The organism is Micromonospora sp. CNZ322 (assembly GCF_007827755.1).
Genome location: NZ_VITD01000010.1, coordinates 113,369 through 286,473, shown reverse-complemented (window position 1 = coordinate 286,473; position 173,105 = coordinate 113,369). Strand labels below are relative to the sequence as shown.

Genomic DNA, 173,105 nt, shown 5'->3' with positions numbered 1-173,105 from the left:
TGCCAGGCACCATCTACCAGCACACCCAAGATCCCTACCAACTGACACATGTATCGGGACTTCAACACTGACAGATGTCATGGGACTGAATAGTTCCGAGGGCTGACGGAAACTGTCCAAGATCGGCGGGCGCGGGCCGGGTAGTATCCGCCGGATGATCGATGCGGGACACCTGGACCGGCGCGGGCGGCGACTCACGCTCCGGCCTGTCGACGACGACAACTGGCGGGCGGTGGCCGACGTCGCCCCGCGGGACGACCAACGCCGGTTCGTGGCCGCGCTGGGCGCGCGCTATCTGCTGTTGAGCACCCGCTCCGAGGTGTGGAACTCCCTCGCGGTGTACGCCGACGAGACCGTCGTCGGCCACGTCATGTGGGGCGTGGACGACGACGGTTCGCACTGGATCGGCGGGATGCTGATCGACGCCGCCGAGCAGGGCCAGGGCGTCGGCCGGGCCACCGTGCAGACGCTGGCCCCCTGGCTGGCGGCCCGGAACGGCAACCCCCCGGTCCGGCTGTCGTACCACCCCGACAACACCCCAGCCGCAGCCCTCTACACCTCCCTGGGCTTCCACCCCACGGGCGCCATGGACGACGACGAAGTAGTAGCCGAACGAACCCGCTAACCCGAGCCCTACGCCCCAGCGCCCGCCCTCGCGATCTTGCACTTTCTGTTGCGACGCATCGGACCTTCCGTACATCTCAACAACCCAGAGTGCAAGATCGCCGGGGCGTTCGGGCCGGCCTATCGGGGGAGGGACGGGGTTGTGGGGCGGCGTTGGGTGGGGAGGGACGGGGTTGGGGTCAGGCGGGTGGGGAGACCGGTGACGGTGGCTTCGCCGGTGCTGTCGACAGTGACGTGCACCGGGGTGTCGGCCACGCGGAGGCCGTCGACCGCTACGGCACCGAACTCTGCACCCGCGAGGGGTGCCAGCCGGACCGTGCCGCCCGGCACGTCCGGGTAGAGCCCCGTGGCGGCCTGGAGCAGCAGCACCGCGCCCGCCGCGGCCCACGCCTGCGGCCGGCACGAGGCCGGGTACGGCACCGGACGGCTCACCAGTGCCCGGTCGTCGCCGCCGTACAGCTCCGGCATCCGGTAGTCGAACGCCTCGGCCGCGCTGAGCAGCCCGTCGGCCAGACCGAGCGCGGCCTCGCGGTGCCCGGCGCGGGCCAGCCCACCGAGCACGATCGCGGTGTCGTGGGTCCAGATCGAGCCACAGTGGTACGACAACGGGCTGAACCCGGCGTCGTCGCTGGACATGGTGCGTAGCCCGAACCCGGCGGCCATCGTGTCGGTGGTGAGCAGGTGCGCGACCTGGGCCTCCTCGTCACGGTCGAGCAGACCGGTGCCGAGCAGGTGGCCGATGTTGCTGGTCAGCGAGTCGACCGGGCGCTTGTCGCGGTCGAGGGCCAGCGCGGGTTGCGGTCCGTGACGACCGTCCACCCAGAAGCTCTTGCGGAACCGGCCGACCAGTGCGGCGGCGTGCTCGCGCCAGCGGTCGGCGCCCGGGCGACCGAAGGCGTCCAGCAGGGCGGCGCCGTTCACGGCGGCCTCGTGCGCGTACCCCTGCACCTCGGCCAGCACGATCGGCGTGGTGGCCAGGGACCCGTCGTGGAAGCGGACGGCGTCACCGGAGTCCTTCCAGCCCTGGTTGGACAGCCCGTGCCCGGTGGTGTCGACGTACTCGACCAGGCCGTCACCGTCCGGGTCGGCGTGCTCGCCGAGCCAGCGCAGCGCCGCCTCCAGGTGCGGCAGCAGGGGCTCGATCTGCTCGGCGGGCATCCCCCAACGCCACGCGTCGTGCAGCAGGTTGACCCAGAGCATTGTGGCGTCGACGGTGCCGTAGTACGCCGGCGGAAGGCGCAGGCCGTTGTCGGGCAGGGCGAACGCGTGGCGGCGCAGCTCGTGCAGGATCTTGCCAGGGGCCTCGCCGGTCGTCGGGTCGACGCGGGTGCCCTGCCGACGGGCGAGCACGCGAAGGGTGCCGGCGGCCAGGTCGGTGCCGAGCGGCAGCATCATCCGGGCGGCCCAGAGGCTGTCCCGGCCGAACAGGGTGAGGAACCAGGGCACGCCGGCGCCGAGGAACACGTCGTCGGGTGCGCCGGTCTCGGCCAGTCGGAGGCCGCGCAGGTCGTCCAGGCTGCGGTCGAGCAGCCGGATCAGCCGTCGGTCGTCGGCGGTCACCTCGGGTCGGGACCACTCGGGCTCGCCGGCCGGGCCGACGACGACGGCGCGCGGGTCGTCGACGGTCACCTGCCAGCGCAGCACGGTCTCCCCGCCGGGGGGCAGGTCGACCGGCCAGACCAGCCGGGGTGCGGTGGCCCGCTCGCCGTCGACCAGCAGGTCGGCGCCTGGCGCGGTGACGGTGACGGTGATCCCGGCGCCTGACCAGGTGAGCGTGCCGGGCTGATCGGTCCTGGCCGTCAGCGCGTCGGTGGCGCCACCGGACTTGACGACCTCGATGGGTGCCAGGTCGCAGCCGAGGTCGACGGAGACGGTGGCCCGTACGCCGATCGTGGCGGTGGAGACGATCCGCAGCTCCTCGGTGAGGCCGTTGCGGGCGGCCCGCCGGAGTCGGTCGACGCGGACGGTGGGGTCGGGCGTCGGGTCACCGAGCCAGCGGGCCAGGCTCACGAAGTGTGCGCCGTGCGGCCCGTCGTCGCCGCGGGTCAGCCCTTCGAGTTCCCGCTCGTCGACCCGTAGCTCGGCGCGGGAGAGCACCCGGGCATCGGCGTGGAAGACGCCCTGGACGCCGGTCGGGCGGATCTGCCCGGTCGCGTCCCCCAACGCGCTGGTCGGGGCGAAGACCACCCCGACCAGCTCGTGCAGGAGGGGTTGCAGCTGGCGTTCGATCACGGTGTGGCTCCAGATCCTCGGGGTGCGGGGCGGCCATCTTGACAACGCGCCCCTGGCGGTGCAAAGTGCGAAACATTCCAGAAACTTGAACGATCCAATCCTGCCTTATCCAAATTGGATCGTTCAAGATGGCGAGAGGGATTAAGTGGCCGAAAAGGTGACCATCGCGACGGTGGCCCGGCACGCCCGAGTCAGCCGGCAGACGGTGTCCAACGTGCTCAACAGCCCGCACATCGTGCGGCAGGAAACCCGTCAGCGGGTCGAGGACGCGATCAACGCGCTTGGCTACCGAGCCAACCAGGCCGCCCGACAGATGCGCACCGGCCGGTCCCGCCTCATCGCCGCCCGGATCGACCCGACCCGCGACGGCATCAACGGCTCCGTGCTCGACCGCTTCCTGCACGGCCTCACCGAGACCGCCGACGCCGCCGGCTACCGGGTGCTGCTCTACACCGCCACCGACGACGACCGGGAGATCGCCACCTACGGCGACCTGCTCGGCACCTACGAGTTGGACGCGTTCGTGCTGGTGGGCACCAAGCACGGCGACCCGCGTACCGAATGGCTCGCCGACCGGGACGTGCCGTTCGTGACCTTCGGTCGCCCATGGGACGCGCTCGACGCGCACCCCTGGGTGGACGTGGACGGCGCCGCCGGCACCGCCCAGGCCACCCGGCGTCTGCTCGACGCCGGCCACCGGCGGATCGCCTTCATCGGCTGGCCGGTCGGCTCCGGCGTCGGTGACGACCGGCGGGCCGGCTGGCGCGACGCGCTGCGTGCGGCCGGCGTCGACCCGACCGGGCTGCACCGGGAGACCGAGGACGGCATCGCCGAGGGCGAACGCCTGATGCACGACCTGCTCAACACCGTGGCACCGAGCGCCGTGGTCTGCGCCAGCGACTCACTCGCCCTCGGCGCCCTCCAGGCGATTCGCGGCGTCGACCCGCCCGTGTCGGTGATCGGCTTCGACGACACGCCGGTGGCCGCCGCGATTGGGCTGACCAGCGTCAGCCAACCGCTCGGCGAGGCCGCCGCCCGCTGCGTGGACCTGCTCACCGGGGTCCTCGACGGCGACCACGAGACCCGCACCCCCGTGCTGCTCCAGCCCTCGTTGGCACTGCGGCACACCGCGTAGTCCCACCCCCCACCAGGAGAAACCATGGCACCCCGAACAATCACCCGGGCAGCGGTGGCCGGCCTCGCCGCCGTCGCCCTCCTCGGCTCCGCCGCCTGCGGCAGCGGCTTCGACGACTCCTCCGGCGACACCGCCCAGTCCAGCGGCCCGGCCAGCCTGCAGATCCTGATCGGCTCGTCCGGCGAGGCCGAGACCAAGGCCGTGCAGGACGCCGCCGCGAAGTGGGCCAGCAGCTCCGGCAACACCGCGACGGTCACCCCGGCACAGGACCTCACCCAGCAGCTCGGTCAGGCCCTCGCCGGCGGCACCCCGCCGGACGTCTTCTACGTGGACGCGGCTCAGTTCGCCAACTACGCCAGCGTCGGCGCCCTCGAGCCGTACGGCGACAAAATCAGCAACTCGGGCGACTTCTACGAGAGCCTGCGCAGCGCCTTCACGTACGACGGCAAGGTCTACTGCGCGCCCAAGGACTTCTCGACCCTGGCCCTGCAGATCAACACCGACCTGTGGACCAGGGCCGGGCTGACCGACGCCGACGTGCCGACGACCTGGGAGCAGCTCACCGCCGTCGCCCAGAAGATCAAGGCCAAGGGGCAGGTCCCGCTGGCCCTCGGTGACACCCGGGACCGGATCGGCGCCTTCATGGTGCAGAACGGCGGCTGGCTGGTGAGCAAGGACGGCAAGCAGCCCACGGCCGACACCCCGGAAAACCTCGCCGCCCTCCAGTACGTCAAGACCATGCTCGGCACCGGCCTGGCCAAGTACCCGAAGCAGCTCGACGCCGGCTGGTCCGGTGAGGCGTTCGGCAAGGGCAAGGCCGTGATGACCATCGAGGGCAACTGGATCAAGGGTGCCCTGCAGAACGACTTCCCGAACGTGAAGTACAAGGTCGTGGCGCTGCCGGCCGGCCCCAAGGGCCAGGGCACCCTCTCCTTCACCCAGTGCTGGGGCATCGCCGCGAAGAGCAAGTACAAGGATCAGGCGATCAAGTTCGTCGAGGCGATGACCAGCGGCGAGCAGCAGATGACCTTCGCCAAGGCGTTCGGTGTCATGCCGTCCCGCCAGTCGGCCCGCGACCAGTACACCGCCGCCTTCCCGGCGGACAAGGTGTTCATCGACGGGGCCGCGTACGCCCAGGGCCCGGTGAACGCCCCGAAGATGGACAGCGTCCTCAAGGACCTCGACACCGGTCTACAGGGGCTGGCCAACGGCGACCCGAAGACCGTGCTGCAGAACTTCGACAAGAACGCCAAGGCGGCGCTCGGCGGCAGCTGAGGTGATGGCGGGGGCCCCGGCGAACACCGGGCCCCCGCCGCACGTCGGCCGGAGAGAGGAAGGGAGGGAAGATGGCAACCGAGACACTGACCGCCGCGGCGACCGCGGGCGGGGTCGGCCCCCGCCGACGCAGGGGCGGCATCCGGAGCAACGAGAACCTCGCCGGCTGGCTCTTCGTCGCGCCGGTGATCGTCATTCTGGGGCTGTTCCTGCTGCTGCCGATCCTGATGGCGCTCTGGGTCAGCCTGACCGACTGGAACGGCCAGGGCAGCCCGTTCACCGGCGACGTCCCGTTCGTCGGCGCGCACAACTACACCCAGTTGTTCACCGAGGACGGGCTGGCCCGCCGCGACTTCATGACCAGCATCCGCAACAACATCTACTACGTGGCGATCGTGGTGCCGGCGCAGACCGTGCTCGCTCTCGGACTGGCGTTGGTCGTCAACAACCGGATGCTCAAGGGCAAGAGTTTCTTCCGCAGCGCCTTCTACTTCCCCTCGGTGACCAGCTCGGTAGCTATCAGCGTGGTGTTCCTGTTCCTCTTCGCCAACTCCGGCGCGGTGAACGCCCTGCTCGGTTTCCTCGGAATCGACGGCCCGGAGTGGTTCGCCGACTCCCGCGGCGTGCTGCACCTGCTGTTCGGCGCGGTCGGCGTCGACTCGCCACCGGCGGCACTGGCCGACGGCGGCCCGTTCGGGCTGACCTGGTGGGACTGGCTGGCCGGCCCGAGCGTCGCGATGATCTCGATCATCACGCTGGTCGTCTGGACCACCTCCGGCACCTTCATGCTGATGTTCCTGGCCGGGCTGCAGAACGTGCCGGTCACGCTGGACGAGGCGAGCACCCTCGACGGCGCTTCCCGGTGGCAGCGCTTCCGGTACGTCACAGTGCCGATGATCAGGCCCACCACCTTCCTGGTGCTCACCCTCGGCATGATCGGCTCCTGGCAGGTCTTCGACCAGGTGTACGTGATGAGCCAGGGCGACCCGGCCAAGACCACGCTCACCCCGGCGTACCTGTCGTACCGGACCGCCTTCCGGGACTTCGACTACGGCTCCGGCGCGGCGATCTCCTTCGTCCTGTTTCTGATCATCATCGTGCTCACAGTGATCCAGCGCCGGGCGCTGGCCGAGCGGGACACCGACCGGCCGCGCCGCGGCCGGTGGCGTCGGCGCGTACCGGAAAGGTCCTGAGATGGCCGTGCTCACCGACCGCCCGGCGGCGGCGCCCGCGCGGCGTCAGCAGCGCGCGGCCCGCACCCTGGCCACCCGCTTTCTGGGGTACGCCACGCTGGTCTTCTTCGGGCTGGTGTTCCTCTACCCGTTCGTCATCCAGATCGGCAACGCGCTCAAGACCGAGCCCGACGCGGCGGCGAACCCGCTGTCACCGTTTCCGGACCCGCTCACGCTGGCCGGCTTCGAACGGATCTTCGCCGGCACCAACTTCCCGCTGTGGCTGGGCAACTCGCTCCTGGTGACGGTGCTGGTCACCATCGGCCGGGTCTTCTTCGACTCGCTCGCCGGGTACGCGCTGGCCCGGCTGCGGTTCGCCGGCCGCGGCGGGCTGTTCGCCGCCGTCATCGCGGTGATGGCGGTGCCCGGTGTGGTGTTGCTGATCCCGAAGTTCCTGGTGCTCAACCAGCTCGGCCTCTACAACAGCTACGCCGGGCTGGTGGTGCCGCTGCTGGCCGACGCGGCGGGCGTGTTCATCATGAAGCAGTTCTTCGAGTCGATCCCGGTGAGTGTCGAGGAGGCCGCCCGGATAGACGGGGCAAGCATCTTCCGTACCTTCTGGTCGGTGGTGCTGCCGATGGCGAAACCGGCGCTGATCACCCTCACCATCCTGTCGTTCCAGGGCTCCTGGAACGAGTTCCCGCACAGCCTGGTGTCGGTGCAGGACCCGGACCTGTTCACCCTCCCGCGCGGGTTGGCCGACCTGGTCAGTGGCTCGCTCGGCAAGGGCACCCAGTACCCGCTCAAGCTCGGCGCCGCGCTGCTGGCCACCATCCCGGTAGCGATCATCTTCGTGGTGTTCCAGCGGTACTTCGTCCGCGACGCCAACGACGGCTCGGACAAGGGCTGACCGGCCCGGTGTGGCGGCCCTGCCGGGGCCGCCACACCGGTTCACTCGGCCGGTACCTTCTCGGTCGGCACGCCCACGTGCAGGCGCACCTGGGGCACCAGCATGTCGTCGACGTCCAGCGCCCGGGCCGCGCCGTCGGGCTCCCACCCGGTGCTGGTCAGGAACTTGCGGGTCGCCTCGTCACCGTCGAACGCCCACGCCACCGCCCGACTCATCCCGTCCTCGCGCCACAGGTCGACGGCGGCCGCGAGCAGCCGACTGCCGTGCCCCCGCCGGCCCCACCGCGGCTCCACCAGCAGGTCGGTCACCGCCGCCACGTCCGGGCCGAGCGCGTCGGCCGGTTCACCCGGAGCCAACGCCTCGCCGTCGGCCGGGCCGGAGGCGGCGAACCCCACCAGATACGATTGCTCGGCCTGTTCGACGGCGACCAGCACCCGGTGCGCGCCCGAGGGCGGCTCCAGCACCGCGGCGCTCCACCGCCGGGCGAGGAACGCCTCGTCCAGGTTGTCGAGCACATGCCGAGGAAGGATCCGGCGGTACGCGACCCGCCAGGTCGCGAGCTGGATGCGTGCGATCTCGCCGGCGTCCTCGGGACGCGCCGGGCGGACGTACCCGAGAGCCATGGGACGGAAGCCTACGCAGGGCGAGGGAGACGACGGTGGCGCAGGGTGCCAACAGGACGACCGCGCAGGTCGTCGGGGTGGTGGTGCTCGCCGCGGCGGTCACCGGGTTCCTCGCCGTCGCCGCCGTCCGGCACGGGTTCTTCGACCTGAAGGTCTACTACGGCGCGTTGACCTGGTGGGTGCACGACGGCGGGGAGATCTACGACTATCTCAAGCCGGGCACCCAGTACGGCTTCACCTATCCGCCGTTCGCCGCGCTGGTCATGCTGCCGATGGCGTACCTGCCGTGGACGGCCGCGATCGTGGTGAGCGTGCTCGCCAGCGTGGCCACCACCACGGTGCTGATCTGGTGGCTGGTCGACCCGATCGCCCGCCGCGCCGGCTGGACCCGGTGGTTCGCCCTCGCCGTGGCGCTCTGCCTGGCCGCCGCGTTCGAACCAATGCGGGAGACGGTCAACTTCGGCCAGGTCAACACGCTGCTGCTCTTCCTGGTGGCGGTGGACCTGCTGCGGCTGCTGCCGGCCGGCAACCGGTGGGCCGGGGTGGGCATCGGCCTCGCCACGGCGATCAAACTGACTCCTGGCGTGTTCATCGTCTACCTGCTGGTGACCGGGCGGTGGCGGGCGGCGCTCACCGCCAGCGGCACGGCCGCCGGGGTGTCGCTGCTGGCCGCCGCGCTCTTCCCCGACGCGTCCCGGGAGTTCTGGACCGAGGCGCTGTGGAACACCGGGCGGGTGGGCGAGCTGGCCTTCGTCTCCAACCAGTCGCTACGCGGGGTGGTCGCCCGGCTCGACCCGGAGCACCCGAGCGCAGTGCTGTGGGTGCTGCTGGTGCTCGGCACCCTGGCGCTCTGGGCCTGGCGCTCCCGGGCCGCCGTTGCGGCCGGCGACGAGGCGACCGGCCTGGCGCTGACCGGCGCGGTGATGTGCCTGGTCAGCCCGGTCACCTGGGTGCACCACCTGGTCTGGCTGCTGCCCGCGTTGATCCTGCTGGTCGACAACGCGATGGCCGCGCCGGCCGGCCGCCGACGGCAGGTCCTGCTGCTCACCGCGACCATCGGGTACGCGCTGCTGATCAGCCGGACCGTCTGGCTCTGGGAGAAGGACTTCAGCGGCGCCGACGGCTTCCTGGGCAGCAACGCCTACGTGTGGGTCAGTCTGGCGCTGCTGGCTTTCCTGCCGATCCGCCGGTGGCTGACCCCGAACGGGTCAGTGGTCGAGGCGTCCGGCGTACCGCAACTCGACCAGCCCGACCGGCGGACCCCCACCGGCCAGCGGCACCTGGTAGGTCGACCGCTCACCGTCCGGTGACAGGCCGGCGCGCTCGCAGAACCGCCGGGCCCGCCGGTTGTCCGCCAGCACCCACGCCCGGTACCCGGCCCAGCCCCGCTCGGTGAGCCCGCTCCGGGCGGCGTCCAGCAGCGCCGCGGCGGTCCCGTCACCCCAGTGGGCCGGCTCCACGTAGAGCGCCACCACCTCGCCGACCGTCGGGTCCAGGTCGTCCCGGTCCTGGTTGCGGCGGTACGGCCCGAAGGTGGTGAAACCCACGACCAACCCGTCCACCTCGCCGAGCACTGTGGTGAACGGGTGTTCCGGATCGGCGGTGCCGACGTCGCGACGACGCTGCGCCCAGGCCACCACGTTGAGCCGCCCGAGCACCTCGTCCGGCATGAAGCCGGCGTAGCCCGCCTGCCAGCCGTGCACGTGTACCTGGGCGACCGCCTCGGCGTCGTCCGGTTCCTCCCGACGGATGGTCAGCATTGCACCGTTCTATGCCCCGTTGGTCGTCACGTCCAGCTTCCCGCACCGGCGTCGTACCGATGAATTAAGGTCGCCGACGATGACCGCACCGGAATCACTCTCGCTCGCCCAGGCCCGCCGCGTGGCGCTCGCCGCCCAGGGCTTCGCCGACCCGGCGCCGACGGGCGTGCCTACCCGCCGGCACCTGCGTCGCGTGCTGGGCCGGGTCGGGCTGATCCAGATGGACTCGGTCAACGTGCTGCAACGCGCGCACTACCTGCCGCTCTACAGCCGGCTCGGGCCCTACCCGACCACGTTGCTCGACCAGGCCGCCTACCAGCGCCCCCGCGAGCTGTTCGAATACTGGGGCCATGAGGCGTCGCTGGTCCCGGTGGAGCTGCACCCGATGCTGCGCTGGCGGATGGCCCGCGCGCACAGCGAATCGTGGGGCGGCATGCGGCGGATCGCCCAGGAGCAGCCGGAGCTGGTCGCCTGGGTCCGGGACGAGGTGGCCGCCCGGGGGCCGCTGACCGCCGCCGAGATCGAGCACGACGCGCCCCGGGAGACCGGCAACTGGGGTTGGAACTGGTCGGCGGTCAAGCGGGCGTTGGAGTTCCTGTTCTGGGCCGGGGAGGTGGCCGCCGCCGAGCGCAGCACCTCCTTCGCCCGCCGCTACGACCTGCCCGAGCGGGTGCTGCCCGCGGCGGTGCTGGCCGCGCCCACCCCGACCGACGCCGAGGCGTACCGAACGTTGGTTGCCCTCGCCGCGCGGTCCCTCGGGGTGGCCGCCGAGCCGGAGCTGCGCGACTACTTCCGGTTGCCGCTGGCCGGCGCCCGGCAGGCCGTCGCGGAGCTGGCCGAGGCCGGTGAGCTGGTGCCGGTCACCGTGGCGGGCTGGCGGCAGCCGGCCTGGCTGCACACGTCCGCCCGGCTGCCCCGCTGGGTGCGGGGCAACACACTGGTCAGCCCCTTCGATCCGCTGATCTGGGAACGGGCCCGCACCGAGCGACTGTTCGACTTCAGCTACCGGATCGAGATCTACGTCCCGGCGCCACAGCGGGTCTACGGGTACTACGTGTTGCCGTTCCTGCAAGGCGACCGGTTCACTGCCCGGGTCGATCTGAAGGCAGATCGGAAGGCCGGGGTGCTGCTGGTGCCGGCCGCCTGGCTCGAACCCGGCGCCGACCCGGGGGAGACCGCCGTCGCGCTCGCCGCCGAGCTGTACCGTCTCGCCGGCTGGCTCGGCCTGGACGCGGTGGCCCCGCCGGCGGCCGGCGATCTGGCCGGTCCGCTCACCGCCGCGTTGGCCGGCGTGTCCGGTGTACCGTGAGCGCGTGACGAGCGCTCCCGGACCGGTCGACCAGCCGCACCCCGCCCCCGGCGCGGTCCACACGGCGCCTGCCGACGGTGACACGAATCCCGGTGGCTTCAATTCTGGTGGCTCGGGTCCCGCTGGCTTCGGTCCCGCCGGCTTCGGTCCCGGCGGCTCGGGTCCGGAGGGCTGGCCGACGACACCGCCGGGTGGCTACGCGGCGCCCGAGCCGGACCGGCTCACCCGGTTCGTGCTGCGGCTCTACGAACGTTCCCCGCGCTGGGCGGTGCCGCTGGCCGCGATCGGCTGTGTCGCCGTCGGCATGAGCTACGCGCTGCTCAGCAACCCGACCTACGCCGACCCGGACGCCGCGCCCACCTGTCTGCTCAAGCTCACCACCGGGCTGGACTGCCCGGGCTGCGGTGGCACCCGCGCACTCTGGTACGTGCTGCACGGCGACCTGCCGGCCGCCGCCCGGCATCACTTCCTGTTCGTCTTCGCGCTGCCGTTCCTCGCGTACCTCTTCGTGGCCTGGGCGGGCAACCAGGCGTTCGGTTGGCGACTGCCCGAGCTGCGGATCAGCTCGAAGGTCATCGGCGGTTTCCTGGCCGCGTGGCTGGCCTTCTCGGTGCTACGCAACCTGCCCTGGGCGCCGTTCACCTCGCTCTACGTCTGACCGCGCCGTCGCCCGCCGCCGGCGCAGCCCGCCGCCGGCGCAGCCCGCCGCCGGCGCAGCCCGCCGCCGGCGCAGCCCGCCGCCGGCGCAGCCGCCGCGCCGTCGTCTGAGGCGCCAGTGCCGGACCTGCCGCCGCTCGACCGGCCGATGCCCCGGCGTGCGACCGGCGGGCGGATGCAGGCTCGGCCGGGCATGCGCTGTTCGGGCGTCCTTTGGAGCTGAATCGTTTACGACATCAGCGTCTCCTCCGGTGCCCACCACCCATGATCGACTCGGCATCCAGGAAACCGGGCCATCCACCCGGCCCGGATAGCCCGACTTTCAGGAACGCGAGTCGATCACCCCGGTGGGCAGCCCGGACATCCGCGCTCTGCGGCCCACGGCGGCCGACGCATCTCGCTCCATGATCGTGCTCGATCCTGGATGTAGTGGTGTCGGGCGAGGTGGATGCCACTACATCCAGGATGTTGCGCGATCTTGCGGGTGGGCGGTTGCCAGACTGCTCGGGTCGCAGGGTCGCAGGGTCGCAGGGTCGTTCGGGGCCGTTCGGGGCCGTTCGGGTCGTTCGGGGCCGTTCGGGCCGTTCGGGCTCGCTTGGGTCGTTCGGGTCGATTGGGCGGCGCTCGGGCCGTGCTCGTCGGGTTGGGCGGGCCCGTCCTTGGCAGATGACGTGCCTGATGAAGAGCCATCCGCCGGGCCGATGTCGCAAACGATTCAGCTCCAAAGGACGCTGATGGAACTGTCCGCCCCGGTCTCGACAACGACAACGATGACCCCGGGCCCCGGGCCCCGGGCCCCGGGCCCCGGGCTTCGGCGGCTTCACCGCTGCCGAGTGATCGACATTGCACGGGGCGCGCCTGAGTTGGGTCGGGCGGCACCCCACCACTAAAGTCCCAGGAATGCCGGACATGGTGCAGCCCCAGGTCAAGTTGATCGCGTGGACCCAATTCGCGGCCCCGGACGACGTGCCGTGGTCGACCGACGCGGAGGGCGGCCAGGCGCTCGCCGAGTTCGCCGGTCGGGCCTGCTACCAGTCGTGGAAGAAGCCGAACCCGGCGACCGCCACCAACGCCGGCTACCTGGCGCACATCCTCGAAGTGGGCCACCTGAGCGTGCTGGAGCACGGCTCGGTCACCTTCTACTTCACCGGGGTGTCCCGCTCCTTCACCCACGAGCTGATCCGGCACCGGCACTTCTCGTACTCCCAGCTGTCGCAGCGCTACGTCCCGGAGCGGGACGCGGCCATGGTCGAGCCGGCCGTCATCGCCGACGACCCGGAGCTGCACAAGAAGTTCGTGGAGGCCGCCGAGGCGAGCGTTCGGGCGTACACCGAGTTGCTGGAGGGCCTCGAGCAGCGCTTCTCCGACGAGCCCAACCCGACGCTGCGCCGCAAGCAGGCCCGGCAGGCGGCCCGCGCGGTGCTGCCCAACGCCACCGAGACCCGGATCGTGGTCTCCGGCAACTACCGGGCCTGGAGGCACTTCATCGCCATGCGCGCCACCGAGCACGCCGACGTGGAGATCCGTGAGCTGGCCGTGGAGTGCCTGCGCCAGCTCCAGGGTGTCGCACCGAACGTGTTCGCCGACTTCGTGATCACCACGCTGCCGGACGGCACCGAAGTGGCGGCCAGCCCGCACGAGGCGTCCTGAGCCCTTCCCCGGCGGGCCTCGGCTGGTCGTCCGCTAGGTTGGAGGGTATGACGCACGACCACCTCGACGCCGCAGCCCGACCGGCGTCCCGCCCCTTCGGCCGGCTGCTCACAGCCATGGTGACCCCGCTCACCCCCGACGGTTCCCTCGATCTCGACGGCGCCGCCCGGCTGGCGAGCCACCTGGTCGACGAGCAGGGCAACGACGCGCTGGTGGTCAACGGCACCACCGGCGAGTCGCCGACCACCACCGACGCGGAGAAGGAACACCTGATCCGGGCCGTGGTGGAGGCCGTCGGTGACCGCGCCAAGGTGGTCGCGGGCGTCGGCACCAACGACACCCGGCACACCATCGAGCTGGCCGCCGCCGCCGAGAAGGCGGGTGCGCACGGACTGCTGGTGGTCACCCCGTACTACAACAAGCCGCCGCAGAGCGGGTTGCTGCGACACTTCACCGCGGTGGCCGACGCCACCGGCCTGCCGGTGATGCTGTACGACATCCCGCACCGCTCGGGCGTGCCGATCGACACCGAGACGTTGGTCCGGCTCGCCGAACACGGCCGGATCGTCGCGGTCAAGGACGCCAAGGGCGACCTGACCGCCACCAGCTGGGTCACCAGCCGGACCAGCCTCGCCTTCTACAGCGGCGAGGACGCCCTCACCCTGCCGGCGCTGGCCGTCGGATGCGTGGGCGTGGTCGGCACCTCGACGCACTTCACCGGGGCGCTGACCGCACAGATGATCGAGGCGTACGACGCGGGGGACATGCCGACCGCGCTGGCCCTGCACCGGCGGCTGCTGCCGCTGTTCACCGGCATCTTCCGTACCCAGGGCACCATCCTGGTGAAGGCGGGCCTGGCGTCGCTGGGCCTGCCTGCCGGCCCGGTGCGACCCCCGCTCGTGGACGCCACCGACGACGAGATCGCCCAGCTGCGCGCGGACTTCGCGGCAGCGGGCCTGGAGCTGCCCGAATGAACGAACGACACGATGGACGTCGAGTAACGGCGTCGCAGAATGAGGTGGACGCGTGACCGAGGCGCACATCGAGGCGGAGCTACCCCCGCCGCTGCCGGAAGGCGGCCTGCGGATCATCCCGCTCGGCGGGCTCGGCGCCATCGGTCGGAACATGACCGTCTTCGAGTACGACGGCAAGTTGCTGATCGTCGACTGCGGGGTGTTGTTCCCCGACGTCGAGCAGCCGGGTGTGGACTTGATCCTGCCCGACTTCGGTCCGATCCTGGACCGGCTGGCCGACGTCCAGGCGATCGTGCTGACGCACGGTCACGAGGACCACATCGGCGCGGTGCCGTACCTGCTCGCCCACAAGCCCGACATCCCGCTGGTCGGCTCACAGTTCACCCTCGCCCTGGTCGAGGCGAAGTTGGCCGAGCGGCGGATCCAGCCGTACACGCTGACCGTGCGGGAGGGCGGCCGTGAGCGGCTCGGCCCGTTCGAGTGTGAGTTCTTCGCTGTCAACCACTCGATCCCGGACGCCCTCGCGGTGGCCATCCGCACCCCCGCCGGCCTGGTGCTGCACACCGGCGATTTCAAGATGGACCAGCTGCCGCTGGACGGCCGGATCACCGACCTGGCCGGTTTCGCCCGGCTCGGCGCCGAAGGCGTCGACCTGCTGCTGTCCGACTCCACCAACGCGGAGATCCCCGGTTTTGTCACCCCGGAGCGGGAGATCGGCCCGGTGCTCGACTCGATCTTCGCGAAGGCCAAGGGCCGGATCATCGTGGCCTCGTTCGCCTCGCACGTGCACCGCGTGCAGCAGGTCTTTGACTCCGCCGCCGAGCACGGCCGAAAGGTCGCGCTGATCGGCCGGTCCATGGTCCGCAACATGGGCATCGCCCGGGACCTCGGCCTGCTCAACATCCCGGCCGGCCTGGTCATCAGCATCGACGAGGCGACCACGCTGCCGCCGGATGAGATCGTGCTGATGTCCACCGGTTCCCAGGGTGAGCCGATGAGCGCGCTGGGCCGGATGGCCAGCGGTGACCACCGGCACATCACCATCGCCCCCGGTGACACGGTCGTGCTGGCCTCCTCACTGGTGCCCGGAAACGAGACCTCGGTCTACCGGGTGATCAACCGGCTCGCGCGGGCCGGCGCGGTGGTAGTGCACAAGGACGTGGCCAAGGTGCACGTCTCCGGGCACGCCCCCGCCGGGGAGCTGCTCTACCTGCTCAACGTGGTCCGGCCCAGCAACCTGATGCCCGTGCACGGCGAGTGGCGTCACCTGCGCGCCCACGCCCGGCTTGGCATCGAGTCCGGGGTCGCCGCCGACCGGGTGGTGCTCTGCGAGGACGGCGACGTGGTCGACCTGGTCGAGGGTCGTGCCAGCGTGGTGGGGCACGTGAAGAGCCGGTACGTCTACGTGGACGGCCTCGCCGTCGGTGACGTCAGCGAGTCGCTGCTCACCGAACGGCGGATTCTCGGTGACGGCGGTTTCATCGCCACCACAGTGGTCGTCGACTCGGTCACCGGCAAGGTGGTCGCGGGCCCGACGCTCTCCGCGAAGGGCTTCTCCGAGGACCCGGAGGCGTTCAACCCGGTGGTGCCGCTGGTCACCGAGGCGCTCAACCGGGCCGCGGCGGACGGCATCACCGACCCGCACCAGCTTCAGCAGATCGTTCGGCGGACCGTGGGGCGGTGGGTCAACGACAAGTACCGTCGTCGGCCGATGATCGTGCCCACCGTCGTCGAGGTCTGACCGCACGCGTCACGATGCCCGCCCGCACACGAGGTGCGGGCGGGCATCGCCGTTTTCAGGACTGGGCTCGCCGTTGCGAATCAGCCACGCTGGAGCCGGCGTCGCAGGAGCAGCAGTCCGCCGCCGAGAGTCAGCAGCGACACGCCGATCAGGCCGTACACGATGGTGGTCGTGCCGGTGCGCGGCAGTTCCGTTGCCTCCGGGGCGGGCGTGGCCGGCGCCGTGGTCGCTGGCGTGGTCGGGTCGGCCGGTGGCGCGGTGGTGGCCGCGCCGCCTCCGGATCCGCCGCCGGTCAGGCGGAGCGTCACCGAGGTGTCCGGGTTGGTGTACCGGGTGGTGGGCGCGAGCCAGAGCCGAACGCTCTTCGTGCCGCCAGAGGTCGTCACCCGTACGTCGAAGCTGTCCGTGGCGCCGTCCGCGAGGCGGCGCTCGCGCAGGATCTCGCAGCCCACACCGTTCATCCGGCCGCTGTCGGAGCACCCCGGTGCGGTGACCCGCACCCCGGCCGGGGTGGCGACGTTCAACGAGTACCCGCCGATGTCGAACGTGCCGGTGTTCGTGACCCGGACCCGGATGGTCGCGGCACCGTCGACGACCGGGCCGGCGGTGGCCCGTAGCCGCAGCGTCGTGCGGTCCGGCCAGTTGATCCGGAATTCGGTGGGTCGGTCGGCGCGGCCAGTGGCGTCCTGACCGGCAACGGAACCCCACCCGGTCACCCCGAAGACCGGCTGCGCAGCCGATGAGGTCACCGTCAGGCGGTACGTCCGATCGCCCCCGGCGGGCAGTTCCGCGCCGCCGCAGACCCAGGTCCTCGGCGCACCGTCGCCGGCCCGGCAGTCGCCGCCAGCGGTCAGGTCGGCGTCCTGTGGCAGGCGGAGCACGAAGAAGCCCTTCGCCGCTGCCCCACCCTCGTTGACGACTTTGACCTCCAGCGGACCCGACGGGTGCCACGGGTCGCCGCCGAGGAAGACGATGTCGGCCCGGGCCAGGATCGTCGGCGCGGCGTTCCCGGCCGTCGTGCTCGGCGAGACGGTCGGCTTTGCGGGGGCGGCACCGGCAACGGTCGGGGTGGCGAGGGCGGACAGGGCGAGCACGGCGGCACCGACGATGCCGGACCGGAGAGGGCGGTTCATGACGACTCCCGAGGGGTTGCGGTGGGCTGACGGCGATATCACCCCGGTGCCGTTCTCCCGGTTGCGAGCTGTCGGATGTCGTGCAGTCGCGCGGCAACTGCAACCGTTGGCGCCCCTGGCGAATCAGGGCAGCGCGGCGACGGCCTCGGCGTACGCGATGCCGGTGGCGATGGCGGCGTCCATGAGGACCCGTAGCTGCGCCGGGGCGACCCCGTGCGCCAGGTCGGTGGCCACGTCGCCGGCCAGCACCAACTCGTCGCCGAGGTCGTGTGCGTACGCCTTGGGCAGCAGCCGGTCGTGGTTCCACGCGTTGCAGAAGGCGTACGCCTCGGCGCGGCGGGCCGTTGGCAGCCGGCGGTCGGCCATGGCGCGGACGTGCAGCACCTCGCCGCGCTCACCGGCCCGCCGGAACTGGATCACCGCCCCCTCCCAGTGGCCGACCACGGTCTCGCCCTCGTCCACGAGGTATCGGTCGCCGCGCCCGTCCAGGATCCCGGTGATCATGCCGAGGGAGAGCGCGGACAACTCGCGTTCGCCCAGCTCGGCCTCGGTCTCGGCCTCGGGCCAGTCGGCGTCGGGCTCGTCTGGCTCGTCAGGTTCGTCGTCGGTGGGCAGCGGAACCGGCGCCGCGAGCGGGCGCTCGGCCAGCCATGCGGCCATCCGTCCGGAGTGGTGCCCGGTGCCGTTGCGCGCGTCGAAGCTGCCGGCCAACTCGTTGGCCACCCCGAGCAGCAGCGCCCCGAGCGTGGCGACGTCCAACTCGGTGGCCGTCCGTTCGCCGTACGCCGGCCGGGGCATCGTCCGCCCGCCCAGCCCTGCCTCGACGGCCAGCCCGCAGACCAGTGCCCCGGCTGCGGCGAACTCCATGGCGGCGAGATCGTCGGTCGGCCGGTCCAACCGGGGCAGCTGCTCGGCCAGAATGGCCAGCCCGCGTTCCAGGTGCCCGCCCAGCGCGCAGAACCGCAGGTGCGCGGCGAGGTGCGGGAACGCCGCGCGCTCCCGCCGGTGCCGGCGGTACGCCCGCACGTGCGCCGTCGCCGCCCGTGCCTGCTCGCCGGTGCGCAGTGCCGGCAGCAGACCGGCGACCAGGTCCCGCTCGGGTTGGTCGGTGCAGGACTGCGGGTCGCCATCGGTTTCCCCGAGCTCGCTGACCGCGGCATGCCACTCGCCCCAGCCGGCCAGCAGCTCGGCACGCCGGGCCGAGGCGCAGCCCGGGCAGCCGCCGGCCGGGCCCGGCCGTTTTCCGGACCACCGTTCGTACCAGTGCCGGGCGGTGGGCTCGTCGCCCAGGTGATCGGCGATCCGGCAGTGCAGCTCAGCGACGGTCGGTGTGTCCGGGCCGTCCGCGCCGACGCGGTGGGCCAGGTCGTGCAGCAGGGACCGGGTCTGGTCCAGCCCGACGCGGGGGGTGCCGAGCAGCGCCTCAACCGCGTACCGCTGGTAGCGCAGCAGCAGGCCGGTCTCCGTTTCGGTGAGCAGGTCGGGTCGGTGGTCGGCGGCGGCCCGGCAGCGCCGGACCGGCTCGACCAGACGCCACCGCTCCCCGTGCAGCAGGTACGCCTCGATCAACGCGAACCGCGCGTCCATCCCGGACCGGACGTCGCCGGCCGCGTCGGCGCGCTCGGCGAGCCGCTCCAGGGCCACCTGCCGGGCCGGGCCGTCGGGAAGGTCCCGAGCCTCGGCGAGCGCGGCCTCCAGCGCCGGTACGCGGCCCCGCGCGAGCCGGTCACCGGAGCCGGTGGGTGGCGTGCCGGTGCGGCTGCCGGTGAACTCGTCCCGGCCGGTCACGACGGCACCGCGCCGGGTAGTCGACGGACCGCCACGGCCAGCTGGCAGCCGGTGGAGATGCCACAGTCGAGCAGTTGGTCGAGCTGGTGTGGGGTCACGCCGCGTTCCAGGTCGGTGATCACCTCTCCGTACACCCGGGCCCGACCGTCGTCGGCGACGTGGACGAACGCCTTCGGCCAGAGCCGGTCGTGGTTCCAGGAGTTGCAGAACGCGTACAGGTCGGGCACCCGTTCGATGCCGAAGGTCGGATCGACCATGGTGCGGATCTGGAGCAGCTCCCCGTCCCCGCCGACGCGGAGGAACCAGATCAGGTTGTCGTCGAAGTGGCCCACCAGCTCGCCGTCCGGGGTCGGATCGACGGATCGGCCACGGGCAGCGAGCACCGCGGCGACCAGATCGCCGGTCAGCGGACGCAGTGCGCCAGGGTGCCCGGCCAGCGGATCGTCCGGATCGCCTTCGATTTCCGGCGACGCCATGGGGCATCCCTTCTGAGGCGGATATCACGGCCGGCGGTGGGGTTCGTGTTACGACGCGCGGACACGACCCGGAAAAGCGGGGATCTGCCCGGCCCCACCGTTACCGTGACTCTATGGCGGGCCGTACCTCTCAGGCGAGCCGGCGACGCGGCGCGTCGCCGCGCGGTGGCACCAACAGTCGTGCCCGTCAACCGGCGAAGAAGACCACCCGGGCGCCGGTCCGACGTCGCACCACGCCGCCGCGGCCCGGCCCGGCGGTCTACGTCGGCCGTGCGGTCGGTGCACTGTGGATGGGGCTGGCGCACGGGATGGGCTGGGCGGTGCGCGCCGCCGGCCGGCAGGCCGCCTCGGCCCGCGACCTCGACCCGGAGCACCGCCGTGACGGTGCCGGGCTGCTCATGTTCGGGCTCGCCCTGCTCAGCGCCGTGGCGCTCTGGCTGTCCGGAGCGGGGCCGGTGGGCACGCGGCTGGCCGACACGATCCGGCTCTTCCTGGGCGCGATCTCGGTGGTCGTACCGGTGCTGCTGATGATCGGGGCGTGGCGGCTGATGCGTCAGCCGGCCGATCCGGAGCACCGGGGCCGTGGGTTGATCGGCTGGGGTTCGCTGCTGGTGTCGACCGCCGCGCTGCTCCAGATCGGTCAGGACCCGGCCGACCCGCTGGAGCGTGACTTCGCCGGCGGTCTGGTCGGCGCGGGCGTCGGCGGGCTGCTGGAGCGGGCGGTCACCGCCTGGGTGGCGGTGCCGCTGCTCATCCTGCTGCTGCTCTTCGGCCTGCTCGTGGTGACCGCGACACCGATCAACAAGATCCCGGAGCGGCTGGGCCTGCTCGCCGGTGGGCTGGTCGGCGCACCGGAGGCGGATGAGGAGGCGGACGAGGTGGCCGCCAAGCCGGCGCGCAAGCGACCGGCTAAGCGGATGCCCGCACCACTGGACCCGGACGACTTCGAGGACCTGGACGGCGCGGACCTCCAGGAAACCATGGTGCTGCCGCGCAAGTCTCCGGGGAAGGTGCCGGCGAGCCGCAAACCGCCGGTCGAGCCGCCGGAGCACTCGCCCGCCCCGACCCGGGCCGAACAGCTCGCGTTGACCGGGCTGTCCGGGGACTACACCCTGCCGCCGGCCAACATGCTCAGCGCCGGAGCGGCCGCGAAGACCCGCAGCAAGGCCAACGACGAGGTGATCGCCGCGCTGACCGGCGTCTTCGACCAGTTCGATGTGGACGCCGCCGTCACCGGCTTCACCCGTGGCCCGACCGTCACCCGCTACGAGGTGGAGCTGGGGCACGGCGTCAAGGTCGAGCGGATCACCCAGCTGTCCCGCAACATCGCGTACGCGGTGAAGTCACCGGACGTACGGATCCTCAGTCCGATCCCGGGCAAGAGCGCTGTCGGCGTGGAGATCCCGAACACCGATCCGGAGAACGTGGCCCTCGGCGACGTGCTGCGCTCGCGGGCGGCGACCAGCGATCACCACCCGATGGTGGTGGCGCTCGGCAAGGACATCGAGGGCGGCTACGTGGTGGCCAACCTCGCCAAGATGCCGCACATCCTGATCGCCGGCGCCACCGGCGCGGGCAAGTCGAGCTGTCTCAACACCCTGCTGGTGTCCATCCTCACCCGGGCCACCCCGGACGAGGTGCGCCTGCTTCTGATCGACCCGAAGCGGGTCGAGATGACCGGCTACGAGGGCATTCCCCACCTGGTCACCCCGATCGTGACCAACGCGAAGAAGGCGGCCGACTCGCTGGACTGGGTGGTCCGCGAGATGGACATGCGTTACGACGACCTCGCCGCCAACGGGGTCCGGCACATCGACGACTTCAACCGCAAGGTCCGCAACGGCGAGATCACGGCTCCTCCGGGCAGTGAACGCGAGATGCGTCCGTACCCGTACCTGTTGGTGATCGTGGACGAGCTTGCCGACCTGATGATGGTCGCGCCGCGCGACGTGGAGGACTCGGTCGTCCGGATCACTCAGCTGGCCCGGGCCGCCGGCATTCACCTGGTGCTGGCCACCCAGCGTCCATCGGTCGACGTGGTGACCGGTCTGATCAAGGCGAACGTGCCGTCCCGGCTGGCGTTCGCCACCTCCTCCCTCGCGGACTCCCGGGTCATCCTCGACCAGCCGGGCGCGGAGAAGCTGCTCGGCCGTGGTGACGGGCTCTTCCTGCCGATGGGCGCCTCCAAGCCGGTCCGGATCCAGGGCGCCTGGGTCACCGAGCGCGAGATCGCCGACGTGGTGAAGTTCTGCAAGGACCAGCGTGAGCCGGAGTTCCGCAAGGACGTGCTGGCCCCGGCGCAGGAGAACAAGAAGAAGATCGACGAGGACATCGGCGACGACCTGGACCTGCTGGTGCAGGCGGTGGAGCTGGTGGTCACCTCGCAGTTCGGCTCGACCTCGATGCTGCAACGCAAGCTGCGTGTCGGTTTCGCCAAGGCGGGCCGCCTGATGGACCTGATGGAGACCCGGGGGGTGGTCGGGCCGTCCGAGGGGTCGAAGGCGCGCGACGTGCTGGTCAAGCCGGACGAGCTGGACGAGGTCCTGGCCGGCCTGCGCGGCGACGTGGACTGATCGACAGTCGACCCGGACGCACGACGGGCCCGCCGGAATCCGGCGGGCCCGCGACGTGGGGGAGTGGTCAGTTGTTGATCAGCGCGCCGATGATCACCAAGCTGATGATCGCGGCGACGACGCTGGCCACGGCGGCGTACCAACCCAGCGGCTTGTCACCGAGCACCGCGCCGACGACGCCCGCGATGACGCCGAGCACGCCGAAGATGATCGGGTTGAGCAGCAGGGCCAGGACCGCGAAGACGAAGCCCACGATGGTGAGGATGCGGGCGGCGTTGCTGCGGGGACGGGCGGTGCTCGGCATGTCGGCCATGTCTTCCTCCGGGTGAGAGCCTGTCGTGACGAATCGATCACTACCCACTGTGGGCGCTGGCCACGCCTGCCGACGGCGCGTCTCAGTGGAAGATCTTGAGACCGATCACGCCGGCGACCACCAGCAGGAGGCAGAGGATTCGGGGCACGCTCGCCGACTCGCCGAGCGCCAGCATCCCGACCAGCGCGGTGCCGACCGCGCCGATGCCGACCCAGACCGCGTAGCCGGTGCCGACGGGGATGTCCCGCAGCGCGTACGACAGCCCGGCCATGCTCAACAGCAGGGTCACCACGAACACCACGGACGGGACCAGCCGGCTGAAACCGGCGCTGCGGTCCAGGGCGATCGCCCAGGCCGTCTCCAACAGCCCCGAGATCACCAGTACGAGCCAGGCCATCGTTCACCTCACCGGAAGCGCCCGGGCTGCCGCGCCGGGACGAGTCGAGTCTGCACGTCACGCGGGGCGTCTTGGCCTGACCGGGTACGCCCACCACTCGTCCGGAGCGGCCACGAGCATTCGGCCGCCGGTGCCGACGCTAGCACCGACCCCGGTAGCGGGGCGGTGACCACCACCACGGTCCGTTGACCTCCACCTGACTTCAACTTGCAGTATCGCCACCATGACCATGCTCTACGCCGACCCCGAGGTCGCCGCCGCGCTGGACGCCGTCACCACTGTCGACGCCATGCGCGCCGCCCTCCTGGCCGCGTACGAGGGACGGCTGATCGCGCCGCCCCGAGCCGCCGCACCGTTGAGCGGCGGGCGGATGGTGCTCACCGCCGGGCACCTGGTCGGCGAGTGGTACGGCTTCCGCTCGTACGACACGTTCGGTCATCCGCAGGGCGAGCAGTTGGTGGTGTTGCACGACGCCCGGACCGGGGCGATCCGGGCGGTCGCGGTCGGCGAGGAGTTGGGCTCCCGTCGTACCGGAGGGTTGGGGGGCCTCGCGGTCGACGCGCTGGCCCGTCCCGACGCCGCCGCCCTCGGGGTGATCGGCTCCGGCCGGCAGGCGTGGACCCAGGTCTGGGCCGCCGCCGCGGTCCGCCCGTTGCGCGAGGTGGTGGTGCACAGCCGCTCCGCCGCTCGCCGGGAGGCCTTCGCCGCCCGGGTCCGTGCCGAACTGGGCGTGCCGGCCCGCGCGGTGGCCGACCCGGGCTCGGCCGTCGCCGGGCGGGACCTTGTGGTGCTGGCGACCACCAGCCCGACCCCGGTGCTCTGCGCCGCCGACCTCAGCCCCGGCACGCACGTCAACGCGGTCGGTTTCAAGCAGCGTGACCGCAGCGAGTTCGGTACCGACCTGCTGGACACCGCCGACCTGCTGGTCACCGATTCACCGGCCCAGGCGGCGGACTACCAGCCGCCGATGCTCGCGGCCACACCCCCGTACGCCGGGCGGTTGCGCGACCTGGGCGGCATCCTGGCCGGCGCGGTCCCCGGCCGGACCACCGCGGACCAGATCTCCGTCTTCTGCTCCACCGGCCTGGCCGGCACCGAGGTGTTCCTGCTCGACGCGCTGACCCGGGTTGGCGCCGAGGCGCACTGACCGGAATGACGTTCGCCTCCCTGTTGGCCGTCTCCGCAGCCCGCGTGCGCGGGCTTACCCGGCCGGCCCGGTACCCTCGGATGGTGTCTGCCACCTCTCCTTCTCCCGCTGACCACGCCGAGGGCCGTCGCGTCGCCCTGCTGACCCTGGGCTGTGCCCGCAACGAGGTCGACTCGGAGGAGCTGGCCGCCCGCCTGCACGCCGACGGCTGGCAGGTGACCACCGACGGCGAGGGCGCCGACGTGGTGGTCGTCAACACCTGCGGTTTCGTGGAGAAGGCCAAGCAGGACTCGATCCAGACCCTGCTCGCCGCCGCCGGAACGGGCGCCAAGGTGGTCGCCGCAGGCTGCATGGCCGAGCGGTACGGCCGGGAGTTGGCCGACAGCCTCCCCGAGGCCCAGGCGGTGCTGAGCTTCGACGACTACCCCGACATCGCAGCCCGGCTGAACGCCGTCGTCGCCGGCGAGCAGATCACCGCGCACACCCCACGGGACCGGCGCGAGCTGCTGCCGCTGACCCCGGTGCAGCGCCGCGACAGCGGTGTGTCCCTGCCCGGCCACGGCACGGTGAGCCGCACCGTCGTCGACACCGATGAGCACACCCCGGCACACCTGCGCCAGGTGCTGCGCCGACGGCTCGACACCGGCCCGGTGGCCTCGCTGAAGCTGGCCAGCGGCTGCGACCGCCGCTGCGCGTTCTGCGCCATCCCGGCCTTCCGGGGGGCCTTCGTCTCGCGTACCCCGGACGAGCTGCTCGCCGAGGCGGAGTGGTTGGCCAAGACCGGCGTACGGGAGCTGGTGCTGGTCAGCGAGAACTCCACCTCCTACGGCAAGGACCTGGGTGACCCGCGCGCCCTGGAGAAGCTGCTGCCGCAGCTCGCCGCGGTGACCGGCATCGTCCGGGTGCGGGCCAGCTACCTTCAGCCGGCCGAGACCCGACCCGGGCTGGTCGAGGCGATCGCCAACACCCCGGGCGTGGCCCCGTACTTCGACCTGTCGTTCCAGCACTCCAGCGAGCCGGTGCTGCGCCGGATGCGGCGTTTCGGCTCCACCGACCGGTTCCTGGAGCTGCTGGCGGGTGCCCGCGCCCTGGCCCCGGACGCGGGCGCCCGGAGCAACTTCATCGTCGGTTTCCCCGGCGAGACCCGCGCCGACGTCGACGAGCTGGTCCGGTTCCTGACCGAGGCCCGGCTCGACGCGATCGGCATGTTCGACTACAGCGACGAGGACGGCACCGAGGCCGCCGGCCTGCCCGGCAAGGTCTCCGCCGCGACGATCAAGCGGCGCTACGACCGGCTCAGCGCCCTCGCCGACGAGCTCTGCTCGCAGCGGGCCGAAGACCGGCTCGGCTCGACCGTCGAGGTGCTGGTCGACTCGATCGAGGACGGCGTCGTGGAGGGCCGGGCGGCCCACCAGGCGCCGGAGGTGGACGGTTCAACCACCCTGGTCGCCCCGGCCGAGGGCGGGGTCGACCTGGCCGCGCTGCGCCCGGGTGATCTGGTGCGCGCAACAGTGACCGGCACCGAAGGGGTGGACCTGCTCGCCGTGCCGGATGAGATGATCTCGGCGGCGCCCGGCGCGGCACGGTGACGGCGGGCCCGAGCGGAGCGGGGGACCCAGGTGGTGCGGTGCCGGGAACGCCACGGCGGCCCGAGCGGAGTGCGGCGGTGACCGGGGCGACGGAGTCGACGCCGGGCCGGGTGGTGGCCGTGGTGCCCGTCGTCAACGCGGCCAACGCGTTGACCGCCCTGCGGCTGGTGCTGGTGCCGGTCTTCGCTGCCTCGGTGATCATGTCCGGGATGACCCACTCCGGTTGGCGGATGGCGGCCTGCCTGATCTTCGCGGTGGCCTCGGCGACCGACCTGGTGGACGGCTGGATCGCCCGCCGCTTCGGGCTGGTCACGTCGGTGGGCAAGGTGGCCGACCCGATCGCCGACAAGGCGCTCACCGGCGCGGCGCTGGTGCTGCTCTCCTGGTACGACCAACTGCCCTGGTGGGTGACCGCGCTGATCCTCGTCCGCGAGCTGGGCATCACCGGGCTGCGGTTCTGGGTGATCCGGCACGGCGTGATCGCCGCGAGCCGAGGTGGCAAGGTCAAGACCGCGCTCCAGATCCTCGCCATCGCCTGGTACCTCTGGCCGATGCCGGCCGCGCTCGCCGCCGTCGGCCCCTGGATCATGGCCGCCGCCGTCCTGGTCACGGTGATCACCGGCTTCGACTACATAGCCCAGGCCCTCCGCCTCCGCCGCCCCCGCTAACCCCACCCCGTCCCACCCCCCCTCCGCCCCCCGTTGATCATGAAGTTGTTGCCCTCCGGGGCGGCGTGTCGTGACGCCAACTTCATGATCAACGCGATGGGGTCGGGGGGTTGTGGGCAGTTGGGTTGGGGACTGGTGGGTGGGGAAGGACTGGTTGGGTGTCGGTGGACGGTGACGAGGTGGGTGGTGCTGGGGTGGGCGGTCCTGGGGTTGGTGGTGCTGGGGTGAACGGTGCTGAGGTGGACGGTGCGGAGGTGGGTAGTGCGGCGGCCGCGGTCGTGCACCGGCTGGCCGAGCGGCACGAGACCCTGGCCACTGTCGAATCGCTCACCGGTGGGTCGCTCGCCGCTTCGATCGTGAACATCGCCGGGGTCAGCGGGGTCTACCGGGGTGGTCTCGTGGTCTACGCCACCGAGCTGAAGGCGACCCTGGCCGGCGTACCGGATGACCTCCTGTCCGAGCGGGGGCCGGTGGACCCAGAGGTGGCGGCGGCGCTCGCCGAGGGTGGCCGGCAGCGGTGCGGCGCGGACTGGGGGCTGGCCACCACGGGGGTCGCCGGCCCGGAGCCGCAGGACGGGAAACCCGTGGGCCTGGTCTACGTCGCGGTCGCCGGCCCGAACGGCGGCGAGGTCCGCCAGCTCGACCTGGGCAACGGGCGGGACCACGTCCGGGCGGAGGCGGTGGTCGAGGCGCTGCGGTTGCTCTCCGAGCGGCTCGCCGCCGCAACCTCGTGAAGCCAGGGCCGAAGCGGTCGGAGCCACCCGAGCCGACGCAACACGGGCGGCGGCGCGCCCCGGTGAGCCCGTCCCGACGAACCGACGGGCGGGGCGGGATGTCGCCCGGGCCCGCAACGGGTACGGTTGCGGGAAGGCTCCGACGTTCGGGGTCGGCGCGGTCCGCCGCGACCGGCCGCCCAGCGGCGGGCGCGAGGTATCCCTCAGGGGGAGGTGCGATGATCCTGCTACGCCGGGTGATCGGTGACGCACTGCGAGCGCGCCGGCAAGGCCAGCAGCGCACGCTGCGTGAGGTCTCCACCGCCGCCAACGTCAGCCTCGGCTACCTCTCCGAGATTGAGCGCGGGCACAAGGAGCCGTCGAGCGAGCTGCTCGCCGCGATCTGCGACGCCCTCGGTGCCCGCCTCTCCGAGCTGCTGCGTGAGGTGAGCGACACCGTGGCGCTCGCCGAGCAGATGCCCGGGGTGCTCGTCTCGATGCAGGACGAGCCGGCCGACGCCGCAGCCAAGAGCACCAACCGGGGTGTCCGTCAGGTCACCTCCGACGGCAAGGTCGCTGTCTCGGTCCGCCAGGACTCGCCGCTCAAGGCCACCCTGCGCAGCACCCGGGTCCGCCCGACCGAGCGCGACCGGGACGTGGTCTGCGCGGCCTGAGCCGCCGATCCAGTTGACCATGGGCGGGCTGGCCCCGGCCGCGTAGGGTTGCTCGCAGGAGCTGCCGGTGCTGTCGACCGCCCGGTACGGATGCCTCATTGGCGTTCGGCTGGGACGATGGAGACCGGCCGGTCACGGTCGGACGGTCCAGCCGGCCCGGCCGTGGTGGAGCGACGCTACTGAGGGGATACCGCGGAGATGGCGAACCCGTTCGTCAAGGGTTGGAACTACCTGATGGCGCTCTTCGGTGCGAAGATCGACGAGCACGCCGATCCCAAGGTGCAGATCCAGCAGGCCATCGAGGATGCCCAGCGGCAGCACCAGGCGCTTGTTCAGCAGGCTGCCGCGGTGATCGGCAACCAGCGTCAGCTGGAGATGAAGCTGTCTCGGCAGATGACCGAGGTCGAGCGGTTGCAGGGCAACGCCCGGCAGGCCCTGGTGCTCTCCGACCAGGCCCGCGCCAAGGGCGACGAGGCCGAGGCGGTGCGCTTCGAGCAGTCCGCGCAGACGCTGGCCAGCCAGCTCGTCTCCGCCGAGCAGGCCACCGAGGACCTGAAGACCCTGCACGACCAGGCGCTGGGCGCCGCCGCCCAGGCCCGCCGAGCGGTCGAGAACAACTCGATGATCCTCCAGCAGAAGCTCGCCGAGCGCACCAAGCTGCTCAGCCAGCTGGAGCAGGCCAAGATGCAGGAGACGGTGGCCCGCTCGCTGGAGTCGATGTCGTCGCTGACCGCGCCCACAAACACCCCGTCGCTGGACGAGGTGCGCGACCGCATCGAGCGGCGGTACGCCAACGCGATGGGTCGCGCCGAACTGGCCGGCAACTCCGTCGAGGGCCGTATGTTGGAAATTCAGAAGGCCACAATCGACTCGGCCGGCTCCGCCCGGCTGGAGCAGATCCGGTCCAGCATGGCGGGGGAGCAGCTCGGCGGCGCGGCCCAGCGACCGGCCGTGCCGCAGGCCGAGAAGACCGGCCCGGCCAACGACCCGACGGCCGCCGCCCGGCTGGACGAGCTGCGCGCCAGCATGGCTCGCGAGCGGGGCACCGGCGACCCGACCGCCGCCGGCTGAACGACCGGATCGAGGGGGCGCTGTGGCAGACGAGCGGACACGGTACTTCCGGAGGCTGGGTCGGCTTCGCCGGTCGGCCCGACGGTGGAGCGTGCTGGCCGGTGGGCTCGGCGGCGCGGCGGTGGTGCTGACTCCGTACGCCGGCCTTGGTCTGCCCGACGCGGCCTGGGCCGGCGCCGCGGGCAGCGCTGTGGCGCTCGCCGCCTGGCGGTGGATCGACGTGCGCGCCCTGACCGCCCAGCCGGCGCCCCCCGCGCTCGACCCGGCCGAGGCGGCGGCCCGGTCGCGGGCCCGATTGATCGCCGCCGTCGAGCGGCTGCCGGTCGGCCCGGGTGTGCTGGCCGAGGTGCGCCGGGTCCGCTCCCGGATCGCGCTGCGCGGCACCAGCGCCGGAGAGCAGTGGGCCCGACTGGACCGGGCGGCACTCACCCTGGCCGGGATGGCCCCCCGGCTCACCGGGCTGGCCGAGCCGGCGGTGCAGGAGGCCGCCGCCGCCGACCGCTCGCTGCGCGACCTGGCCGCGCGGGTGGCCAGCGTCGAACGCGCGCTGCGGCTGGCCCCGGCCGACGCCCGGCCCCCGCTGGCCGAGGCACACGCCGCGCTGAACGCTCAACTGGAGGGCGGGGTGGCGGCGTACGAACGGCTGGTTGTCGCCGCCGCCGGCTACCTGGCCGAGGACTCCCGACCGGAGACCGCCCACCCGGCCGCCGACCGGCTCACCGAGGCGACCGACCTGCTGCACGGGGTCGCCGGGGCGCTTGCCGAGCTGCGGGCCGTCGGCACCCCGCTGCGCGCGCCGACGCGCTGACGGCGCACGCCCCGCGACGGCCTGTGGACCCCGGGCCGGTCACGGTGGTGTCGTCACCAGGACCGGCCCGGTGTACGGCGAGGTGCCAACGACGTTGAACGACCGGATCCGGTAGTGGTACGTGACGTCCCGTTCCAGCCCCGTGTTGGTGAAGCCGCGGCCGGTCACCGTGAAGGTGGCCGTCTCCTGCTCGAAGGCCGGGTCGAGTGCCCGCTGCACGATGAACCCGGACCCCGGGCCGCCGGGTGTGCTCGCCTCCCAGGCCAGGATCACCGTCGCGGTGTCCGGCCCCGGTGCGCTGGCGGTGGCGCTCACCCCGCTGGGTGCTCCCGGCGCGGGTGGCGAGGTCACCGTGGCGACCGTCGACCACGCCGAGGCGGAGCCCAGGTAGGTGGTCCGCACCCGGTAGTAGTACGTGGTGTCAGGTGCCACTGTCGCGTCCAGGTGGTTGTCGCCGACCCCGATCGCCGTGGTGCCCGGGCCGCTGGTGAACGTCGGGTTGGTGGCCCGCTGCACGTCGATGCCGGTGGCGAACGAGCGGTTCGTCCAGCGCAGCGCCACGCGCAGCGGCGCGGCCGGCGGGAGCGTCGCGACCAGGCCGCTCGGCGCGGCCAGGTGCACCGAGGCGGGTACCCCGTTCGACCAGGACGAGTAGCTGACCGAGTTCTCCGCCCGGATCCGGTAGTGGTAGGTCACCCCCGGGGTGACTGTCGCGTCGGTGTAGCGGGTGGCGGCGGCCGCGACGGTGATCGTGGTGACCTCGCCGCCGAAGGTCGCGTCGGTGGCCCGTTGCAGCAGGTGGCTGGTGGCGGGCGGTCGCCCGCCGTTGCTGGTCCAGGCCAGCGCGATCGCGGGTAGCGCGGTGGCCGAGCCGGACACCGGTGTGGCGGTCAGCCCGGTCGGCGCCTTCGGCGCCACCCGCAGCACCAGCGGCCGGCTCATCCCGCCGTCGCGGTGGCCGGCGCGCTGACTGTGCCAGCGGTACTCCCAACCCAGGTTGACCAGTTGGTTGACCACAGTGGCCGGTCGCCCGTCGATCGGGCTGACCGGCGTCGACCCGGTCCGCGCTCCGGCCGGGCGACCGGGGTCGAGCAGCCGGACGCTGTCTCCCAGCTTGAACGGCAGCGCCGGCGCGACCGGGCGCAGCGCCACCACCACGTCCTCCCGGGGGTTGACCCGGATGACTCCCTTCCAGCCCAGCTCCGTGCCGTGCGGGAGTCGCAGCGTGCCGTCCCAGCCAACCCGGTTGATCACCTGCACGTCGCAGCCGGCGACGTGCAACGGCTCGGTCTGCCGGACGTTGCCGCTGATCCGCCAGAGCTGCGTGCCGTCGGTGGGAGCGCCCACCGGCACGGCGGGGTCGGTGGCGAAGAGCACCTCGGTGACCGGATCTGTCGCACCGAGCGGCAGCGTCGTCGGGTTGAGTGGCCCGGCGTGTGGGTGCCCGACGCCGAGCCGGCCCACCGACCGGCCGTGGTCCGGTTCGAAGATCTGCTGTGCGGCCTTGACCGCGATCGGCACTGTCACCGGGCCGGTGCCGGCCGTCGGCGTGAACGTCACAGTGGTGGCGTGCACCGGCACCGTCGTCTGCGCCGGGGTCCGGGTGCCGAACGCCGGGTCGTACGCCGGCTGCGGGACGATCGGCGGGCGCTGGCTGGCCGCGTACGCCAGGGGCAGCCGATCGCGCAGCCGGCTCAGGTCGTACGGCGACTCGGGTGTCCCGGTGACCCGGAACTGGAGCACGGTGCGGGTGTTCGGGCCGTACCCCGGTTCGGTCGGGGGTGGACCGCCCTCGGCGCTGCGGTCCGGGGCGTCGGTGTGCTGGTCGTAGCGAGTGTCGAAGCCGGGCAGCGGGGCCGGAGCGTCGTTGTACAGGATCAGCGTGCTGCCCGGCGGCACGGCGGAGAAGTCGACGAGCACGTCGGCCCGTTCGCCTGGGGCGAGCAGCAGCGTGTGTCCGTCGACGTTCAGCACTGTCGGGTCGAGCCGGTCGTAGCGGTAGCCGATCGGTTGGTTCGGCAGCACCACAGGCGCCGGCAGGAGGCCGGCCTCGTTGCCGATCTGGATGAACTCCGGGCCGGCGGCGCGCGGGTCCGGCACACCGCCGTCGCGTCCGTCGGTCGGCCACCCCGCCGGACGGTCCGCCGCCCGCGCGGCGGGCACCATCGGCACCTCACCGGCGTCCGGGTCGGCGAGCGCCCCGTCGGCCGTCCACATCGCCGCGTCGGAGCAGGCCCGGTAGAGCTGGAGGTTGAGGCTGCGGTCCAGGCAGGCGTTGAGGATCCGGAACCGGTACGTGCGCGGCCGCACCTCCAGGTACGGGTAGGCGACGCCGTTGACGATCGGGGTGTCGCCGTACGCCTCGGGAACGGCCGACGGGTGCGGTACGCCGGGGCTCATCGGCGGCTCGTCCGGCGCGCCGACCGGGTCGTGGTACGGGTTCGGCACCCAGCCGTCAGTGCGGGCGTCGTCCGAGGCGGAGTTGCGGGACCAGGGTCCGTAGTCCCACCGGCCGGTGGGGTTGCGTCCGCCGGAGGAGTACGGGTTCTGCCGGGGTTGGTAGACGTGCGGGTGCCAGAGGCTGCCCCGGGCGCCCCAGCGTTCCCGGTCCCAGGTCGGGTCCTCGGCGGCGAGTTGGGTGTCGTCCGGAACGAACGTCTTGTCCTCGATCACCAACGGCACCTGGTCGGCCGGCAGCACCGCGTCGGCGACGAGCTGGTCCTCGGCCGGGTCGGTGAGCAGGTAGAGCGCGAGCTGTCCGCTGTAGACGGTGAGCCGGGCAAGGCCGAGGGTGTTGTCGTGGAACCACAGCAGTCGGCCGCTCTGCTCGTTCGGGAAGTAGAGCGTGGTGGCGCCGGCTCCGGGCGCCGGCATGTCCGGCACGTGGGCCAGGCCGGGCCCGGTCGGGTACGGGGTGATCTCCCCGGCCGGGGTGATCCACTGCCCCGGGTTGCCCGCGCTGGTCCAGCCGGTCTGCGCCCCGGCCAGGTGCAGCACGGCCCGGTTCTGCGGGTACGGCGCCGGTCCGTCCAGTGGGCCCAGGCCGGCCCCCTCGATGGTGTCGTCGACCGGCAGGAACAGCTCGCCGGACCGACCGGTGGGGAGCTGGTTGATGAACTTCACCCGGACCGGTCGACCCCGACGGGCGCGGATCATCGGCCCGAGGTGCCACGGTCGCTCCGGAGGCGCCACCGTGTTGTGTCCGGCCGGGTCGGTGCCCAGGTTGAGTTGCCGGTAGCCGCGCAGCCGGGTGACCGGCAGGTCCCGGTGCAGCCGCTGGGCGTACTCCTGTAGGCCGATCTCGTAGTAGTCGCAGCCCGGATAGCTGATGGCGTCCGGAACCGCCACCGGCAGGTGGCTGCCGAGGTCGCCGCTGCCCGGCTGGCCCGGCAGGGGCAGTGGGTCGACGAACTTGCGCAGTCCGGTCCCGGCCACGACCTGCCCGTCGGGGTCCCGCGTCGGGCGGGGGCTGTGGGCGAAGTTCGGCAGCGGGCCGAAGTAGCGGGGCACGACGGCCGGGTCCAGGCTCGGCGTGACAACGGCCTCCTCGGCGGTACGCGGGGCCGGCACGGACGCCGCCCGGCCGTCGGCGTCGGTGTCGCGGGTGGTCCGCTCGAAGAAGGTGGAGCGGAGTCTGCGGAACATCGCCATGACTCTCCCCGGTTCGGGGCGCGAGGTCCGCCACCCCGGCGTGGGGGACCTCGGCACTCTGCTGACGGTCGGTGAGCGCTCAACCGCAGCATGCGACTCCGGCGGCCGGTTAGGAATTACCCAATCGTCCGTTTCTGCCATGGATCCCGTCAGGCGAGAGCCTGGTCAGCCGGATGACGACGGACCCGGACGCTCGGGCTGGCAGACCGGGCACCAGTAGGTGACCCGTTCGCCCAGTTCCTCCTTGCGGATCGCGGTGCCGCAGCGGCGGCAGGGCTGGGCGCGGCGGCCGTACACGTAGCTGGTCTGCCCCCGGTGCAGTGAGCCGGTGCTGCTCTGCGTCCACCGGCCCCGGTTGGCGGCGAGCAGCCGCTGTGCGAGGGCCACCAGGCCCGGCAGGTCGGGCACTCCGCCGACCGGGGTCCACGGTGACACGCCCCGCAGGAACAGCACCTCGCACTTGTAGAGGTTGCCCACGCCGGCCAGGTTGCGCTGGTCGAGCAGCGCCTCGCCGATGGTCTGCTCCGGGTGGTCGGCGAGCCGACGGACCGCCTCGGCCGGGTCCCAGTCGGAGCCGAGCAGGTCGGGGCCGAGGTGGCCGACCAACTGGTCCTCCTCGGCGGTCGGCACCAGGGTCAGGTCGTGCAGGTGGTAGCCGACCGCGACAGCGCCGGGGCTGCGCAGCACGGCCCGGATCAGGTGCGCGGGCCGGCCGCTCCAGCGTTCCCCCGGGGCGTACGCCCGCCAGGCGCCGTCCATCCGCAGGTGGGAGTGCAGGGTCCAGTGCTCCTCGGTCGGGGCGTTGAGCCGCAGCAGCAGGTGCTTGCCCCGGCTGGCCGATTCGCGGACGGTCCAGTCGGTGAGGTCCGTGGTCGCCAGCTGCGGCACCCGGAAGTCACTGCCGGTGATCCGCGCGCCGGCCAGCGCGCGGTGCAGCACGCGCGCGGTGTTCCAGACGGTGTCGCCTTCGGGCACCCTGCCATCCTCCCTCTTTCGAGCAAGATTCGCATGTGTCGCCATTTGTACTCAGGTTCCTCATGATCTCCCGACATGCGAGGGTCAGGGAGTTCTGAGGAGAATGCCCATGACGCGACCGCGTTGTCGTATCCCATCCGTCGCCCTCATCGCCACCCTCGCCCTCCTACTCACCGCAGCGCTCCTACCGGCCACCGGCACTGCCCCGGTCGCACCCGGCGGCGCTCCGATCACCCTCGTCGCCGCCGCACCCGGCGACGAACGGTGGAGCGCCGACCTCACCATCGTCGACCGCGATGATGTCAACGTCCGTCGTACCGCCGCCGGCCTCCGCCTGCGGGAGGCCCGGCCCACCGGACGCGGCGCCCGCAGCCCGCACAGCGCGGTCGCCGAGGGGATGTTGCTGACCGCTCCCCGCACCCTCACCCGGCCGGCCACCCGGGTCCGCGCCGAGATCAACGCCGCGGTTCCGGCCGGGGCGACAGTGGAGGCGCAGGTCCGCGGCTGGCGGGCCGCCGGCTGGACGGAGTGGCGGGCGGCCAGCACCGGCGCGGTCTTCGACCGGCCGGTCACCAGGGTGCAGACCCGGGTGGTGCTCACCGCCCCCGATGGCGGCGCCACGGCGACGGTACGGGGCGTGCAGCTCACCGCCGACGCGAACGCCGCCGTCTCCGCCGCCACGCCAGGCCGCACCTACCGGGTGTACGCCACCCGCATCGGGCTCGTCGGTGAGGTGACCGCCAACGGCCGTACCGTGCAACCCCGGGACCACTTCGCGGCGCTGCCGTCGCGGCGAGGGCTCTCCCCGCTCAACACCGGCGACTACACCGTGCGGGTCTGCACCACCAGCGGCTCCCGCTGCGAGTACGCCCCGGTCTGGGACGTCGGGCCGTGGAACACCCGCGACGACTACTGGAACCCGTCATCGGTCCGGGAGAACTGGAAGAACCTCCCGCAGGGCCGGCCCGAGGCGCAGGCCGCGTACCAGTCCGGCTACAACGGCGGACGGGACCAGTTCGGGCGGACCGTGCTCAACCCGGCCGGCATCGACCTGGCCGACGGCACGTTCTGGGACGGGTTGCGGCTGACCACCAACGCCTGGGTGGACGTCGCCTACCTGTGGACCGGAGGCGGGCCGCGCGGCGTGGTCGGTGACGGGCCGCTCAACATCCGCACCGGGGCCAGCACGTCGTACGCGACGCGGGGCCTCGCCGCCCGCCTGGCCCACGTGCCGATCCAGTGCTACGTCACCGGTCAGTCGGTCGCCGGCCCCTTCCGGACCACCACCCGCTGGAACCGTCTGGCCAGTGGCCAGTACGTCAGCCACGCGTACATCTCCAGCGTGTACGGCGGCAGCGTGCCGGTCTGCTGAGCCACGCTCACCCCGTCGGGCGCCCCGTCGACGTCAGGGGCGCTCGTCGGGGCGAGCCGTGCGCACCATGTCCTGGTAGCGCGGGTGGCTGGCACCGTAGACGGCGTAGTTGAGACGGGCGTGTGTGAGGCTCAGGTCGCCGTTGGGGCCACCGCGGACGGCGTCGGCGTCGGCGTCGGTCTGGCCGTCGTCGGTCCAGAAACAGACGGGGCACGTCCCCCCGCCGGTTCGGGATGCACAGCAGGGACAGCCCACAGGAACCACATGCTCACCCACCGGAGAAGCATTCCACAGTCGAACATCAGCCCGATACCCGCAGGAGGTCCCCCGGGGAGGCCGCGAGGAGGTCCGCGGCCCGCCCGCCGTTGACCGCGACCGCTACCAGACCGGCCGAATCGACGTACGCCACCAGGCCCCCGGCCGGGGCGTCGCCGAAGGTCCGCCCGTGCACCGCCACAAGGGCCGGAACCGGCCCCGGCCGGCCCACCCGGAGCGTGGCCGGCAGCGGATTGAGCAGCTCGGCCGGCGCGGCCAGTTGGACGTTGCCGAAGTGGTCCACGGTCAGCACCTCGGCGGTGAAGCCCTCGGCGTCCCGGGTCACCGTCGGCGTCGGAAGTCGCACCAGCCCGGCCGCGTCGACCGGTGGGCCCGCCTCGGACAGCGGCGCGCCGAGCGCCAGCCGGGCCGCCACCGGCGCGAAGACGTCGCGGCCGTGGAACGTGTCGGACACCCGGGAGGCCAGCCAGCTCGACCCGGTCAGCTCGACCGCGTCGGTCACCCCACCGAGCGCGGTGGCCGCGTCCAGCAGCAACCCGTTGTCCGGGCCGACCAGCAACCCGCCCGGGGTGGCCAGCGCGACCCCCCGTCGGGCGGTGCCCACGCCCGGATCGACCACCGCCACGTGCACTCCCACCGGCAGGTACGGCACTGTCTGCGCCAGCACGGCGGCACCGCGCCGTACATCCGCCGGCGGCACCAGATGGGTCACGTCGATCACCCGGGCGGCCGGCGCGATCCGGGCGAGGACCCCGTGGCAGGCGGCCACGAAGCCGTCGGTGAGGCCGTAGTCGGTGGTCAGCGAGATCCAGGGCACGGCGGACATGCCGGCAGGCTAGTAGAACCGCGGCGTGCTGGCGGATACGGGACAGCGCAGTGGCCGACCGGCCCCTCCCGTCGCCGGAGGACGTTGGGCAGACTGCCCTGGTGACAACTCGGAACCTCACCGCAGTCGGAATCCTGCTGGTCGCCGTCGCCCTCAGCGCCGGTTGTGGCAGTGACGACGACGGCAGCCCGACCGCCTCGCCGTCCGTCTCGTCCGAGGCGGCCCCGACCGGCCTGCCGACGCCCCAAGCCGCACCCGATGCCGACGGCGCGACCCCGCCCTCCGCCGCCGCACAGGGCACGACGCAGCGACGGCCGGCCAGCCCGCCCCCGGTGGTGCTGCCCAAGCGTCCGGCCAGCGCGCCCGGCGCGAAGCAGGTCGTCGACGCTTTCCGGGCTGCTGGCCTGAAGGTGCCGCGCCCGAAGGACCGCTCGGTCGACTGTGGGCCGGACGGCCTCGGCCTGGGCTGTTCCGAGCTGATGGCCACCGACGCCGTCACCGTCTACGTGTTCCCGGACGAGACCAGCGCCAGCGACATCGCGGAGACCTGGGGTGGTCAGTCGTACCGGCGTGGCGCGGTGGTGCTGAACTACCTGGAGGCGAAGACCCCTGCCGCCGACCGGCCCCGCTACGAGAAGGTCCTCAACGGCCTGGGCTGAGGACCGGTCCCTGGCACCGCCACCGAGGCTGCTCCGCAGCGGTGACTTCGTTCAGCGGAGCAGCCGGCGCGGGCCGGAAGGGTGGGTCAGCCGCGCAGGCGCAGGCCGCGGGGGGTGGCCCGGAAGCCGGCGGCGGTCAACGCGTCCCGCAGCGGCGACGAGTGCACCGCCTCGCCGTCGGCCCGCTCCACCGACATCGCGCCCAACGCCCCGGAGTGAACGGCGTCGGCGAGCGCCTTGCCGGCCGCGGCGAGCGTGTCGGTGTCGTCGGTGAACGAGAGCAGCGTCCGGCCGCCGCGTTCGACGTAGAGGACGAGGTCACCGCCGACCTGCACCACCAGGGCGCCCGCCTTGCGCCCGGCCCGGTGCCCGGTCGCCGGGGTGGCCCCGTCGCCGGAGTCGACCACCCGTTCCGGCCAGGGCAGCGCCGCACCGTACGGGTTGGCCGGGTCGGTCGCGGCGAGCACGGTGGCCACCGCGCCCCGACCCCGGGCACCGTCGGTCGGCTCGGCCAGCGCGCGCAGCCGGTCCACCGCACCGGGTACGGCGAACTGCGCCGCCCCGAGCCCTTCGACGAAGTAACCCCGGCGGGCCGCGCCGCGCTCCTCCAGCGCCGACAGCACCGGGTAGACCGCCGAGAACCCGCCGACCACCTGCTCGGCCATCACCGCGCCCCGAGTGACCACCCCGTGCCGCTCCAGCAGCAGGTCGGCGAGCGCGGCGGCACGCCGGGTCGGGTCGAGGTCCCGCTCCGGGAGCCGCGACCAGCGGCCGGCGACGGTCGGCGGACCACCCCGGGTCGGCAGCGCCACCCGACCGGGCCGCCGGTAACGGGTGCGGGGCGCGGACGGACGGGAGCGGTGCGCGCCGCCAGCACCGAGCACCGCCCGCAGCGGGGCGAGGGTGTCGTTGCTGAGGTGCCCGGCCCAGACCAGGTCCCAGATCACCCCGGTCAACGCGGCGTCGTCGGTCGAGCCGACCCGGTCGGCCAGTGGGCGGAAGAACAGCGCCTGCCCGTCGCCGAGCGCGTCGAGCACCGCGTCGTGCAGCGGGGTACGGGTCAACGCCTCGTCCGGCGGCGGCAGCAGCAGCGGCGCGGTGTCCGCGTACGCCAGGGTGACCCAGCCGTCGCCCCCAGAGATTGCGCCCGACCCTGCCCAGAGCACCTCCCCGCTGGCGCACAGCTCGTCGAGCTGGGCGGGGGAGTAGTCCGCGACCCGGGCGGGCAGCACCAACCGCTCCAGCGCGGACGCCGGCACCGCAGTGCCCTGCAACTGCTCCACAGTGGCGGCGAGCGCCTCGATGCCTCGGGCGGATGAGCCGACCTGCTGCCAGCGCGGCAGGAACGTCGCCAGCGCCCGGGGCGGCACCGGCTCGATCTCCCGGCGCAGCGCGGCGAGGGAGCGGCGGCGCAGCATCCGTAGCACCTCGGCGTCGCACCACTGGGCGCCGGCCGAATCCGGGGTGAACTCCCCGGAGACCACCCGCCCGGTGGCGCCGAGCCGGCGCAGCGCCTGCTCGACGACGAACACCCCGAGCCCGAACCGGGCCGCGCAGCTGGCCGCGGCGAACGGCCCGTGGGTGCGGGCGTAGCGGGCCACCAGGTCACCGAGCGGGTCGGCCACCGGGGCGAGGTACGCCTCGGCCACTCCCATCGGCAGCGCCACGCCGAGGGCGTCGCGCAGGCGGGCTGCGTCCTCGACGCCCACCCAGCGCTGCTCGCCCGCGATCCGGACCCGCAGGACCCGGCGGGTGGCCTCCAGCTCGCTGAGCCACGTCTCCGGCACTCCCCGCTCGGTCAACTCGGCGTCGCTCAGGTCACCGAGCACCCGCAGCAGCTCGACGACGTCCTCGGCGTCGCGGGCGCGGCGCTGATCGGTCAGCCACCGCAGCTGCCGGTCGGTCTCGGTGAGCACCGCCGGGTCGAGCAACTCCCGCAGGTCGACCCGGCCGAGCAGCTCGCCGAGGAGCGTGGAGTCGAGGGCGAGTGCGGCGGCGCGGCGCTCGGCCAGCGGGGCGTCGCCCTCGTAGAGGAACGCGCCGACGTAGCCGAAGAGCAGCGACCGCGCGAACGGCGACGGCGCGCTGGTCTCCACCTCGACCAGTCGCACCTTGCGGGTGGCCAGGTCGCGCATCAGCCCGGCCAGTGCCGGCTGGTCGAAGACGTCCTGGAGGCACTCCCGGGCGGCCTCCAGGGTGACCGGGAAGTCCGCGTACTCGCGGGCGACGTCGAGCAGTTGCGCGGCGCGTTGCCGTTGCTGCCAGAGCGGTTGGCGGCGGCGCGGGTCGCGGCGCGGCAGCAGCAGGGACCGGGCGGCGCACTCCCGGAAGCGGGCGGCGAAGAGGGCGGAGGTGCCGACCGACTCCTCCACGAGCTGGGTGATCTCGTCGGGCTCGAAGACCACCACGTCGGCGCCGGGGGGCTCGTCGGCGGTGTCCGGAAGTCGCACCACGATGCCGTCGTCGGAGGGCATCACCTGGGCGTCCACCCCGTACCGCTCGGCCAGCCGGCGGCCCACCGCGAGGGCCCACGGCCCGTTGACCCGGGCACCGAGCACGCTGTGCACGGCCAGCCGCCAGTCACCCAGCTCGTCGCGGAACCGCTCGACCACTACCGTGCGGTCGTCGGGCAGCGAGCGGGTGGCCTCCCGCTGCTCGCGCAGGTAGGCCATCAGGTTGCCGGCGGCCCAGTCGTCCAGCCCGCCGTCGCGCAACGCGGCCAGAGCCGCCTCGTCGGTCTGGCGCAGCAGGGTGCGCACCCGGGCGCCGATGGCCCGGCCCAGCTCCACCGGCCGACCGAGCTGGTCGCCCTTCCAGAACGGCATGCGCGCGGCCTGCCCCGGGGCGGGCGAGACCAGCACCCGGTCCGGAGTGATCTCCTCGATCCGCCAGGAGGACGAACCGAGCAGGAAGACGTCGCCGACCCGGGACTCGTAGACCATCTCCTCGTCCAGCTCGCCGACCCGGGCGGCCCGCTCGGCGCCGGCCAGGAACACCCCGAACAGACCCCGGTCGGGAATGGTGCCGCCGCTGGTCACCGCGAGTCGCTGCGCGCCGGGGCGGCCGGTGAGCAGGTCGGTGGCCCGGTCCCAGACCAGTCGGGGGCGCAGCTCGGCGAAGGCGGTGGACGGGTAGCGGCCGGAGAGCATGTCCAGCACGGCGTGCAGCGCCGAGTCGGGCAGCTCGGCGAAGGGCGCGGCCCGGCGGACCAGCACGGCCAGGTCGCCGAGCGCCCACGGCTCCAGCGCCACCATCGCGACGATCTGCTGGGCCAGCACGTCCAGTGGGTTGCGCGGGTAGTGCAGCTCCTCGATCGCGCCGTCGGTCATCCGCTCGGCGACCACCGCGCAGGAGAGCAGGTCGCCGCGGTGCTTGGGGAAGACCACCCCCCGGGAGACGGCGCCCACCTGGTGCCCGGCCCGGCCGACCCGTTGCAGGCCGGCGGCCACGCTGGGCGGCGCCTCGATCTGCACCACCAGGTCGACCGCGCCCATGTCGATGCCGAGCTCCAGGCTGGAGGTGGCGACCACCGCCGGGAGTTGACCGGACTTGAGCGCCTCCTCGATGTGCTTGCGCTCCTCCCGGGAGACGCTGCCGTGGTGGGCGCGGGCGATCACGGGCGGCGCGCCGGTGGCCGCGCCGGACTGGGCCATCACCTCGGCCGGCGGCCGGTTGCGCAGGGGACCGGCGGGGCCACCCCAGCGCTGCGCGCCGGACGTCGGGCCGTCGTCGCCCGCCGGGTCGTCGCCGGCAGGCAACCCCTCCGGTACGCCGATCGCGCCCTCGTCCGACGCGGATGCGGCCACCGCCTCGGCGGCCAGCTCGTTGAGGCGGGCGCAGAGTCGCTCGGCACTGCGCCGGGAGTTGGTGAAGACGATGGTCGAGCGGTGCTGCCCGATGAGGGTGAAGACCCGCTCCTCCACGGCTGGCCAGATCGACGCCCGACGTGGCCCGGGGCCGCCGAGGTCGTCCTCCGGTGGCTGCTCCTGCTCGTCCAGGCGGGTCATGTCCTCCACCGGGACCTCCACGCTGACCTCGATGGTCTTCGGGGTTGCCGGCTGCACCACGTCGACCGGGCGGGCGCCGCCGAGGAACTGCGCGCAGGCGTCGATCGGTCGGACGGTGGCCGAGAGGCCGATGCGCTGCGCCGGGGTGGGCAGCAACTCGTCGAGGCGTTCGAGGGAGAGGGCGAGGTGGGCGCCGCGTTTGCTGCCGGCCACCGCGTGCACCTCGTCGACGATCACCGTCTGGACGCCACGCAGCGAGTCGCGAGCCGCGGACGTGAGCAGCAGGAACAGCGACTCGGGCGTGGTGATGAGGATGTCCGGCGGGGTGCGGGCGAAGGCTCGTCGCTCGTCGGCGGGCGTGTCGCCGGTGCGCATGCCGACGGTGATGTCGGGCGGTGCGACGCCCAGCCGGGTGGCCGCCTGCCGGATGCCGGCCAGCGGGGCCCGCAGGTTGCGCTCCACGTCGACGGCGAGGGCCTTGAGCGGGCTGACGTAGAGCACGCGGCACCGCTGGCGGGCCTCGGCCGGTGCTGGCTCGCGGGCGAGCCGGTCCAGTGACCAGAGGAAGGCCGCGAGCGTCTTGCCCGAGCCGGTGGGCGCCACCACGAGCGCGTTGCGGCCGGCGGCGACCGACCGCCAGGCGCCGGTCTGCGCGGCGGTCGGGGCGGCGAAGGCGTTGTCGAACCAGGCACGGGTGGCCGGGCCGAACCCGTCCAGCACCGCGCCGGCGTCTGCGTCTGCCCCGGTCACCGGTCCATCGTGCCCCGCCGGTCCGACATCCACGAGCGGCCCACGACGGAATAGGCCCGCAAAAGGCAAAAAGCGTGGAACGTGCGCTTAATACGTTAAGTCTCACTTAACTGCTTGCTTCTAAGGAGCAACATAAAGTAACTTCACTCGCAACGCGAACCGGGGTGAGGGGATTTGATGGCCGGCGAGCAGCGCACCGTCGAACCGGGCACCGACGTGCTGATTCGCAAGGTCGACAGCCACCTCGCCGCGCTCCGCACCGGCCTGCACGGCCCCGAGCTCGAGCTCGCCGAACGCCTCGCCCACTGTCTTCGCGAGATGGTTCTCTGCACCGCCCAGGCCAGCGCCGCCGACCGGGGGCAGGTCCGCGTTGCCGTGCACTACTTCGTGCTGCGTCGCGAGAGCCGTGGCCGCCTGCTGTCGGTGCGGTCGCTGACCGCCGCCGAGCGGGTGGTCGACCGGGTCGCCCGCCAACTCGGCCGCCTCGACCTGCTGGCCGAGCTACGCCGCGACCGTCCCACCCCCGACGACGCGCAACCCCTCAACAACGCCCTGCTGCGCTGACGACGCCGCACCCCCAGCTTTGGCTGGGGCTGGGTGGGCGAATTCTGGCAAAACCGCCCGGCGGGGGAGGAACTGGCGTCTGATCGCTGCTAGGCGCCACCGCTGCCACGGGCGTCGGCCATGTCGATCGGGAGTGCAGGTGCTGGTACTGCTCATCCTCCATCTCGTGGCGGCCCTCGCCGCGCCCCTGCTCGTCCGCTGGTGGGGTCCGCGCGCGTGCTACCCGCTGGCGCTCGCGCCGGCCGCCGCGTTCTGCTGGGCGGTGGCCCGCACCCCGGCCGTCGCCGACGGCGGGGCGGTGGTCGAGACGTACCCGTGGATCCGGCAGTTGGGCCTCGACATCGCGTTCCGGCTCACCACGCTGTCCTGGCTGATGACGCTGCTGATCGGCGGCGTCGGCGCGTTGGTGCTGGTCTACAGCGCCCGCTACTTCAGCGCCGGCTCCATCGGGCTGGCGCAGTTCGCCGCGATCCTGGTCGCCTTCGCGGGCGCGATGCTCGTCCTGGTCTTCGCCGACGACCTGCTGCTGCTCTACGTCGGCTGGGAGCTGACCACGATCTTCTCGTACCTGCTGATCGGGCACAGCACCGAACGGCGGTCCAGCCGCTGGGCGGCGGCGCAGGCGTTGACAGTCACCACGCTGGGCGGCCTCGCCATGCTGGTCGGCTTCATCATGCTCGGCGAGCACGCCGGCACCTACCGCTGGTCGGAGATCAGCGCGCAGCCGCTGCCCGGCGGCGGGTACCTGGTGGGCGCCGTGCTGCTGATCCTGGCCGGTGCGCTGTCCAAGTCGGCGGTGCTGCCGTTCAGCTCGTGGCTCCCGGTGGCGATGGCGGCACCCACGCCGGTCAGCGCCTACCTGCACGCCGCCGCCATGGTCAAGGCCGGCGTCTACCTGGTCGGGCTGCTCGCCCCGGTGCTCGCGACGGTCGGCCCGTGGCGACCGCTGGTGCAGGTCGCCGGCGTGGCGACCATGCTGCTCGGCGGGTGGGCAGCGCTGCGCCAGACCGACCTCAAGCTGCTGCTGGCGTACGGGACGGTCAGTCAGCTCGGCCTGCTGGTGGCGGTGACCGGCTCGGGCACCCCGGACGCCGCGCTGGCCGGCACCGCGATGCTGCTGGCGCATGCCCTGTTCAAGGCGGCGCTGTTCCTGGTCGTCGGCATCATCGACCACGGTGCCGGCACCCGTGACCTGCGCGAGCTGTCCGGGCTGCGGCAATGGTCCCGGCCGCTGTTCGTGGTCGCCGTGCTGGCCGCGGCGTCGATGGCCGGTGTGCCGCCGCTGGTCGGCTTCGTGGCCAAGGAGGCGGTGTTCGGGGCGTTCACCGATCAGCCCGTGCTCCTCGCCGGCCTGGTCGTCGGGACGGTGCTCACCGTCGCGTACAGCGCCCGCTTCCTCTGGGGCGCGTTCGCCGACCGGCCGGGTGTGGCGCCGGTCCCGCCGGGATCGATCGCCGCGTCGATGCTGGTCCCGCCCGCGGTGCTCGCCGGTGTCGGTCTGCTCGCCGGTCCGGCCGCGAGCGTGCTCGACGACCTGCTGCGCCCGTACGCCGATCTGCTCGGCGGGGTCGACGCGCACCTGGCGCTCTGGGCCGGACCGACCCCGGCGCTCGGCCTGTCCGTGCTGGCGCTCGTCGGCGGCGGCCTGCTCTTCGTCGTGCGCGGGCCGCTCGCCCCGGTGCTGGCCCGGCTCCGATCACCGGTGAGTGGAAACCAGGGGTACGAGTGGGTCATCGGCCGGTTCGACCGGCTGGCCATCGAGGTCACCGGCGCGACCCAGCGCGGCTCACTGCCGCAGTATCTGGGCATCATCCTGGTCACCCTGGTGCTGGTGCCGGGTGCGGCGATGCTCTCCGCCAGCCCCTGGCGGGCGCGGATTCCGCTCTGGGACAGCCCTCTGCAACCGGTGGTCGTCGTGGTGATCACGGTGGCGGCGGTGCTGGCGGTCGGTGCCCGTCGCCGGCTGACCGCGATGCTGCTGGCGGGCATGACCGGCTACGGCACGGCGATGTTGTTCGTGCTGCACGGAGCGCCCGACCTGGCGCTCACCCAGTTTCTGGTGGAAACCTCGACGATCGCGGTCTTCGTGCTGGTGCTGCGTCGCCTGCCGGAGCGGTTCTCGGCCCGCCCGCTGCGCCGTACCCGCTGGGCCCGCCGGGTGATCGGGGTGGCGGCGGGTCTGGTGGCCGCCGGGTTGGCCCTCACCGCCGTCGGCGCCCGCCGGGCACCGGACATCTCCGCCGCCTTCCCCGACCTGGCGGTGGCGCACGGGTATGGCCGCAACGTGGTCAACGTGACCCTTGTCGACATCCGGGCCTGGGACACGATGGGCGAGCTGGCGGTGCTGGTGGTGGCCGCGACCGGGGTGGCCAGCCTGATCTTCGAGCGCTCCCGCACCGGGCCGCGGCCGCGCCGGCCCGAGTCCGAGCAGGGGGTGGGTGGACGCGGCCGGCCGGTCTGGCTGCGCGGTGGCCCCACCCTCTACGAGGAGCGCCGCTCGATCGTGTTGGAGGTGGTCATCAGGCTGATCTTCCACACCGTGGTGCTGTTCTCGCTGTTCCTGCTCTTCTCCGGGCACAACGCGCCGGGTGGCGGGTTCGCCGGCGGGTTGGTGGCGGGTCTCGCCCTGGTGGTGCGCTATCTGGCCGGCGGCCGTTACGAGCTGACCGAGGCGGCGCCGATCGGCGCCGGCGCGATTCTCGGCGCCGGGCTGGCCGTGGCTGTCGGCAGTGGCGTGGTGGCGCTGCTGGTCGGCGGGTCGGTGCTGGAGAGCGCGAAGGTCGACCGAGCCCTGCCACTGGTCGGCGACGCCCATCTGGTCACGTCGCTCTTCTTCGACATCGGCGTGTACCTGGTCGTGATCGGGTTGGTGCTGGACATCCTGCGCAGCCTCGGTGCCGAGGTGGACCGGCACATCGAGGCCACCGGAACGGCCACCGGCGGGTTAACCGTCGACAAGGGGGACCGGGCGTGAGGGCGAGGAGTGAGCCGGGTTTGCGAGCCCCGCAGTCGCGAACAGAGGTGGCACGGTGAGCGCGAGGAGTGAGCCGGGTTTGCGAGCCCCGCAGTCGCGAACAGAGGTGGCACTGTGACGCGGAGCGGTGCGGGGCCGACGTTGGTGCTGGTGCTGGCCGTCGCGGTGCTGGTCGGGTGCGGGGTGATCCTGCTGTTGGAGCGCAGCCTGACCCGGATCCTGCTGGGTGTGGTCATGCTCGGCAACGGTGTGAACCTGTTGATCCTGTTGGGCGGGCGGTCGGGCGGGGCGCCGATCGTCGGCACGGGCCCGGTGGAGCGGATGAGTGACCCGCTGCCGCAGGCGATGGTGTTGACCTCCATCGTGATCACCTTCGGGTTCACCGCGTTCCTGCTCGCGGTGGCGTACCGCAGCTGGTATCTCTCCGGCGACGACGAGGTGCCCGACGACCTGGAGGATCGGCAGATCATCCGGCAGGCCGGGCGCAACGAGGCGGGTGCCGTCGATCTCGGTGGGGAGGGCCCGAACGGCGACCCGGAACAGGTCGATCCCGAGCCGGCCCGCCGCCGGTTACGACACGGGGACGAGTCGTGATGCGCACCCTGGTGCCACTGCCGGTGGTGGTGCCGCTGCTCGGTGCGGCGCTGACCCTGCTGCTGGCCGGAAAGCCGCGAATCCAGCGCGCGATCAGTGTGCTGTGTCTGAGCGGCACGCTCACGGTGGCGGTGCTGCTGCTGGTGCAGGCGTACCGGCACGGGCCGGTGGTGGTGGCCGTCGGGGGCTGGCCGGCGCCGGTCGGCATCGTGCTGGTGGCCGATCAACTGGCCGCGCTGATGCTGGTGGTCTCCTCGGCGGTGACCCTCTGCGTGCTGCTGTACTCGATCGGCCAGGGTCAGAGCGACACCAGCGAGAGCTCGCCGGTGTCGATCTTCCACCCGACGTATTTGGTGCTCACCGCCGGCGTCACCAACGCGTTCCTGGCCGGTGACCTGTTCAACATCTTCGTCGGGTTCGAGATCCTGCTGGCCGCCAGTTTCGTGCTGATCACCCTGGGGGGCACCGAGACCCGGATCCGGACCGGTTCGACGTACGTGGTGGTCAGCATCCTCTCCTCGATGATCTTCCTGACCTCGGTGGGTCTGGTGTACGCGGCCACCGGCACGCTCAATCTCGCCCAGCTCGCCCAGCGCCTCGACGACCTGCCCGACGGTGTCCGGCTGGCCCTGGAGCTGATGTTGCTGCTGGCCTTCGCGATCAAGGCGGCGGTCTTCCCCCTGTCGGCCTGGCTGCCGGACAGCTACCCCACGGCGCCGGCTCCGGTCACGGCCGTCTTCGCGGGTCTGCTCACCAAGGTGGGCGTGTACGCGATCATCCGTACCGAGACGTTGCTGTTTCCCGGTGGGCGTGCCCACATCCTGCTCATGGTCGTCGCCGGGCTGACCATGGTGATCGGCATCCTCGGTGCGGTGGCCCAGTCCGACCTGAAGCGACTCTTCTCGTTCACCCTGGTCAGTCACATCGGCTACATGATCTTCGGGGTGGCGTTGAGCACCGCCGCCGGCCTCGCCGGCGCGATCTTCTACGTGGTGCACCACATCACCATCCAGACCACGCTGTTCCTCGTCGCCGGCCTGGTCGAGGAGCGTGCCGGCAGCACCGACCTGCGTCGTATCGGCGGGTTGGCCCGGGTGGCACCGCTGCTGGGTGTGCTCTTCTTCATCCCGGCCATGAACCTCGCCGGAGTGCCACCGTTCTCCGGCTTCCTCGGCAAGCTCGGCCTGCTCCAGGCCGGGGTGGCGGCCGGCGGGCCGCTGCCCGGGGTGCTGGTCGCGGCTGGCACCCTGACCAGCCTGCTCACCCTCTACGTGGCGTCCCGGGTGTGGAACATCGCCTTCTGGCGCGCGCCCCGGCTGGCCACCAGCGAACCGGTCGTCCAGTTGCCGAGGCTGATGGTGGGCGCCACAGTGGCCCTGGTCGCCCTCGGGCTGGCGCTGACCGTGCTGGCCGGTCCGCTCTTCGACGTCACCGCCGACGCGGCCGCGGACCTGCGGCTGCGCACCCCGTACGTCCGTGCCGTGCTGCCGGGCGGTGTGCCGTGACCGGCTCCGCGGAGCCGGCTCCCGACGCCCCCGGGCCCTCCGTGGTGGGTCGGGGCCGGATCGGGCGCTGGCGGGACCAGGCGGTGGCGCTCGGGTGGCTGGTGGTGGTCTGGAACCTGCTCTGGGGCGACATCAACTGGGCCAACCTGGTCGGTGGCCTGCTGGTGGGTGCGGCAGTGCTGGTGTTCTACCCGCTGCCGGCGGTCAGCTTCGGTGGCCGGTTGCGACCGTGGGCGCTGCTGGTGTTCGCGGGCCGGTTCGCCGTCGAGCTGGTCAGCGCGAGCCTGCACGTCGCCCGGATCGCCGTGCAGCCCGGCTACCGACCCCGCGGGGCGATCATCGCGGTCCGGTTGCGGGTGCCCACCGACCTGAACCTGGCACTCACCGCCGAGGCGGTCTCGTTGGTGCCGGGCACGTTGATCCTCGAGGTGGACCGGGACTCCGGAACGCTCTACCTGCACGTCCTGGACACCCACAACCCCGGGGACCTGGACGCGGCCCGGGACCGCACGCTCACCATCGAGCGGCGAATCGTCCGCGCGGTCGGCTCCGCCACCGAACTGCGCCACCTCGACGTCACCTCACCCGAGAAGGGAACCCGCCCGTGACCACCTTCCTGGCCGTCGTCCTCACCGCACTGCTGTCGGTCACCGCGCTCCTCGCGCTGACCCGCCTCTACCGGGGCCCGTCACTGGTGGACCGGGTGATCGCCGCGGACATGCTGCTCGCCACGATGGTCGGCGCGGTGGGCGCGGAGGCGGCGGTCAACCGGCACGCCACCACGCTGCCCGTGCTTGTGGTGCTCTCCCTGCTCGGCTTCGTGGGTTCGGTGTCGCTGGTCCGCTTCGCCGTCCGGGAGCAGCAGTGATCGCGACGATCGCGGACTGGCTCGGTGCCGGTTGTCTGGTGGCCGGTGCGCTGCTCGCCCTGGCCGCCGGGATCGGCGTACTGCGTTTCCCGGACGCGCTGTCCCGGATGCACGCGGCCACCAAGCCGCAGGTGCTGGGGGTGCTCCTGCTGCTGCTGGGCATCGCGTTGCGGCTGCGGTCCCCGGCCGACCTGGGCATGATCCTGCTGGTGGCGGTCTTCCAGTTGGCGACCGCGCCGGTGGCGGCGCAGATGATCGGGCGGGCCGCGTACCGGTCGGGGCGGCTCGACCGGAGCCTGCTCGACGCCGATGAGCTGGCCGAGCGCGGACAGGGCAGCGGGCCGGCGGGGCCGGCGTGACGACCGCCAGGCGGCGGGCCGACGTGACCACCGGCCGACGTCCGCTGAACCGGACGTTCCGCTCCTTCGGCCCACCCCCAGCGGAGTCCCAGCCAGCGCCGATAAAATGACGGCATGATCGACTCTTCTGCCCAGGAGGGCAGCAGTAGCCAGCCGGGTCGTGCCCGGCATATCCCCGTACCGACGACCCCGGGAGCCCTGAGCGACCCGTGTTGATCGTCGTTGGTCTCCTACTGATCACTCTTCTCACTGCCGCCACCGGCTACTTCGTGGCGCAGGAGTTCGGCTACGTCGCCGTGGACCGGGGCAAGCTGCGCCAGCTCGCCGATGACGGCGATCAGGCCGCCGCCCGGGCCCTGACCGTCACCAGCCGGCTCTCCTTCATGCTCTCCGGTGCCCAACTGGGCATCACCGTCACCGCGCTACTGGTCGGCTACGTCGCCGAGCCGTACCTGGGCGGTGGCCTCGCCGACCTGCTCGGCCTGGCCGGCGTCAGCGAGGCGGTCAGCCTGCCGCTGTCGGTGGCGTTGGCCCTGGTCATCGCCACCATCGTGCAGATGGTCCTCGGTGAGCTGGCCCCGAAGAACCTGGCCATCGCCCGGGCCGAGCAACTGGCCCGGGCGCTGAGCCGCTCCACCCTGATCTACCTGGCCGTCGCCGGGCCGCTGATCCACCTCTTCGACCGGGCCTCGGTACGCCTGCTGCGCCGGATCGGCATCGAGCCGATCGAGGAGCTGCCCAGCGGCGCCACCCCGGCGGACCTGGAACAGATCATCGCCGAGTCCCGCGAGGAGGGCAGCCTCGACGCCGAGATGTCCACGCTGCTCGACCGAGGTCTGGACTTCCGTGAGCTGACCGCCGGCGAGGCCATGGTGCCACGCGTCGACGTGCACACCGTGCGGGCGCACGAACCGGTGAGCCGGGTGGTCGAGCTGCTGGACACCGGCCACTCCCGCTTCCCGGTACGCGGTGCGGAGGGTGTCGACGACCTGCTCGGCATCGTCGGCATCGCCGACGTGCTCGGCGTACCCCCGGGGGAGCGGGCCACCACCCCGGTGAGCGCGGTGGCCGGGCCGCCGCTGCTCGTACCGGAGACGTTGCCCCTGCCCACGGTGCTCGACCGCCTGCGGTCCGGGCACCGTCAGATGGCGTGCGTGGTCGACGAGTACGGCGGCTTCGCCGGCGTCATCACGCTGGAGGACATCGCCGAGGAGCTGGTCGGCCCGATCCGCGACGAGGACGACCCACCGGAGCGGGCACCGGCCCGGCAGGACGACGGGTCCTGGGTGGTGCCGGCCCGCTGGCGGATCGACGAGGTCGCCGACAGCACCGGCATCGCCCTGCCCGAGGCCCCCGAGTACGACACCCTGTCCGGGTTGGTGATGCGGGAGCTGGGCCGGGTGCCCGAGGTCGGTGACCGGCTGGAGATCAGCCTGCAACCCGAGGGGGCGGACGGCGAGGACAACGAGGCGGAGCCCCGGGCCCTGGTCGAGGTGCTGGCCGTCGACCGGCACGTGGCCGACTCGGTGCGGTTGCAGCTGACCAAACCCGAGGTGACCGCATGAGCCCCGGGATCGCCCTGTTCAGTTCGGTGATCCTGCTGGCACTGAACGGGTTCTTCGTGGCCGCCGAGTTCGCCCTGGTGGCCAGCAAGCGCTACCGCCTGGAGCAGGCGGCGGCGAACGGTGGTCGGGCCGCACGGGCCGCGCTGGATGGCGTCCGCGAGCTGTCGCTGATGCTGGCCGGCGCGCAGCTCGGGATCACGCTGTGCACCCTGGGTCTCGGCGCGCTGGCCGAGCCGGCGATCGAGCATCTGCTCAGCCCTCTGCTGCACGCGGTGGGCCTACCGGACGCGGCCAGTCACCTGGTCGCCCTGGTCTTCGCCCTCGGGGTGGTGACCTTCCTGCACCTGGTGGTGGGGGAGATGGCACCGAAGTCGTGGGCGATCACCGACGCGGAGCGCTCGGCGACGCTGCTCGCGTTGCCGTTCCGCGCCTTCGCCCGGGTCTCCCGGCCGGTGCTCTCCGCGCTGAACGCCCTGGCCAACGCGATCCTGCGGCTGTTCGGCGTCAACCAGCAGGACCAGCTCGCCCAGGTGCACGGCCCGGACGAGCTCCGGATCCTGCTGGAGCAGTCCCGTGAGCACGGGCTGCTCGGTGCCGAGCAGCACCAACTGCTGACCAGCATGCTGGAGTTGCAGGGCACGTCGGTGGCGCAGGTGATGGAACCGTTCGCCACCATGGTCACCGTCCGCCGGGACGACCCGGCCGAGCGGATCGAAGAGGTCAGCCGGGACAGCGGCCGATCCCGGCTCGCGGTACTCGACGAGGCGGGCGACGTGTGCGGGCTCGTGCACGTCCGGGAGGCGGTGCGGGTGGTCACCACCGGCCGCGTGGCCACCGCCGGGGAGCTGATGACCCCCGCGTTCACGCTGCCCGCGACGTCCTCGGTCACCGAGGCGGTGGCGGCGATGCGGGCCCGGCAGTCGCAGCTCGCGTTGGTCCGCAACGGCGGTGGCCCGGCCCGGCCGATCGGCTTCGTGGCCCTGGAGGACCTCCTGGAGGAGGTCATCGGGGAGTTCGACGACGAGACCGACACGGTCCCGCGCGGGCGTCGTTTGCGCTGATCTGTCGACCCGGCCGCACTGACGAGGTGCGGCCGGGTCAACGCTCGACACGGCAGCGGGCTTGAGCCGACCCCGACCGGGTAGGCGCGCCTGGTGGGGCCGGCGGGGCCCCGTCCGGGGAGGGGGCGCGCGGTGCGGCTGACGGGAGTGTCCCCGGAGTCCGGTGGCACCGGGCTTTCCGTGCAGACCACGCTGCCCAACCCGAGTACCCGACCGGGCCTGCGCCTGCCCGGGCGGGTGACCCTCGCGGCCGGCCCGGAGGACGTGCTGGTGCGGCACATCCGGCTCGGCCTCGTCACCACTGTCGAGCCGGACGACCCGGCCGCGGCCCGACGTCTCGTGCAGTTCCACCACCTGCCGATCGCCGGCCGGTTCGTCGTACCGGCCGGTCGGCGGCGGGCTGTCGACTTCGCGTTCCCGCTGCCGTGGGAGACCCCGGTGACCACCTTCGGTGGGGTGCCGCTGCTCAGCCTGCGGATGGGTCTGCGGACCGAGGTGTCGCTCGACCCCGACCTTGACCAGGGGGCCATGGTGCCGGTCTTCGTGCATCCGCTCCCCACCCAGCAGCACGTGCTGGCGGCGCTGGACACGCTCGGCTTCATGATCCGTCAGTCCGGGTTGCAGGAGGGCGGGTTGCCGGGGGTGGAACACACCCTGCCGTTGCACCAACGCTGGGGCTACTGGGTGGGGCCGCTCTACGCCGGCCCGATCACCGAGCTGGAGGTGATCTTCGTGACTAACTCGGCGGGCCTGGAGGCGATCCTCTGGATGGATCGCCGGCTGGCGCTGGCCGGAATCACCCACCAGAGCATCAGCAGGTTCCGGGTCTGGCACGAGGACGCCGGCCGGCGGGACTGGGTGGCCACCGTGGACGGCTGGATCCGCCAGGCGATCAACCGGCACGCCGCCGCGGCCGCGCACGCCGACTGGTCCGCGCAGATCGCGGGGTCGGCTCACGTCAGCCGCCACCCCGACGAGCCGGTTCGACCGGGTTACGGCCTGGGCGGCACCGCCGGCGGTGCCGGTGTGGGAGGAGGAGGCTCCGGCGGCGGCGACGGCACCTGACCCCGCGCCCCGCCCCCGCCCTCTCACCCCCCGCGATCTTGCAGTTTCTGCGGCGACAAAACGGCTCAGAGTGCGCGTTTCGACGACCGAAAGTGCAAGATCCCGGCGGACTAGCCGGCGCTGGCGGTGGCCAGCTTGAGGCTGAAGGCCAGGAAGAGGGCGGCCACGGCGGTGGTGCCACCCGCCGCCAGGCGGCGACGTTGGCGGAACTGGGCGGCCAGGAAGGTGCCCGCGAAGATCAACGCGGTCAGGTAGAGCGCGCTGGTCACCTGCGCAATCAGCCCGAGCAGCAGGAACGACAGTGCCGGCCAGGCGTAACCGGGGTCGACGAACTGGATGAAGAACGAGATGAAGAACAGGATCGCCTTCGGGTTCAGCAGGCTGATCACCAGCGCCTTGCGGAACGGGCTGCGCATCGCCGCCGGCTCCGCGGCGTCGATGAGCCGCGGCGTGCTCGGATCGTTGCGGTCGCGCCAGCGCCGCACGGCTCCGAGCAGCATGGTCACCCCGACATAACCGAGGTACGCGGCACCGGCGTACTTGATCACCATGAACAGCGGCGGGTACGCCTTGAGCAGCGATGCCACCCCGGCGGCGGAGAGGAACATCAGCACCCCGTCGCCGACGAACACGCCACCGGCGGCCCGGTAGCCGACCGCGGCGCCCCGCTTGGCCGCGGTGGAGAGCACGAAGAGTGAGTTCGGCCCGGGCAGCAGGATGATGGCCACGGTGCCCAGCACGTACGTCCAGATGTCGGTGATCCCCAGCACGCCCGCCATCATCACGCCACCGGTGCCGTCCGCAGAAGTCTTTCTCGCAGCCTGGCCTGTGCGTTCGGCCACTCGTCGACGGTCATCGCGTACTGCACGGTGTCCCGCCAGGAGCCGTCCGGGCGCTGTCGGTGCATCCGCAGCACCCCCTCCCGGGTCGCGCCGAGTCGTTCGATGGCTGCCTGGGAGCGAACGTTGCGGATGTCGGTGTGCCAGGCGACCCGAACCGCGCCCAGGTCGTCGAAGGCCCGGCTGAGCAGCAGCAACTTCGCCTCGGTGTTGATCCCGGTACGCCACCAGGGCCGGCCGAGGAAGGTGTGCCCGATGGCCACCGCCCGCCGCTCCGGGTCGATGTCGTAGTAGGAGGTGCTGCCCACCACCGCCCCGGTCGCCGCGCACCGCTGCACCCAGGCCACCCTCTCGCCCCGGTGCTGGGCGGCCAGGGCGGTGCTGATCACCTCGGCGGTTTCGGCGGGGGCGGTGGGCGGCGCGACGCTGAGGTGCCGCCACACCTCAGGGTCCGCGGTGGCGGCGTGCAACTCGTCGGTGTGCGCCAGCTCCAGCGGCTCCAGCCGAACGTGCTCGCCGTGCAGCGGCACCGGGTCGTGCCAGGGCGTGCGGGGCGTCCGCAGGTACGCCGGCAGCGGCGCGGTGACCCCGGCGTCCGGCTCGGGTGCCCCGGCGGTCAGGCGCAGGGGCAGCACGCCGGCCCAGTGCGGCAGGTGCAGGTCGGCCTCGTCCTCGCGGACCCCGCCGGTGCGGGCCCGGACGGACACCTCGCGCAGTGGCAGTGCCAGTACGGCGGTCTCGGCCAATTCGCGGCGGCTGGGCGGACGGGTGGCGGTGCTGCGTCCCACGCCGACCTTCTCGACCAGCGCGGTGAGCATGGCGAGCTTCTCCCGCTCGTCGGTGACCAGTCGGGCGGTGCCGTGCGCGACGACCGAGCGGTAGTTGGCACTGTGGTGGAACTGGGAACGGGCGTAGACCAGCCCGTCGAGCACTGTCACCGCGACGCAGACCGGCAACCCGTCGTCGCCCCGGGCGGCGAGCAGCGGCCGACTGCCGGTGGAGCCGTGCAGGTAGAGCGTGTCGCCGATGCGGACGTGGAGGGTGGGCAGCACCCGTGGCTGCCCGTCGACGGTGAAGCTGAGCGCGCAGTCGTACGCCTCGTCGAGCACGGCGTGGGCTGCGGCCTGGTCGTAGCTCATCTTATCGCGGGAACGGTGGGGTGTGGTCCGGGCGGTGGGTGGATACATGCGCGCGCCCCTTTGTTCTAGTACAATCCCTGGTTTGTGTCAGCACACTATCAGCTCACTGGTACGACAGCCGTCGATATTTCGGCCAGCATCGAGTCCGGCATCCGTACCGGCGCCCTGTCACCGGGGGCCGCTCTGCCGCCCGTGCGGGCACTCGCCGCCGAGTTGGGGGTCAGCCCCGCCACCGTCGCCCGCGCCTACCAGGAGCTACGCCAACGTGGCCTGCTCGCCACCGCCGGTCGGCACGGCACCCGGGTACGCCCCCGCCCGCCGGTGGCCGCCCGCCGCTCCGCGCTGCGCCCCCCACCGCTGCCCGGCGCCCGAGACCTGTCCCGCGGTGAACCCGACCCCCGTCTGCTGCCCCCGCTGGGCCCGCACCTGGCGGCGCTCGCCACCGAGAACGGCCCGTCGGTCGGCTACTCCGATGCCGGAGTGCTGCCCGAGCTGGCCGAGGTGGCCCGTGCCCGGCTGCGCGCCGACGGCGTACCGGCTGGGGAGTTGACGCTAACCGGCGGTGCGCTGGACGGCATCGAGCGGTTGCTCGGCGCCCACCTGCGCCCCGGCGACGCGGTGGCGGTCGAGGACCCGGGTTGGGCCAACCTGCTCGACCTCGTCGCCGCGCTGGGCCTGCGCCCGATCGGCGTACCGGTGGACGACGAGGGGCCGCTGGTCGCCGGGGTGGCGGCGGCGCTCGCCGCCGGGGCGCGGGCGCTGATCGTCACCAGCCGGGCGCAGAATCCGACCGGCGCCGCCGTCTCCGCGGCCCGCGCCGAGGCGCTGCGGACGCTGCTCGCCGGCCGCCGGGACCTGCTGCTGATCGAGGACGACCACGCGGCCGAACTGGCCCGCGTACCCCTGCACCCGCTCGCCGGTGCGACAGCGAGTTGGGCCTTCCTCCGTTCGGTGAGCAAGCCCTTCGGCCCGGACCTGCGGATGGCGGTGCTGGTCGGCGACGAGACGACGGTGGCCCGGGTGAGCGGCCGTACCCGGGTCGGCGCCGGCTGGGTCTCCACAGTGCTGCAACGCCTGGTGCTCGCCCTGTGGCGGGACCCGGCGGTCACCGAGCTGGTGCAGCGGGCGGCGCAGAGCTACGAGCAGCGCCGCGAAGGGCTGCTCGCCGCGCTCGCCGAGCACGGCCTGACCGCACACGGTCGCAGCGGCATCAACGTCTGGCTGCCGGTCGCGGACGAGACCAGCACGGTGACCGCGCTCCGCGACGCCGGCTGGGCGGTGGCCCCGGGCGCGCTCTACCGGATCGCCGCCCCGCCGGCCCTGCGCATCACCGTCAGCTCCCTGGACACCGCCGACCTGGCCCCCCTGGCGGCGGCCCTGGCCCGAGCCGAGAACCCACCCCCCTCCCAAGGCTTCCCCACCTGACCCGCCGCTCTTCCCGCGATCGCGGGTCGTTCGAGGAAGATGTCGGACCCGAGCATCTTGCGGCAGAAAGTAGGGCATCGCGGGGATTTGGGACGGCCGGGACGGGTATGCGGGCGCCTGGAGGTGGGGGGCATGGCTTCTGGTGGGGCTCGTAAGGGGATCTGGATCGCGGTGGCGGTGGCGATCATCATCATCGTCATCGTGCTGATCGCGATCGCGTCCGGTGGCGATGGGGGCGGCAACGGGTACTGACGCGATGCGGCCGGTGTGCCGGGGCGTATCCGGCGGCGAGCATCGAACGGGTATATAACAGTCGGCATGGCCGAGCAGACCGGGAGTGCTCCGGGCGCCCAGCGGTTCATCCCGCCCGACGCCGACACCATCGACGACCTGCGCACCGCCGCTGGCGGCTGTCGGGGCTGCGAGCTGTACCGGGACGCCTCGCAGACGGTCTTCGGCCGGGGCGACGAGAGCGCCCGCGTGGTGCTGGTCGGCGAGCAGCCCGGCGACATGGAGGACCAGAAGGGGCTGCCCTTCGTCGGTCCGGCCGGTCGCCTGCTGCGCCGCGCGGTCGACGACGCCGGGCTGGACCCGGGTCACCTTTACCTCACAAATGCCGTAAAGCACTTTCGCTTTGAACAGCGCGGCAAGCGGCGGATCCACCAGACCCCGGACCAGGTGCACATCACCGCCTGCCGCCCCTGGTTGGTCGCCGAGTTCGCCCGCCTGCGCCCGGAGATCGTGGTGGTGCTCGGCGCGACCGCCGCCAAGGCGCTGCTCGGCCCGTCCTTCCGGGTAACCCGGCAACGGGGTGAGCTGCTGCCCTGGCCGGAGTCGGCCCAACACCCCGCCGACTTCGAGCAGGTGCCGGTGGACAACGCCGGAAAGCGGGCCGACGCGCCGCAGGCTCGGCTGCTGGCCACCATCCACCCGTCCGCCGTCCTGCGGGCCGACGACCAGGACAAGGCGTTCGAGGGCCTGGTCGCCGACCTGACCGTCGTGACCCGCGCCCTGCCCGGCTGACCAGCGACCGCCACGCACCCCACGTGCGGCCGGGACCGGTCCAAGATTGACAGTGCGTCGCGGATCGCGTGGGTAGGGCGGCTCAGCTCCCCGCCGTGATCTTGCTGAACACGTCCTTGGCGGCGATCAGGCCATCGTGGACCAGATAGAGATCCACTCCGCGCAGCACGGTCCCGTCCTCGGCCGGCGGCCAGCTCCACTCGCACCAGACCCGGTCGCCGGCCGACCGGACCGTTCCGAGGGCCGGCCCAGGGCCGAGCTGGTCGGCGAAGGCGCGGCACACCGCGTCCCGACCCCGCACTGTCACCGCCGGCCCGTCCCAGGCGCTCGGGCTGTAGGTCACGTCCTCGGCGAGGCAGGCTGACACCGCTGTCAGGTCGCCCCGGTGCCACGCTGCGTTGAACCGCTCGACCACCAGCACACCGGCATCGCTCATCCGGGCACCATAGGCGGGGGCCGCGCCGGTGGCGACCTCGTTCCGGCGAAACCCACTGCCGCTGGTCGGTGCGGGTGCGCGAGGATGAGTCACCCCTTCCGACAGGAGCGCCGATGGCGACCGACCTGACCCCGCCGCGTACCGCCGCCCGACCCGACGTCGCGTCGATCCAGCGGCGAACCCTGCGGCTGCTCTTCACCACCCAGATCATCGGCGGAATCGGCGTGACCATCGGCATCGCCGTGGGCGCGCTGCTCGCGGCCCGGATCGCCGGGACCGCGGTGGCCGGTGTCGCGCAGAGCGCCGGGGTGGTCGGTGCCGCGCTGCTCGCCGTCCCGGTCACCCGGATCATGGCGCGGCACGGTCGCCGTCCGGGCCTGGTGCTGGCGTACGCGGTAGGCGCCGTCGGCGGCCTGCTGGTGGTGCTGGCCGCGGCCACCCGCTGGGTGCCGCTGCTCTTCCTCGGCATGTTGCTCTTCGGCGGGGGCACCGCCGCGAACCTGCAGGCCCGTTACACCGCCGTGGATCTCGCCGAGCCGGCCCGTCGAGGGCGGCAGCTCTCCCTGATCGTCTGGGCCACCACCATCGGTGCGGTGGCCGCGCCGAACTTCGCCGCGCTGGCCGACCGCGTCACCACCGGCTGGGGGTTGCCGCCGCTGGCCGGCCCGTTCGCGTTCAGCGCGGCCGCGTTCGTGCTGGCTGCCGTCGTACTCCTCGGGTTGCTCCGGCCCGACCCGCTGCTCACCGCGCGGCGGCTCGCGGCCGCCGAGGCGCCGGTCACCGATGCCCCGGCGACCGCGGTGGCGGCCGAGGCGCCGGCGGCAGGTGGCGGTGCGACGCCGGCCGCCGCGCCGGTCAAGGCGCACGCGCCGCGCGGCGCCGGGATGCGTGCGGCCTGGTCGGTGGTACGCGGACAGCCCGCCGCCCGACTCGGCATCGCCGCCGTGGCGGTGGGGCACCTGGTGATGGTGGCGGTGATGGCGATGACTCCGGTCCGGCTCGGTGAGTCGCACGCCGACGCCGACGTGTTGCGGCTGGTCGGCATCGTGCTGAGCCTGCACATCGCCGGCATGTACGCGTTCTCCCCGGTGGTCGGTTGGCTCACCGACCGGCTCGGCCGGCGGGCGGTGATCCTCGGCGGGGTCGGGCTGCTGCTGGCCGCCTGCGCCGTCGCCGGCACCGCCGGGCACCACACGCCTCGGCTCTCGGTCGGTCTGGTCCTGCTGGGGTTGGGCTGGTCGGGGACGATGGTGGCCGGCTCGACGCTGCTGTCCGAGTCGGTGGCGGCCGAGGTGCGACCGAGCGTGCAGGGGCTGTCCGATCTGATCATGGGACTGGCCGGTGCCGGGGCCGCCGTGGTCAGCGGGTTTGTCATGCAGTTCGCCGGTTATCCCGTGCTCACCCTGCTCGCGGCGGTCGCGGCGGCGCCCCTGGTGGCGCTAGCGTTGCGCCCGGTGCCGACCGGGGCACCGGACGAGGAGGGCTGATCACTGTGCGGCTGACCGACTTCTGGACGCGGCTGGACGAGGCGTTCGGGCCCGGCTACGCGGCCAGCATCGCCCGAGATCAGGTGCTGTCCCAGCTCGGTGGGCGGACCATCGAGCAGGCCCTGGCATCGGGGGAGCAGACCCACGTGGTGTGGCGTGCGGTTTGTGCCGCGTACCCCGACCGGGTGCCCGCTCGACTACGCTGAGCAGCCTTTTCGCCGGTTCCGCGTGTCGCTTGTCGAGTCGTACACCTGTTCGGCTATTGTCCACAGCGGGGTGCTCGTCCACAGCTCGCGGCCCGTCGGCTGGTTTTCTGTCGGACCTAGCGCCTAGCGTGTCCGCGTGACGCGAAGCTCAGCAAAGACGCCGGCGAAGGCAGGGGTGGCAACCATGGCAGCAGGGCCTGACCGGGAGAAGGCACTCGACCTTGCTCTCGCTCAGATTGACAAGCAATTCGGCAAGGGCTCGGTGATGCGGCTGGGTGACCGGCCGGTCGTCCAGACCGCAATCATTCCGACCGGCTCCATCGCGCTCGACGTGGCCCTCGGCATTGGCGGCCTGCCCCGTGGCCGGGTGGTCGAGATCTACGGCCCCGAGTCCAGCGGTAAGACCACCGTGGCACTGCACGCGGTGGCCAACGCCCAGCGCAACGGCGGCATCGCCGCCTTCATCGACGCCGAGCACGCGCTCGACCCGGAGTACGCGAAGGCCCTCGGCGTCGACACCGACGCGATGCTGGTCTCCCAGCCGGACACCGGCGAGCAGGCGCTGGAGATCGCGGACATGTTGATCCGCTCCGGCGCTCTGGACATCATCGTGATCGACTCGGTGGCGGCCCTGGTGCCGCGCGCCGAGATCGAGGGCGAGATGGGCGACAGCCACGTGGGCCTCCAGGCCCGGCTGATGAGCCAGGCGCTCCGGAAGATCACCGGTGTGCTCAGCAACACCGGCACCACGGCGATCTTCATCAACCAGCTGCGGGAAAAGATCGGCGTGATGTTCGGCAGCCCGGAGACCACCACCGGTGGTCGGGCGCTGAAGTTCTACGCCTCGGTCCGGCTCGACGTGCGACGCATCGAGAGCCTCAAGGACGGCACCGACGTGGTCGGTAACCGCACCCGGGTCAAGGTCGTGAAGAACAAGGTCGCCGCGCCGTTCAAGCAGGCCGAGTTCGACATCATGTATGGCAAGGGCATCTCGCGTGAGGGCTCGCTGATCGACGTCGGCGTGGAGCAGGCGATCATCCGCAAGTCCGGAGCGTGGTACACGTACGACGGCGACCAGCTCGGCCAGGGCAAGGAGAAGGCCCGGGAGTTCCTGAAGGAAAACCCGGACGTGGCCGCCGAGATCGAGAAGAAGATCCTGGAGAAGCTCGGCGTCGGGGTCGGCGCGGGTGACGCCGCCGGTGGCCCGGAGCTGCCGCCGGTCGACTTCTGACCGGTCGCTGACCCATGGCAGGACGACGCGCTCGTACGGGGCGGGGCTGGGATGCCAGTCCGCCTCGTACGGGCGACGCCACTGATGCGCCCCGCCCTCGGCGGGGCCGCCGGGGTCGGTCCGAGGAGACCGACACCGTCGAGTCTCCGACGCCCCCTCGCGACGAGTCGGAGGTGGCCCGCGAGATCTGCCTGCGCCAGCTTGCCGTCCGGCCCCGCACCCGGGCCGAGCTGGCCGGGGCGTTGGCCAAGCGGGGCATCTCCGAGGAGGTCTCGGCCGAGGTCCTCGACCGGTATGACGAGGTCGGCATCATCGACGACGCCGCGTTCGCCCGGACCTGGGTGTCCAGCCGGCACGCCGGGCGCGGCCTCGCTCGCCGGGCACTCGCCAACGAGCTGCGCCGCAAGGGCGTGGACGGCGAGGTGGCCACCGAGGCGCTGGGTGAGCTGGACGAGGAGACCGAGGCGGACACCGCCCGTGGCCTGGTGGAGCGCAAGCTGCGCACCGCCCGAGGCGAGCCGGACGCGGTCTTCCGCCGGCTGGTGGGCATGCTGGCCCGCAAGGGTTACCCGCCTGGTGTGGCCATCCGGGCGGTGAAGGACGCGCTCGCGGCGCAGAGCGCCGAGGCGGCCGAGTTCGCCGAGCAGATCGACGCCGACGCGCTCGCCGACGCCGAGGGCGAGTTGGAGCGCGACAACCGTCTGGTCGAGTGAGCGGTCCGCTGCGACTCCCGATGGAGGTGCGGGCCCGATGTTGAAGGCATGTCTGAACGGTGGGCGCGGCCGGGAAGCCCATCCGGCCGTGCCGCTCACGGCGGCGGAGCTCGCCGCCGATGCGGCCCGCTGCGCGGCGCTCGGGGTCGCGGCCGTGCACGTCCATCCCCGGGACGAGGCCGGCGTCGAGTCGCTGCGGCCGACGGTGATCGCTGACGCAGTGACCGCGATCCGTTCCGCCCGGCCGGGGCTGCCGGTGGGGGTGAGCACCGGCGCCTGGATCCTGCCGGATCCGGCTGCCCGGGTGGCCGCCGTCCGGGCCTGGCCGGTGTTGCCCGACTTCGCCTCGGTCAACGCGCACGAGCCCGGCGCCGAGGCGGTCGCGGCCGCCCTGCACGAGCGTGGTGTGCTCGTCGAGGCAGGGCTGTGGACGCTCGACGCGGTCGCGGCGTACCGGAGGTGGCGGGTGCCGGCCGGGCGGGTTCTGGTCGAGTGCATGGCCGAGGAGGTGGCGGTCGCGTTGGCCGACGCCTCCCGGGTTCTCGCCGCGCTGCCGGCGGACGCGCCGTCGGTGCTGCTGCACGCCGAGGGGCCGGCGACCTGGCCGGTCCTCGCCGAGGCGATACGCCGGGGTCTGGACACCCGAATCGGGCTCGAGGACATTCTGTGTCTGCCGGACGGCTCGCCCGCTGCGGACAACGCGGCGTTGGTCGCGGCAGCGGTGGCGGTCGGTGCCAGCTGACGTCGGTTAGACGGTTGGGTCACACCTCGCTCGGTCCTCGGCCTCGTCCGACGACCCCTTGGACGGCACTGAGCAGGCCCGACACGTCCAGGGGGCAGCACACCTCGCGGAGTTTGTCCCTTCCTGTCCGGCGCGATATCAGCGCGCGGTAACGGTTCAACTTCTCTCCGTTCGGGGGGTTTGATCATGAGTCCTTGACCGGAGCACCCCCGGCGACCTAGCCTCGCCATACAGGCTCACATTGCCCGACCAGCGCAGGCTAAGCGCACAACATAGATCGCGTAACAGAACAGCATCACTTTGGCCGACTCCGCGGCCTTTGGCGGCAGTTCCGGACAGGCCGGTCCGGAACGCTGCGACAACTGCACCCGGTCGCCGACGCTGCCCATGGGCACCGCCGGCGGAGAAAGCTACCCACGGCCAGCCGCTCCGGTCGGGCGTCCACAGCCGCAGGAGTGTGCCCCTGGCACGGTCGCTGCGGTCTCGACGTTAGGGGAGGCGGCCATGGCGGGGCGGCGGCACAGGTTCATCGGTAGACCCGACGGGGTCCCGGCATGAACGCGTTCGACGTCGTGCTCCTCGCGGCCGTCCTCGTCCTCGCGGTGGTGGTGATCGGGGCCGTGCTGGTCGGCATCCGGACACTGCGCCGGATGGGCGCCGCGCCGGCACCGGAGGATCCCGCCTTCATCGCCGAGAAGGACCGCCAGGAGCAGTCCCTCGCGGCCCTGCGGACCGCGGCCGACGAGGCGAACAGCACGATCGACGTGGCGAAGTCAGCGGCCGCCGCGGCCCGTACCGAGGCGGCGGCGGCGAAGGCCGAGGCGAAGGCGGCCCGCGCCGAGGCGCGCCGGGTCCTCGACGACGCCCGGGCCGAGGCGGACACCGTTCTGGAGCGCGCCCACAAGCAGGCCGAGGCGGACGCCGAGCAGTTGCGGACGGCAGCCCGGCGCAGCGGCGAGCGGGAGGTCGCGGTGCTCGCCGCCACCACCCGGGAGCAGGCCGCCGAGGTGGAACGCCGGGCAGCTCGGATGGACGAGCGGGAGCGGATGCACACCGAGGAGGTGGAGCGTTTCGCCGAGCGGGAGCGACAGCTCACCGCCGCGAAGGCTGCCCTCGCCGCCCGGGAGGCCGCGCTCGCCCAGCGGGAGGCCGAGCTGACCGAGTCGGAGGAGCTGCGCCGTCGGGAGCTGGAGCGGGTCGCCGGGCTCACCGCCGAGTCCGCCCGACTGGAGCTGGTCGACGCCATCGAGACGCAGGCCAAGCGGGAAGCGGCGCTGCTCGTGCGGGACATCGAGTCCGACGCGCGCAACACCGCCGAGCAGCGCGCCCGACACATCGTGGTGGACGCGATCCAGCGGGTCGCCAGCGAGCAGACCGCGGAGAGCGTGGTCAGCGTCCTGCACCTCCCCGGTGACGAGATGAAGGGGCGGATCATCGGCCGGGAGGGGCGCAACATCCGCGCCTTCGAGTCGGTGACCGGCGTCAACCTGATCATCGACGACACCCCCGAGGCGGTGCTGCTCTCCTGCTTCGACCCGGTCCGTCGCGAGGTGGGCCGGGTGACCCTGGAGAAGCTGGTCCTGGACGGGCGCATCCACCCGCACCGGATCGAGGAGGTCTACGACCTGGCCCGGCAGGAGGTGGAGCAGCTCTGCCTCCGCGCCGCCGAGGACGCCCTGGTCGAGGTCGGCATCACCGAGATCCACCCGGAGCTGGTGACCCTGCTCGGCCGGCTGCGCTACCGCACCTCGTACGGGCAGAACGTGCTCAAGCACCTGGTCGAGACCGCCCACATCGCCGGCATCATGGCCGCCGAGCTGCGGTTGGACGTGCCGATCATCAAACGGTCGGCGTTCCTGCACGACATCGGCAAGGCGCTCACCCACGAGGTGGAGGGCAGCCACGCCATCATCGGCGCGGACCTGGCCCGCAAGTACGGCGAGCACGAGGACGTGGTGCACGCCATCGAGGCGCACCACAACGAGGTGCCCCCGCAGACCATCGAGGCCGTGCTCACCCAGGCTTCCGACGCCTGCTCCGGTGGTCGGCCGGGCGCGCGCCGGGAGAGCCTGGAGGCGTACGTCAAGCGGCTGGAGCGGATCGAGGAGATCGCGGCCAGCAAGCTCGGCGTGGACAAGGTCTTCGCCATGCAGGCCGGCCGGGAGATCCGGGTGATGGTCAAGCCGGACGACGTCGACGACATCGGGGCGGCCGTGCTGGCCCGCGATGTGGCCAAGCAGATCGAGGAGGAGCTGACCTACCCGGGTCAGATCCGGGTCACAGTGGTCCGCGAGTCCCGGGTCACCGAGATCGCCCGCTGACCGATCGGGTCTGCGGGCTGGGTGCGGCTCTCCAGGTGAAACGTAACCCCGCAGCCGCGCCCCTCGACGGCAACCGGAGGGCGGGATGGGGCGAGACGCTCGGGCTCGCCCGTCCGGCCTCCGTCAGAACGGCCGCTGCGCCGGCCGCCATACCGGCAGCCGACATGACCTGCCGGTCAGACCCTGGGTATCGCTCATCGCGGAGGCTCGAATGCTGTCGGGTCGGCGTTTGCCGGGCGGCGGGCGGATCGCAGGGCGAGTGCCGTGCAGGCCACCGCTATGGCCAGACAGAGAAACACGATCGGGTTGACGTATGGGGGGACCAGCTCGGTTGTGGTCCCGTCGGCATAGCGACAGAGATGCCGCAGTGGCAGCCAGTCGGCGCTGGTCGACGTGGAAGCCAGGGGCTTGGCGGGGCAGTACACGCTGGTGGCGCGGAGATCGAGGAAGTGACCCGCCCACAGTCCGTGCAGGTAGACAACGACGGCGGCGAACGGCGCCACGATTGTTCCGACGACCAGCCGGGCAACGATACTCATTGGCTCAGATCTTGCCCTGGGCGCGGAGCGCTGCGATACGGGCGAGCGTTGATGTACGACACGAACGAGTCGGCCTCCGAGACGGGATCGTTCAGGGCTTCCGTTCCATCCGACTCGGGGCCGGTCCTTGACACGCAGTAAGCAACATCGGGGTATCCCAGTTGAAGGGATACCCCGATATCAAGGAAGTCGAGTCGATCAGGCGCCCATGCCGCCGCCGCCTTCGGCCTGGGAGACCAGGGCTGCCGGCGGCGGGTTCTGTGCCGGGGTGCCGGCCGTCTTGCGACCCCGGGCGAGCCGCCGCTGGACGTACTGGGCGAGCTTCGACAGCGAGTAGTTCACCACGATGAAGAGCACGGCGATCACGACGTAGACCTGGATCGGGTTGCTCAGCGCGCCGATGATCTGCTTGCCGATGTTCAGGGTCTCCTCGTAGCTGATGATGAACCCCAGCGAGGTGTCCTTGAGCACCACGACCAGCTGGCTGATCAGTGCCGGCAGCATGATCCGGAACGCCTGCGGTAGCAGGATCATCCGGGTGGTCTGCGTCGGGGAGAGCCCGATGGCTTCAGCGGCCTCCGCCTGACCGCCCGGCAGCCCCTCCATGCCGGAGCGGAGGATCTCGCCGATCACCACCGAGTTGTAGATGGTGAGGCCGATGACCAGGTACCAGAGGTTGTCGAAGTAGAGGCCGAACTCGGGGAATCCGCGGGCCACGAAGAAGATGGTGATCACGACGGGCAGGCCGCGGAACACCTCGACGCAGACGCGGGTGATCGCCGACAGCAGCGCGCTCAGCCCGCGCAGCAGGTACGCCAGCGGCGTCGCCGCGCCGACGAACCGCCGTCGGGTCAGGCTCTTGAGCTGGATCCGCAACACGGCGAGCAGCGTGCCGATCACCAGCGAGGAGACGATGGCCAGGGCCGCCGCGAACAGGGTGTTCTTGAAACCGAGGCCGATCCGCTCCCACACCTGGGAGAAGTTCTCGTTGGAGGGGTCGATCAGCGGGCCCCACAGCTCCATCGAGAGCTGGCCGTTCTCGTCCAGGGGCCGGTAGATCAGGAAGTACGCCCCGACGAGCAGGACCACGCTGGCGACGAGGCTGCTGATCAGGGTGATCCGCCGCTGCCGGGGGCCGGGGATGTCGTAGAGGACGCTGGTCTGCTGACTCATCGGGCCACCGCCTGTCGCTTCTCGATCCGGTCCAGCAGGGCGCCGAGCGGCACGGTCATGATCAGATAGCCGAGCGAGATGCCGATGGCGACCGGGACGAAGGCGTAGCCCTCGGCCGAGGTGAGCTGGTCGGCAGTGGCCGACAGGTCACCGACCACCCCGAAGAAGCCGACCAGCGCCGAGTTCTTGATCATCGCGATGATCACCGAGCCGAGCGGCACGATGGAGGCCTTCCACGACTGCGGCAACACCACGTACCGCAGGTTCTGCCCGAAGGTCAGGCCCAGTGACCGCGCCGCCTCCGCCTGGCCGGCGGGCACCGCGTTCACCCCGGACCGCAGCGCCTCGCAGACGAACGCCGCGGTGTAGAGCACCAGGGCGATCAGTGCGAACCGGAAGTACGGAAGGTCGGTGCCGAGCCGGGTGAACAGCGAGTCGAGCACCGGGATGCGGAGGAAGTCCGCGTTGGAGCCGAGCGCCGGCAGGCCGAACGCGGCGAAGAACATCACCACGGTCAGTGGCATGTTGCGGAAGACGTTCACGTAACTGGTGCCGACCGCGCGCAGCGGCGGCACCGGTGAGATGCGCAGCACCGCCACGATGGCGCCCAGGACGAGGGCGCCGATCGCGGCGAGGATGCAGATCTGGAGGGTGAGCCAGAAACCACCCGCAAAGACGTCGAACTTGTCGATGAGCACGTTCACGGCTCGGTGTTCCTCCCCACCCTCCAGATCGAAGGATCAGATCAGTAGCGGTTGATGGTGGGCGCCGAGCCCAGTTCCGCGCCGAACTTGCCGGCGGTGTCGTCCCAGGCCTTCTTCCAGCTACCGTCTGAGACCGCCTTGTCCAGCGTGTCGTTGATGAAGCTGCGGAAGTCCGCGTCCTCCTTCTTCACACCGATGCCGTACGGCTCCTTGGTGAAGTTGCTGCCGGCCAGCTTGAAGGACGCCTCGTCCTTGGCGATGTAGCCGAGCAGGATCACGTTGTCCGTGGTGACGGCGTCGACCTGGCCACCCTTGAGGGCGTCGCGGCACTTGTCGTAGGTGTCGAAGAGCACCAGCTGGGTGCCGACATCCTTGACGTACTGCTTGATCGTCTCGGCCGGGGTGGAGCCGGTGACGGAGCAGACCTTCTTGGTGCCGTCCTTGAACGAGTCCGGACCGGTGATGGTCGTGTCGTCCTTCTTGACCAGGATGTTCTGGCCGGCCTCGTAGTACGGGCCCGCGAAGGCGATCCGCTCCTTGCGCTTGTCGTTGATCGTGTAGGTCGCGGCGACCAGGTCGACAGTGCCGTTGACGATCACGTCCTCGCGGACCTTCGAGGGGGCCTCGACCCACTCGATCTTGTCCTCGGGGATGCCGAGCTCCTTGACGATGATCTTGGCGATCTCGACGTCGAAGCCCTCCGGCTTGCCGGAGAGGCCCTTCAGGCCGAAGCCGGGCTGGTCGAACTTGGTGCCGACCTTGATCTTCTGGGCCTTGTTCAGCTTCTCCATGGTGGTGCCGGCGGTGAAGGACTTGCTGCCAGCACCAGTGTCCCCGCCGTCGTCGCCACCACAGGCGGTGAGGCCGAGCGCCAGAGCGGCGACCGCGGCGACTGCCGCAACGCGCTTGATACGCATACTCTTCTCCTTCTTCAACGGAGCCCACCGAGTACGGCGCGCTCCACTACGGACGCCTAGTGCGTGAGGATCTTGGAGAGGAAGTCTCGGGCCCGCTCGCTGCGCGGGTTCGCGAAGAACTCCGCCGGTGGGGCGTCCTCGACCAGTTGCCCGTCGGCCATGAAGATGACCCGGTTCGCCGCGTGCCGGGCGAAGCCCATCTCGTGGGTCACCACGACCATCGTCATGCCGTCGCTGGCCAGCGAGGTCATCACGTCGAGCACCTCGCCGACCATCTCCGGGTCCAGGGCGCTGGTCGGTTCGTCGAAGAGCATCGCCTTGGGCTGCATGGCCAGCGCCCGGGCGATGGCCGCCCGCTGCTGCTGGCCACCGGAGAGCTGGGCCGGGAACTTGTCCGCCTGGTTGGCGATGCCGACCCGGTCCAGCAGGGCCAGGCCGCGCTCACGGGCGACGGTCGGCTTCTCCTTGCGGACCTTGATCGGGCCGAGGGTGACGTTCTCCAGGATGGTCTTGTGCGCGAAGAGGTTGAACGACTGGAAGACCATGCCCACCTCGCTGCGCAGCTTCGCGAGGGGCTTGCCCTCGGCCGGCAGCGGCTGACCGTCGAAGGTGATGGTGCCCGAGTTGATCGGTTCCAGTCGGTTGATCGTGCGGCACAGCGTCGACTTGCCGGAGCCGGACGGGCCGATCACCACGACCACCTCGCCCCGACCCACCGACAGTGAGACGTCGTCCAGCACGTGCAGCGGCCCGAACCACTTGTTGACCGCGTCCAGCACGATGAGCGGTTCGCCCGTCGTCACGTCGTCCACCGTCCCCTGTCGTCTCCCGGATCGGGGTCGGTTGACCCCCGGTGCGGCCACTGTAGGCGGCCTGATGTGGCAGAACGCAACCCAGCGGGTCACGGAGCGGTAACACCGGTCACGATCGTTCTCGGGCGTCCGATTTTGGTCACCGGATGGGTGGTCGCGGTGGCGATCGTGGCGCCTTGTCGCGATCATGGGTGGATGACCGAACCCGTACGGTTGACCAAGTACGCCCGCGGCGGTGGCTGCGCCTGCAAGATCCCGCCGGGCGAGCTGGAGATCATGGTGGCCGGTCTCGGCCCGGCGACCGGCACCGCCGAGTTACTGGTCGGGTTGGACCACGGCGACGACGCGGCGGTGGTGCGCCTGGATGAGCGGACCGGCCTGGTCAGCACCGCCGACTTCTTCACCCCGGTGGTCGACGACGCGTACGACTGGGGTCGGATCGCCGCTGCCAACGCGCTCTCCGACGTGTACGCGATGGGCGGCACCCCGCTGGTGGCGCTCAACCTGCTCTGCTGGCCGCGCGACGTGCTGCCGCTGGAGTTGGCCCGTGAGGTGCTGCGCGGCGGCCAGGACGTGGCGCGGGAGGCCGGCTGTCACCTGGCCGGCGGGCACAGCGTGGACGACGACGGCCCGAAGTACGGTCTCGCGGTCACCGGCACGGTCCGACCGGAGGAGCTGATCACCCTCGACGCCGGGCGGGCCGGGGTGCCGTTGTCGCTGACCAAGCCGCTCGGGGTGGGTGTGCTGAACACCCGGCACAAGGCGACCGGTGAGAGCTTCCCGGAGGCGGTGGCCACGATGAGCGCGCTCAATCGGGAGGCCGCCCACGCGGCGGTCGCCGCCGGCATCCGGTGCGGCACCGACGTGACCGGGTTCGGGCTGCTCGGGCACGCCTCGAAGCTGGCCCGGGCCAGCCAGGTCACGGTGGCCATCGACACCGCCCGGGTGCCCTATCTGGCCGGCGCGCGTGAGGCGCTGCGCGACGGGTTCGTCAGCGGCGGCAGCCGGCGCAACCTGGAGTGGGTGACCCCGTGGACCGACTTCGGCGCGGCTGACGAGTCGGAGCGGTTGCTGCTGGCCGACGCGCAGACCTCAGGTGGCCTGCTGGTCGCCGGCGAGGTGCCCGGCGCTCCCGTGGTGGGCGAGCTGCTGCCCCGGGGGGAACACCTGGTCGTGCTGCGTTGACCGGGGGCGGTCGACCCGCGGCGGGACACGCGGTGGCGGTGGCGCGGATGGCGCACCATACCCGATAAACTGTCACCTTCCCGCTACTCCGAGCAATGCCGCTCAGGGAAATTTTGCCCGGAATGGTCACAGACCGGTAACTTGCCCCCGGCTGGGGTCAAATGCCCCCCACCATCGTGTGTAAGGCCCGATCCGGAGGCCGGTGGGGACGAACGCAGCGAGGAGGCGGAATGACCGAGCTGTGGAACTGGAGAATCGACGGGGCTCAACCCGTGGAGGTCTACCCGGCGCTGGCGGAAGCGCTTGGTCGGGTGGTGATGCCGCTGGCGGTGGCCGACCCGGCGCGGTTGCCGGCGTATGCGGTGGTGTGTGACGTCTGGCAGGCGCCGGGCGAGTTCGCGACGGTGGTGGACTGCTACGGGGTGCCCGAGCAGCTCTCCGAGCACGCGAGCATCGCCGCGCTGGCCCGATTGCTGGGCCGCAACTGCCTGTTGCGCGACGACACGCTCGACGCGGGCCGGCACCTGCTCGTCGCTCCGGACGGCACGGTCCGTCCGGTGCACTTCGACGTGCGGGACACCGAGGACGGTGAGGTGCTCAGCAGGCTGCGGCTCTGCTCGCTGGGTGACCCAGGTTGTCGGGGCTGGTCGCAGTGCCACCGCTCGCGCTGGGCGCCCGACACGATCGCCCCAGCGCTCGCCGCGGCCTGACCCTCTCCAGGGTCAGGCCCGGCCGGGTGCCGTGCCGGTCAGCGCGATCAGCTGGCGGCGGTGGCCGACCGGCCGGTGGTGCCCGATCCGGCACCCCGCACCACCAGTTGGTCGAGCAGGGTGCGCGTCGCCTCGGCCACGGCGGCCACCGCGGCGTCGAACGCGGCGGCGTTGTGCGCGGCGGGCGCCCGGAAGCCAGAGATCTTCCGGACGTACTGCAACGCTGCCGCCTCGACGTCCGCGTCGGTCACCTGCGGGGTGAACGGCTCACGCAGCGTCTTGATGCTCCGGCACATGTGAGTTCCTCCTCGGTTGGTGCGCTACTTGACCAACGATGACATCGTTGGGGCTGTTGCCTATTCTGGTGGCGCGTCAGGGCCCTCGGGCCGTCCATCACACCTCCCGTGGCGCGTCCGCGGGACCCGGAGAATCATTGTGGACAACGCACCCACCCGCCCATCCCGTCCGGGCCTGGACGACCTCACACATAGCCTGGACATCCCGCTTGAGCGGATCGCCGTCGAGCACGCTGATCTGGTCGAGGCGATCCGGCGGCGCGTCGTTGAGGGTGGGCCGGTGCCCTCCGGCACCGTGCCCGTCGCCCTCTTCAACTCGGCCATCTGAATGGTGGCCTGTCGGTGTGGTCCATCCGGAGCGGGTGGGTCATGTCGACGGATCAGCCAGTTCGTGCTGAAGGTGCACAGCCGGTGCGACCTCAGCTGCGACCACTGCTACGTCTACCAGCACGCCGACCAGACCTGGCGTGGTCGACCGGTGCGGATGCCGCTGGCCACGGTTCGAGCCGCCGCGCAGCGGATCGCCGAGCATGCCCGCGAGCACGAGTTGCCGGTCGTGCACGTGGTGCTGCACGGCGGTGAGCCGTTGCTGCTGGGGGCCGCGGGATTACGAGAGGTGCTGGCCGAACTGCGCGCGGCGATCACCCCCTGGACGCGACTCGACCTACGCATGCAGACAAACGGCGTGCTGCTCGACGAGCAGCTGTGCCGGCTGTTCGTCGAGTACGACGTGCGGGTCGGTGTGTCCTTCGACGGCGACCGGGCCGCCAACGACCGCCACCGGGTCTTCGCCCACGGCGGCAGCAGCCATGACCACGTCCGCCGGGCGCTGGCCCTGCTCCGACGGCCGGAGCACCTCGCCAGCTACGCCGGCATCCTCTGCACGATCGACGTCCGCAACGACCCCGACCGGGTGTACGAGGCGCTGCTGGCCGAGAGCCCACCCCGGGTCGATCTGCTGCTGCCCCACGCCACCTGGGACCATCCGCCGGAGCGCCCCGGCCCCGAGCCGACCCCGTACGCGGACTGGCTGGGGCGGATTCACCGGCGCTGGGTGGACGACGGGCGGCCGATGTCGATCCGGATGTTCGAGGCGCTGCGCCCAGGCGGCGGCGGCACCGAGGCGTTCGGCCTCGCACCAGCCGATGTGCTGGTCGTCGAGGCGGACGGGAGTTGGGAGCAGGTCGACTCACTGAAGACCGCGTACCACGGCGCGGCCGGCACCGGTTTCGACGTGTTCGACCACTCGGTGGACGAGGTCACACGGCACCCCGGGGTCGCGGTCCGGCAGGACGGCGTGGCCGGGCTCTGCGCGACCTGTCGGGCCTGCCCCGTGGTCGACCGGTGCGGCGGCGGCCTGTACGCCCACCGTTGGCGGACCGGCTCCGGCTTCGACAACCCCTCGGTGTACTGCGCCGACCTGCTCCGCCTGATCGACACAGTGGACGCCTACCCGCCGCCCACCCCTCCCGCGTCGGGCGAACTGTCGACCATCTCGCCCGTCGACGAGTTGCTGGACGACCTGGCGACCGGGCACGGGTCGGCGTCGACGCTCGCGCTGCTCGCCGCCACCCAGCTCTCCATCACCCGGGCGTTGCTGGCGGCCTGCCGGGACGGATCCGGCACCACGCCCGCCTGGGAACTGCTCGTCCACCTCGACCAGGCGGCACCGGAGGCCATCCGAGCGGTCCTGGCGCACCCCTTCGTCCGGCCCGGGCTGGTGCATCGCCTCCACTCGTCGGCCCCGCCCGGCCTCGGCGCGGCAGTCGACCCACTGCCGGCCCTGGCCATCGCCGCGGCGCTGCGGGCCGGCGTCCCGGCCGCGTTGCACGTTCCGGTGCGGGCCGACACGATCACGCTCCCCGCGCTCGGCAGCCTGGTGCTGCCCGGCCTGGGGGAGAGCGCCGAGGTGACGGTGCGACCCGGCGAGTTCCAGGTCCGAGGTGGGTCGGTCGAGCAGACGGTGCTCCTCGATCCCGTGGGGCAGCCGTCGACCGGATGGTTTCCGACCCGCGACGTGGCGGTGCCCGGCGGCCGGCTGCTCCTTGAGGACGGTGACCCGTACCGCGACTGCTACGGCCAGCCGGTCGAGCCCCGCCTGGACGGTCCGGCGGCGCGGGCGCTGGGCCGTACCCTGGCGGAGGCCTGGCGGGTCGTGCACCGGGACGTGCCGGCGCATGCGGCGGCGCTCGACGGCGGCCTGCGTGCCGTTGTTCCATTGGCGGCTGACCCGGCGCGACCCCTGCGAAGCGCCACCGCCCGGCACGCGTTCGGCGCGGTCGCCGTCACCCCCCATCCCGACCCGGAGACGATGGCGGTGCTGCTCGTGCACGAGTGGCAGCACGCGAAGCTGGGTGCGATTCTTGACCTGTACGACCTGGTCGAACCCGGCCAGGCTGCCCAGATCCGGGTGCCCTGGCGCCCCGACCCGCGGCCACCGGAGGGCGTCCTCCAGGGCGTCTACGCCCACCTCGCCATCACCCAGGTCTGGCAGTCCCGGGCGGCCACCGACCAGGGCGAAGCGTCGGCGAACGCGGCCCACTTCCTGGCGTGGACCCGGGACGGTGCCGACGCGCTGCTGGCCAGCCGGTCGCTCACCGCGGCGGGCGAGCGGTTCGTCGGCCAACTGCGCCACACCCTGGAGGAAACCCGTGCCGGGGTCGGATGAGCGTCAACCGTCCACACTGGGCCGTCTCCGCCTCGCCGACGACCTGCGGGCGTTGGGCGTCCGCGCGGGTGCGTGCCTCCTGGTGCATTGTGCCCTCCGCCGGGTAGGCCCGCTCAAGCACGGCCCCGCGACTCTCGCCGGTGCCCTGCGGGACGTCCTCGGCCCGGCTGGCACGCTCCTGGTGCCCACCCAGACCGACGGCAACTCGACCACCTCCCGAGCCCACCTGGAGGCAATCGCCGGTATGGACCGCGCGCAGCGCGAGCGGTACGAGGCGGCGCTGCCGGGCTGGGACCGCCGGACCACCCCGTCGCAGCGGATGGGGGCGCTCGCCGAGTACGTCCGGTGTGCCCCCGGTGCCGTGCGCAGCGACCATCCACAGACCTCGTTCGCCGCGCTCGGCCCCCAGGCCCGGCAGCTCACCGACGGCCATGACCTCACCTGCCACCTGGGAGAACGCTCACCAATGGGCGGGCTCTACGCGGCGGACGGGCAGGTCCTGCTGCTCGGCCTCGGCTACGAGGCGTGCACCGCCCTGCACCTGGCCGAGTACCGGCTGCCGGTGCCGCCGACCGAGCGCGACTACCAGTGCTTCCGGCTTGTCGACGGGCGGCGGGTCCGCCTCGATTTTCGGGCTCTCGACTTGGACGACCGGGACTTCCCGGCGGTGGGTGCGGCGCTCGACGAGACGCCGTTGGTGCGGCACGGTCGGGTGGGGCGGGCAAGCGCGCGCCTGCTGCCAGTGCGTGCCGCAGTGGACTTCGCGATCGGCTGGTTCGGCGTGCACCGTCTGGCGGCGCGACGGTGAATCGGGTCCAGCTCGATTGGTCGGATGTACGACACCCGAGGTCTCGTCCTGCCCTCCGGCTCGGTCAGGACCCGTGCAGCGCGCCGCACCCTGGCCGAATGCCGGCTGCTGTTGCCGTATGAAGGAGCGGCCGTCCGTCCGTCGTGGCCCGGTCGGGCGAGCGACGGCCCGGCTGCTGCCGATACCCGCCACAGTGGCCCTCGTCGTAGAGTGACGTGGCGGCAACCGGATCAGTCTGCAGCATTGACGAACGCCTTAGGCTGAAACTCCGGTCGCTTTCCGGACGGCGGAGGAACGACGGTGAGCGAAGCGGTAGCAGTCGCTGATACGCGAACCCCGCTGTTCTTCGTGAGCTATTCACGTCCGCAGATCCGGCGGGCCGGTAACACCCCCCACGCATACCTCTCGCGGTTCTTCGACGACCTCTCCACCCATGTCAGCGAGTTGGTCGGCCTGCCGACCGGGGTCGACCCCGGCTTCATGGACAGCTCGCTGGGCGGTGGTGAGCGCTGGACCCCCGAACTGTTGCGCGCCGCCGGGACCTGCCAGGTGTTCATTCCGCTGGTGTCCAGCTCGTTCATCAGCAGTGCGTGGTGCGCCATGGAATGGCATGCCTTCGCACGACGTCGCATCGAACCACGTGTTGCGGGTGGCTCCGCACACGAGACGGCGATCGTGCCCGTCAACTGGTCGCCGACCGCCGAGTCGTCGCTGCCGCCGAGCATTCGTGCCATCCAACGGTTCTCGCCGACCGCCATACCGGATGACAACACCGTCGCGCGCCAGTACGAGCAGGAGGGGGTCTACGGCTTGCTGACCATGCAGCAGGAGCAGGCGTACCGCGCGGTGGTGTGGCGTCTCGCCCAGCGGGTGGTGGCGATCCATCGGGCCTACCACGTCCACCCGCTGGTGCCCGCGGGCGTCGATGAGCTGCGCACGCTCTTCACGGAGGAGGCAGCCGCATGACGCCGCTCACCGCCGAGGGGCGGGCGCCGACTCGCCAGACCTACTTCTTCCTGAGTTACGCGCATTCCGCGCCGCTGCTGGGTGCCCGCACCGACACCGACGTCTGGGTCGACCGGTTCTTCGCGGATCTGTCGGGTGAGGTGGGTCGGCTGGTGTCCCCGCGGCCGGGCGTGGAGATCGGTTTCATCGACCAGTCCATCCCACCGGGCGCCGACGTGAAGGCGGCCCTGGCGGACGCTCTCGGCGCGGCCCAGGTGTTCGTGCCCCTCTATTCGCCAGGCTACTTCAGCAGATCATGGGCGCTGGGCGAGCAGGAGTCCTTCCTGACTCGGCTGCTCCGCGCGGCCGGGGAGCCGACGTCCGCCGTCGTACCGGCCGACCACGTGGCGCCGGTCCTCTGGATTCCGGTGCCCAGTTGGGAGGAGCATCCCGAACTCGACGCGGCACTGGATCTGGGTCGGGACGTGCCCGAGTACGCCGAGAACGGCATGCGTGCGCTCTGCATGCTCGGCGCGTACCAGCAGCCGTACCAGATCCTGCTCGGGCGGCTGGCCCGGCGGATCGTGGAGCCCACCCAACGGATCTGGCTGCGTCCGTCCCGGGCGCCCACCCTGGACGTGTCGCGGCGGATCGCGGCCAACCCGGACTTCGTGGTGACGGTGCTGGCACCCACCCGGGACCAGCCGCCCGAGGGCCGGGAGGCGTCCTGGTACGCAGAGCGCAGCCGCCTCTGGCGTCCCTTCGGGGCGCGGCAGGAGCTTCCGGTGGCCGAGTACGCCGAGAGCACTGCCGAGCGGCTCGGACTGTCGGTGCACACGAGCGACTTCGCCGACGCCGAGGACCTGCTCGAGATCCGCCCCGGCGTGCTTCTGATCGACCCGTGGTTCACCGAACTTCCCGGCGGCACAGCTGCTCTGCGGGCCGCCGCGCGGGCGCTGCCGCCGTGGGTGGTCCCCCTCGTGGTGACCGACGCCGACGACCCGCGCGACGCGCACCGCGGCGCAGACCTGGCGCGGCTGGTCCTGGGCGTACTGCAGGACGCGGGCGCGACGCGAGCGCGGTGGGTCGGGCGGATGGACGAGTTCGCCGGGCTGATGCCGACCGTGGTGACCGAGGCCCGGCGGCTCTACCTGAAGCACGGCGCGGTGTTCCCGGCAACGGGGCCCGGTACCCGGCCACCCAGCCTTCGCAACCCGGCCCCGTCATCGTTCGAAGCCCCGGAGATGCCCGATGAGCACTGAGCGCGACGGTCAGATAGTCACCTTCTACTCGTTCAAGGGCGGAACGGGCCGGACGATGGCGCTGGCCAACGTCGCGTGGATCCTCGCTGCCAACGGCAAGCGGGTGCTGGTCACCGACTGGGACCTGGAATCGCCCGGGCTGCACCGCTTCTTCCACCCCTTTCTGGACGTGTCGGCGATCGGCGGCACCGCCGGGGTCATCGACCTGATCCGGGACTACGAGTCGGAGACCATCCGCGAGGCGGTACGGCCGGAGGGCTGGGTCGAGCAGTTCGCCCGGGTCAACCGGTACGCGTTCTCGCTGGCCTGGGAGTTTCCCGGCGGTGGCGGGCTCAACTTCCTCTCCGCCGGCCGGCAGAACGGCGACTACGCCGTTTCGGTGAACGGGCTGGACTGGGACACCTTCTATCACCGGTTGGGCGGGGCGCAGTTCTTCGAGGCACTCCGCGAGGACATGAAGCGCGAGTACGACTACACCCTGATCGACAGCCGCACGGGTCTCAGCGACGTCGCCGACATCTGCACCCTGCACCTGCCGGACACCCTGGTCGACTGCTTCACCCTCAGTGACCAGGGCATCGAGGGTGCCGCTCAGGTCGCCAGCGCCGTCGCCTGGCACCACTCACGCCGCGGCATTCGGATCCTGCCGGTGCCGATGCGGGTCGACCAGGCGGAGAAGGAGAAGGCCGACGCCGGACGGGCGCTCGCGATGCGCCGCTTCGCCGGTCTGCCCACCGAGATGACGGAGGCGGACCGGCGCCGCTACTGGGCGGCGGTGGAGGTGCCGTACCGGCCCTTCTACGCGTACGAGGAGACGTTGGCGACCTTCGGCGACGCGCCCGGCTCACCCACGTCGCTGCTGGCGGCGTTCGAGACGCTGACAGCGGAGTTGACAAACGGCGAGGTGCGGGCGATGCCGCCGATGGACGAGTCGGTGCGCGAGCGGGAGAAGGCCCGCTTCCGGCGCCGCCACAAGCTCCCCGACGACGACCTCATGCTCCGCTACGCCCCGGAGGACGCGGTCTGGGCGGAGTGGATCGAGCGGGTGCTCAGCTCGGCTGAAATACGGGTCGTCGACGGCACCCGGCCGATCGAGACCGACGCCCGCCCGCCGGCCCGTACGCTGACCATTCTCTCTTCGGCCTACGTGGCCCTGCCCCCCGCCGCGTTGCCTCCGCGGGACCCGACCGCCGACACCACTCCGCTCGCGGTCTACGTGAGCGATCTGCGGCCACTCGCGGAGTTCGCGGTGGCCTCCTCCACCCAACTGGTCAACGTCACCGCGGCGACCGCCGCCGAGCGGCTACTGCGGCTGGTGGGGCGCCCGTTGCCGCTCCGCGTCGACGGCCCGGCTGACGCCGGCCTGCGTTTCCCGGCCGCCGAGCCGGCCGTCTTCGAGGCCCCGAACCGCAACGCGCGGTTCACTGGACGGGAGAATGAGCTGGCCCTCCTGCGCCGACATCTGACCGGGCCGGTTGCCTTGCCGGTCGCGTTGCAGGGGATGGGTGGGGTCGGCAAGACCGAGCTCGCCCTGGAATACGCGCACCGGTTCAAGTCCGCCTACGACGCGGTCTGGTGGATCTCCGCTGGCGCGACGGAGTCGATCGGCGCCGACGTGGAAAAGTCGCTGGCGGCCTTCGCCGACCGGCTCGGCGTCGGTGGCAACACGGACCAGGCGGACAACGCACGCGCGGTGCTGGAGGCGCTCGGGCGCGGTGAGCCCAGGCGGTGGCTGTTGGTGATTGACAACGCCGAGGAGATGGCCCCGTTCGAGCGCTTCCTGCCGCGCGGTGGGCACGTGTTGCTCACCTCGCGCAACCAACTCTGGGGGGATCGGGCCACGCTGATCCAGGTCGACGTCTTCGCCCGTAAGGAGAGCGTCGCCCACCTGCAACGTCGGGTGCCCTCCCTCACTGAGCCCGAGGCGGACCGGATCGCCGACGCGCTCGGGGACCTGGCGGTCGCGGTGGCCACGGCCGGCGCCTACCTGGCAGACACCGGTACCTCGGTTGACGCGTACCTGGAGCAGATCGAGCGGCAAGGTCCCAGCGCCCTCTCCGTGGAGGCCACCTGGGATCTTTCGTTGGCGCGGCTGCGCGCGCAGTTCCCCGCGGCGTACCGACTGTTGCAGCTCTGCTCGGTGCTGGCCTCCGAGATAGACCTGGGACTGCTGTACAACGACGAGATGGTGAAGACGTTGGCGCCGTTCGATCCCGCGGTGTCGGAACCCATGATGATCGGGCGGCTGGTCCAGCGGATCAACCGGTCGGCGCTACTCACTATGAACATGTCCGAGCAACGGGTCCTGGTGCACCGGTTGCTCCAGGCGGTGGTACGGGGCGGGATGACCCCGGACGAGGTCGCCGACACCCGACACAAGGCACACCTGGTGCTGGGCAAGGCGTGGCCTGGCGGCGACGCCGACGATCCGCGTACCTGGGACAGGTTCCGGAGGCTCTGGCCGCACATCGAGGCTTCCGGCGCCATGGGCAGCAAGGACGAGTCGGTCCGGGAGCTGATGATCGACCGGGTGCGGTATCTGTGGCGTCAGGGAGAACTCGACGAGGCGAACGCGTTCGCCAAGGAGGTCGACGGGGTCTGGTCGAAGCGGCGGGCCCGCCTCTACGGCACCGAGGAGCTCGCCACGTTGCGTCGGCAGTTGCTGCACCTGCGCTTCAATCGTGCGAACGTGCTGCGGGCACTGGCCCACTACGTCGAGGCCCACGACCTGGACCAGGAGACTCACGAAGCGCAACGGGAGCTGCTGGGTGACCGGCATTCGCACACCCTGATGACCGCCGGCAGCCTGGGTGCCGATCTGCGGGCCCTCGGCCGCTACACCGACGCGATCGAGCGTGATCAGGAGACCTACGACGCGTGGAGTGAGGAGTTCGGCGAATACCATCCGCGCACGCTCTTCGCGGCCAACAACCTCGCGCACTCCTATCGCCTGGTGGGCGACTTCCGCTCGGCGCGCAGTCGGGACGAGGCGGTGTTCCAGCTCCGCCGGCAGGTGCTCGGCCCGGAACATCCGTACACCGTGCACTCTGCCGCGCAGCTGGCACGCGACCTGCGGGAGGCCGGTGAGTACGCCAACTCGGCCAAGATGCTGCGCACAGTGCACGAACAACTCGCCAGCCTGAAGGAGATCGGCAGCGAGGCGGGGGACACGCTGAACGCTCAGGTCAGTCTCGCGGTGTCGCTGCGGAGCGCGGGCCAGTTGGTGGAGGCAGCCGGACTGCTCGATGCGGCGTACCCGGTGCTCGAGGAGAAGTTCGGGCGGGACAATCCCGAAACGTTGATTTGCCGGGCAGCGCTGGTCGCGAATCTGCTGGCACTCGGCGACACCGGACGCGCGGTGGCCGAGGCGACACAGGTGGCAAGGATCTACGAGCAGCGGCTCGGGGCCACCCATCCGCACACCCTGGGTGCGCTCAGCAACCTCGCCGCGGCGCAGCGGGCCGTGGGCCGGACCGCGGAGGCCCGCGCGACGGCCGAACGGGCGGCCGGTGCCCTGCGCGAGGTGCTCGGCCCGGACCACCCGCACACCCTCGCCGCTGAGGAGAACCTCGGCATCTGCCGCGCCGAGGAGGGGGACCGGGACGCCGCGCTCGACCACCTCCGCGCAACCGCCGAGCGTTGGCTGGCCGCGTCCGGTTCGCGCCACCCGGACGCCCTGCGTTGCCAGGCCAACCTGGCGCTCGTCCTGCGCGAGAACGTGAGTGACCGGCCGCCGACGGTCACCGCCGAGGTCGTCTCGTTGGGTGAGGTCGTCGGGGCCGACCACCCGGGCGTGCGGGCGCTGCGGGATGGGCACCTGGTCGCCCGGATCATCGATCCTCACCCGTTCTAGCCCGTACGACACCAGGCCCGGCCTCACCGCGTCCCCACGGAGAAAACCGATGAACAACGATCGCGAAGGCCAGGTCGTCACCTTCTACTCGTTCAAGGGTGGAACGGGCCGAACGATGGCGCTGGCCAACGTGGCCTGGATCCTGGCGGCCAGTGGCAGGCGGGTGCTCGTCGCCGACTGGGACCTCGAGTCGCCCGGTCTGCACCGCTTCTTCCACCCGTTCCTCGACGCCGAGGCGATCCAGGGCACCAGCGGTGTGATCGACATGATCCGCGGCTACGAGTGGGAGACCACCCGGGTCGACGACCGGCCGGACCGCTGGATGGAGCAGTACGCCCGGGTCGGGCGGCATGCCTTCTCGCTGCGCTGGAACTTCCCCGACGGCGGCGGCCTCGACTTCCTCTCCGCCGGCCGGCAGAACAGCGACTACGCCGTCTCGGTGAGCGGCCTGGACTGGGACAACTTCTACAACCGGCTGGGCGGGGCGCAGTTCTTCGAGGCGCTGCGGGCGGACATGAAGCGCCAGTACGACTTCACCTTGATCGACAGCCGGACGGGGCTGAGCGACGTTTCCGACATCTGCACCCTGCACCTGCCGGACACGCTGGTGGAGTGCTTCACCCTCAGCGACCAGAGCATCGACGGTGCGGCCCGGGTGGCGCACTCGGTACGGGACCGGTATCGCCGGCGGGACATCCGGATACTGCCGGTGCCGATGCGGGTCGACCAGGCCGAGAGGGAGCGTGCCGTAGCGGGTCGCCTGCTGGCCATGCGCCGGTTCGCCGGGTTGCCGGCGGGGATGACCGAGGCGGAACGACGGCGATACTGGGCGACGGTCGAGGTCCCGTACCGACCGTTCTACGCGTACGAGGAGAAGCTTGCGACGTTTGGTGATCCGCCCGGTTCGCCGTCGTCCCTGCTGGCCGCGTTCGAGGCGTTGACCGGGATCCTCACCGACGGGGCGGTGACCGCGCTGCCGGCGATGGACGAGTCGGTACGGGAGCGGGCCAACGCCCGCTTCCACCGACGCACCGAGGCGATCGACGACCAGATCGTGCTCCGGTACGCGCCGGAGGACGCCATCTGGGCCGAGTGGCTGGAGCGGGTGCTCAGCTCGGCCGGGCTGCGGGTGGTGGAGCGCACTGCCGCCGTCGGGTCCGCCGGTACGCCGGCCCCGTGCACACTGACAGTGGTCTCGCCGGCCTACCTGGCGACGTCGCCCGGCGGTATGCCCGACCGGGACCCGAGCACCGGTTCGACGGCCCTGGCCGTGTACGTCGCCGACCTGCGCCCACTGGCCGAGTTCCCGTCGCAGAGCTTCACCAACCTGGTCAATGTGAGCGCCGCGACCGCCGTGGAGCGGGTGTTGCGGCTGGTCGGTCGGCCGGTGCCCTCGTCGGCGGACGGCCCAGCGGGTGGGAGTGCCCGTTATCCCGGCACCGAGCCGTTGATCTTCAACGCTCCCAACCGGAACGCCCGGTTCACCGGCCGGGAGGACGACCTGGCGCGGCTGCGCGCACAGTTGCAGAGCGAGGGCAGCGCGGTGGTGCTGCCGGTCGCCCTGCAGGGCATGGGCGGCGTCGGTAAGACGCAGGTGGCCCTGGAGTACGTGCACCGGTTCAAGGCCGCGTACGACGTGGTCTGGTGGATCGTGGCGGACCCGCCGCAGTTCGTCGACACCGCCCTCGCCGACCTCGCCGGTCGCCTCGGCATCCTCGCCAGGCCGACCCTGCCCGACACGGTCCGGTCGGTGCTCCAGTTGCTCGGCCGTGGTGAGCCGTACGAGCGGTGGCTCGTCGTCTTCGACAACGCCGAAGAACTCGACCAGATCGAGCCCTTCCTGCCGCAGGGCCCCGGGCACGTTCTGCTGACCTCCCGCAACCGCGCCTGGGGTGACCGGGCGAACCCGATCCAGGTGGACGTCTTCGACCGCACCGAGGCCGTCGCGCACCTCGCCCAGCGGGTGCCCACTATCAGCGCCGAGCAGGCTGACCGGGTGGCCGAGGCGCTCGGCGACCTTCCGATCGCGGTGGCCGCGGCGGGGGCCTGGCTCGCCGACACCGGCACGTCAGTCGCCGACTACCTGCGGCAGATCGAGCGGCACGGCCCCAGCGCCCTCTCCGTGGAGGCGACCTGGGACCTGTCACTGAACCGGCTGCTGGAGCAGGCGCCCGCCGCCTACCGGCTGTTGCAGCTCTGCTCAGTGCTGGCCCCGGAGATCGCCCTCGAACTCATCTACAGCGACGAGATGGCGGCGGCTCTCGTGCCGTTCGACCCGTCGGTGTCGGAGCGGCTCGTGCGCGGTGCCCTGGTCCAGCAGATCAACCGGCTGGCGCTGCTCAAACTCGACGTCCAGGGCGGTCGGGTCCAGGTGCACCGGCTGTTGCAGGCGGTGGTCCGCGACCGGATGACCGACGACGAGATCACCGCCGCCCGACACCAGGTGCACCTGGTGCTGGCCGCGTCCCGGCCCCGCGGCGAGGTGGACGACCCGACGACCTGGGCCCGGCTGCGCATGCTCTGGCCACACCTGGAGGCTTCCGAGGCGCTGACCTGCCCGGACGAGTCGGTGTGTCAGCTGCTGATCGACCGGGTCCGCTACCTGTGGCAGCGCGGCGGCCTGGACCAGGCCGACGACTTGAGTCAGGAGGTGGACGACACCTGGACCGCTCGGCTCGGCGACACGCACGACGAGGTCGAGGCGTCGGTGTTGGGCCGCCAACTGCTGCACCTGCGGTTCAATCGAGCGAACATCCTGCGTAGCCTGGGCCGGTTCGACGAGGCCCGGGACCTGGACGAGGCGGTGCTGGCCGAGCAGAACCGGCTGCTGGGTCCGCTGCACCCGCACAGCCTGATGACCTCCGGCGGCCTCGGCGCTGACGTGCGGGCGCTCGGCCGCTACGCCGAGTCCCTGGAACGGGCCAGGTCCACCTACGCCTCCTGGCTCGAGGTGTTCGGCGAGGACCACCCCCGGACACTGAATGCGGCCAACGACCTCGCCGTCTCATACCGGCTGCTCGGCGACTGTCGGTCGGCCCGTCGATGGGACGACGAGGTGCACCAGCGGCGCCGGCTGGTGCTCGGCCCCACGCATCCGCACACCCTCGTCTCCGCCATGCGCTTCGGTATCGACCTGCGGGAGGCTGGCGAGTACGACAGGTCGGTCGCCCTGTTGCGCACGGTGTACGACACGTACTGCGAGGTGCTCGGGCCGGACGACGGCCAGAGCCTCGTCGCTCAGGTCAACCTGGCGGTGTCCCTGCGCAGCTCCGGTCGGGGCAGCGAGGCCGCGCCGATGTTCGAGACGGCCCACCGCGAACTCGGCGAACGCTTCGGTCCGGACAACCCGGACACGGTGGCGTGCCGGGCGAGCCGGGCGGCGAACCTGTTGGCCGTCGGCGATGCGGCTCGGGCGCGGACCGAGATGCTCGCGGTCACCCAGGCGTATGAGGAGGGTCTCCGGCTCGGCCCGGAGCACCCGCACACCCTGGCCACGCTGAGCAACATCGCTGCCGCCGAGCGCGCGCTCGGCCGCAGGTCGCAAGCCCGCGCGTCGGCTGCCCGGGCGGCCGCTGAGCTGCGCAAGGTACTCGGCCCCGACCACCCGCACACCCTCGCCGCAGAGGTGAACCACGCGGTGTGTCTCGCCGAGGAGGATGACCGGGTGTCGGCGTCGGACCGGCTGCGGGAGACCGCCGCGCGGCTGTCGGAAGTGCTCGGCACGGACCACCCCGACACGCTGCGCTGTCTCGGTGATCTCGCCCTGGTGTCGAGGCACGTCGGCGGCGGCGCTCCTGTGGAGGACCTCGGGGCGGTGGCGGACCGGCTGGCCGAGGTCATCGGCCAGGAGCACCCGAGCGTGCAGACCCTGCGCGAAGGGCGGCTCATCGTGCGGGTGATCGAACCGCACCTGTTCTGATCGGAGGCGCCAGTTCGGGTCGGGCGCGCCGGCCGGGGCCGTGGACCCTCACCATGGGGCGCCGGGCCAACGCCGCCGGACGGGACAATGCCGGTCGGACATGCCCCCGGACCGGGCCGCTACCCTGGTAGCCCGAGGGGAAGGGGCACCAACAGGGTGGCTAGGACCTACAACGTCGTCACGTACGGCTGCCAGATGAACGTGCACGACTCCGAACGCATCTCCGGCCTGCTTGAGCAGGCGGGATACGAGCGCGCACCCGCTGGCGACGACACCCCGGACATCGTGGTCTTCAACACCTGCGCCGTGCGGGAAAATGCGGACAACCGGCTCTACGGCAACCTCGGTCGTCTGCGCCCGGTGAAGGACAAGCACCCCGGGATGCAGATCGCGGTCGGCGGCTGCCTCGCCCAGAAGGATCGGGGCGACATCGTCCGCAAGGCCCCCTGGGTGGACGTGGTCTTCGGCACCCACAACATCGGCGCGCTGCCGGTGCTGTTGGAGCGGGCCCGGCACAACGCCGCCGCCGAGGTGGAGATCCTGGAGTCCCTCGACGTCTTCCCGTCCACGCTGCCCACCCGCCGCGAGTCCACGTACGCCGGCTGGGTGTCGATCTCGGTGGGGTGCAACAACACCTGCACGTTCTGCATCGTGCCGGCACTGCGCGGCAAGGAGAAGGACCGGCGCCCCGGCGACATCCTCTCCGAGGTGCGCGCGCTGGTCGACGAGGGCGTGCTGGAGGTGACCCTGCTCGGTCAGAACGTCAACTCGTACGGTGTGGAGTTCGGCGACCGGTACGCGTTCGGCAAGCTGCTGCGGGCCTGCGGCGACATTGACGGCTTGGAGCGCGTCCGGTTCACCAGCCCGCACCCGAAGGACTTCACCGACGACGTGATCGCCGCGATGGCCGAGACGCCGAACGTCTGCCACTCGTTGCACATGCCGTTGCAGTCCGGTTCCGACGACGTGCTCCGGGCGATGCGCCGGTCCTACCGTTCCGAGCGCTACCTGGGGATCATCGAGAAGGTCCGCGCGGCGATGCCGGACGCGGCGATCACCACCGACATCATCGTCGGCTTCCCCGGTGAGACCGAGGCCGACTTCCAGCGCACCCTGGACGTGGTCCGGGAGGCCCGGTTCTCCTCGGCCTTCACTTTCCAGTACTCGAAGCGGCCCGGCACCCCCGCCGCGACCATGGACGATCAGCTGCCCAAGCAGGTCGTGCAGGAGCGCTACGAGCGGTTGGTCGCCTGCGTCGAGGAGATCACCTGGGCGGAGAACAAGCGCCTCGTCGGTGAGACCGTCGAGGTGCTGGTCGCGGTCGGCGAGGGCCGCAAGGACGAGCGGACCGGCCGGATGTCCGGTCGGGCCCGCGACGGTCGACTTGTGCACTTCGCGACCGAAACCGCCGACGGGGAGTCCCTCGCTGGTCAGATCCGGCCGGGCGACATCGTGCACACCACGATCACGTACGCCGCGCCGCACCACCTGAACGCCGACGGAGCGCCGGCGGCGCACCGGCGCACCCGGGCCGGTGACGCGGCCGAGGCGGGTCGCTCCCCGCGTACCCCTGGGGTGTTGCTCGGTCTTCCGACGATCGGCGCACCGCCGGTCGTGGCTGCCCCCGCCGCTGGCTGCGCCACCCACTGACCGCACGGAAGGGCCCCTGGACGAGGGGCCCTTCCGCGAAGGCTGAGTCAGACGGTGATCCGGCCGGCGCCGGCGCCCGCAGTCACAATGGACTTGACGTTGCTCGCGGTGTCCAGCTGGTAGGAGTACGGGATGCTGGCCACGCTGCCGCCGGCCTGGCCGGTGGGCGAGTTGACGAAGTGGTTGTTGCGGGCGACCAGGCTGCCGGGGCCCGAGTCGCCCTCACCGAGGTGGTACGGGTCGTCGACGTTCTCGAAGTAGTTGCCCTCGACGAGCACCCCGGCGTTCTCGGTGGACGCCACGCCGTAGCCGCCGTTGGCCCGGTAGTAGTTGTTGTACACGTGCACCGGGTTGCCGAAGCGCACCCGGGGGTTGCGCTGGTTGCTGCCGTCGAACCAGTTGTGGTGGTAGCTCACCCGCAGGTGACCGACGTCCTGGCTGGCGTTGTCGTCGCTGTGACCGAGCAGCATGGTCTTGTCGTGGCTGAAGACCCGGTTCCACGAGACGGTGACGAAGTCCGAGCCGCGCTTGATGTCGACGGCGCCGTCGTACCCGTTGCTGAAGCTGTTGTGGTCGATCCAGATGTTGGTGGCCGACTCCTGCACGTTGATCGCGTCGTCGTTCCAGCTGCGGAAGGTCAGGTTGCGGATGATCACGTTGCGGTCGCCGCTGACGTTGAACCCGCAGCCGACGATGGTCGCGCCGTAGTTGCCGAGGATGGTCTTGTTGGACCGGACCCGCAGCATGCCCGAGCAGGTGATCGTTCCGGACACCCGGATCACCGCGGCGCCGGTCGCGTTCAGCGCGCTGGTCAGGGCCGAGGCGGTGGTGACGGTGGTGGTGGCCGCGTTGCCGCCACCGGTGGTGCCGCCGTTCTGGGTGGCCCAGCCGACCAGGGCCGACGGCGCCTGAGTGCTGGGCGGGGGAGTGCTCGACGGCGGCGGGGTGGTCGGCGGCGGAGTGGTCGGCGTGGCGCTGCCGGTGCAGGCGACGTTGTTCAGGCTGAAGCTGCTCGGAGCCGGGTTGCTGGAGCTGTTCCAACTCGCGTTGAAGCCGAACGTGGCGCTGGCGTTGGTCGCCAGGTTGCCGTTGTAGTCGACGTTGGTCGCGGAGACCTGGCTGCCGCTCTGCGAGGCGGTGGCGCCCCACGCCTGGCTGACCTGCTGACCGGCCCCGTACGACCAGCGCAGCGTCCACCCGGAGACCGGGTCGCCGAGGTTGGTGACTGTGACGTTGCCGGTGAATCCGCCCGGCCACTGGCTGGCGACCGAGTAGGCCACCTGGCAGCCGGCGGCCGCCTGGGCGGACACGGAGGTCAACAGCCCGGCGGTGATCAGGGTGGCGGTGGCTGCGGCCGTGGTGGCGATCAGCGTCATTCGACGCCGTCCTGTGCGCATGCTGCTTCCTTTCGATGAGGCGGACGGAGGTGTCGCGACGCCCATGCCCGTGGGCGGCGAATCTCGGCCGGGACCAGTGGTCCTCGGGCCCGCCAGTGCAGGTTCGTGAGGGAAAGCGGCTCCCGCGCTCGCGCTCACCGACGAAGAGGCAAGCGCTTTCCCGATAAGAGCATAGAAGGATCTGAATGTAAATGGCCGGGACGGCCGATGCGGTGCGCACCGGCCGTCCCGGCAGCAGCGCACCGGCCGTCCCGGTGGATCAGCAGCTGGTGCCGCTGAGTTTCACAGTGCCCGGCGCGCTGGCCGTGCCGTTGGCGGTGAAGCCCACGGTGACCGACCCGCCCCCCGGCAGGGACGGAGCGTGGCTCGGAGCCGCCGCGGTGACCGTCGTACCGGACTGCGTGACTGTGGCGTTCCAACCACTGCCCAACGTCACCCCCGACGGCCAGCTCCAGGTGACCGACCACGGGTTCACCGCACCCGAGCCGGTGTTCTTCACTGTCAACTCGCCCTGGAAGCCGCCCTGCCAGGCGTTGACCTGCCGGTAGGTGGCCGTGCAGGCGCCGGCCGGCGGGTCCGTCGGCGGGTCCGTCGGCGGCCCGCTGGTGCCGCCACCGGACGGCGCGATCAGGTACGGCTGGAGGATCGCCTGCTTGGCGGTGTTGACATTGGTCCAGTCGTCAAGCGCGATACCGCCGGTGTCACCCGAGTTGGGGTTCCACGACCAGTAGGTGAAGGACATCCCGGTCACCCCGGTCCCGGTGTACGCCATCAGCTTCTCCAGCCACACCTTGTCCTTCGGGTCGACCAGGGTGCTGCCGAACTCGCCCATCATGATCGGGGCGATGTTCTGCTTGTAGAGGTAACCGAAGTACTTGTCCCAGATGGCCGGCATGTTCGCCGGGTAGTCCGGGGCGTCGAACCAGGTCTGCCGGTACACCGAGGTGGCGTACTCGTGCGGCGAGTAGACCAATCGGTTCGCCACGCTCAGCCGGACCGGGAACTGACCCGCCTTCGACAGGTTGCCGCCCCACCAACCGCAGTCCTCGTCGTTGCTGGTGTCGCCGTCCCAGACGTTGGAGAGGCCACCACTCGGGCAGCTCACCCCCTCCACGAAGATCAACCAGTTGGGCTGGACACCGAGGATCGCGTTCCCGGCCCGCTCGGCGGCGAGCCGCCAGTCCCGGGTGGTGTCGCCACAGCCCCAGCACGCGCCCGTGGCCGCCGGGTTGGTGCCCTCCGCGTGCGGCTCGTTGTGCAGGTCGGCACCGATCACCGTCGGGTTGCCCGCGTACCGCTGGGCGAGCATCTTCCAGTCGTTGATCCAGGTCGCCTCGGAAACCGTCGACGTGTACCAGAGCGGCGACTGCCCTGCCGCCGTCGGCCGGTGCCGGTCCAGGATGATCCGCATGCCCTTGCTGCCGGCGTAGTCGATCACCTTGTCCAGGATCTGCAACGGCGACAGCCCGATCAGGTCCGGGTTGACGAAATCGTTGATCCCACTGGCGGTCGCACCCGGCTTCAGCGCGTCGTTCGAGTACGGCACCCGCAACGTGTTGTAACCCAGACGGGCCATCGTGTCGAGTTGTCCCCGCCACGGGTTGTTCGACCACAGCCCGTGGAAGGTCTTGTTGTCGGTCTCCATGCCGAACCAGTTGATGCCGGTCAACCGGACCGTCGCACCGGTGCTGTCCACGATCTGGTTGCCACTGGTATGCAGATAACCCGTACCGGTGCCGGCGGCCACGGCAGGGCTGGTGCTGACGGCGGCGGCGAGGAACACGCCAGCCGCGACGGTGACGAGCGCGGTGAGCGCGCCGCCGAGAGCTTTCGGACGGAACAATTCGAGCTCCACTTCGGAGGTCCGGCGCCGTCCATGAACGACGCCGGCGCGCGGCCGTCCGCACGTCACGGTCCCTTAGGGGTACGCGGACAGTGCGCGACGGCCCATGTCACGCGGACGTGGTCACTCGCGGAAGCTCACCGGCGACCCTCGACGGCGGATGTTCCGCCTTCGTCGCCCTCGCGCCGGTGGCCCTACCTGGCTCCGTCGCTCATTCTGATCAGCCCAGGTCAATGCGTCAACCTGCACCGTCGCGCCGCTGGATCGAGCGTGACCTTGACGGCCGTGGGCGGGGGCGGACACGCGGGAGCCCCCGGTCCCGAGCGGGACCGGGGGCTCCGGACGTCGTCAGCTCAGCCGGCGGCCTGCTCGGCGAGTTGGAGGAACTGCCGCTTGGAGGCGAGGGCCTGCTCAGCCTCCTTGATCCGGCGTGCGTCCCCGGCGCTCTGCGCCCGGGCCAGCCGGTCCTCGGCCTCCGCCACCTGCGCCCGCATCTGGGCGAGCAGCGGGTTGTCCTCCTTGGTGGTGCGGCGCCACGCCGAGTCCATCACGTCACGGACCTTGTCGTCGATGACGCGCAGTCGACGCTCCAGCCCGGCGGCCGCCTCGCGGGGGACCCGACCGGCCTCGTGCCACTGGGCCTGGATCTCCCGCAGCTTGGCCTGGGCGCCCTTCGGGTCGGCGTCGATGTCCAACGCCTCGGCCTCGGCGAGCAGGGCCTGCTTGCGCTCCAGGTTGCCGCGCTGCTCGTTGTCCCGTGCGGAGAAGACCTCGCTACGCCGGCTGAAGAAGGCGTCCTGCGCACCCCGGAACCGTTCCCAGAGCTTCTGCTCGGCCTCCTTGGAGGCGCGCGGAGCGGCCTTCCACTGGGTCATCAGGTCCTTGAGCTGGTTGGCGGTGGCGGCCCAGTCGGTGGAGTCCGCGAGCTTCTCCGCTTCGGCGACCAGCTCCTCCTTGGCGGTCTGGGCCTGCTTGCGCTGCGAGTCCAGGGAGGCGAAGTGGGCCCCGCGACGGCGGGTGAAGCCGTCCCGGGCGGCGGCGAACCGCTTCCACAGCTCACCGTCGGCCTTCTTGTCGACCCCGCGGATGGTCTTCCACTCGTCGAGGATCTCCTTGAGCCGGTCCCCGGCGGTCTTCCACCCGGTGGACTCGGCGGCCAGCTTCTCGGCCTCCTCGACCAGCGCGGTCTTGCGGGCCAGGGCCTCGCCGCGAGCGGCGTCCCGGGCGGCGCGCGCTTCGCCGGCCTTCTCCTCGGCGAGGGTCGCCAGCTTGTCCAGGCGGGTGGCCAGCGCGTCGATGTCGCCGACCACGTTGGCCTCGGGCAGCGAGGCACGGATCCGTCGGATCGTGCTCAACGAGTGCCCGGCGTCCGCCGCACCCGACTTGAGTCGCGCCTCGGTCAGGTCCACCTCGGTCACCAGGTCGGCGAAGCGACGTGCGAAGTGAGCCAGGCCCTCCTCCGGTGCTCCCGCCTGCCAGGATCCGACCACCCGCTCTCCCTCGGTGGTCTTGACGTACACGGTGCCGTCCGCGTCCACCCGTCCGAAGGCAGTCCAGTCGCTCATGTGCCCATCCTCGTTCTCCCGGCGTCGAGGGATCGATCCCCCGTCGCCGCCACGGCGCAGCCAAGTTGCTTCCGGCATTGTCACAGGTCCGACCCGGTCCGCGTCGAGCGCCTATCGCCGACCGTGACCATACGGTGTCCTAGGGGCCGAATGACCGGATCGGCGCGGAGACGCACCGGGGATTCCCGCTACGGTGGACGGGTGCCACTGGTCGCCGCCGCCGTCTGCCCGCATCCGCCCCTGCTCGTGCCCGAGGTGGCCGGCTCCGCGGCCCCGGAGTTGGACGATCTGCGGGCGGCCTGTGACACCGCCGTACGCCGGCTGTTGGCCGCCGATCCGGACATTGTGGTGCTGGTGGGCACCGGCCCGGTGACCGGCCCGATCCACACCCCGGCGACCGGTTCTCTCCAGCCCTGGGGTGTCGACCTGTACCTGCCGTTGGTGCCAGGCCTTCCGGACCGGGGTGCGCTGCTGCCGTTGAGTTTGACCATCGGCGCGTGGCTGCTGGCCCGTCACGACACCCGACCGCCGGTGACCGCCGTACAGGTGGCCGCCGACGCCGGCACGGCCGAGCTGGCCGCGCTCGCCGACGAGGTCGGCGCCGCCGGTGACCGGGTGGCGTCGCTGGTGCTCGGGGACGGGTCGGCCTGCCGGGGAGAAAAGGCACCCGGGTACGACGACGCGCGCGCCCTCCCGTACGACCAGGGGGTTGCCGCGGCGCTGGCGGACGCGGACCTGGACGCCCTGCTCGACCTCGACCCGGTGGTGTCGGCGGAGCTGAAGGCCGCCGGTCGCGCCCCCTGGCAGGTGCTCGCCGGCGCGGCCCGCGCGGCCGGTGGTGGGTGGCGCGGCGAGTTGCTGCACGACTCCGCCCCCTACGGGGTGGCCTACTTCGTGGCGTCCTGGGAGCGGGTGTGACAGGCATGGTCGTCGCGGTGGTCGGCCCGACCGCGGCCGGCAAGTCCGCGCTGAGCATCGCGTTGGCGCAGGCCCTGGACGGCGAGGTGGTCAATGCCGACTCGATGCAGCTCTACCGGGGCATGGACATCGGCACCGCCAAGCTGACCCTCGCCGAGCGGGACGGGGTGCCGCATCACCTGCTGGACATCTGGGAGGTCACCGAGCCAGCGAGCGTCGCGGAGTACCAGCGACTGGCCCGGGCGGCGGTGGACGACATCCTGTCCCGGGGGCGGGTGCCGCTGCTGGTCGGTGGCTCCGGGCTGTACGTGCGAGCGGTGCTGGAGCGCTTCGAGTTCCCCGGCACGGACGCGGCGCTGCGGGAGCGGCTGGAACGGGAGTTGGCCGAGGTCGGCCCGGCCCCGCTGTACGCACGGCTGCGCGCCGCCGACCCGGTCGCCGCCGAGGGCATCCTGCCGGGCAACGGCCGGCGGATCGTGCGGGCCCTGGAGGTGATCGAGCTGACCGGCGCGCCGTTCGCCGCCTCGTTGCCGCAGCCCACGCCGTACTACCCGTCGGTGCAGCTCGGCGTCGACCTGGACACCGGCCTGCTGGACGAGCGGATCGCGCTGCGGGTCGACCGGATGTGGGCCGACGGTCTGGTGCCGGAGACCCGTGAGCTGGTCGGGCGCGGCCTGCCCGAGGGGCGGACGGCGAGTCGGGCGCTGGGCTACCAGCAGGTGCTGCGCCTGCTCGCCGGTGAGCTTACCGAGGCGCAGGCGCACGACGAGACGGTCCGGGCGACCCGGCGCTTCGTCCGCCGGCAGCGGTCCTGGTTCCGCCGCGACCCGCGGATCCACTGGCTGGACTCGACGATTCCGGACCTGATCGGGGCCGCCCTGCGTCTGGTGCCGGCGGCTGCGCGATGATGGGGCTGTGGAGTTCACCAAGGGCCACGGCACCGGCAACGATTTCGTCCTCCTTCCCGACCCGGACGGCCAGCTCAACCTGACCCCGGAGCTGGTCGCGGCGCTCTGTGACCGACGTCGGGGCATCGGCGCGGACGGCGTGCTGCGGGTGGTCCGCGCGGCCAAGCATCCGGACGGCGCGGGTCTGGCCGGCGAGGCCGAGTGGTTCATGGACTACTGGAACGCCGACGGCTCGTTCGCCGAGATGTGCGGCAACGGCGCCCGGGTCTTCGTGCGCTACCTGCTCGACACCGGGTTGGCCACGCCCGCCGGCGCGGCGCTGCCGGTGGCCACCCGGGCCGGCGTCGTGCGCGCGCTGGTCGAGGGCGACGCCGTGTCCGTCGAGATGCGCCGACCCCAGGTGTACGACAGCTCCGCCGCCACGCTCGGCGGACTGACCATGGCCGGTGCGGTGGTGGACGTCGGCAACCCGCACCTGGTCTGCAGGCTGCCGGCCGGCGTGGAGCTGTCGGCGCTGGACCTGACCGTCGCGCCCGGGTTCGACCCGTCGGTCTTCCCGAGCGGGGTGAACGTGGAGTTCATCGTGGCGGGCGACCCGGTCGACGGCACCGACGAGCACACCCTGATGCGGGTGTACGAGCGGGGCAGCGCCGAGACCCTGTCCTGCGGCACCGGTGCCTGCGCGGTGGGAGCGGTGGCGCTGCGCGACGCCGGCCGGGACACCGGCGTGGTCGCGGTCGACGTGCCCGGCGGCCGCGTGACGGTCACGGTCACCGCCGACTCCTGCTGGCTCTCCGGCCCCGCCGTCCTGGTGGCCACCGGCGAGCTGGACCCAACAACGCTCCGCCCCTGATCCCCACCCCCACCCCACCCCCAGGTGCACCGCGTCGATCATGAAGTTATTGCCAGTCAGCTCGGCGTGTCACGGCAATAACTTCATGATCGACGGGGGAGAGGGCGGGGCCGGGGGGCCTGGGTGGGGTGGGGGTGGGGGGTTACGGGGTGGCGCTGGCGTTTGCCGCTATCTCGGGGAGGTCGGCGGGGCCGGGGTCGGCGGCCGGGAGCGGGCTGGGGTTGTGCGCGGCGGCGCGCACGGCGGCGGCGACCGCCGGGGCGACCCGGGAGTCGAAGACGCTCGGCACGATCACCGTCGGGTTGATCTTCTCTTCGCCGACCACGTCCGCGATGGCCCGGGCGGCCGCGAGGGCCATCTCCTCGGTGAACTCCTCGGCGTGCGCGTCCAGCATGCCGCGGAACACCCCGGGGAACGCGAGCACGTTGTTGATCTGGTTCGGCTGGTCCGAGCGGCCGGTGGCGACCACGGCGGCGTGCTTGCGCGCCTCCCGGGGGTCGACCTCCGGGTCCGGGTTCGCGAGGGCGAAGACGATCGAGTCCTTCGCCATCTGCGCGATGTCGTCGCCGGTGAGCAGGTTCGGCGCGCTGACCCCGATGAACACGTCGGCGCCGCGAATCGCGCCGGGCAGGTCCCCGGAGTAGTTCTCCTTGTTGGTGTTCTCCGCCAGCCACTGCCACGCCGAGTTGAGCCCGGTCAGCCCGCGGTGCAGGGCGCCCTCCCGGTCGTACGCGATGATGTCGCCGACGCCCTGGCGCAGCAGCAGCTTCATGATCGCGGTGCCGGCCGCGCCGGCTCCGGAGACGACCACCCGGACGTCCTCGAGCCGCTTGCCCACCACCCGCAGCGCGTTGGTCAGCGCGGCCAGCACGCAGATCGCGGTGCCGTGCTGGTCGTCGTGGAAAACCGGGATGTCCAGCGCCTCGCGCAGCCGGGCCTCGATCTCGAAGCAGCGCGGCGCGGCGATGTCCTCCAGGTTGATGCCGCCGTAGGCCGGCGCGATCGCCTTGACGATCTGCACGATCTCGTCGGTGTCCTGGGTGTCCAGCACCACCGGCCAGGCGTCCACCCCGCCGAAGCGCTTGAACAGCGCGGCCTTGCCCTCCATCACCGGCAGCGACGCGGCCGGGCCGAGGTTGCCCAGGCCGAGCACCGCCGAGCCGTCGCTGACCACAGCGACGGTGTTGCGCTTGATGGTCAGTCGCCGCGCGTCGGCCGGGTTCTCGGCGATCGCCATGCAGACCCGGGCCACCCCCGGGGTGTACGCGCGGGACAGCTCGTCGCGGTTGCGCAGCGCGACCTTCGAGGTCACCTCGATCTTGCCGCCCAGGTGCAGCAGGAACGTCCGGTCCGACACCTTGCGCACGTCCACGCCGTCCAGCGCGGTCAGCGCGTCGACCACCTGGTCGGCGTGACCGGCGTCGGCGGTGTCGCAAGTCAGGTCGACGATCACGTGGGTCGGGTCCGAGTCCACCACGTCCAGCGCCGTGACGATCGCCCCGGCCTCGCCGACGGAGGTGGTGAGCCGGCCGATCGAGGAGGCGTCCGCGGTCACGGCGATCCGAATGGTGATCGAAAATCCGGCGCTGGGCATTCGGGTGATGGCCACGGGATCCCTCCGTAACGGCTGTGCGGCCGATCGGCCGCCGCCCGCATTTCTACCGGGTTGTCGCGGCCGACCAGCATTCGCCCCCACTTTTGGCGACCTTCACCATGGGCATATAGCAGGTGCGTTCGGCGTTGTGTCATGTCAGGATTACGTTCTACTTATCAAAACGGACAGGAGAACCGCTTGCGAGACCAGGAGAGCTTTGTCCCCGTCGAGGACGAGCTCGACGACGTCACCACCGGCGAGATGGAGCTGTCGGAGCGGCAGTCCCTCCGACGCGTCCCGGGCCTGTCAACCGAGCTCACCGACGTCACCGAGGTGGAATACCGCCAGCTGCGGCTGGAACGGGTCGTCCTGGTGGGCGTCTGGACCGAAGGCACCGTCACCGACGCGGAAAACTCGCTGGCCGAGCTTGCCGCGCTGGCCGAGACCGCCGGTTCGCAGGTGCTCGAAGGGCTCATCCAGCGTCGTACCCGACCCGACCCGGCCACGTACATCGGCCGTGGCAAGGTCGACGATCTTGGCGCGGTGGTGCTCTCCACCGGTGCCGACACGGTCATCTGTGACGGTGAGCTGTCCCCGTCGCAGCTGCGCAACCTGGAGCAGCGCACCAAGGTCAAGGTCGTCGACCGCACCGCGCTGATCCTCGACATCTTCGCCCAGCACGCCAAGAGCAAGGAAGGTAAGGCGCAGGTCGAGCTGGCCCAGCTCCAATACCTGCTGCCCCGACTGCGCGGTTGGGGTGAGACGCTCTCCCGGCAGACCGGTGGTTCCGGCCGGGGTGGCGGCGCCGGCGGCGGTGTGGGTGTTCGTGGTCCCGGTGAGACCAAGCTGGAGACCGACCGGCGGCGCATCCGTCACCGCATCTCCCGGCTGCGTCGCGAGATCAAGAGCATGAAGACGATACGCGTGACCAAGCGCGCCCGGCGTTCCCGCAACGCCGTTCCCGCGGTCGCCATCGCCGGCTACACCAACGCCGGCAAGTCCAGCCTGCTCAACCGCCTGACCGGTGCGGGCGTGCTGGTGGAGAACGCGCTGTTCGCCACGCTGGACCCGACGACCCGCAAGGCCACCGCCTCGGACGGGCGGCTCTACACCCTCTCCGACACTGTCGGCTTCGTCCGACACCTCCCGCACCAGATCGTCGAGGCGTTCCGCTCGACGCTGGAGGAGGTCGCGGAGGCGGATCTGGTGGTGCACGTCGTGGACGGCACCCACCCGGATCCGGAGGAGCAGGTCCGAGCGGTCCACGCGGTGCTTGCCGAGGTCAGCGCGGACCGGCTCCCCGAGCTGTTGGTGGTCAACAAGACCGACGCGGCCGACGAGGACACTCTGCTGCGGCTCAAGCGGCTCTGGCCGGACGCGATCTTCGTGTCCGCCCACTCCGGGCGCGGCATGGACGAGCTGCGCGCGGCCATCGAGGAGCGGCTGCCGAGTCCGGCCGTGGAGGTCCGGGCCGTGCTGCCGTACGACCGGGGTGACCTGGTGGCTCGGGCGCACCGCACGGGTGAGGTGCTCAGCACGTCGCACCTGCCGGAGGGCACTCTGCTGCACGTCCGCGTCGGCGCGGAGCTGGCGGCGGAGCTGACGGCCTTCGACGTGGAGCGGCAGGGGCAGGCGGCCGGCAGCCGGTCCTGAGCGGCCACGGCGTCATCCATCGGAAACGCGTGGCATGCGACACTGGCCGAATGCGCCGCGTTGTTTCCTCGGTCACGGTTGCCCTCGGCCTGCTCGGGGCAACCGTGGCGCTCGCCGGAGTCGCCGCAGCGGCTCCCGCCCCTGGGGCGTCCGGGCCGCCCGCCGCGAACCCTGGCCAGAAGCGATGCACGATCACCGACGAGCGCCTACGGGAGCTGTCCGGGCTGGTCGCCACCAAGAGTGGCTACATCGTCATCAACGACGGCACCGACGTCGCGGCGCGCAAGCGGGTGTTCTTCCTCGACAGCAAGTGCAAGATCTCGAAGGAGCCGGTCCGCTACTCGGGGCAGGGTCCGTTCGACACCGAGGATCTCGCCCTGTCCAAGGACGGCCGCACGCTCTGGATCGCCGACACCGGTGACAACCCCGACTCGAAGGAGCGCCGCAGCCGCGTCGCGCTCTGGTCGATGCCGGTCAGCGGCACCAAGGAGCCGACGCTGCACCGGCTCTCCTACCCCGGAGCCAAACCGCACGACGCTGAGGCGTTGCTCATCGGCGACGACGGAAAACCGCTGATCATCACCAAGGTGACCAGCGGCAAGGCCGAGATCTACACGCCGTCGGCGGCCCTCAAGAGCGGCGACACCGACCCGGTGCCGATGCGTAAGGCCGGCGAGATCACGCTGCCGAAGACCCAGACGGAGAACACCCTCAACACGTTCGGCCGGATCGCCATCACCGGCGCATCTCGGGCACCGGACGGCTCCCGGGTGGTCCTGCGCACGTACGCGGACGCCTTCGAGTTCGACGTCACCGGTGGCGACATCGTGGGCGCGCTCACCACCGTCAAGCCGCGGGTGACGCCGCTGGCCGACCCGTTCGGCGAGGCCATCAGCTACACCTCCGACGGAAAGTCGTTCCTCACTGTCTCCGACGCGGGCCGGTTCACCGAAGACGAGCCGCTCGACATCCTCGGTTACACCCCGTCGACGTCGACCGCCGTGCCGCTGGCCGCCGAGGACGGCGCCAAGCCGGCCGCCTCGAAATCCTGGACCGACGGGCTGAGCCTCGACGACATCACGTACCTGGTCGGGGCGGTCGGGCTGATCGGCCTGCTGTTGGTCGCCGCCGGAATCTTCGGCATCGTTCGCGCCCGCCGTCGGCCGCCGACCGCTGACGCGTCCGACCCGTCGGAGCCGGGCGGTGAGCCGTTCGGCCCACGCGCGGGCCGTGCCGTTGACGGGTTCCCGGCCGACGATGACCGCAGGGGTGGCGTCTACGGGGGCGGCGCGCCGGCCGGCGGCGCGGTCTACGGCGCTGGTGCGGGTCGCGGCGGTCCGGCCCCGGCGGGTGGTGCGGGTCGCGGTGGCCCGGCCCCGGCGGGTGGAGCCGTGTACGGCGGTGGCGGCCGGCCGCCCTCGGCTGACGGTGGCTACGGTGCGCCGCGACCGGACGGCGGCGGTGCTGGCGTCTACGGCGGCGGCGGACGTCCCCCGGCCAGTGGCGGCGGACGTCCCCCGGCTGGCGGCGGTGGCCGTCCCCCGGCCAGTGGCGGTGGTCGTCCCCCGGCTGGTGGCGCTGGCCGTCCGCAGGGCGGCGGTGGCCGTCCTGGCGGTGGCGTGTACGGCGGCGACGGCGGTCAGCCCGGTCGCGCGGAGCCGCCCCGGCGCGGAGGGCAGGAGCCCGACTACCGGGGCCAGCGGCCCGGCCGGCGCCGCGACGACGACGCGCCGATAGATCCGTACGGGCAGTATCCCGGGGGCGGTCGCGGTCCCCGAGGCGACCGTTACTGATCGGACGCTGAGGCGTTCACCGGCCCCTGACGAGCGGTGCGGGTGAGCGCCGTCGGGCACCCACCCGCCGATCGGTCAGATCCGGCGCAGCACCGCCACGACCCGGCCCATGATGGTGGCGTCATCGCCGGGGATCGGGTCGAAGGCCGGGTTCTGCGGCATCAGCCAGACGTGCCCGTCGCGCCGCCGGTAGGTCTTCACTGTCGCCTCGCCGTCGAGCATGGCGGCCACGATCTCGCCGGAGTCGGCGGTCGGCTGCTGCCGGACGACCACCCAGTCGCCGTCGCAGATCGCCGCGTCGAGCATCGAGTCACCCTTGACCTGGAGCATGAAGACCTCGCCCTCACCCACCAGCTCGCGGGGGAGCGGGAAGATGTCCTCCACGGCCTGCTCGGCGAGGATCGGCCCACCCGCGGCGATCCGACCGAGCATCGGCACGTACGCCGGGGTGGGCCGCTGTGCCCTGGACAGCTCGTCGTCGATCGCCTCGCTGGGGGCCCGGACGTCCACCGCGCGCGGCCGGTTCGGGTCGCGGCGGAGGAAGCCCTTCTTCTCCAGCTCCTTGAGCTGGTAGGCGACGCTGGACGGCGACACCAGGCCGACCGCCTCGCCGATCTCGCGGACGCTCGGCGGGTAGCCGTGGCGCTCCACCCAGTTGCGGATGAACTCCAGGATGCGGCGCTGGCGGGCGGTCAGGTCGACCGTCGCCGGGTCGGGGAAGGTGCTGACCACCGGGGTGACCGCGCGCACGGCGGGCTGGCCCGTCCGGCTGCGCGCGGCGCTGCGGCGTCGGGTGGCCGGGGGGCCCGCCTCGGTGATCTGCTGCGGGCTCTTCGGCCGGCTGGCCCGGTCCTCGGTCACGTCCGTCCTCCCTGGTCGGCGCTGGGTGCCTCGTCGGCTCGTGGTGCGTGCGGTGGTGCCACGTTGTTCATGACCGTATAGGTGAGATCAGTCATTTTCAAACATCTGTACGACCTCTCACCGGCGTGTCGGGGTGAAAAAGCGCTCCGGTCGTACGGATGTTCTGATAAATGGTACGTCAGGTAGCACTGGTGTTCGATCCTGGACCATTTTCCGGCGGTGTTCGGCCGGCTGGCCGGTAACCCGGGCGGCATCGTGACGTTGGGTCTTCGGGCGTTGTGCGGTGCGTGGATGACCGGATGGTCCGTGACGCGCCGGACACGCCGGCCAACTTGACCCGGCTTCCCCAGCGACATACGGTCGACCCCTAGATGTAGTAGTGACACGGGCGTAAGTTGCCTACAGGTTGGGTCTGACTACCGACCGCACTCCCGTAACGTTGATCACGGCGGGCGTCATCCGAGGATGGCACCGTCGTGGTGAGTCGTGCCCCGGGGGTGTCCGGTCTGCTCGCAGTTGATCATTTTTTGGAGGTGGGCGATGCGGTGTCCGTACTGCCGGCACGCTGACTCCCGGGTGGTCGACTCGCGGGAGGCCGACGACGGCCAGCTCATCCGACGGCGGCGTTCCTGCCCGGAGTGCGGCAAGCGGTTCACCACCGTCGAGGAGGCGGTCCTCGCGGTCGTCAAGCGCAGCGGGGTGACCGAGCCGTTCAGTCGCACGAAGATCATCGGCGGGGTGCGTAAGGCGTGCCAGGGCCGGCCGGTGGACGACGACTCACTCGCGCTGCTCGCGCAGCGGGTGGAGGAGACGGTCCGGGCCAAGGGTGCCGCCGAGATCCCCAGCCACGACGTGGGCCTGGCGATCCTGGGTCCGCTACGCGACCTGGACGAGATCGCCTACCTGCGGTTCGCCAGCGTCTACCGCTCGTTCGACTCGCTCGCCGACTTCGAGCGCGAGATCGAGACGTTGCGGGCTGCGGCGCGAGCCCGGGAGCAGGGCCGGGCCGATGCGGTTGAGGCCGCCGGCCGTACCAGCTGAGTCTTCACAGTTTTTCGAGAGATTGGGACGCGCGGTGGGTGACCGCGCAGACGAGGGGGGCGACGGCGTGACAACTAGCCGTTCACGAAGCAAGGCAGGCGCGGGGCTGAAGATCGAGCGGGTGTGGACGACCGAGGGGGTCCACCCGTACGACGAGGTCTCCTGGGAGCGCCGGGACGTCGTGATGACGAACTGGCGGGACGGCTCGATCAACTTCGAGCAGCGTGGGGTGGAGTTCCCGGAGTCGTGGAGCGTCAACGCGGCCAACATCGTCACCACGAAGTACTTCCGGGGAGCGGTGGGGACCCCGGAGCGCGAGTGGTCGCTCAAGCAGCTGATCGACCGGGTGGTCACCACCTACCGCACGGCGGGTGAGGAGTACGGCTACTTCGCCAGCCCGGCCGACGCCGAGGTCTTCGCGCACGAGCTGACCTGGATGCTGCTGCACCAGGTGTTCAGCTTCAACTCGCCGGTCTGGTTCAACGTCGGCACGCCGTCGCCGCAGCAGGTCAGCGCCTGCTTCATCCTGGCCGTCGACGACTCGATGGACTCGATCCTCGACTGGTACAAGGAGGAGGGGCTGATCTTCAAGGGCGGCTCCGGCTCCGGAGTCAACCTGTCGCGCATCCGCTCGTCCCGTGAGCTGCTCTCCTCCGGCGGCACCGCCTCCGGCCCGGTCAGCTTCATGCGCGGCGCGGACGCCTCGGCCGGCACCATCAAGTCCGGCGGCGCGACCCGCCGGGCGGCCAAGATGGTCATCCTCGACGTGGATCACCCGGACATCGAGGAGTTCGTGGTCACGAAGGCGCGCGAGGAGGACAAGATCCGCGCGCTGCGTGACGCCGGGTTCGACATGGACCTCGGCGGCTCCGACATCGTCAGCGTGCAGTACCAGAACGCCAACAACTCGGTCCGCGTCTCCGACGAGTTCATGTCGGCGGTCGAGAACGGTAAGGGCTTCGACCTGCGCGGCCGGCTGGACGGCTCGGTGATCGACACCGTCGACGCCAAGAAGCTGTTCCGCACCATCTCCCAGGCCGCCTGGGAGTGCGCCGACCCGGGTCTGCAGTACGACGACACGATCAACGACTGGCACACCTGCCCGGAGACCGGGCGGATCACCGCGTCGAACCCGTGCTCGGAGTACCTGCACCTGGACAACTCCTCGTGCAACCTGGCCTCGCTCAACCTGATGAAGTTCCTCCGCGCCGACGGTGGCTTCGAGGTGGAGAAGTTCGTCAAGTCCGTCGAGTTCGTCATCACCGCGATGGACATCTCGATCTGCTTCGCGGACTTCCCGACCGAGAAGATCGGTGAGACGTCCCGCGCCTACCGGCAGCTCGGCATCGGCTACGCCAACCTGGGCGCCCTGCTGATGGCCACCGGCCTGCCGTACGACTCGGACCAGGGCCGCTCGGTCGCCGCGTCGATCACGTCCCTGATGACCGGCACCGCCTACCGCCGTTCGGCCGAGCTGGCCGGCGTCGTCGGCCCGTACGACGGCTACGCCCGCAACGCCGAGCCGCACAAGCGGGTCATGCGCAAGCACGCCGCGGCCAACGACGAGATCAAGCCGACCAGCCCGGTGGCCACCGCGATCGTCCGCGAGGCGACCAAGCAGTGGACCCAGGGCAACAAGATCGGCGACAAAAACGGTTGGCGCAACGCGCAGGCGAGCGTCCTCGCCCCGACCGGCACGATCGGCTTCATGATGGACTGCGACACGACCGGCGTGGAGCCGGACCTGGCGCTGGTCAAGTTCAAGAAGCTGGTCGGCGGCGGCTCGATGCAGATCGTCAACCAGACGGTTCCGCGCGCCCTGCGCAGCCTCGGCTACCCCGAGGAGCAGGTCGAGGCGATCGTCGAGCACATCGCCGACCACGGCCACGTGGTGGACGCCCCCGGCCTCAAGCCGGAGCACTACCCGGTCTTCGACTGCGCCATGGGGGAGCGGACGATCGCCCCGATGGGTCACGTGCGGATGATGGCGGCCATCCAGCCGTTCGTCTCCGGCGCCATCTCCAAGACGGTCAACATGCCGGAGGCGGCCACCGTCGAGGACGTCGAGAAGATCTACTTCGAGGGCTGGAAGCTCGGCCTCAAGGCGCTGGCGATCTACCGGGACAACTGCAAGGTCGGCCAGCCGCTCTCGGTGGCCAAGTCCAACAAGGCCACCGAGCCGGCCGCCGTCGAGGCGGCACCGGCCGCGCCGGCCACGGTCGAGAAGGTCATCGAGTACCGGCCGGTGCGTAAGCGCCTGCCGAAGAAGCGCCCGTCCGAGACGGTCAGCTTCTCCGTCGGTGGCGCCGAGGGCTACCTGACCGCGTCGTCCTATCCGGACGACGGCCTCGGTGAGGTCTTCCTGAAGATGTCCAAGCAGGGCTCGACCCTGGCCGGCGTGATGGACGCCTTCTCGGTGGCCATCAGCATCGGCCTGCAGTACGGCGTGCCGCTGGAGACGTTCGTCAGCAAGTTCACCAACATGCGCTTCGAGCCGGCCGGCATGACCGACGACCCGGACGTGCGGATGGCGGCCTCGGTGATGGACTACATCTTCCGTCGCCTGGCGCTGGACTTCCTGCCCTACGAGCGTCGCGCCGAGCTGGGCATCTTCACCGCCTCGGAGCGGGCCGCGCAGCTGCGGGCCGAGGCCGACGCGGAGGCCGCCGGAGTCACCGGCGCCGAGCTCACCGCGATGGCGTCGTCCGCGCCGGTGGAGACCCCGGCCAAGCCGGAGGCTGTCGCCCAGCCGGCCCAGGAGATGGCCGATGTGGCCGCCGCCAAGCCGGCCCCGAGCGTGGGTTCCAGCACCGAACTGCTGGAGGCCGTGATCGGCAAGGCCGCCGACGCACCGCTCTGCTTCACCTGCGGCACGAAGATGCGGCCCGCCGGTAGCTGCTACGTCTGCGAGGGCTGCGGCTCCACCAGCGGCTGCAGCTGACGTACCACCGCACCACCCGCGAGCGCGGCAGGGACCACCTGCCGCGCTCGCGGCGTTTCCGCCCTCCGCTGGTTACTGGTTCGCTCGCTCGGCGGCGCGCACGGCGTTGCGGAACAGCATCGCGACGGTGGTCGGACCGACGCCGCCGACCCGGGGCGTGATGGCGCCGGCGACCTCGGCGCACGCTTCGTCCACGTCCGGTAGGAGCCGCCGCCCGTCGTAGCGGACGCCGGCGCCGATGACGACGGCGCCGGGCTTGACGTGCTCAGGCTGAACGATCCCGGGTACGCCGGCGGCGGCGACGAGGATGTCGGCGCGGCGGGTGTAGCGGGGCCAGTCCGGCACGCCGGTGTGTACGACGGTGACGGCGGCGTTGGCGGTCGGGCGCTTCTGGGCGAGCAGCATCGCCAGGGGCCGGCCGAGGGTGGCGCCGCGGCCGAGGATCACGACCTCACGACCCGCGACGGGGATCTCGTAGTACGCCAGGAGGGCTTCGATGCCGGCGGGGGTGCACGGCAGCGGGCCGGGCAGGCCGACGGCGAGGCGCCCCATGTTCAGCGGATGCATGCCGTCGACGTCCTTGTCCGGGTCGATGGTCTGCAACGCCGCGTCGTAGTCCAGATGCCCCGGCACGGGGTACTGCACGAGCAACCCGTGCACGCCCGGATCGGTGTTGAACCGGGCAATGGCCTGGTGCAGTTCGGTCTGGGTGGCGGTGGCTGGCAGATGCACGTGCGGGGAGGCGAACCCGAGCGCGGCGGCCTGACGCTGCTTGATGGCGATGTAACCGGCGCTGGCGTCGTCGTCGCCGACGAGGATGGTGGCGAGGCTCGGTGTGATGCCGCGGTTGCGCAGGCGGGCGGCAGCGGCGGCGGTCTCGGCCAGGACGGCTTCGGCGACGGGTGCACCCGGCAGGAGCCGGGCCGTGCCGGACGGGGTGTGGTGCTCGGCGGACTCGCTGGTCGTGGTCATGACGGTTCCTCGACGCAGGCGCCCAGGCGGTCGACGCCCGCGAGAGGCTCCCCGATGGTTCCACCATCCCCGTGCCGCCAGTCGCCGGTGGTTCGATAATGCCGCATCACCAGGGCGGTTGCCCAGTTGGACCAGCAGCGCCGCCGCCAGCGCCGGGCAGACCCGCACCGGGGCATGCTGCCGAACATCGGTATACCTCACGGTCATATTTATGACCCTGAGGTATACCGCTTGTCGGGATGATGCCGCCGACGGAGCCGGGCGGGCAGTTCGGTAACACTCGTGCTCCGCCTCACGAAGAAGGGGTGTGAAGGCTACGAGGGAGGACGGCCTGTGAATGAGCCGAGCCAAGCCGATGACGACATCTCCGGCATCGGAGCCGATCCGGTGGCCTTCGAGGTCTTCTACCGGCGGCACCTGGAGGCGGTGGGCCGGTTCGTGGCGCGGCGGGTCGACGACCCACACCTCGCCGCCGACCTGACCGCCGACGTGTTCCTGGCGGTGATCGAGTCGGCGGCCGGCTACCGGTCGGAGCGGGGTAGCCAGATCGGCTGGCTGTACGGGGTGGCCCGCAACGTCATCGGCGACGAGCGGCGTCGGGCGGCCCAACGGCTGCGGGTCACCGGCCGACTGGCCGGACGACGGGACCTCGGCCCCGATGACATCGCCCGGATCGAGGAGCGGATCGACGCCGAGTCCGCGGCTCGCCGCACCCATGGGGCGCTGAGCGAGTTGCCCGAGGGCACCCGGACGCTCGTCGAACTCGTCGCCGTGGACGGCCTCACCGTCGCGGAGGCGGCGACAGTGCTCGGGATGTCACCGGTCGCCGCTCGGGTCCGCCTGCATCGTGCCCGCCGCGTCGTCCGCGCCGTGCTCGCCCGCCCGGTCACCACCCTCGCCTGATGAGACGGAGATGACGATGAACGAGACGGAACGGTCGCCGCAGGGTTTCGAGGAGCAGCTCCTCAGGGATCTGACCGCACACGTGGCCCAACGGGCCGAGGTGGCGTCGGCGGCCCGTCCCGCCGGACGACGTACCCGGTTCCTGCGCGGTTGGCGCCTCGTCGGAGCGTTCGGGCTGGCGGTGACGCTGACCGCCGGTGCGTTGGCGGTCCAGACGATCAGGGTGGGCGACCAGCCGCCGCCGACTGCCAGCGCGTCGGAGATCTTCCATCTGGCGGCCGACGCGGCCCGGCAACAGCCGGAGCTCACCGCCCGACCCGATCAGTACGTCTTCACGGAATCCCTGGTGACGATCCGGGACCTGCCGGACACCGGGCCTTACCAGACCGTGCGGAACCAACTGTGGCAGTCGGCCGGCGGAGTCGCGTACACGCAGGGACGCTACCGACCGGAGAACGACCCGAACGGGTGGGGCGAGCTGCGGGTGCTCCGCATGGGCGATGCCGCCGATCCCACTAAGGACCTCGACGCGTTCCAGCCGCCCGCGTACCACGGCGACCTGCCCACCGATCCGGACGAGCTGCTGCGTCACCTTCGGGAAAACCCGGTCGACCTGCATCTTCCCGAAGGAGCCGATGAGGAGGCCCTCTACGGGGACGAGAGCATGGTGTACACCACCGCGCGGTGGATGCTCCGTGGCTACGTGCCACCCCGCGCGCTGGCGGCGCTGTTCGAACTGTTGGCACGGGAGCCCGGAGCGGTCGTCATATCGGGCGACGTGGTGGACGCCGCCGGTCGGCATGGGGTGGCGATCCGGATGCCCGGCGTGATCGGTGGCAACGAGGACTTCCTCTTCGACCGCGACACCCACGTCTTCCTCGGCCGCCGTGGAACGATCGTGCGCGACGGCAAGGAGTCCCTGTACGACTCTGTAGCGCTGCTCCGCATCGCAATCGTCGACCGGCCGGGCCAGCTGCCCTGAGCCGCTCCAGCCCTGGCCAGGCCGGTTGTGTCGGACCGGTCAGGGCTGGGCGAACAGGGGCCCGTAGTTCGAGCGGAACATCTGCTCGCCGAGGCGGCGCATCACCAGGTCGCGCAGCGCGGGCGGGAGCCCGGTGGCCTTGTCCCGGCGATGGGTCTGGCTGAGCACCCAGTCGGTACGCGGGCGGCGCCGCGCCTCGTACCCGCGCAGGGCCTCGGCAACGGACCCGGCGGTGGCCAAGGACGTAGCGAGCACGACCGAGTCCTCCACTGCCATCGCCGCGCCCTGGGCCATGTTCGGCGAGGTGGCGTGGGCGGCGTCGCCGATCAGCAGCACCGGCCCCCGGGACCAGGAGTCGAGCACGACCTCCTGGTTCGGCCCGGCGTGCAGGGTGCTGTCGTCGTAGTCGAGGGCCTTGAGCATGGTGGTCACCGGCTCGGTGAACGTCGCGGCCAGCTCGTCGCGCCAGCCGGGCCGGTCGGCCACCGGGCCGTCGTTGTAATAGCAGTACGTCTGCTCGGCGCTGATCGGGATGGTCAGGAACTGCCTGCCGCGTCCCAACTGCACCGACCAGACCGGCTCGTCGTCGACCCGGGGAGCGACCCACCGGTACGCGTACTGGCCGAGGTCGCGGGCCGCCTGGCCGTCGAAGGCGAGCCGGCGGACCGTCGAGTTCACCCCGTCCGCGCCGAGCACCAGGTCGTACCGTTCGGTGGCACCGTCGTCGAACTCGACGGCGACCTGGTCGCCCTCCGCGAGGAGCGCGACCGGTTGGCGGCCCCAGTGGATCGGGGTGTCGCCGACGCCGGCGAGCAGAGCCTGGTGCAGTTGCGCCCGGGGCAGCGACACGCACGGCCCGACGCCCTGCCACAGCGCGGCCACGTCGATGTCGAAGAGACGACGCCCGCGCTGGTTGGCGCTGCGCTGCCGGGTGATCTCCACGGAGACGTCGGCGACCGGCTCGGCCAGACCGAGTACGTCGAGCATCCGGGTCGCGTTGCCGGTGAGGTAGATGCCGGTGCCGGAGTCGGTCGGCCCGGATGCCCGCTCGACCACGTCGACAGTGGCACCCCACTCGCGTAGCGCGGCCACCGTCGCCAGTCCGGCGACACCTCCGCCGACGATCAGTACCCGGATACCGTCACCCCGCACGACACGTCCCTCCCCGTTGCCCCTGCGCGAACCCAGCTGAGCTGCTGCTCAACGGTCCAGCCGCCGCAGCACTCTACGAGGCGGGTGAGCCAGCGCACGGGAACGGGGGCTGAAATACCGAGGAATGGGCTGCGACGATGAGGCATGACGACCGCTGAGACGTACGCCGAGTTCGGCAGCCGCGAGGCGCGCGGGGTGTCGCCCACGTATGAGCGCCTGTCGCAGGCCGTCGCCCGCGACGACGACCTGCTCACCCTGCTCGACGGGCTTCCGCCGGCCAAGCGGCAGCCGAATTTGCTGTTCGGCGTCGTTCGCTGGCTCGGCGGCCCGGTCGACGACCCGGCCGCGTTCCACGACCACGTGGTGACGCACTGGCCGGCCATTGAGACGCAGATGCTCACCCGGGCGACCCAGACGAACGAGGCGGGCCGGTGCGCTGTCCTGCTGCCGGTGCTCGCGGCGTTGCCGCAGCCCCTCGCCCTGCTGGAGGTCGGTGCGTCGGCCGGGCTCTGCCTCTACCCCGACCGGTACGCGTACCGCTACGGCGACCATCGGGTCGGCTCCGGTGAGCTGGTCTTCGACTGCGCGGCCGACGGGTTGACGCCGCCGGCCCGCGTACCCCAGGTGGTGTGGCGGGCCGGCCTGGACCTCAACCCGCTCGACGTGACCGACAGCGACGACGTGTCCTGGTTGGACGCGCTGATCTGGCCGGAGCATGCCCACCGGCGGGCCCGGCTGCGCGCCGCGGCGGCGGTCGCCGCGGCCGACCCGCCGCTGCTGGTCCGCGGCGACCTGGTGGACGACCTGCCGGCGCTGGCCGCGCGGGCGCCGACCGACGCGACGCTGGTGGTCTTCCACACGTCAGTGCTCTATCAGGTGCAGCCCCCGCGCCGCGACGCGTTCGTCCGGTTGGTCCGCGAGCTGCCGGGGCACTGGGTGGCGAACGAGGGGCCGGAGGTGCTCCGGTACGACGGGCTGCCCGACCCGCCGAGCGACGTGCTGCACAACGTCCTCGCGCTCGACGGAAAGCCACTGGCCTGGGCCAGAGGCCACGGCCAGGCGCTGACCTGGTTCGGCTGACGTCACCAAGCCGCTCTTTCGACGCGGTCAGCTCAACGAGCCGGCTCGGGCATCCGGTGGCGCAGGGCCCGGATGAACCAGTCCACCGCCGGCGCCGTCGCATCGCCGGTCGACCAGCCGTTGACCACCGCCAACAGGTCGAGGTAGCGGTCCCGGCGGGGGTCGTTGGCCAGAACCAGTCGGTCGAGCAACCGCCGACGCAGGTCGGCCTCGTCGGAGTGAGCGTGCAGGCTCGCGTACCGGTTGGTGACGGCTGCGACCAGCGGATCGGCGTCCGGGCTGGCCGGGTCGAGACCGGCGGCGAGGGCGGGGGCCACCGCGTCCCGTACCACCGCGACGGCGTCCGGGCGGGGCAGGCCCGGGACGACGTGGTCGGCGGCGTGCTGCCGCGTCAGCCGCCGCATCCGGGCCCGGAAATCCGGGTCCCGGCACAACTCGGCCAGCTCCAGCCATGCCTCGACCTGCTCGGTGCTGGGGTCGTCGGGAAGCTCCGGTGTCATCGAGACGATCACACCCGGGTACGCGGGCTGGTCGCCGAGGCCGGCGAAGACGCTGTCCAGGAAGTCGGTCACCAACTGCCCGCGTTCGCGGGTCGTGAGCTGGGCCAGTCGGTGCAGCTCGTCCACCTCGGTCGGGCCCGATCCACGCCGCGCCGCGACGGTGAGCACCGCCTGGCGCAGCCGCAGCACCCGGATCTGCACGGCCAACGCCTGGGCGTGTGCGGCGGCGACCTCGGGCAGGGGCACCTGGTGGTCCACCACCCGCCGGATGGTGGCCAGGTCCAGGCCCAGGTCACGCAGCGTCCGGACCAGCTCCAACCGGGCCACGGCCGCCGGGCCGTACCGCCGGTAGCCGGCCGGGCTCCGGTCCGTCGGCGGTACGACCCCGCTGTCGGCGTAGTACCGGATGGTCTTGACGCTCAGGCCGGTCCGTCGGGCCAGGTCGCCGATCGTGTGAAACGTCTGCCCGCTCATGCCCCCACCCTCGCGTCTCCCCCCGGTGGAGACTCAAGCACCATCCGGACCGGCGAGGAACGCCGCGACCGGCGCGGTGAACGCCTCGGCGTCGTCCAGCCATGGGTAGTGCCCGCCGCCCGGCTGAACGACCAGCTCAGCGCGGGGGATCAGCTCGGCGAACTGGGTCACCAGGCCCGGCGGTGCGGCCAGGTCGACCGCGCCGGCGAGCAGCAGCACCGGGCCTCGATGTGCGGCGAGCGCCCGCACGGGTGGCCGGCGGATCGAAGGCGCCTTCGGAGCTGAAGATCCCCGCCAGCTGCTCGTTGCGCTGACCGGACTCTGCGGCCTGGTGGATCTGAGCGGCCGTGTCCCACCGGCCGTACAAGAACGGCGCGATCTCCTGCTTGGAGTCTGGCCCGGCTCGACCCGCGAGGATGGACTCCAACGCCGCCGCTGCCACCGGAAACCACGGCTCGCCGGCCCGGGCCTCGGTGACCTCCTGGCGGTGCGCGGCGGTCACCTCCAGCCCAACCGCTCGGATGCTCGGGTTGACCAGCGCGAGTCGGCCCACCCGATCGGGGCGCCGGGTCAGGTACTGCAGAGCCAGGTTGGCGCCGGCAGAGTGCCCGAGCAGATCCAGCCGGTCGAGGCCCAGGTGTACGCGCAGCGCCTCCACATCGTCGACCATGCGGTCGCAGCGGTACGTCGAGACGTCCGCCGGTGCCGCCGAGCGACCGGTGCCTCGCGGATCGAGGATGAGCAGCGTCCGGTGCGCGCCCAGACCTCCGAGGTCACCGAGGTACGCGGAGTCGCGCATCGGCCCGCCCGGCAGGCAGACCAGCGGGTCTCCGACTCCGACCGTCCGGTACGCGAGGGTGGTCCCGTCGATCGCGGTGAAGGTGGTGATCATCGGTCAGCGGACCCGCTCGTGGCGGAGCAGGACCACGCCGTTGCCGAAGACCCGGCTCTCCACCAGCCGCAGACCGGCCGGGGTCTCGGCGTCGGGGAAGAGTCGACGGCCCCGGCCGAGCAACACCGGGTGGATGTAGATCCGGTACTCGTCGATCAGGTCGTGCCGGGCGAACGTCTTGGCCAGGTCGGCCCCACCGAGCGCCAGGTCGCCGCCCGGTTCGGCGGTGAGCTTGCGGACCTGCTCGACGTCGACCTCGTGCACGACAGCGGCGTTCCAGTCGGCGTGGTCGAGGGTGCGCGAGTAGACGATCTTCGGCATGTCCCGCCAGATCCGGGCGAACTCGCGCTCCGGGCCGCTGGCGGTCGGGTCCTGATCGGCGGTCGGCCAGTAGGCGGCCATCAGCTCGTGGCTGACCCGGCCGCTGAGGAACCCGCCCATCGGGGCGATCACATCGTTGAAGTGCTGGTGCAATTCCTCGTCGACCTGGTGCCAGCCGATGTCGCCGCCCGGGCCCTCGAAGAACCCGTCCAACGACAGACTCATCTGCACAACGATCTTCCGCATCGTTTCCCCTCCGTATGCGTCGACGGGTGTCGAACCCGATCGTCGTCGGACCGTACGACGAAACGACCGCTCGCCGCGACGACGCCGGGGCATGTCGCCGGATCCCAGGCGACGGGAGGCCGACCACGAACCGTCCCTAGACTGCTGCGGGTGACCGGAGAGCGACGACCCCTGGCCGACCGGCCGCTCACCGAGCCGCACCCGTCCCGGCTGCCGTCCGAACACCCCGACCGGGCCCGGATCCTCGCCGCGCACACCGCCGCGTTGGCCGCCGGTGAGGCCGGTTACCTCGACCCGGCGAGCGGGCTGTTCGTGCTCAGCGCCGGGTTCCTGGCCCGCCGCGGCACGTGCTGCGGGCGCGGCTGCCGGCACTGTCCGTACGTGGACGATCCACCCTCGGAACAGGCGTAGACGAGGACTTCCGCGCGACACCGACACCCCGTACGGTGTCCGACGGACATGTGGCGGGCGCCTTCCGCCGTCGGTCGGCGAGAGGGTGGAGTGTGCGCGGGCGGATCGTGATCGCCGGGCTTGCCGGGCTGCTGGTGAGTGGCTGTGCCGACGAGGCGGAACCGGCGGCGGTGCCACCGCCGGTGCCGATCGCGGTGGACGTGGCGGCGGCCTCCTCAGGCGGCGCCTGCCGTCTGCTGGACTTCGCGGTGATCGAGCAGGTGGTGAAGGTCCGCTTCGACGTGGCGGCGGCCAGCGAACAGGGCGACACCCACACCTGTGTGGTCCGGGCCGCGGGTGCCACCCTTCCGGAGCTGACACTCAGCGTGACCGAGACCACTATCGACAAGGCCAGCTTCGGCGCGGACGTGGTGCCGGACAAGGCGGCGAAGGTCACCGGGCTGGGTCAGCAGGCGTACAAGCGGACCACCGCCGCGGCGAGCGGGCACGGGCCGGTCGCCGAGGTGGGCTGGCTGGCCGGCGACGGACGGCTGGCCACGGTGAGCTGGACCACGGCCCGTGGCAGTGAGCGCTCGGCGGTGGAGAAGGTGACCGGTGACCTGACCGCGTTGGCGAAAAAGGTGGACACCCGGGCGTTGTGACGCCCGGGTGCCCGATTGATCAGTTGGCGGCGACGAAGACCCGGGAGGCGACCTCGCGGGGCAGCCGCACCCGGTCACCGGAGCGGTCGATCGACACCCCGTCGCGCTCCTGGGCCACGGTCACCGTGGCGCCCGGGTCGACACCAGCGGCGTGCAGTTGGCGCAGCACGTCGGCGTCCTTCTGCACGCTCTCGCAGATCCGGCGCACCACGACCGACCCGGAGAGGCCGGGAAAGGCCAGGTTGCGCTCGCCCTCGGCGGCCTCGGTGGTCTCCGCCGCCGGCGAACCCAGCTCCTGAAGCCCGGGGATCGGGTTGCCGTACGGGGAACGGGTCGGCCGGTTGAGCAGGTCGTAGACCCGCTTCTCCACCGCGTCGCTCATCACGTGCTCCCAGCGGCAGGCCTCTTCGTGGGCCTCCTCGTAGGGCATGCCGATGACGTTGACCAGCAGCAGCTCGGCGAGGCGGTGCTTGCGCATCACGGACACGGCGCTGCCGCGACCCAGGGCGGTGAGCGTCAGGTGCCGGTCTCCCTCGACGGTGAGCAGGCCGTCGCGCTCCATCCGGGCGACGGTCTGGCTCACTGTGGGGCCACTCTGCTGCAGCCTTTCGGCGATCCGGGCACGCAGCGGTGGCACCCCCTCTTCTTCCAACTCGAGGATGGTGCGCAGGTACATTTCGGTCGTGTCGACCAGGTCGTGAGACTTCATGAGATCAGCGGCCCTCCGGTGCACGATGTTACCTCGGGGAACGGCTGGTGACCTTCGCCGAACCGCGTGCCGTCTACGCGGATGGTGTTGGATGGTCGCCATGTCCGGTACCCAGGAGCCGTTGGTCGAGGTCGACCGGCTCGTCGCCGAGCTCGACCAGGCCGATCCGCCCACCCTGCTCGACGTCCGCTGGCGGCTCATCGGCCCGCCCGGGCGCGACGACTACCTCGCCGGCCACCTGCCCGGGGCGGTCTTCGTCGACCTGGACACCGCGCTCTGCGGGGCGCCGGGCGCCGGCGGCCGGCACCCGTTGCCCGACCCGGCCGCGTTGCAGGCCGCACTGCGGGCCGCCGGCGTCCGCGCCGGTCACCCCGTGGTGGTGTACGACGGCGGCGACGGCCTGGCCGCCGCGCGGGCCTGGTGGACGCTGCGCTGGGCGGGTCACCGGCCGGTGCGCCTGCTGCATGGCGGCTACCCCGCCTGGCTCGCCGCCGGCCGGCCCGTCTCCACCGACGCGCCCGCCCCGACCCCCGGTGACGTCGTGGTGCGCCCCGGTGACCTCCCGGTGCTCGACGCCGGGCAGGCCGCCGCGCTGGCCGCCGCGGACGACGCCGTGCTGCTCGACGTACGGGCGGCGCCCCGCTACCGGGGCGAGGTCGAGCCGATCGACCCGGTAGCCGGGCACGTGCCGGGAGCGGCGAACCTGCCCGCCGGGGAGTACATCGGGCCGGACGGCCGTTTCCTGGCCGCCGACCTGCTGAGCGAGCGGTTCGCCGCCGCCGGGGTGACCGAGGGGCGGGCCGTCGGGGCGTACTGCGGCTCGGGGGTGACCGCCGCCCAGGCGGTGCTCGCGCTGCACCTGGCCGGCCGCACGGACGCCGCGCTCTACGTTGGATCGTGGAGCAACTGGGTGGCGGACCCGGCCCGACCGGTCGCCTCCGGGTCGACACCCGGCCGCTGACCAGCGCGTGCGGTGGGCCGGCGCCGATCCTCGTGCGACGATGGGCTCATGTCCGACGACACGGTTGTGGTGTGGGACGAGTCGCTGCTCGCCTACGACATGGGTGACCATCCACTCGACCCGGTCCGGGTGGAGCTGACCATCGCGCTCGCCCGCGAGCTGGGCATCCTGGCTCGACCAGGGGTGCGCATGGTCAAGCCGGAGCCCGCCGACGATGCCCTGCTCACCAGGGTGCACGCGCCGGCCTACCTCGCCGCGGTGCGCAACGCGCCGCGCGACCCGCTCTTCGCCGGGTACGGGCTGGGCACCTCCGACAACCCGGTCTTCGAGGGTATGCACGAGTCCAGCGCGCTCATCGCCGGCGCGACGGTGGCCGCCGCCGAGGCGGTCTGGCGCGGCGACGCCCGACGGGCGGTGAACGTGGCCGGTGGGCTGCACCACGCGATGTCCGCCCGAGCCTCCGGCTTCTGCGTCTACAACGACCCCGCGGTGGCCATCGCCCGCCTGCTCGACCTGGGCGCCGAGCGGGTCGCGTACGTGGACGTCGACGTGCACCACGGCGACGGAGTGCAGGACATCTTCTGGAACGACCCGCGCGTGCTGACGGTCAGCGTGCACGAGACCCCGCTGGCGCTCTTCCCGGGCACGGGTTTCCCGGACGAGACGGGTGGGCCGGGTGCGCAGGGCACCGCGGTCAACATGCCGTTGCCGCCCGGTGTCGACGACAGCGGCTGGCAGCGCGCGTTCCACGCGATCGTGCCGTCGGTGCTGCGCGCGTTCCGGCCGCAGGTGCTGGTCAGCCAGTGCGGCGCCGACGGGCACCGGTTGGATCCGCTCGCCGACCTGAACCTGACGGTGGACGGGCAGCGGGCCACCTACCTGGCGATGCGGGCGCTCGCCGACGAGCTGTGCGACGGCCGGTGGGTGGCCACCGGCGGCGGTGGGTACGCGCTCGTCGAGGTGGTGCCCCGGGCCTGGAGTCACCTGCTGGCCGTGGCCACCGGTGATCCGATCGACCCGGCCACGCTCACCCCACCCGCGTGGCGGGACCTGGTCGCCTCCCGAAATCTGGGCCGGGAGGTGCCGCTGCGGATGACCGACGACGCCGACCCGTCGTACGAGCCGTGGCAGCCGACCGGTGAGCCGAACGCGGTGGACCGGGCGATCGCGGCCACCCGCAAGACGGTCTTCCCGCTGCTCGGGCTCGACCCGCACGATCCACGGGACTGAGCCGGGCCGGGGGAGGGCGTTCCGGTGACGACCGTGGACCACCCGGTCGACGTGCTGCTCAGCGATGGCAGCACCGTCCAGTTGCGACCGATCGACCCGGCCGACGCGCCGGGCATCGTGGCGATGCACAGCCGTTTCTCCGAGCGCACCCGCTACCTGCGGTACTTCTCGCCGTACCCGCGCATCCCGGAGCGCGATCTGATCCGTTTCGTCACAGTGGACCACCACGACCGGGAGGCGTTCGTGGTGCTGGCCGCCGACCAGATCGTCGCGGTCGGCCGGTACGAGCGGCTCGGCCCGCAGGCACCCGAGGCGGAGGTGGCCTTCGTGGTGGAGGACGCCTACCAGGGGCGTGGCATCGGCTCGGTGTTGATGGAGCACCTGGCCGACGCGGCCCGCCGCAACGACATCATGAGCTTCGTCGCGGAGGTGCTGCCGGCCAACGGGACGATGCTGCGGGTCTTCGCCGACTTCGGCTACCAGGTCCAGCGCGAGTACGCCGACGGCGTGGTCCACCTGAGCTTCCCCATCGCGCCCACCGAGGCCAGCCTGGAGGTGCAGCGCGGCCGGGAGCACCGCACCGAGGCCCGCTCGATCGCCCGGCTGCTCGCCCCACGCGGCATCGTCGTCTACGGTGCCAGCGCCACCGGCCAGGGCGTCGGCGCGGCGGTGCTCGGGCACCTGCGCGACGGCGGGTTCACCGGTGCGGTGGTGCCGGTGCATCCGAGCGCGTCGACAGTGGCGGGGCTGCCCGCGTACCCCTCGGCGGTTGAGGCCGGGACTCCGGTGGACCTGGCGGTGGTGGCGGTCCCACCCGAGGCGGCGACAGGGGTGGTCGCCGACGCCGCCGCCGCCGGGGTGCACGGCCTGGTGGTCATCTCGGCCGGCTTCGCCGAGGCTGGCGCCGAGGGCGCGGCCACCCAGCGGGCACTGGTCCGCGCGGCGCACGCCGCCGGCATGCGGGTCGTCGGCCCGAACTGCCTGGGCGTGGCCAACACCAACCCGACGGTACGCCTCAACGCCACCCTCGCCCCGGCCTTGCCGCCGGCCGGCCGGGTCGGCATCTTCAGTCAGTCGGGTGCGTTCGGGGTGGCGCTGCTCGCCGAGGCGGACCGGCGGGGCCTCGGGCTGTCGAGCTTCGTCTCGGCCGGCAACCGGGCCGACGTCTCGGGAAACGACCTCCTGCAGTACTGGCAGGACGACCCCGGCACCGACGTGATCATGCTCTACCTGGAGACCTTCGGGAACCCGCGCAAGTTCGCCCGGTTGGCCCGGCGGATCGGCCGCGCCAAACCGGTCGTCGCGCTCGCCTCGCCGGCCCGCCCGCCCGGGGTCGGTGACGCCGCCGGGCCGGACGAGGTGGCGGTGGCGGCGCTCTTCGCCCAGTCCGGGGTGATTCGGGTGGACACCGTGCCGGAGCTGCTCGACGTGGGTGTGCTGCTGGCCAACCAGCCGTTGCCGGCCGGCGGCCGGGTCGGTGTGGTCGGCAACTCCTCGGCCCTCACCGGGCTCGCCGCGACCGCCTGCGTCGGGCACGGCCTGAGCGTGGCCGACGGTTACCCCCGCGACGTCGGGCCGAGCGCCGGTGCCGCCGAGTTCGCCGCCGCGCTCGCCGAGACGGCCGCCGACGAACGGGTGGACGCCCTGGTGGTGGTCTTCGCCCCGCCACTACCCGGCCAGCTCACCGAGGTGGACGCCGACGTGACCGCCGCGCTGCCGGCCGCCCTCGCGCTGGGCAAGCCGACAGTGGCGACGTTCCTGGTCGGGCGGCTGCCCCCGGGGGTGCCGGCGTACGGCGGCGTGGAGGAGGCGGTCCGCGCTCTCGCCCGCGCGCACCGCTACGCCGAGTGGCTTCGCCGCCCGCCCGGGGTGGCACCGGAGCTGCCCGACCTCGATCGGGCTGCCGCGCAGGCCGCGCTCCGGGCCGACGCCACCGACCCGGGTGCGCTGCTGGCCGCGTACGGCATCGACGTGGTGGCCTCGGTGTCCGTCGACTCGGTCGACGCTGCTGTCGACGCGGCGGTGCGGCTGGGTTTCCCGGTGGCGCTCAAGGCGGCCGCCCCCGGGCTGCGGCACCGGCTCGACCTCGGCGCGGTCCGGCTGGACCTGCCCGACGAGCCGACCCTCCGCCGGGCGTACGCCGACCTGGCGGCGACCTTCGGCGCGGACGCGCTGGTCCAGCCGATGGTCCCGCCCGGCGTGGCCTGTGTGGTGGAGGTGGTGGAAGACCCCGCGTTCGGGCCGGTGGTCGGCTTCGGCCTGGGTGGGGTCGCCACCGAGCTGCTCGGTGATCGGGCCTGGCGGGCGGTGCCGCTGACCGACCGGGACGCGGCCGAGCTGGTCGACGAGCCTCGGGCGGCGCCGCTGCTGCGCGGGCACCGGGGGGCCGCGTCGGTCGACCGGGCGGCCCTGGCCGATCTGCTGCTGCGGGTGGGTCAGCTCGCCGACGAACAGCCCCGGGTGCGCTCGCTGACCCTCAACCCGGTGCTCGCCCGCCCGGATGGCATCTCGATCCTGCACGCGCAGGTAGGGGTGGGTGGCGTGGTCGCCCGCCCGGACACCGGCCCCCGCCGCCTGTGAGGGTGCCGGTCAGGCGCGGCTGGAGATCTGCTGGACGCCCCAGGTGTTGCCGTCCGGGTCGGCGAAGAAGACGAAGCCGACGTTGTCCAGCGGATCCGGCACCGGCCGGGGGTTCTGACCCACCACCTGGATCTCGCTGACCTCCACACCCCGCCCGACCAGCTCCTCGTGGGCCCGCTTCAGGTCGGGCACCACCAGTTGCAGGCCCTTGAGTGAGCCGGGCGGCATCTGCGGGACGACGCCCTTACCGATCACGATCGAGCAGCCCGAGCCGGGCGGCGTCAGCTGGACGATGCGCGCGTCGTCATTGATGACGGTGTCGTGGTCCACCGTGAAGCCGAGCTGGTCGGCGTAGAACTTCTTCGCCCGCTCCACATCGGAGACCGGCACGATCACCACTTCGAGTGTCCAGTTCATGGTTGCTCTTCTCGTATCGTCGTTATGGAACGCAGCAGTTCGGCGAGCCGCGTGTAGCTCTGCCCGACCCCTCGGGTCATCGGGTAGCGCAGCACGGTGTCCCGCCCCTTCGCGGTGGCGTAGAGCAGCGTGGTGGTGACCGTCGTCCGACCGGCCAGTTCGGTGAACTCGTGGCTGACCAGCGTCTCGCCCGGATAGGACTGGTCGTCGAACAGCTCGGTGCAGACCAGCCGGTGCGGTGGCTCGATCTGCCGGTAGACCCCAGCCTGGACCATCTGCGCGCCCTCCGGGCCCTGCGACACGAACCGCCACCGTCCACCGATCCGCAGGTCGACGTCGCACTCCGTCAGCCTCCAGCCACGCGCGCCGTACCACCGGGTCAGCAGTTCGGGTCGGGTGAAGGCGGCGAACACCAGCTGTGCCGGTGCCTCGAACAGCCGACTCAACACGATCTCCCGATCACCCGGGGTGTGGACGACGAGCGGGTCGTCGACGTTGGTCAACCGCCCGTTCCGTTCGGTCTGGCGGGTCGACGCTCGGTGCCGGTGCGGTCGACGGACTGGAGTTCGTCGAGCAGTGCGTCGAGGCGTTGGTAGCTTTCCGCCCAGTAGTCGCGGTAGTCGGCGAGCCAGGCTGTCGCCTCCCGCAGCGGTCGGGCCTCCAGGCGGCAGGGTCGGCGCTGGGCGTTCCGCCCCCGGCTGACGAGGCCAGCGCGTTCCAGCACCTTGAGGTGCTTGGAGATGGCCGGCTGGCTCATCGCGAAGGGTGCTGCCAGCTCTGTCACGGTCGCCTCCCCGGCCGCGAGCCGGGCGAGGATGGCCCGCCGGGTCGGGTCGGCCAGCGCCGCGAAGGTCGCGTCCAGCAGTTCGGTGCCCACCACGTATAACCTCCTGGTTTTATAACCACATGGTTTTTATCGTGGATGGGGTCACCGGTCAAGCACTTCGACAGCACGGAAGGCCCCGGCGAACCGCCGGGGCCTTCCGTGGGAACCGGTGCGTCAGCAGGCGTACGCCTCCAGGCGCTGGGCCCGCTCCGGGGCGCGCAGCTTCAGCAGCGTCACCTTCTCGATCTGCCGGATCCGCTCCCGGGACAGGCCGAACTCCCGGCCGACCTCGTCGAGGGTGCGCTGGCGGCCGTCGTCCAGGCCGAACCGGAGGCGGATGACCGCCTGTTCCCGCTGGGACAGGGTGGAGAGCACGATGCTGACCTCGTTGCGCAGTTCGCCCTGGGCGGCGGCGTCGCCCGGCTCGGTGCGCGGGTCCACCGAGGCCACGAAGTCGCCGAGCGCGCTCTCACCGTCGTCGCCGACGGCCTGGTCCAGGCTGACCGGTTCCCGGTCGTAGGAGATCAGCTCGATGACCTGGATCTCGGGGATCTCCAGTGCGCGGGCCACCTCGGCGACAGTCGGCTCGCGGCCCAGCGTCACCGCCAGTTCGCGGCGGGCCCGGACCATCCGGTTGACCTGCTCGACCATGTGCACGGGGATGCGGATGGTGCGGGCCTGGTCGGCCATGGCGCGGGTGATGGCCTGTCGGATCCACCAGGTGGCGTACGTGGAGAACTTGTAGCCCTTGGCGTAGTCGAACTTCTCCACCGCCCGGATCAGACCGAGATTGCCCTCCTGAATCAGGTCGAGAAACGCCATGCCACGGCCGGTGTAGCGCTTGGCGATGCTGACCACCAGCCGCAGGTTCGCCTCCAACAGGTGGTCCTTGGCCGCCCGACCCTCCGCGACGATCAGCTCCAGGTCGGCTCGCAGCTCCGCCGAGACCGGGGTGCAGGTGGCTAGCTTCTCGTCGGCGAACAGGCCGGCCTCGATGCGCCGGGCCAGGTCGACCTCCTGCGCGGCGGTCAGCAGCTTCGTCCGGCCGATTCCGTTGAGGTAGGCCCGGACCAGGTCGGTGGAGATGCCGCGCTCGTCGGTGGCGTCCAGGTCGACGAGGGCCTCGGGGGCTCCGTCAGTGTCGGTCGTGGTGGCCGGGCGCGTCCGGTGTTCCGTCATCTGAAGGACCATCTCTGTCTCTCCCCGTTTCCACGTCGGTGCCGTGTTCCCGGCCCAGTGGCGCCGGTGTGAACAACAGCTTGGCGGGCGGGGCGTAAAACGGGAGTGAGGCGATCGGGCACCCGACAGGAATTGCGTCGGATCGCTGGTGCGGTGTGTCACCGGAGTGTGTGGTTGCCCGCCCCGGCTACGTTGCGGACGGCCGGCCATCTCTGGTCGGCCGGAAACGACAGTTGGAGGACGGTGTGGTCTTCAAGCGGCTCATGAAGGCGATGGGCGTCGGTGGTCCGTCGGTGGAGACGGTGCTGGCCAACGCGAACTGCCGCCCTGGCGGCCAGCTGGAGGGCCGGATCCAGGTGCTGGGCGGCGACCACCAGGTCGACATCGACCACGTCGCCCTCGGCCTGGTCACCCGGGTCGAGGTGGAGAGCGGCGACAACGACTACGACACCACTCAGGAGCTCCACCGCCAGCAGGTCACCGGCGCGTTCCGGCTGGAGCCGGGGCAGCGCTACGACCTTCCGTTCCGCTTCGACGTGCCGTGGGAGACACCAGTCACCGAGCTGTACGGGCAGCACCTGCACGGAATGACGATGGGCCTGCGTACCGAGCTGGAGGTAGCCCGCGCGGTCGACAAGGGTGATCTGGACGCCGTGTCGGTGCACCCGCTACCGGCGCAGGAGCGACTGCTGGACGCGCTGCTGCGGCTGGGCTTCCGGTTCGCGCGCGCCGATGTGGAACGTGGTCACATCTACGGCGTACGCCAGACGTTGCCGTTCTACCAGGAGATCGAGTTCAGCCCGGCACCGCAGTACGCCCGCTCGATCAACCAGTTGGAGGTCACCTTCATCGCCGACGCGCAGCAGATGCAGGTGGTGCTGGAGGTCGACAAGCGCGGCGGTGTCTTCACCGAGGGCCGGGACGCCTTCGGTCGGTTCACTGTCGATCACGCCACCGCCAACCGCACCGACTGGACCGCCGAACTCGACAACTGGCTCCGCCAGTCCCTGTCCCGCCGAGGCCTCTTCTCCTAACCTCACCCGGCAGATCACCGCTGTTGGTCAGAGGTCCAGGAGGAGGGTTTGGGGGCCTATGTTGATGCTCTCCACCAGCATGTGGGTGCGGAAGCGACCGGTCTCCACCTTCGCTCCCCGTTCGCGTAGGGCGTCGACCACCGCTGTCACCAGTGGCTCGGCGACCTCGGCGGGGGCGGCGGCGGTCCAGCTCGGTCGGCGGCCCTTGCGGGCGTCGCCGTAGAGGGTGAACTGGCTGACCACCAGGATCGGCGCGCCGGTGTCGGCGGCGGACCGCTCACCGTCGAGGATGCGTACCTCGTGCACCTTGCGGGCCATCGTCTGAGCGGTCTCCGCGGTGTCGGAGTGGGTCACGCCGAGCAGCACCAGCAGGCCGTTCTCGATGGCACCGACCACCTCGCCGTCCACCGTCACGCTGGCCCGCCCGACGGTCTGCACCACCGCTCGCATCAGGCGCTCACCGGCTCGATGAAGCCGCGCTCCACCAGGTGCGCCACGATCGGGCCGGCGGCCTCGGCCATCTCGTCGGGTTCGACGTCGTGCGCGGCGGCGAGCAGGGCGAGCTGGTCACGCAGCGGCAGCCGGCCGTCGGCGCCGCCGACCAGCGCCAGCACCAGCGGGTCGATCTCCTCGGTCCAGCGCAGGCCGTGCGGCATCGCGAGGACCTGCCGGTCCACCCCCCAGCCCTCGTCGCCCATGGTGGCCTCCTGTCGCAGCTGGAGGCCCTCGGCGGCCCGGTAGCGCTCGGCGAGCAACGCCTCGGTGTCGCGTACCCGGAGAAAGTCCTGGCGGTCGAACCAGGCGGCGACCTGGTCGCCCAGCGGTGGCTGCACCCGCTGGCGCAGATCCTCCACCCGGACCACCGGGTCGGCGTGCCCGCTCCGACGCAGTGACACGATGCCGAAGCCGATGCCCTCCACCTTGTGCGCGTCGAACCAGTCCAGCCAGGCGGCCATCCGCTGCGGGTCGGCGGTCTCGCCGACGTCGGTGAGCCACAGGTCGACGTACGCCATCGGGTCGGCCACCTCGCGCTGGATCACCCAGGCGTCCAGGTCGGTCCCGGCGAACCAGCCGGCCACCCGCTCGTCCCACTCCTCGCCGGCGACGTGCACCCAGTTCGCCAGGTACTGCATGGTGCCGCCCTCGGTGAGCAGGCCCGGGGCGGCGGCGGCCAGTTCGGCGCCGATCGCGTCACCGACCCGGCCGGAGTCGCGGTACACGTGCGTGGTCGTGCCCGGGCCGACCACGAACGGTGGGTTGCTCACCACCAGGTCGAACCGCCGACCGGCCACCGGGGCGACCAGGTCGCCGCGGAGCAGCTCCCAGTCCTGACCGTTGAGGGCGGCGGTGGTCGCGGCGAAGCGCAGCGCCCGCTCGGAGAGGTCGCTGGCGGTCACCGACCTGGCGTGGGTGCCCAGGTGCAGGGCCTGGATGCCGGAGCCGGTGCCCAGGTCCAGTGCGGTGTCGACCGGCCGGCGCATGGTCGCGCCGATCAGGGTGTGGGTCGCCCCGCCGACGCCGAGGACGTGCTCGGCGTGCAACGGGCGACCCGGGCGGGCACTGGCCGGCACGTCGGCGAGCACCCACCAGTCCTCGCCGTACGGCTCCAGGTCGATGCCGGCACGCAGGCCGTCGCCGTACCGCTCGACCAGCCCGCCGGCCAGGGCCTCGGCCAGGCTCAGTGGCGCCAGCGCGGCGGTCACCGCCGCCTCCGACTCGGTCTGGGCGCAGATGAACAGCCGGATCAGGGTGCCGAGCGGGTCGCCGTCCCCGGTGGCCAGCAGCGCGGCCCGGTAGTCGTTGCGGGCGACAGCCGCGGTCGCCTGGGCGCCCAGCCGCTCGGCGATGCCGTGACTGGTGAATCCGGTCCGGGTCAGTGCGGTGCGCAGCGCGTCGACGCCGGCGGGGGAGAGCAGCATGTCGTGTTCGTCCACCCCGACATCCTGCCTCCCGTTGGGTCCCGGGTCAGCGTCACCCGCCGGAAGGTGTCGGAGCGTCGGTGTCCGCCCGGTTCGGTACGCCAGGCAGGATGGTCCGCATGACGCTTGTCCTGCCCATCGACCCGGAGGCCAACCGGCTGCTGGAGCGCAGCCCGCTGGCCCTGCTGGTCGGCATGGTTCTCGATCAACAGGTGCCGATGGAGAAGGCGTTCTCGTCGCCGTACGTGCTCCAGCAGCGGCTCGGCCAAGAGCTGGACGCGGCGGAGCTGGCCGGGTACGACCCGGAGGCCCTGGTCGCGCTCTTCGCCCAGCCGCCCGCGTTGCACCGGTTTCCCAAGGCCATGGCGGCCCGGGTGCAGGAGGTCTGTCAGGTGCTGGTGGAGCGCTACGACGGTGACGCGGCGCTGCTCTGGGCCGAGGTTGCCGATGGGCCGGAGCTGCTGCGCCGGGTCGCCGCGCTGCCCGGCTTCGGCAAGCAGAAGGCGCAGATCTTCGTGGCCCTGCTCGGCAAGCGGTTCGGAGTGACCCCGCAGGACTGGCGGAAGGCAGCCGGAGACTACGGCGACCCGGGCGCGTACCGGTCGGTGGCCGACGTCACCGACGCCGATTCGCTGCGTCGGGTGCGAGAGTTCAAGCAGCAGATGAAGGCGGCGGCCAAGGCGAAGGCGAGCGGCGGCTGAGCCGTCTGCTCAGGCGGCGGTGGGGTGCGCCAGCGAGGCCAGGGCGCGCCGGACGTCGGCCAGCGAGACGGTCGCCGAGTCGTCCAGGTCGGCCAGGCCGGCCTCGATCCACTGGCGCATCAGCGTGGTGACCCCGATGCCCCGGGCGTCGGCGGCGGCGCGAACCCGCTCGTAGGTGTCCAGTGGCAGCCGCACCGAGCGGCTCACCATCGGCACGTCGCTGTCGGGAGTCGGCAGCTCCGCCGCCGGGCTCTCGTCGATCAGCTCGGCGATTCGCTCGCCACCGTCGTGGAACTGCTTGGTCGCGTCGTTACGGTGCATCGTCACGGCCTCCTCATCTACCGAGATCTCCGCACGGCCTCGTCGTAGCGCTTGGACTCGACGTCGCTCAACTCGCGGGCGGAGAGAATGTCCCAGTCGTTGTCGGTGCCATCGGCCTCGGCGAGCAGCACCGCCAGCCGGCGGCCCCGACGGGCGGCGGCGTAGACCACCATCACGTCGTCACCCAGATGACGGATGACCCGTCGGGCGCTGTGCAGCGCCTCCCAGACTTCCCCGGGTGTGACGTCGTAGACCCTCAGGTTGGCCAACGCCTCGTCGGTGAAGCTGAACCTGCTGCCCACATCGCGGAGCGTACCACGGGCGTAACACGCGGCGGGATGACTCGAAGTTCGCTGATCACGGCCCCGCGGTGACAGGATGAGGCGTAACCCCCTCGAGGAGGTCCATGGTGAAGCGTCAGGCGTACCAGCCGATTCTGATCACCGACGCCTCGCGCAGCCAGGGTGATCAGCTCAACAGCCGTCAGCGCCGCTATGTCCTGATGATGGGCATCCGGGTGGCCTGCATCATTGTCGGCGCGATCCTGGTCGGTGCGAACGCCCCACTGCTCTGGCTCTGGCTGCCGTTGTGCGCCCTCGGCATGGTGCTCATCCCCTGGCTGGCCGTGCTGCTGGCCAATGACCGGCCGCCGAAGGAAGAGCACCGGCTGGCCAACCGGTTCCACCGCCGGCACACGGACGACACCCCGCCGATGAGCCTCACCGCCGAGGAGCGCCCACACAAGGTCATCGACGTCGAACCCTGACCCGCGAACGGGCCAGGGTCCGATCCGTCCCGACCGCGCCAGGCCCGGCGCCGGCCGCTACGTCTGTGGCCGAGCCCCGGCGGTGGAGACGGCGAGCGCACCCAGGTCGGTGGCGCGGCTCAGTGCCGCGGCCGGGGTGGCACCGGCGAGCCACGCGGTGAGCAGACCGGCCGCGAAGGCGTCGCCCGCGCCCGTGACGTCCACCACCGCCACCCGGCTGGCCGGAGCCACGCAGACCGGGGTGGTGCGGTCCACCCAGACCGCGCCGGCCGCGCCACGCTTCACGACCACCCGCCGGGCCGTCGCCGACAGCGCCCGCCCCTGCGCCGCCGGGTCCAGCCCGCCGGCCAGCACCGTGGCCTCGTCCGCGTTGACCAGGAGCAGGTCGATGTCGCGTACCCAACTCAGGAACGCCGCCGCGCCGACCCGCCGCAACGGCGCCGCGGAGGCCGCGTCGACGCTGATGGTGAGCCCGCGCTCGCGGGCGGCGGCCAACGCCCGCAGCCCCGCGCCGCGCGACTCCGCGTCCAACAGGGTGTACGCGGACAGGTGCAGATGCCCAGCGCCGGGCGCCGCCGCGAGGGCCTGCTCGACGTGCGCGGCGCTCAGCCGCAGGTTCGCGCCCCGCTGGCTGACCATGGTGCGCTCGTCGTCGGCGGCCAACACGATGACAGTGCCGGTCGGGGCGCCCTCGACCCGCTCGATGGCGCAGTCGACGCCCGCCCGTTCCAGCTCGGCCACCCGGTCCCGCCCGGCGTCGTCGTCACCGACGGCGCCGACGAGCGTGACGTCCACCCGCTGCGCGGCGACCCAGGCGGCGGTGTTGGCCGCCTGACCGCCGCCGCCGAGACTGATCGCGGCTCCGGTGTCCGAGCCGGCCGCGAGCGGCCCGGACAACACGGCGACCACATCGGTGATCACGTCCCCGACGACGACCACCCGGGCCGGTCGGGTCATGCCGGGACGGCGGTGCCGCGGGCCACCGAGGCGACCGCGATCCGCGCGGCCAGGTCGGCGTTGCGCAGGATGATCCGAACGTTCACCGCCAGGCTCGCGCCCTCGGTGGCCGAGTGGAAGTGCGCGAGCAGGTACGGGGTGACGGCCTTTCCGGTGATCCCGTCCCGCTCCAGCAGGGCCAGGCCCTCGGTGAGCGTCCGGTCGTGCAGCTCCGGGTCGAGCTGCTCGTCGACCGGCAGCGGGTTGGCGATGAGCAGCCCGCCGGTGTGCACGGCGTGCCCGTCGCGGGCGGCGAGCACGGCGGCGACCTGCTCCGGCGAGTCCACCGACCAGTCCAGGTCGAAGCCGGCGTCGGTGAGGTAGAAGCCGGGGAACCGGCGGGTGCGGTAACCGACCACAGCGACCCCGAGGGTCTCCAGGCGCTCCAGCGTCGCGCCCACGTCGAGGATCGACTTGACCCCGGCGCAGACCACAGCGATCGGGGTCTGCGCCAGGGTGACCAGGTCCGCCGACTCGTCGAAGGTGTGCGCGGCCTCCCGGTGCACCCCACCCAGCCCGCCGGTGGCGAACACGCCGATGCCGGCGGCGGCGGCCACCGCGCTGGTCGCGGCCACCGTGGTCGCGCCGTCAGCGCCGGTCGCGGCAGCCACCGCGAGGTCGCGGACGGAGAGCTTCGTCACCCCGTCGACGGTGGCCAGCCGGGTCAGCTGCGCGTCGTCCAGGCCGACCACCAGCTCGCCGGCGATCATGCCGATCGTCGCCGGAACGGCCCCGGCGTCCCGAACCGTTCGCTCGATCTCCCTGGCCACCCGCAGGTTCTCCGGTCGGGGCAGACCGTGCGAGACGATGGTGCTCTCCAGCGCGACGACGGGCCGGCCGTCGCGCAGGGCTTCGGCGACCTCGGTGCCGTAGCTGATGCGAAAGTCAGTCACACGGGCACCGTACGGGGTGGGGCCTCGACCGGCCTCAAGTGGACCCGGCCATGATGACCTGCCAAACTTGTCGGTTGGAGGTGCAGACGTGAGCACAGAGGTTCTCGAGCGTCCGGAGCTGAAGGACGCCGATACCGGTCCCGAGATGTTCCACTACGTCCGCAAGGAGAAGATCGCCGAGAGCGCCGTCATGGGCACTTTCGTCGTCGCTCTCTGCGGCGAGACCTTCCCGGTCACCAAGGCGGCCAAGCCGGGTTCGCCGGTCTGCCCCAAGTGCAAGGAGATCTACGACTCGTACCGTGAGTGAACCTCGGCCGGTGCTCCGGCCGGCGACGTAGCCTGCGGCGGTGACCACCTCCACCGCCCTGCTCCTCGCCGACCTGACCGGGGTGGCGGTGTTCGCCGCGTCCGGGGCCTCGGCGGCGGTGGCCAAGCGACTGGACCTGTTCGGTGTCGCGTTCGTCGGCTTCGTGGCCGCCCTCGGCGGTGGGATCTTCCGGGACCTGGTCATCGACGAGGTGCCGCCGCTGGCCTTCGCCGACTGGCGGTACGCGGCCACCGCCGCGATCACCGCGCTCGCCGTCTTCTGGCTGCACCCGCAACTGGTCCGACTGCGCACCACAGTGCTGGTGCTGGACGCGGCCGGTCTGGCGCTGTTCACCGTCACCGGCACGCTCAAGGCGCTCGACGCCCGGGTGCCGGCCGTCGGGGCCTGCCTGATCGGCATGCTCACCGCGATCGGCGGCGGGCTGGGCCGCGACCTGCTCACCGCCGAGATCCCCGTCGTGCTGCGCCGGGAGATCTACGCGCTGGCGGCACTGGCCGGTTCGGTCCTGGTGGTGCTGCTGTACGTCACCGGGCAGACCGGGCCCGCGCCGCTCACCGCCGCCGCCGTCCTGGTCTTCGGGCTACGCCTGATCGCGCTGCGTCGACGCTGGTCGGCGCCGGTGGCCACGCTGCGCCCGCCCCGTGCCGACGGGGCGGATCCACGCACCGACCGCGAGTGGTGAGACGTCGGGCCGCCGTTCGAATGGGTGCGGGATTGTGACCAGCGTGGCGTCGCCTGGGCCCGACGGCCCGTGCTGGTTATGCTGAGTCGGCCTTCGCGGCAGCTTCTGCGCGGAGGCGTTTTCATGGGCGGCGGATCCTCGTGGCCCTCGCCCGGGGTCCGCCATCGTGCGGTCGGAGAGGAGCTTCGCGTGGCAGCCCGGACGCCGGTGCTCGAGACGTTCCCGGCGCTACGCGCCTGGCAGCGCAAGGCGCTGGTGGAGTACCTGCGTCGCCGTAGCGAGGACTTCACCGCGGTCGCCACGCCCGGCGCCGGCAAGACCACCTTCGCCCTGCGGATCGCGGCCGAGTTGCTCGGTGACGGCACCGTGGAGGCGGTCACCGTGGTCGCCCCGACCGAGCACCTGAAGAACCAGTGGGCCGACGCGGCGGCCCGGGTGGGCATCCAACTCGACGCCGCCTTCCGCAACGCCGACCTGCACTCCTCGGCCGACTTCCACGGCGCGGTGGTCACCTACGCGCAGGTGGGGATGGCCCCGCAGGTGCACCGGCGACGCACCATGACCCGACGCACCCTGGTCATCCTCGACGAGATCCACCACGCCGGCGACTCCCGGTCCTGGGGCGACGGGGTGAAGAACGCCTTCGAACCCGCCGTACGCCGGCTGATGCTCACCGGTACGCCGTTCCGCTCCGACGACAACCCGATCCCGTTCGTCAGCTACGAGCGGGGCGGAGACGGGCTGCTGCGCTCCCGCGCCGACTCGGTGTACGGCTACTCCGACGCGCTGCGCGACGGGGTGGTCCGGCCGGTGCTCTTCCTGGCGTACTCCGGGGAGACCCGCTGGCGTACCAACGCGGGGGAGGAGCTGGCGGCCCGGCTGGGCGAGCCGATGACCCAGGACCTGGTCGCCCAGGCGTGGCGTACCGCCCTGGACCCGGCCGGCGACTGGATGCCACAGGTGCTGCGGGCAGCCGACGCCCGACTCACCGTGCTGCGCAACGCGGGCATGGCCGACGCCGGTGGTCTGATCATCGCCACCGACCAGCAGACCGCCCGCTCGTACGCCAAACTGATCGAGCAGGTGACCGGCGAGAAGGCCGCCGTGGTGCTCTCCGACGACCAGGGCGCGTCCGCCCGGATCGCGACGTTCGCGGCGTCCGACCAGCGGTGGCTGGTCGCGGTGCGGATGGTGTCCGAGGGGGTCGACATCCCGCGACTGGCGGTCGGGGTCTACGCCACCAGCGCCAGCACGCCGCTCTACTTCGCCCAGGCGATCGGCCGGTTCGTGCGGGCCCGCCGGCCCGGGGAGACCGCGTCGGTGTTCCTGCCCAGCGTGCCGCACCTGCTCGGGTTGGCCAGCGAGATGGAGACCGAGCGCGACCACGTACTCGGTAAACCCAAGGAAGCCGACGGTTTCGACGACGACCTGTTGGAACGCGCGCAGCGCGACGACCAGGCCAGCGGGGAGCTGGAGAAACGGTTCGCGGCGCTCTCGGCCACCGCAGAGCTGGACCAGGTGATCTTCGACGGCGCGTCCTTCGGCACCGCGGCCCAGGCCGGCACCCCCGAGGAAGAGGAATACCTCGGCCTGCCCGGTCTGCTCACCGCCGACCAGGTTTCGCTGCTGCTGACCAAGCGGCAGGCCGCACAGCTCGCCGCCCAACGCCGTCGTACGGCCGACGGGGCCGCTCAGCCGGCCGCTGCGCCCACGGCAGCGCCACCCGCACCCATGAGCGCCGCCCAGCGTCGCGTGGCGCTCCGGCGCCAACTGAACGCTCTGGTGGCCGCCCGACACCACCGCACCGGTCAGCCGCACGGCAAGATTCATGCCGAGCTGCGTCGGCTGTGCGGCGGGCCGCCGAGCGCCCAGGCCACCATCGAGCAGCTTGAGGAACGCATCGCCACCGTGCAGACCCTCTAGACCTGCCCGGCCACGCCGTGTCGCGTGATCCACTCGGCTTCCTTGAAGACGCGGTGTTCGAGCGAGGTGGAAAGCGCGACTTCCATGAACCCGAGTGGATCAACGGGCGCCTTGGCGGTACTGCGGCTTGCCTGCCCGGAACGGTTATGGCTGCCCCTATGCGCGCGTCCCGAACTCAAGATCACGCACCATCCTGGTTGTCGTGGTGTCGGTGCGTCGGTGAGGCCACCACGTCCTGGTTCGAGCGTGACCTTGAGGGTCGGTGACGCCCAGACCTCGCTCCCGACCTGTCGGGGGCGGTATCCGTCGTCAAGATCCGCGCAGGATCAGGGAAGTTGTTGTCTCCGGCGTGACGCAGGCAGCAACATCCGGGAAGTTGCTCGGATCCTGGCGCGGGGCCGCGGGGCGCGGGGCGCGGGGCGTTCGGACAGAAAAAGCTGACCGGAGGCACCCTCGGGGTGCCTCCGGTCAGCTATGTCGGTTTGCGGATTTAGTTCGCCATCAGATCGGCGCCACGCCAGCTGAAATCGGGCTCCGTTGCGAACCGCTCGGTGATCTTCACGAGATCCTCCGCGTACTTGTTCGCGTGGTGCCCGCAGAACACCAGCTCGCTCCCACCCGCCAGAGTGATCCGGAGCTTCCCGGCAGCATTGCAGCGGTCGCACCGTTCATCGGCGGCTGGGGGAGCCGCCGTCACGGGCGGCGGCGTGAGGGTCGGGGTCATCGCCTTCCTCCTCTGGTCGTCACCGATGAACAATCTCTTCGGTCGTTGCTCACCTATCGTGCAACACCCTTACTAGGCACTGCCTTCCCTGTGTGCCCGCGGGGGACCGAGGTCACACCTGGAAGGGACAGTGTGCCGTGCACCAAGGGTGCCACGTCAACGATCACATTCGTGCATCCGGACGATCACCATCTGGTGTTGCACACCAGGTGGTCAAAACGACACGTTCGGTTGACGAAACCCGCTCAGTCCAGGTAATCCCGGAGGACCTGCGACCGGGACGGGTGACGCAGCTTGGACATCGTCTTGGACTCGATCTGCCGGATCCGCTCCCGGGTCACCCCGTAGACCTGGCCGATCTCGTCGAGCGTCCGAGGTTGGCCGTCGGTCAGGCCGAAGCGCAGGCGTACCACACCCGCCTCACGCTCGGAGAGCGTCTGCAGCACCTGCTGGAGCTGGTCCTGCAGGAGCGAGAACGAGACCGCGTCGACCGCGACCACGGCCTCGGAATCCTCGATGAAGTCGCCGAGCTGGCTGTCGCCCTCGTCGCCGATGGTCTGGTCCAGTGAGATGGGCTCCCGAGCGTACTGCTGGATCTCCAGCACCTTCTCGGGTGTGATGTCCATCTCCTTGGCCAGCTCCTCCGGAGTGGGCTCGCGGCCCAGGTCCTGGAGCAGCTCACGCTGTATGCGGCCGAGCTTGTTGATGACCTCGACCATGTGCACGGGGATGCGGATGGTGCGGGCCTGGTCGGCCATGGCGCGGGTGATGGCCTGTCGGATCCACCAGGTGGCGTACGTGGAGAACTTGTAGCCCTTGGTGTAGTCGAACTTCTCCACGGCCCGGATCAGACCGAGGTTGCCCTCCTGGATCAGGTCGAGGAAGGCCATGCCACGGCCCGTGTAGCGCTTGGCCAGCGACACCACCAGTCGGAGGTTCGCCTCCAGGAGGTGGTTCTTGGCCCGCTCGCCGTCGCGGGAGATCCAGCCCAGGTCACGGACCATCTCCCGGACGAGCTTCTCCTCGCCCTCGTCAGCAGCCCGCAGCCGCTCGGCGGCGTAGAGCCCGGCCTCGATCCGCTTTGCCAGCTCCACCTCCTGCTCGGCGTTGAGCAGCGGAACCTTGCCGATCTGCTTCAGGTACGCCCGGACGGAGTCGGCGGAGGCGGTCAGCTCGGCGTCGCGTCGCGCCTGCTTGAGGGCCTCGGACTCCTCGTCGTCCCACTCGAAGTCGTTGTCGGTCGCCGAGGCGGCGGCGTCGGTCTCGGCGGCCTGGGCCAGCTCGGCCGGCTCCTCGACCACCACGTCCTCGATCGCGGCGGCCAGCTCCTCCGGGTCGATCTCGCCGTCAGCGCCCTCGCCCTTGGCCTTGCCGCCAGCCTTGGTCGGCTTGGCTCCGGCAGCCGCGGCCACCGTCGCCTTGGTGGCTCGGGTCGACCGGGTCGCCTTCGCCGGCGTCGCGGTGGCGGCCTCGGTGCCGGTCGCCTTGCGAGCGGCCACCTTGCGCGGGGCTGACGTCGCCGGGGCGTCGTCGCCGGCGGGCGCCTGCTTCGGGGCCGGTGCGGCGGCCTTCTTGGTGGTCTTGGCGGTGGTGGCCCGGGACGCCGGCGTGGTCGAGCGGGCCGCGGCGACGCGGCGACGGGTGCTCGCCGAGCCGTCCACCACGACGGTCACTCCCGCCTCGGAGAGCGCCCGCAGGATCTTCTTGGCCTGGGCCGGAGTCACCTCGGCGGACTCGACGGTGCGCGCGAGCTGAGCCGACGTGAGCTGACCACCGGCGCTCTGCGCGTGGGCGATCAGGGTGTCGGTGAGCGAGCGAACGTCGGCGCCGGGCTGGCGGGGTTCTGTCACGAATGACCTTCCGGAGGCGAAGAGCGGGCACGGCGGGTTCGTCCAGCGCAGCGAGGGTTACCGTGCCGGGCGATGTGGTTGAGGGACCCTCGTGTCACGGTCCGGCCGGTGGTCGGCGGTCCGTGCCGCGTGGGCAGGGGTGAATTGTAACGCCGTCTGCGGCGATCATCCTGCTCCGCACCGCGTACCGCCGGTGGGGACCGTCGGTGGGGTGGAGATATGGGCTTCGCGGTAATGATAGCCGCGCGGCCGGCGAAGGGCTTCCTTCGTCGGGCCCGGTGGCGCGCAGATCGTGTCCGAACTGCCGTTTGAGCAGGCAGTACGAGGTCAACGTGGCGGTTGCGAGGGTGCGCGGGTGGCTCACCGAGGTCGCTGCTGGTCCGGCCGGTGGCGTCCCCACCAGGTCGCGGTTGGGCAACGGTTGTGAGCCGAGCATGGACGGGGCGGTAAGCACTTAAGCGACATTACCAACCGAAAGGGGCATATTGGTGGAGGTCGGCTGCTCAAGCCGCGAGGGCGGTGCGGGTGCGCCCACCTCCCAGCGGATCCCAGGTGCCAAAGATCCTGGTCTGGTGCCGTCGTGCGGCGTCGGGAACGATGATCTTCGGAAGCCGGGTCGGTAGTTTCACCCACCCACATGCACCCGGAGTGCGGAAAGAGGCGAATCATGACCAACTCGGCCACGACACCGTCGGAGCTGCTGACCATCGCGGTGGAGGTGGCTCGGGACGCGGCGGACACCGCGTACCGGATGCGCGCCGAGGGGGTCGTCGTCGCCGCCACCAAGAGCACCGTCACCGACGTGGTCACCGCCGCCGATCGGGCGGTGGAGCGGCAGATCCTCGACGCGTTGGCCGCGCGGCGTCCGGACGACTCGGTGCTGGGCGAGGAGTACGGCGAGGGAGCTTCCGGCGCGACGCGCAGCGGTGTGCGCTGGATCGTCGACCCGATCGACGGCACGGTGAACTACCTGTACGGGCTGCCGCACTCCGCGGTCTCGCTGGCCGCCGAGGTGGACGGGGTGGTGGTTGCCGGCGTGGTGCGCAACGTGAGCACCGGCGAGGAATGGACCGCCACGGCCGGCGGTGGGGCCTGGCGCGACGGTGTCCGGCTGCGTTGCTCCGGCGAGGTCGATCTGGGGCAGGCGCTGGTCGGCACCGGCTTCGGCTACGACGCCGGCCGTCGGGCGCACCAGGCGCAGGTGGTGGCCGGGCTGATCGCACACGTACGGGACATCCGCCGGCTCGGCGCCGCGGCGCTGGACCTCTGCCTGGTCGCCGAGGGGCGGCTCGACGCGTACTTCGAGAAGGGCCTTGCGGCCTGGGACCTGGCGGCTGGCGGGCTGGTGGCCGCCGAGGCGGGGGTTCGGGTCGCCGGCCTGGCCGGTCGGGCGCCAGGGCCGGATCTGGTGGTCGCGGCCCCGCCCGCGCTCTTCGCGCCGCTGCATGACCGGTTGGCCGCGCTGGACGCCGCCGGCGGTCCCTGACCGGCGGGCCAGGTCCGCCGGCTTTGAGCGGCCGGCTCCGGCCTTAGAAGCGGCTGGCTGTGGTCGGCGGGCCGGGTCGGTGCCGGCCGCCGACGCCGGCCGCCGACCTGGACAGCGGCGGACCGGTTACGCCGTCACTTGGCGGGTGGGGACGGGCAGGAGCCCTTGGGAGCCTCCGGCGGACCCGAGTCGCCGAGCGACTGGTTGACCTCGGTCGTGGTGGCGAGCTGCTGGAAGCGGTTGCCCAGCACCACGTCCACGGTGTCGTCGGTGCGCTTCGGGTCGTAGCCCGGCACGGCGTTGTTGAGGAAGTACGCCTGGAGCAGGTGCGCGGAACCGACGCCCTTCGGGCCGTACCGCAGCACCGCGACGCTGTCGACCTTCTTCTCGTTCCCGGTCTTCTTGACCTGGAACTGTCGATTGCTGAACTCGTCGGCGACGGTGTGGGCGAGACCGGGCTGATCCGTGGCGTTGAAAACGTTGATCTTGACGTCTTTGCGCTCGCGCAGGGTCAGATCCGCCAGCGGCCAGCCCTCGGGGCAGCCCGCCGCGGTGCCCACGTTGCCCTGGCTGTCGCGGACCACGGCCACGACGACGAAGACCAGGGCGATGATCGCCAGCAGGCCGACGACGACGAGTGCTCGCACGCGCGCAAAACTCATCAGGGCACTCCCCGGACCTCAGTGGGTGGTGGCGGCCGGGAACGATCGCTCAGGCCGCCGGCCGTCGAATACGCCGCTGAGGTTAACGGTTGTCCGGCCGTCGCGTGGAAACAGCCCGACATGCCGGCGCGCCGACCGCGAACCGGGTACTACTACCCCTATCTTCGTGTCGCCTGAATCACATTGGGAACAACTTCGCGTGCGGGGGCGTACATCTCAGCCGCAAGGGCGGTATACATGCCTCGCCCAAGGGGGGGTAAGGTTCCGCGCTCGCAGGGGAGTCGCCCCGGCGAGCTCGACCCGTTCGGTCCTCGGGTCGGGTGCCCGACACAAGTGGTGGCCGGCCAGCGGAACCGAAACAGCGTCGTCCGGCGTTACAACCGGAAGCGACAACATCGATATGGGAGAGTGAAACCGATGGCCACCGACTACGACGCCCCGCGTCGCGACGAGGTCGACCTCGGCGAGGACAGCCTGGAAGAGCTCAAGGCACGGCGCGTCGACTCACAGTCGGGCGCGGTGGACGTCGACGAGGCCGAGGTGGCCGAGAGCTTTGAGCTGCCCGGTGCCGATCTGGCCGACGAGGAGCTCACGGTCAAGGTGCTTCCGATGCAGCAGGACGAGTTCCGGTGCGCCCGCTGCTTCCTGGTCCACCACCGTAGCCAGCTGGCAGTCGAGCGTAACGGCGAGCTGATCTGCCGCGAGTGCGTCTGACAACCACAACAACACCGGCGGCGGCCTCCTGAACGGGGTCGCCGCTGCCGGTGTAGGCATGCGGCAGCGGTGGGTACCTGCTTGACTCGTAGCGGGTAGCCACAGCACCGGGAGGTCCGATGAGCGATCGAGGCGGCACCACCGATGGCGGCACGGACGGCCTCGGTGCCACCCGTGGCACGGATGACCTTGGTGCCACCCGTGGCGCGGAAGACCTCGGTGCCACCGTCGCGGCGTTGACCGCGGACGACATCGCGCCGGCCCGACGCCGCCAACTGCTGACCCGGATGGTCGGACAGGCCCGTGCGCGGGGCATCTCCGACCTGTTCAAGCCGCGCGCCGCCGTGCGGTGGATGGTCGACACCGTCGCCGAGATCGCCCCGCACGTGCCGGTACGGGACCTGGACACGCTGCGCCAGCACTTCCCCGGCCTGGACGATGCCGCCCTGGCCGACCGGCTCATCCGCAACGCGTCGAGGACCACCGCCGCGATCGGCGCAGCCGGTGGGGGCGTCGCCGCCGTCGAGTGGGCGGTGGCCCCGACCCTGCTCTCCGCGCCGGTGCTGCTCGCCGCCGAGACCGTGGCCGTGGTGGCGGTGGAGCTGAAACTCGTCGGCGAGCTGCACGAGATCCACGGCGTGGCACTACCGGCCGCCGGAAGCCAACGGGCGGTCGCGCTGGTGCACTCCTGGGCCACTCAACGCGGCGTCAACCCGATGGTGCCCGGCGTGGGAGTGGGAGCGGTGCTCGGCACCGCCGCCCGCAAGGAGTTGCGGGACATGCTGCTGCGGCGTTTCGGTCGCAACCTCACCACGCTCGGGCCGTTCCTGACCGGCGCGGCGGTGGCCAGCTTCCTCAACCGCCGGGCCACCCAGCAGATGGCCGACCAACTCCAGGTCGACCTGCGTCGGCGGGGCATCGCCCGGCCCGCGCCACCGGCGGCCCTGCCGGGCCCGCCTACCGGCACCTGAGCGGCCCTTCGGCGTCAGGTCAGCCCGGCTCGCCCGCCGTCGGGCGGGTAGCCGCCAGGGCGTCCCGCGCGGTCAGCACCGCCTCGGCCAGCTCGACCGGGTGGCGGGTGCTCACCACCCAGAACGGGGTCGGATCCGCGGGATCGTCGAGGATCACCTGCACTGCGCCGCCGATCCACGGTCGCTGCACCACGAAGGCGAGCGGGTCCGCGCCGACGCCGAGCACCTCACGTCGACCGGCCACGTCCAGCGGCACCACGTCGGCCACGAAACGGACCGGCAGGCGGGCATCGTCCACCCGCAGCTCGGCGTCGGCCACCCCGACCCGGATCCGGCCCAGCCACCACAGCCCCACAGCGGTGAGCGGCACCAGCACGGCGAACGGCAGCCAGGCGCGGACGCCGGAGGCGCCCATCCAGATCTCGACGGCCAGCAACGCGGCGGCCACCAGCCCGGCCAGCCACAGCCACCAGGGCAGATCCAGCCGCTCGGTGTACGCCGAGCGGGCGGCGACCGGCGGCTGATCGGCGGACGGGGAGGGCGACATGCTCACTCCTGCGAGGGTACGGCGCACGGCAGCTCGACGAACCGGCAGGATGGCAGGGTCACCCGCGAACCGGACGGAAGAGGGGACCCGTGACCGACGTCGTACCCGTGCCCGTGCAGCTGCTCGACCCGGAGCTGCCGTTGCCCACGTACGCCCATCCCGGCGACGCCGGGGCCGACCTGGTGGCGGCCGCGGACGTGGAGCTGCCACCCGGCGGCCGTGCCCTGGTGCCCACCGGGGTGGCCATCGCGCTGCCGGAGGGGTACGTGGGCCTGGTCCATCCCCGGTCCGGTTTGGCGGCCAGGCTCGGCGTGACGGTGCTCAACGCGCCCGGTACGGTCGACGCCGGCTACCGGGGTGAGATCCTGGTCAACCTGATCAATCATGATCGGGATGTGCCGGCGAAGATCTCCCGCGGCGATCGGATCGCGCAGCTCGTGGTCCAGCAGGTCGCGCGGGCGCGGTTCGAGCCGGTGGTCGAGCTGCCCGCGTCCCGGCGCGGGACCGGTGGGCACGGGTCCACCGGTGGGCACGCCGGGCTGGTGCCGTCGCCGACGGGCCAGGACCGGGTCGAGCGGCGGCCGAGCGAGCCGGGCCGCGGGCAGACGGAAGAGGTGGCAGGGTGAGTGTGAACAGCGGAGGGCAGGCGCAGTGATCTTCTCCCGAAAGCGGGCCGATGCGGAGCGGCAGACCCGTGACGAGCGGGCCACCCAGGTCCAGGACCAGGGCGATGCGACGCCGACGCTGGAGCGCGGCCCGTACGACATCTCCGAGAGCTACGACGACGTGCAGCGACTCGACCTGGGCAGCCTGCACATCCCGGCGATCGCCGACGTCGAGGTGCGGGTGCAGGCCGACCCGCAGGGTGTGGTCCAGCAGGTTGTGCTGGTGCACGGCGACAACGCGCTCCAGTTGGGCGTCTTCGCCGCCCCCCGGTCCGAGGGGATCTGGGACGAGGTGCGCGAGGAGATCCGGCAGTCGCTGCTCCGCGACGGCGCGAGCGCGCAGGAGGTCGCCGGCGAGTACGGCCCGGAGCTGCACGCCCAGGTGAATACCCCGGACGGTCCGACGAACCTGCGGTTCGTGGGAATCGACGGGCCGCGCTGGATGGTCCGGGGCGTGTTCCAGGGTCCGGTGGCCACCGACCCGGCCATGGCCGGGCCGCTCGTCGAGTGCCTGGACGGCCTGGTGGTCGACCGTGGGCAGGAGGCGAAGCCGGTCCGCGAGCCGCTGCCGCTGCGGCTGCCCCGGGAAATCGCCGACCAGGCCGAGGCCGAGGCGGGCGACGACGCCGCCGCCGCGCCGCGTCAGGTCTGACCGACCGGCGCGCACCGGCCCGCCGGAACCAGCCCCGTCGGCGTACGCTGGCGGCACGGTTCCGGCGCCGCCGGGGCCAGCCGGGGACGGCGAGCGTGGAGAGGGTGACGCGGAGGTCATGATGACCGACGAGGGCCGGGTGTCGCTGCGGCGCATCCTGCAGAGGTTCACCGCCAGCGAGGCCGAGATCGACGCGCAGGAGCTGCGTCGGGAGAGCGCCGAGTGCGGCGGAATCCCCGCCCAGCAGTGCTCCCGGGGTCAGGTGGTCTCGGTCGCCGGTCGGCTGCGCACTGTGGTCTACACGCCGCGCACCAATCTGCCCACCCTTGAGGCCGACCTGTACGACGGCAGTGACGTGGTGACCCTGGTCTGGCTGGGTCGACGGCACATCGCCGGGATCGAGCCGGGCCGGCATCTGACTGCCCGGGGCCGGGTGGCCGTGCGGGACGACCGCAAGGTCATCTACAACCCCTACTACGAGCTGGACTCGCCCAAGTGACGGCACTGCGGACGGAAGGCCGGCGATGACGACGGGACAGGACCGGGCGGCACAGCCGGATACCGACCCTCAGGACGAGGAGCCGCTGCCGACGATCGCCGAGCAGATGGCCGACCAGCTCGGCGGCTGGCGCGGGCTGGTCGAGTCGAGCATCCCGGTCGTGGTGTTCGTCGTCGCCAACATCATCGGCGAGCTGCGGCCGGCGGTGATCGCGTCGATCGCGGTCGCCGTGCTCATCGCCGGGCTGCGGCTGGCCCAGCGTCGGCCGATCCGGCACGCCGTCAACGGGCTCTTCGGCGTCGGCGTCGGCGCGGCCATCGCGTGGCGCACCGGCGACGAGCGTGACTTCTACCTTCCCGGCATCCTCTACGGCATCGGCTACGGCGTCGCCCTGCTGATCTCGGCCGCGATCCGGCAGCCGCTGGTGGGCTGGATCTGGTCGGTGCTGGTGGCCAAGGGCCGTTCGGAGTGGCGGTCCGACCCGAAGCTGGTGCGCACCTTCACGCAGCTGACAGTGCTCTGGGGCGTGGTCTGGTTGGCCAAGGTGGGCGTGCAGGCCGGGCTCTACCTGGCCCACCAGGACACCGCCCTGGGCGTGGCCCGGCTGGCGCTGGGCTACCCGCCGTACGCGCTGCTGTTGCTGATCACGGTCTGGACGGTGCGCCGGGTCACCCGGGAGTCGTCGCCGGCCCCGCTGCCCAGCGCCTGAGCGAGGCCGGGCCACCCGGATCGCTCAGCGCGGCCCCGTCGGGGTCAGCGTGAGCTGCGGGTCCGTTCGACGCTGTCCGGCCCGAGGATCACCGCGCGGACCTCGTCCTCCACCTCGGCGGTGCAGACGAAGATCAGCTCGTCGCCGGCCTCGATCGGGTCGTCCGGGCTGGGCACCAGGACCCGCTTGCCGCGCAGGATCGCCACCAGGGCGGAGTCGCGGGGCAGCGGCACGGCGTGGATCGGCTGGCCGACGTAGGGCGCGGTCGGCGGCAGGGTGATCTCGACGAGGTTCGCCTCGCCCTGCCGGAAGGTCATCAGCCGGACCAGGTCGCCGACGGTGACCGCCTCCTCGACGAGCGCGGCCATCACCCGCGGCTTGCTCACCGCGACGTCCACGCCCCACTGGTCGGTGAACAGCCACTCGTTCTCGGCCCGGTTGACCCGGGCGACCACGCGGGGTACCGCGAACTCGGTCTTGGCCAACAGCGACAGCACAAGGTTGGTCTTGTCGTCGCCGGTCGCCGCGACCACCACGTCGCAGCCGGCGATGTTGGCCTCCTCCAGGCTGCTCAGCTCGCACGCGTCGGCCAGAACCCAGTCGGCGGCCGGCACCCGGTCCGGGCGCAGCATCTTGGGTTGGCGCTCGATCAGCATCACCTGGTGGCCGTTGTCGATCAACTCCTGGGCGATCGAGCGGCCCACGTTGCCCGCGCCCGCGATGGCGACCCGCATGGCTCAGTGCCCTCCTTCCGGCGGCGTCGCCGCCACCGACGTAACAGTCGCCACGATGTCATCGCTGACCAGCATGAACACCTGGTCGCCCTCCTGCATGACGGTGGACCCGGTGGGCAGCGTGCCGATGCCGAAGCGGATCAGGTAGGCCACCCGCGCCCCGGTCGCGTCCTCCAGCGTCCGCACCGGTCGGCCGATCCAGTCCTTGTGTACGGGCACCTCGACGATCGACACCGTGCTCGTGGGGTCGCGGAAGATCTCCACGTTGCCCTCCGGCACGAGGTGTCGCAGCATCCGGTCCGCCGTCCACCGCACCGTCGCCACGGTGGGGATGCCCAGCCGCTCGTAGACCTGTGCCCGGCGCTGGTCGTAGATGCGGGCGGCGACCCGGGAAACGCCGAACGTCTCGCGGGCCAGCCGGGCCGAGATGATGTTGGAGTTGTCGCCGCTCGACACCGCCGCGAAGGCGTCCGCGCGCTCGATGCCGGCCTGCCGGAGCACCTCGCCGTCGAAACCGGCCCCGGTCACCGTGATCCCGGCGAAGTCGGGGCCGAGCCGGCGGAAGGCGTCGGCGTCCTGGTCGATCACCGCCACCGAGTGCCCTCGGGACTCCAGGCTGTGGGCGAGGGTCGACCCGACCCGGCCACATCCCATGATCACGACGTGCACGCTGTCCCTCCCAAGGTGCGTACCACTCCCGCTGCCGGTGGCCTTCGAGTGCGAGCCTGCCACGTCCCGGTCGCGAGCGGGGACCGACCGTACCCCGCCGTCGCGAGCAGCGGTGATCGCCCACCCCCGCGCCCCCGCCGTGGTGGTCGTACTCTTGGCGTTCGTGGCCAGTCCCACCTCGCTGCTGAAGCGGCTTCTTCTCGGTCGACCGTTCCGGTCCGACCGGCTCCAGCACACCCTCCTGCCGAAGCGCATCGCGCTGCCCGTGTTCGCCTCCGACGCGCTGTCCAGCGTCGCGTACGCGCCCGACGAGATCCTGCTTACCCTCTCCATCGCCGGTGCGTCCGCGTACTTCTTCTCGCCGTGGATCGCGCTTGCCGTGGTCGTGGTCATGCTCACCGTGGTGGCGAGCTACCGGCAGAACGTGCACGCCTACCCGTCCGGTGGTGGCGACTACGAGGTGGCCACTGTCAACCTGGGGCCGAAGTTCGGCGTCGGGGTGGCCAGCGCGTTGCTGGTCGACTACGTGCTCACGGTGGCGGTGTCGGTCTCCTCCGGGGTGGCCAACCTGGGCTCCGTGGTGCCGTTCGTGGCCACCCACAAGGTTCTGATCGCGGTGAGCGCGGTGGTCCTGCTCACCGCGGTCAACCTGCGCGGGCTGCGCGAGTCGGGCACGGCGTTCGCCATCCCCACCTACGGCTTCGTGATCGTGATGCTCGGGATGCTGCTCACCGGGCTGTTCCGGGTCTTCGTGCTGGGCGACGAGCTGCGCGCGCCGAGCGCCGACCTGGTGATCCAGGCCGAGCACAGCGTGACCGGTTTCGCGCTCGTCTTCCTGCTGCTGCGGACGTTCAGCTCGGGCGCCGCCGCCCTCACCGGCGTGGAGGCGATCTCCAACGGGGTGCCGGCGTTCAAGGCGCCGAAGAGCCGCAACGCCGCCACCACCCTGCTGCTGCTCGGCACCATCTCGGTGAGCATGCTGGTCGGGATCATCTGGCTGGCCCGGCTGACCCACCTCCAGTTCGTCGAGGATCCGAATCTCCAGATCGTCTCCGGCCCCGAGGGGTACGTGCAGAAGACGGTCACCACCCAGCTCGGGGAGACCGTCTTCGGTTCCGGGTCGATCCTGCTCTACGTGCTGGCCGGGGTGACCGCACTGATCCTGTTCCTGGCCGCGAACACCGCGTTCAACGGTTTCCCGGTGCTCGGCTCGATCCTGGCCCAGGACCGCTACCTGCCCCGCCAGTTCCACACCCGGGGCGACCGGCTGGCCTTCTCCAACGGCATCACCTTCCTCGCCCTCTTCGCGATCGTGCTGATCGTCGGCTTCCAGGCCGAGGTGACGAAGCTGATCCAGCTCTACATCGTCGGGGTCTTCGTCTCGTTCACCGTCTCCCAGGTCGGCATGATCCGGCACTGGAACCGGCACCTGCGCACCGAGCGGGACCCGGAGGCCCGTCGCCGGATGCACCGCTCCCGGGCGATCAACACGTTCGGCGCGGGCCTGACCGGTGCGGTGCTGGTGATCGTCCTGATCACCAAGTTCCTGCTCGGCGCCTGGATCGCCATCGCCGCGATGGCGGTGATCTACGTGCTGATGCTGGCCATCCGCCGGCACTACGACCGGATCGCCGTCGAGCTGACCCCACCGGACGAGGGCCGTGCCGTGCTGCCCGCCCGCAACCACGCGATCGTGCTGGTCAGCAAGGTGCACCAGCCGACGCTACGGGCCATCGCCTACGCCCGTGCCACCCGACCGGACACACTGACCGCCGTGACAGTCAACGTTGACGAGAAGGACACCCGGGATCTGCAGGCCGACTGGGAGCGCCGGGAGATGGCGATCCCGCTCACCGTGATCGACTCGCCGTACCGGGAGATCACCCGCCCGATCCTGGACTTCGTCGCCTCCACCCGCCGCAAGTCGCCCCGGGACGTGGTCACCGTGTTCATCCCGGAGTACGTGGTCGGCCGTTGGTGGGAGAACCTGCTGCACAACCAGAGCGCCCTGCGTCTCAAGGGCCGGCTGCTCTTCGAACCGGGGGTGATGGTGGTCAGCGTGCCGTGGCAGCTCGCGTCGACAGCGAGCAAGAACCTGGACCGGCTGGACGCCACCCTGTCCCGGACACCGGCGCGGGGGCCACGCAGCGCCGTGCCACCACTGGTCACCACGCCGCCGGTGGCCGCCACGCCGCCCGGCGAGGGCGGGCCCGAGAACAGCGGAACGATGGGGAACAGTCGTGACTGAGCCGGGCGGTCCGCGGACCGCGACATCCAGGACGCCGTCGGCGTCGGCCTCATCGGCGTTCGAGCGAGGGCTGGCCGAGACGGACCGGGTCGAGCTGACCGTTGACGCTGTCGCCCCCGGCGGGCACTGTGTCGCCCGGGTGGACGGGCAGGTGGTCTTCGTCCGGCACGCGCTGCCGGGTGAACGGGTCATCGCCGAGATCACCGAGGTGCACCGAGGTTTCGTCCGGGCCGACGCGGTGACAGTGCTGGAGCCCTCACCGGACCGGGTCGAGCCGCCCTGCCCGTACGCGAAGCCGGGTGCCTGCGGGGGCTGCGACCTCCAGCACGTCGCACCGGCCGCGCAGCTGGCCTGGAAGACCGCAGTGGTCCGCGAGCAGCTGGTCCGCCTCGGTGGGCTGACCGACGTCGAGCTGGACCGGCTCGGCGTCCGGGTCGAGGCGTTGCCCGGTGGGCTGCTCGGCTGGCGCTCCCGGGTCCGTTACGCGGTCGACGCCGCCGACCGGGCCGGCCTGCTCAAGCACCGCTCGCACGAGGTGGTGCCGATCGACCGCTGCCGGATCGCCCACCCTGCCATCCAGCAGCTGCCGGTGCTCACCCCCACCGGTGCGCGCTGGCCGGCCGCCGAGGCCGTGGAGACCGTCGCCAGCACCGGCGGGGACGTGACCGTCACGGAGATCCGCGATGGGGTGCCCGCCCCGGTCAGTGGCCCGACCGAGGTCCGCGAGGTCGCCGCCGGACGGGACTGGACGCTGCCCGCGTCCGCGTTCTGGCAGGTGCACCCGGCCGCCGCAGACGCCCTCTCCGCGGCGGTGCTGGAGCTGCTGGACCCGCAGCCGGGCGAGGTCGCCTGGGACCTCTACGGCGGCGCTGGGCTGTTCGCCGCCGGGCTGGCCGCACGGGTCGGCGCGACCGGCCGGGTGACGGTGGTCGAAGCGGCGGCGCAGGGTGTCGCCGCCGCCCGGGAGAACCTCGCCGACCTGCCCGGCGTCGAGGTGGTGTCGGCCCGGGTGGAGACCGCGCTGGCCCGCCGACGAATCACCGGCCCGGTCGACGTGGTGGTGCTTGACCCGCCGCGCTCCGGGGCCGGCGCCCCGGTGGTTCGCGCGCTGGCCGCCGCCGGCCCGCGGGCGGTCGCGTATGTGGCCTGTGACCCGGCCGCCTTCGCCCGGGACGTGCGTACCTTCGCCGAACTCGGTTGGCGGTTGGCGGCGCTCCGGGGCTTCGACCTCTTCCCGATGACGCAGCACGTCGAGCAGGTCGGGCTGCTGCTTCCCCCGGCCGCGCGGTAGAACACCCCGCGTCGGCGCCTGACTGGGTGCTCAGCTGCCCACTCCCCGCCCGGCCCAGCTGCGTGGGGCTCGGGCCGGGCTGCGGAGTACCGGGGGGCCGATAGACTCTCCGGTCATGAGCGTTGAAGAGGACACGGTCAACCACGGCCGGCTGCTGGGGACGGTTCGCGGTCCGCAGGACGTCAAGCGGATGTCCGGCGAGGAACTGGACGTCCTCGCCGCCGAGATCCGGGACTTCCTGATCACCAAGGTCTCCCGTACCGGCGGGCACGTCGGACCCAACCTCGGTGTGGTCGAGCTGACGCTCGCCATGCATCGCGTCTTCGACTCCCCCCGGGACCGGCTCCTGTTCGACACCGGCCACCAGGCGTACGTACACAAGATCCTTACCGGGCGTCAGGCCGGCTTCGACAAGCTCCGCCAGCGCGGTGGCCTCTCCGGCTACCCCAGCCAGGCGGAGAGCGAGCACGACCTCATCGAGAACTCGCACGCTTCCACCGCGCTGTCCTACGCCGATGGCCTCGCCAAGGCGTACGCCCTCCGGGGCGAAGCACGCAGCGTCGTGGCCGTGGTCGGTGACGGCGCGCTGACCGGCGGCATGTGCTGGGAGGCGCTGAACAACATCGCCACCGCCGGCAACTCCCTCGTGATCGTTGTCAACGACAACGGCCGGTCCTACTCGCCGACCATCGGCGGGCTGGCCGACCACCTCTCCTCGCTGCGGCTCAACCCCGGCTACGAGAAGGTCCTCGACACCGTCAAGGACGCCCTCGGCTCCACGCCGCTGGTCGGCAAGCCGATGTACGAGGTGCTGCACGCGGTCAAGAAGGGCATCAAGGACGCTGTCGCCCCGCAGGCCATGTTCGAGGACCTGGGCATCAAGTACGTGGGCCCGGTGGACGGGCACGACGTGGGCGCGGTCGAGGCGGCGCTGCGCGCGGCCAAGAACTTCGGCGGCCCGGTCATCGTGCACGCCGTCACCCGCAAGGGCTACGGCTACCGTCCCGCCGAGGAGGACGAGGCGGACTGCCTGCACGGCCCCGGCAGCGCCTTCGACGTGGAGACCGGCGCGCTGCTGGCCGCCCCGTCGGTGAAGTGGACGCACGTCTTCGCCGACGAGCTGCTGGCCATCGCCGACGAGCGCCCGGACGTGGTGGGCATCACCGCCGCCATGGCCGAGCCGACCGGCATCGCCAAGCTGGCCCGCAAGTACCCCGAGCGGGTGTACGACGTGGGCATCGCCGAGCAGCACGCGGCCACCTCGGCGGCCGGGTTGGCGCTCGGTGGCCTGCACCCGGTGGTCGCGGTCTACGCCACCTTCCTCAACCGCGCCTTCGACCAGGTCCTGCTGGACGTGGCGATGCACAAGCTGCCGGTGACCTTCGTGCTGGACCGGGCGGGCATCACCGGCCCGGACGGGCCCAGCCACTACGGCATCTGGGACATGTCGGTCTTCGGGGTGGTGCCGGGGCTCCAAATCGCCGCTCCCCGCGACGCCGCCACCCTGCGGGAGGAACTGCGCGAGGCGATGGCCGTCGACAACGGCCCGACCGTGGTGCGGTTCCCGACCGGTGCCGTCGCCGCGGACCTGCCGGCGCTGCGCAGGGTCGGCACGGTCGACGTGCTGGCCGAGTCCGCCCGTACCGACGTGCTGCTCGTCGCCGTCGGCTCCTTCGGCCAGTTGGGCATGGAGGTGGCCGCCCGGGTCGCCGAGCAGGGCTACGGGGTCACCGTCGTCGACCCCCGCTGGGTGCGTCCGGTCCCGGCGGAGCTGGTCGACCTGGCCGCCCGCCACCGGCTCGTGGTCAGCGTCGAGGACGGCGTGCGGGTCGGCGGGGTGGGCGACGCGCTCGCCCAGGCGATGCGTGACGCCGACGTTCGGGTTCCGCTGAAGGACCTGGGTGTGCCGGCCGACTGGCACCCGCACGGCACCCGCGCGCAGATCCTCGCCGACCTGGGCCTGACCGCTCAGGACGTGGCCCGCAACGTCACCGGTTGGATCTCCGGCCTGGATGCCACCCCGGACCGCCTCACCCCGAGCGACGCGGCCGCACAGAACTGACGAGACGAACGACGGCGGGCGTCCCTCGGGACGCCCGCCGTCGTGTGTCCATCCCCAATCCCGTCGCCCTGCCCTCGCCCCGTCTCCGCCGATCTTGCACTTTCGGTTGGCGTGATGCGCCTTGAGCGCCGATTTGCCGGCACAGAAAGTGCAAGATCGCCCGGGCGAGGGTGGGCTAGCGGGGGGAAATTGAGCGGTAGTGGGTTTTGTCGGTGTTGGCGAGGCTGTAGGTCTGGGAGCGGGACGGGGTGGGGATGACCGCCAGGCCGGGGCGTTCGACCAGCAGGGGAGTGCCCGGCGGAACGGACAGGGAACTGTCCCGGGTGGCCCGCCAGCTCAGCACCACCAGCGGCTGACCGGGCACCGGCAGTTGGTACGCCTGCAACGGGGTGGCCCGGTCGGCGGGTGAGACGACGGGCGCGCTCCCGTCGGCCGGTCGATAGATCACCGCCGTCATCGCGCCGGCATCGGTGTCCCAGCTGAGCTGCTGCAACTCGGCTGGCTCGCCGCCGCCGAGGGCGACTTCGCCCAGCGAGCGCACGGTGAGCTTCGCCATCGGCCAGGACGTCGGCACCGAACGTGGGGCGTCCCGGTCCCCGATCCGGCGCGGGATGCTGCCGAAGGGGCCCCGATCGCCGGACAGCACGCAGGTGTCCAGGCCGGTGAGCGCCCGCCGGCCCGTGCCGGACTCGTCGCGGACCAACGGGTAGCGCGGGTCGACAGTGCCGGTGCCCAGGTCGAGCAACCGGTCGGCGGCCCGCCCGCGGGGGAGTGACTCAGTGGTTCGCAGGGTCGCGGTCACGCCGACGGCCGTGCAGGACGGCACGTCAACCGGTGCGCTGAGACCGTCCGCGATGGTCAACGTCCGGTCCTTTGGCCCGAGGAGGCTCTGCACCCGGGCCGAAACCAGGTAACGCCGGCCACCGGCCGTCTGCACCGGCAGTACGTCGGAGTAGACGAGGTAACCCGGATCGGTGTACTCGGTGGCGCGGGTCACCGCGTACCGGTCGCCCTCGCGCGTCAGTTGCAGCAGCCAGGACGCGCTTTCGCCGGGCACGTCGGCGGCCACCAGCGCCACCGGGGTGCCGTCGACCCGACCGGAGAAAAGGATGCCGGACGAGGGCAGGTGCGCGCGGTCGTCGGCCGGCGACCGCCAGCCCCGGACCGCCGCGGTGACCGCCGCCGTCGCTGCGGCGTCCCCGGAGAGGTCGCCGCGGGGCGGCCACACGGCGAGGGTGCCGTCCAGGCTGTCGTACCCGACCCGGAGGTCCTGCGGCTTGCGCTCGGCTACCGGACCGCAGGCCGTGCCGGCCAGCAGCGCGCTCAGCAGGACGGGAAGCGCCCTGCCGTACCGACGGCCTGGAGTCACCTGGCCCGCCCCCGATCGCCTCGCCGTCGCTGTCGGAAAGCGCCATAGTACGAGATGTCCGATGCGGCGCCTCAGTTGGCCGGCATCCGAACCACCACAATGGACACCACCGGGGGTTTAGGGCGTTTTGGTTGCTCCGGTAGACTCCGCCGACTGTGACGCCTGCCGAGTCCCGCGCCCTGCCCGCGCCGCACCCGGAGGCGGCAGCCGACTCCGCCGAGCTGGTGAGCTACCGCACACCGGCCGGCCTCCTCGCCGGCCCGCCCGCGCTGGCCGCCCCCACCACAGCGCCGGCCGAGCCCGAAGCGCCGGCCGAGCCCGAAGCGCCGGCCGAGCCCGAAGCGCCGGCCGAGAGCGCGGTGCCGACGCGGGCGTGGTGGCGTCGGTGGACTCGGCGTCGGCAGCACCTGGCGGTGGGCGGGCTGTTCCTGCTCGCCGCACTCTGGGTGACCAGCCGGATCTGGTTGGACCCGTCCGGTCGGGTGGCCTCGCTCTACACCGGTGACCCGGCGCAGGTGCAGTTCTTCCTCGCCCACTCGGTACGCGTGGTGCTGCACGGCGAGTACCCGTTCTACACCGAGCAGTTCAACTACCCGGACGGCGTCAACCTGATGGCCAACACGGCCGTGCTGGCGCTGGGCATCCCGATGGTCCCGGTGACGCTGCTCTTCGGGCCGGCGGTCTCCTTCGTGGTGCTGGTCACGCTCGGTCTCGCCGGCACCGCCATGGCCTGGTACCTGATGCTCTCCCGCCACCTGGTGCGTACCCCGCTCGCGGCAGCGGTCGGCGGCTGGTTCTGCGGGTTCTCGCCCGCGATGCTCTCGCACGCCAGTTGGCACCCGAACATCATCAGCCAGTTCCTGCTGCCGTTCATCGTGTGGCGGGTGCTGGTCCTCACCCGCTCCGGAAAACCGGTTCGGGGCGGGGCCCTGCTCGCCCTGCTGGTCACCGCGCAGGCGTTCATCAACGAGGAGATCCTGCTCTTCACGGCGCTGGCCTGCGGCGTCTTCCTGCTGGCGGTGCTGGCCCAGGAGCCGGCCCGGTGGCAGGCGGCGTGGCGACCCCTGGGCGTCGGCGTGGTGACCTGCGCGCTGCTGGCCGGGGCGCTGCTGGCGTACCCGCTCTACGTGCAGTTCGCCGGGCCGATGGCCTACCACGGGCTCAGCGACGCGGTGAAGGACTACGGCAACGACATCGCCGCCTTCTTCGCCCCGGGCTCGCCCACCCTCGGCGGCAACCAGCGGGCCAACATCAACCTGGCGCCGAACTACTCCGAGGAGAACGCCTTCTTCGGCTGGAGCCTGTCGATGCTGGCCATCGGCATCGTGGTCTGGCTGCGCCGGGAGTTGATCGTTCGGGCGCTCGCGGTGACCGGCGTGTTCTTCGCCGTGCTCTCCCTCGGCGAGCGGGTCTCCTGGTGGGACCGCGAGCTGATCACCGGGCCGTGGCAGTGGTTGGTCCACCTGCCGCTGCTGGACGCGGTGGTGCCGACCCGGTTCGGGCTCATCACCAGCGTGGTGATCGGCCTGCTGCTGGCGCTCGCCGTCGAGCGGGCCTGGGCGCTACGCCCGGCCGACCGCCGTACCGTCCACGTGCTCACCGCCGCAGGCCTGGCCTTCGCGCTGCTGCCGATCGCACCGATGCCGCTGCGGATGGTCTCCCGGCCGCCGGTGCCGGACTTCATCACGGCGGACCGGTGGCGGGCGTACGTCGGCCCGGACCAGACGCTGGTGCCGATCCCGGTGCCCAGCATGGGCAACACGCACGGCATGCGCTGGGCCGCGGCCACCAACCTCGACTTCAAAATCCCCGGCGGTTACTTCCTCGCGCCCCGCAACGGCAACACCGGTGACGCGGGCCGGTTCGGCGGTCGTCCCAGCGGGGTGGGTCAGATGCTGGAGGAGGTGGCGACCACCGGCCGTACGCCCAAGCTGGACGACCGGCAGCGTCGGCGCTTCGCCGACGAACTGCGGCACTGGCGGGCGGCGATCCTGGTGCTGCCCGTGCGGCAGCAGAACGCCGAGCCACTGCGACGTACGGTCGAGGAGCTGGTCGGCCCGGGCCGCCAGGAGTTGGATGTCTGGGTCTGGGACGTCCGGACGCTCACCGACCGTTCGGTCTGATGGCCACCGGGACGACGTCCCCGAACACCTCGTTGCCGGCGACGGGCGGCACGTCCCGTCCGGCCTGGCTGCGGGACGCGCTGGTGGTGGCCGGCTATCTGGGCCTCGCGGTGCTGGTGACCAGCGGGCAGTGGGGCCGCCCGTGGCAGCTGTTCCACCAGGCGGGTGACCAGATCCTCTTCGAGTGGATGCTGGCCCACGCGGCGCATGCCGTGGTGGAGGGGGAGAACCCGCTCTTCAGCACCGGGTTGAACGCGCCCGACGGGGTCAACCTGATGGCGAACACCTCGGTGCTCGGCCTGGGTGTCCCGCTCACCCCGGTCACCCTGCTCTTCGGCTCGCAGGTGGCGTTCTGCGTGGCGGTCGTCTGCTGCCTCGCCGGGACCGCCGTCGCCTGGTACGTGCTGCTGCGTCGCCGGCTGGTCGGCGCCCGGGCCCCGGCCGCGGTGGGTGGGCTGATCTGTGGCTTCGCCCCGGGCATGATCGCTCAGGCGGGCGCGCACCTGCACATCGCCGCCCAGTTCCTGGTGCCCGCGATCCTCGCCCTGGTGTTCCGCCCCGCCTCGGAGACGACGCGACACGGCGTGTGGCGGCCCGGCGTCGGCCTGGGGCTGCTGCTCGTCTGGCAGGTCTTCATCGGCGAGGAGGTGCTGGTCTTCCTGGTGCTCGCGGCCGGCGTCTTCGCGCTGGGTTACGCGCTCGCCGACCGGGTGGCCGCACGGCGGCTGGCGCCAGCCCTCTTCGGCCGACTCGCGGTGGCGGCCGGCGTGGCGGCGGTGCCGCTGGCGTACCCGCTGTGGTTCCAGTTCCACGGCCCGCAGCACTACTCCGGGATGGCGTTCGCCACGCAGGGCTTCCAACTGGACGTCGCCTCGTTCACCGCGTCGGCGCGGCAAACCGTGCTGGGTGACGACTGGCTGCCGGGGTTGCTCTCGCCGAATCCGACCGAGGAGAACTCGTTCTTCGGCCCGGGCCTGTTGGTGCTCGCAGTGGTGATCGTGATCTGGCAGTGGCGACGACCGCTGGTCCGGGCACTGGCCGCCTGCGGCGCGGTCTTCGCCCTGCTCTCGCTCGGCGACGAGCTGCGGGTGGACGGTGAGGCCACCGGCATTCCGGGGCCGTACCGGCTGGTCAGCGGGCTGCCGTTGCTCGATCTCGCGGTACCGGCCCGGTTCGCGCTGGTCTGCGTACCGGTGCTGGGTGTGCTGGTGGCCCTGTCCCTGGACCGGGTCCGGGCCGCGCGCGGGCCGAACGTGGCGCCGGGCCTACCGGTGCGGCTGCTGTGGGCCGGCGCGGTCGCGGCCGCGTTGCTGCCCCTGATTCCGACGCCGATCCGCGTGGTGCCGGTCGCGCCGGTGCCGGCGTTTCTCGCCACCGGTGGCTGGCGTCCGCTGGTGCCGCCCGGCCGGACGGTGGTCGCGGTGCCCCCGGTCACCGGTGCCGGGCGCAGCCCGGTGATGCTCTGGTCCGCCCGTACCGCTCTGGGGTTCGCCGCGCCGGGCGGCTACTTCATCGGCCCCAGCGGCCCGGACGACCCGGCGGCCCGCTGGGGCGCGCCGGACCGGCCCACGTCGGTGCTGCTGCGGCAGGTGGCCGAGACCGGCGCGGTGCCGGTGCTCACCGACGCCGACCGCCGCCAGGCCGTCGAGGACCTGCGGCACTGGCGTGCCGCGGTGGTCGTACTCGGGCACCTGGAGCACGGTGACCCGGTCCGCCGAACGGTCGACGACCTGCTCGGCCCGGGCCGACCGGTCGACGGCGGATGGTTGTGGGACGTCCGGGACCACGTCGGCTGAGCCGACCGGTGGCGCGGTTCTCGACTAACCCACCAGGGCGCGCACGTCCCACACCCAGACGTCGTCGACCCGCTGCGGTGGCCCGAGCAGGGCGGTGACCAGCTCACGGAGTACCGCCTCGCGGGGGTGCGCCCCGAGCACCACCACCGACGCCCGCCAGAACCGCAGGTCCTCGACGGCCTGGCGGCGGTTCTCGTCGGTCAGCGCCGGAACCGTGCCGCTGTCCATGGTGGAGTAGATGAGGGAACTGGTCGGTCGGTTCGGCGCACCGAAGACCCCCTCACCCAGCTCGTTCGGGCCGATGAAGTAGCCGCCCGGAACGGGGAACTCCTGCCCGGTCAGCGCACTCCACCGCAGCGTCGGCAGACCGTGCACGTTGCTCGGGATCGGCACCGGCACCAGGGTTCGACCCGCCGGCACGTACGGCCGCCAGCCGCCCGCGGTGATGAAGTGCGGCGGTGGGTCGATCTGCTGGGCGGGCAGTGGGCGGGGGAAGAGCGGCAGCACGGCGAGGGCGACCGCCGCGTACCCCACCGGGCGCAGCCACCGACGGCGCGACGCGACCGGGCCGGCGGGCTTGGCGGGCTCGGGGGACACAGCCGGGGCCCCTTCGGCGGCGCGCTGGGCCGGCACCCGCGGCCGGTCGGCCACCGGGCGCCCCTGGCGGTGCGCGGCGTCCCAGGTCAACGCGAGCAGTACGCCCACCGCGGCGGCGACCACCAGCGTCAACCGGGTCGGCATCATCATCTCGACCAGCGGCAGGTCGTCCGACACGTACGACCAAGGGCCGCGCACACCGGTCTCCACACCGTTGAAGCGCACCCACGGCCCGATCGCGGCCACGCTGAACACCACGATGAGCACCGCGGCGATCCGGGCGGCCAGCGAGCGGCGTACGAGCAGCACCAGAGCCACCACCGAGAGCAGCACCAGCGGCCAACCGAACCAGGTGTTCTGCTCGGTCAGACCGATCGTCTTCTCCACGGCCGGGTCACCGGCCCAGGTGTCCCGGGCGAAGGTGACGAAGGCGACCAGGTCCTCGCCCCAGTTGTGGAACACGCCGCCCTGCAGGCCCCGGTAGGACTGCGGGCCGTTGAACTGGAACCAGATCGGGTACGCGGTGAGCACCAGGGCCAGCCCGCCGGCGACGCCGAGCCCGGCCAGGAACGTGCCGGCGGCGGCCCGGGTGGCCCGCGGCCGCTGCACGGCGTACGCCAGCACGATGACCAGGCAGGCCAGCGCGGTGAGCAGCAGCATCTCCTCGTTGATGAAGATCTGGTACGCCACCAGCGCACCGAGCACGAGCCCGTTGCGGCGCCACCGGCCCGGCTCACCCAGGGTCAGCACCCGCACCACGATCAGCGGGAGCAGGAAGTTGGAAACGAAGTTCGGTTGGCCGTTGGCGTGGTGGATGATTCCCGGCGCGAAGCCGAGGAACGCGCCGCCGACGAACGCCGCCGCACGCGAGCGCACCAGGTGGCGGGAGAGCATCCAGTAGCCGGTGCCGGCGGTGGCCGCCAGCGCCGCGCCCAGGTAGAGCGCGTACATCACCTGAGGGCCGAGCAGCATGGTCAGCGGAACCAGCGGCAGGGTCACCCCGAGCAGCGAGGTGTTGGCCATCATGTTCACCCCGTCCGGGGCGTTCTGACGGGCCGTGAACAGCGGGTTCTCCAGGTGCCGCACCGAGTACTCGCCGTGCGCGAACAGCCACTCGAACCAACTGTGATCGGTGGGCAGGTGCGAGGAGACCCGGCCGTCGACGTCACCCCAGTAGTTGAGGCAGACGAACACGCCCAGCAGCACATAGGCTCCGAGGGCCAACAGGTCGGCTCGGGCCGGACGGCGTCGAGGCCGCCGTGTCGACTCGGCCTCGGCCGGGTCGACGTCGGTCACGGGATTCAGCGAAGGGTCTACCACCGGCACAGCCACGACGCGCCATCGTACAGGCGGGGTTCCGTCACTTTTGCCGGGCCGGTGCGCTGACGGTCGGCTTGCCGGGCGGGCCACCCGTCGGCCAGCCTTACCTGGTGACGGAAGGACGGTCCTTGTCGATCATCGAGCTGGGCGAGATCCGGGACGAGGCCGCGTCGGCACCTCCGGTTCGCCGCCCGCGCGCCGCCGGTCGCCCGCTGCGCAGCGCGACTGTGCTGTTGCTCAGCCTGGTGGTGCTGGCCGGTGCCGCGTCACCAACGCAGCGAACGGTGAGCGTGGTGCCGGCGTCGCGGACGGCCACCGCGTACCTGGCCGGAGACGGCGTCTTCGTTGTCGATCCGCCGACACCCGACGGGGACCGGTACCTGACCGCGTACGCCCAGCCGGCACCGACCGGCGCTGGGGTGCGGCGGCGGTGGCAGGCGCCGCTGACCCGCACCGGTAACTACCTCGACGTCCGGGTCGAACGGGGCCTGGTGCTGGCGTTGGCGGTCAACGCCCCCAACCGGCTGTTCCAGACCACCGCCTTCGACACCGCGACGGGCCGGCAACGCTGGCAGCATCCCGGTGGTGCCCAACCGACGCCCGGCGGTGGCCTGCTGGTGATCAATGGCCGCGAGGACGGGTCGGGCGCGATGAGCGGGGTTGAGCCCGACACCGGCCTGGTGCTCTGGTCGGTGCCGATCCCGCCGGCCGCCAGCCCCACCTACCACCTCACTCCCGAGGGGCAGGTCGACCGGTTCGTGCTCCTGCAACCGACCGGCGAGGTGCAGGTGCACGACGCCGGCACCGGCCAGCTGCTGCGCAGCATCGACACGCTGCCCGGTGACCGGTCGGCGTACCAGCGGGTGCAGATCGTCGACGACCTGCTGCTGCTCGTCCCGCCGGGCAGCACCCGGCTGGTGAGCTTCGGGCTGGCCGAGTTGGAGCCACTGTGGACGGCGGAGGTGACGCTGGTGTCGCATGTGCTCGAATGCGGCGGCCTGCTCTGCGCGGTACCGCAGACCGGCGGCGTTCAGGTGCTCGACCCGGCCACCGGATCGGTGCGGTGGTCGGAACCGGGCCAGGACGTCCTGGCGGACGTCCGGTACGGTCGGCTACTGATGGCCAGGCCCGGCCAGGGCTACGCGGTGCGGGACGCGGCCACCGGGCAGGTACGGACCGAACTGGGCGCGTGGAGTCTGATGCCGGTGCTGCGGCCGGACGATCCGCTGGTCGGTGTGCGGCGGGGTGACGACGGTCGGATGGTCGTCGCCGAACTGGACCTGGTGGCCGGCCGAACGCGGATCGTCGACGTGCTGCCGGGCATCGCGGGCAGTTGCCAGGCGTCCCTGCCGGTCCTGCTCTGCCAGCGCCTCGACGGCACTACCGCTCTGTGGAGGTTGACGCGGTGACCGACTCGGTGATCGACCTCGGCGAGCTGCGGGACGACAGGAACCCGGAGTCGATGCCCCGCCCACCTCGGGCCCACGGCCGCCCGCTGCGTTGCGCGCTGGTCGTGGTGCTCGCGCTGGTCACGCTCGCCGCCTCCGCCGTCGCATCGCCCCGCCCGGCTCCCGTGACGCTGCCGGGCCGACCCGGGTCCGACGTCATGATCGATGGTGACCTCCTCCTGGTCATGGAGCCGGCCAGCACCGACATGCGGCAGGCGCGGCTGGCCGCGTACCGGCTGCCCGACGGCGAGCCCGTCTGGCAGGCGCCGCTGCCGGCGCAGGCCCGGTACTGGGGGATGATTCCGCTGGCCGGGATGCTGCTGGCCACCGGGTACGAGATCGGCCCGGAGGGTCGGGACACACTCACCGTCGCACTGGACCGGGCGACCGGGGCGTACCGGTGGCAGCATCCGGGCACCGTCTCCAAGCTGACCGACGGCAACCTGCTGCTGCGCAGCGGCGGTGAGACCGTACCGTCCAGTCTGCGCGCTGTGGATCCCTGCTGCGGCACCGTGCGCTGGCAGCTCTCCGGCCTGAGCCCCGACATGAGGGTGCGGGACACCGGGCTCGGGGTGGACCGGGTGGTGCTCAACCAGGTGGACGGGCCGGTCGAGGTACGCGACGCGATCACCGGCGCGGTGCTGGCCCGCGCCGACCTGCGCCCACCCGACGGCGGTCGGATCGGACTGGACCTGACCAAGGACCTGCTGCTGTCCATCGACAGAGGCTCGGGCACTGTCACCGCGTACGAGCTGGACCAGCTCAAGCCCCGCTGGACCCGCGCCAGGGTGCACATCGACTTCGCGCTGGACTGTGGCCCCGTCCTGTGTCTGCGCACCGGCAACAACGAACTGCAGGCGCTCGACCCGGCAACCGGCGAGGTGCGCTGGCGCAGCAGCCAGTGGGGGTGGGCCTGGCCAAGCGGCGACCGGCTGATGGCCAACCTCAGCGGCGTCGGTCCGTCGGAGCAGTACGTCGTGCTCGATGCGCTGACCGGCAAGCAACTGGCCGACCTGGGCCGGTGGGAGCTGTACCAACTCGGTGTCGGCGGCCGGCTGGTCGGCATACGCCGGCATCCCGACGGAGGGGTGCTCGTCGGCGAGCTGGACATCGCCGCCGGAAAGGTGCACATCGTGGACGTGCTGCCCGATGTCACCGGGGGGTGTCAGGCGGTCACCGGCTACCTGGTGTGCATTGCCACCACAACCGGCTCGTACCAGCTCTGGAAACTCAGGGACTGATCACCAGTTCGCCTGGGTGGGCGGCGGGGGCAGCGGCACCGACGCGGGTCGCAGCACGTACGCCACCCCGCCGCTGCCGCGCTGCCAGACCGCCTCGAACCCGTGTCGGGGCACTGCGCGACGGACCGCGTCGTCGTCCGGGGCGTACGGGTCGTTGAGCACGGGGTCGCCGTCGGCGGTGAAGCCGACCAGCACCATCAGGTGCCCTCCGGTGTCGTACCCGAGCCCCGGCACCTCGTCGGCCCGGAACGCGGCGGAGACGATCAGGGGGATGCCGGCGGCGACGAACGCCTCCGCCTCGACCAGCGACCGCAGTCGGGTGACGAACGCGTCCACCCCGTGCAGACCGGCGTACGCGGTGTTGAACGGCCAGTTGCCGGCCCCGGCGTACGCGTGGTCGTAGCAGTGCCGGGCGGCGTGCACCACCACTGGACGCGGGCCGGACGGCTCCACCCAGGCGTAGTGGTCCGGCGTCGGCTCGGCGCCCCAGTAGGCGAGCACCATCGAGGTGCAGGTGGGGCTGCACCAGGAGTCCCCGCCACCACCCCACTGCGGGTACTGGCCAGCGTGCAGCCGCTGCGAGTAGCGGGGCACGTCCAGCACCCGACCCCAGGCAGCGGACGGGACGGGCTCCTCCGCGTACCAGTGGTCGGCCGTCGTGGGGCCGGTGGCGACCGCGCCGATGCTGCGCAGCACCGGGCCGGTCGGGCTGCCGGCGGGCCGGCACAAGGTCACCCGCGCCTGCCAACCGGTGACCGTCGCTCCGGTCACGATCAGGGTGTCGGTGTCGACCCGGGCGGCACTGTCGCGCTGTCCGGGCAGCGAGGTGCGCCGTACCGTGTGGTCGCCGGCGGCCCAGCGGGCCAGCCGGTACCAGTCCGTGCGGGGCGCGTCGTTGTGCCAACCGCGCAGGTCGACCTCGATCCAGCAGCCGTCCGGGGTGTCGGCCGTCCAGGACGGCACCACCTCGGCGACGGCGAAGCCGACAGGTACCGGCGGCGACGTCCAGGTGCCCCGTTCGGCGACGCCGTCGAGGGCGAGCCCCCGGCCGCTGGCGAGCAGGCCGTCGCCGCTGCCGCTGGTGGTGTCGGCCGGCAGGTGGAAACCCCGGTAGGCGATGTCCCGCCGGGTGGGTGGTGCCGCAGTGGTCATGCCAGTCCGTCCGTCGTTCGGTGCCGCCGGCCAGCATCGCGTACGCCGCGGTGGCCCGCAACGCCGGCCGGCGCGGACGGCGAGGGACGATGGTTGCCGGCCGGCACTAGGTTGTCGGTGGTCAGCAGCGAGGAGGCCGGGATGCGGGTACTGGTGGTCGAGGACGAGCGCAACCTCGCCGACGCGATCGCACGCGGGTTGCGCAAGCGGGGGATGGCTGTCGACGTGGCGTACGACGGCGACGCCGGCCACGAGGCGGCGTTCGTCACCCGGTACGACGTGGTGGTGCTCGACCGCGACCTGCCGGGTGTGCACGGTGACCAGATCTGCGCCGACCTGGCGGCCTCCGGCGCGTTGACCCGGGTGCTGATGCTCACCGCCAGCGGCACCGTCGCCGACCGGGTGGAGGGGTTGCAGCTCGGCGCGGACGACTACCTGCCCAAACCGTTCGCCTTCGACGAGTTGGTCGCCCGGGTGCAGGCGCTGGGCCGGCGGGCCACCCCGGCCGCGCCTCCGGTGCTCGAACTGGCCGACCTGGTGCTCGACCCGGCCCGCCGGGTGGCCACCCGTGCCGGGGTGCCGGTGGACCTCACTAACAAGGAGTTCGGGGTGCTCTGCGAGCTACTCAAGGCGCGTGGCGCGGTGGTCTCCAGTGAGGAGCTGCTGGAACGGGTCTGGGACGCGAACACCGACCCGTTCACCACCATCGTCCGGGTCACCGTGATGACGCTGCGCAAGAAGCTCGGTGACCCGCCGTTGATCGAAACGGTGGTCGGGGCGGGCTATCGCACCGCCGAGGTAGGCGCATGAGCCGCCGGTTGCGACCCACCCTGCGGCTGCGGCTGACAGTGCTCAACGGGGTGCTGCTGATCGGGGCCGGAGCGATCCTGGTGTTGCTGGCCTGGCTGCTGGTCCGCGACGCGTTGCGCCCCACCGACGAGTTGGTGCCCGGCACGATCGTGCTGCTCTCCGACGGCCGGCAGATGGACGCCGCCGAGTGGCAGCGGCAGTTGGTCGACGCCGCCTCCGGGGAGCTGCTGGCCAAGGGCCTGGTCGCGCTGCTGGCGATCAGCGTGGTCGGGGTGGCCGGCGCGTACGCGGTGGCCGGTCGGGCGCTGCGCCCACTGCACCAGGTCACGGCGACCGCCCAGCGGCTCGGTGAGGCGACCCTGGACCAGCGGATCGGTTACTCGGGCGCCGACGACGAGGTGGCCGAGTTGGCCAAGACGTTCGACGCCATGCTGGACCGGATCGCGTCCGCCTTCGAGGCCCAGAAGCGTTTCGTGGCGAACGCCTCGCACGAGCTGCGTACCCCGCTCGCCGTGATGCGGACGGAGATCGACGTGACGCTCAGCGACGATGACGCGGACACCGCCGAGTACCGCCGGATGGCGACAGTGGTTCGCGACGCCTCCGAGCGGGCCAACGGCCTGGTGGACGCGCTGCTGGTGCTGGCCCGTAGCGAAGCGCAGGCCGGGCGGCAGCTGGGCCGGCGTACCGAGTGTGACCTCGCCGCGGGCACTGCCAACGCACTGTCGGCGATGCGCCGCGAGGTGGAACGGATCGGCCTGCGGGTGCAGACGTCCCTGGAGTCCGCGCCGGTCGTCGGTGACCCGGGGCTGCTCGACCGGCTGGCCGGGAACCTGATCGAGAACGCGGTTCGCTACAACCACCTGCACGGTCGGCTCTGGGTGCGTACCGGCACCGACGGTGACCGATCCTGGCTGGTGGTGGGGAACACCGGTTTCGAGGTGGACCAGGCCGACGTGCCAGGGCTGTTCGAGCCGTTTCGCCGTGGTGGCCGGGAACGCACCGGAGCCCGTGGCTCCGGCCTGGGGCTGTCCATCGTCCGGGCGGTCTGCACCGCGCACGGCGGCACCGTACGGGTGGTGGCGCAGCCCGGCGGTGGCCTGGAGGTGACGGTCACCCTGCCGTCGTCGGACGCCCCGGCCGTGCCCGGAACGGTTCCCGCCGCCGGCTGACCGGGGTTGCGCGCCCCGCTCGGCCGATGGCAAGATCGCCGGGTCAGCTCGGAGAGTGAAGGGGGGTGCGTTGATGTCCATCAGTCAAGGCTCCGCACCCCGGGTCTTCGCAGGCTGACCCCCGGCGGCGGAGCGTCCCCATCCGAAGATGGAGAGACCACCCGTGTATCCACGGATCCGCAACATCAGTTTCGACTGCCACGACACGTACACCCTGGCCGGCTTCTGGTCGGCGGTGCTCGGCTACGCCAGGCTCCCGGAGGATGTTCCGGGCGACCCGGAAGCCGCCCTGCTGCCGCCGGACGGTGCCACGCCGAACATGTTCTTCCAAGCGGTGCCCGAGGACAAGGTGACCAAGAACCGGGTCCACATCTGCCTGGAACCGGTCGACCGGACCCGCGACGAGGAAGTAGAGCGGGTGCTCGGCCTCGGGGCCACCATGGTCGTCGACCGGCGGCGCACCGACGGGACGGGCTGGGCGGTTCTCGCCGACCCGGAGGGGAACGAGTTCTGCGTGCTCCGCAGCGCCGGGGAGCGGGTCGACACCACTGTGGAGGACCAGGCATGAGTTCGACGATCCACAACATCAGCATCGACTGTCACGACACGTACGCCCTCGCCGGCTTCTGGGCGCAGGTCTTCGACTGCCCACGACAGCCCGACGACTTCCCCGGCGACCCTGAGGCGATGCTGCTGCCGCCGGGCGGGCCGGAGGTGCTCTTCCTCGCCGTGCCGGAGGGCAAGACGGTGAAGAACCGGCTGCACCTGGATCTGCAACCCGCCGACCGGACCCGGGCCGAGGAGGTCGAGCGACTGCTCGGCATCGGCGCGACGCTCGTCGCCGACCACGTCGGCCCGACCGGTGGTGGTTGGGTGGTGCTCGCCGACCCGGAGGGCAACGAGTTCTGCGTGCTCGGCAACGCCGCCGAGCGGGCCGCCGCGGCAGCGGCGCGGGCTGCGGCAGCGGTTTCCGAACCGGCCTGACCGTCGACGTACGGCACCGGGCGCCGGCCACCTTCGCGTGGCCGGTGCCCGGTGCCACGCTGCCGGGGCGGGACCTGACGGCGAGATCCAGGCCGTGGCCGGGCCGTGCGGTGGCGCGGGTGACTAGACGAAGGCCGTCGCGCCCTCGTACTCCGCCACTGGGGCGGTGCCGGCATGCTCGTACTCGAGTAGAAGCAGACCCTTTGCCGTCGCTTCGTGATGAACCAGTCGGAGGCCGACGGACGCGCTCGGCTGGTCGAGCAGCCGACGACCGGAACCGGCCACGGTGGGGGCGACGACGAGTCGGAGTGTGTCGACGAGGCCGGCCGACAACAGAGCCTTGCCAAGTCGTGCGCTTCCGTGGATCTGGAGTTCCCGTCCGGGCCGGGCCTTGAGCTCCCCGACGGTGTGGATCGGGTCGCCCCGGAGCAGCGTCGTCGGGTGCCAACTACCCTCCGTCAGGGTGTTGGTCACTACGTACTTTGGTAACGAATTCATCCGTTCGGTGAACGGATCGTTCGGGTCGGTGATCTGCGGCCAGTCGCGAGCGAACGCCTCGTAGGTCCGCCGTCCGAGCAGTAACCCGTCGGCGAGACCCAACCAGTCAGAGGTCCGGCGGACGAAGACCTCGTCCAGGTAGGGCACGAGCCAGCCGCCCCGGGTGAAGCCGTTGCTCGTGTCCTCGGTCGGCGAGCCGGGCCCCTGGCTGACGCCGTCGAGAGTGACGAATTCGGTAAGGACGATCTTCACAGCGCCCCCTGGCTCTCGGCGAGCCCGGCGAGTTGTTCGGTGACCGAGCCCCAGCCGTCCGCGAAGCCGATTTTCTCGTGAAGGTCACGAGCGGCGGGATCACCGTGACGGACGATGATCCGGTAGTCCGTGCCGTCCGGATGATCCTTCATGGTGATCTCCGCGGTCATCGGGACCGGGGTTGGGTGCGCGGGCCGCCAGGCGCTGTCGATCACGTTGGTGAACACGATCCGTTCGAGGTCGTCGACGACGAGGAAGCACGCGTCGAGGTGCGGGACGAACTCCACCCCGTCCTCGCTCAGTCGGGTCACGAGTGCGCCACCGGGCCGGACGTCCAGGCGATCGACGCGGCACAGGGCCGGCGCCGGGATCCACCATTTCTCGAAGCGGGACGGGTCGGTCCAGGCGCTCCACACGGCGGCGAGAGGTGCGCGGATGACCCGCGCCATTGTCAGGTCCAGGTCGGGATTCACTGCTGGTTCTCCTGCTCATCGGTGACGAGGCGTTCCAGGCGATCCGTGCGCTCTTCCCAGATCCGGCGCTGCTCCGCGAGCCAGTCTTCGACGACAGCGAGGCGCTCGCGGTTGAGCACGCAGGTGCGCACCCGTCCGGACTTGGTCGTGTGGATCAGTCCGTTCGACTCGAGCGTCTGCACGTGCTTCATGAACGAGGGAAGAGTCATCGGAAAATCGCGAGCGAGGTCACCGACGCTCGTCGGACCGTGGCCGAGGCGGCGGATGACCCAGCGCCGGGTCGGGTCAGCGAGGGCGACGAACACGCCGTCGAGCTGCGCCGAATACTGTGCCATACGGCTAAGTGTTGCTGGAGATGACACTTAGCGCAAGGGCAAAGTATTGGCGGCCCCGGGGAGTGGCTGCCGTGCCGACCGCGGCCGGTCGGCGCGCTTCAGGAGAGCAGCAGGGGCCCCGGCCACCCGAGGGTAGCCGGGGCCCCTGTCTCGTACGGATCAGGACTGTTGCTCGACCTGGCCCCGGATCGCGGTGAACTCGGCCTTCGCCTGGTCGGCGGTCTTGAAGTACATCACCACCATGCCCAGGCTGCCCCGGTCGGTCCAGACGCAGATGCCCAGCGGCACGGTGTCGGCCTTGCCGTCGCCGCAGCGCGCCTCACCGCCCAGCGGGCCGGCGTCGACGGCCGTCATCTCGCCCACCGTCAGCTGCTTGGACAGCCCATCCACGTAGGCGTCGAGCTCCTTCTTCGGGTCCGACAGCAGCCCGGACACGGCCGCGATCATGACGAGGTCCTGCTTGGTCGGCTCGCCGTAGAAGGCGGCGACCGTGCTCGTCTCGTTCCCCGCCGCCGTCTTCATCCCACTGACCGCCTGCTCGGCGGCAGTCAGGAGCTCCGGGTTGGTGAGCTTCGGCCGGCCGGCGAGGGTGGCCGGCGCGACCACGCGGGTCTTGCTGGCGTCCACGACGGCGCCCACGTCGTCCTTGACGACGAACCAGGTGATCGCCACGCCGCCGAGGCAGAGCACCAGCACCGCGGCCAACACGATCAGCACGATCTTGCCGACGTTCGACTTCTTCGCCGGGGGAGGGCCGCCGGCCAGGTTCGGGTCACCGTACGGCTGACCCGGCTGCGCGGCCGGGAACCCAGGCTGCGCGGGCGGGAACCCAGGCTGCGCGGGTGGGAAACCACCGGGCTGCTGCGGCTGTCCCTGCTGCGGCGGCGGCGGCCAACCGCCAGGCTGCTGGCCCGGCTGATGCGACGGGTCGGGGGAATCGTGCGGCGGGCCGTAGGGATTGGCCGGCGGCTGGGACATCAGTCAGCTCCAAGATGGGTGTGCAAAACGCGTGATCCTAACCCGGTGCGAAGCGCGCCGTTGCCCCTGCGGAAACCCGCAGCCGGCGATCGACTGATCACAAACGGTCGCGGTGGCCGGTCCGTCCACGAGGGACGGTCCGACCACCGCGACGGTGGTACAGGGATCGGTCAGGCCGGCAGGCTCGCCGCACCACGCGGCAGGAACCGCTGGCCGGTGACCCGCTCGGAGGTGCCGGTCCGGTCCAGGTACGGCGTGACACCGCCCAGGTGGAACGGCCAACCCGCGCCCAGGATCATGCACAGGTCGATGTCCTGCGCCTCGGCGACCACACCCTCGTCCAGCATCAGCCGGATCTCCTGCGCGAGCGCGTCGAGGGCGTTCTGGCGTACCTGCTCGGCGGTCAATGGCTGGTCACCCACCACGAGCAGCTTGGCGACCTCCTCGTTGACCTGGTCGTCGACCACGATCGGCCGACCCGAGTCGGCGATCCGCTTGAGGTTCTCGCTGACCCCGAACCGGTCCGGGTACGCGGCGTGCAGGGTGCCGCCCACGTGGTACGCGACGGCCGGCCCGACCAACTGGAGCAGGGCGAGCGGACGCATCGGCAGGCCCAGTGGGTCCAGTGCGCTGTTCGCCACGTCCAGCGGAGTGCCGGCGTCGACGGCGGCGAAGACGGTGCCCAGGAAGCGGGTGAGCAGCCGGTTCACCACGAACGCCGGAGCGTCCTTGACCAGCACGCTCGACTTCTTGAGCTGCTTGCCCACTGCGAACGCTGTCGCCAGGGTGACGTCGTCGGTGCGTTCGCCCCGGACGATCTCCAGCAGCGGCAGCACCGCCACCGGGTTGAAGAAGTGGAAGCCGACCACCCGTTCGGGGTGCTCCAACTCGGCGGCCATCTCGGTGATCGACAGCGAGCTGGTGTTGGTGGCGAGCACCGCCTCCGGAGAGACGATCTTCTCCAACTCGGCCCAGACCTGCTTCTTGACGCCCAGGTCCTCGAAGACCGCCTCGATGACGAAGTCCGCGTCGGCGAAGGCGCTCTTGTCGACAGTGCCGCTGACCAGGCCGTACAGCTTGGCGGCGGTGCCCTTGTCCATCCGGCCCTTGGTGACCGCCTTCTCGATCTGGGTGTGCACGTAGCCGACGCCCTTGTCCACCCGGGACTGGTCGAGGTCGGTCATCACCACCGGCACCTGGAGGCGTCGGGCGAACAGCAGCGCCAGCTGGCTGGCCATCAGACCCGCGCCGACGATGCCGACCTTGGTGATCGTGCGGGCCAGACCCTTGTCCGGTGCGCCGGCCGGGCGCTTGGCCCGCCGCTGCACCAGGTCGAACGCGTACAGGCCGCTGCGCAGCTCCTCGGAGAAGACCAGGTCCGCGAGCGCCTCGTCCTCGGCGGCGGTGCCGGCGGCGAAGTCGCCGTCCTTCGCCGTCTCCAGCAGGTCGAGCGCCTTGTACGCGGCCGGGACCGCGCCGTGCAGCCGCTGGTTCAGCGTCTCCCGGGCGAAGTAGAGCACGCCCGCCCACATGTCCTTGTCGACCTCGGGTCGGGTCACTGTGACCTGGCCCCGGACCACGCCGGCAGCCCACTCCAGGGACCGCTCCAGGAAGTCCGCCGGCTCCAACAGGATGTCCGCGATGCCCAGCTCGGCCGCCTGCTTCGGCTTGAGCATCTTGTTCTGCATCAGCGGGTTCTGGATGATCACCTGGGTCGCGGCGGGGATGCCGATCAGGTTCGGCAGCAACTGGGTGCCGCCCCAGCCGGGTACCAGACCGAGGGAGACCTCGGGCAGCGCGAGGGCCGCCGCACCACCGGAGAGCGTCCGGTAGTGGCAGTGCAGCGCCAGCTCCAGGCCACCGCCCATCGCCGCGCCGTTGACGAACGCGAAGGTGGGGACGGTGCTGTCCTTGAGCCGGGCGAAGACCCGGTGGCCGAGCCGGCCGATCTCCAGCGCCTGCGCGCGGTCGGCGAGCTGCGGCAGGCCGACGATGTCCGCGCCCACGCAGAAGATGTACGGCTTGCCGGTGACCGCGATGAACGCCGGGTCGGCGGCGAGCGCGGCGGTGATCGCCTCGTCCAGGCTGGCCAGCCCACCCGGGCCGAAGGTGTTCGGCTTGGTGTGGTCGAAGCCGTTGTCCAGCGTGATCAGGGCGGCGGGCCGGTCCAGCCCCGGCACGTTCACCTGGCGCAGCAGCGCCCGGGTGACGACCTCGTTCGGTGCCTTCACTTGTCGCCCTCCCAGTGCGGGTTCTCCCAGATGACAGTGCCGCCCATGCCGATGCCGATGCACATCGCCGTGAGGCCGTACCGGACCTCGGGGTGCTCGGCGAACTGGCGGGCCAGCTGCGTCATCAGCCGCACGCCGGAGGAGGCCAGCGGGTGACCGATGGCGATCGCACCGCCCCACGGGTTGACCCGCGCGTCGTCGTCGGCGATGCCGAAGTGGTCGAGGAAGGCGAGCACCTGCACGGCGAACGCCTCGTTCAGCTCGAACAGGCCGATGTCGTCGATGCTGAGCCCGGCGAGGCGCAGCGCCTTCTCCGTCGACGGGATCGGGCCGACACCCATCACCTCCGGCTCGACTCCGACGAAGCCGAACGACACCAGCCGCATGGCGACCGGCAGGCCCAGCTCGCGGGCGGTGGCCTCGTCGGCCAGCAGGCTCGCGGTGGCGCCGTCGTTCAGGCCGGCCGCGTTGCCTGCGGTGACCTTGCCGTGCGGGCGGAACGGGGTCTTCAGGGTGGCCAGCTTCTCCAGCGAGGTGTCCCGCGGGGCCTCGTCCACAGTGGCCAGACCCCAACCGCCCTCGGCGTCGCGGATCGACATCGGCACCAGGTCGTCCTGGAGCTTGCCGTTGGCGTACGCCTTGGCGGTCTTCTGCTGCGAGGCCAGCGCGAACGCGTCGGTGCGCGCCTTGGTGATGTGCGGGACCAGGTCGTGCAGGTTCTCCGCGGTGGAGCCCATCACCAGCGCGGACGGGTCGACCAGCTTCTCCGCGATGATGCGCGGGTTGGGGTCGACGCCCTCACCCATCGGGTGGCGGCCCATGTGCTCGACGCCACCGGCGATGGCGATGTCGTACGCGCCCATGGCGATGCCGCTGGCCACTGTGGTGACAGCGGTCATCGCCCCCGCGCACATGCGGTCGATGGCGAAGCCGGGAACGGTCTTGGGCAGCCCGGCCAGCAGGGCGGCGGTGCGGCCGATGGTGAGGCCCTGGTCGCCGATCTGGGTGGTGGCCGCGATGGCGACCTCCTCGACCCGCTCCGGGGGCAGCTGCGGGTTGCGACGCAGCAGTTCCCGGATGCAGCGGATCACCAGGTCGTCGGCGCGGGTGTTGGCGTACATGCCACCCGCCTTGCCGAACGGGGTACGGACGCCGTCGACGAAGACGACGTCGCGAACTTCACGGGGCACTTGAGCCTCCTATTCGACCGTGATTCGGCCTTCGCGCCGGGCGGCACGCCGGACCGAACAAGGGTCGCCGACACGGGCACGTTTCCCTCGAATGCTACTCGCCAGTAACCAACCCCGTCCCTACCCCCGCCTGTGGCCCACCCCACACCCGGCTCCGGTCGATCATGAAGTTGTTGCCGAGACACGCCGGCGCGTGTGGCAACAACTTCATGATCAGCAGCGGGAGGGGTGGATCAGGAGAGGGTGGGGGTTTTTGGGGTCAGGGCTTCGGTCAGGTCGGGGGTGAGGAGGCCGATCTGCCACTCGCGGGCGTTGAGGCCGCGCAGGGTCTCCGCTACCGACTCCTCGGTGATCTCCTCCGGCGGGGTCCAGGCCAGCCGGCGGACCGAATCGGGAGTGATCAGGTTTTCCGGCGGAAGGTTGTGCTCGCCGGCGATGCGGATCACGACCTCCCGGCAGCGGGCCAGCCGACCGGCCGCCACCGGGTCCCGCTCGGCCCACCGGTGCGGCGGAGGCGGGCCCTCCACGGCCGGCGAGACCGGCAGGGAATCCTCCGGCAGCTGCCGGGCGTCGTCGAGCGCGGCGAGCCAGGTGCGGGCCAGCCGACGGACCGACCGACCACCGAAGCCGGGCAGGGTCAGCAGGGTCTTCTCGTCCTTCGGGTCCAGCTCGGCCGCGGCGATGATCGCCGAGTCCGGCAACACCCGACCGGGAGCGGCGTCCCGCCGGGCCGCGATCTGGTCCCGGGCGTACCACATCGAGCGGACCCGGGCCTGGGCCCGCGCCCCCCGCAGCCGGTGGATGCCCGAGGTGCGCCGCCACGGCTCCGCCCGGACCCGGGGCGGGCGTGCCCCGGTGCGGACCAGCGCGGCGAACTCCTCCGCGGCCCAGGCCGACTTGCCCTGCCGGGTCAACTCGGCGTCCAGCGCGTCGCGCAGGTCGGTGAGCAGCTCCACGTCGAGGGCGGCGTACGTCAACCACGACTCGGGCAGCGGTCGGCTCGACCAGTCGGCCGCCGAGTGGTGCTTCTCCAGGGTGAACCCGAGCAGCTGCTCGGTGAGCGCGGCAAGCCCGACGCGTTCGAAGCCGGCCAACCGAGCCGCAAGCTCGGTGTCGAACAGACGGCGTGGACGCAAACCCACCTCGGCCAGGCAGGGCAGATCCTGGCTGGCCGCGTGGAGGACCCACTCGGCTTCACCGATCACCGCGTCCAGCGCGCTGAGGTCGGGCAGGGGCAGCGGGTCGATCAGCGCCGTGCCCGCACCGGCCCGGCGCAGTTGCACCAGGTATGCGCGCTGGCTGTAGCGGTAGCCGGAAGCCCGTTCGGCGTCCAGGGCGACCGGGCCGGTGCCCGCCGCGAAGCGGGCCACGACCTCGGCAAGCTCGGCCGGGGCGGCCACCGGATCGGGGGTGCCGTCACGCGGGGCGATCAGCGGAACGGGCCCACCGTCGGCCGGGTCGGCCCCCTCGCCCGCCGGCTGCGGCTGGGCCGACTGCGGGTGCTGGGGTGCGTTTCCCGGAAGTTCTTCGGTGGGCCGACGGCGCAGGGGTGGTTCGTCGGTCACCTGCCAACCCTAGTGCGCGCGGAGATCCGGCGGGTGCAGCCGGTCCGGCGTGTGTCGATCAGGTGTCCGCAAAGTGGCCCCCCGAGGACCGAATGTCAGGCTGCGCCAGCCGGGCGGCGGTCGGAGAGGGCGGTGACGCCGGGTGGGGGGAGACCGGCGGTGGAGGCGAGCAACGCGCACCAGCCGAGCAGGTGTGGGGTCAGGTCGTCGTCGATCGGCGTCCAGGACGCGCGGATTTCGATGTCACCGATGGTGGGTGGCCCGGCGAGATCGCCGAACCGGGTCGACATGGTCTGCGTCACCGTTCCGCCGATCGCCCGGTGGCCGGCGTCCTGGGCGTCCAACGCGTCGGTCAGCCACGTCCAGCCGACCCCGGGCAGCAGCGGGTCGGCGGCCAGATCGACCTCCAGCTCGGCGGTCACGTAGGTGACAAGCCGCAGGGTGCCCTGCCACGCCTCGTGCCCGACCGGATTGTGCAGCAGGATCAGCCGGCCGGTCGCCACCTCGTCGTCGTCGCGCAGCACTGTCGCGGCGAGCGCGAACGCGTACGGGGCCAGCCGCTGGGGGGCGCCGACCTCCTCCAGGGTGATCTCCGGCCGCGGGGCGGCCGACCGCAGCCCGGCGACCGCGCGGGCGAACGTCTCCGGGAGCGCGATCGGGGGGGCCATGTCGGCAGCCTATGCCGACGCCCGCCCCCCGCTTCGACGGCGCGCCGACGCTCAGCGAAGGGCACCGGGCGTAAGGAACGGTGCCCTTCCTCTCACCCCGACCCGGTTGGGGGTGGCGGGCGTGGCACGATTGCGGCGATGACCACGGACACCACGGGCACTGTCGCCCGAGACGGAGATTCCCGCCCCGGCGGACCGGCCGACTCGCCCTTCATCAGGGCCTGCCGACGTCGGCCCGTCCCGCACACCCCGGTCTGGTTCATGCGCCAGGCCGGCCGCTCCCTTCCGGAGTACCGGGAGATCCGGGCGAGCGTGCCGATGCTGGAGTCCTGCCGGCGCCCGGAGTTGATCACCGAGATCACCCTCCAGCCGGTGCGCCGACACGGCGTGGACGCGGCGATCCTGTTCAGCGACATCGTGGTGCCCGTCGCCGCGGCCGGGATCGACCTGGACATCGTGCCGGGCACCGGCCCGGTGGTGGCCGAGCCGATCCGCACCGCCGCCGACGTGGAACGGATCCGCCGGATCACCCGCGACGACGTCTCGTACGTGGATGAGGCCGTCCGGCAGTTGGTGGTCGAGCTGGGCGACACCCCGCTGATCGGTTTCGCCGGCGCGCCGTTCACGCTGGCCAGCTACCTGGTCGAGGGCGGGCCGTCGCGCACCCACGCGAAGACCAAGGCCCTGATGTACGGCGACCCTGAGCTGTGGCACGCGCTCTGTGCCCGCCTGGCCGAGGTGACGCTGGCCTTCCTGCGGGTGCAGATCGAGGCCGGCGTCTCCGCCGTGCAGCTGTTCGACTCGTGGGCCGGCGCGCTCTCCGAGGCCGACTACCGCCGTTTCGTGCTGCCGCACTCGACCACCGTGCTGAGCGGGCTGGTCAACTCCGAGGTGCCGCGGATCCACTTCGGGGTGGGCACCGCCGAACTGCTCGGCGCGATGGGTGAGGCCGGGGCCGACGTGGTCGGCGTCGACTGGCGTACGCCGCTGGACGTGGCCACCGGTCGGATCGGCGCGGACAAGGCGGTGCAGGGCAACCTGGACCCGTGCGTGCTGCTCGCGCCGTGGCCCGTTGTCGAGGCCGAGGTGCGCCGCATCCTGGAGCAGGGCCGGGCGGCCCCCGGGCACGTGTTCAACCTCGGCCACGGGGTGCTGCCGGAGACCGACCCGGAGGTGCTGACCCGCGTGGTCGCGCTGGTGCACGAGCTGTCCAGCCGCCGAGCCGACCAGGGCTGACCGGGAATGCGGCAGCCCTGGCGGGTGGCGGTGGTCGGCGGCGGGATCGCCGGTCTGGCCGCCGCGGTCCGCCTGCGCGACTGCGCACCGGCCGGCACCGAGATCACTGTGTACGAGCAGTCCGGCGTGCTGGGCGGGAAGCTGCGCACCGGGGAGCTGGCTGGTCAGCCGGTGGAGTTCGGCGCGGAGTCGTTCCTGATGCGCGACCCGACCGGCGCCGAGAGCGCGGCGGTGGCGTTGGTCCGCCGGCTCGGGCTGGCCGAGAAGATCGTGCACCCCACGGTGGGGCAGGCCGCGCTGGTCATCGACGGGGGGCTGCGCTCCATCCCGGGCGGCACCCTGGTGGGCGTACCCGGGGATCTGGATCGGGTGGCCGCTGTCGCCCGCCCGGCCGCGGACGCCGACACCGACGGCGGTCGGCCGCTGGTCGGGCCGGACGCGGACGTCTCGGTGGGCGCGCTGGTCCGGTCCCGCTTCGGCAACGAGGTGGTCGAGCGGCTGGTCGACCCGATGCTGGGCGGCGTGTACGCCGGCCGTGCCGACGATCTTTCCCTGGTCACGACGATGCCGGCGCTGGCCCGCACGGCCCGGGTGGAGCACACCCTGGTCGGCGCGGTCCGGGCCGCGCAGGCCGCAGCGCCGCGTGCGCCCGGCGCCCCGGTCTTCGGCACCCTCGCCGGTGGGCTGAGCACCCTGATCGAGGCGGCGGTGACGGCCAGCGGCGCGACGGTACGGCGGGACGCCGCCGTGCGCGAGTTGACACCGACCGGCACCGGCTGGCGGCTCACCGTCGGCCCGACCCGAGACCCTGAACTGGTGGACGTGGACGCCGTGGTGCTGGCGGTGCCGGCGCGACCGGCGGCGCGGCTGCTCGCCGGCCCCGCGCCGGCGGTGGCGGCGGGCGTCGGCGCGCTGGACTACGCGAGCGTCGCGCTGGTCACCATGGCGTTGCCGCAGCCGCGACTGCCCGAGCTGTCCGGCTTCCTGGTGCCGAGCACCGAGGGCCTGCTGATCAAGGCGGCGACCTTCTTCACCACCAAGTGGGGGCACCTGCGCCGGCCCGACGGGTTGGCCCTGGTGCGCGCCTCGGTGGGCCGGTACGGCGAGGAGGCGCACCTTCAGCGCCCCGACGCGGACCTGGCGGCCACCGTGCACCGGGAGCTGTCGGCGGTGCTCGGCACCCCGCTGCCCGCCCCGGTCGACGGGCACGTGCAGCGGTGGGGCGGTGCGCTGCCGCAGTACGCGCCGGGGCACGCCGACCGGCTCGCCGCCGCGCGGACGGCGCTGCGGGCCGCGCACCCCACACTGGTCCTCGCCGGCGCCGGCTACGACGGCGTCGGTATCCCGGTCTGCGTCCGCTCGGGCGAGACGGCGGCCGAAGAGATCATCACAGCACTGGGAGGATCGGCGAGATGACCGAGCAGACCAACGCGGCCCGGTTGCGGGAGCTGAACGACAGCATCCGCTACACCATGTGGTCGGTGTTCCGGGCCAGCTCCCCGCTGCCGTCGCTGCGGGACAACGTCACCGGCGAGGTGGTGTCCCTCTTCGACGAACTGGCGGGCAAGGACGTCGTGATCCGGGGCGTGTACGACGTCTCCGGGCTGCGCGCCGACGCGGACGTGATGATCTGGTGGCACTCCGCGTCCAGCGACGCGCTCCAGGACGCTTACCTGCGGTTCCGCCGCACCACGCTGGGCCGGGCGCTGACCCCGGTGTGGTCGCAGATGGCGCTGCACCGGCCGGCGGAGTTCAACAAGAGCCACATCCCGGCGTTCCTTGCCGGTGAGGAGGCTCGTCCCTACATCTGTGTGTACCCGTTCATCCGCTCCTACGAGTGGTACCTGCTGCCGGACGCCGAGCGGCGCGAGATGCTGGCCGAGCACGGCAAGATGGCCCGCGGCTACCCGGACGTGCGGGCCAACACGGTCGCCTCGTTCGCGCTCGGCGACTACGAGTGGATGCTCGCCTTCGAGGCCGACGAGCTGCACCGGATCGTCGACCTGATGCGGGACCTGCGCGCCTCCAGCGCCCGCCGGCACGTCCGCGAAGAGGTCCCGTTCTACACCGGCCGCCGCCGTTCGGTAGCCGAGATCGTCAACTGCCTGGTCTGACCCCCGCCGACCGGCGCCGCACCCCCGCCCGGGTGCGGCGCCGGACGGGGATCAACTGGTCGTCGTACAGGAGACCAGCGGAACCGGGTTGCTGCCGTTCCACGAGCCGAGGAAACCGAACGTGGTGCTCGCTCCGGCGGCGAGGGTGCCGTTGTGGTTCGCGTTACGTGCGGTGACCAGCGTGCCGTTGGCGCCGACCGTCGCGTTCCACGACGAGGTGACCTGCTGGCCGTTGTTGTAGTTCCAGCTCACCGACCAGCCCCGGGTCGGTGAACCGCCGGCGGTCACCTTCACCTCGGCCTGGAAGCCACCGGACCACTGACCGGTCACCTGGTACGTCGCCGTGCAGGCACCGGCCGGCGGCGGGGTGGTCGGCGGGGGCGTGGTGGGCGGCGGGGTGGTGGGCGGCGGGGTCGTCGGCGGGGGCGTGGTGGGCGGCGGGGTGGTCGACCCGCCACCGAAGTCGACGTCGCTGCACAGGTAGTACGACTGGTCCAGGTGGCTGGCCTGCCAGACGGTGTAGACGATGTGCCGTCCGGTGCGTCCCGGCGCGTTCACCGGGATCTGGATCGAGACGCCACCGGTGTCCGGGTCCCACTGGGAGGCCGGGGTGTTACCGATCTGGCCGGCCAACTCCAGGTTGCCCCAGCCGAGCGGTTGGGTGGCGGAGTTGAAGCCCTGCTTCGTCACGTACACCCGGATGTAGTCGGCGCCGTGGCTGGCCTGGTCGAAGAAGCGGAGCCGGAAGTTGTTCGACACCGCTGTGGTCTTCCAGGCACCGACGGTGTCCAGCGCGTTGTAGCGAGGGCTCTGGGTGCGTCCGCCGCTGCACAGCTGGCCGTCGGGGACGGCGGCCTGGTGGTTGCCCCCCACTCCCTCGCGGAACAGGCCGTTCCAGTTCCACATGGCGGCCGGGTCGGCCTGCCAGGCCTGCCAGCACATCGGGTCCTCGGTGGCCATCCGGGGGTTCTGGAAGTCGCCGCCCCAGCGTTGCCAGCAGCTGTAGTTACGCGAGGCCGGGTCGACGACCGAACCATGCGCCGAAGCGGGCTTGGGCAGCATGGTGGTCAGTGCGGTCGTCAACAGGAGCGTGATGGTCGCCACGACGGCGAACAACCAGAGCACGCGTCGTGATCGGGTGAAAGACATGGAGCCCCCGGGGGGATGAGGTCGGACGTCGACACCCGGATCGCCGGGAGTTGCCCACTCCCGTGCCTGATCGCTGGCTCCCGCGATGGCTCTACCCGGCACCATGCCAGCTCGATCGTCAGCCGTCAATGGCATCCCGTCGCATCGGCGTGTGCGGGATGCCGTCCTCGACGTACTCGGGGCCGCTGACCGCGAAGCCGTGCCGGGTGTAGAACGCGACCAGGTGCGACTGGGCGTCCAGCACGCAGGGGCGGTTGCCCACCACCTCCAGCGCCGCCGTCATCAGCCGACCGGCGTGTCCGCCGCCGCGCGCCGCCGGGGCTACCACGACCCGACCGATCCGGGCGACACCGTCCGGGTCGGCCAGAATCCGCAAATACGCCAGCGGCGCGCCGCCGTCGGTGAGCCAGACGTGCCGGGTGCCCGGCTCGACGTCCCGCCCGTCCAGCTCCGGGTACGGGCAGTTCTGCTCCACCACGAACACGTCGATGCGCAGTTTGAGCAGGTCGTGGAGGGTGCGGGCGTTCAGGTCGGCGAAGGAGGCCGTCCGTAGCTCGGTGGTCTGCTGGGGCATCCACCGATGGTAGGTCGGGCGGGTTCACCGGGGGTCCGCCCGGTCGGGTGCGAGGTAGGTGGCGGCCACGGCGGTGAGCAGCAGGACACCGCCGACGATCACCGGCAGGGGGAGCGGTTCGTGCAGCAGCGCCACCGCCAGTGCCGCGGCGGTGAGCGGTTCGAGCAGGGTGAGCACTGCCGCGACGCTGCCCGGGGTGGTGCGTAGCCCGGAGTAGAACAGTGCGTACGCGACCGCCGTGGTGACCACGCCGAGGTGCAGAAGCAGCGTCACGGTGTCGAGGCGTACCGGCACGCTGACCCCGGTGACCAGGGCGAACGGCGCCAGGGTCAGCGCGCCGACCACGGTGGAGATGGTGGTCAGCGTCATCGGCGCGGTGCGCTGCGACACCTGACGGCTGATCAGGGTGGTCACCGCGTACCCGAGGCCGGAGCCGGCCGCCGCGAGCAGGCCGA

155 protein-coding genes and 2 riboswitches (1 of these 157 cut by a window edge) are annotated in these 173,105 nt (G+C 71.9%); of the genes, 91 read left to right on the top strand and 64 right to left on the bottom strand.

Going from position 1 to position 173,105, the window contains the following annotated elements; genetic code table 11:
* The first annotated feature begins 154 nt into the window (after positions 1–154).
* Positions 155–625 carry a GNAT family N-acetyltransferase gene (locus FB453_RS23690; RefSeq protein ID WP_112731200.1) on the top strand — a complete coding sequence of 157 codons (471 nt, stop codon included), beginning with the start codon at positions 155–157 and terminating at the stop codon, positions 623–625.
* Positions 626–744: 119 nt separating this feature from the next.
* Here FB453_RS23690 and FB453_RS23685 read toward each other — a convergent pair whose 3' ends face one another.
* Positions 745–2,856: a glycogen debranching N-terminal domain-containing protein gene (locus FB453_RS23685; RefSeq protein ID WP_145793445.1), complete on the bottom strand. Its 2,112-nt coding sequence runs from the start codon at positions 2,854–2,856 to the stop codon at positions 745–747.
* 157 nt (positions 2,857–3,013) lie between these two features.
* Here FB453_RS23685 and FB453_RS23680 point away from each other — a divergent pair, with 157 nt between their 5' ends.
* The 4 genes from FB453_RS23680 (at position 3,014) to FB453_RS23665 (ending at position 7,348) form a co-directional block, all read left to right on the top strand.
* Positions 3,014–3,991 carry a LacI family DNA-binding transcriptional regulator gene (locus tag FB453_RS23680; RefSeq protein ID WP_486480403.1) on the top strand — a complete coding sequence of 326 codons (978 nt, stop codon included), beginning with the start codon at positions 3,014–3,016 and terminating at the stop codon, positions 3,989–3,991.
* A 24-nt stretch (positions 3,992–4,015) separates the two neighbouring features.
* The gene (locus tag FB453_RS23675) at positions 4,016–5,266 is read left to right on the top strand and encodes an extracellular solute-binding protein (RefSeq protein ID WP_145793441.1); all 1,251 of its coding nucleotides are present in this window, start codon (positions 4,016–4,018) and stop codon (positions 5,264–5,266) included.
* 71 nt (positions 5,267–5,337) lie between these two features.
* On the top strand, positions 5,338–6,459 hold the full coding sequence (locus FB453_RS23670) for a carbohydrate ABC transporter permease (RefSeq protein ID WP_186718468.1): 1,122 nt from the start codon (positions 5,338–5,340) through the stop codon (positions 6,457–6,459).
* 1 nt (position 6,460) lies between these two features.
* A complete protein-coding gene (locus tag FB453_RS23665) occupies positions 6,461–7,348 on the top strand; it encodes a carbohydrate ABC transporter permease (protein WP_145793439.1) in 888 nt (295 codons plus the stop codon).
* Positions 7,349–7,389: 41 nt separating this feature from the next.
* Here the strand turns inward: FB453_RS23665 and FB453_RS23660 are convergent, their stop codons facing one another.
* A complete protein-coding gene (locus FB453_RS23660; protein ID WP_112586581.1) occupies positions 7,390–7,971 on the bottom strand; it encodes a GNAT family N-acetyltransferase in 582 nt (193 codons plus the stop codon).
* 35 nt (positions 7,972–8,006) lie between these two features.
* Between FB453_RS23660 and FB453_RS23655 the strand changes: the two genes are divergently transcribed.
* Positions 8,007–9,281, top strand: coding sequence for a glycosyltransferase 87 family protein (locus FB453_RS23655; protein ID WP_145793437.1), 1,275 nt, complete (start codon positions 8,007–8,009; stop codon positions 9,279–9,281).
* Here FB453_RS23655 and FB453_RS23650 read toward each other — a convergent pair.
* Entirely contained in the window at positions 9,180–9,731 is a 552-nt protein-coding gene (locus FB453_RS23650; RefSeq protein WP_112586586.1) for a GNAT family N-acetyltransferase, read from the bottom strand. The two genes, FB453_RS23655 and FB453_RS23650, sit on opposite strands and share 102 nt — an antisense overlap.
* Positions 9,732–9,810: 79 nt before the next feature.
* Between FB453_RS23650 and FB453_RS23645 the strand changes: the two genes are divergently transcribed.
* The 5 genes from FB453_RS23645 (at position 9,811) to FB453_RS23625 (ending at position 16,062) form a co-directional block, all read left to right on the top strand.
* Positions 9,811–11,040, top strand: coding sequence for a DNA glycosylase AlkZ-like family protein (locus tag FB453_RS23645; protein WP_145793435.1), 1,230 nt, complete (start codon positions 9,811–9,813; stop codon positions 11,038–11,040).
* A gap of 4 nt (positions 11,041–11,044) precedes the next feature.
* Positions 11,045–11,698, top strand: a complete 654-nt coding sequence (locus FB453_RS23640) for a DUF2752 domain-containing protein (RefSeq protein WP_486480402.1) — start codon at positions 11,045–11,047, stop codon at positions 11,696–11,698.
* A 908-nt stretch (positions 11,699–12,606) separates the two neighbouring features.
* A complete protein-coding gene (gene thyX / locus FB453_RS23635) occupies positions 12,607–13,347 on the top strand; it encodes an FAD-dependent thymidylate synthase (protein WP_091400425.1) in 741 nt (246 codons plus the stop codon).
* 47 nt (positions 13,348–13,394) lie between these two features.
* Positions 13,395–14,321, top strand: coding sequence for a 4-hydroxy-tetrahydrodipicolinate synthase (dapA, locus tag FB453_RS23630; RefSeq protein ID WP_091400427.1), 927 nt, complete (start codon positions 13,395–13,397; stop codon positions 14,319–14,321).
* Between the two features lie 52 nt (positions 14,322–14,373).
* A complete protein-coding gene (locus tag FB453_RS23625) occupies positions 14,374–16,062 on the top strand; it encodes a ribonuclease J (RefSeq protein ID WP_091400429.1) in 1,689 nt (562 codons plus the stop codon).
* Between the two features lie 80 nt (positions 16,063–16,142).
* Here the strand turns inward: FB453_RS23625 and FB453_RS23620 are convergent, their stop codons facing one another.
* The 3 genes from FB453_RS23620 to FB453_RS23610 all read right to left on the bottom strand — a co-directional run bounded on the left by FB453_RS23620 (position 16,143) and on the right by FB453_RS23610 (position 19,459).
* Positions 16,143–17,195, bottom strand: coding sequence for an LPXTG cell wall anchor domain-containing protein (locus FB453_RS23620; RefSeq protein ID WP_145793433.1), 1,053 nt, complete (start codon positions 17,193–17,195; stop codon positions 16,143–16,145).
* Positions 17,196–17,318: 123 nt separating this feature from the next.
* Positions 17,319–18,893, bottom strand: a complete 1,575-nt coding sequence (locus FB453_RS23615) for a type III secretion system chaperone family protein (RefSeq protein ID WP_486480407.1) — start codon at positions 18,891–18,893, stop codon at positions 17,319–17,321.
* Between the two features lie 86 nt (positions 18,894–18,979).
* Complete coding sequence (locus FB453_RS23610; RefSeq protein WP_145793429.1) at positions 18,980–19,459, bottom strand: YbjN domain-containing protein; 480 nt, start codon at positions 19,457–19,459, stop codon at positions 18,980–18,982.
* A 113-nt stretch (positions 19,460–19,572) separates the two neighbouring features.
* Here FB453_RS23610 and FB453_RS23605 point away from each other — a divergent pair, with 113 nt between their 5' ends.
* Positions 19,573–22,032, top strand: coding sequence for an FtsK/SpoIIIE family DNA translocase (locus FB453_RS23605; RefSeq protein WP_145793427.1), 2,460 nt, complete (start codon positions 19,573–19,575; stop codon positions 22,030–22,032).
* Between the two features lie 67 nt (positions 22,033–22,099).
* On the opposite strand, the gene FB453_RS23600 is transcribed toward FB453_RS23605, so the two are convergent.
* Both FB453_RS23600 and sugE read right to left on the bottom strand, forming a co-directional pair.
* Positions 22,100–22,345: a hypothetical protein gene (locus FB453_RS23600; protein WP_112586600.1), complete on the bottom strand. Its 246-nt coding sequence runs from the start codon at positions 22,343–22,345 to the stop codon at positions 22,100–22,102.
* An 82-nt stretch (positions 22,346–22,427) separates the two neighbouring features.
* The gene (gene sugE / locus FB453_RS23595; RefSeq protein WP_145793425.1) at positions 22,428–22,742 is read right to left on the bottom strand and encodes a quaternary ammonium compound efflux SMR transporter SugE; all 315 of its coding nucleotides are present in this window, start codon (positions 22,740–22,742) and stop codon (positions 22,428–22,430) included.
* Between the two features lie 60 nt (positions 22,743–22,802).
* Positions 22,803–22,874, bottom strand: a riboswitch (guanidine-III (ykkC-III) riboswitch).
* A 91-nt stretch (positions 22,875–22,965) separates the two neighbouring features.
* Between sugE and FB453_RS23590 the strand changes: the two genes are divergently transcribed.
* The 7 genes from FB453_RS23590 to pspM all read left to right on the top strand — a co-directional run bounded on the left by FB453_RS23590 (position 22,966) and on the right by pspM (position 29,412).
* The gene (locus FB453_RS23590; protein WP_145793424.1) at positions 22,966–23,889 is read left to right on the top strand and encodes a Rossmann-fold NAD(P)-binding domain-containing protein; all 924 of its coding nucleotides are present in this window, start codon (positions 22,966–22,968) and stop codon (positions 23,887–23,889) included.
* A gap of 80 nt (positions 23,890–23,969) precedes the next feature.
* Positions 23,970–25,478, top strand: coding sequence for a 30S ribosomal protein S12 methylthiotransferase RimO (gene rimO, locus FB453_RS23585; RefSeq protein WP_112586783.1), 1,509 nt, complete (start codon positions 23,970–23,972; stop codon positions 25,476–25,478).
* A gap of 77 nt (positions 25,479–25,555) precedes the next feature.
* Complete coding sequence (pgsA, locus tag FB453_RS23580) at positions 25,556–26,146, top strand: CDP-diacylglycerol--glycerol-3-phosphate 3-phosphatidyltransferase (RefSeq protein WP_112586605.1); 591 nt, start codon at positions 25,556–25,558, stop codon at positions 26,144–26,146.
* Positions 26,147–26,370: 224 nt separating this feature from the next.
* Positions 26,371–26,880, top strand: coding sequence for a CinA family protein (locus FB453_RS23570; protein WP_145793421.1), 510 nt, complete (start codon positions 26,371–26,373; stop codon positions 26,878–26,880).
* Between the two features lie 218 nt (positions 26,881–27,098).
* Positions 27,099–27,533 (top strand): helix-turn-helix domain-containing protein, encoded by a 435-nt coding sequence (locus FB453_RS23565; protein WP_091400451.1) that lies wholly within the window; start codon positions 27,099–27,101, stop codon positions 27,531–27,533.
* A 198-nt stretch (positions 27,534–27,731) separates the two neighbouring features.
* Positions 27,732–28,604 (top strand): PspA/IM30 family protein, encoded by an 873-nt coding sequence (locus FB453_RS23560; RefSeq protein ID WP_112586609.1) that lies wholly within the window; start codon positions 27,732–27,734, stop codon positions 28,602–28,604.
* 22 nt (positions 28,605–28,626) lie between these two features.
* Positions 28,627–29,412, top strand: coding sequence for a phage shock envelope stress response protein PspM (gene pspM, locus FB453_RS23555; protein ID WP_145793420.1), 786 nt, complete (start codon positions 28,627–28,629; stop codon positions 29,410–29,412).
* 39 nt (positions 29,413–29,451) lie between these two features.
* On the opposite strand, the gene FB453_RS23550 is transcribed toward pspM, so the two are convergent.
* Together FB453_RS23550 and FB453_RS23545 are read right to left on the bottom strand one after the other, a co-directional pair.
* Positions 29,452–33,063: a hypothetical protein gene (locus FB453_RS23550; protein WP_145793418.1), complete on the bottom strand. Its 3,612-nt coding sequence runs from the start codon at positions 33,061–33,063 to the stop codon at positions 29,452–29,454.
* 165 nt (positions 33,064–33,228) lie between these two features.
* Positions 33,229–34,038, bottom strand: a complete 810-nt coding sequence (locus tag FB453_RS23545) for a DNA-formamidopyrimidine glycosylase family protein (protein ID WP_112725315.1) — start codon at positions 34,036–34,038, stop codon at positions 33,229–33,231.
* Between the two features lie 109 nt (positions 34,039–34,147).
* On the opposite strand from FB453_RS23545, the gene FB453_RS23540 reads away from it, so the two are divergent.
* Entirely contained in the window at positions 34,148–35,410 is a 1,263-nt protein-coding gene (locus FB453_RS23540; RefSeq protein WP_145793416.1) for a hypothetical protein, read from the top strand.
* A gap of 33 nt (positions 35,411–35,443) precedes the next feature.
* Here FB453_RS23540 and FB453_RS23535 read toward each other — a convergent pair whose 3' ends face one another.
* Both FB453_RS23535 and FB453_RS23530 read right to left on the bottom strand, forming a co-directional pair.
* Positions 35,444–35,665, bottom strand: coding sequence for a CPCC family cysteine-rich protein (locus tag FB453_RS23535; protein WP_091400463.1), 222 nt, complete (start codon positions 35,663–35,665; stop codon positions 35,444–35,446).
* 46 nt (positions 35,666–35,711) lie between these two features.
* Positions 35,712–36,512 carry an SAM-dependent chlorinase/fluorinase gene (locus FB453_RS23530; protein ID WP_145793414.1) on the bottom strand — a complete coding sequence of 267 codons (801 nt, stop codon included), beginning with the start codon at positions 36,510–36,512 and terminating at the stop codon, positions 35,712–35,714.
* Positions 36,513–36,613: 101 nt separating this feature from the next.
* On the opposite strand from FB453_RS23530, the gene FB453_RS23525 reads away from it, so the two are divergent.
* Positions 36,614–37,171, top strand: a complete 558-nt coding sequence (locus FB453_RS23525; protein ID WP_145793412.1) for a hypothetical protein — start codon at positions 36,614–36,616, stop codon at positions 37,169–37,171.
* Positions 37,172–37,257: 86 nt separating this feature from the next.
* Here the strand turns inward: FB453_RS23525 and FB453_RS23520 are convergent, their stop codons facing one another.
* Positions 37,258–41,928, bottom strand: a complete 4,671-nt coding sequence (locus tag FB453_RS23520) for an Lhr family helicase (RefSeq protein WP_145793410.1) — start codon at positions 41,926–41,928, stop codon at positions 37,258–37,260.
* Between the two features lie 177 nt (positions 41,929–42,105).
* On the opposite strand from FB453_RS23520, the gene FB453_RS23515 reads away from it, so the two are divergent.
* The 10 genes from FB453_RS23515 (at position 42,106) to FB453_RS23470 (ending at position 52,483) form a co-directional block, all read left to right on the top strand.
* The gene (locus tag FB453_RS23515) at positions 42,106–42,492 is read left to right on the top strand and encodes a hypothetical protein (RefSeq protein ID WP_112586625.1); all 387 of its coding nucleotides are present in this window, start codon (positions 42,106–42,108) and stop codon (positions 42,490–42,492) included.
* Between the two features lie 139 nt (positions 42,493–42,631).
* Positions 42,632–45,466, top strand: coding sequence for a Na+/H+ antiporter subunit A (locus FB453_RS23510; protein WP_145793408.1), 2,835 nt, complete (start codon positions 42,632–42,634; stop codon positions 45,464–45,466).
* 114 nt (positions 45,467–45,580) lie between these two features.
* Positions 45,581–46,060 (top strand): Na(+)/H(+) antiporter subunit C, encoded by a 480-nt coding sequence (locus FB453_RS23505; protein ID WP_112606278.1) that lies wholly within the window; start codon positions 45,581–45,583, stop codon positions 46,058–46,060.
* Positions 46,060–47,565, top strand: a complete 1,506-nt coding sequence (locus FB453_RS23500; RefSeq protein ID WP_145793406.1) for a Na+/H+ antiporter subunit D — start codon at positions 46,060–46,062, stop codon at positions 47,563–47,565. Before FB453_RS23505 ends, FB453_RS23500 begins: the two co-directional genes overlap by 1 nt.
* The gene (locus FB453_RS23495) at positions 47,562–48,173 is read left to right on the top strand and encodes a Na+/H+ antiporter subunit E (RefSeq protein ID WP_145793404.1); all 612 of its coding nucleotides are present in this window, start codon (positions 47,562–47,564) and stop codon (positions 48,171–48,173) included. Before FB453_RS23500 ends, FB453_RS23495 begins: the two co-directional genes overlap by 4 nt.
* Positions 48,170–48,433 carry an MrpF/PhaF family protein gene (locus FB453_RS23490; RefSeq protein ID WP_112586633.1) on the top strand — a complete coding sequence of 88 codons (264 nt, stop codon included), beginning with the start codon at positions 48,170–48,172 and terminating at the stop codon, positions 48,431–48,433. Before FB453_RS23495 ends, FB453_RS23490 begins: the two co-directional genes overlap by 4 nt.
* Positions 48,433–48,792 carry a monovalent cation/H(+) antiporter subunit G gene (gene mnhG / locus FB453_RS23485; protein WP_145793485.1) on the top strand — a complete coding sequence of 120 codons (360 nt, stop codon included), beginning with the start codon at positions 48,433–48,435 and terminating at the stop codon, positions 48,790–48,792. Before FB453_RS23490 ends, mnhG begins: the two co-directional genes overlap by 1 nt.
* A gap of 209 nt (positions 48,793–49,001) precedes the next feature.
* Positions 49,002–50,357, top strand: a complete 1,356-nt coding sequence (locus FB453_RS23480) for a hemolysin family protein (RefSeq protein WP_145793402.1) — start codon at positions 49,002–49,004, stop codon at positions 50,355–50,357.
* Positions 50,354–51,418 carry a hemolysin family protein gene (locus FB453_RS23475; RefSeq protein ID WP_112676136.1) on the top strand — a complete coding sequence of 355 codons (1,065 nt, stop codon included), beginning with the start codon at positions 50,354–50,356 and terminating at the stop codon, positions 51,416–51,418. The genes FB453_RS23480 and FB453_RS23475 overlap by 4 nt, the downstream gene beginning before the upstream one ends.
* 132 nt (positions 51,419–51,550) lie before the next feature.
* Positions 51,551–52,483: a sporulation protein gene (locus FB453_RS23470; protein WP_145793399.1), complete on the top strand. Its 933-nt coding sequence runs from the start codon at positions 51,551–51,553 to the stop codon at positions 52,481–52,483.
* 110 nt (positions 52,484–52,593) lie between these two features.
* Here FB453_RS23470 and leuE read toward each other — a convergent pair whose 3' ends face one another.
* Positions 52,594–53,265, bottom strand: coding sequence for a leucine efflux protein LeuE (gene leuE, locus FB453_RS23465; RefSeq protein ID WP_112586641.1), 672 nt, complete (start codon positions 53,263–53,265; stop codon positions 52,594–52,596).
* Positions 53,265–54,509: a bifunctional pyridoxamine 5'-phosphate oxidase family protein/GNAT family N-acetyltransferase gene (locus FB453_RS23460; RefSeq protein ID WP_145793397.1), complete on the bottom strand. Its 1,245-nt coding sequence runs from the start codon at positions 54,507–54,509 to the stop codon at positions 53,265–53,267. The genes leuE and FB453_RS23460 overlap by 1 nt, the downstream gene beginning before the upstream one ends.
* A 36-nt stretch (positions 54,510–54,545) precedes the next feature.
* On the opposite strand from FB453_RS23460, the gene FB453_RS23455 reads away from it, so the two are divergent.
* Together FB453_RS23455 and FB453_RS23450 are read left to right on the top strand one after the other, a co-directional pair.
* Positions 54,546–55,886: an aminotransferase class I/II-fold pyridoxal phosphate-dependent enzyme gene (locus FB453_RS23455; protein WP_145793395.1), complete on the top strand. Its 1,341-nt coding sequence runs from the start codon at positions 54,546–54,548 to the stop codon at positions 55,884–55,886.
* A 318-nt stretch (positions 55,887–56,204) separates the two neighbouring features.
* Positions 56,205–56,909: a UdgX family uracil-DNA binding protein gene (locus FB453_RS23450; protein ID WP_145793393.1), complete on the top strand. Its 705-nt coding sequence runs from the start codon at positions 56,205–56,207 to the stop codon at positions 56,907–56,909.
* An 82-nt stretch (positions 56,910–56,991) separates the two neighbouring features.
* Here FB453_RS23450 and FB453_RS23445 read toward each other — a convergent pair whose 3' ends face one another.
* Positions 56,992–57,345, bottom strand: coding sequence for a nuclear transport factor 2 family protein (locus FB453_RS23445; RefSeq protein ID WP_145793391.1), 354 nt, complete (start codon positions 57,343–57,345; stop codon positions 56,992–56,994).
* A 113-nt stretch (positions 57,346–57,458) separates the two neighbouring features.
* Between FB453_RS23445 and FB453_RS23440 the strand changes: the two genes are divergently transcribed.
* From FB453_RS23440 to rny, 6 genes are all read left to right on the top strand, one after another.
* Positions 57,459–58,832, top strand: coding sequence for an MFS transporter (locus FB453_RS23440; RefSeq protein ID WP_145793389.1), 1,374 nt, complete (start codon positions 57,459–57,461; stop codon positions 58,830–58,832).
* A gap of 5 nt (positions 58,833–58,837) precedes the next feature.
* Positions 58,838–59,038 carry a DUF3046 domain-containing protein gene (locus FB453_RS23435; RefSeq protein WP_030489422.1) on the top strand — a complete coding sequence of 67 codons (201 nt, stop codon included), beginning with the start codon at positions 58,838–58,840 and terminating at the stop codon, positions 59,036–59,038.
* Between the two features lie 184 nt (positions 59,039–59,222).
* Positions 59,223–60,269, top strand: coding sequence for a recombinase RecA (recA, locus tag FB453_RS23430; RefSeq protein WP_007456801.1), 1,047 nt, complete (start codon positions 59,223–59,225; stop codon positions 60,267–60,269).
* Positions 60,270–60,283: 14 nt separating this feature from the next.
* Positions 60,284–60,982: a regulatory protein RecX gene (locus tag FB453_RS23425; RefSeq protein ID WP_145793387.1), complete on the top strand. Its 699-nt coding sequence runs from the start codon at positions 60,284–60,286 to the stop codon at positions 60,980–60,982.
* A 37-nt stretch (positions 60,983–61,019) separates the two neighbouring features.
* Positions 61,020–61,724, top strand: a complete 705-nt coding sequence (locus FB453_RS23420; protein ID WP_145793385.1) for a 3-keto-5-aminohexanoate cleavage protein — start codon at positions 61,020–61,022, stop codon at positions 61,722–61,724.
* Between the two features lie 554 nt (positions 61,725–62,278).
* Positions 62,279–64,045, top strand: coding sequence for a ribonuclease Y (gene rny / locus FB453_RS23415; protein ID WP_112586655.1), 1,767 nt, complete (start codon positions 62,279–62,281; stop codon positions 64,043–64,045).
* Between the two features lie 194 nt (positions 64,046–64,239).
* Here the strand turns inward: rny and FB453_RS23410 are convergent, their stop codons facing one another.
* The 5 genes from FB453_RS23410 to FB453_RS23390 form a co-directional block, all read right to left on the bottom strand.
* Positions 64,240–64,584 (bottom strand): hypothetical protein, encoded by a 345-nt coding sequence (locus FB453_RS23410; protein WP_145793383.1) that lies wholly within the window; start codon positions 64,582–64,584, stop codon positions 64,240–64,242.
* A gap of 198 nt (positions 64,585–64,782) precedes the next feature.
* Positions 64,783–65,757: an amino acid ABC transporter permease gene (locus tag FB453_RS23405; RefSeq protein ID WP_145793380.1), complete on the bottom strand. Its 975-nt coding sequence runs from the start codon at positions 65,755–65,757 to the stop codon at positions 64,783–64,785.
* Positions 65,754–66,461 carry an amino acid ABC transporter permease gene (locus tag FB453_RS23400; protein ID WP_091400513.1) on the bottom strand — a complete coding sequence of 236 codons (708 nt, stop codon included), beginning with the start codon at positions 66,459–66,461 and terminating at the stop codon, positions 65,754–65,756. Before FB453_RS23400 ends, FB453_RS23405 begins: the two co-directional genes overlap by 4 nt.
* Positions 66,462–66,502: 41 nt before the next feature.
* Positions 66,503–67,378 (bottom strand): glutamate ABC transporter substrate-binding protein, encoded by an 876-nt coding sequence (locus FB453_RS23395; protein WP_091400515.1) that lies wholly within the window; start codon positions 67,376–67,378, stop codon positions 66,503–66,505.
* Positions 67,379–67,434: 56 nt separating this feature from the next.
* Positions 67,435–68,190, bottom strand: a complete 756-nt coding sequence (locus FB453_RS23390) for an amino acid ABC transporter ATP-binding protein (RefSeq protein ID WP_145793378.1) — start codon at positions 68,188–68,190, stop codon at positions 67,435–67,437.
* Positions 68,191–68,385: 195 nt separating this feature from the next.
* Between FB453_RS23390 and selD the strand changes: the two genes are divergently transcribed.
* Both selD and FB453_RS23380 read left to right on the top strand, forming a co-directional pair.
* Positions 68,386–69,375 carry a selenide, water dikinase SelD gene (selD, locus tag FB453_RS23385; protein WP_145793375.1) on the top strand — a complete coding sequence of 330 codons (990 nt, stop codon included), beginning with the start codon at positions 68,386–68,388 and terminating at the stop codon, positions 69,373–69,375.
* A gap of 230 nt (positions 69,376–69,605) precedes the next feature.
* The gene (locus FB453_RS23380; RefSeq protein WP_112586667.1) at positions 69,606–70,085 is read left to right on the top strand and encodes a hypothetical protein; all 480 of its coding nucleotides are present in this window, start codon (positions 69,606–69,608) and stop codon (positions 70,083–70,085) included.
* A gap of 47 nt (positions 70,086–70,132) precedes the next feature.
* On the opposite strand, the gene FB453_RS23375 is transcribed toward FB453_RS23380, so the two are convergent.
* Positions 70,133–70,381: a DUF2277 family protein gene (locus FB453_RS23375; protein WP_145793373.1), complete on the bottom strand. Its 249-nt coding sequence runs from the start codon at positions 70,379–70,381 to the stop codon at positions 70,133–70,135.
* Between the two features lie 139 nt (positions 70,382–70,520).
* On the opposite strand from FB453_RS23375, the gene FB453_RS23370 reads away from it, so the two are divergent.
* From FB453_RS23370 to miaB, 8 genes are all read left to right on the top strand, one after another.
* Positions 70,521–70,709: a hypothetical protein gene (locus FB453_RS23370; RefSeq protein WP_112586670.1), complete on the top strand. Its 189-nt coding sequence runs from the start codon at positions 70,521–70,523 to the stop codon at positions 70,707–70,709.
* A gap of 63 nt (positions 70,710–70,772) precedes the next feature.
* A complete protein-coding gene (locus FB453_RS23365) occupies positions 70,773–73,049 on the top strand; it encodes an FxsB family cyclophane-forming radical SAM/SPASM peptide maturase (protein WP_486480401.1) in 2,277 nt (758 codons plus the stop codon).
* Positions 73,033–73,857, top strand: a complete 825-nt coding sequence (locus FB453_RS23360; protein ID WP_486480400.1) for an AAC(3) family N-acetyltransferase — start codon at positions 73,033–73,035, stop codon at positions 73,855–73,857. The genes FB453_RS23365 and FB453_RS23360 overlap by 17 nt, the downstream gene beginning before the upstream one ends.
* Positions 73,858–74,157: 300 nt before the next feature.
* Complete coding sequence (locus FB453_RS23355; RefSeq protein ID WP_112586674.1) at positions 74,158–74,823, top strand: TIR-like protein FxsC; 666 nt, start codon at positions 74,158–74,160, stop codon at positions 74,821–74,823.
* Positions 74,820–76,064, top strand: a complete 1,245-nt coding sequence (locus FB453_RS23350) for a TIR-like protein FxsC (protein ID WP_145793368.1) — start codon at positions 74,820–74,822, stop codon at positions 76,062–76,064. The genes FB453_RS23355 and FB453_RS23350 overlap by 4 nt, the downstream gene beginning before the upstream one ends.
* The gene (gene fxsT, locus FB453_RS23345; protein WP_145793365.1) at positions 76,054–79,917 is read left to right on the top strand and encodes an FxSxx-COOH system tetratricopeptide repeat protein; all 3,864 of its coding nucleotides are present in this window, start codon (positions 76,054–76,056) and stop codon (positions 79,915–79,917) included. Before FB453_RS23350 ends, fxsT (FB453_RS23345) begins: the two co-directional genes overlap by 11 nt.
* Positions 79,918–79,966: 49 nt before the next feature.
* Complete coding sequence (gene fxsT, locus FB453_RS23340) at positions 79,967–83,836, top strand: FxSxx-COOH system tetratricopeptide repeat protein (protein WP_145793363.1); 3,870 nt, start codon at positions 79,967–79,969, stop codon at positions 83,834–83,836.
* Positions 83,837–83,992: 156 nt separating this feature from the next.
* Complete coding sequence (gene miaB / locus FB453_RS23335; RefSeq protein WP_145793360.1) at positions 83,993–85,486, top strand: tRNA (N6-isopentenyl adenosine(37)-C2)-methylthiotransferase MiaB; 1,494 nt, start codon at positions 83,993–83,995, stop codon at positions 85,484–85,486.
* Positions 85,487–85,533: 47 nt separating this feature from the next.
* Here the strand turns inward: miaB and FB453_RS23330 are convergent, their stop codons facing one another.
* The 3 genes from FB453_RS23330 to FB453_RS23320 form a co-directional block, all read right to left on the bottom strand.
* Positions 85,534–86,883: a pectate lyase family protein gene (locus FB453_RS23330; protein WP_145793358.1), complete on the bottom strand. Its 1,350-nt coding sequence runs from the start codon at positions 86,881–86,883 to the stop codon at positions 85,534–85,536.
* Positions 86,884–87,142: 259 nt separating this feature from the next.
* On the bottom strand, positions 87,143–88,726 hold the full coding sequence (locus tag FB453_RS23325; protein ID WP_145793356.1) for a cellulase family glycosylhydrolase: 1,584 nt from the start codon (positions 88,724–88,726) through the stop codon (positions 87,143–87,145).
* A gap of 353 nt (positions 88,727–89,079) precedes the next feature.
* Positions 89,080–90,291, bottom strand: coding sequence for a DUF349 domain-containing protein (locus tag FB453_RS23320; protein ID WP_112586688.1), 1,212 nt, complete (start codon positions 90,289–90,291; stop codon positions 89,080–89,082).
* A gap of 150 nt (positions 90,292–90,441) precedes the next feature.
* Here FB453_RS23320 and FB453_RS23315 point away from each other — a divergent pair, with 150 nt between their 5' ends.
* From FB453_RS23315 to dapF, 3 genes are read left to right on the top strand one after another with little or no spacing between them, the layout of a single operon-like run.
* Positions 90,442–91,209 (top strand): class III extradiol ring-cleavage dioxygenase family protein, encoded by a 768-nt coding sequence (locus tag FB453_RS23315; protein ID WP_186718466.1) that lies wholly within the window; start codon positions 90,442–90,444, stop codon positions 91,207–91,209.
* 5 nt (positions 91,210–91,214) lie between these two features.
* Positions 91,215–92,117 carry a tRNA (adenosine(37)-N6)-dimethylallyltransferase MiaA gene (gene miaA, locus FB453_RS23310; RefSeq protein ID WP_186718478.1) on the top strand — a complete coding sequence of 301 codons (903 nt, stop codon included), beginning with the start codon at positions 91,215–91,217 and terminating at the stop codon, positions 92,115–92,117.
* Positions 92,118–92,124: 7 nt separating this feature from the next.
* Entirely contained in the window at positions 92,125–92,970 is an 846-nt protein-coding gene (gene dapF / locus FB453_RS23305) for a diaminopimelate epimerase (RefSeq protein WP_145793348.1), read from the top strand.
* A 142-nt stretch (positions 92,971–93,112) separates the two neighbouring features.
* Here the strand turns inward: dapF and FB453_RS23300 are convergent, their stop codons facing one another.
* Positions 93,113–94,579: an NAD-dependent malic enzyme gene (locus FB453_RS23300; protein ID WP_112700124.1), complete on the bottom strand. Its 1,467-nt coding sequence runs from the start codon at positions 94,577–94,579 to the stop codon at positions 93,113–93,115.
* 183 nt (positions 94,580–94,762) lie between these two features.
* On the opposite strand from FB453_RS23300, the gene hflX reads away from it, so the two are divergent.
* Complete coding sequence (gene hflX / locus FB453_RS23295; RefSeq protein WP_145793346.1) at positions 94,763–96,217, top strand: GTPase HflX; 1,455 nt, start codon at positions 94,763–94,765, stop codon at positions 96,215–96,217.
* Positions 96,218–96,267: 50 nt separating this feature from the next.
* Positions 96,268–98,010 (top strand): hypothetical protein, encoded by a 1,743-nt coding sequence (locus tag FB453_RS23290; RefSeq protein WP_145793343.1) that lies wholly within the window; start codon positions 96,268–96,270, stop codon positions 98,008–98,010.
* Between the two features lie 75 nt (positions 98,011–98,085).
* On the opposite strand, the gene lexA is transcribed toward FB453_RS23290, so the two are convergent.
* Entirely contained in the window at positions 98,086–98,871 is a 786-nt protein-coding gene (gene lexA / locus FB453_RS23285; protein WP_112586701.1) for a transcriptional repressor LexA, read from the bottom strand.
* Positions 98,872–99,411: 540 nt separating this feature from the next.
* On the opposite strand from lexA, the gene nrdR reads away from it, so the two are divergent.
* Together nrdR and FB453_RS23275 are read left to right on the top strand one after the other, a co-directional pair.
* Positions 99,412–99,912, top strand: a complete 501-nt coding sequence (gene nrdR / locus FB453_RS23280) for a transcriptional regulator NrdR (protein WP_091400542.1) — start codon at positions 99,412–99,414, stop codon at positions 99,910–99,912.
* A gap of 67 nt (positions 99,913–99,979) precedes the next feature.
* Complete coding sequence (locus FB453_RS23275) at positions 99,980–102,853, top strand: vitamin B12-dependent ribonucleotide reductase (protein WP_373861359.1); 2,874 nt, start codon at positions 99,980–99,982, stop codon at positions 102,851–102,853.
* Positions 102,854–102,925: 72 nt separating this feature from the next.
* On the opposite strand, the gene FB453_RS23270 is transcribed toward FB453_RS23275, so the two are convergent.
* On the bottom strand, positions 102,926–103,825 hold the full coding sequence (locus FB453_RS23270; protein WP_145793341.1) for a bifunctional 5,10-methylenetetrahydrofolate dehydrogenase/5,10-methenyltetrahydrofolate cyclohydrolase: 900 nt from the start codon (positions 103,823–103,825) through the stop codon (positions 102,926–102,928).
* A 13-nt stretch (positions 103,826–103,838) separates the two neighbouring features.
* Positions 103,839–103,920, bottom strand: a riboswitch (ZMP/ZTP riboswitch).
* 238 nt (positions 103,921–104,158) lie between these two features.
* On the opposite strand from FB453_RS23270, the gene FB453_RS23265 reads away from it, so the two are divergent.
* Both FB453_RS23265 and FB453_RS23260 read left to right on the top strand, forming a co-directional pair.
* Entirely contained in the window at positions 104,159–104,728 is a 570-nt protein-coding gene (locus tag FB453_RS23265) for a sigma-70 family RNA polymerase sigma factor (protein ID WP_145793339.1), read from the top strand.
* A 16-nt stretch (positions 104,729–104,744) separates the two neighbouring features.
* Positions 104,745–105,710, top strand: a complete 966-nt coding sequence (locus FB453_RS23260; RefSeq protein ID WP_145793336.1) for a CU044_5270 family protein — start codon at positions 104,745–104,747, stop codon at positions 105,708–105,710.
* Positions 105,711–105,749: 39 nt separating this feature from the next.
* Here FB453_RS23260 and FB453_RS23255 read toward each other — a convergent pair whose 3' ends face one another.
* Positions 105,750–106,862: an FAD-dependent monooxygenase family protein gene (locus FB453_RS23255; RefSeq protein ID WP_486480399.1), complete on the bottom strand. Its 1,113-nt coding sequence runs from the start codon at positions 106,860–106,862 to the stop codon at positions 105,750–105,752.
* A 144-nt stretch (positions 106,863–107,006) separates the two neighbouring features.
* Between FB453_RS23255 and FB453_RS23250 the strand changes: the two genes are divergently transcribed.
* Positions 107,007–107,942, top strand: coding sequence for a DUF2332 domain-containing protein (locus FB453_RS23250; protein WP_145793334.1), 936 nt, complete (start codon positions 107,007–107,009; stop codon positions 107,940–107,942).
* 32 nt (positions 107,943–107,974) lie between these two features.
* On the opposite strand, the gene FB453_RS23245 is transcribed toward FB453_RS23250, so the two are convergent.
* From FB453_RS23245 to FB453_RS23235, 4 genes are read right to left on the bottom strand one after another with little or no spacing between them, the layout of a single operon-like run.
* Complete coding sequence (locus FB453_RS23245; protein WP_145793332.1) at positions 107,975–108,916, bottom strand: MerR family transcriptional regulator; 942 nt, start codon at positions 108,914–108,916, stop codon at positions 107,975–107,977.
* 33 nt (positions 108,917–108,949) lie between these two features.
* Positions 108,950–109,135 carry an alpha/beta fold hydrolase gene (locus FB453_RS35025; RefSeq protein ID WP_486480398.1) on the bottom strand — a complete coding sequence of 62 codons (186 nt, stop codon included), beginning with the start codon at positions 109,133–109,135 and terminating at the stop codon, positions 108,950–108,952.
* Positions 109,053–109,808: an alpha/beta fold hydrolase gene (locus FB453_RS23240; RefSeq protein ID WP_486480397.1), complete on the bottom strand. Its 756-nt coding sequence runs from the start codon at positions 109,806–109,808 to the stop codon at positions 109,053–109,055. Before FB453_RS23240 ends, FB453_RS35025 begins: the two co-directional genes overlap by 83 nt.
* A gap of 3 nt (positions 109,809–109,811) precedes the next feature.
* Positions 109,812–110,375 carry a dihydrofolate reductase family protein gene (locus FB453_RS23235; RefSeq protein ID WP_145793329.1) on the bottom strand — a complete coding sequence of 188 codons (564 nt, stop codon included), beginning with the start codon at positions 110,373–110,375 and terminating at the stop codon, positions 109,812–109,814.
* Positions 110,376–110,525: 150 nt separating this feature from the next.
* Between FB453_RS23235 and FB453_RS23230 the strand changes: the two genes are divergently transcribed.
* Positions 110,526–110,786 carry a DUF5522 domain-containing protein gene (locus FB453_RS23230; RefSeq protein ID WP_112586722.1) on the top strand — a complete coding sequence of 87 codons (261 nt, stop codon included), beginning with the start codon at positions 110,526–110,528 and terminating at the stop codon, positions 110,784–110,786.
* Positions 110,787–110,878: 92 nt separating this feature from the next.
* Positions 110,879–111,427 carry a hypothetical protein gene (locus tag FB453_RS23225; RefSeq protein WP_145793327.1) on the top strand — a complete coding sequence of 183 codons (549 nt, stop codon included), beginning with the start codon at positions 110,879–110,881 and terminating at the stop codon, positions 111,425–111,427.
* 19 nt (positions 111,428–111,446) lie between these two features.
* On the opposite strand, the gene FB453_RS23220 is transcribed toward FB453_RS23225, so the two are convergent.
* Positions 111,447–112,136, bottom strand: a complete 690-nt coding sequence (locus tag FB453_RS23220) for an iron-dependent transcriptional repressor DtxR (protein ID WP_091400569.1) — start codon at positions 112,134–112,136, stop codon at positions 111,447–111,449.
* Between the two features lie 100 nt (positions 112,137–112,236).
* Here FB453_RS23220 and FB453_RS23215 point away from each other — a divergent pair, with 100 nt between their 5' ends.
* From FB453_RS23215 to FB453_RS23205, 3 genes are read left to right on the top strand one after another with little or no spacing between them, the layout of a single operon-like run.
* Positions 112,237–113,097 carry a sulfurtransferase gene (locus FB453_RS23215; RefSeq protein WP_145793324.1) on the top strand — a complete coding sequence of 287 codons (861 nt, stop codon included), beginning with the start codon at positions 112,237–112,239 and terminating at the stop codon, positions 113,095–113,097.
* A 48-nt stretch (positions 113,098–113,145) separates the two neighbouring features.
* Positions 113,146–114,327: an acetoin utilization protein AcuC gene (locus FB453_RS23210; RefSeq protein WP_145793322.1), complete on the top strand. Its 1,182-nt coding sequence runs from the start codon at positions 113,146–113,148 to the stop codon at positions 114,325–114,327.
* A gap of 24 nt (positions 114,328–114,351) precedes the next feature.
* The gene (locus tag FB453_RS23205) at positions 114,352–116,907 is read left to right on the top strand and encodes a bifunctional GNAT family N-acetyltransferase/acetate--CoA ligase family protein (RefSeq protein ID WP_145793319.1); all 2,556 of its coding nucleotides are present in this window, start codon (positions 114,352–114,354) and stop codon (positions 116,905–116,907) included.
* 9 nt (positions 116,908–116,916) lie between these two features.
* Here the strand turns inward: FB453_RS23205 and FB453_RS23200 are convergent, their stop codons facing one another.
* From FB453_RS23200 to sigB, 4 genes are all read right to left on the bottom strand, one after another.
* Positions 116,917–117,324, bottom strand: a complete 408-nt coding sequence (locus tag FB453_RS23200) for a VOC family protein (protein ID WP_145793317.1) — start codon at positions 117,322–117,324, stop codon at positions 116,917–116,919.
* Entirely contained in the window at positions 117,321–117,827 is a 507-nt protein-coding gene (locus FB453_RS23195) for an SRPBCC family protein (RefSeq protein WP_145793315.1), read from the bottom strand. The genes FB453_RS23200 and FB453_RS23195 overlap by 4 nt, the downstream gene beginning before the upstream one ends.
* Positions 117,824–118,201: a metalloregulator ArsR/SmtB family transcription factor gene (locus FB453_RS23190; protein ID WP_145793478.1), complete on the bottom strand. Its 378-nt coding sequence runs from the start codon at positions 118,199–118,201 to the stop codon at positions 117,824–117,826. The genes FB453_RS23195 and FB453_RS23190 overlap by 4 nt, the downstream gene beginning before the upstream one ends.
* Before the next feature lie 123 nt (positions 118,202–118,324).
* A complete protein-coding gene (sigB, locus tag FB453_RS23185) occupies positions 118,325–119,341 on the bottom strand; it encodes an RNA polymerase sigma factor SigB (protein ID WP_091400580.1) in 1,017 nt (338 codons plus the stop codon).
* 233 nt (positions 119,342–119,574) lie between these two features.
* On the opposite strand from sigB, the gene FB453_RS23180 reads away from it, so the two are divergent.
* Complete coding sequence (locus FB453_RS23180; RefSeq protein WP_145793476.1) at positions 119,575–120,363, top strand: sporulation protein; 789 nt, start codon at positions 119,575–119,577, stop codon at positions 120,361–120,363.
* A gap of 27 nt (positions 120,364–120,390) precedes the next feature.
* Here the strand turns inward: FB453_RS23180 and dtd are convergent, their stop codons facing one another.
* Together dtd and FB453_RS23170 are read right to left on the bottom strand one after the other, a co-directional pair.
* Positions 120,391–120,813: a D-aminoacyl-tRNA deacylase gene (gene dtd, locus FB453_RS23175; protein ID WP_145793312.1), complete on the bottom strand. Its 423-nt coding sequence runs from the start codon at positions 120,811–120,813 to the stop codon at positions 120,391–120,393.
* On the bottom strand, positions 120,813–122,297 hold the full coding sequence (locus FB453_RS23170; protein ID WP_186718464.1) for a DUF7782 domain-containing protein: 1,485 nt from the start codon (positions 122,295–122,297) through the stop codon (positions 120,813–120,815). Before FB453_RS23170 ends, dtd begins: the two co-directional genes overlap by 1 nt.
* A 95-nt stretch (positions 122,298–122,392) precedes the next feature.
* Between FB453_RS23170 and FB453_RS23165 the strand changes: the two genes are divergently transcribed.
* Positions 122,393–122,983, top strand: a complete 591-nt coding sequence (locus FB453_RS23165) for an HhH-GPD-type base excision DNA repair protein (RefSeq protein WP_145793310.1) — start codon at positions 122,393–122,395, stop codon at positions 122,981–122,983.
* A gap of 9 nt (positions 122,984–122,992) precedes the next feature.
* On the opposite strand, the gene FB453_RS23160 is transcribed toward FB453_RS23165, so the two are convergent.
* Both FB453_RS23160 and FB453_RS23155 read right to left on the bottom strand, forming a co-directional pair.
* Positions 122,993–123,304, bottom strand: coding sequence for a hypothetical protein (locus FB453_RS23160; RefSeq protein ID WP_091400586.1), 312 nt, complete (start codon positions 123,302–123,304; stop codon positions 122,993–122,995).
* A gap of 17 nt (positions 123,305–123,321) precedes the next feature.
* The gene (locus FB453_RS23155; protein WP_030489374.1) at positions 123,322–123,606 is read right to left on the bottom strand and encodes a hypothetical protein; all 285 of its coding nucleotides are present in this window, start codon (positions 123,604–123,606) and stop codon (positions 123,322–123,324) included.
* 104 nt (positions 123,607–123,710) lie between these two features.
* Here FB453_RS23155 and FB453_RS23150 point away from each other — a divergent pair, with 104 nt between their 5' ends.
* Positions 123,711–124,070 carry a DUF3099 domain-containing protein gene (locus tag FB453_RS23150; protein ID WP_181518647.1) on the top strand — a complete coding sequence of 120 codons (360 nt, stop codon included), beginning with the start codon at positions 123,711–123,713 and terminating at the stop codon, positions 124,068–124,070.
* Between the two features lie 57 nt (positions 124,071–124,127).
* Here the strand turns inward: FB453_RS23150 and FB453_RS23145 are convergent, their stop codons facing one another.
* Both FB453_RS23145 and FB453_RS23140 read right to left on the bottom strand, forming a co-directional pair.
* Entirely contained in the window at positions 124,128–125,027 is a 900-nt protein-coding gene (locus FB453_RS23145; protein WP_145793307.1) for a PfkB family carbohydrate kinase, read from the bottom strand.
* A complete protein-coding gene (locus FB453_RS23140; RefSeq protein ID WP_145793305.1) occupies positions 125,024–125,959 on the bottom strand; it encodes a pseudouridine-5'-phosphate glycosidase in 936 nt (311 codons plus the stop codon). Before FB453_RS23140 ends, FB453_RS23145 begins: the two co-directional genes overlap by 4 nt.
* A gap of 88 nt (positions 125,960–126,047) precedes the next feature.
* On the opposite strand from FB453_RS23140, the gene FB453_RS23135 reads away from it, so the two are divergent.
* From FB453_RS23135 to FB453_RS23125, 3 genes are all read left to right on the top strand, one after another.
* Positions 126,048–126,266, top strand: coding sequence for a DUF3039 domain-containing protein (locus FB453_RS23135; protein WP_007456912.1), 219 nt, complete (start codon positions 126,048–126,050; stop codon positions 126,264–126,266).
* 40 nt (positions 126,267–126,306) lie between these two features.
* Positions 126,307–126,969, top strand: a complete 663-nt coding sequence (locus tag FB453_RS23130; protein ID WP_091400592.1) for a trimeric intracellular cation channel family protein — start codon at positions 126,307–126,309, stop codon at positions 126,967–126,969.
* Positions 126,970–127,158: 189 nt separating this feature from the next.
* A complete protein-coding gene (locus FB453_RS23125) occupies positions 127,159–128,892 on the top strand; it encodes a DEAD/DEAH box helicase (RefSeq protein ID WP_112586740.1) in 1,734 nt (577 codons plus the stop codon).
* A 490-nt stretch (positions 128,893–129,382) separates the two neighbouring features.
* On the opposite strand, the gene FB453_RS23120 is transcribed toward FB453_RS23125, so the two are convergent.
* Positions 129,383–129,616 (bottom strand): DUF7455 domain-containing protein, encoded by a 234-nt coding sequence (locus tag FB453_RS23120; RefSeq protein ID WP_091402071.1) that lies wholly within the window; start codon positions 129,614–129,616, stop codon positions 129,383–129,385.
* A 245-nt stretch (positions 129,617–129,861) separates the two neighbouring features.
* Positions 129,862–131,466: an RNA polymerase sigma factor gene (locus tag FB453_RS23115; protein ID WP_145793302.1), complete on the bottom strand. Its 1,605-nt coding sequence runs from the start codon at positions 131,464–131,466 to the stop codon at positions 129,862–129,864.
* A gap of 667 nt (positions 131,467–132,133) precedes the next feature.
* On the opposite strand from FB453_RS23115, the gene FB453_RS23110 reads away from it, so the two are divergent.
* The gene (locus FB453_RS23110; protein ID WP_145793299.1) at positions 132,134–132,952 is read left to right on the top strand and encodes an inositol monophosphatase family protein; all 819 of its coding nucleotides are present in this window, start codon (positions 132,134–132,136) and stop codon (positions 132,950–132,952) included.
* Between the two features lie 134 nt (positions 132,953–133,086).
* Here the strand turns inward: FB453_RS23110 and FB453_RS23105 are convergent, their stop codons facing one another.
* A complete protein-coding gene (locus FB453_RS23105) occupies positions 133,087–133,599 on the bottom strand; it encodes a LytR C-terminal domain-containing protein (protein WP_181518699.1) in 513 nt (170 codons plus the stop codon).
* A 432-nt stretch (positions 133,600–134,031) separates the two neighbouring features.
* Between FB453_RS23105 and FB453_RS23100 the strand changes: the two genes are divergently transcribed.
* A complete protein-coding gene (locus FB453_RS23100; protein WP_007075406.1) occupies positions 134,032–134,328 on the top strand; it encodes a DUF4193 domain-containing protein in 297 nt (98 codons plus the stop codon).
* 119 nt (positions 134,329–134,447) lie between these two features.
* Positions 134,448–135,299 carry a hypothetical protein gene (locus FB453_RS23095; RefSeq protein ID WP_145793297.1) on the top strand — a complete coding sequence of 284 codons (852 nt, stop codon included), beginning with the start codon at positions 134,448–134,450 and terminating at the stop codon, positions 135,297–135,299.
* Between the two features lie 19 nt (positions 135,300–135,318).
* Here the strand turns inward: FB453_RS23095 and FB453_RS23090 are convergent, their stop codons facing one another.
* Entirely contained in the window at positions 135,319–135,852 is a 534-nt protein-coding gene (locus tag FB453_RS23090; protein WP_486480396.1) for a DUF3093 domain-containing protein, read from the bottom strand.
* Between the two features lie 83 nt (positions 135,853–135,935).
* Here FB453_RS23090 and dut point away from each other — a divergent pair, with 83 nt between their 5' ends.
* The 4 genes from dut to FB453_RS23070 all read left to right on the top strand — a co-directional run bounded on the left by dut (position 135,936) and on the right by FB453_RS23070 (position 138,371).
* Entirely contained in the window at positions 135,936–136,472 is a 537-nt protein-coding gene (gene dut, locus FB453_RS23085) for a dUTP diphosphatase (RefSeq protein ID WP_091400603.1), read from the top strand.
* Between the two features lie 25 nt (positions 136,473–136,497).
* Positions 136,498–137,163, top strand: coding sequence for a DUF3710 domain-containing protein (locus FB453_RS23080; protein ID WP_145793293.1), 666 nt, complete (start codon positions 136,498–136,500; stop codon positions 137,161–137,163).
* 118 nt (positions 137,164–137,281) lie between these two features.
* Positions 137,282–137,662: an OB-fold nucleic acid binding domain-containing protein gene (locus tag FB453_RS23075; protein ID WP_091400608.1), complete on the top strand. Its 381-nt coding sequence runs from the start codon at positions 137,282–137,284 to the stop codon at positions 137,660–137,662.
* 25 nt (positions 137,663–137,687) lie between these two features.
* Complete coding sequence (locus FB453_RS23070) at positions 137,688–138,371, top strand: DUF3159 domain-containing protein (protein WP_145793291.1); 684 nt, start codon at positions 137,688–137,690, stop codon at positions 138,369–138,371.
* 44 nt (positions 138,372–138,415) lie between these two features.
* Here FB453_RS23070 and FB453_RS23065 read toward each other — a convergent pair whose 3' ends face one another.
* Positions 138,416–139,105, bottom strand: a complete 690-nt coding sequence (locus FB453_RS23065; protein WP_112586754.1) for a potassium channel family protein — start codon at positions 139,103–139,105, stop codon at positions 138,416–138,418.
* A 3-nt stretch (positions 139,106–139,108) separates the two neighbouring features.
* Complete coding sequence (locus FB453_RS23060) at positions 139,109–139,774, bottom strand: potassium channel family protein (RefSeq protein ID WP_112586756.1); 666 nt, start codon at positions 139,772–139,774, stop codon at positions 139,109–139,111.
* A gap of 163 nt (positions 139,775–139,937) precedes the next feature.
* Between FB453_RS23060 and FB453_RS23055 the strand changes: the two genes are divergently transcribed.
* The 3 genes from FB453_RS23055 (at position 139,938) to dxs (ending at position 145,375) form a co-directional block, all read left to right on the top strand.
* On the top strand, positions 139,938–142,022 hold the full coding sequence (locus tag FB453_RS23055) for an APC family permease (protein ID WP_145793289.1): 2,085 nt from the start codon (positions 139,938–139,940) through the stop codon (positions 142,020–142,022).
* Between the two features lie 70 nt (positions 142,023–142,092).
* On the top strand, positions 142,093–143,313 hold the full coding sequence (locus FB453_RS23050; protein ID WP_145793472.1) for a TRAM domain-containing protein: 1,221 nt from the start codon (positions 142,093–142,095) through the stop codon (positions 143,311–143,313).
* Between the two features lie 115 nt (positions 143,314–143,428).
* A complete protein-coding gene (gene dxs, locus FB453_RS23045; protein WP_145793286.1) occupies positions 143,429–145,375 on the top strand; it encodes a 1-deoxy-D-xylulose-5-phosphate synthase in 1,947 nt (648 codons plus the stop codon).
* A 175-nt stretch (positions 145,376–145,550) separates the two neighbouring features.
* On the opposite strand, the gene FB453_RS23040 is transcribed toward dxs, so the two are convergent.
* Positions 145,551–146,744 carry a hypothetical protein gene (locus FB453_RS23040; RefSeq protein WP_145793284.1) on the bottom strand — a complete coding sequence of 398 codons (1,194 nt, stop codon included), beginning with the start codon at positions 146,742–146,744 and terminating at the stop codon, positions 145,551–145,553.
* 359 nt (positions 146,745–147,103) lie between these two features.
* Between FB453_RS23040 and FB453_RS23035 the strand changes: the two genes are divergently transcribed.
* On the top strand, positions 147,104–148,867 hold the full coding sequence (locus FB453_RS23035; protein WP_486480406.1) for a DUF6311 domain-containing protein: 1,764 nt from the start codon (positions 147,104–147,106) through the stop codon (positions 148,865–148,867).
* Positions 148,867–150,663, top strand: a complete 1,797-nt coding sequence (locus FB453_RS23030; RefSeq protein ID WP_145793278.1) for a DUF6311 domain-containing protein — start codon at positions 148,867–148,869, stop codon at positions 150,661–150,663. The genes FB453_RS23035 and FB453_RS23030 overlap by 1 nt, the downstream gene beginning before the upstream one ends.
* A 24-nt stretch (positions 150,664–150,687) precedes the next feature.
* Here FB453_RS23030 and FB453_RS23025 read toward each other — a convergent pair whose 3' ends face one another.
* The gene (locus tag FB453_RS23025) at positions 150,688–152,565 is read right to left on the bottom strand and encodes a DUF6311 domain-containing protein (protein WP_486480405.1); all 1,878 of its coding nucleotides are present in this window, start codon (positions 152,563–152,565) and stop codon (positions 150,688–150,690) included.
* 125 nt (positions 152,566–152,690) lie between these two features.
* Between FB453_RS23025 and FB453_RS23020 the strand changes: the two genes are divergently transcribed.
* Both FB453_RS23020 and FB453_RS23015 read left to right on the top strand, forming a co-directional pair.
* Positions 152,691–153,989 (top strand): outer membrane protein assembly factor BamB family protein, encoded by a 1,299-nt coding sequence (locus FB453_RS23020; RefSeq protein ID WP_186718460.1) that lies wholly within the window; start codon positions 152,691–152,693, stop codon positions 153,987–153,989.
* Complete coding sequence (locus FB453_RS23015) at positions 153,986–155,269, top strand: outer membrane protein assembly factor BamB family protein (protein ID WP_145793272.1); 1,284 nt, start codon at positions 153,986–153,988, stop codon at positions 155,267–155,269. Before FB453_RS23020 ends, FB453_RS23015 begins: the two co-directional genes overlap by 4 nt.
* Here the strand turns inward: FB453_RS23015 and FB453_RS23010 are convergent, their stop codons facing one another.
* A complete protein-coding gene (locus tag FB453_RS23010; protein WP_145793270.1) occupies positions 155,270–156,421 on the bottom strand; it encodes a peptidase C39 family protein in 1,152 nt (383 codons plus the stop codon).
* 141 nt (positions 156,422–156,562) lie between these two features.
* On the opposite strand from FB453_RS23010, the gene FB453_RS23005 reads away from it, so the two are divergent.
* From FB453_RS23005 to FB453_RS22990, 4 genes are all read left to right on the top strand, one after another.
* Entirely contained in the window at positions 156,563–157,231 is a 669-nt protein-coding gene (locus FB453_RS23005; protein ID WP_112586810.1) for a response regulator transcription factor, read from the top strand.
* Positions 157,228–158,403: a sensor histidine kinase gene (locus FB453_RS23000; RefSeq protein WP_112586770.1), complete on the top strand. Its 1,176-nt coding sequence runs from the start codon at positions 157,228–157,230 to the stop codon at positions 158,401–158,403. Before FB453_RS23005 ends, FB453_RS23000 begins: the two co-directional genes overlap by 4 nt.
* Before the next feature lie 148 nt (positions 158,404–158,551).
* A complete protein-coding gene (locus tag FB453_RS34335; RefSeq protein WP_222431391.1) occupies positions 158,552–158,971 on the top strand; it encodes a VOC family protein in 420 nt (139 codons plus the stop codon).
* A complete protein-coding gene (locus tag FB453_RS22990; protein WP_145793265.1) occupies positions 158,968–159,387 on the top strand; it encodes a VOC family protein in 420 nt (139 codons plus the stop codon). Before FB453_RS34335 ends, FB453_RS22990 begins: the two co-directional genes overlap by 4 nt.
* 123 nt (positions 159,388–159,510) lie before the next feature.
* On the opposite strand, the gene FB453_RS22985 is transcribed toward FB453_RS22990, so the two are convergent.
* The 8 genes from FB453_RS22985 to FB453_RS22950 form a co-directional block, all read right to left on the bottom strand.
* The gene (locus tag FB453_RS22985) at positions 159,511–160,137 is read right to left on the bottom strand and encodes a dihydrofolate reductase family protein (protein ID WP_145793263.1); all 627 of its coding nucleotides are present in this window, start codon (positions 160,135–160,137) and stop codon (positions 159,511–159,513) included.
* Positions 160,134–160,610, bottom strand: coding sequence for an SRPBCC domain-containing protein (locus tag FB453_RS22980; protein ID WP_112586778.1), 477 nt, complete (start codon positions 160,608–160,610; stop codon positions 160,134–160,136). Before FB453_RS22980 ends, FB453_RS22985 begins: the two co-directional genes overlap by 4 nt.
* On the bottom strand, positions 160,607–160,945 hold the full coding sequence (locus tag FB453_RS22975; protein WP_112586779.1) for an ArsR/SmtB family transcription factor: 339 nt from the start codon (positions 160,943–160,945) through the stop codon (positions 160,607–160,609). The genes FB453_RS22980 and FB453_RS22975 overlap by 4 nt, the downstream gene beginning before the upstream one ends.
* A gap of 159 nt (positions 160,946–161,104) precedes the next feature.
* Complete coding sequence (locus FB453_RS22970) at positions 161,105–161,923, bottom strand: flagellar basal body-associated FliL family protein (protein WP_145793261.1); 819 nt, start codon at positions 161,921–161,923, stop codon at positions 161,105–161,107.
* A 170-nt stretch (positions 161,924–162,093) separates the two neighbouring features.
* Positions 162,094–164,154 carry a 3-hydroxyacyl-CoA dehydrogenase NAD-binding domain-containing protein gene (locus tag FB453_RS22965; protein WP_145793259.1) on the bottom strand — a complete coding sequence of 687 codons (2,061 nt, stop codon included), beginning with the start codon at positions 164,152–164,154 and terminating at the stop codon, positions 162,094–162,096.
* Positions 164,151–165,344, bottom strand: a complete 1,194-nt coding sequence (locus FB453_RS22960) for a thiolase family protein (protein WP_145793256.1) — start codon at positions 165,342–165,344, stop codon at positions 164,151–164,153. Before FB453_RS22960 ends, FB453_RS22965 begins: the two co-directional genes overlap by 4 nt.
* Before the next feature lie 233 nt (positions 165,345–165,577).
* Positions 165,578–166,909 (bottom strand): ribonuclease D, encoded by a 1,332-nt coding sequence (locus FB453_RS22955; RefSeq protein WP_145793253.1) that lies wholly within the window; start codon positions 166,907–166,909, stop codon positions 165,578–165,580.
* A 95-nt stretch (positions 166,910–167,004) separates the two neighbouring features.
* The gene (locus tag FB453_RS22950) at positions 167,005–167,577 is read right to left on the bottom strand and encodes a DUF3000 domain-containing protein (RefSeq protein ID WP_091400652.1); all 573 of its coding nucleotides are present in this window, start codon (positions 167,575–167,577) and stop codon (positions 167,005–167,007) included.
* A gap of 138 nt (positions 167,578–167,715) precedes the next feature.
* Here FB453_RS22950 and hemE point away from each other — a divergent pair, with 138 nt between their 5' ends.
* From hemE to hemQ, 3 genes are read left to right on the top strand one after another with little or no spacing between them, the layout of a single operon-like run.
* Positions 167,716–168,813 carry a uroporphyrinogen decarboxylase gene (gene hemE, locus FB453_RS22945; RefSeq protein ID WP_145793251.1) on the top strand — a complete coding sequence of 366 codons (1,098 nt, stop codon included), beginning with the start codon at positions 167,716–167,718 and terminating at the stop codon, positions 168,811–168,813.
* A 6-nt stretch (positions 168,814–168,819) separates the two neighbouring features.
* Positions 168,820–170,229 (top strand): protoporphyrinogen oxidase, encoded by a 1,410-nt coding sequence (gene hemG, locus FB453_RS22940; RefSeq protein ID WP_145793248.1) that lies wholly within the window; start codon positions 168,820–168,822, stop codon positions 170,227–170,229.
* Positions 170,226–170,927, top strand: coding sequence for a hydrogen peroxide-dependent heme synthase (gene hemQ / locus FB453_RS22935; protein WP_091400658.1), 702 nt, complete (start codon positions 170,226–170,228; stop codon positions 170,925–170,927). The genes hemG and hemQ overlap by 4 nt, the downstream gene beginning before the upstream one ends.
* A 51-nt stretch (positions 170,928–170,978) precedes the next feature.
* Here the strand turns inward: hemQ and FB453_RS22930 are convergent, their stop codons facing one another.
* From FB453_RS22930 to FB453_RS22920, 3 genes are all read right to left on the bottom strand, one after another.
* Entirely contained in the window at positions 170,979–172,076 is a 1,098-nt protein-coding gene (locus FB453_RS22930) for a lytic polysaccharide monooxygenase auxiliary activity family 9 protein (protein WP_112640114.1), read from the bottom strand.
* Between the two features lie 118 nt (positions 172,077–172,194).
* Positions 172,195–172,650, bottom strand: a complete 456-nt coding sequence (locus FB453_RS22925; protein ID WP_091400664.1) for a GNAT family N-acetyltransferase — start codon at positions 172,648–172,650, stop codon at positions 172,195–172,197.
* A gap of 24 nt (positions 172,651–172,674) precedes the next feature.
* A protein-coding gene (locus FB453_RS22920) for a DMT family transporter (protein ID WP_145793246.1) crosses the window boundary here: on the bottom strand, positions 172,675–173,105 show its 3' end. It continues 511 nt past the right edge of the window; only the last 431 of its 942 coding nucleotides appear in the window; the start codon falls outside the window, past its right edge — the gene reads right to left on this strand; its stop codon occupies positions 172,675–172,677.

What these genes read in the sequence shown, in the direction of transcription:
- FB453_RS23690 (WP_112731200.1), top strand. Translation starts at nt 155, where the DNA reads ATGATCGATGCGGGACACCTGGACCGGCGCGGGCGGCGACTCACGCTC.
- FB453_RS23675 (WP_145793441.1), top strand. Translation starts at nt 4,016, where the DNA reads ATGGCACCCCGAACAATCACCCGGGCAGCGGTGGCCGGCCTCGCCGCC.
- FB453_RS23670 (WP_186718468.1), top strand. Translation starts at nt 5,338, where the DNA reads ATGGCAACCGAGACACTGACCGCCGCGGCGACCGCGGGCGGGGTCGGC.
- FB453_RS23665 (WP_145793439.1), top strand. Translation starts at nt 6,461, where the DNA reads ATGGCCGTGCTCACCGACCGCCCGGCGGCGGCGCCCGCGCGGCGTCAG.
- FB453_RS23660 (WP_112586581.1), bottom strand. Translation starts at nt 7,971, where the DNA reads ATGGCTCTCGGGTACGTCCGCCCGGCGCGTCCCGAGGACGCCGGCGAG.
- FB453_RS23650 (WP_112586586.1), bottom strand. Translation starts at nt 9,731, where the DNA reads ATGCTGACCATCCGTCGGGAGGAACCGGACGACGCCGAGGCGGTCGCC.
- FB453_RS23645 (WP_145793435.1), top strand. Translation starts at nt 9,811, where the DNA reads ATGACCGCACCGGAATCACTCTCGCTCGCCCAGGCCCGCCGCGTGGCG.
- thyX (WP_091400425.1), top strand. Translation starts at nt 12,607, where the DNA reads ATGGTGCAGCCCCAGGTCAAGTTGATCGCGTGGACCCAATTCGCGGCC.
- dapA (WP_091400427.1), top strand. Translation starts at nt 13,395, where the DNA reads ATGACGCACGACCACCTCGACGCCGCAGCCCGACCGGCGTCCCGCCCC.
- FB453_RS23620 (WP_145793433.1), bottom strand. Translation starts at nt 17,195, where the DNA reads ATGAACCGCCCTCTCCGGTCCGGCATCGTCGGTGCCGCCGTGCTCGCC.
- FB453_RS23610 (WP_145793429.1), bottom strand. Translation starts at nt 19,459, where the DNA reads ATGGCGTCGCCGGAAATCGAAGGCGATCCGGACGATCCGCTGGCCGGG.
- FB453_RS23605 (WP_145793427.1), top strand. Translation starts at nt 19,573, where the DNA reads ATGGCGGGCCGTACCTCTCAGGCGAGCCGGCGACGCGGCGCGTCGCCG.
- FB453_RS23600 (WP_112586600.1), bottom strand. Translation starts at nt 22,345, where the DNA reads ATGGCCGACATGCCGAGCACCGCCCGTCCCCGCAGCAACGCCGCCCGC.
- sugE (WP_145793425.1), bottom strand. Translation starts at nt 22,742, where the DNA reads ATGGCCTGGCTCGTACTGGTGATCTCGGGGCTGTTGGAGACGGCCTGG.
- FB453_RS23590 (WP_145793424.1), top strand. Translation starts at nt 22,966, where the DNA reads ATGACCATGCTCTACGCCGACCCCGAGGTCGCCGCCGCGCTGGACGCC.
- rimO (WP_112586783.1), top strand. Translation starts at nt 23,970, where the DNA reads ATGGTGTCTGCCACCTCTCCTTCTCCCGCTGACCACGCCGAGGGCCGT.
- FB453_RS23565 (WP_091400451.1), top strand. Translation starts at nt 27,099, where the DNA reads ATGATCCTGCTACGCCGGGTGATCGGTGACGCACTGCGAGCGCGCCGG.
- FB453_RS23560 (WP_112586609.1), top strand. Translation starts at nt 27,732, where the DNA reads ATGGCGAACCCGTTCGTCAAGGGTTGGAACTACCTGATGGCGCTCTTC.
- FB453_RS23550 (WP_145793418.1), bottom strand. Translation starts at nt 33,063, where the DNA reads ATGGCGATGTTCCGCAGACTCCGCTCCACCTTCTTCGAGCGGACCACC.
- FB453_RS23540 (WP_145793416.1), top strand. Translation starts at nt 34,148, where the DNA reads ATGACGCGACCGCGTTGTCGTATCCCATCCGTCGCCCTCATCGCCACC.
- FB453_RS23530 (WP_145793414.1), bottom strand. Translation starts at nt 36,512, where the DNA reads ATGTCCGCCGTGCCCTGGATCTCGCTGACCACCGACTACGGCCTCACC.
- FB453_RS23515 (WP_112586625.1), top strand. Translation starts at nt 42,106, where the DNA reads ATGGCCGGCGAGCAGCGCACCGTCGAACCGGGCACCGACGTGCTGATT.
- FB453_RS23500 (WP_145793406.1), top strand. Translation starts at nt 46,060, where the DNA reads ATGCGCACCCTGGTGCCACTGCCGGTGGTGGTGCCGCTGCTCGGTGCG.
- FB453_RS23475 (WP_112676136.1), top strand. Translation starts at nt 50,354, where the DNA reads ATGAGCCCCGGGATCGCCCTGTTCAGTTCGGTGATCCTGCTGGCACTG.
- leuE (WP_112586641.1), bottom strand. Translation starts at nt 53,265, where the DNA reads ATGATGGCGGGCGTGCTGGGGATCACCGACATCTGGACGTACGTGCTG.
- FB453_RS23460 (WP_145793397.1), bottom strand. Translation starts at nt 54,509, where the DNA reads ATGTATCCACCCACCGCCCGGACCACACCCCACCGTTCCCGCGATAAG.
- FB453_RS23450 (WP_145793393.1), top strand. Translation starts at nt 56,205, where the DNA reads ATGGCCGAGCAGACCGGGAGTGCTCCGGGCGCCCAGCGGTTCATCCCG.
- FB453_RS23445 (WP_145793391.1), bottom strand. Translation starts at nt 57,345, where the DNA reads ATGAGCGATGCCGGTGTGCTGGTGGTCGAGCGGTTCAACGCAGCGTGG.
- FB453_RS23440 (WP_145793389.1), top strand. Translation starts at nt 57,459, where the DNA reads ATGGCGACCGACCTGACCCCGCCGCGTACCGCCGCCCGACCCGACGTC.
- recA (WP_007456801.1), top strand. Translation starts at nt 59,223, where the DNA reads ATGGCAGCAGGGCCTGACCGGGAGAAGGCACTCGACCTTGCTCTCGCT.
- FB453_RS23425 (WP_145793387.1), top strand. Translation starts at nt 60,284, where the DNA reads ATGGCAGGACGACGCGCTCGTACGGGGCGGGGCTGGGATGCCAGTCCG.
- FB453_RS23420 (WP_145793385.1), top strand. Translation starts at nt 61,020, where the DNA reads ATGTTGAAGGCATGTCTGAACGGTGGGCGCGGCCGGGAAGCCCATCCG.
- rny (WP_112586655.1), top strand. Translation starts at nt 62,279, where the DNA reads ATGAACGCGTTCGACGTCGTGCTCCTCGCGGCCGTCCTCGTCCTCGCG.
- FB453_RS23410 (WP_145793383.1), bottom strand. Translation starts at nt 64,584, where the DNA reads ATGAGTATCGTTGCCCGGCTGGTCGTCGGAACAATCGTGGCGCCGTTC.
- FB453_RS23405 (WP_145793380.1), bottom strand. Translation starts at nt 65,757, where the DNA reads ATGAGTCAGCAGACCAGCGTCCTCTACGACATCCCCGGCCCCCGGCAG.
- FB453_RS23395 (WP_091400515.1), bottom strand. Translation starts at nt 67,378, where the DNA reads ATGCGTATCAAGCGCGTTGCGGCAGTCGCCGCGGTCGCCGCTCTGGCG.
- selD (WP_145793375.1), top strand. Translation starts at nt 68,386, where the DNA reads ATGACCGAACCCGTACGGTTGACCAAGTACGCCCGCGGCGGTGGCTGC.
- FB453_RS23380 (WP_112586667.1), top strand. Translation starts at nt 69,606, where the DNA reads ATGACCGAGCTGTGGAACTGGAGAATCGACGGGGCTCAACCCGTGGAG.
- FB453_RS23375 (WP_145793373.1), bottom strand. Translation starts at nt 70,381, where the DNA reads ATGTGCCGGAGCATCAAGACGCTGCGTGAGCCGTTCACCCCGCAGGTG.
- FB453_RS23350 (WP_145793368.1), top strand. Translation starts at nt 74,820, where the DNA reads ATGACGCCGCTCACCGCCGAGGGGCGGGCGCCGACTCGCCAGACCTAC.
- fxsT (WP_145793365.1), top strand. Translation starts at nt 76,054, where the DNA reads ATGAGCACTGAGCGCGACGGTCAGATAGTCACCTTCTACTCGTTCAAG.
- fxsT (WP_145793363.1), top strand. Translation starts at nt 79,967, where the DNA reads ATGAACAACGATCGCGAAGGCCAGGTCGTCACCTTCTACTCGTTCAAG.
- FB453_RS23330 (WP_145793358.1), bottom strand. Translation starts at nt 86,883, where the DNA reads ATGCGCACAGGACGGCGTCGAATGACGCTGATCGCCACCACGGCCGCA.
- FB453_RS23320 (WP_112586688.1), bottom strand. Translation starts at nt 90,291, where the DNA reads ATGAGCGACTGGACTGCCTTCGGACGGGTGGACGCGGACGGCACCGTG.
- FB453_RS23315 (WP_186718466.1), top strand. Translation starts at nt 90,442, where the DNA reads ATGACCGGATCGGCGCGGAGACGCACCGGGGATTCCCGCTACGGTGGA.
- miaA (WP_186718478.1), top strand. Translation starts at nt 91,215, where the DNA reads ATGGTCGTCGCGGTGGTCGGCCCGACCGCGGCCGGCAAGTCCGCGCTG.
- FB453_RS23290 (WP_145793343.1), top strand. Translation starts at nt 96,268, where the DNA reads ATGCGCCGCGTTGTTTCCTCGGTCACGGTTGCCCTCGGCCTGCTCGGG.
- nrdR (WP_091400542.1), top strand. Translation starts at nt 99,412, where the DNA reads ATGCGGTGTCCGTACTGCCGGCACGCTGACTCCCGGGTGGTCGACTCG.
- FB453_RS23270 (WP_145793341.1), bottom strand. Translation starts at nt 103,825, where the DNA reads ATGACCACGACCAGCGAGTCCGCCGAGCACCACACCCCGTCCGGCACG.
- FB453_RS23260 (WP_145793336.1), top strand. Translation starts at nt 104,745, where the DNA reads ATGAACGAGACGGAACGGTCGCCGCAGGGTTTCGAGGAGCAGCTCCTC.
- FB453_RS23250 (WP_145793334.1), top strand. Translation starts at nt 107,007, where the DNA reads ATGACGACCGCTGAGACGTACGCCGAGTTCGGCAGCCGCGAGGCGCGC.
- FB453_RS23245 (WP_145793332.1), bottom strand. Translation starts at nt 108,916, where the DNA reads ATGAGCGGGCAGACGTTTCACACGATCGGCGACCTGGCCCGACGGACC.
- FB453_RS23240 (WP_486480397.1), bottom strand. Translation starts at nt 109,808, where the DNA reads ATGATCACCACCTTCACCGCGATCGACGGGACCACCCTCGCGTACCGG.
- FB453_RS23235 (WP_145793329.1), bottom strand. Translation starts at nt 110,375, where the DNA reads ATGCGGAAGATCGTTGTGCAGATGAGTCTGTCGTTGGACGGGTTCTTC.
- FB453_RS23220 (WP_091400569.1), bottom strand. Translation starts at nt 112,136, where the DNA reads ATGAAGTCTCACGACCTGGTCGACACGACCGAAATGTACCTGCGCACC.
- FB453_RS23215 (WP_145793324.1), top strand. Translation starts at nt 112,237, where the DNA reads ATGTCCGGTACCCAGGAGCCGTTGGTCGAGGTCGACCGGCTCGTCGCC.
- FB453_RS23210 (WP_145793322.1), top strand. Translation starts at nt 113,146, where the DNA reads ATGTCCGACGACACGGTTGTGGTGTGGGACGAGTCGCTGCTCGCCTAC.
- FB453_RS23200 (WP_145793317.1), bottom strand. Translation starts at nt 117,324, where the DNA reads ATGAACTGGACACTCGAAGTGGTGATCGTGCCGGTCTCCGATGTGGAG.
- sigB (WP_091400580.1), bottom strand. Translation starts at nt 119,341, where the DNA reads ATGGTCCTTCAGATGACGGAACACCGGACGCGCCCGGCCACCACGACC.
- dtd (WP_145793312.1), bottom strand. Translation starts at nt 120,813, where the DNA reads ATGCGAGCGGTGGTGCAGACCGTCGGGCGGGCCAGCGTGACGGTGGAC.
- FB453_RS23165 (WP_145793310.1), top strand. Translation starts at nt 122,393, where the DNA reads ATGGTCCGCATGACGCTTGTCCTGCCCATCGACCCGGAGGCCAACCGG.
- FB453_RS23160 (WP_091400586.1), bottom strand. Translation starts at nt 123,304, where the DNA reads ATGCACCGTAACGACGCGACCAAGCAGTTCCACGACGGTGGCGAGCGA.
- FB453_RS23150 (WP_181518647.1), top strand. Translation starts at nt 123,711, where the DNA reads ATGGTGAAGCGTCAGGCGTACCAGCCGATTCTGATCACCGACGCCTCG.
- FB453_RS23145 (WP_145793307.1), bottom strand. Translation starts at nt 125,027, where the DNA reads ATGACCCGACCGGCCCGGGTGGTCGTCGTCGGGGACGTGATCACCGAT.
- FB453_RS23120 (WP_091402071.1), bottom strand. Translation starts at nt 129,616, where the DNA reads ATGACCCCGACCCTCACGCCGCCGCCCGTGACGGCGGCTCCCCCAGCC.
- FB453_RS23110 (WP_145793299.1), top strand. Translation starts at nt 132,134, where the DNA reads ATGACCAACTCGGCCACGACACCGTCGGAGCTGCTGACCATCGCGGTG.
- FB453_RS23100 (WP_007075406.1), top strand. Translation starts at nt 134,032, where the DNA reads ATGGCCACCGACTACGACGCCCCGCGTCGCGACGAGGTCGACCTCGGC.
- FB453_RS23095 (WP_145793297.1), top strand. Translation starts at nt 134,448, where the DNA reads ATGAGCGATCGAGGCGGCACCACCGATGGCGGCACGGACGGCCTCGGT.
- FB453_RS23075 (WP_091400608.1), top strand. Translation starts at nt 137,282, where the DNA reads ATGATGACCGACGAGGGCCGGGTGTCGCTGCGGCGCATCCTGCAGAGG.
- FB453_RS23070 (WP_145793291.1), top strand. Translation starts at nt 137,688, where the DNA reads ATGACGACGGGACAGGACCGGGCGGCACAGCCGGATACCGACCCTCAG.
- FB453_RS23065 (WP_112586754.1), bottom strand. Translation starts at nt 139,105, where the DNA reads ATGCGGGTCGCCATCGCGGGCGCGGGCAACGTGGGCCGCTCGATCGCC.
- dxs (WP_145793286.1), top strand. Translation starts at nt 143,429, where the DNA reads ATGAGCGTTGAAGAGGACACGGTCAACCACGGCCGGCTGCTGGGGACG.
- FB453_RS23030 (WP_145793278.1), top strand. Translation starts at nt 148,867, where the DNA reads ATGGCCACCGGGACGACGTCCCCGAACACCTCGTTGCCGGCGACGGGC.
- FB453_RS23010 (WP_145793270.1), bottom strand. Translation starts at nt 156,421, where the DNA reads ATGACCACTGCGGCACCACCCACCCGGCGGGACATCGCCTACCGGGGT.
- FB453_RS23005 (WP_112586810.1), top strand. Translation starts at nt 156,563, where the DNA reads ATGCGGGTACTGGTGGTCGAGGACGAGCGCAACCTCGCCGACGCGATC.
- FB453_RS23000 (WP_112586770.1), top strand. Translation starts at nt 157,228, where the DNA reads ATGAGCCGCCGGTTGCGACCCACCCTGCGGCTGCGGCTGACAGTGCTC.
- FB453_RS34335 (WP_222431391.1), top strand. Translation starts at nt 158,552, where the DNA reads ATGGAGAGACCACCCGTGTATCCACGGATCCGCAACATCAGTTTCGAC.
- FB453_RS22990 (WP_145793265.1), top strand. Translation starts at nt 158,968, where the DNA reads ATGAGTTCGACGATCCACAACATCAGCATCGACTGTCACGACACGTAC.
- FB453_RS22975 (WP_112586779.1), bottom strand. Translation starts at nt 160,945, where the DNA reads ATGGCACAGTATTCGGCGCAGCTCGACGGCGTGTTCGTCGCCCTCGCT.
- FB453_RS22970 (WP_145793261.1), bottom strand. Translation starts at nt 161,923, where the DNA reads ATGTCCCAGCCGCCGGCCAATCCCTACGGCCCGCCGCACGATTCCCCC.
- FB453_RS22950 (WP_091400652.1), bottom strand. Translation starts at nt 167,577, where the DNA reads ATGGCCCCCCCGATCGCGCTCCCGGAGACGTTCGCCCGCGCGGTCGCC.
- hemE (WP_145793251.1), top strand. Translation starts at nt 167,716, where the DNA reads ATGACCACGGACACCACGGGCACTGTCGCCCGAGACGGAGATTCCCGC.
- hemG (WP_145793248.1), top strand. Translation starts at nt 168,820, where the DNA reads ATGCGGCAGCCCTGGCGGGTGGCGGTGGTCGGCGGCGGGATCGCCGGT.
- hemQ (WP_091400658.1), top strand. Translation starts at nt 170,226, where the DNA reads ATGACCGAGCAGACCAACGCGGCCCGGTTGCGGGAGCTGAACGACAGC.
- FB453_RS22930 (WP_112640114.1), bottom strand. Translation starts at nt 172,076, where the DNA reads ATGTCTTTCACCCGATCACGACGCGTGCTCTGGTTGTTCGCCGTCGTG.
- FB453_RS22925 (WP_091400664.1), bottom strand. Translation starts at nt 172,650, where the DNA reads ATGCCCCAGCAGACCACCGAGCTACGGACGGCCTCCTTCGCCGACCTG.